At 35.6% G+C, this 230,686-nt stretch carries 202 protein-coding genes, 7 pseudogenes and 1 riboswitch (2 of these 210 cut by a window edge); of the genes and pseudogenes, 24 read left to right on the top strand and 185 right to left on the bottom strand.

The features are described 5' to 3' along the window. Positions 1-498: the 5' portion of a hypothetical protein gene (locus CALKRO_RS03290; RefSeq protein WP_013429696.1), read on the bottom strand. The gene continues 438 nt to the left of window position 1, outside the view; 498 of the gene's 936 nt are visible here — the first part of the coding sequence; it begins with the start codon at positions 496-498; its stop codon lies off the left edge, out of view. Between the two features lie 24 nt (positions 499-522). Then, on the bottom strand, positions 523-783 hold the full coding sequence (locus CALKRO_RS03285; protein ID WP_013429695.1) for a hypothetical protein: 261 nt from the start codon (positions 781-783) through the stop codon (positions 523-525). Between the two features lie 274 nt (positions 784-1,057). Here CALKRO_RS03285 and CALKRO_RS03280 point away from each other — a divergent pair, with 274 nt between their 5' ends. Then, a complete protein-coding gene (locus CALKRO_RS03280) occupies positions 1,058-1,378 on the top strand; it encodes a hypothetical protein (RefSeq protein WP_237699123.1) in 321 nt (106 codons plus the stop codon). Between the two features lie 163 nt (positions 1,379-1,541). On the opposite strand, the gene CALKRO_RS03275 is transcribed toward CALKRO_RS03280, so the two are convergent. The 20 genes from CALKRO_RS03275 to CALKRO_RS03180 form a co-directional block, all read right to left on the bottom strand. Continuing rightward, positions 1,542-2,171: a hypothetical protein gene (locus CALKRO_RS03275; RefSeq protein ID WP_013429693.1), complete on the bottom strand. Its 630-nt coding sequence runs from the start codon at positions 2,169-2,171 to the stop codon at positions 1,542-1,544. A 59-nt stretch (positions 2,172-2,230) separates the two neighbouring features. Further along, complete coding sequence (locus CALKRO_RS03270) at positions 2,231-2,482, bottom strand: hypothetical protein (protein ID WP_013429692.1); 252 nt, start codon at positions 2,480-2,482, stop codon at positions 2,231-2,233. A gap of 309 nt (positions 2,483-2,791) precedes the next feature. Beyond that, positions 2,792-3,742 (bottom strand): ParM/StbA family protein, encoded by a 951-nt coding sequence (locus CALKRO_RS03265; protein WP_013429691.1) that lies wholly within the window; start codon positions 3,740-3,742, stop codon positions 2,792-2,794. A gap of 94 nt (positions 3,743-3,836) precedes the next feature. Then, positions 3,837-4,124: an HU family DNA-binding protein gene (locus CALKRO_RS03260; protein ID WP_013429690.1), complete on the bottom strand. Its 288-nt coding sequence runs from the start codon at positions 4,122-4,124 to the stop codon at positions 3,837-3,839. 127 nt (positions 4,125-4,251) lie between these two features. Then, positions 4,252-4,845 carry a hypothetical protein gene (locus CALKRO_RS03255; protein ID WP_013429689.1) on the bottom strand — a complete coding sequence of 198 codons (594 nt, stop codon included), beginning with the start codon at positions 4,843-4,845 and terminating at the stop codon, positions 4,252-4,254. An 86-nt stretch (positions 4,846-4,931) separates the two neighbouring features. Next, a complete protein-coding gene (locus CALKRO_RS03250) occupies positions 4,932-5,588 on the bottom strand; it encodes a DUF6710 family protein (RefSeq protein ID WP_013429688.1) in 657 nt (218 codons plus the stop codon). 21 nt (positions 5,589-5,609) lie between these two features. Beyond that, positions 5,610-5,942, bottom strand: coding sequence for a hypothetical protein (locus tag CALKRO_RS03245; RefSeq protein ID WP_013429687.1), 333 nt, complete (start codon positions 5,940-5,942; stop codon positions 5,610-5,612). Positions 5,943-6,069: 127 nt separating this feature from the next. Further along, on the bottom strand, positions 6,070-7,023 hold the full coding sequence (locus tag CALKRO_RS03240) for an Rpn family recombination-promoting nuclease/putative transposase (RefSeq protein ID WP_013429686.1): 954 nt from the start codon (positions 7,021-7,023) through the stop codon (positions 6,070-6,072). Positions 7,024-7,208: 185 nt separating this feature from the next. Then, complete coding sequence (locus CALKRO_RS03235; protein ID WP_013429685.1) at positions 7,209-8,981, bottom strand: DUF2326 domain-containing protein; 1,773 nt, start codon at positions 8,979-8,981, stop codon at positions 7,209-7,211. Further along, positions 8,974-9,210, bottom strand: a complete 237-nt coding sequence (locus CALKRO_RS03230; protein WP_013429684.1) for an ABC-three component system middle component 6 — start codon at positions 9,208-9,210, stop codon at positions 8,974-8,976. Before CALKRO_RS03230 ends, CALKRO_RS03235 begins: the two co-directional genes overlap by 8 nt. Next, complete coding sequence (locus CALKRO_RS13080; protein WP_013429683.1) at positions 9,207-9,950, bottom strand: ABC-three component system protein; 744 nt, start codon at positions 9,948-9,950, stop codon at positions 9,207-9,209. The genes CALKRO_RS03230 and CALKRO_RS13080 overlap by 4 nt, the downstream gene beginning before the upstream one ends. Before the next feature lie 138 nt (positions 9,951-10,088). Then, entirely contained in the window at positions 10,089-11,135 is a 1,047-nt protein-coding gene (locus tag CALKRO_RS03220; RefSeq protein WP_013429682.1) for a hypothetical protein, read from the bottom strand. A 64-nt stretch (positions 11,136-11,199) separates the two neighbouring features. Further along, positions 11,200-13,254, bottom strand: coding sequence for a hypothetical protein (locus CALKRO_RS03215; RefSeq protein WP_013429681.1), 2,055 nt, complete (start codon positions 13,252-13,254; stop codon positions 11,200-11,202). 16 nt (positions 13,255-13,270) lie between these two features. Then, the gene (locus tag CALKRO_RS03210; protein WP_013429680.1) at positions 13,271-15,109 is read right to left on the bottom strand and encodes a VirB4 family type IV secretion system protein; all 1,839 of its coding nucleotides are present in this window, start codon (positions 15,107-15,109) and stop codon (positions 13,271-13,273) included. Next, a complete protein-coding gene (locus CALKRO_RS03205) occupies positions 15,051-15,833 on the bottom strand; it encodes a hypothetical protein (RefSeq protein WP_013429679.1) in 783 nt (260 codons plus the stop codon). Before CALKRO_RS03205 ends, CALKRO_RS03210 begins: the two co-directional genes overlap by 59 nt. Next, the gene (locus tag CALKRO_RS03200; protein WP_041741905.1) at positions 15,834-16,124 is read right to left on the bottom strand and encodes a PrgI family mobile element protein; all 291 of its coding nucleotides are present in this window, start codon (positions 16,122-16,124) and stop codon (positions 15,834-15,836) included. It abuts the gene before it with no gap. A 74-nt stretch (positions 16,125-16,198) separates the two neighbouring features. Further along, complete coding sequence (locus CALKRO_RS03195) at positions 16,199-16,621, bottom strand: hypothetical protein (protein ID WP_013429677.1); 423 nt, start codon at positions 16,619-16,621, stop codon at positions 16,199-16,201. 19 nt (positions 16,622-16,640) lie between these two features. Beyond that, the gene (locus CALKRO_RS03190; RefSeq protein WP_237699122.1) at positions 16,641-16,934 is read right to left on the bottom strand and encodes a hypothetical protein; all 294 of its coding nucleotides are present in this window, start codon (positions 16,932-16,934) and stop codon (positions 16,641-16,643) included. 46 nt (positions 16,935-16,980) lie between these two features. Then, positions 16,981-17,250 (bottom strand): hypothetical protein, encoded by a 270-nt coding sequence (locus CALKRO_RS03185; RefSeq protein WP_013429675.1) that lies wholly within the window; start codon positions 17,248-17,250, stop codon positions 16,981-16,983. 125 nt (positions 17,251-17,375) lie between these two features. Continuing rightward, positions 17,376-18,002, bottom strand: coding sequence for a helix-turn-helix domain-containing protein (locus tag CALKRO_RS03180; RefSeq protein WP_013429674.1), 627 nt, complete (start codon positions 18,000-18,002; stop codon positions 17,376-17,378). A gap of 68 nt (positions 18,003-18,070) precedes the next feature. Between CALKRO_RS03180 and CALKRO_RS03175 the strand changes: the two genes are divergently transcribed. Continuing rightward, the gene (locus CALKRO_RS03175) at positions 18,071-19,060 is read left to right on the top strand and encodes a tyrosine-type recombinase/integrase (protein WP_013429673.1); all 990 of its coding nucleotides are present in this window, start codon (positions 18,071-18,073) and stop codon (positions 19,058-19,060) included. A gap of 154 nt (positions 19,061-19,214) precedes the next feature. On the opposite strand, the gene CALKRO_RS03170 is transcribed toward CALKRO_RS03175, so the two are convergent. The 16 genes from CALKRO_RS03170 to thyX all read right to left on the bottom strand — a co-directional run bounded on the left by CALKRO_RS03170 (position 19,215) and on the right by thyX (position 38,846). Continuing rightward, positions 19,215-20,795: an ABC transporter substrate-binding protein gene (locus CALKRO_RS03170; RefSeq protein ID WP_013429672.1), complete on the bottom strand. Its 1,581-nt coding sequence runs from the start codon at positions 20,793-20,795 to the stop codon at positions 19,215-19,217. Between the two features lie 38 nt (positions 20,796-20,833). After that, a complete protein-coding gene (locus tag CALKRO_RS03165; protein ID WP_013429671.1) occupies positions 20,834-21,727 on the bottom strand; it encodes a carbohydrate ABC transporter permease in 894 nt (297 codons plus the stop codon). 15 nt (positions 21,728-21,742) lie between these two features. Beyond that, on the bottom strand, positions 21,743-22,690 hold the full coding sequence (locus CALKRO_RS03160) for an ABC transporter permease (protein WP_013429670.1): 948 nt from the start codon (positions 22,688-22,690) through the stop codon (positions 21,743-21,745). Positions 22,691-22,792: 102 nt separating this feature from the next. Beyond that, positions 22,793-24,388 (bottom strand): type 2 periplasmic-binding domain-containing protein, encoded by a 1,596-nt coding sequence (locus tag CALKRO_RS03155; protein WP_013429669.1) that lies wholly within the window; start codon positions 24,386-24,388, stop codon positions 22,793-22,795. Between the two features lie 209 nt (positions 24,389-24,597). Next, positions 24,598-26,925 (bottom strand): helix-turn-helix domain-containing protein, encoded by a 2,328-nt coding sequence (locus tag CALKRO_RS03150; protein WP_041741540.1) that lies wholly within the window; start codon positions 26,923-26,925, stop codon positions 24,598-24,600. Between the two features lie 272 nt (positions 26,926-27,197). Next, complete coding sequence (locus CALKRO_RS03145) at positions 27,198-28,787, bottom strand: FMN-binding glutamate synthase family protein (protein WP_013429667.1); 1,590 nt, start codon at positions 28,785-28,787, stop codon at positions 27,198-27,200. A 61-nt stretch (positions 28,788-28,848) separates the two neighbouring features. Further along, positions 28,849-30,264, bottom strand: coding sequence for a phenylacetate--CoA ligase family protein (locus CALKRO_RS03140; RefSeq protein ID WP_013429666.1), 1,416 nt, complete (start codon positions 30,262-30,264; stop codon positions 28,849-28,851). 161 nt (positions 30,265-30,425) lie between these two features. Continuing rightward, positions 30,426-32,111, bottom strand: a complete 1,686-nt coding sequence (gene argS, locus CALKRO_RS03135; protein WP_013429665.1) for an arginine--tRNA ligase — start codon at positions 32,109-32,111, stop codon at positions 30,426-30,428. Next, on the bottom strand, positions 32,108-32,545 hold the full coding sequence (locus tag CALKRO_RS03130) for a DUF1934 domain-containing protein (RefSeq protein ID WP_013429664.1): 438 nt from the start codon (positions 32,543-32,545) through the stop codon (positions 32,108-32,110). Before CALKRO_RS03130 ends, argS begins: the two co-directional genes overlap by 4 nt. A gap of 27 nt (positions 32,546-32,572) precedes the next feature. Beyond that, positions 32,573-33,376, bottom strand: a complete 804-nt coding sequence (gene murI, locus CALKRO_RS03125) for a glutamate racemase (RefSeq protein ID WP_013429663.1) — start codon at positions 33,374-33,376, stop codon at positions 32,573-32,575. 7 nt (positions 33,377-33,383) lie between these two features. Further along, positions 33,384-34,478, bottom strand: coding sequence for a D-alanine--D-alanine ligase family protein (locus tag CALKRO_RS03120; RefSeq protein ID WP_013429662.1), 1,095 nt, complete (start codon positions 34,476-34,478; stop codon positions 33,384-33,386). 86 nt (positions 34,479-34,564) lie between these two features. Beyond that, a complete protein-coding gene (locus CALKRO_RS03115; RefSeq protein WP_013429661.1) occupies positions 34,565-35,968 on the bottom strand; it encodes a phosphoglucomutase/phosphomannomutase family protein in 1,404 nt (467 codons plus the stop codon). Positions 35,969-36,085: 117 nt separating this feature from the next. After that, complete coding sequence (locus CALKRO_RS03110) at positions 36,086-36,721, bottom strand: RNA polymerase sporulation sigma factor SigH (protein WP_041727185.1); 636 nt, start codon at positions 36,719-36,721, stop codon at positions 36,086-36,088. Between the two features lie 95 nt (positions 36,722-36,816). Further along, positions 36,817-37,323, bottom strand: coding sequence for an NYN domain-containing protein (locus CALKRO_RS03105; protein WP_013429658.1), 507 nt, complete (start codon positions 37,321-37,323; stop codon positions 36,817-36,819). Continuing rightward, positions 37,307-38,068 (bottom strand): 23S rRNA (guanosine(2251)-2'-O)-methyltransferase RlmB, encoded by a 762-nt coding sequence (rlmB, locus tag CALKRO_RS03100; RefSeq protein WP_013429657.1) that lies wholly within the window; start codon positions 38,066-38,068, stop codon positions 37,307-37,309. The genes CALKRO_RS03105 and rlmB overlap by 17 nt, the downstream gene beginning before the upstream one ends. Next, positions 38,055-38,846 (bottom strand): FAD-dependent thymidylate synthase, encoded by a 792-nt coding sequence (gene thyX / locus CALKRO_RS03095; protein WP_013429656.1) that lies wholly within the window; start codon positions 38,844-38,846, stop codon positions 38,055-38,057. Before thyX ends, rlmB begins: the two co-directional genes overlap by 14 nt. A gap of 101 nt (positions 38,847-38,947) precedes the next feature. On the opposite strand from thyX, the gene CALKRO_RS03090 reads away from it, so the two are divergent. Both CALKRO_RS03090 and CALKRO_RS03085 read left to right on the top strand, forming a co-directional pair. Next, positions 38,948-39,967 carry a DnaD domain-containing protein gene (locus CALKRO_RS03090; protein ID WP_013429655.1) on the top strand — a complete coding sequence of 340 codons (1,020 nt, stop codon included), beginning with the start codon at positions 38,948-38,950 and terminating at the stop codon, positions 39,965-39,967. Next, entirely contained in the window at positions 39,954-40,991 is a 1,038-nt protein-coding gene (locus CALKRO_RS03085) for an ATP-binding protein (RefSeq protein ID WP_013429654.1), read from the top strand. Before CALKRO_RS03090 ends, CALKRO_RS03085 begins: the two co-directional genes overlap by 14 nt. Positions 40,992-41,036: 45 nt before the next feature. Here CALKRO_RS03085 and fabZ read toward each other — a convergent pair whose 3' ends face one another. The 16 genes from fabZ to csaB all read right to left on the bottom strand — a co-directional run bounded on the left by fabZ (position 41,037) and on the right by csaB (position 60,710). Further along, a complete protein-coding gene (fabZ, locus tag CALKRO_RS03080) occupies positions 41,037-41,459 on the bottom strand; it encodes a 3-hydroxyacyl-ACP dehydratase FabZ (protein ID WP_013429653.1) in 423 nt (140 codons plus the stop codon). 45 nt (positions 41,460-41,504) lie between these two features. Continuing rightward, complete coding sequence (locus CALKRO_RS03075) at positions 41,505-42,530, bottom strand: DUF1646 family protein (protein WP_013429652.1); 1,026 nt, start codon at positions 42,528-42,530, stop codon at positions 41,505-41,507. 24 nt (positions 42,531-42,554) lie between these two features. Further along, on the bottom strand, positions 42,555-42,992 hold the full coding sequence (locus CALKRO_RS03070) for a Mini-ribonuclease 3 (RefSeq protein ID WP_013429651.1): 438 nt from the start codon (positions 42,990-42,992) through the stop codon (positions 42,555-42,557). A gap of 15 nt (positions 42,993-43,007) precedes the next feature. Next, positions 43,008-44,489 (bottom strand): aminotransferase class I/II-fold pyridoxal phosphate-dependent enzyme, encoded by a 1,482-nt coding sequence (locus CALKRO_RS03065; protein ID WP_041741537.1) that lies wholly within the window; start codon positions 44,487-44,489, stop codon positions 43,008-43,010. A 71-nt stretch (positions 44,490-44,560) separates the two neighbouring features. Beyond that, positions 44,561-45,211 carry an MgtC/SapB family protein gene (locus CALKRO_RS03060; protein WP_013429649.1) on the bottom strand — a complete coding sequence of 217 codons (651 nt, stop codon included), beginning with the start codon at positions 45,209-45,211 and terminating at the stop codon, positions 44,561-44,563. A gap of 125 nt (positions 45,212-45,336) precedes the next feature. Next, entirely contained in the window at positions 45,337-47,034 is a 1,698-nt protein-coding gene (locus CALKRO_RS03055; protein WP_013429648.1) for an ABC transporter substrate-binding protein, read from the bottom strand. A gap of 74 nt (positions 47,035-47,108) precedes the next feature. Then, positions 47,109-47,999 carry a carbohydrate ABC transporter permease gene (locus CALKRO_RS03050; protein WP_013429647.1) on the bottom strand — a complete coding sequence of 297 codons (891 nt, stop codon included), beginning with the start codon at positions 47,997-47,999 and terminating at the stop codon, positions 47,109-47,111. Positions 48,000-48,035: 36 nt separating this feature from the next. Beyond that, entirely contained in the window at positions 48,036-48,950 is a 915-nt protein-coding gene (locus CALKRO_RS03045) for an ABC transporter permease (RefSeq protein WP_013429646.1), read from the bottom strand. Positions 48,951-49,126: 176 nt separating this feature from the next. Next, on the bottom strand, positions 49,127-50,677 hold the full coding sequence (locus tag CALKRO_RS03040; protein WP_237699142.1) for a response regulator transcription factor: 1,551 nt from the start codon (positions 50,675-50,677) through the stop codon (positions 49,127-49,129). A 12-nt stretch (positions 50,678-50,689) separates the two neighbouring features. Beyond that, positions 50,690-52,453: a cache domain-containing sensor histidine kinase gene (locus CALKRO_RS03035; RefSeq protein ID WP_013429644.1), complete on the bottom strand. Its 1,764-nt coding sequence runs from the start codon at positions 52,451-52,453 to the stop codon at positions 50,690-50,692. Positions 52,454-52,522: 69 nt separating this feature from the next. Next, positions 52,523-54,841: an alpha-xylosidase gene (gene yicI / locus CALKRO_RS03030; RefSeq protein ID WP_013429643.1), complete on the bottom strand. Its 2,319-nt coding sequence runs from the start codon at positions 54,839-54,841 to the stop codon at positions 52,523-52,525. A 255-nt stretch (positions 54,842-55,096) separates the two neighbouring features. Then, positions 55,097-55,957 carry an AraC family transcriptional regulator gene (locus CALKRO_RS03025; RefSeq protein ID WP_013429642.1) on the bottom strand — a complete coding sequence of 287 codons (861 nt, stop codon included), beginning with the start codon at positions 55,955-55,957 and terminating at the stop codon, positions 55,097-55,099. A 137-nt stretch (positions 55,958-56,094) separates the two neighbouring features. Further along, positions 56,095-57,036, bottom strand: a complete 942-nt coding sequence (locus tag CALKRO_RS03020; protein ID WP_013429641.1) for a transketolase family protein — start codon at positions 57,034-57,036, stop codon at positions 56,095-56,097. A gap of 1 nt (position 57,037) precedes the next feature. Continuing rightward, positions 57,038-57,886 (bottom strand): transketolase, encoded by an 849-nt coding sequence (locus tag CALKRO_RS03015; protein ID WP_013429640.1) that lies wholly within the window; start codon positions 57,884-57,886, stop codon positions 57,038-57,040. A gap of 133 nt (positions 57,887-58,019) precedes the next feature. Then, a complete protein-coding gene (locus CALKRO_RS03010) occupies positions 58,020-58,871 on the bottom strand; it encodes a YitT family protein (protein ID WP_013429639.1) in 852 nt (283 codons plus the stop codon). Further along, positions 58,872-60,710: a polysaccharide pyruvyl transferase CsaB gene (gene csaB, locus CALKRO_RS03005; RefSeq protein ID WP_013429638.1), complete on the bottom strand. Its 1,839-nt coding sequence runs from the start codon at positions 60,708-60,710 to the stop codon at positions 58,872-58,874. 103 nt (positions 60,711-60,813) lie between these two features. Between csaB and CALKRO_RS13250 the strand changes: the two genes are divergently transcribed. Continuing rightward, positions 60,814-60,972, top strand: coding sequence for a DUF1540 domain-containing protein (locus tag CALKRO_RS13250; RefSeq protein ID WP_013429637.1), 159 nt, complete (start codon positions 60,814-60,816; stop codon positions 60,970-60,972). 3 nt (positions 60,973-60,975) lie between these two features. Here the strand turns inward: CALKRO_RS13250 and CALKRO_RS03000 are convergent, their stop codons facing one another. Further along, entirely contained in the window at positions 60,976-61,665 is a 690-nt protein-coding gene (locus tag CALKRO_RS03000; RefSeq protein WP_013429636.1) for a 4Fe-4S double cluster binding domain-containing protein, read from the bottom strand. Positions 61,666-61,682: 17 nt separating this feature from the next. After that, on the bottom strand, positions 61,683-63,023 hold the full coding sequence (radA, locus tag CALKRO_RS02995) for a DNA repair protein RadA (protein WP_013429635.1): 1,341 nt from the start codon (positions 63,021-63,023) through the stop codon (positions 61,683-61,685). A gap of 128 nt (positions 63,024-63,151) precedes the next feature. On the opposite strand from radA, the gene CALKRO_RS02990 reads away from it, so the two are divergent. After that, positions 63,152-64,279 carry a glycosyltransferase gene (locus tag CALKRO_RS02990; protein WP_013429634.1) on the top strand — a complete coding sequence of 376 codons (1,128 nt, stop codon included), beginning with the start codon at positions 63,152-63,154 and terminating at the stop codon, positions 64,277-64,279. Positions 64,280-64,358: 79 nt separating this feature from the next. Here CALKRO_RS02990 and CALKRO_RS02985 read toward each other — a convergent pair whose 3' ends face one another. The 4 genes from CALKRO_RS02985 to rplM all read right to left on the bottom strand — a co-directional run bounded on the left by CALKRO_RS02985 (position 64,359) and on the right by rplM (position 66,979). Beyond that, a complete protein-coding gene (locus CALKRO_RS02985; protein WP_013429633.1) occupies positions 64,359-64,694 on the bottom strand; it encodes a P-II family nitrogen regulator in 336 nt (111 codons plus the stop codon). Between the two features lie 18 nt (positions 64,695-64,712). Continuing rightward, positions 64,713-65,933, bottom strand: a complete 1,221-nt coding sequence (locus CALKRO_RS02980) for an ammonium transporter (protein ID WP_013429632.1) — start codon at positions 65,931-65,933, stop codon at positions 64,713-64,715. A 200-nt stretch (positions 65,934-66,133) separates the two neighbouring features. Further along, positions 66,134-66,526 (bottom strand): 30S ribosomal protein S9, encoded by a 393-nt coding sequence (gene rpsI, locus CALKRO_RS02975; RefSeq protein ID WP_013429631.1) that lies wholly within the window; start codon positions 66,524-66,526, stop codon positions 66,134-66,136. 24 nt (positions 66,527-66,550) lie between these two features. Beyond that, the gene (rplM, locus tag CALKRO_RS02970; protein WP_013291114.1) at positions 66,551-66,979 is read right to left on the bottom strand and encodes a 50S ribosomal protein L13; all 429 of its coding nucleotides are present in this window, start codon (positions 66,977-66,979) and stop codon (positions 66,551-66,553) included. 244 nt (positions 66,980-67,223) lie between these two features. On the opposite strand from rplM, the gene CALKRO_RS02965 reads away from it, so the two are divergent. Then, complete coding sequence (locus CALKRO_RS02965) at positions 67,224-68,357, top strand: glycerate kinase (RefSeq protein ID WP_013429630.1); 1,134 nt, start codon at positions 67,224-67,226, stop codon at positions 68,355-68,357. A gap of 58 nt (positions 68,358-68,415) precedes the next feature. Here CALKRO_RS02965 and CALKRO_RS02960 read toward each other — a convergent pair whose 3' ends face one another. The 8 genes and pseudogenes from CALKRO_RS02960 to arfA all read right to left on the bottom strand — a co-directional run bounded on the left by CALKRO_RS02960 (position 68,416) and on the right by arfA (position 80,222). Further along, complete coding sequence (locus CALKRO_RS02960) at positions 68,416-69,882, bottom strand: alpha-L-fucosidase (RefSeq protein ID WP_013429629.1); 1,467 nt, start codon at positions 69,880-69,882, stop codon at positions 68,416-68,418. A 27-nt stretch (positions 69,883-69,909) separates the two neighbouring features. Beyond that, a pseudogene (gene fucI / locus CALKRO_RS02955) lies at positions 69,910-70,920 on the bottom strand (L-fucose isomerase); the annotation flags it as partial. A gap of 255 nt (positions 70,921-71,175) precedes the next feature. Then, the gene (locus tag CALKRO_RS02950; RefSeq protein ID WP_013429627.1) at positions 71,176-72,216 is read right to left on the bottom strand and encodes an NAD(P)-dependent alcohol dehydrogenase; all 1,041 of its coding nucleotides are present in this window, start codon (positions 72,214-72,216) and stop codon (positions 71,176-71,178) included. A 51-nt stretch (positions 72,217-72,267) separates the two neighbouring features. Next, on the bottom strand, positions 72,268-73,434 hold the full coding sequence (locus CALKRO_RS02945) for a serine hydrolase domain-containing protein (protein ID WP_013429626.1): 1,167 nt from the start codon (positions 73,432-73,434) through the stop codon (positions 72,268-72,270). 37 nt (positions 73,435-73,471) lie between these two features. Then, a complete protein-coding gene (locus CALKRO_RS02940; protein WP_013429625.1) occupies positions 73,472-74,986 on the bottom strand; it encodes a carboxylesterase/lipase family protein in 1,515 nt (504 codons plus the stop codon). Positions 74,987-75,216: 230 nt separating this feature from the next. Further along, a complete protein-coding gene (locus tag CALKRO_RS02935) occupies positions 75,217-77,202 on the bottom strand; it encodes a glycoside hydrolase family 31 protein (RefSeq protein ID WP_013429624.1) in 1,986 nt (661 codons plus the stop codon). Between the two features lie 21 nt (positions 77,203-77,223). Next, complete coding sequence (gene melA, locus CALKRO_RS02930; protein WP_013429623.1) at positions 77,224-78,540, bottom strand: alpha-glucosidase/alpha-galactosidase; 1,317 nt, start codon at positions 78,538-78,540, stop codon at positions 77,224-77,226. A 164-nt stretch (positions 78,541-78,704) separates the two neighbouring features. Further along, on the bottom strand, positions 78,705-80,222 hold the full coding sequence (gene arfA / locus CALKRO_RS02925) for an arabinosylfuranosidase ArfA (RefSeq protein WP_013429622.1): 1,518 nt from the start codon (positions 80,220-80,222) through the stop codon (positions 78,705-78,707). A gap of 171 nt (positions 80,223-80,393) precedes the next feature. On the opposite strand from arfA, the pseudogene CALKRO_RS13245 reads away from it, so the two are divergent. Together CALKRO_RS13245 and CALKRO_RS13800 are read left to right on the top strand one after the other, a co-directional pair. Further along, positions 80,394-81,828, top strand: a pseudogene (locus CALKRO_RS13245) (transposase). 308 nt (positions 81,829-82,136) lie between these two features. Then, a pseudogene (locus CALKRO_RS13800) lies at positions 82,137-82,362 on the top strand (ISNCY family transposase); the annotation flags it as partial. On the opposite strand, the gene CALKRO_RS02915 reads toward CALKRO_RS13800, so the two are convergent. The 18 genes and pseudogenes from CALKRO_RS02915 to CALKRO_RS02830 form a co-directional block, all read right to left on the bottom strand. Next, positions 82,344-84,110 carry a beta-L-arabinofuranosidase domain-containing protein gene (locus tag CALKRO_RS02915; RefSeq protein WP_013429621.1) on the bottom strand — a complete coding sequence of 589 codons (1,767 nt, stop codon included), beginning with the start codon at positions 84,108-84,110 and terminating at the stop codon, positions 82,344-82,346. The pseudogene CALKRO_RS13800 and the gene CALKRO_RS02915 overlap by 19 nt on opposite strands. Before the next feature lie 302 nt (positions 84,111-84,412). Next, complete coding sequence (locus CALKRO_RS02910) at positions 84,413-86,773, bottom strand: glycoside hydrolase family 95 protein (protein WP_013429620.1); 2,361 nt, start codon at positions 86,771-86,773, stop codon at positions 84,413-84,415. A 115-nt stretch (positions 86,774-86,888) separates the two neighbouring features. After that, complete coding sequence (locus tag CALKRO_RS02905; protein ID WP_013429619.1) at positions 86,889-89,147, bottom strand: glycoside hydrolase family 95 protein; 2,259 nt, start codon at positions 89,145-89,147, stop codon at positions 86,889-86,891. A 49-nt stretch (positions 89,148-89,196) separates the two neighbouring features. Further along, positions 89,197-90,642: a GH39 family glycosyl hydrolase gene (locus CALKRO_RS02900; RefSeq protein ID WP_013429618.1), complete on the bottom strand. Its 1,446-nt coding sequence runs from the start codon at positions 90,640-90,642 to the stop codon at positions 89,197-89,199. Between the two features lie 27 nt (positions 90,643-90,669). Further along, entirely contained in the window at positions 90,670-92,949 is a 2,280-nt protein-coding gene (locus CALKRO_RS02895; protein WP_013429617.1) for a glycoside hydrolase family 31 protein, read from the bottom strand. Positions 92,950-93,016: 67 nt separating this feature from the next. Next, the gene (locus CALKRO_RS02890; protein WP_013429616.1) at positions 93,017-94,699 is read right to left on the bottom strand and encodes a type 2 periplasmic-binding domain-containing protein; all 1,683 of its coding nucleotides are present in this window, start codon (positions 94,697-94,699) and stop codon (positions 93,017-93,019) included. A 185-nt stretch (positions 94,700-94,884) separates the two neighbouring features. Further along, entirely contained in the window at positions 94,885-95,766 is an 882-nt protein-coding gene (locus CALKRO_RS02885) for a carbohydrate ABC transporter permease (RefSeq protein WP_013429615.1), read from the bottom strand. A gap of 24 nt (positions 95,767-95,790) precedes the next feature. Next, a complete protein-coding gene (locus tag CALKRO_RS02880) occupies positions 95,791-96,675 on the bottom strand; it encodes an ABC transporter permease (protein ID WP_237699120.1) in 885 nt (294 codons plus the stop codon). A 189-nt stretch (positions 96,676-96,864) separates the two neighbouring features. Then, on the bottom strand, positions 96,865-97,089 hold the full coding sequence (locus tag CALKRO_RS13485; protein WP_148222753.1) for a hypothetical protein: 225 nt from the start codon (positions 97,087-97,089) through the stop codon (positions 96,865-96,867). A 216-nt stretch (positions 97,090-97,305) separates the two neighbouring features. Continuing rightward, positions 97,306-98,357, bottom strand: a pseudogene (locus CALKRO_RS02875) (IS30 family transposase). Positions 98,358-98,780: 423 nt separating this feature from the next. Then, a complete protein-coding gene (gene mgtA, locus CALKRO_RS02870; protein WP_013429612.1) occupies positions 98,781-101,468 on the bottom strand; it encodes a magnesium-translocating P-type ATPase in 2,688 nt (895 codons plus the stop codon). Positions 101,469-101,832: 364 nt separating this feature from the next. Next, positions 101,833-102,000: riboswitch (M-box (ykoK) riboswitch) on the bottom strand. 132 nt (positions 102,001-102,132) lie between these two features. Beyond that, on the bottom strand, positions 102,133-103,185 hold the full coding sequence (locus CALKRO_RS02860; protein WP_013429611.1) for an IS30 family transposase: 1,053 nt from the start codon (positions 103,183-103,185) through the stop codon (positions 102,133-102,135). A gap of 249 nt (positions 103,186-103,434) precedes the next feature. Beyond that, positions 103,435-104,724: a class II D-tagatose-bisphosphate aldolase non-catalytic subunit gene (locus tag CALKRO_RS02855; RefSeq protein ID WP_013429610.1), complete on the bottom strand. Its 1,290-nt coding sequence runs from the start codon at positions 104,722-104,724 to the stop codon at positions 103,435-103,437. A gap of 19 nt (positions 104,725-104,743) precedes the next feature. After that, a complete protein-coding gene (locus CALKRO_RS02850) occupies positions 104,744-106,249 on the bottom strand; it encodes a xylulokinase (RefSeq protein WP_013429609.1) in 1,506 nt (501 codons plus the stop codon). A 16-nt stretch (positions 106,250-106,265) separates the two neighbouring features. Then, entirely contained in the window at positions 106,266-107,435 is a 1,170-nt protein-coding gene (locus CALKRO_RS02845; RefSeq protein WP_013429608.1) for an iron-containing alcohol dehydrogenase, read from the bottom strand. Positions 107,436-107,469: 34 nt separating this feature from the next. Then, positions 107,470-108,513, bottom strand: coding sequence for a galactitol-1-phosphate 5-dehydrogenase (locus CALKRO_RS02840; protein ID WP_013429607.1), 1,044 nt, complete (start codon positions 108,511-108,513; stop codon positions 107,470-107,472). 42 nt (positions 108,514-108,555) lie between these two features. Beyond that, entirely contained in the window at positions 108,556-109,392 is an 837-nt protein-coding gene (locus CALKRO_RS02835; RefSeq protein ID WP_013429606.1) for a class II fructose-bisphosphate aldolase, read from the bottom strand. A gap of 178 nt (positions 109,393-109,570) precedes the next feature. Then, positions 109,571-110,584, bottom strand: coding sequence for a LacI family DNA-binding transcriptional regulator (locus CALKRO_RS02830; protein WP_013429605.1), 1,014 nt, complete (start codon positions 110,582-110,584; stop codon positions 109,571-109,573). A 246-nt stretch (positions 110,585-110,830) separates the two neighbouring features. On the opposite strand from CALKRO_RS02830, the gene CALKRO_RS02825 reads away from it, so the two are divergent. The 3 genes from CALKRO_RS02825 to CALKRO_RS02815 are packed head-to-tail and all read left to right on the top strand — an operon-like array spanning position 110,831 to position 115,734. After that, the gene (locus CALKRO_RS02825) at positions 110,831-113,950 is read left to right on the top strand and encodes a glycosyl hydrolase (protein WP_013429604.1); all 3,120 of its coding nucleotides are present in this window, start codon (positions 110,831-110,833) and stop codon (positions 113,948-113,950) included. A 37-nt stretch (positions 113,951-113,987) separates the two neighbouring features. After that, complete coding sequence (locus CALKRO_RS02820) at positions 113,988-114,710, top strand: SGNH/GDSL hydrolase family protein (RefSeq protein WP_013429603.1); 723 nt, start codon at positions 113,988-113,990, stop codon at positions 114,708-114,710. Between the two features lie 34 nt (positions 114,711-114,744). Beyond that, a complete protein-coding gene (locus tag CALKRO_RS02815; RefSeq protein WP_013429602.1) occupies positions 114,745-115,734 on the top strand; it encodes a Gfo/Idh/MocA family protein in 990 nt (329 codons plus the stop codon). 100 nt (positions 115,735-115,834) lie between these two features. Here CALKRO_RS02815 and CALKRO_RS02810 read toward each other — a convergent pair whose 3' ends face one another. The 3 genes from CALKRO_RS02810 to CALKRO_RS02800 all read right to left on the bottom strand — a co-directional run bounded on the left by CALKRO_RS02810 (position 115,835) and on the right by CALKRO_RS02800 (position 119,004). After that, entirely contained in the window at positions 115,835-116,677 is an 843-nt protein-coding gene (locus CALKRO_RS02810; protein WP_013429601.1) for a carbohydrate ABC transporter permease, read from the bottom strand. A 3-nt stretch (positions 116,678-116,680) separates the two neighbouring features. Continuing rightward, complete coding sequence (locus CALKRO_RS02805) at positions 116,681-117,607, bottom strand: carbohydrate ABC transporter permease (protein WP_013429600.1); 927 nt, start codon at positions 117,605-117,607, stop codon at positions 116,681-116,683. A 92-nt stretch (positions 117,608-117,699) separates the two neighbouring features. Beyond that, on the bottom strand, positions 117,700-119,004 hold the full coding sequence (locus CALKRO_RS02800) for an ABC transporter substrate-binding protein (RefSeq protein WP_041741895.1): 1,305 nt from the start codon (positions 119,002-119,004) through the stop codon (positions 117,700-117,702). 371 nt (positions 119,005-119,375) lie between these two features. On the opposite strand from CALKRO_RS02800, the pseudogene CALKRO_RS14200 reads away from it, so the two are divergent. Together CALKRO_RS14200 and CALKRO_RS02795 are read left to right on the top strand one after the other, a co-directional pair. Then, positions 119,376-119,501, top strand: a pseudogene (locus tag CALKRO_RS14200) (IS256 family transposase); the annotation flags it as partial. Between the two features lie 303 nt (positions 119,502-119,804). Further along, positions 119,805-121,663, top strand: a pseudogene (locus CALKRO_RS02795) (rhamnogalacturonan lyase). A 353-nt stretch (positions 121,664-122,016) separates the two neighbouring features. Here the strand turns inward: CALKRO_RS02795 and CALKRO_RS02790 are convergent. The 6 genes and pseudogenes from CALKRO_RS02790 to CALKRO_RS02765 form a co-directional block, all read right to left on the bottom strand. Continuing rightward, positions 122,017-127,386 carry a rhamnogalacturonan lyase family protein gene (locus CALKRO_RS02790; RefSeq protein WP_013429598.1) on the bottom strand — a complete coding sequence of 1,790 codons (5,370 nt, stop codon included), beginning with the start codon at positions 127,384-127,386 and terminating at the stop codon, positions 122,017-122,019. A 279-nt stretch (positions 127,387-127,665) separates the two neighbouring features. Beyond that, on the bottom strand, positions 127,666-128,877 hold the full coding sequence (locus CALKRO_RS02785; RefSeq protein ID WP_041741527.1) for a Gfo/Idh/MocA family protein: 1,212 nt from the start codon (positions 128,875-128,877) through the stop codon (positions 127,666-127,668). 26 nt (positions 128,878-128,903) lie between these two features. Then, positions 128,904-129,992, bottom strand: coding sequence for a zinc-binding dehydrogenase (locus CALKRO_RS02780; protein WP_013429596.1), 1,089 nt, complete (start codon positions 129,990-129,992; stop codon positions 128,904-128,906). A gap of 13 nt (positions 129,993-130,005) precedes the next feature. Further along, positions 130,006-131,793: an FAD-binding protein gene (locus CALKRO_RS02775; protein ID WP_013429595.1), complete on the bottom strand. Its 1,788-nt coding sequence runs from the start codon at positions 131,791-131,793 to the stop codon at positions 130,006-130,008. Between the two features lie 3 nt (positions 131,794-131,796). Next, on the bottom strand, positions 131,797-132,942 hold the full coding sequence (locus CALKRO_RS02770) for a 4Fe-4S binding protein (RefSeq protein ID WP_013429594.1): 1,146 nt from the start codon (positions 132,940-132,942) through the stop codon (positions 131,797-131,799). A 191-nt stretch (positions 132,943-133,133) separates the two neighbouring features. Continuing rightward, positions 133,134-134,030 (bottom strand): annotated as a pseudogene (locus CALKRO_RS02765) (glycoside hydrolase family 2 TIM barrel-domain containing protein); the annotation flags it as partial. A gap of 99 nt (positions 134,031-134,129) precedes the next feature. Here CALKRO_RS02765 and istA point away from each other — a divergent pair. Together istA and istB are read left to right on the top strand one after the other, a co-directional pair. Next, on the top strand, positions 134,130-135,332 hold the full coding sequence (istA, locus tag CALKRO_RS02760; RefSeq protein ID WP_013429593.1) for an IS21-like element ISCbe3 family transposase: 1,203 nt from the start codon (positions 134,130-134,132) through the stop codon (positions 135,330-135,332). Positions 135,333-135,352: 20 nt separating this feature from the next. Further along, entirely contained in the window at positions 135,353-136,117 is a 765-nt protein-coding gene (istB, locus tag CALKRO_RS02755) for an IS21-like element ISCbe3 family helper ATPase IstB (RefSeq protein WP_013429592.1), read from the top strand. Between the two features lie 2 nt (positions 136,118-136,119). Here istB and CALKRO_RS02750 read toward each other — a convergent pair whose 3' ends face one another. The 23 genes from CALKRO_RS02750 to CALKRO_RS02640 all read right to left on the bottom strand — a co-directional run bounded on the left by CALKRO_RS02750 (position 136,120) and on the right by CALKRO_RS02640 (position 163,016). Beyond that, complete coding sequence (locus CALKRO_RS02750; protein ID WP_237699118.1) at positions 136,120-137,112, bottom strand: sugar-binding domain-containing protein; 993 nt, start codon at positions 137,110-137,112, stop codon at positions 136,120-136,122. Between the two features lie 39 nt (positions 137,113-137,151). Beyond that, a complete protein-coding gene (locus CALKRO_RS02745; RefSeq protein ID WP_013429591.1) occupies positions 137,152-139,749 on the bottom strand; it encodes an exo-rhamnogalacturonan lyase family protein in 2,598 nt (865 codons plus the stop codon). A 108-nt stretch (positions 139,750-139,857) separates the two neighbouring features. Beyond that, complete coding sequence (locus tag CALKRO_RS02740) at positions 139,858-141,426, bottom strand: extracellular solute-binding protein (RefSeq protein WP_013429590.1); 1,569 nt, start codon at positions 141,424-141,426, stop codon at positions 139,858-139,860. Between the two features lie 92 nt (positions 141,427-141,518). Then, the gene (locus CALKRO_RS02735) at positions 141,519-142,397 is read right to left on the bottom strand and encodes a carbohydrate ABC transporter permease (protein WP_013429589.1); all 879 of its coding nucleotides are present in this window, start codon (positions 142,395-142,397) and stop codon (positions 141,519-141,521) included. A gap of 31 nt (positions 142,398-142,428) precedes the next feature. Continuing rightward, positions 142,429-143,394, bottom strand: coding sequence for an ABC transporter permease (locus CALKRO_RS02730; protein WP_013429588.1), 966 nt, complete (start codon positions 143,392-143,394; stop codon positions 142,429-142,431). A gap of 248 nt (positions 143,395-143,642) precedes the next feature. After that, positions 143,643-146,177: a glycosyl hydrolase gene (locus CALKRO_RS02725; protein ID WP_013429587.1), complete on the bottom strand. Its 2,535-nt coding sequence runs from the start codon at positions 146,175-146,177 to the stop codon at positions 143,643-143,645. A 176-nt stretch (positions 146,178-146,353) separates the two neighbouring features. Then, positions 146,354-146,587 carry a 30S ribosomal protein S18 gene (gene rpsR, locus CALKRO_RS02720; RefSeq protein ID WP_035168561.1) on the bottom strand — a complete coding sequence of 78 codons (234 nt, stop codon included), beginning with the start codon at positions 146,585-146,587 and terminating at the stop codon, positions 146,354-146,356. Positions 146,588-146,669: 82 nt separating this feature from the next. After that, positions 146,670-147,158 carry a single-stranded DNA-binding protein gene (locus CALKRO_RS02715; RefSeq protein ID WP_013429585.1) on the bottom strand — a complete coding sequence of 163 codons (489 nt, stop codon included), beginning with the start codon at positions 147,156-147,158 and terminating at the stop codon, positions 146,670-146,672. A 15-nt stretch (positions 147,159-147,173) separates the two neighbouring features. After that, positions 147,174-147,464 carry a 30S ribosomal protein S6 gene (gene rpsF, locus CALKRO_RS02710; protein ID WP_013429584.1) on the bottom strand — a complete coding sequence of 97 codons (291 nt, stop codon included), beginning with the start codon at positions 147,462-147,464 and terminating at the stop codon, positions 147,174-147,176. 131 nt (positions 147,465-147,595) lie between these two features. Next, on the bottom strand, positions 147,596-148,726 hold the full coding sequence (locus CALKRO_RS02705; RefSeq protein WP_013429583.1) for an aldo/keto reductase: 1,131 nt from the start codon (positions 148,724-148,726) through the stop codon (positions 147,596-147,598). A 113-nt stretch (positions 148,727-148,839) separates the two neighbouring features. Beyond that, complete coding sequence (gene leuB, locus CALKRO_RS02700; protein WP_013429582.1) at positions 148,840-149,907, bottom strand: 3-isopropylmalate dehydrogenase; 1,068 nt, start codon at positions 149,905-149,907, stop codon at positions 148,840-148,842. After that, on the bottom strand, positions 149,900-150,400 hold the full coding sequence (gene leuD, locus CALKRO_RS02695) for a 3-isopropylmalate dehydratase small subunit (RefSeq protein ID WP_013402599.1): 501 nt from the start codon (positions 150,398-150,400) through the stop codon (positions 149,900-149,902). The genes leuB and leuD overlap by 8 nt, the downstream gene beginning before the upstream one ends. Further along, the gene (gene leuC / locus CALKRO_RS02690; protein WP_013429581.1) at positions 150,401-151,690 is read right to left on the bottom strand and encodes a 3-isopropylmalate dehydratase large subunit; all 1,290 of its coding nucleotides are present in this window, start codon (positions 151,688-151,690) and stop codon (positions 150,401-150,403) included. It abuts the gene before it with no gap. A gap of 172 nt (positions 151,691-151,862) precedes the next feature. After that, positions 151,863-152,318: a chemotaxis protein CheW gene (locus CALKRO_RS02685; protein ID WP_013429580.1), complete on the bottom strand. Its 456-nt coding sequence runs from the start codon at positions 152,316-152,318 to the stop codon at positions 151,863-151,865. Then, a protein-coding gene (prfB, locus tag CALKRO_RS02680; protein ID WP_237699117.1) for a peptide chain release factor 2 occupies positions 152,315-153,434 on the bottom strand; the annotation gives its coding sequence in 2 pieces (ribosomal slippage) (positions 152,315-153,370 and positions 153,372-153,434; 1,119 coding nt in all). Before prfB ends, CALKRO_RS02685 begins: the two co-directional genes overlap by 4 nt. A gap of 39 nt (positions 153,435-153,473) precedes the next feature. Then, a complete protein-coding gene (secA, locus tag CALKRO_RS02675; RefSeq protein WP_013429578.1) occupies positions 153,474-156,020 on the bottom strand; it encodes a preprotein translocase subunit SecA in 2,547 nt (848 codons plus the stop codon). Between the two features lie 155 nt (positions 156,021-156,175). Next, positions 156,176-156,721 carry a ribosome hibernation-promoting factor, HPF/YfiA family gene (gene hpf / locus CALKRO_RS02670; protein WP_013429577.1) on the bottom strand — a complete coding sequence of 182 codons (546 nt, stop codon included), beginning with the start codon at positions 156,719-156,721 and terminating at the stop codon, positions 156,176-156,178. Between the two features lie 284 nt (positions 156,722-157,005). Further along, positions 157,006-158,088, bottom strand: a complete 1,083-nt coding sequence (locus CALKRO_RS02665; protein ID WP_013429576.1) for a DUF362 domain-containing protein — start codon at positions 158,086-158,088, stop codon at positions 157,006-157,008. A gap of 14 nt (positions 158,089-158,102) precedes the next feature. Continuing rightward, on the bottom strand, positions 158,103-159,707 hold the full coding sequence (gene dnaX, locus CALKRO_RS02660) for a DNA polymerase III subunit gamma/tau (protein ID WP_013429575.1): 1,605 nt from the start codon (positions 159,705-159,707) through the stop codon (positions 158,103-158,105). A gap of 17 nt (positions 159,708-159,724) precedes the next feature. After that, entirely contained in the window at positions 159,725-161,875 is a 2,151-nt protein-coding gene (gene rnr / locus CALKRO_RS02655) for a ribonuclease R (RefSeq protein ID WP_013429574.1), read from the bottom strand. Positions 161,876-161,901: 26 nt separating this feature from the next. After that, positions 161,902-162,459: an HDIG domain-containing metalloprotein gene (locus CALKRO_RS02650; RefSeq protein WP_013429573.1), complete on the bottom strand. Its 558-nt coding sequence runs from the start codon at positions 162,457-162,459 to the stop codon at positions 161,902-161,904. A 98-nt stretch (positions 162,460-162,557) separates the two neighbouring features. Further along, positions 162,558-162,794: a preprotein translocase subunit SecG gene (gene secG / locus CALKRO_RS02645; protein ID WP_013291153.1), complete on the bottom strand. Its 237-nt coding sequence runs from the start codon at positions 162,792-162,794 to the stop codon at positions 162,558-162,560. Positions 162,795-162,851: 57 nt separating this feature from the next. Continuing rightward, positions 162,852-163,016 (bottom strand): hypothetical protein, encoded by a 165-nt coding sequence (locus tag CALKRO_RS02640; RefSeq protein WP_167333834.1) that lies wholly within the window; start codon positions 163,014-163,016, stop codon positions 162,852-162,854. Positions 163,017-163,295: 279 nt separating this feature from the next. On the opposite strand from CALKRO_RS02640, the gene CALKRO_RS13735 reads away from it, so the two are divergent. The 3 genes from CALKRO_RS13735 (at position 163,296) to CALKRO_RS02630 (ending at position 165,272) form a co-directional block, all read left to right on the top strand. Next, complete coding sequence (locus CALKRO_RS13735; RefSeq protein WP_083789241.1) at positions 163,296-163,460, top strand: helix-turn-helix domain-containing protein; 165 nt, start codon at positions 163,296-163,298, stop codon at positions 163,458-163,460. Positions 163,461-163,992: 532 nt separating this feature from the next. Next, entirely contained in the window at positions 163,993-164,691 is a 699-nt protein-coding gene (locus CALKRO_RS02635) for a hypothetical protein (protein ID WP_013429571.1), read from the top strand. A gap of 11 nt (positions 164,692-164,702) precedes the next feature. Further along, positions 164,703-165,272, top strand: coding sequence for a hypothetical protein (locus CALKRO_RS02630; RefSeq protein ID WP_013429570.1), 570 nt, complete (start codon positions 164,703-164,705; stop codon positions 165,270-165,272). Between the two features lie 93 nt (positions 165,273-165,365). Here the strand turns inward: CALKRO_RS02630 and dapF are convergent, their stop codons facing one another. The 66 genes from dapF to CALKRO_RS02300 form a co-directional block, all read right to left on the bottom strand. Beyond that, complete coding sequence (gene dapF, locus CALKRO_RS02625) at positions 165,366-166,202, bottom strand: diaminopimelate epimerase (protein WP_013429569.1); 837 nt, start codon at positions 166,200-166,202, stop codon at positions 165,366-165,368. Positions 166,203-166,227: 25 nt separating this feature from the next. Next, positions 166,228-167,586, bottom strand: coding sequence for a PFL family protein (locus CALKRO_RS02620; protein ID WP_013429568.1), 1,359 nt, complete (start codon positions 167,584-167,586; stop codon positions 166,228-166,230). Positions 167,587-167,617: 31 nt separating this feature from the next. Beyond that, positions 167,618-167,887: an ACT domain-containing protein gene (locus tag CALKRO_RS02615; protein ID WP_041741525.1), complete on the bottom strand. Its 270-nt coding sequence runs from the start codon at positions 167,885-167,887 to the stop codon at positions 167,618-167,620. A 43-nt stretch (positions 167,888-167,930) separates the two neighbouring features. Beyond that, positions 167,931-168,854, bottom strand: coding sequence for a carbohydrate kinase family protein (locus CALKRO_RS02610; RefSeq protein WP_013429566.1), 924 nt, complete (start codon positions 168,852-168,854; stop codon positions 167,931-167,933). 365 nt (positions 168,855-169,219) lie between these two features. Then, positions 169,220-169,594, bottom strand: a complete 375-nt coding sequence (speD, locus tag CALKRO_RS02605) for an adenosylmethionine decarboxylase (protein ID WP_011916845.1) — start codon at positions 169,592-169,594, stop codon at positions 169,220-169,222. A gap of 184 nt (positions 169,595-169,778) precedes the next feature. Beyond that, positions 169,779-170,579, bottom strand: coding sequence for a Cof-type HAD-IIB family hydrolase (locus CALKRO_RS02600; protein WP_013429565.1), 801 nt, complete (start codon positions 170,577-170,579; stop codon positions 169,779-169,781). A gap of 118 nt (positions 170,580-170,697) precedes the next feature. Further along, positions 170,698-171,972, bottom strand: coding sequence for a DUF1015 domain-containing protein (locus CALKRO_RS02595; RefSeq protein ID WP_013429564.1), 1,275 nt, complete (start codon positions 171,970-171,972; stop codon positions 170,698-170,700). Between the two features lie 54 nt (positions 171,973-172,026). After that, entirely contained in the window at positions 172,027-173,622 is a 1,596-nt protein-coding gene (gene serA, locus CALKRO_RS02590) for a phosphoglycerate dehydrogenase (protein WP_013429563.1), read from the bottom strand. Positions 173,623-173,627: 5 nt separating this feature from the next. Next, complete coding sequence (locus tag CALKRO_RS02585) at positions 173,628-174,788, bottom strand: pyridoxal-phosphate-dependent aminotransferase family protein (RefSeq protein WP_013429562.1); 1,161 nt, start codon at positions 174,786-174,788, stop codon at positions 173,628-173,630. Between the two features lie 230 nt (positions 174,789-175,018). Further along, positions 175,019-175,489 (bottom strand): CD1247 N-terminal domain-containing protein, encoded by a 471-nt coding sequence (locus tag CALKRO_RS02580; RefSeq protein ID WP_013429561.1) that lies wholly within the window; start codon positions 175,487-175,489, stop codon positions 175,019-175,021. Positions 175,490-175,592: 103 nt separating this feature from the next. Next, positions 175,593-176,150 carry an elongation factor P gene (gene efp / locus CALKRO_RS02575; protein WP_013429560.1) on the bottom strand — a complete coding sequence of 186 codons (558 nt, stop codon included), beginning with the start codon at positions 176,148-176,150 and terminating at the stop codon, positions 175,593-175,595. Between the two features lie 68 nt (positions 176,151-176,218). Beyond that, positions 176,219-177,934, bottom strand: coding sequence for an Rne/Rng family ribonuclease (locus tag CALKRO_RS02570; RefSeq protein ID WP_013429559.1), 1,716 nt, complete (start codon positions 177,932-177,934; stop codon positions 176,219-176,221). After that, positions 177,934-178,569, bottom strand: coding sequence for a TIGR03936 family radical SAM-associated protein (locus CALKRO_RS02565; RefSeq protein ID WP_013429558.1), 636 nt, complete (start codon positions 178,567-178,569; stop codon positions 177,934-177,936). Before CALKRO_RS02565 ends, CALKRO_RS02570 begins: the two co-directional genes overlap by 1 nt. Beyond that, positions 178,556-180,397 (bottom strand): TIGR03960 family B12-binding radical SAM protein, encoded by a 1,842-nt coding sequence (locus tag CALKRO_RS02560; protein WP_013429557.1) that lies wholly within the window; start codon positions 180,395-180,397, stop codon positions 178,556-178,558. Before CALKRO_RS02560 ends, CALKRO_RS02565 begins: the two co-directional genes overlap by 14 nt. A gap of 86 nt (positions 180,398-180,483) precedes the next feature. Then, positions 180,484-181,326, bottom strand: coding sequence for a DegV family protein (locus tag CALKRO_RS02555; protein WP_013429556.1), 843 nt, complete (start codon positions 181,324-181,326; stop codon positions 180,484-180,486). Between the two features lie 27 nt (positions 181,327-181,353). Continuing rightward, entirely contained in the window at positions 181,354-181,818 is a 465-nt protein-coding gene (trmL, locus tag CALKRO_RS02550) for a tRNA (uridine(34)/cytosine(34)/5-carboxymethylaminomethyluridine(34)-2'-O)-methyltransferase TrmL (RefSeq protein WP_013429555.1), read from the bottom strand. Positions 181,819-181,847: 29 nt separating this feature from the next. After that, a complete protein-coding gene (locus CALKRO_RS02545; RefSeq protein ID WP_013429554.1) occupies positions 181,848-182,324 on the bottom strand; it encodes a chemotaxis protein CheX in 477 nt (158 codons plus the stop codon). 60 nt (positions 182,325-182,384) lie between these two features. Then, positions 182,385-183,512, bottom strand: coding sequence for a DUF362 domain-containing protein (locus CALKRO_RS02540; RefSeq protein WP_013429553.1), 1,128 nt, complete (start codon positions 183,510-183,512; stop codon positions 182,385-182,387). After that, positions 183,505-184,344: a Cof-type HAD-IIB family hydrolase gene (locus CALKRO_RS02535; protein WP_013429552.1), complete on the bottom strand. Its 840-nt coding sequence runs from the start codon at positions 184,342-184,344 to the stop codon at positions 183,505-183,507. The genes CALKRO_RS02540 and CALKRO_RS02535 overlap by 8 nt, the downstream gene beginning before the upstream one ends. A 105-nt stretch (positions 184,345-184,449) precedes the next feature. After that, positions 184,450-186,069, bottom strand: coding sequence for a chaperonin GroEL (gene groL, locus CALKRO_RS02530; protein WP_013402565.1), 1,620 nt, complete (start codon positions 186,067-186,069; stop codon positions 184,450-184,452). A gap of 32 nt (positions 186,070-186,101) precedes the next feature. Then, on the bottom strand, positions 186,102-186,389 hold the full coding sequence (locus tag CALKRO_RS02525; protein ID WP_011916829.1) for a co-chaperone GroES: 288 nt from the start codon (positions 186,387-186,389) through the stop codon (positions 186,102-186,104). 219 nt (positions 186,390-186,608) lie between these two features. Further along, entirely contained in the window at positions 186,609-187,457 is an 849-nt protein-coding gene (locus CALKRO_RS02520; protein ID WP_013429551.1) for an AraC family transcriptional regulator, read from the bottom strand. Positions 187,458-187,475: 18 nt separating this feature from the next. Then, positions 187,476-187,733, bottom strand: coding sequence for a hypothetical protein (locus CALKRO_RS02515; protein ID WP_237699116.1), 258 nt, complete (start codon positions 187,731-187,733; stop codon positions 187,476-187,478). A gap of 59 nt (positions 187,734-187,792) precedes the next feature. After that, positions 187,793-188,323 (bottom strand): DUF6115 domain-containing protein, encoded by a 531-nt coding sequence (locus tag CALKRO_RS02510; RefSeq protein WP_013429549.1) that lies wholly within the window; start codon positions 188,321-188,323, stop codon positions 187,793-187,795. Positions 188,324-188,354: 31 nt separating this feature from the next. Next, a complete protein-coding gene (locus CALKRO_RS02505) occupies positions 188,355-188,618 on the bottom strand; it encodes a hypothetical protein (RefSeq protein WP_013429548.1) in 264 nt (87 codons plus the stop codon). Positions 188,619-188,666: 48 nt separating this feature from the next. After that, a complete protein-coding gene (locus CALKRO_RS02500; protein WP_013429547.1) occupies positions 188,667-190,052 on the bottom strand; it encodes a DUF342 domain-containing protein in 1,386 nt (461 codons plus the stop codon). 36 nt (positions 190,053-190,088) lie between these two features. Further along, positions 190,089-190,829 carry a FliA/WhiG family RNA polymerase sigma factor gene (locus tag CALKRO_RS02495; protein ID WP_013429546.1) on the bottom strand — a complete coding sequence of 247 codons (741 nt, stop codon included), beginning with the start codon at positions 190,827-190,829 and terminating at the stop codon, positions 190,089-190,091. 23 nt (positions 190,830-190,852) lie between these two features. Further along, the gene (locus CALKRO_RS02490) at positions 190,853-191,044 is read right to left on the bottom strand and encodes a hypothetical protein (RefSeq protein WP_013429545.1); all 192 of its coding nucleotides are present in this window, start codon (positions 191,042-191,044) and stop codon (positions 190,853-190,855) included. A 17-nt stretch (positions 191,045-191,061) separates the two neighbouring features. Beyond that, on the bottom strand, positions 191,062-191,544 hold the full coding sequence (locus CALKRO_RS02485) for a chemotaxis protein CheD (RefSeq protein ID WP_013429544.1): 483 nt from the start codon (positions 191,542-191,544) through the stop codon (positions 191,062-191,064). A 3-nt stretch (positions 191,545-191,547) separates the two neighbouring features. Next, entirely contained in the window at positions 191,548-192,165 is a 618-nt protein-coding gene (locus CALKRO_RS02480) for a chemotaxis protein CheC (RefSeq protein WP_013429543.1), read from the bottom strand. 5 nt (positions 192,166-192,170) lie between these two features. Beyond that, the gene (locus CALKRO_RS02475; RefSeq protein ID WP_013429542.1) at positions 192,171-192,593 is read right to left on the bottom strand and encodes a chemotaxis protein CheW; all 423 of its coding nucleotides are present in this window, start codon (positions 192,591-192,593) and stop codon (positions 192,171-192,173) included. Between the two features lie 30 nt (positions 192,594-192,623). Continuing rightward, on the bottom strand, positions 192,624-194,624 hold the full coding sequence (locus CALKRO_RS02470) for a chemotaxis protein CheA (RefSeq protein ID WP_013429541.1): 2,001 nt from the start codon (positions 194,622-194,624) through the stop codon (positions 192,624-192,626). A 52-nt stretch (positions 194,625-194,676) separates the two neighbouring features. Then, complete coding sequence (locus CALKRO_RS02465; protein ID WP_013429540.1) at positions 194,677-195,378, bottom strand: flagellar brake protein; 702 nt, start codon at positions 195,376-195,378, stop codon at positions 194,677-194,679. 15 nt (positions 195,379-195,393) lie between these two features. Then, positions 195,394-196,290 (bottom strand): MinD/ParA family protein, encoded by an 897-nt coding sequence (locus CALKRO_RS02460; RefSeq protein ID WP_013429539.1) that lies wholly within the window; start codon positions 196,288-196,290, stop codon positions 195,394-195,396. Continuing rightward, positions 196,287-197,405, bottom strand: a complete 1,119-nt coding sequence (flhF, locus tag CALKRO_RS02455; protein ID WP_013429538.1) for a flagellar biosynthesis protein FlhF — start codon at positions 197,403-197,405, stop codon at positions 196,287-196,289. The genes CALKRO_RS02460 and flhF overlap by 4 nt, the downstream gene beginning before the upstream one ends. Before the next feature lie 2 nt (positions 197,406-197,407). Then, positions 197,408-199,444 (bottom strand): flagellar biosynthesis protein FlhA, encoded by a 2,037-nt coding sequence (flhA, locus tag CALKRO_RS02450; RefSeq protein ID WP_013429537.1) that lies wholly within the window; start codon positions 199,442-199,444, stop codon positions 197,408-197,410. Further along, entirely contained in the window at positions 199,441-200,541 is a 1,101-nt protein-coding gene (gene flhB / locus CALKRO_RS02445; protein ID WP_013429536.1) for a flagellar biosynthesis protein FlhB, read from the bottom strand. The genes flhA and flhB overlap by 4 nt, the downstream gene beginning before the upstream one ends. Next, positions 200,538-201,320 (bottom strand): flagellar biosynthetic protein FliR, encoded by a 783-nt coding sequence (gene fliR, locus CALKRO_RS02440; protein ID WP_013429535.1) that lies wholly within the window; start codon positions 201,318-201,320, stop codon positions 200,538-200,540. The genes flhB and fliR overlap by 4 nt, the downstream gene beginning before the upstream one ends. 22 nt (positions 201,321-201,342) lie before the next feature. Then, positions 201,343-201,612, bottom strand: coding sequence for a flagellar biosynthesis protein FliQ (gene fliQ / locus CALKRO_RS02435; protein ID WP_013429534.1), 270 nt, complete (start codon positions 201,610-201,612; stop codon positions 201,343-201,345). Between the two features lie 23 nt (positions 201,613-201,635). Beyond that, positions 201,636-202,397 carry a flagellar type III secretion system pore protein FliP gene (gene fliP / locus CALKRO_RS02430; protein ID WP_083789240.1) on the bottom strand — a complete coding sequence of 254 codons (762 nt, stop codon included), beginning with the start codon at positions 202,395-202,397 and terminating at the stop codon, positions 201,636-201,638. Next, positions 202,381-202,776: a FliO/MopB family protein gene (locus CALKRO_RS02425; protein WP_013429532.1), complete on the bottom strand. Its 396-nt coding sequence runs from the start codon at positions 202,774-202,776 to the stop codon at positions 202,381-202,383. The genes fliP and CALKRO_RS02425 overlap by 17 nt, the downstream gene beginning before the upstream one ends. 32 nt (positions 202,777-202,808) lie before the next feature. Further along, complete coding sequence (locus CALKRO_RS02420; protein ID WP_013291202.1) at positions 202,809-203,171, bottom strand: response regulator; 363 nt, start codon at positions 203,169-203,171, stop codon at positions 202,809-202,811. Between the two features lie 89 nt (positions 203,172-203,260). After that, positions 203,261-204,397: a flagellar motor switch phosphatase FliY gene (gene fliY, locus CALKRO_RS02415; RefSeq protein WP_013429531.1), complete on the bottom strand. Its 1,137-nt coding sequence runs from the start codon at positions 204,395-204,397 to the stop codon at positions 203,261-203,263. Beyond that, a complete protein-coding gene (gene fliM / locus CALKRO_RS02410) occupies positions 204,394-205,383 on the bottom strand; it encodes a flagellar motor switch protein FliM (RefSeq protein ID WP_013429530.1) in 990 nt (329 codons plus the stop codon). Before fliM ends, fliY begins: the two co-directional genes overlap by 4 nt. Positions 205,384-205,405: 22 nt before the next feature. Continuing rightward, the gene (locus CALKRO_RS02405) at positions 205,406-205,876 is read right to left on the bottom strand and encodes a flagellar basal body-associated FliL family protein (protein WP_013429529.1); all 471 of its coding nucleotides are present in this window, start codon (positions 205,874-205,876) and stop codon (positions 205,406-205,408) included. Beyond that, positions 205,873-206,100 carry a flagellar FlbD family protein gene (locus tag CALKRO_RS02400; RefSeq protein ID WP_013429528.1) on the bottom strand — a complete coding sequence of 76 codons (228 nt, stop codon included), beginning with the start codon at positions 206,098-206,100 and terminating at the stop codon, positions 205,873-205,875. Before CALKRO_RS02400 ends, CALKRO_RS02405 begins: the two co-directional genes overlap by 4 nt. A gap of 114 nt (positions 206,101-206,214) precedes the next feature. Continuing rightward, positions 206,215-207,681 (bottom strand): flagellar hook protein FlgE, encoded by a 1,467-nt coding sequence (locus tag CALKRO_RS02395; RefSeq protein ID WP_013429527.1) that lies wholly within the window; start codon positions 207,679-207,681, stop codon positions 206,215-206,217. 126 nt (positions 207,682-207,807) lie between these two features. Beyond that, complete coding sequence (locus CALKRO_RS02390; protein WP_013429526.1) at positions 207,808-208,170, bottom strand: TIGR02530 family flagellar biosynthesis protein; 363 nt, start codon at positions 208,168-208,170, stop codon at positions 207,808-207,810. A gap of 5 nt (positions 208,171-208,175) precedes the next feature. Then, complete coding sequence (locus tag CALKRO_RS02385; RefSeq protein WP_013429525.1) at positions 208,176-208,670, bottom strand: flagellar hook capping FlgD N-terminal domain-containing protein; 495 nt, start codon at positions 208,668-208,670, stop codon at positions 208,176-208,178. Positions 208,671-208,682: 12 nt separating this feature from the next. Next, complete coding sequence (locus CALKRO_RS02380) at positions 208,683-210,221, bottom strand: flagellar hook-length control protein FliK (protein ID WP_013429524.1); 1,539 nt, start codon at positions 210,219-210,221, stop codon at positions 208,683-208,685. A gap of 44 nt (positions 210,222-210,265) precedes the next feature. After that, positions 210,266-211,087 (bottom strand): MotE family protein, encoded by an 822-nt coding sequence (locus CALKRO_RS02375; protein ID WP_013429523.1) that lies wholly within the window; start codon positions 211,085-211,087, stop codon positions 210,266-210,268. Beyond that, entirely contained in the window at positions 211,074-211,532 is a 459-nt protein-coding gene (gene fliJ / locus CALKRO_RS02370) for a flagellar export protein FliJ (RefSeq protein ID WP_013429522.1), read from the bottom strand. Before fliJ ends, CALKRO_RS02375 begins: the two co-directional genes overlap by 14 nt. Positions 211,533-211,559: 27 nt before the next feature. Then, positions 211,560-212,855 (bottom strand): flagellar protein export ATPase FliI, encoded by a 1,296-nt coding sequence (fliI, locus tag CALKRO_RS02365; RefSeq protein ID WP_013429521.1) that lies wholly within the window; start codon positions 212,853-212,855, stop codon positions 211,560-211,562. A 1-nt stretch (position 212,856) separates the two neighbouring features. Further along, the gene (locus tag CALKRO_RS02360) at positions 212,857-213,612 is read right to left on the bottom strand and encodes a FliH/SctL family protein (RefSeq protein WP_013429520.1); all 756 of its coding nucleotides are present in this window, start codon (positions 213,610-213,612) and stop codon (positions 212,857-212,859) included. Then, positions 213,605-214,612 (bottom strand): flagellar motor switch protein FliG, encoded by a 1,008-nt coding sequence (gene fliG, locus CALKRO_RS02355; protein WP_013429519.1) that lies wholly within the window; start codon positions 214,610-214,612, stop codon positions 213,605-213,607. Before fliG ends, CALKRO_RS02360 begins: the two co-directional genes overlap by 8 nt. A 9-nt stretch (positions 214,613-214,621) precedes the next feature. Further along, the gene (gene fliF / locus CALKRO_RS02350; RefSeq protein WP_013429518.1) at positions 214,622-216,304 is read right to left on the bottom strand and encodes a flagellar basal-body MS-ring/collar protein FliF; all 1,683 of its coding nucleotides are present in this window, start codon (positions 216,302-216,304) and stop codon (positions 214,622-214,624) included. Positions 216,305-216,336: 32 nt separating this feature from the next. Continuing rightward, positions 216,337-216,651, bottom strand: coding sequence for a flagellar hook-basal body complex protein FliE (fliE, locus tag CALKRO_RS02345; RefSeq protein ID WP_013429517.1), 315 nt, complete (start codon positions 216,649-216,651; stop codon positions 216,337-216,339). 20 nt (positions 216,652-216,671) lie between these two features. Then, on the bottom strand, positions 216,672-217,115 hold the full coding sequence (flgC, locus tag CALKRO_RS02340) for a flagellar basal body rod protein FlgC (protein WP_041741524.1): 444 nt from the start codon (positions 217,113-217,115) through the stop codon (positions 216,672-216,674). A gap of 6 nt (positions 217,116-217,121) precedes the next feature. Continuing rightward, positions 217,122-217,523 carry a flagellar basal body rod protein FlgB gene (flgB, locus tag CALKRO_RS02335; RefSeq protein WP_013429515.1) on the bottom strand — a complete coding sequence of 134 codons (402 nt, stop codon included), beginning with the start codon at positions 217,521-217,523 and terminating at the stop codon, positions 217,122-217,124. A 157-nt stretch (positions 217,524-217,680) separates the two neighbouring features. Continuing rightward, complete coding sequence (gene codY, locus CALKRO_RS02330; protein WP_013429514.1) at positions 217,681-218,475, bottom strand: GTP-sensing pleiotropic transcriptional regulator CodY; 795 nt, start codon at positions 218,473-218,475, stop codon at positions 217,681-217,683. A 46-nt stretch (positions 218,476-218,521) separates the two neighbouring features. Further along, the gene (gene hslU / locus CALKRO_RS02325; RefSeq protein ID WP_041741521.1) at positions 218,522-219,919 is read right to left on the bottom strand and encodes an ATP-dependent protease ATPase subunit HslU; all 1,398 of its coding nucleotides are present in this window, start codon (positions 219,917-219,919) and stop codon (positions 218,522-218,524) included. A gap of 10 nt (positions 219,920-219,929) precedes the next feature. Beyond that, positions 219,930-220,460 (bottom strand): ATP-dependent protease subunit HslV, encoded by a 531-nt coding sequence (gene hslV / locus CALKRO_RS02320; protein WP_013429512.1) that lies wholly within the window; start codon positions 220,458-220,460, stop codon positions 219,930-219,932. A 23-nt stretch (positions 220,461-220,483) separates the two neighbouring features. After that, positions 220,484-221,794 carry a methylenetetrahydrofolate--tRNA-(uracil(54)-C(5))-methyltransferase (FADH(2)-oxidizing) TrmFO gene (gene trmFO / locus CALKRO_RS02315; RefSeq protein WP_013429511.1) on the bottom strand — a complete coding sequence of 437 codons (1,311 nt, stop codon included), beginning with the start codon at positions 221,792-221,794 and terminating at the stop codon, positions 220,484-220,486. 5 nt (positions 221,795-221,799) lie between these two features. Then, positions 221,800-223,881, bottom strand: a complete 2,082-nt coding sequence (topA, locus tag CALKRO_RS02310; protein ID WP_013429510.1) for a type I DNA topoisomerase — start codon at positions 223,879-223,881, stop codon at positions 221,800-221,802. Between the two features lie 31 nt (positions 223,882-223,912). Beyond that, positions 223,913-225,010, bottom strand: a complete 1,098-nt coding sequence (gene dprA, locus CALKRO_RS02305; RefSeq protein ID WP_013429509.1) for a DNA-processing protein DprA — start codon at positions 225,008-225,010, stop codon at positions 223,913-223,915. A gap of 31 nt (positions 225,011-225,041) precedes the next feature. After that, positions 225,042-226,397, bottom strand: coding sequence for an RtcB family protein (locus tag CALKRO_RS02300; protein ID WP_013429508.1), 1,356 nt, complete (start codon positions 226,395-226,397; stop codon positions 225,042-225,044). Between the two features lie 99 nt (positions 226,398-226,496). Here CALKRO_RS02300 and CALKRO_RS02295 point away from each other — a divergent pair, with 99 nt between their 5' ends. Continuing rightward, entirely contained in the window at positions 226,497-227,120 is a 624-nt protein-coding gene (locus CALKRO_RS02295; protein WP_041741885.1) for a glycerol-3-phosphate acyltransferase, read from the top strand. 31 nt (positions 227,121-227,151) lie between these two features. On the opposite strand, the gene CALKRO_RS02290 is transcribed toward CALKRO_RS02295, so the two are convergent. Next, positions 227,152-228,549, bottom strand: coding sequence for a radical SAM protein (locus CALKRO_RS02290; RefSeq protein WP_013429506.1), 1,398 nt, complete (start codon positions 228,547-228,549; stop codon positions 227,152-227,154). 166 nt (positions 228,550-228,715) lie between these two features. Between CALKRO_RS02290 and CALKRO_RS02285 the strand changes: the two genes are divergently transcribed. The 4 genes from CALKRO_RS02285 to CALKRO_RS02270 form a co-directional block, all read left to right on the top strand. Then, on the top strand, positions 228,716-229,033 hold the full coding sequence (locus tag CALKRO_RS02285; RefSeq protein ID WP_013429505.1) for an ArsR/SmtB family transcription factor: 318 nt from the start codon (positions 228,716-228,718) through the stop codon (positions 229,031-229,033). A gap of 156 nt (positions 229,034-229,189) precedes the next feature. Then, positions 229,190-229,612, top strand: a complete 423-nt coding sequence (locus tag CALKRO_RS02280) for a Fur family transcriptional regulator (RefSeq protein WP_013429504.1) — start codon at positions 229,190-229,192, stop codon at positions 229,610-229,612. Then, positions 229,612-230,475, top strand: a complete 864-nt coding sequence (locus tag CALKRO_RS02275; protein WP_013429503.1) for a metal ABC transporter substrate-binding protein — start codon at positions 229,612-229,614, stop codon at positions 230,473-230,475. Before CALKRO_RS02280 ends, CALKRO_RS02275 begins: the two co-directional genes overlap by 1 nt. Positions 230,476-230,498: 23 nt before the next feature. Further along, positions 230,499-230,686, top strand: partial view of a metal ABC transporter ATP-binding protein gene (locus CALKRO_RS02270; protein ID WP_013429502.1) — the 5' end (the start) only. It continues 562 nt past the right edge of the window; 188 of the gene's 750 nt are visible here — the first part of the coding sequence; it begins with the start codon at positions 230,499-230,501; its stop codon lies off the right edge, out of view.

The raw sequence follows: 230,686 nt of genomic DNA, 5'->3' as shown, positions 1-230,686 counted from the left end.
TTCTACTCCAAACGTTGTTGCTTCTTTGATGTCGGTAAAATACTCTGAGATTGTCTTTTGTCCTGCTTCTTTTGAAATTCTGTAAATACCATAGCCTCTTGCCACACAGAGTATCTTGTTCTTATCGCTCATCTCAGTGCTGTCGTTTCGTGTTTCTCTTTTAAAATCCCAGCAGCTAATAAAGTGTGGCAAAATGTATTCTCTTGAGCCAATTTCATAGACTTTTTGCCAGCGCCAGATAACCTCTTCTGCCGTCATCTTGACAAGTGGTTCAAATGTTATTCCTCTTACTTCTTCAAGGTATGCTATACCTGCCTCGCCAAGGGTGATAATGTAGTGATTGACTTTTTGAAGGTAGTTTCTACTGGTGAGTTTTCGTATTCTGTTGTAAGTTGTCCATGGACTGCCGTATATTTTTTTTGTCATGTCGTATGGCACCATCTTGAATTTTACAATCATGTCAAAAAGCTTGTTGTCCTTTTCGTTTATCTGCAGCATTGCTTTTCAGCTCCTTTGCTACTGCTATATTGCTCTGAAAAACGTTCTGCCATCTTTTTTGGCTTCTATTATCCTGCCATTTTCGAATTTCAGTTCTACTCCTACTGTTTGTGCTAATTTGTTGATTATTTTCTTCATTTCACCGACATAGTCGTCGTCTATAGATTCATCGTCGCAAAGAGGCATAAAACTTAACCTTGATGTTAAAAATCCAAGAAGCCTTATAATTTCTTCTTCGCTCATGATGATTGCTATCTTTCTTGATTTTATCTTATTTGATTTCAACTTAAATTCCTCCTTTAGATTTTGTTTTTGATACTGCTGGTTATTTTACAATAAGCAGTAGATAGTTTTTGGCAGTATCAAAAAAAGCAGTAGCAAAGGCTACTGCTGATTTTTGATACTGCAATGCAGTATCTTTTGCTACTGCTTTAAAAGATATGCCACTGTTTGCAAGGGAAGACTACTTTCGCCCAAGCTGATTTGGTCAGCTTGGGCTTGCTACTGGTTTTATTTGTCATCTGGTTGTTTGGTAGCAATAAAAAACAGTAGCTATTTAATGCTACTGCTTGCAAGAAGCAGTATTTTGTGGCAGCTAAAAGGCTGCTCTCTTACTACTGCTGCTTTTGAGCTTATGCAAGGCAGTGCTACTTTTGCCGAAGCTGACTTTATCAGCTTCGGCTTGCTACTGGAAATTAAATTGCTACTGGTTACTTTTGGTTCTGCCAGCTCGGTTGTATCTGCTAATTGTTGCTATGTGCTGCTAACTCATTCCGAAGTGATGAAAAACTACTTTCGCTCGGAAACAGAATGTGTTTCCGAGCCTGAAACAAATTTCGTTTTGTACACCCTTGCAAGCCAGATTTTTTCTGGTTTTTAGCTTCTGGGGGTATACTAAACCCTATACAAAATACAGATTTTTACATGCTTTGTTTTGTATATGATTTTGTATATGATTTAGTATACAAATTAGGTATACAAAAGCAATGCAACTTACTGCAATTCATTTCTACTAATGCTATTTTTCTACTGGGAACACATTTTCATTTCTTATCTTTCTTGTTGTTTTTTTCTTGGGAATTTGGAGGTTTTCTTGAGGCAATTTCAGGGTCAGGTTGTGGAGTATATGACGATACCTTGATAATAGTTTTTGGAAACATATTCTTTGAAGCATGTCCTTCGAGTGTGATTTTTACATGTTCCATAGTGTCGTTTGGTATTACTCTGCAGGTGACAAGTTGATTGATTATTGTTTTTATCATCCTATTATCTGTGTCTGCTTTTATGAATGCACTTACTGGCACATAGAACTCAAAATGAATATGAGCTTTTTCGAACCTTGGCTTTTCGGAAAGTGAATTTACAGCATTTGTTATTAAATCTTTCCATTTGAAAGAGTCTTCTTGGGTGTTGACTTTGTATACTGGCGGAACATCATAAATTAGAATCTTTAAAACTCCGTCTTTATATTCAGCTTCAAACTGGTCAATCATAAGACTGCTGTCAACCTCAAAGTCATACTGTCTGATATAGTCATTGTCGAACATTTTTAAGAAGTTTTGCCAGTGAAAAAGATTTTGTCTGAGTTTGAAAACCCAGTATTCAGTTTCTTTGAGATACTTTTCGGTTTCGCTCACGAGGTACCTAACCTCTTTTATTAAAGGGTTGTCCATCTCAAACCACCTCCTGAAAAAAAAACAAAGGCAGGGAAGAAAAGTATCCCTGCCTCATGCTACAGTTTAGAAAAAGCATCAAGCATTGATTTGACTGATTTTTTGTTAAGACCAAGCCCAGTTTCCTGCTGCGGTTTGTTTTGTTCAGTGTTGTCTACCTGTATAGTTTTAAGCTTAATTGTTCCAGACACGACTGCTTTTGTGGCATAATACAGCTCAAGAGCGTCAAGTATAACTTGTTTTTTGTCGTTTTCGTTCCAGAACGGATGGTCTTCGGGAATTCTGACTGCAAACACATTGTTTTTTTTCATCTCAAACACCCTGTAAACGTATTTTGCCCTTATTTTATCTTACTTTCAGGGCATTAACAAGCCAATTTTGTAAACACATGTGTAAACGGGTTTAGTTCTTGATTTTCCTATATTTTCTCCACAAAATGCCTCAGTTTTGTTTACAAATACCCCTTAAAATTACCTCAAAAAATGCTTTTCTGTTTACATTTTGGTTGGGTAAAAACACTTGAAAAGAGATTTTAAGCGTGTTTTGAGCGTTTACAGTATTGTTTACACTTTTAAGGTTTCAATGGCGTCAATTTCAGATATATCAAAACTTCAAACCGTTTACACTCCAAGGTTTAGCAATGTTAAATATCCTTTTGCATTTGCAAACTGTGCATTGTCAAGTACCTGAACGTTGTCGAATTCCTTCTGGAGGACAGATGCAACGTTGAAAGCTCCACCGCCTGCTACAAGCACTCCGTCAAATGTATCAAAACCTCGTTGCAGTCTTCTTGAAATAGACTGGACTATATCATCTGCTATAGCTGTGAAAACCTCTTTTTTATGTGGTTCAATATCTATCTTCCTGCCACGAACAGATATATGCAAGCGTTCATGGATATCAAAAAGCAGGCTTGTGTCATAACTAACACCGTATTTTCTCTCAATCATCAAACCAAGTCTTTCAACCGCCAATGACATTCCTTTGTCAACTGTAAAGCACATGTCAAGCAGAGGATTTATATTTTTGTTTCTGATTTCAACTACAATCACGTCTGTTGTTCGAAAGCCAACATCTAAAATGCAATATATTCCATCTTCTACTGGTGAGGTGATTGAAAACATAGCTCCAACGCCTTGTGGGAATACCTCACACCTTGTAATGTGATAGCTGTGTGCTATACCGTTGCTGTCGATGATTATTTCCTCTGAAAACTCAAAATAGTCTTTTACCTTCCCTTTTAGTTTAGGATAGAGCATAAGCGGAAGACCAAGACCGAGTTCTACTTCTCTGTCACATTCGAGTGCCATAAGTGCTGTCAGAACAAGTAGTTTCGAAAACTCTGTGGAGAATCTTTCTTCTGAAAAGCTTGTTTCTGTTATCAAACACTGTGTTGCTGCTTTACCGACTGCATATGTTTGATTCATGTAAGTTACAAAGTAGTCACTTGTGGGCTTGATTCCTACATCAGTCATAAAAGTTTTAGCCACTGCAGACGGGAAGATTACCTCTTTGCCTTTTTCGTTTATAGCTTTGGTAAAACCAAAACCGACGTCAATACCACACTTCATTGAAAATCACACTCCCTTTCTTTGATTTTTGTGTTTTACTCAACAAAAAATATAAAGCCTGCTGGTATCCCAGCAGGCTTGTTAAGTTAACTTTTTAGCTTTTGGATGGGCCAGACACAGCCTCTTTCAAAACCTTTCCTGCTTTGAAAACTGGAACTACTGTTGCAGGTATAAGAATTTCTTCACCTGTTTGAGGATTCCTTCCTTTCCTTTCAGCTCTTTCTTTCACTTCGAATGTACCAAAGCCAACAAGCTGAACTTTGTCGCCTTTTGAAAGAGCTTCTTGAATGCACTCAAGCAAAACGTTCAAAGCCTTTTCAGAATCTTTCTTGGTAAGACCGCTTTTTTCAGCTATTGACTTTATTAATTCTTCCTTTGACATAGCAAACACCTCCTGAATTTAGTATTTGTTTTATTTGTTATGAAGGCAAAAGAGCAAATACCCTTTTGCCTTTGATGACTAAAGTATAGCATGTTTAATGTTTTAAAGCTTTTCTACTCTGTTTCTTTTATAAGGATTTCCATAATTTGTCAGCTAAAAACAAAGCTCTTTTAGTTTCAGTCAAATAAACTGCCTCACCTAATGAAAGACAAAGAATGTTTTTTGTTAAGTCCTCTGAACAAAGTTCTAATAATTTTTGTTCTGGAGCTTTTGTGAATATGAGCATGTTGGGAAATTCTTCTGCAAAGCCATGGAAAGATTCCATTGTTACAAGGAGAATATTGTTAAAATAATTGACTGAATGTAGAATTTCTGAAAGATAGAGAATGGTATCTTTTTTAGCCCTATCAATTCTGGTTACCACAAACACAATTTTCTTTTGTGTTTTATCTTTGGCTTCTCTCCAGATAGTAGGCAGCATATTGATATTTGAAAATTCAGCTTTGAAATTTTTCTTATAATACTCATAATCTAAATCATCAACAACAGAAAAATACAGAGGTTTGTAATCATAGTCTTTTTCTAAAACCTTTGCGATTGATATCGCAGTTAACTTTTTCCCCATACAGCTGCTGCCCCAAAGACATAAAGCTTTATCTTTTAAAAGATCTTGAAGTAGCTCTTGGGTTTTAATAATTTTTAGTTCTGCTAAAAAAGACATTTTAACCACCACCTTTATATTCGTTTTAAGTTTGTCCTTTCTGGTATCTTTTATTCGTTTTATTCTACAAAGTGAAAGAGTTATCGTTAGAACTGAAAATTCTTTTGCAGCTCATATTTCATTTTTGCAATTTCGAAAAGAAGAGCTATTCTGAAATCTGGAACATCAAATATTAGTTTGCCTGTGGCAGATTCATACCAGTTTTGCCCATCTGTATAAATTTTCTCAAATAGCGGGGTTATATCTATCTCTTTTGCTTCTATCCAACCTTTTTTATAACCACAGCCTGCTGCGATTGAATGATGACCATTTGTGACAAAGCAAATATCCAATGGAACATAATATTCGGCAAAATGATTGATTTTATAGTATTTAAAATCTTCTTTGCTGAGAGTTTTAATCATCTTTTTATATCTTTCGCTATTCCATGGATAAGCAATTACACACGTTGTTGAAAGGTCTACTTTAATAATTGGTACTTGGGAAATATCATAATCAAGATAGCCTAGAGGAAACCACGAGGTTCTGTTAAGCATATTGTTGGGGTTATATATTATTTTTGTCAGTATATCACTTCTGAGATCCTCTTTCACCAATCCTTCAACAAATGACAGAATTTTTGCTTTGTTCTCTTTGTCTTCGTCTTCAATCGCTTTTTGAATAAAGTCAATCGCAAAAGTGAACTCTCTTTTGGGGTCAACAACAAAAACATTTGTCTTCTTTTTTAAAAACTTTTTAAACACTCAAGTTCAACTCCTTTCTTTTTAGTTGTTTAACTCCTCATTAAGAAGATGCACAAGATTGTTAAGCACTCTTGCCTGTAAAAATGGTTCTTGGTTCAGCAACGTAATAATTTCATTGCAAGCACGGCTATATTTTCTTTCCATGAGCGCTTTTTTGATAACAACAAGATGCCTTAAATAGCTTGTGTGCAGTAAAGTAATTTGAGATTTAGCATATTTCTTAGATGGTTTTAAATTTTCAATATGCTTGAGAAACTTCTTTAAAGCATCCTTTGCAGCTAAATTTTCTTTTTCTGTGATATTATTTTCCCAGTTGTCAAAAGGTTCTAACAAAGATATGAGCCTTTCTCTCATCTTAATTGCTTCACTCCTTTTTCAGTTGCACTAAAAATGCTCCTGTAAAAACACAAAGGCAGGCACATTTTTAAAGTGCCTGCCTTTGTGCAAGATGCGGGTTTAAGTTTATAATATTTGTAGTTTGCTATTTGAGGTTATTTCGAAGTTCCTGGACTTTTTCAATACTGAGTCCTGTGACTTTTGCTATGAAAGAATCTTCAGCTCCTTCTGCAATCATTCTCTGAGCTACTTCTATAAGTGCTTGTTCCTTACCTTGTTGAATACCTTGTTGAATACCTTCTTTAATAGCAACTTCTCTTTCTTTTGCTAATTCCTTTTTCAATCCTTCTCTTATCTTTTCTGCAGTGTTGAGAAACATTTCATTCACCCCCAATCTGAGAAAATCGGACTTGAACAAAAACTCGTCTACTTCCATATCTGTGAAACCGTATCCCTTTAACACCACGTGGTACAGCCATTCACAAAACTCTTCCTTTTGTTCTTCAGAAAACTTAATGTGTTTACTTAAATATTCAAGCCTTTCAGCAACTTTGATTGGATTTTCTGATACTTTGTCAATATACAGTGCTGCTGATAGCAGATTAGAACCATTTAGCAGTTTTTCGTCATCTATTTCTTTGATGTCAATGAATATGAAATTGAACTTTTGCACAAACTGCTCAAAATCCTCCCAGTAGAGAATACCTTTTTCAAAAGATGTTGTAGGTGTCCACCTTTCCTGCCCAGTGTACAATACAACAGGTATTACTACTGGAAGAAGGTCTTCAATAGCATATTTTTTCTGTATCAGCAGCACATATTCATATATTCTGCAGTGGAACAGCTCTTCTTTTGTGTTTTGAAACTCTAAAAGTACGCAGACAAAAGCGTCTTTGTACTTTATTTTATATACCACATCCGACCTGCGTGCTTTCCACTGACTGTTAATTGATTCTGTTGCAAGTATTTCAATGTCATCAAGTCCGATTTTACAGGGTAGAAAGTCACCAAAAAATTCAGTTATAAACCAGTGGATATTAACCTTGTTTGTGAAAATTTTCTTAAAACCCGCATCTTTGGAGCGTCTTTTTTTACTCATCTTTTGTTAAACTCCCCCTTTTGTATTAGACTCAGATGAGGGCGGGGGACACCCTCAAAAAATCTCCTCAATAATTATTTTACCCCTAAAACATCAACATTTCAAATTATTAGAAAGGGACATGGGCTTTAGTGGCAAAAAGTGTCATTTTTTAATAGTCCTTACTTTTGCCGTCTTTACAGCACCTAAAATCTAACCCCCAAAAGACCGCCATCGTCTGTACTGTCGGTAAATATAGCCCGAATTGAACTTTTAAACTTTTGCTGCATCTCAGATGAAAATTCATTTATCGGTATCATATCTGAATTCAAAGTACAAATATACTGGAATCCTCTTTCAATAGACTCTTTATATGCTAACTCCAAAGCCCTTGCTTTTTGTCTCTCATCTACACCGTCAAATATAATACTATCGTGAATTAAAAATCCTGGCATGTCTTCATAAATACTTCTTAATTGCATTAAAGCTAAATCATAACAAAATATCTGCATATTACTTATTCCCTGACTTTTTGCTCTTTTCATTTCAATCTTAAATCTATAGCCATCATCAGAAACTTCAATACCTAAAAGTCCGGGCTCTTCATATAGATACTCAATATTTTTGTTGAAATAAGTTATAATTTCTCTCCTCTTTAATTCTCTTTCTTTAAAGTCCTGCCTCATTTTATTTAATAATTCTTCTTTCTTTATCTTCCACTGACTTATTTTATTCTCAAACTCATTGATATACTCAATTCTACTTTTTATTTCTTCAATTCTTTGAGATAAAACAGAAGCTCTCTGTTGCAATTTTGCAAATTCTTCTAACGCCCCATGGGTTTCCAAAATTTTCATCAATTCTGCTCTTTGTTCACTCTTTTTTTCAATTTCCTTTTCAATTTTATTTATTTCTTTGTCCAATCTTTCTATTTCGCTGTAGAGATACTCTTTTCTGTTAGCTGTAATTTTTTTATGGAATTCTAACACCTCTTCAATTTTCTTTACAACATATTCTTTCAAAAGTATTCCACATTCCTCGTAAACGTTTTTAATATGGTCTATAGAAACATCCTTCTCTTCTTCTATACTATCTTCATATCTTTTTTTGAGAGAAATCAACAAGTGTCTTTTATCACGCAAGCTATGAATTTCGGAAGTAATTTTATCGCATTCTCCCTGGATTACGTAATACTGAGGATGCACTCTGAAGGTTCTCAGCTGATTATTAAGTTCTTCAAGTTCACTTGTAAGATTTACAAGCTCAGCTTCAAGTAAACCTTTATCTAATGAACCTTTTTCTCCAAAATATTCGACTAAAAATCCTTCTTCAGCCATTCTTCTTAAACTATCAATATTTTTCTTTTCATCTTTTAACAATTGAAGTTCCCGGGCATACTCCCAATTAAGTCCTAACAAAAATGCTTGGTGTATTTGAATATCAAATTCTTTTTGTTGTTCAAAATGTTTAAATGGACTCAAATAAGCACCTTTCCCATGTCTTACAAAGTATGAAATCAAACTTCTAAAAGAGAGCTTGTATTTTTTTTCATTATTGATTTCAAACGGAATATCAAACATTAAATAACCTAAAACTTTAACCCAATCTTTCACATTCATTATAAATTCATTTTTTTTACTATCATAATTAGGTTTTATTGGCCAGTCATTAAAATCCCCTTTTAATATCACTTTGGAAGGATCACTTGTTTTTCTTGCAACTACATAATCTTTTTTACGTAATGTCAAATCCATAATAAAAGTCCAATCTTTTAATTCTTTTGATTTAAGAGTATTTAAACTATTTAAGTTACCTCCTAAACAAAAATGTATTATTTCTATCAAAGTAGTTTTTCCAAGACCATTTCTGGAATCTTTGTTGCTTGCTTCTTTTGTCCTCTCAGCCAAAATAACATTGAAACCTTTTTGAAATTCTATATTTTTAAAACTACTTTTATCACTCCTTATAGCTTTAATCATCTTCTTTACTCCTCCTGAGAAGCCCATTTTCAAACTCTATCATTCCCAATATGTACAAAAAGTCTAAAGTTAAAATAAATTTTTCAAAATTCTTAAGCTCTTTATATTTTATCTTTACTTTTTCCCATAAAGCTGAAACTGTCTGAGGGTTTTTAAGTTCTTGTAGAATATAGCTTCCGCAGCCCAGTAGAGAATAGGATAATTTCGTAGTCTTATTTGGAAAAATCATTTCTCAAACACCACACATCTTTCAAAATAATATGTAACTATACCTAAAGCTGCTCTCTGATATTCAAAAGACGTTCTTCCGTTTCTTACATAATCCCACAATGCATAAAATATATCATTTACAGATAGTTTCTCTTTAACTTTCAATTCAAGATATTTCTGTCTTATACAAGCTTCTAAGTATTCTGGGTATCCATCTTGAACTCTTTCGTTCAAATATTGACCTAATTTTTTCGAGCTGCAAAGCCCTGTCAGCAACAGCTCTATAACATCTTCAGATAGGGTATTTCTTCTTATCTTTTCCTTTAAAGAAGGTATATCATAGTCTTCTGGATTAATATCTGCTATTTTCCGTTTTACTAATTCTTCAACAATATCACCAAAATGGTCATAGGAAACATCAATTAAAGGATTATTCAATCTACTTTTTACCCACTTCTCATGTTCTATTTTGATTTCCTTTAATTTTTCCACTGTATATCGTTCCTCTGCATTATCTATTTTTGTGTGACAATTCCTACAAACAACAATTAGATTTTCGTAACTATTCAGAGCCGATTCTGACAAATCACAACTGCCACGGGGTCCTTCGCTGCTGTATCCTATTATATGAGCAATTTCAGCTATTATATGAACACAATTTTCTTCTATTGTTGCTAATTCTGCTTTACAAATAGCACATCTGTTACCGCTTCTTAATAATACTGCTTTTTGTATGTGCGACGGTATTTTTCTTCTCAATCCTGTTCACCTGTGTACAAAATAAGGTATATAAACATTTTACAATGTTTAATAATATTTTTTCAACATAATTCTCTTAAAAAATAAAAAGGCAGACACCATTGGTAACTATCTGTGCCTGCCTCTGAAGATTTTTTTCTATTCGAGCAACCCCTTTTCCTTTATTCTTTTCACAATCTCATCCCATTCTTCCTTGGTTATGAAGCTATTATCAAAAACACGTGAATACGTTACAAGAAGGTCATTTACAATAGCAGAATAAGCTATCTCTGGACATCTTATAAACCTGTCAGCAAATTCAATGTTGAAGTTTATAAACTTCATCTTATAGTCTTTTATAGTCTCATGTATTTCCGACAAGCTTTCTAAATCATATACTTCGAGTTTCAGGTTTTTGTCATTGAAGTTCACAAACAGCATGTCTGAAGGTTGAATGTCGCAGAGTACACCAATGAACGCATCAATAAAAAATTGCCTTATCATTCCTTGCTGAGTCTGCATCAAATGATTTTTACAGAGATTGTATTTTCCCACATTATAGCTTGCTGTTTTGTTACAAACAAAACAGTTACCAGTATAAACTTTCTTCGGTTCTTCAATATCATCGTCAAGCCATATGTCTTTGTGACTCAAAATCACTTTTGGTTTTTCTACTATGTCATATTCGCAGCCTAATATCTTTTCTCTAACAAGAAAAAGTTCGCTACTGGTGGGGAAATACAAATCATTTGGTGGCAGACAGCTGATGTAATATAGTTTATCATTTAAAACTTCTGCATAAGTTATGTTTTCATGGGTTGCTACGGAACTTTCAATAACTGCTCTGTCTATTTTGCTTTCATTTATACCTTTTTCAATCAGTCTCTTTTCAAGTTCGGAAAAATCAATGTCAGTTTCATTTACAAATAAATCGTAATCACCAATCTTTAAAAGAAGCGTTGTGTAATGTTTTTCAAGGAAGAAATCTGCAGTAATTTTTGTTATGGCTTCTGCTTTTAATTCTCTGCTGTGAGCTGAGCAAACATAAATTTCTTCATCTCCTGTCACAATCTTATAGCGTGCATTGTCAATACAGTCATAGATACAACAAAGCTTATTAGTTTCATCAGCTGGCAGTATTTTTGCGTCTTTTTGAAGAAGTTTTTTCTCAATGTCTACAGTGGTGATTTTTTCTCTTTTTTTCATCTAAATACCCCTTTCCTTTTGCTTTATATGAACATCATACCACACAAAGAAAAAATTTTGAATCTTAGATTCTGTATTCTGAAAAATCTGGTTTGATAAAATATCTCTTTTGATTCTGCACTTTTACTTCATGAAGACCAAGCTGGCTCAGCAAAAGATTCTTTTCAACTTTGTACATATTGTGCAAGGCAGAAAGTACATGTTTTGTATTGTCTGAAATACCATGCTCATCAAGCCTTCTTGTATCACCTGTTTTAATAACTTCCATAAACAATTTTACAGTGCTTGCGCTTGTGAGCAAGTTTTGAAGTCCTTCCGCCTGGATGTACTGTTGATATTCAGGATTTTGTTTCATTTTCTCAAAAATTACTGAATCAATTCTATCATCAATCTCATATGTTCCAGAAGGCTCTCTAAATGTTCCGAAGTTTGAAGCAAAAAACCCTTTGAATGTTGAAGTTCCGGTTGCACCACCGCCACCGCCTCCTCCACCTCCCGGTCTTGGTCCAAAAGAGGGGCTTGGAGTTGGTCCAAAGTATGGTGGTTTATTAATTGTTGGTCCGGTTGGGAATAAGTCATCGTCATCAAAATTTTTGTTATCTCTCAAAGCCACTGCTCTGTCTTGTGCAGGTACTACAGCATAGCTTTGCTCGTCAGTACTTTCTGACTGCGCAAACCTTGGTGGTCTTCTTGGTAGTCTTATCATAGAAAGTACATTGAATGCATTGTAAAAACCCTTTAACATATTTGAGAGCGAACCGAGCGCCGGTCGTGCAAGGTTTAACTCATCAATCCCTGCCCAACGCTCAAACATGTTTTGTAAAAGGTTTCTAAGCGTGTCTGCAACCTTTGGGATTGAGTACATTGCGATAAACCCAAACGCCCATCCTGTCCAGCCTGCTGCTGTGAATATGTGTACCGTTGCCATATAGGTAAATGCATAGAAAAATGCCATTGATACATTTGTTAGAATTTCACCAAACCAGACATCAAGAAGCATCGAGTCTCTTTTGATGCCCCACATCAGGATTGCTACTGGAGTAAACAGGAAGAATATCCCCAGTATAAACTTCCTTACCATGAATACGATATTGATTTTTGCCCACAGTGGCAGGTACAGTGCTTTCATTATGATAGTGTTAACAGGGTTAGAACCACATACATGAAAAAAGAATGTATCAATTATACCCTGCTTTTGTATAATTTCTTCTGGGTTTTTTTCGCCCAGTATTTGCAAAATCTCTTTGTAATTTTTTATCGAACTTTCTGACTGGTCATATCCTAAACCAAAAGCATGTAGTATAGTTACAAACGTTTTATTAGAATTTGTTGTGTATAAAAAGCTGCTGTTTATAGCACTCTGAAGCCACATTGTAAGAAGTGAGAAAAACTCAAACATCAGATACAATATCCATGGAGCTGTTGCAATGACAAGCAGTGACATAAACCATGTTGTAATTTCTTTTGTGAGCGATACTCTCTCCGATGCTGTTATGCCACTAAACATTAATTTAATTGCTGTCTTGCCAACAAGAATTATAATAAAAACAGAGCTGACTGATGCAACAATCCAGTAAAATTTTAAAATGTAATCCATCTCCTTATCACTAAACGGATTTCCTTCAAAAAACAACTGATTCAGTGGTTTAAATCCTGCAAGTTTTCCAAACCATTCAATTGGTGTCACAATGAATGCTGATAGAACGTTTATTATTGCGTTTACAAAGATGTCTATTTTATCACCTATATCAAATAGTATTTTCTTGAGTGTTGGTTCATTTTCAGGATTTGTGAAAGTTATTTTTGCAATGTCTATGAGCTGCTGCTGGTAGGAAAGCATAATACCTACAACAGTAGAGAGAGCAAAAATAATTATGCTGCCCGCCAGAATATACTTTGACCACTGCATGATTTTTGCTCTCTCTGTGCTGTCTTTGTGAACCATCAGTCTTATGAAAAACAGGGTTATTGAAACAAATAAAGAAAGAAAACCAATTGCAAGAACAACATTAAACGCAAGCTTTATTGTTTTAACTGCTGTAGAGTCCCCTGCAAAGACAAAAACAGGTGTAAACGATAAAAGTAAAACTGCTGGCAGGATTATGTTTGGTTTTTTCATATTTTACTCCACCCCTTTATGTTGTTACGTATTCCCACTCAAAGTCAAAAGGTGTTATTTGCACAAATATTTTCTCTCTTGGGTTGATAAGGATTCCCTGTCCTTTGTCACTTGAGGTTATGATTTCTGTTGTTCGTTCTGACAGTCTGAAAAACTCAGCAATCTGTGCTGCCATGTCGCTTTCCTGTCGCATTAAGAATTTGCTTGCGCACATGTTTATAATTGCTCTTCCTGTGTCGTTCATGAGAAATTCAAGCAGTGTCTGAGAAGCTATCATCAAAGATATTTTATACTTTCGACCTTTACGTGAGATAAATTCTAAATACTCAGCTGAAGCCTGATATCTTGTAAACATCCATGCCTCATCAAATATTACTACTTTCTTTTGACCTTTTAACTTTGCGTTTGAAAACTTGTTCCATATCCAGCTGAGTATATTGACAGAAGCAAAAAACTTCAAGAAATTGTCACGTTCAAATTCTTTTAAGTCAAACGCAATGATTTTATCATCAGCATCGATTGTTGTCTGACAGTCAAAAAGCGATAACGACCCTTCACCAACAAAAACCTCCATAGCTTTTGCTAAAGCCTGTGTTTCGCTTTCTTTATAAAGCTCTTCTCTCAAGTCGGATAGCGTTGGAAGCTGCTTTTTGATTTTTCCTACAAGAAGCTGTCCTTTTTCATCCATTCTGGCTGAAGTATAAAGGCTGTCAGGGTCGGATGTTATACCTCTGTCATAATAAAGTTTTCTTACAATTCTTTCAATTGCCGCCATCTGAACACCGTCAAGTTTCTTTCCAACATAGTATTCAGAAATGATGTTTAAAATAAACCTTATATCTGCAACCTTCGAGTTAAGGTCTATAAACCTTTTTCCTTCTTCCTCTTCAACCTCAACATCAAACGGGTTTATACCAAGCTTTTCCCCTGGTTTTATCCTTATATACTTTCCGCCAAGCATGGTTATTATCTTTTCGTATTCACGTTCAGGGTCAAGAACACATATGTTGTAGCCATACGCTGCCATTCTCCCGAGCATAGTTTTCATTGTTGTTGACTTCCCTGCACCCGTTGTTCCGAAAATTGCCATGTGGGGATTGGGAAGTTGTTTGTCAAACTGGTTATAAAACACTGGGCTGTTTGTTATCACGTTGTAGCCGATGTAAAAACCTTCATCATATGTTATGTCTGTGTTTCCTACTGGGAACAGGCAGGCTGTAGAAGATGTAGTCATTAGTCTGAACTTTTCAAAGTATCTCAAGTTTCTTGGACCAAGCGGAAGGCTTGATAAAAAACCTTTTTGCTGCTCGAATGACAAACATCGCATGTTAAGTCCCAAAGATTCTGCAAATTTTGTTATCCTGATACAATCTTCTTTCAGTTTTTCAAGAGTTTTTGCGTACACAACAATAAATACCTGTGTCATAAGAATTTTCTCAAGGCTTCTTTGCAGTGACGACCTCAGAGCGTCATACCATTCTATCTGTGCTAAAAGCTTGTAATCAGGTTCACCTCTTTGAAGCATTGCGTTTGATTTCATTGCGTTAATTCTTCTTGTAATATCTTTGATAGCTTCCCCTGTGTCCCTTGGCTCAATAAATACTGAAATAGCTATTTCTCCTTTGTCAAGAAGGCTGTCAAAAAAGCCTATATACATTTCGCCTGGATAGTCAATATCAAGCACATACACCCTGCAGTAGTTTTCTGGACCAAGATAGATATAGTCAACATTTTCTTGAAATGCATCAGGCAAGAACAAATCAAATATATCAGGTGTTAGTTCAAACATACTGTTTTCATGTTTGAGCTGTGCGGTATTCTTGCTTAAGTTCTTGTTCTTTGTCTTCAATTTCATCAGCTATTATCCCCCTTCCAGTAATTATACTTGCAAGCGCACCGCTCTTGACCGCTTTTGACAAGAGAAGGGTGCTTCCTCTTCTAAGCTGGCTTCTTAGAAGCTCAAGAACAGAAATTCTATCAAGCTGGTACACTTTTATTGATGCACGTCTAAATAGTTGAAAGAGCTTTTTTTCTTCAAGATTTAACTTGTCAAGTGCAATGTCCTGTCTTTGTTCTGCCACAGATAGTATGATGTAGTTTTTTCTCACAAAAAACTCATCACTTGTTCTCATATACTCAAGCCTATCTTTCAAAGCTTTTGTATACCTTTTTATTGACTCAGGAGTTTCAATATTATTTAACACACTGTCAAGCATATCAATATATCTTGTAATTTCTACTCTTTGCACCGTTGTGAAAAGCTGAACAGGAATATCGATCGCACGAACAATAGTAATCAAATCATTCTCAAAAAGCTGCTGTTCTGACTCAGAAAGCAAGCCGAAATCCAACGTGGAAAAATAATAAATTCTCGTATAAGTGTTCTCGCCTATGCAGATCGTGCCATCTTCTAATATGTTTGTAATATCAAATAGACTCTTAAGGTCTCCCTGAGTTTCTCTCTTTTTTATTTCACCACCAGTAGAATTTTTACTTTTGCCCTTTGTTTTCATGTATATTGCAATCATTGCAGCAATGCCTGAAAGTAAAATAAGCAAAATTACAAACAATAACCACATCTATTTTCTCCTCCTGTACAGAAATGTTCGCTGTGCGGTGTAAAACGATATTATTCGCCTGAAATATTTTGTAAGTGTGTCGCCTTTTATCTTCACAAATGCAATTGCAAGCCCTAAAACCATTGATACCGGAACAAGGGTTACAAACAAGATTAACGAACGAGCAAAAAGAGCAAGAACTACTGGAGTAGCAATAAAAATAGCAATAATTACAAATTGTCTTAATGTCAAGACTCCAAAAAAAATCTTATCTTCAAACTCCCTCTCAAAAGGTACCTGAAATGTTCGCATACCTTTTCCCCTCTCAAGTGAAATTCTAAAAAGAAGCAAAGAGGGCTGTCCAGTTTTTGGACAGCCCTGAATTTTTATATCGTTCCAAGTTTGCCCAGAAGCCATACAAGAAAACCACCTACTGTAAGTATCAGACATAGACCAATTGCTCCAATTAGCTTCCACGAAAAGTTCGACATTGCTTCCGACCTTTCTCGAGCATCTTTAGCTGTCATGATTTTTGCAAAAAACCATACCGCAATAGCTATAAGTCCGACAAACCCAACTATTGCAGCGATGGGCGCAATGATATCTTTTACGACGTTAGCTGCAACATTGCCAGGGTCTTTTTGCGTAACTCCTGCAGTTTTAAAATAACCTTGTACTGTCTGAATCGGATCTGTTGTTTTAGCAGATTGCTTATTTGTATTCGTTTGATTATTCGAGTTTGCTAAAACTGGTACTGTGTGAAGCATAGCTACAAATGTATACAACAAATAGATTATTTTTTTCTTCATCTTTTTCACCCCCTTTCACCTACTTTTTAAAGCTATAGAAAAGTGAGATTAAAGATGGGCCAAAGATTCTTATAAACCAAGCCACAAAAATTCCGGTAAATATTCTTTTTGCTGTTTTTGTGAGTCCTTCAGAGTGTGTAGGTATACCAATCATCAGGCATATGGCAGCAACTATTAAAAAAATAGTGGACAGCGGTTTTAACCAGTTGTCGAGAAACATAAACAAATTGTAAAAAAAATCACCTGCTTTACCCATAAATTGTTCCGGAGTTACAGGTGGGAAGAGTTCTTTTAGTTTCTCCAAAACTATCACCTGCCTTTTTTGTTATTCTATGTAAATAGTAAAAAATAAGAATAGCTTATGAGCTCGCTTGTTTCTTCCACCATCCTTCATATTCAGCTCTTAAGACTGATACGACTATGACATTGTTGCATTCGTATTCATATGCAACTATAACAGCATCGTTTTTTCTTATTAGTTTCTCAATATAAGCCCCCTTTTTTTTCTGTGCAATTATCTCGCCAAGAAACACAATTTTCATTATCGAATTTGCTGCTTCATCGTCAGAACATTTCTCTATTCTTTCTTTGTACCTTTTAATAGCGTGCCAAGTTATTCTTATGTTCATGCTAAGCACTTCCTTTGTGGCATATATAGTTATTTAATGAAAATATTGTCAGTTACTCAGAAAAGGCAAACCCCATTTAATCCTTCGAAAAAGACTAAATGTTTCAAAATTTGTTTAAGAAAAATTTAGGCTATTACTTCCTGTGCAATTTCTATATCAGTTCTACCTTTTCTTCTTCTGCCTGCAAAATTAGGGGATTTAATTACTTTTGGCAGACAAGTTGGCACAAGTGCACCGTTCACACTATCCATACGCACATACTTGCCACCGCCAATATATTTGTAGCAGTTAGCAATTGATTCCCAGAATCTTGTCCATGGAGTCATTCTTCTCTCTTCAAAGGATAGGTACAGAGAATCCTTGTAATGCTGCATTGCTACAATTGAGTCCAGATACTTTTTATCTGATACTACAAAGTCCCATATGTCCGACTCAGAAATTACGCCTTTCTCAAGCAGTTCTGCACATTCTTTTTTCAGCAGTTCAACTCTCTTTTGTAGTCTTTTATTCTTTATGTAGTTTTTAATGTATTCGATTTTCCTTCTTTTAGATTCCTGTTTTCTTCTCTCTCTTTCTTTTTCAAACTCTTCAATGTCTATTAGTCCATACTTATTGATATAGTTATATACAGTCTGTCTTGAGATTCCTATTCTTTTAGCTACTTCTGTGACTGACATTTCCTTTTCGAAAAAGTAATACTTTATTTTCTCTGCCATTTCCATTTTTTTGATTTCTCTTTTGCCAATTTTCATGAAATATTACCTCCTTCTTTCTTAGCAGTGCTTTTTGTTTTATAATAAACCCCGAAGGGGGTATTGCCATGGGTATTGAACAGTTTAAAATTGAAAACTTAACAGCTGTACTGGAAGATGTTTTAAAGTTTTTAAAGCAACAATCTGAGCTAAAAAACAATTCTATAACATTTCAAGAATTTGTCAGTTACTGGTTTGAAGCTTATGCTAAGATAGCAGTTAAACAATCAACTCAAAAAAGATACAAAGAACTTTTAAAACCGGCTATACAGGCAATCGGTAGCAAACCTTTATCTGATGTAAAACCTTTAGATATTCAAAAAATTTATATCAGTCTAACTGGAAAAATATCCGATTGCACAATTCTCAAATTACACAGACTCTTGCATGAAATTTTCAAACATGCTGTAATGTGGGAATATATCAGTAATAATCCTGTGAAAAAGGTTTTGCCGCCGTCGCCTGAGAAAAAAGTATTTGATGTTTGGGATGCTGAAACTGCCAAAAGATTTTTAGAAGTTATCAGGAACGAAACCATTTACTATCCTGTGTTGATAGCTCTACATACAGGCATGAGGGCCGGAGAAATAGTATCGCTCAAATGGTGCGATGTTAATTTCGAGGCAAGGATAATTAGTGTAGTAAAATCAGTGCGAAACAATAGAGGATTAAAAACGTCAGATGTAAAAACAAAAACCTCAAAGCGTTCTGTTTATATCAATGATGTTTTGTACTCTGAACTTAAGAATCTATATGAAATCACCAAGCCAAAGCCTGATGATTTTGTCTGCCCAAGACTTCCTACTGGCAACCTGACTGTTGAATACTTGTCAAAAAGATTCAAAAAGTTAGTAAAAAGATATAACTTTCCAGTCATAAGATTCCACGATTTGCGTCACACTTTTGCAACGCTAATGTTGTCATTGGGAGTAAATACTAAAATTGTTGCTGAGATTTTAGGTCACAGCGACATCAAACTCACAGCTGATACTTACTCTCATGTCCTACCAACTATGCAGGAAAGTGCAATGAAGGAATTTATTAAGCTTTGGAAATAAGGATTTGATTTTTGAGGTGTAACTCCAGACTTGAAACTCCAAAACCGTTGGCTGGGGGTTCGAGTCCCTCCGCCCCTGCCATTTTTAATACTTTTGATAATGAGAAAATAAGGGGCTGTATAAACAACAGCCCCTTTATTTGTTTTTGTATCTCTTACTTCTTAGCTCTATTGTATGCATTTATCCTAATTGTTATCAAGCGTTGTAGACCAACTTTATTGAGAACATTCAGATATTGTTGCCAATCTTTGTTATTACTTGGGTCTAACTGACCTGTTACAAACTTCATGCAATATTCATCCACAACTGCCATAATATTTGATTCTAACTCAGCTCTTTCTGCCATTTCTTCTTTTGTATACATCATAGGTTCTTCCCTGATGTAGTAATACTTTGGCCTATTCATAAACGTTTTTGCAAGTTCTGCATATATAGGAGCATATGTTTCTACAGCCTGAGGATATGCCACCATAAACCCGTTCGGTGCTGCAAATGGAAATCCATAGTCTTGTAAGCTATATTTACCCGATGGATTGGTTGGAGTTTGAATATGGTCCATATATACGTATTTGTTTCCTTCCTTTTTATAAGTAACACCATATTCACCATAAGTATGGAATATCTGACCTTCTTCACTAAGAGCCCAGTTCAAATACTGGAGAAGTCTATCTAACTTTTCTTTGCTGATGCTTGAATTAAACCCATGACCATCTGCAAAGTGCAAAGGATTTCTCTTGAAAAAGTACGCTTTTCCAGGATATGCTGTTGGTGTATCCTTAGACCATACCCAGTTTGTATCCTTATCTGTATTTCTATACAGATTGTTGTAAGTTCCTATATTTGCAGGATATGCCCACATAATTATTCCTTGCCCTTGGGTTCTGAACTTATCTAACTGATCACGAGTTGCTGTTGCATATTCCTTCCATATACAACCTGCTTTATAAAGTTTATTTATTAAAATTAAAGCTTGACGGTAATTATTTTGATTGAACGCAAAAGGTACAAATTTCTTGGTAAGTGGGTCTACATAAGAAATCTGTCTTGGTGCAAGTTCAGGCAAACCATACATTAAGAATATCCCAGTAAAAGCCCAAAGACTTAAATTACCAGAAACTGCATTTGCGTGCAGATAAACAACTTTACCTGTTTTCTGTCTTAAGAATATACATGTTTTATAAAACTCATCAACTGTGGTTGGAAACTTTAAATTATATCTATCAAATATCTCTTTTCTGTACAAGAAAGCCATATCCACTGGTGCTATGCGCCTACCATGGAAAGAATAAACCTTGCCATCACTGTAACGTACTATTTTATAGAGGTAATCCCATTCTTCCTTTGTCCATATTTTTAGGTAATTGGGCCATTTCTTTTTTATTTCATCCGTGGTAAAACCAATCAAATATCCTGCTGCAATCCATTCATTTAAATTATACTCAGGCCTTAAAGCACGTATCCAGTCTGGTGCCATATTACTTGCAAAAAGCAAAGACATTTTTGTAACATAGTCACTTTGAGGAATATATATTGTTTTTAAATCAATGCCAAATTTTTCTCTCAATTTCTTTTTATACAAATCTGTAACTGCTGGTGGTTGGCTCGAAGTTGTATGAGTAGTAATTGTAATTAGCTTTTTATATGTAGCTGCTTTTCCAAATGAAAATCCCAGAGTTACAATAGATACTAAAAAAGTAATTGTCAGAAAAATCACAAATATTTTTTTACCTTTCATCTTCTCATCCTCCCTCTTTGCAGATTTTAATCTTTTAATTAATCTTTTAATGAACCTATCATAACACCTTTAACAAAATATTTCTGTACAAATGGATAAACAGCCAACATTGGAACCATCGAAACAAAGAGTGTTGCATATTTCACCCCCTTTGCGTTGATCAAACCCAACTCTTGCCTTGCACTCAAATCACCTGCTTCAGCTGCTTGCTGAAGTGTCTGTGCAAGCATTATAATATCTCTTAAAACAAGCTGCAAAGGAAATTTTTTTTGGTCACTTAAAAATATCATTGCATTAAACCAAGAATTCCAATGCCCCACAGCATAATAAAGACCTACAGTTGCAAGTGCTGCTTTTGAAAGTGGTAAGACTATCCTTGTAAAAATAACAAATTCATTTGCTCCATCAAGATAAGCAGACTCTTCTAATTCATGTGGAATATTTTGGAAAAATGTTCGCATTATGATAAGGTTTGTTGTGTTAATTGCTCCAGGCAATATCAATGCCCACATTGTGTCATATAATCCTAAATTTTTTACTAATATAAAAAGGGGAATTAAGCCACCTGAAAAATACATAGTTATGATAACAAGCCAAGTATAAAAGGACTTCAGCGGCAAACTTTTTCTTGATAGTGGATAAGCAAATGAAGTAGTCAAAATAAGATTTATCAAAGTCCCTACAACAGTATAAATAACTGAGTTTTTAAATGCTCGAGGTACTGCCCCCGCTGTAAATATCATCTTGTATGAATCTAACGTAAAACCAATTGGAAAAATAGTAACTATTCCTCTGTTGTTTGCATCTGCACTACTTAAAGATGAAGCAAACACATTTAGCACAGGATATAAAGTTACGATTAACACAAATATCATAGTAATATGGACAATTAACGTCAAAATTTTGGTTGATAGTGAATTATCTTTCACCATAGAATTTCGCCTCCACTAAAAGAGTCCTGTTTCTGTAACTCTTTTTGTAATCTTATTTGCTATAATGAGAATTGTGAGATTTATCAATGAGTTAAAAAGTCCTATTGCAGTTGTATAGCTATACTCACCATATACAAGACCCCTTCTGTAGACATATGTACTTATAACATCTGAGGTTTCATAATTAAGAGGACTTTGCATAAGTAAAACCTTTTCTGCACCCAGCGACATAATGTGCCCAATTCTCAAAAGAAGCATAATAACAATGGTAGGCATTATTGATGGTATTGAGATATACCTCATCATTTGTACTCTTGTTGCTCCATCTATTACAGCGCCCTCATAAAGTTCCGGATTTACATTACTAAGCGCTGCTATATAAATTATTGCTCCCCATCCCAAATGTTGCCATATATCGCTTATAATATAAAGCGGTCTAAACCATCTTGGGTCAGCCATAAAATATATTGTTGGCAGCCCCATCTTCTGAAGTATCATATTTACAACACCATCAGTTGGTGATAAAAACATTACCATCATACCGATTATTGCAGGAAGAGAAATAAAGTGAGGTAAATAGCTAACTGTTTGGACAAATCTCTTATAAAAGCCGTCGCGAAGTTCGTTTAGAAAAAGAGCAAATAATATTGGCAGAGGAAATACAAATATTATTTGATAAACATTAATGAGAACTGTATTTCTTATTAATCTCCAAAAGAACGGATTTTCGAAAAATCTTATAAAATGTTTTAACCCTACCCATTCACTACCCAAAATACCTTTTCTAAAGTTATAATCTTTAAATGCAATAATTACTCCATACATCGGAATATAATGAAAAATTATGTAATAAAGAACACCTGGTAAAGCCAATAGATGAAGATACTTAGTCTTTTTCATTGATTTCCAAAAAGTTTTAAAGCGAGTCTGAAAAGTTTCTTTTTTTGAGAATGTAACTTCCACTATGTTCACCTCTCTCTTTTTGAAATACTTCAAACATACTATAAATATTAAATTTTTCCAGAAGGGACTGTCTTCTTTTAAGTCAAGACAGTCCCAATACCGTTACTTTCTGTTGATGTAACGGTTGTAAGCTTGCTGATATATCTTTATTGCTTCGTCTATCCTCATTCTTTTCAATCCTTTTCTCAGCTGTTCAACATCGTTGAGTTTACCTGTCATAAGTCTTACAAACATCTCATCATAATAAGTATTAATAACATTCATAATATCTGCCAGTTTCTTTGCTTCATCAGACGTAAATGAAAGAATAGGCAAAAGTTTTTTGTTAGATGCATATCTCCAGTTCTCACTTGCTTCTTTTTGTTGTGGGAGCCCTAAGCCTATCTGAAGAGCATTTTCTTTTGCCTGAATAAATGGCCCCCCAAACGAAGCACATGCATATCTTGCAAGTGCAGAAGGCCTATCAAGCTGTGGGTTGTTCATAACCTCATCAGTGTACACCGGACGTCCATCTTTTATAACATAACTTTTTCCTAACACGCCAAAATTGAGTGCCATAAATCCTTCCTTACTCCATCCCCAATCAAGAACCTTCATTGCAAGCGGAATATTTTTACAGGACGTGGTAATAGCAGCTCCACTTTTTGCAAACTGGGGTTCACGATGGCTAAACTCTGGTTTTTGCCCTTTCTTAAGAACAGGATACTTAACACCCATTAAATCTTTCTTTAGATTTACAAAGAAAGCTAAGTCTCCACCAATTAAACCTAAAAATGAACCTATTAAATCGTTCTGAATATTTGCTCTGATTATATCTCTGTTCATAGTAAGTACATCTGGGTCAATTAACCCTTCCTTCCACCACTTTTGAAGTGTCTTTATAAAATCTGTATATTGAGGCTTTAAAGGACCGTATTGAATCTTATTATTCTCGACAAAGAAATCAGTTTTGATACCCCACGCACCTACTAAAAAGCTGCAATAATCAAAAGCTCGTCTTGGACTTGTTGCACCGCCTAAACTAATAGAAAACGGCCTTTCATCATTTTTACCATTCCCATTGAGGTCGTTAACTTTAAAAGCTTTTAACATCTTGTACCATTCATCCACAGTTTCAGGTGGATTAATTTTTAATTTGTTCAACCAATCTTTTCTTACAATTGGTCCATAAAAAGTACCTTGAATCTCAGGGTCCTCTCTTAAATAGGGAAAACAATACAAATCACCATCGTCTGTCACTATCATCTTTTTTACATCAGGATGTTTTGACAAATATGATTTAAAATTTGGAGCATATTTGTCGACATATTCATTAAGCCTTATAATTACCTTGTCTTGTAAAGCTTTTACAGGACCGCCTGGATAACTATCCACCCAATTCCAATAAATAATATCAGGAAGTTTTTTGGATGCAATCATTAAATTCAGCTGGTCTTGGGCAGCAGTACCTCCCATTGGAGGATGGATAAATTGAATATTCACATTTAGCTTTTTCATAAGAAGTTGATATGCCGCAATCTTACTATAGTTATCATACGAAACTGCAACTTTTGCATCCATCTGGACAAAATAGGTAATAGTAGGTTTTGTAGCTGCCAAACCCACTTTAGGATTTATCGCTAACAAACTAATCACAAGCGCAAACACTACAAAAACACTAAAAAGTCTCCATACTTTTAATTTCTTTTTGTCGAACATCGAATTTAGCCTCCTTTTTTCTCGTTTATTTTTTCTGATTTTTAGGTTACTGCAAGAGCCATGTTTTATCAACCTTCAACTATTTAGAAAGGGAAACAATTTCTTAGGTCAGGATACATTTACTTTTTAAAATCAAGGTACAATTTTATAGAAAAAACAAACCCCCTGCTTATAACAGGGGGGTAACATATTAAATAAGCTTTTTATTTTTAAACTTCTCTTAGTCTTTCACAAAACTCACTCGGCAAGATTCCTATTACTTTTTTGAAAGCTCTTCTGAATGTATGTGCATTAGTGTATCCTACCATTTTTGCAACCTCATCAATGTTATATTTACCCTTTCTTAAAAGTTCACAGGCCTTTTCAATTCGCAGTTTTTCGATGTAATCGCTAAACTTCATACCTGTCTGTTCTTTGAAAAAGAATGAAAAATAAGAGTTCGAAAGGTCAAATTGTGAAGCCACAAAAGATATACTCATCTGAGAGTTATATAAATTTGAATGTATAAAATCTAATATTTTTTCTAACAGCTTTTCATTGTGACTTTTTTTATTCTGGTCCATTATTTTAGAAATTTCAAAAAACTTTTTAGCAATCTCTTCAAAAACTGCTTCTAAGTCTTGTTTTTCTTTTGTAACAAATAGCTGTTTTAGTTCCAAAGTCGAAGCAATCGAACTATCACACCTGTTGAGTACTTTAATGAATGTAGCCAAAAGCTCATTTAGAAAAATAATCTTCAGATTTTTACTGAGATTATTTTCTCTAAAGTTTTTCTCAAAAAGCATATCAAGTATAGATTTTATCTCACCGACACGCCCTGCAAGAGTAAGTGAAATAATTTTTTCTTCTATTTCTAACGGATAGTATATTACATCTGATTTTTGCCATTCATCAGCACAGATTATATTGTTTTCTATCTCTTCATACTTCAGTGAAATATTTTCTAATAATTCTTTAGCATCTAAAAATGCATATTGAACATCAAATAGACTGCTACATGTGCGTCCTAACACTATCAATGGGGTTATAGAATACTTTTCAGTTATCTCCCTTTGAATGGTTTCAAATAAATCTTTTGTTTGTTTTTTTACTTCTTCATCATTTTCTATATCAAAGCCCACTAATATTGAGACTTCGTTTTCTGATATAGTGTGTATGTAAATAGGACCCTCAAAATTTCTCTTCAAAATTTCTTCAATAGAAATCCTGTATAAATCAAGTTCATTGAGTATACTTTTGGTAGCCTTTTGATATTCTTTTAATATTCTTATAATTGCCACTGAAAATCTTTTTGAATCTATGTCGAAATTCAAATACTTCATTAGTTTCTCAATCTTGCTTTTGTCATCGTAGTGACCATATAAAAGTCTTTCAAAGAAAATTTCTTTTAATATAAACTGCTGGTTCTCAAGCCTTTTAGAAAGTTCTATTTCACTTTGCAATAAATTTGAAATCTCCTTTTTAATAAATTCAAATTCTTTTTCGTCTTTATTTAAAGCTGGCCTTGCCCTTTTTAAAATACTTAAAATTTCAGATATAGGCTTTTCATTCCTATAAGCAAAAATTATTGAAAATATAAAACCTAAAAATAATGCAACAAGTAATACTATAATTGTAACCTTTCTTAAAAAGTAAACCTCTTTCATAACAACTTCTATAGGAAACTCGGCAACATAAATCCAGTTATTCAATTGCGATTTTACATATGTTCTTATTACTTTGCTTCTATTTATTTGTACAACCATAGAACCTTCTGATTTCTCAAAATTTAAAGAGTTAATATTGTTCAACATTGTTAAATTTGTTGAATAGCTTGAGATGACTTTTCCTTCTTCTGAAAGTATATAAGCATTCCCTTTTAAATTTTCTACAATCTCTCTCAGTAAATTTTGGATTTTGCTTTCGTCAATGAATATTGCAATAACTCCATCAGGATTGCGTTTTTTCCAAAATGGAAACGAATAAACATATGTTATAACTTCTTTTTTTATTCCGTCTACTACAACATTTGATTTTGGCAAAAAATCTTTGTAATGAAATCTGCTGAAAAGGTAAGTATACCACTCTTTAAATGACATCTTCTCATATTTAAAATTATTGTTATAAAAATCATTCATCCCAAAATAAAGTACAGAATTGTAATAAATAGTGTCATTGTGTTTCAGTGCAACTAATAATGATATATCTAATTCGTCTTTCAAATTAGAAACAATTTTACAAAAATTATTGTAATATTCCCAAAACCAATATATATCAGGAGAGCCTTCTGTCGGTTTATTTAAAGAAGAAATCCATTGAAGTTTAGAATCATATGCCATCTTTATTGCTATTTCATCTATCTTTTCTATTCTGCTGTCAATAAGATTTTTTAATTGATTTAGCAAAAATAATGTTGAATTAACTGAATTTTTTTGAACAACAGCAACTGATGTGTTAAATACAATCAATGATAATAACAAAGGAATAAGAAGTATTGATATATATGATATTAGAAATCTTTTAAACACAAACGACTCTTTAAATTTTTTAAATAACATAATTAATATAGTTATCCCCCTGTCTTTGTATCCCTGTCTCATAGTTTATATATTAATTCAAGATACAATTTAAGTCAATCTCAATAAATATTTTTATATATTTATTTTTCGTTTTGTTAAACATGACTATTTTGTTTCACTTTAGGCTATAAATTAAATAAATACTTTTTACTGTTGTGTCTACTGGTATTAAATGTAATAAAAGGCTGCAGGATTATCTTTATTCCCGCAGCCTTTCATCCTGTGTCATCCTAACAATGGGTAAAAAAGCCTTATTCTTCAAGTATCCTTTCTGCCTCTTCCCTGTATGCATCCATCACATACGGAATGCCTGATATTTTAGCAGCATCTTCGGTAAGAGCGATGAGGTCTTTTCTTGAAATTGTAGAGATTCTGAAGTTTCTTGACCCTGCCATAAGTTGCTGCAAACCTGTTTTGAACTTTTGAACAAATGTATAGATACCAATTGCACCAAGAGGTATATTCTTTATCTCATCACCATACTTTTCACGCAGCTCTTCATATGTTATAAATATTTCTTCTGGTGTTGAACCATACTTGGATACTGTTTTTGGTAGATTACCTTCTTTTAACCACTTTTCAATATTCTTGCCCACCATACCTGGTATCATTAAGGCTCTTCCCATACAAACAGCTTTTACATATGGTGCACCCATTGCAATTGCTTTGAACACACCATCTTCTGTTGAAAAACCACCTGCGATTGCAAGGTCTGGAACTCTAAAACCTTTCTTTGTAAGCTTTTCAGCAAACTGATATGCCAGAGCTTCCAAATAGAATGTTGGGATACCCCATTCATTCATCATTGGCCACGGGCTCATGCCTGTGCCACCTGGTGCACCATCAATTGTTATTAAATCAAGTTTTGCCTCAGCACCAAACCTTAGTGCCATTGCAAGTTCAACAGCTGAATATGCTCCTGTTTTGAGTGTTATTCTCTTAAATCCAAGTCTTCTGAGCCGTTCAATCTCTTTCAAAAAGCTTTCTTTTTCAACAAATCCAAGTCTGGAATGTCTTTCAAATTCTCTTATAGCACCTCTTTTAAATGCTTCCTGAACATCTTTTTGAGTTGGGTCGGGCAAAACAACATATCCTCTCTTTTTGAGTTCTAAAGCTCTTTCTAAGCTCTTTACCTTTATCTCACCGCCTATACACTTTGCACCCTGACCCCACTTGAGCTCAATTGTATCAAGCCCGTGTTTTTCAATAACATATTCTGCAACACCAAGGCGAGTATCTTCAACGTTCATTTGAACTAATATTTCGCCCCAGCCCTCATGAAATCTTTTATAAGTATTTATCCTTCTATCCATTTCAGGGGACTTTTTAACTTTTCCATCTGATGTGAGTTCAAGTTCAGGGTCAACTCCACAAACATTTTCTCCGCAAACAAGTGTGATACCTGAAATTGCAGCACCTACAGCAAAATGTTCCCAATTCTTGCGCGCAATTTCTGTAGAACCAAGAGCTCCAGTGAATATAGGAACCTTCATTTTAACTTTCTTTTCCCAACCATATTCAGTTGTCGTATCAACATTAGGGAAAATAGCTGTATCTGGATTTGGTTCAACTCCTTCAGGAAGCCCTTTTGCTCCAACAGCATAACCCTGAATGTTCAGATGTGAATAATCAACAGGATAATTTTTGTCAGCACCAGCAGTCACTTCTCCAAAAGGTCCCGGGTATAAAACCTCTCTTCCTCTAAAAGAGGCCAAAAAGATTTCACAGTTTCCCTGACACCCATCCACGCATCTTGTACAAATTCCTGACATTGGCACAACATCTTTTGAGCGGTTAAACGTACCTGTTGCTTCATTTGCATTTGGTCTTCTTAAATTCATTTTATAACCGTCCTCCCTTTCTACAAAATTTTTTATTGAAAATTAAAATTTGGTGGCTCAATTACAAATCAAAAGTAAATATAGTAATTACAGAAACTACTATTTTTAATAATGAAAGCAAAACCTTCATTGCTGGAATTTTGTATTCTCTCACTATATATCTAACCTTTCCAGAAGGTCCACATTCAATTTCATTTACATAATCAACTTTTATCGAAATATCTCCAAACTTGCTTTTAATATTTTTTATAAACTTCTCAACCTCTCTCTCATTAAATCCATTACCTTTTACAATCTTCAGCGTCATATTATCTAAATTATGCTGAACAAGTTGATACTGCAGCACACCTTCCATCTCTCTTGCTAATATATTGAAAAAGTGACTGTCATAAACCTCTCCATTCTTTGTGACAAATATCTCATCAATCCTACCATCTATCTCCTTAATAGTTGGAAATCCTACTCCGCAGGTGCAGTCTTCATCATCAAGTGTCACTACATCGCCAAGTCTATATCTTAGCCTTGGCATTACATAATTGTGAAGATCTGTTACCAAGATTGATTTCCTCTTTTCATTCTCTAATCCTTCGATATCTACAAACTCATAAAATCCTGTCAAGGTCATCAAATGCATCTTACCTTTTGGACACTCATACGCTATTATTCCGCCATCCCTTGCCCCATATTCGTTTATTACAGGGCATTTAAATACCTCTTGAATTAAATCTCTTTGATATTCATATAAATTTTCAGCTGTAGTTACAACCCCTTTGAGTTTCAAATTCAAATCTATACCATTTTCTTTTAAAAGGTATGCAAGCTTATATACTGCAGAAGGATATGCGTATATATACAAAGGTTTGAATTTCTTGATTCTTTTTGCAATCTCATTGACAGTCTTTTCGTTTATATCCCATGAAGAAATAATAAGTCTATTTTTTAGAATTCGTTCTTTAATCCTACTTTTTAAATTCCTAACACTACCAATGTCATTTCTTGATGCCCAAAGCATCAGACACCTGTCACCAATATTTATTCCCCACCACGAAAGCCCCAAATACCTTGCTGCTTCATACCACTCAACAGTTTCTCTATCCATATAAAACTTCACAGGCTCTCCTGTAGACCCGCCTGTTCTATTTAAGATGCACTTTGAAAGATCTGCTTTTTCTGACAAGAAAAAATCTCTGTTTTCTGAAAACTCTTTTTTCTCCAAGATGGGAAATTCTTTTAAAGCCTTTTCTGGACAAGATTCTATATCTTTTTTGAGATAGTCGTACTTTTTATATGCTGGGACATGTTCAATACAATACAACAACAATTTTTTTAGTTCTTCTCTCTGAATATCTTTAATTTTTTCTTGAGAAGCTCTACTATTTTGAGCTAAAATTTTTAGTTTCTTTCTTATCGTGTTCCCTTTAAAAGTTTCCATCAGAGAAAAGAAAACATTTCTTATCAAATAGCCAATAACATCCATATCCAAACTCCTGACTGGGTTTTTTATTTCATATTCAAATTATACCATATACTTTAAAAAACAAACAATAGATTAAACAATTCTAATTTGATTTTTATTAAAGATAAATAAATATGTCTCTTGCCATTTTATAAAAAATGGACAAGAGACATCGAAAGCAATTACATCTTCTCTGGAGCCTCAACTCCAAGCAGTCTTAGCATATTATTTATGACAATTCTTACACACTCAACAAGAGAAAGCCTTGTAAACATCAGTTCTTCATTTTCATTTTTAACTCTGCACGCGTTATAAAAGGCGTGAAACATAGATGCTAAGTCTAAAAGATACTTTGTCACTCTGCTAACGTCTAAGTTCCTTGCTGCTATCTCAATTTCTTCAGGAAGTTCTAAAAGCTTTCTCAAAAGTTCAAGTTCTTCTTCTTGCTGCAAAAGCTCTACTTTTATTCTACTTTTATCTAACACTATTCCCTCTTCTGACAGAGCTCTAATGATTCCGCATGTTCTTGCATGAGCATACTGGACATAAAATACAGGGTTGTCAAGTGTCTGCTGGGTCACAAGGTCTAAATCTATCTCAATGTGAGTATCTGCTGATTTTGTATTGAACATAAACCTTGCAGCGTCTTTGCCTATTTCGTCAATTAGGTCAATAAGGGTTATTGCCTTGCCAGTTCTCTTTGACATTCTGACAACTTCCTTGCCTCTTACCAGCCTTACAAGTTGCATAAGGATAACTATAAGCTTTTCTGGGTCAATCCCAAGCGCTTTCATTGCAGCTTTCATTCTTGCAACATGCCCGTGATGGTCAGCACCCCAAATATCTATTACAATATCAAAGCCTCTTTTTTCAAACTTGTTTCTGTGATAAGCAATATCAGCTGCAAAATAGGTTGGAATCCCATTTGCTCTTATCAAAACCTCATCTTTCAAGCTCTCATCTATCTTTGATGCTGCAAACCACAGTGCCCCATCTTTTTCGTACGTGTATCCTCTTGATTTTAAATCCTCAATTGTCTCAAAAACTTCTCCACTCTCATAAAGGCTACTTTCATGAAACCATACATCATATTCTATGCCATATTTTCTCAAGTGCTCTTTCATAAGCAAAATATTTCTCTTTAGGGCAAAGTCAACAAGCTTTTTTCTTCTCTCATCCGAAGACAAATTCTCCAAATCATCCCCGTGCTCATCTAAATATTCTTTTACCCTTTCGATTATATCCTCACCATGATAGCAATCTTCAGGAAGATCTATATTTTCACCCTTCAGCTGTCTGTATCTAATCTCAAGGCTCTGTCCAAACTTTTCTATCTGGTTTCCAGCATCATTGACATAAAACTCCTTTGTGACATTGTATCCTGCCCATTTTAAAAGGTTTGCAAGGCAGTCCCCCAGCGCACCTCCGCGGGCATTCCCCATGTGCATGGGACCAGTCGGATTTGCCGAGACAAACTCAACCATCACTTTTTTGCCATTTCCAATATTTACTTTTCCATAGTCGTCACCTTCAGTCAAAATCACATCCACAACTTTGTAAAGCCAATCTTTCCTGAAAAAGAAATTTATAAATCCTGGACCTGCAACTTCAACCTTTTCAATGAAAGTATTTGATAAATCAATTGCGCTAACAATGCCATTTGCAATCTCTCTTGGATTTTTCTTAAGTTTTCTTGTAAGCTCCATTGCTATGTTTGTTGCAAAATCGCCGTGAGATTTCTCCTTCGGCTTTTCAATCATTATACCTGGAATGCTGTCAAGCTCAAATACTCCTTTGTCAATACAGTTTTTTATGGCATTTTGAACTACATCTTGAATTTGCTGTTTTGCAAGTTTTACTAAATTCAATTTTTTACACCTGCCTCTTTGATTTTAAGTAAAAAGTCATTTTCAGACATCATATGCGAATCTAAATCTATAGCATACTCTACCAAAACTTCTCCACCACTATCATCCAAATCAACTTTCATCTTCTTTGTATAAATCCCAATCATTATAACTCCCTGGTCGGTTATATATGTGGAGATGTGTCTTTTGCCAGGTTCAAATATAAAGGTTGATGTAACATCACCCCAGCGGATTAAAGTTATAAGGTCGGGTTGAATCTTAAAAGTTGTTGTGGTACCTTCAAGCCCGGTCAGTTCACTTTCCTTATATGTCACAAAATAACTTTCACCTTTTTTATAAAACTTTCCTTCTGTGAAAAACTCTATGCTATTTTCAAAGCTGTTTACGGGGTATTCCTGCGTTCCTTTTACGTAAATCAGGACGTCTTTTTTCATACTTCCACACCCCAAAAATGGCTATTTTTAGTATCTCTCTATGTCTATTTTCTCTTCACATTTTATTTTTTCATTCAAAAATATTGAAGCTACAGACTCAAATTTTTTTAGATTGTCACTTGCATAAAAATAATATGTTGGTTCTTCGCTGGAATTGTTTAACATATCATTCATTTTTAATAGTTCAAACACTTGCTTGGCTGTCTCAAGTGCAGGATTTATTAGCATAACGTTAGGCAATACCTTTCTTATAACATCCTGTAAAAAAGGGTAGTGTGTACATCCCAGAACAAGAGTATCTATTGCTTTTTCATTAAACTCTTCTAAATACTCTTTCGCAATAAGATAAGTTACCTCTTTATCTGTCCATCCTTCTTCTACAAGCGGAACAAAAAGAGGACACGGCTTTGAAAAAACCTTTATGCTATTATCAAGCTCTAATATCTTTTTTTCGAAAGCACCGCTTGATATTGTTCCTTCTGTTCCAATCACTCCTATTCTTTTATTTTTAGTAGCTTTTACCGCTGCCTCAGCTCCAGGTTCAATTACTGCAACAATGGGAACGTCAAATTTTGCTTTCAAAGCTTCATATGCATATGCAGATGCAGTGTTACATGCCACAACAACAATTTTGACATTTTTTGATAGCAAAAACCTTGTGTTTTGCATTGCAAACTTTGTAACTGTCTCTTTAGACTTAGAACCATAGGGAATTCTTGCCGTATCGCCAAAATACACAATACTCTCATTTGGCATAAGACTTACAATCTCTTTGAAAACAGTAAGACCACCTAAACCAGAATCAAATATACCAATTGGTCGTAAATCCATAGCTATTTCAGCCCTCTTTACTGTATTTTATGCTTTTTTTCTGTCTATTTTTCTCAATGGCAAGAGAAATTAGTTTATCAATGAGCTGAGAATATGGAATACTACTAAACTCCATAAGCTTTGGATACATCGAAATACTTGTAAAGCCAGGTATTGTGTTTATCTCGTTGAAATACACTTTGTTCGTATCTTTATCAACAAAAAAGTCCACTCTTGCCATTCCGCAGCACTCAAAAATTTTGTAAATCCTTGCTGCCAAATCTTTTATCTCTTCAGTAACTTCCTTTGGAAGTCTTGCAGGAATAATAAGCTCTGATGAATTATCAATATACTTTGCCTCATACGAATAAAACTCTCTTGATGGAATTATTTCTCCCGGCTCAGACACAAATACCTCATCATTTCCTAAAACTGCACATTCTATCTCCCGAGCGTTTATAGCCTGTTCAATCAAAATCTTTGTATCGTACAAAAAAGCCTCATGTATTGCCAAAACAAGGTCTTCTCTATCTTTCGCTTTTGATATACCCACAGACGAACCTGAGTTTGCAGGCTTTACAAAAACAGGATACGAAAACTCACTCTCTATTCTTCTTATGAAATAATCCTTTTTAGCTGAATATTCGTTTTTGTATACAACCAAAAAATGACCCTGTGGTATTCCTTCTAAAAGCGCAAGCTTTTTAGCAAATGCTTTGTCCATGCATATAGCTGACGAAAGAACACCGCACCCTACATATGGTATGCCAGAGAGCTCTAAAAGTCCTTGAACTGTTCCGTCCTCACCATTCAGTCCATGCAAAACCGGAAATACCACATCAATGTCGATGAAAGTAGCCTCGTTATCTTTTATTTTTACAAGTGCCTTTTTGGTTCTATCAGGAGAGATAAAACATTCTATAGAAAACTGAGTCCACTTGCTATCCAAATCTTCAATTTTGCCTGTGTACAAGAGCCATTTTCCTTCCTTTGTTATACCTATTGGAATTATTTCGTATTTTTCCTTGTCCATATTTTGCATAATTGATTTTGCCGAAACTATGGATATTTCGTGTTCTGTTGAAACTCCTCCAAACAAAACAGCAACTTTTAACTTAGTCATTATCAGAATTACCTCCAAAAATATGCTTTTTGTAAATTTATATATTCATCAAGCAGACAATTTTATTACATTTCAAGTTGCATTTCCTACAGTCCAAGATAACCTTTCACATCAAACAAAATTTCTTCTAATCTCTGCTCATCTGGGCTTTCACCATAAATTCTTATAAGGTCTTCTGTCCCAGAAGGTCTTACCAAAAACCACGACATATCTTCAAGTATAACCTTCAATCCATCTCTTGTTCTGTATTCAATACATTTGAGCCCTGCAACTTCACTTTTGCCGAAATTTTTTATTCTTTCCAAAGCCTCTTCTTTCTTCTGAGAAGTTGTTCTCACATCAATTCTTTTATTATAAAGCTTCCCATACTCAGATTCAATGCTCCTTAAAATTTCTTTTGGAGATTTTTGAAACTTTGCAACTGCCTCTGCAACCAAAAGGTCAGCCAAAATCCCATCCTTTTCAGGCACATGCCCTTTTATGGAAAGCCCTCCAGATTCCTCTCCACCGATTAGGCTATCTTCTTTCATCAAACACTCTGCAATATATTTAAACCCAACAGGTGTTTCAATGCAACGCATATTGTGCTTCTCTGCAATTTTGTCGAGCATAGAAGTTGTTGCAACTGTCCTTGCAATTGACGATGCTTTCCCGCGGGTTTTTATCAAATAGTCTGCAAGCATAAAGATTACCTCATTTGCTGAAATGTACTCTCCATCTGGATTTACAACGCCAAACCTGTCTGCATCCCCATCTGTTGCAAGACCTAAGTCAAATTTTTCGCTCTTTATCACCTCTAAAAGGTCTTTCATGTTTTCCAAATTTGGTTCTGGCAAATGACCGCCAAAAAGTGGGTCGCGCCAGTTATTAATTATCTTTACCTCACATCCAAGTCTCTTGAGCGCTTCATCAATATATCCTATTCCACAGCCATGCATAGGATTTACAAGAATTTTTAAAGTTTTCCCTTCAAATGCCTTTTTGTCTATCAAGTTCAAAACATCATTTATATACTCTTCCTTGTGGTCAAAGTACTCAATAAGCTTCTCATCAGGATTTAAACTACCAAGTCCTTCTTTCTGTATTCTTTCCACATTTTTTACTATCTTATCTGTAATCTGTGTGTTGGCAGGACCTCCATAGTGTGGAATAAACTTTATTCCGTTGTAGCAATATGGGTTGTGACTTGCTGTTATCATTATCGCTCCGCTTACACCTTTTTTTACAACAGCATGTGCTAATGCCGGTGTTGGAATTGGCTGTTTTGAAAGAAGAACATGTATTGCATTGCTACTTAGAACCTCGGCACATACCTTTGCAAAATTTTCTGAGTGAAATCTATAGTCATATCCAATTATTATTGTCGGGTTTTCGTAGGTTTCTAAAACATATTCAGATATCGCCTGAGCCACAATTCTTACATTCTCAAAAGTAAAATCATCTGCTATAATTCCTCTCCAACCATCTGTCCCAAATGAGATTTTTTTCATTCTTTTGCCCTCCTTCAAAAAAATTAGACAAATATATTATAATATAGTTTGAAATTTTTACAATAAACAAAAAAAGATGACCGGGCAAAAAATAAACTGCCGGCCATCCTAAGTTGTTCATTTATCAGCTGGAGCCAAATACTTTTCAATCTTCTTCTTAACACGCTGAAGAGCATTGTCAATTGACTTTACATCTTTGTGAATCATATCAGCAATCTCTTGATAACTCCTTCCTTCAAGGTAAAGGCTTAAAACCTTGAACTCAAAAGGAGAAAGACATTCAGTAATAACATTTATAGCGTTTTCAAGTTCCTCCTTTGTAATCATAACCTCTTCCGGGTCAGAAATGAACGCGTCCGCTAACGTATCAATAAGCGTCCTTTCGTCATTTTCTTCGTACACGGGCTTGTTAAGTGATATGTAGGTGTTAAGAGGAATATGTTTTTGCCTGCTGGCAGTTTTGATTGCAGTTATCATCTGACGTGTTATGCACATCTCTGCAAACAATCTAAATGAAGGATATTTTGTTTCATCAAAATCACGCACAGCTTTAAATAGACCTATCATGCCCTCTTGATAAATATCCTCCTTATCAGCTCCAATCAAAAAGTACATTCTGCACTTTGCCTTCACAAAGTTTTGATACCTTGAAAGAAGCTCCTCAAGAGCTTCTTTCACTCCTTCTCTTGAATATTTAACCAATTCTTCATCTGAACATTCTTTAAAATTCAAAAGCCATTTTTGTAATGTCAAGGCAATATGCCTCCTTAAGTTTTTAAGCCTTGTTAAGAATTCAAAGAAAAACCTATCACAATAATTATATATTATTGCTAAAGCTTCTTTCAAGCTCATTTCAGGTTTTTTTTGAATTTCTCAAGTTTGCGAATAATATCGTCCTCTAAAGTATCTTCTAACTTGCTACTTTTATGCATCTTCTCTTTTTCCTTTTTCTCAATTTCTTTTCTGTAATGTTCAATCTCGTATATAAGTTCTCTTGGAGGTATTCTCAAAGCACCATCTCCAAGGATTATGAGCTGTTCTAAATAGTCTGAGGTTACAACCCCAATCTTTTCGTTTTTGCTATTCTTGTAAACATACTGTTCTATGTAGTTGTCAGCTGTTTCTCCCTCTTTTGTAAATACTATTTCCACATTGCTAAAGGTTTCTTTTTTACGCATAGCCCCTTTAACCAAGTGCGAATCAAACACAATTGTAATTTTATACCCTTTGTAACCAGAAAAATCTGCCAAAATGTCGATTAACTTTTTTCGTGCGCTGTCCAAATCATCTTCAGCAATTTTCCTTAAGTAATCCCATGCGTTTATAAAGTTGTATCCATCAACCATCAAGTGCACCTTTGATTTCTCCTTCTTTAAGTCTTTGTTTCAAAACCTCAAAAAATATGATACCGGCCGCAACAGACGCATTAAACGAATTGACATATCCTTTTTGTGGGATTTTTATCAAAAAGTCAGCACCTTCTTTTACAAGTCTGGAAATGCCCTTTCCTTCAGAACCTATCACAACACATGTTGGAATAGTAAAATCACACTCATAAACAGGTTTTGAACCATTTGCATCTGCGGCAAACACCCATATACCCTTCTCTTTCAGCTCTTCAATAGTCCTTCTTAGGTTAACAACCCGTGCAATCTTCATATACTCAACAGCACCTGCAGAAGCCTTTTCAACAGCTGGTGTTACAGGACATGAATTTCTTGTTTCAATTACAATTCCATGTACACCACACAAATGCGCAGACCTTATGATAGACCCAAAGTTCTGTGGGTCGGTTATACCATCAAGTAAAACTAAAAAAGGCTCCTCACCACTCTTCTTTGCTTCAAATAAGATGTCATCTATGTCGCAATATTCAAACTCGTGTGCAATGGCAATGACGCCTTGTGGATTTTTTGTCTGCGCCATTTTATCTATTTTGCTTTTATCAACAAATTTTACCACAACCCCACTTTGTCTGCAAAGGTCTATAATCTTAGCAGTTTCTTTATCTTTTGCTGAAGTTGAAATATACACCTCTGTTATTTTAGCACCGCTTTTGAGCGCCTCTTTCACAGGATTTTTGCCTTCAATAGTTCTCATGTTCCTCCCTCATTTTCCCAAGATATTTTTCTCTCACTTTTTCAAACTCTCCACAAGAGAACTTCCCCTCCGGGCAATAGCCAAGTTTTATGCATTTAGGTCCTGCAAATTTGAATATGTTTGGCGCAACGTTTTTGACAAGCTCTAAAATCTTGTCAGCAACTGCCCTTATCTCCCACTGAGCTCTGTTGCAGCACCTTTCACTAAAAAAATGTAAAAGCTCTCTTGCGTTCATTGTCATGATAATCTTTGTTTCACAGGCATTCGGAAGAACATATCTTGCGTCCTCAATTGCCATTTTCTCTGCTTTCTTTAAAGCCTCTTTCTCTGAAATCCCATATATCTTAAATTTTTCAGTGTGCTTTCTTTTGAGTTTTTCGGACAAAACAGCATAAGCCTGGGCAATCTGATTCATAGTATCTATAAAAATATTTTTAAGCTCTTCATCTTCTTCTATGCTTGGCGGAATAACATAATCAAATCCATCCATCTTGACATACCGCTGAGACTGCTGTGAATATGAAGCAATCCTGTGACGGACAAGCTGGTGTGTAAAGCTCCTTGAAACTCCTTCTATCCCAAATGTAAAGCTTACATGTTCTAAAGGTGACTGATGCCCCACCTCTACCAAAAAATTCAGAAAGTTTTTAACTGTTTCATCATCTAATCTTTCGAAGATGTTTTCAATGGTTGTATTAGAATAACAAAGTTTTGCAGCAGTTGCAACAACCTTTTCAGGCTCCGGTGTGTGGGACAAAAGAACAACCTTAAACTTCATAACCAATTCCTCCATATACAATAATTGCATTTTGCTGGTATAAAAATAAATAAAGTTTTGTGATAAAATTATTGTATCACAAAAAGGGGGCAATTTTATATATGGGAATGCTATTTATTATGCCTAAACAGCAAAACTTTGTTTTAATAGGCTTTGATTTTATTAAAAATCACATGCCTTTTTCAGACGGTGAATTTGTGAAAGTATACATATACCTTAAATATCTTTTTCAGAACAAAATTGAAGCAGTTGAAATAGATAGGATTGCAAAGGAACTAAATCTTCTTGAGAGTGATGTTGTAAAAGCACTTGAATTTTGGGCACAGAGAAACTTAATTAGGCTTTCTAAAGACGTTGACGGAAATCTCTCTATTGACTTTTTGGATGATATGTTTGCACATGAAAAGGTCGAAAACTCTATTTCACCTCCAGTTTACACAACAGAGGATTTGTCCAGATTTTTTGAGACAGACGAAAAGTTTAGAAATCTCCTTGAATTTGCTCAAAAACAGTACTGCAGGACATTTAACAAAAGTGATATTGATGTTTTGCTTGAAATTTATGACTGGCTAAAACTGCCTATTGAGGTCATATACCTTTTAATAAACTATGTTACAATAAATAAGAACAACAAAAATCTGAAATTTCTTGAGCAAATGGCAATCAAATGGAAAGAACTTAACATTGATAGCATTGAAAAGGCTGAAGAATATATAAGGTCACAAGAAGATACAAGCAGAATAAAAAGGCTTGTTCTTCAGTACCTTGGAATATACAACAGAGCTCCGACCAAGGTGGAAGATGAAATTATGAATGTATGGATAAACGACTGGAAAGTGCCAGAAGATGTTATTATGTATGCTTTGAGTCTTGTGAAAAATGTAAACAATCCTACAGTAAGCTATGTAAATGGTATAATAAAAAGGTGGTATGAGGCAGGTCTGAAAGATTTAGAATCAATCAAAAAGTTTGAACTTGAAAATGCTCAAAAGAAAGAAAAGAGCAAAAAACAGTCCTCAAATAAGAAAAGCCTACGTGAAGAAAGAGATCCATCTACATACACTGCGTTAGAAGAACTTTACAAAAAAGCTTTGAGAGGTAATGCAGATGATGACCAATAAAAAAGAGATATTGGAGACAATAGATAGAATATACAAGCAAAGACGCTACAATGCTGAGCTTTCAAAAGAAAGAAAAATGAGCGAACTTTATACAAAATCAAAAGAGTTTGCCGATATATGTGACAAGATAAAATTAGCTGGCTTGAAGCTGTCAAAAGCGTCGCTTATGCAAAATAAAGAGCAAATAGCTAAATACTCCAAAATTTTAGATACGCTTATTTCAAAAAGGACAAAACTTTTAATTGAGATGGGATACCCGAGCGACTATTTAGAGCCAGACTATTTATGTAAAACTTGTCAGGACACAGGTTTTGTAGTTTTAGAAGACAGAGTTGAAGTTTGCAAATGCAGAACTCAGCTTTTCATTGAACTTCTGTATGAACAAAGTAAGCTAAAGGAAATCTTAAAAGACCATAACTTTAGCAAATTTAACTTGGACTATTACTCAAAAGAAGTTGATTTGAAAGAAGGATTGTCACCTTACAAGAATATGGTCAAGATAATTGAAAAGGTGAAGGAGTTTGTAGAAAATTTTGATAAACCAAACCAGAAGAATCTGTTGTTTTATGGTCCAACAGGCCTTGGTAAGACTTTTCTCGCTCACTGTATTGCAAAAGAGGTAATTGACAAAGGTAAAACAGTAATATTTTTAGATAGTATTTCTTTCTTTGAGATATTAAAAGATAAATATTCAAAAATGCTTCGTCTCTATGAAGAGGTAAGTGACGAAGAATACAAAAGCCTTGAAGAGGTAGACCTTTTGATTATTGATGACCTTGGAAATGAAGGGAAAAACGCTGAATTTTGTCATGGCGTCTTTCAAAGTTTGCTGGACAAAAGATTTTTGTCAGGCAAAAAAATGATCATAACCACAAACTATAGCCTTGACGGACTTGTTACAGTTTATTCTCAGTTCATAATGGGTAGGCTTCAGGAATATTTTATGTTTTTGCATCTGTTCGGAGAAGATGTGAGGGTAATAAAAGCAAAACTTCATCTTGAAAAGAAAACTTCTGAAACATAATAAAAAGATAAAGGTAACCAGCCTTAAATCATGCTGGTTACCTTTTTATTTTATGGCAAAAAGCAGCTCACCCTCACATACAACCTCGCCGTCAACCATTGCTACTGCTTTTGCCTTGCCAATCGAACCTTTGAGAGATATTAGCTCTGTCTCAATCACAAGAACATCACCGGGCTTTACAACTTTTTTGAATCTAACCTTGTCAATACCTGCAAAAAACGGAGTTTTCCCTTTAAACTCTTCTTTTAAAAGCATTGCAACAGCTCCAACCTGGGCCATTGCCTCAACAATCAACACACCCGGCATCACAGGATTTGAAGGAAAATGTCCTTGAAAAAACGGTTCGTTAATTGTAACGTTTTTAATTCCCTTTGCTCTCTTTCCTTCTTCAACTTCTATGATTCTGTCCACAAGCAAAAAAGGGTATCTATGAGGAATAATTTCCAGTATTTTATCAATGTTATACATAACTAAATCTTCCTTTCTAATCTTAAATCCTAAAAACTCAAATTCTTACACCTTAACTATAAACACCATAATAAAATAAATGACCATTAAAATCAAACCCATTGGAACTCCAATTTTCGCCCACTCTTTGCTTTTTATTTTAAATTTCCCTGCTGATATTATGTTTGGGATATTACCAGGTATTAACATTCCTCCGCTTATAATCATTCCAAGAATAATCGCCCTCACCTGTTCATTCGTCATTTCTTTAGAAACTTCAGCTGCTGCCAAGGTTGCGTTGTCCACTATAGCAGAAATCATATTTACCCAGTAAAGAATTTTTGCATCCAACTTTATAATGTACAAATCTATCAATGGTTTGAAAGCTGTTCCTAAAAGCTCAAGTGCAAACACAAATACAAAAACCTTAAATGCCCTCAAAAAAACATCTTTAATATCTTCTGTATTTTCTATATATTCATCTTTATCTACTTTATTTGCCTTTTTAACAATTAAGGCTGCCAAAAATGCCATAAGTAATATTGTGATAATAATTTCAAATCCAATTGCCCTTGCTAAATAGAAAAAATCAGCTTTGAGCTTTGAAATAGTAATAGTCGCCAATGGTTCACCCACTGGCGTTAATGCTGCTCCAAATCCTATTGCAAAACATGCTAATACAATAACTTTTAATTTTGTATTTCTGTCAAGCGGTGTATGATGCATAATTTCGGTTAATAATAATGAAGCAATTATCGCAGTAATAAAACTTGAACTTAAACCCAAGATAACAATTATAATAAAAGTAAATATTTGAATTGAAATTTTATTAGTCAGCACCTCTATTAATCTGTTAATTTTATTTCTAAAGAAGAAAAACAACATTCCTGCTATTAAAACTGCAAAAGTTATATAGTAGAGTAATTTATTTTGAAGTATGTGCTCAAATAACTTTAAATTCATCTGTTTAGAAATAATAACACCAATAATACCCATTACAAATAAGAAATATTCTAAATTGTGTTCAACTGCTTTTACTAAAAAAGGTATAAATAAAATAACCAATAGCAGAATTATTAATCCTGCAATCATTTGAAAAACTCCTTTCTTGTACTGTCAATAATTATTTTTAGCATTGCTGTATTCTTCAGTTATTATATTATACGTTTGTGAAAGGATATAATTCAATCTCTCAATGTTATTTTCTAGATAGAGATAACCGATTAAAGCTTCAAGGGCTGTAGCATATTTATAATCACTCAATTTAGCATTTTTAGGAATGGTTTTTGGTTTTGCATTTCTTCCTCTCTTTACAATTCTTTTTTCATCTTCATCAAGCTCTTCATATATTTTTTTTATAGCCATTGCTTGACTCGAAGCTTTCACATACATGGTAGTTCTAAGATAGTATAGATAAGGGGGCAAATCTGGATTTTCAGCTATTATTTTGTTTCTTACAAACAACTCATATACTGCATCTCCAATATAAGCATATACTAAAGGACTGAGCAACCTGTTCTCACTCTCTTCCAAATATGTTTTTAAAATATCCAAAAAGCGCTCTCTTTATTAATCAGCTGTTCCAAGTACTCTTATTGTATTGACATAAGGGTCGGCTGTACCCTGCAGCTGACAGTCCTCTTCTTTCAAAAGCTTTATATAATCAACAAGGTCCTTTGTAATTCTCTCACCTGGCAAAATAAGTGGTATTCCAGGCGGATACGCCATGACCATCTCACCCGAAATTTCACCAACTGCATTGTCAAGATCAACAACCTTTTTAGAGCTGTAAAAGGCATCTCTTGGCGACACAATCACCTGTGGTGAGTGCAAAACTATTGTTGGTGTCTTTACATCCTTGACACCAAGTTTTTTAGCCATATCGCGAAGAGCTTCAATTAGCTTTTCCACACTCTCCTGTGTATCTCCCAAAGAGATTATAGCCAGTATATTGTAAAGGTCAGACATCTCAACTTGGATGTTATATTCATCTCTCAAAATTCTCTCAGCTTCATATCCAGTTATGCCAAGTCTTCTGACATTTATACCAAGTTTTGTCTCGTCAAAATCATAAACTCCCGGTGTTCCAATCAACTCTTTACCAAATGCATAAAGCCCTTCAATCTTGTTAATCTCTTCTCTTGCCATTCTGGCAAGTCGCAAAGTTTCTTCTAACATCTCTTCACCATACATTGCAAGCTGTTTTCTCGCAACGTCTATAGAACACATCAAAATGTAAGATGAACTTGTTGTCATAGTAAGATTTAGTACTTGCTTTACAGTTTCTGGTTGAATCCTATGCCCTCTAAGAAGAAGTACTGAACTTTGCGTTAGCGACCCACCTGTTTTGTGTGTTGAAACTGCGCTCATATCTGCTCCAACTTCCATTGCAGTGAGCGGAAAATCGTTATGAAATCCCATATGTGCACCATGCGCTTCATCTACCAAAACAGCCATTCCAAACTTGTGCGCTGTCCTTGTTATGGACTTCAAATCACTTGCAATTCCATAATATGTGGGGTTTATAACAAAAACTGCTTTGGCATGAGGGTGTTTCAGGATCGCCTTTTTTACATTCTCAATTGTAACACCCATTGTAATCCCAAGCTCTTCATTGACCTCTGGTTGCACATACACAGGTATAGCCCCGCTTAGAATTATCCCACCAAATGCACTTTTGTGTGCGTTTCGAGGCAATATTATCTCATCTCCAGGTTCGCACGCCGACATTATCATTGTTTGAACACCCGATGTTGTACCGTTTACCAAAAAATATGCATACTGGGCACCAAACGCGCTTGCAAAAAGTTTTTCGGCTTCATAGATGACTCCTATTGGGTTATTTGCGTTGTCTAAGTCTTCCATACCGTTTAAGTCCATTAGCATGACGTTTTGCCCAACAAAATCGGTAAACTCTTTAAGACCTCTTCCATATTTGTGCCCTGGAACGTGGAACGGTATTATGTTCTTTTCAATATGTCTTTTTACAGCATCAAATAAGGGTGTTTTGCTCTGGTCCTCCTTTGTCACCTTATTCTGCCCTGCCCCCATTTCTTTTCTTTATACTTTTTAATTTTCTGATTGATAATTATACCACACTACAATTTTTTTAAAAGTATTTTTTACTCAAAAGTTACGCGGCTCACACCTTCAATCAGATATAGGTCTGTTATAAGCTGATTGACGCTGGTATCCGGTAAAACCAAAGCCTTATAACAGACTTTTTCAGTCTCTTCATGCATAAATTTAATATCTTTAATTGTAACTGAATGTGCAGTCAAAATTGAATCTATCTTTTGAATAGAACTTTTCAAGTTTTGTCCCTCAACAGTAATTGTCCTTAAAATTCCTTTTGATACAAATCTTACTTCAAATTTTTTCAATAGAATCAAAGTAAGATACACTGCTGCTGTTGCTAAAAATGCACCCTTATAATAACCAATTCCAATTGCAAGCCCAATACAAGCAACAGCCCACAGCGTTGCTGCAGTTGTCAAACCTTTTACTGTTGCGCCATCTTTTATTATTGTACCTGCACCAAGAAAGCCAATTCCTGAGATGACCTGAGCGCCAAGCCTTGCAACATCTATGTTTGCATGCCCTTTGTAATAAATATCATAGATATACTCAGACGTCATCATAACAAGTGTTGAACCAACACAGACTAAAATGTGTGTTCTGAACCCTGCCGGTCTGTGGACATTTTCACGTTCAATACCAATAATTCCACCTGCTAAGATTGCGAATATGATTTTTAATATATCCTGCAGCATTAAAAATTCCCTCTTTAGAATGTGAGATTATAATTATATTTTATAATACATAACGTAAAAAAATTAAAGAGGCTGCTTTTTCATTTTTTAACTTCAGAAAAAGCAGCCTCCTGTGGTAAACTTTACTATTTTGTCCACAATTCAATGTTTTGCTTGATTCTCTTTGTATAATATTCTTCAACCTTGCTGTTTCCAAGCTTCTCAAAACCATCCAAAAATTCGTTCCATACCTTATCAAAGTCTTTTTCTTTTGCCATTACAACTTTTGGAATGGTCGAAAGTGTATAGTTCCAAATTTTATCGTTAATTGTTTTGATATTAGGATCATCAATTGAAATCATCCAGAGATAACCCCATGTTTTTTCTGGATACTCATTTGATTTTGGGAATAAGTCTTTCCAAATCTCTGCTTTATATGCAGACAATACTTTCTTCTCAACATCGCTATAGTTCTTTCTTATATCTTCTTTTCTCGTGTCAGGTGCAATTGGATTTCCTGTTGAATCAATATACGTATTAGGCAGTCTCGGGAACGGGTAAATGTAAGGACCTATCCCAGTCTTTTTTGCAAATGTAGGATCAGTTTTTCTCATCTGGTCATATTTTGGTGTAAATACTCTCTTACCATTTATATATGTGTGATGAACACCTTCAATACCCCATTGTCTTAAGATATTAGCATCTTCGGTGCACATCCAGTCAAGGAATTTAATTGCTCTCACCTTATCTTTGCACTTTACTGTTATAGCAACACCCCAGCCACCTGTGTATCCAACTTTTACATCAGGCGGACATTGTTTTATCTTTTCATTAACTGTAACAGGATAATAGCCGTATGTGTATTCGTATTTGCCTGCTTTTTTGAGAGCAGTGATTGGTTCACCCACTGCCCAACCTGCGTCAATTAAAGCAAGAACTCTTCCAGATGCTATTTTAGCTTTATACTGGTCGTCTTTCTGGACAAATGTCTCTCTATCAAGAATTCCTGCGTTCCATAAGTGATTTAACCATTTGAAATATTCTTTTTCAATTGGACGTTTATAATGTCTTATCACTTTCAAAGTTTTTGGGTCAACATAAAACTCTCCATCGTCAGGTGCACCTGTTGCCTGGAAAGCTGGATTTGTAACAGAAATAACCGTTCGCCAATCGTCAGCACTAAGTGTCAAAGGAATGGTTGGAAGTCCGTCTGTTGTAGGATGTTTTTTCCAGTAATTTACTATTACATTTTCAAAATCTTTTATTGTCCTAATCTTAGGATAATTTTGTTCAATTACTACCCTGTGCTGAACCATAAATCCACCATTTACATCAAGTGTTGCATCATTATCTGTTGTTATCCCCAAACAGTATATATGCGGATCCTGAGGACTCCATCTAAGCCTCTTGAGATTTTTTCCATATGCTTTTTTAATGTTGGGACCATACTTTTCTATTAAACTATCTAACTGTACAATACCACCAGCATTTTTAAGAAGTTGTAAGTCTCCTTTTGCATACACAAGGTCTGGATAATCACCACTTGCAGCCATTAGCTGAATTTTTTGTTGACCAGCACCTTGAGCTATGGCATACTCAATCTTTAATGTAACACCTGTAAGTTCTTTTATCTTTTGTGCAACTGGTGACTTAAATCCATCGTCATTTGGGTTTGTTTCAGCACTGTACATAGTGAGAGTAATTGGCTTTTTTGCTTCGGGTGTTGGTTTGAGTGGCTTCACAAGCTTTGAACTTCCAGCATTTCCAATAATACCGATTCCTAATATAAAACTTATAACCACTACAATTGATAAAATCGAAAGTAACCTTTTTGAGCTCCTCATAGTTCTTTTAACCTCCTTATTTTTTGTTTTATGCTAAAAGCTGGTTTTTACCAGCTAAAAGCCATTAATCTTTCTTAGCTCTTTACAGCACCAATTGTCATCCCATGAATAAAATATCTTTGAATAAAAGGATAAACGAACAATATTGGCATAGTTACAATTATAGTCATTGCCATTCTGAGAGAATGAGGAGTTACTTTCATTGTTCTGTTTGGGTCAAGGTTACTGTAGTAATCTACCTGAGATGAAGCTGCTGCATTTGATAAAATCTTTTGAAGTTCATATTGTAGTGTTGTAAGCTTTGGTTCACTTGAGCAATAAAGGTATGTATCAAACCATGAGTTCCAATGTCCAACAGCAATAAACAAACTAATAGTTGCAATTACAGGTGCACAAAGTGGCAATATTATCTTCCAGAATATCAAAAAATCATTAGCACCATCTATCATTGCAGACTCTTCAACGTCGGCAGGAATGCCCTCCATATAAGATTTTATGACAACCACATTAAACGGACTTATAAGCCCCGGTAGGATGTATACAAGGAAATTGTTCATAAGTCCAAGACCACGCATGAGCATATATTCAGGTATAAGTCCCCCACCAACGTACATAGTAATAATAAACATTACCGAAACTGCTTTTCTTGCGATAAAATCCTTTCGATTTATAACATAGGCAACCATTGCTGATGAAAGTACTCCTAATGCTGTTCCAACCACTGTTCTTAATACAGTTATAAATACAGCCCATGGAATTTGAGGATAATTTAAAGTCTCTATGTAATTTACTAATGTAAATTTTCTGGGAAAGATAGTTATCCCACCTTTTATTGCATCGTAAGGGTCATTTAATGATACAGCAAGGACATGCAAAAATGGGTACAAAGTTATAATTGCCAAAATTATCATTATTGTGTAGTTAAAAACTTCAAATACTATATCACTTGCTGTCTTCTTGCTCATTTCAATAGTTCCTCCTCAAAAAATCTTTAAACTCTGTCACATCATCCTATAACCAGTTGTCTTTTTTGAAAACCAGTTTGCAAAGACTAAAAGCGTAAGGCTTAATACAGATTTGAATACCCCAGCTGCTGTGCCAAAAGAATATCTGCCTGTACCAATTCCATACGAAAGAATGTAAAGGTCAATAACATCTGCAACCTCTCTTGTTGCTGCTGTTCTTAAAAGAAATTGTCTTTCAAAACCTATATTGATTATATTTCCTATGCTCAAAATAAGAAGAACAATAACAGTTGGCATTATTCCAGGAAGTGTAATACTTATCATTTTTCTGAATCTTCCTGCACCATCAACAGTTGCTGCTTCGTAAAGTTCAGGATTTATTGAAGTTATCGCTGCTAAATAAATTATCGTGTTCCAACCAAGTTCTTTCCAAATGTCAGAAAATGTAACTATCCACCAGAAATAACGTGGTTCTGCCATAAACATAATCGGGTACTTTGTGAGATGAAATTTTTGTAAAATTTGATTTATTACACCGCTTGGTGATAAAATCTCGCTTACTAAACTTGCTACAACAACCCATGAAACAAAATGCGGTAGATATGATATTGTTTGGATGGTTCTTTTAAAAGCTATATTCTTTATTTCATTTAAAAGTAAAGCTAACATTATTGGCAGCGGAAAGCCAAATACTAATCCCATAAAGCTCATTATCAGTGTATTTCGCATAGCTCTATAAAAATCAGGATCCTGGAACATCTCAGCAAACCATCTTATACCTACCCACTCTTGTTGCCAAATTGGCTTACCGGGTCTATAATCTTGAAATGCCATTATCCATCCCCAAAGTGGTATGTATCTAAATATTATTAACCAAACAATAAATGGAAATATCATTAAGATTAAATATCTTTGCTTCCACAATGTTTTGGTCAATTTTGATTTATTCATTATAAACCTCCACGGTATTTTTTTTTGAGCTTGATTTTCAATGATAATTTTAAAATCAAAATTATAAAATTTATACCCTAATATTTTGACATGTTATACCCTATACTTTTGTCCATGTTTTTTAAAAAAATAAAAAGCCCATTAATTGGGCTTATAGATAAATTTAATAAATTCTTTTATTTTCTTTTTAAACTTTCTTTATAGCCTTTAGGCGAACATCCAACATACTTTTTAAATTTTAAACAAAAGTAGTCCATATCTTCATATCCAACCTTTTTGGCAACTTTTGAAACTTTCTCCCCATTTTCTAATAGCTCTTTTGCTTTCTCAATTCTGACTTTTTCGATATAAGATAAAAAGTTCTCACCAAATGTTTTTTTGAAAAGTTTACTAAAATAGGATGAATTGTAGCCAAATATTTCTGCCAATGTTTCAAGCTTTAAGTCAATAAAATAATTTCTTTTTATAAACTCTTCAACCTGAACTTTGAAATTGTCTGAATGAAGTTTTTTTATTTGTTCTGCAATTAAAGTAAAATAATACTTTATAAGTCCTTTTAACTCAGTTAAAGTCTTCTGGGTAAATAAGTTTTTAAAGATTTCTTGTGTAAGATACTTTTCGACAATTTGTTTGTATTCTTGATTCTGAGAAAGTTTATACAAAACATCAACAAAGAAATTGTAAAAACTGCTTTTTGCTTCATCCTCAGATGCATTTTTCTTTATCAAGTTATCTGCTTTATTTTCTAATATATTATTAATTTTCTCAAAATTGTTAAACTCAATCGCTACTGCTAATGCATAAGCATTCACATTATCATCAAACTCTTTCTCAGTTTTATCATATCGAAAAATAGCTTCTTTTATAAAGATTAAACCTTTGTAACCCAATAAGAATCTTTTTTTTAAAAGTTCATTGGCTTCTTCAAATGATTTTTTAATATTTCTATAATCTTCTACTTTACTTCCAATTGAAATAATAACCTGACCGTCCGTATATTGCATGAGCATATCCTTTAAAATATTAATGCTTCTACTATTAAATGGATACCAAAAGTCTTTGAAAAGTATGCAGATATTGTTGTTTATAATTGTCGAAAAACCGCAAGAGTTTTTATTCAAAAACAAATCCACCTTTTCTTTTAATTGCAAGACTGTTTGATTTATCTCACAAGAATTCCTATTTTCATTTAGCAGCTGAATTATGGCAACCTGATACTTTTTCCAGGGAAGTTGAAGTTCAAAGAATTTATTCATATACTCTATCTCTGTATCTTTCAAAGTACCCAATACTAATTTTTCAACTACTTTTTCCCTTGTGAGTTTCTTAGCAGTTGAAAATGCCCGGTTTATTTTAAATTCTTCCTCCAGTTTTTCCCTGATTGCCATAAGTTTCTCTTCAAGAAGTTGTTTGTCAATAGGTTTTAAAAGATAACTCTCCACTCCAAGTTCCACAGCTTTTCGGGCATATTCAAACTCAGAGTAACCTGAAAGAATAATAATTTTTGTTGAAATATTTTTTTCTCTCAATCTCTGGATTAACAAAAGCCCATCAATTCCAGGTATACGTATGTCAATAAGAGCAACATCAGGATTTAGTTCAAGCAATTTGGAAAAACCATCTACTCCATCATATGCAACTGCAACTATTTCAAACCCAAGCGCATGCCAGTCCAATATCTTTTTAAGTCCTTCAATTATTATCGGCTCATCATCAATTAGAACCACCTTAAACAAATTCTATTCACCACCCTTGCTTGGAACAGTTATTTCAACCACTGTTCCACTTCCATACTCACTCTTGATTAAAAACTCAAATTCGTTGCCATAAAATAGTTTCAATCTTGTGTATACATTTCTAAGCCCTACATGAGCATCTTTTTGGTCTGACTTGAGTAAGGTTATTAAGTTATCACATTCCTCTTTTTTCATTCCGATTCCATTATCCTCAACTCTAATAACAATTTTTTCATCTCTTTTGAAGATTCTAATGCTAATATAACCTTTCCCAATTTTTGGTTCGATCCCATGTTTTATTGAATTCTCTACAAGAGGCTGAATTATAAAAGGCAATATCTTTTGATTGAAAAGGTCTTCATCTATCTGAATATCAAAATCTATCCTATCACCAAACCTGAATTTTTGAATCTCCAAAAACTGTTGAACAAACTCAATTTCCTCTTTTAGTGAAATCAACTCTGAATTTACTGTTATGCTTTTTCTTAATAAGTTACTTAGAAGATATACAATGTGCGAAATTTCCTCTTGCCCGTTACAAAATGATTTCATCCTAATAGCTTCAAGGGTATTGAATATAAAGTGTGGATTTATTTGGCTGCAAAGCATCTCAAACTGAATCTCTCGCTGTTTGGTAATCATTTGCTGCTTTTGAATCTCAGCTAAATAAACCTGTTCAATAAGATTTTTGATATTTTTTGCCATTTCTTTGACATTTTCTGCAAGTTGTCCAATTTCGTCTTTTCCCAAAATCTCTATGCTGGTATCAAGTTTTCCGTGAGAAATTTGATTTACCTTTTCGTTTAATATAGTTAGTCTATCAGTAATGAACTTTGAAAAAAGAAGCATCAGAAATAACGAAATTAATAAATTTACTGTAATCACCACAAAAGCAAAAAATGAAACCTTATTTGGTACTTTAAAAATCTCCTTCTTAGAGAAAAAAGAAATGACCTTTAGATAATTCCCTCCCGTCTCATTTGGTGCAATAGTTCCAACAAGAGCCATAAGATTTCTCTGGTTTATTTTTACATTTCTTATTAGTCTATCGCCATCCTCAAAAGCTTTGATATCTATTGTTTTACCAATCAAACTTTCATCTTTTGCTGCAACTACAGTTCCTTTATCTGTAACAACAATTGTATTTTCATTTTGAGAAAGAATCTCATCAATTTTCTCTTTTTTTATGTAAATTACCATCACTCCGACTTTTTCGCCATAAGAATTTTTAAGTAACCTCACTAAACTAAAATAATACTGAGGTCTGAATGGGTTGTTGTCAAATACAAGCTCCCATAATATTTTACCGTCCCCTTTTAAAGCGTGGATAAACCAACTTTGTTTCTTGATATAGTTATCTACCTTTACAAATTCTCCTGTGTCAAGTAATGTTGGATTGAAAGTGTAAACTTTTATAAGATGAATATTTTTATTATAAATAGAAAGCAAATTCGAAAACTCTTTATACGATGTATAATCTTCATATAACTTTGAAACATCACTGTATTCAGTAGAAAGGATATCTAAAAGTTTTTTGTCAAGATAAAGCTTATTTGAAATATCTACCGCATTTTGCAAAACATCTAAAAGGTTTTTCTTCACGTCTTGAACATTTCTTTTTGTATTATTTATAGCATTTTCCAGTGCCATAGCATGAAGATTTAAAAAAAGAATAATCCCCAAAACAATTTGGGGAATAAAAGCTGATATGATAAATGCTAATATGAACTTCTTACGCATTTTAAGGTTTGTCAGCCATATTTTCATTTTTTCACCACATGGGAGTTAACTATACTTTTATTTTAACTTAAATATTTTTACATAAGCAATAGAAAATTAAATCACTTTTAACACAGCTGTGTCAGAATATACATTTATCTTACTACCATTACTGTCGACCTTTACACTTGCTCCAGATATAACTTCTATCCTTAGAGAATCAAAATATAGACTCCATGTTTTTTTTGAATCTCTTATATTTGTGACATAAATAACATCTCCGTGTCTTCTCACTTCAATTTCAATTTCTGCCTTACCTTCTACATTTCTTATCTGAGATTTCAATGTCTCCCCACTATCAATATGATAAATATTCATCGCCACATTATCAGCATAATCATAATCGGGCCTTGTGTCACAACTTCCTATTGGAATTACAGTATTTGGCCTTGCTAAAAGTGGAAGGCTAAAATAGCCGTGCTTTTCTTTTCTCCACTTGCCACCCTCAACTTTCTCACCTGTCAGGATATTTGTCCAAATTCCTTCTGGCACATAATACTCAACATATCCATCTTCTGAAAAGATTGGTGCAACCAAAAGACTGTCTCCAAGCATATATTGCCTGTCAAGATAAACACAAGCAGGATCGTCCGGAAACTCTAAGACCATTGGCCTCAAAACTGGAATCCCTCTTTCTGTTGCCTCTACAGCCGCTGAAAAGATGTATGGCATAAGTTTGCATTTTAATTTCGTAAAGAATCTAAGTACATCAACCGCTTCCTCGTCATAAAGCCAAGGAACTTTATAGGCAGAATTCCCATGTAGTCTGCTGTGAGAAGATAAAAGTCCAAATGCTACCCATCTCTTGTAAAGATCTGGTGTTGCTGTACTCTCAAACCCCCCTATGTCATGACTCCAAAAACCAAACCCGCAAAGTGAAAGTGAAAGGCCACCCCTGAGTGTCTCTGCCATGGACTCATATGAAGCTAAACAGTCTCCGCCCCAGTGCACAGGAAATTTCTGGCTTCCTGCTGTCGCTGACCTTGCAAACACAACTGCATTTCCCTTGCCAAACGTTTCTTGAAGCGTCTCATATACTGTCTTGTTGTAAAGATAGGTGTAGTAATTGTGCATCTTTTGAGGGTCTGAACCATCAAAATAAACAACATCTGTTGGAATTCTTTCACCAAAATCTGTCTTAAAACAGTCAACTCCCATTTTAATTAGCTCTTTGAGCTTTTCTGAATACCACCTGCACGCCTCAGGGTTTGTAAAATCAACAATTGCCATGCCAGGCTGCCAATCATCTGTTTGCCATACATCACCATTTGGCTTTTTCAAAAAATACCCTTTTTCTTTTCCCTCATCAAAAAGTTTTGAAAACTGAGACACGTAAGGATTTATCCAAACACATATTTTTACTCCCTTTTCTTTTAGACGCTTTAGCATCTGCGATGGTTCAGGAAAAACCCTTCTGTCCCACTCAAAATCAACCCAGTGCATATCTTTCATCCAGAAACAGTCAAAATGAAACACATGAAGTGGAATATCCTTTTCAATCATTCCATCTATAAAGTTTGTAACAGTCTTTTCATCATAGCTTGTTGTAAAAGAGGTTGTGAGCCAAAGTCCAAAAGACCATGCTGGAGGAAGCTGTGGCCGACCTGTGAGTTTTGTGTAATTTTCTAAAACATTTTTCATGTTGCTACCGCCAATTATGAAATATTCCAAATATTCACCTTCCACAGAAAACTGAACTCTCTCGACATTCTCTGTGGCTACTTCAAATGACACTCGTCCTGGGTCATTTACAAAAACACCATATCCACGGTTTGTAATGTAAAAAGGAATGTTTTTGTATGCAAGATCAGAGTTCGTACCACCATCTTCGTTCCACATATCAATCACTTGTCCGTTTTTAACAAAAGGAGTAAACCTCTCGCCCAGCCCGTAAACACACTCGCCAACACTCAAAGAAAGCTGTTCCCTCATGTAAGTAGTATTATCAGGCATGATTGCGTAACCAAGATATTTATAACCATTTCTTGTTAGATATTTATCTTCGTAGTAATATTCTACTTTCCATTCACCTTTTTTATTAATAACAGCTTTTAGCTTTCCACTTGTTATTACTATACTCTCCGAAAAAACTTCTATCAAAGGGCAATATCCTTCTTCTTTATAAAATTCAAAATATGTCTTTTTATCTTTTTGACCCTTGTAGTGCCAAATTTGCACTCTTATAACATCTTCAAAAGGTGAAGAAAAACGTATAGTGAAAACAGGACCTTGTAAGGTTTGTCCTCTGTTTGTGATAAATTGAGCTGGTGCAATAATTGTGGTTGAGTCTTTCGAAATTTCGTAATCATATACATGGGCTGGATGATATAATCTTATTCCATCTTTTACACGCCAAAAACCGTCTGTAAATTTCATTTTGTTAATTCCCCCTTACTTGTTTTTAACCAATTGTCTATTCGTAGAAATTTATAAGAGGTCTAAAACACTCAAATTTATTATATAAAACCTCCTTCCTTACTTCTCATACGTTTTTGCAAAAAAGTATAAAAACTTTGCTATAATCAATATAAAAATCAAATTTTTCAATACTCAGAAAACTAATCTAATAAAAATGATTGCTTCTATAAAAGAAATGTAACTGCCGATATGAAGAGCGAAATGAAAATTATATCAACACAATATATTTTTCTTGTATCTGAATGGAGTAACACCCACATACTCTTTAAATACTTTTATAAAATAGCTCACATTATTAAAGCCCACTTCAAAGGCAATTTCAGAAATACTCATGTTTGTGTTTTTGATAAGCTCTATTGCTTTTTCAACCCTGAACTTGTTTATGTAATCAACAGGTGTGAGATGGGTAATCTCCTTAAAAAGACGACAAAAATAGAATTTGCTCAGGTTTGTAAGCTTTGCAAGCAAGTCAATATTGAGATCAGATGAATAGTTAGAATTGATATAATCAAGTGCGGATTTTATCTTTTCAAGTCTCAAATCAAGCTCTCTGACTGTACTATCGGCTGTTATATATCCCTTATTAAAAAGATGATAAAATATAACAAATAAATAGCCTTTTACCAAAAGTTCATAACCTTTTGGCTTTTCTTTCCACACTGTTATTATGCTCGAAATTAGTTCTCCGACATAATGGTCCTCAAAACTATTTTGAACAAGCAGTTTCCTTTCTAAAATAGATTGCAAATATTTACTTTTACATATATCCGGACCTTCGGAAAAGAGCATGCTCAAATTAAATACAATTGCATAAGGTTCGGGATTATCCTCTGCTTTTCCACCGTGAATTGAACCACAGTTGACAAATAAAAACTGTTTTGGACCCAAAAAATACTCTTTTCCATCAACTCTAAAACTTGCTGTTCCTTTTTCAAGATATACTATTTCAAATTCATCATGCCAGTGAGGTAGAAGAGTATTGTTTTCGTGAACAAATATTTTTTCATATACATTTATAGGAAACACCGCACTGCCATGTTGAACCTTTTCTTTGAGCCTCAACCTTTCATCCATTGTGATTTCCTCACTTTATTGTATGTTTTCAATAAAAACAATAGGGTAATATCAAATAAATTTTACCATAACCACAACAAAATAAAAAGCTGCCGCAATCTAAAACTTGCGGCAGCTTTTTATCTATTAATAATATTTTACTTTTTCATCTTCATAACCTCTTTTGCTTTATTTACTATCTCATCAGCAGTGAGTTTATAATATTTCAAAACATCTTCAGGTTTTCCTGACCTTCCAAACTCGTCATTTACTCCAACCATTTTTACCGGTACAGGATAGTTTTGAATCAAAACCTCAGAAACAGCACTTCCAAAACCACCTAAGATATTGTGCTCTTCTGCTGTAACAATACAGCCAGTGACTTTTGCAACATCTAAAATTAAATCAATGTCAATTGGTTTTATGCACGGCATGTCAACAAGATATACTGAAAATCCCTCATCCTGCAGCATTTTTGCAGCCTTTATTGCTTCATGAACCATTAACCCTGTTGCTAAAATTCCAACATCTGTCCCTTTTTGAAGAACAATGCCTTTGCCAAGCTCAAGTTTTAGTTCACCTTTCTTGTAAATCTCCTCAACCCCAAGTCTTCCCAAGCGAATATAAACAGGTCCTTCATGCTCAATTGCAAGTCTTACACACTCATAAGTGGATGCGGCATCAGAAGGAGAAAGCACAACCATTCCAGGGATTACTCTCATCAATGCTATATCTTCAAGCATCTGATGAGATGCACCATCTTCACCTATTGACACACCAGCGTGAGATGCACCGATTTTAACATTTAAATGCGGATAACCTATTGAGTTTCTCACTTGGTCATAAGCTCTTCCAGCGGCAAAGATTGCAAATGTGCTTGCAAACGGAATCTTGCCACATGTTGCAAGTCCTGCTGCTGTTGCCATAAGGTCCTGTTCTGCAATTCCTATATTGAAAAACCTTTCAGGAAATTTCTTTTTGAAAATCTCTGTCCTTGTTGATTTTGAAAGGTCTGCATCAAGTACAACAATGTCTTTGTATACTTCACCAAACTCAGCCAGTGCTTGACCATACGCTTCTCTTGTTGCTATCTTTGCCATCTTATCCTTGCACCTCCAAACTTTCCAACTGCTTTTGTAGCTCCTCTAAAGCTTTTTGAGCCTGTTCTTTATTTGGTGCTGTTCCATGCCAGCCAACTTCATTTTCCATAAATGATACACCCTTACCTTTTACTGTTTCAGCAATTATGATTGTTGGTTTCCCTTTTATTGTTTTTGCTTCATTTACAGCTTTTTCAATCTGGTTAAAATCATGCCCATCAATTTTTATAACATGCCAGCCAAATGCCTTAAACTTCTCATCAACAGGCTCGGGTGACATAACCTCTGTGATTTTGCCATCTATCTGAAGCCCATTGTGGTCTAAAAAGGCTGTCAGATTGTCAAGCTTGTAATGTGCAGCTGTCATCGCAGCTTCCCAAATTTGACCTTCCTGAATCTCTCCATCACCAAGCAAAACATAAACTCTGTAGTTTTTCCCATCCAGTTTTCCTGCAAGTGCCATACCATTTGCAACAGAAAGCCCTTGACCTAATGACCCTGTTGACATCTCAACCCCTGGCACTTTCTTCATGTCAGGATGCCCTTGGAGATTTGAATAAATCTGCCTAAAACCTTTTAGCTCCTCCTTGCTTATGAAACCCTTTTCAGCCAAAACTGCGTACAAAAGTGGCGATGCATGTCCTTTGGAAAGAACAAACCTGTCTCTGTCAGGGTCCTTTGGATTTTTAGGATCAATGTTCATTTCAACAAAGTAAAGATATGTCAAAATTTCAACACCAGAAAGTGAACCGCCAGGGTGACCAGAGCCTGCAGATGCAGTTTGAATAATTATGCTCTTTCTTATCTCAGTTGCTATTTTTTTGAGTTCAAGTTCTTTTGCTCTATCCATTGTCTTTCTTAAACCTCCTTTGCAAAAATACAATATTTGGTTTGGACTTTCCCTTTAAAATGATTTTTTCAAACTATCTTTTTCCTTTATATTATATCATATTGACCATTATATCATATTGATCATTTTTAACTCAAACAGAAAAACCTTCACCTAAGACTTCACGAACATCTGTCAGAATTACAAATGCACGCTTATCCACACTTTTTACAAGGTTTTTCACACGACTCACTTCATGTCTTTTTACAACGCACAGCAGAACATTTTTCTCTGTTTTTGTCCACATGCCAATGCCATGAAGACCTGTCACACCTCTGTCAAGCTCTTTTAAAATCTTTTCAGCAATTATGTCAGATTTATCTGATATTATTATAAGCGCCTTTGCAAAGTTAACACCTTCAAGTATTGCATCAATCAGTTTTGAACATGCAAAGAGAGTTAAAATTGCCCAAAGTCCAAGTTCATAGCTTTTAAACACAACCGATGCAAGTACAATAACAGCTACATCAAGCCCTAAAAGAATCTGACCAACAGAAATAAACGAAATATATTTGTGAATAATCTTTGCCAACATCTCTGTGCCACCAGTTGTTGCACCAAAAAGTAAAACAATGGCAAGACCTATCCCCATTAGCGCTCCACCAAACACCGACGCCAAAAGCTTATCATATGTAATGCATGGCACAAATGTTGTAGTGTCTGTGAGCACTGAAAGTATTACTGTCCCATAAATGCTTTTTACACCAAAGTCCACGCCAATTGTTTTAACACCAAGAATAAAGGCAGGAATATTTAATGCAAGCATGGTCATACCAACAGGAAGTTTGTAGTAAGAAACATAATACACAACTGTTGCAATACCCGAAAAACCACCAGCTGCAATCTTATTTGGAACAAGAAAAAGATTTAACGACAGTGCAACCAAAAGCGAACCAAAAGTTATTGCCGCATATTCATATAGAACTCTGAAAATTTTTTTTAGCATTTATCTTCCCCCAAATATCCTAATTTTCAAAACAATAAGTACAAATTTAGGAAGTGCAAGCATTCTTTTAAACCTCCACGGCTGGGTTATAAGTCTATAAAACCATTCAAGCCCAAGTCTTTGGAACATTTTGGGTGCTCTTTTTACCTCACCTGACAAAACATCAAGGCTGCCACCAACACCCATAATAAGCTTACATTTGAGTTTCTTTTTATTTTTGTAAATCCATTCTTCCTGTTTTTTCATGCCCATTGCAACAAACAAAACATCTGCTTTTGAGGAATTTATAATCTCCACAACCGTGTTATTCTCTTCTTCACTAAAATATCCATGATGAACCCCACAAATTTCTAAATTTTTAAACTGTTTTAAAAGATTTTCTTTCGCTTTTTCAGCAATCCCTGGTTTTGCACCAAGTAAGAATACTCTTGCTCTTTTTTTCTCAAGCTCTGGCATCAAAGACATCATCAGGTCAAAACCTGTGACCCTTTCATACAGTTTTTCTCCAAAATATTTAGATGCCCAAACAACACCAATTCCGTCAGGTACATTTAAATCACTCGAATTCAAAATTTTTTTAAATTTCTCGTCCCTTTGAGATAGCATTATCATCTCTACATTGGGTGTAAATACTACTTTGGGTGAAGATGAAGATAAAAAGTCAATACATTTTTTCTTTGCCTTATTAAAATTAATACAATCAATTCTCACACCCAAAATATTAATGTTTTTTCTTTTTTTAGTTGTTGATAAAGCCTCTTTTAAAATCTCAAAAGACTTTTCCGCTCTTTGAATCATATTGATTGTTATCTGTTCAATTTTCTTTTGAATTTTTGACTCATTAAGCATATACTGGATATTTAAAAGAACATTGTTTACATCAAAACTATCAACATATCCCGCCGGTTTTAAACCATACATTTTAAGAAAACTGTCAATTTTGGGATCGTACGATATTCCAACAAACCTCTTGTTCATTTTAGATGCAAATATGAGACTATGAAGACGCATACCAACTATTAGGTCGAAACATCTAAAAATACCTAAAAGTTCATGAGGCTGAAAACTCTCAGAGAGAATATATGGTTTATTCTTCATTTTTGAAATGATCTCATTTATCTTTATTATGTCCCACTTACCCTGAAAAGGAATGAAAACTACATTATATCCTTCATTTTCTATAAGAATGTCAGCAATTTGAGCGATTTTGTCGGTCATATCCTTTTCCTTTTTCCATTTCCTTACTACTATTCCTATCGTCTTTTTGCTCAAATCTATGTTATAAGTTTGCAATAATTTTTCTACTCTTTTTTCGCAGCAAGGATTCAGTAAAAATGCAGGGTCTGCTGACAAGTCTATTTTGTTTTTAAGCTTCAGTCTGTGTAAAAGGTCAAAAGAATCGTAATCTCTCACTGTAATATAATCAGCAAGTTTGATTATATGCCTGAAAATCAAAACATTATACCACTTTTTTATCGGTCCTATCCCCTGAGAAAAAATAAACACCTTCTTGCCAAATAGCTTGGCAAGAAAAATTTGAAAGAGGTAATAATAAAGACTTCTGTTGCTTGTCTCATTTTGAAAAAGACTTCCTCCACCGGAAATAAATATATCACATCTTTTTATGGCTTTTACAACTTCCCAAATCTTTTTTCTATTTACAGAGTCTACACTGTAAATCTTGCTTGTCAGTTGCGGTCTTGATGAAAGAACAACAACATTTAAATCTTCATTTTCTTGTCTTTCATATTCTCTCAGCCTATCTATCAAAACCCTTAGTATGGCTTCATCACCAGTATTCAATTGTCCATAATATCCTGATATTACAATATTTTTCATTCTCTTTTCTCACCCAAATTTATTATTTTGAATAAACTCAAGTTTTATTGCAGAAAATAAACCTTGAAAGTTGCAAATTCAAATCAAAATGGAGGTATTGAAGATGCCAGACAGAATCACATGCAATGTATCAGACTGCATGTACTGGGATAACAAAAGATGCACCGCTCCATCTATCGAAGTCTCTGTAGATGGCGGCGGGTCTTCTGCTCAGGGAACAAAAGAAAAAACAAATTGCCACACATACCAGCTCAGAAGATAGTACCTATCTTTTTACTTCACTTCCATAAGGACAGACCCTCATGCATATGCCGCACACCTGACCACGACCGATGAATTTAAACTTTTCCTTCATGTAACTGCTGCATGCATGGGGGTCTATCATCTCGTTTCTCTCAATACCTAAATACCATGTCCTTCCGTAGATTGCCTGTGCAGGACAGCTCACAACACAAAGATTACAATCACCGCATTTTGGCTTAATAATATTATTTCTAATTCCATTTTCTGGTTCATATGTTGTTAAAATTGTACCCAGTCGCACGCGTGGTCCAAATCTTTCATGGACAAAAAGATTGCTTTTCCCAATAAAACCCATGCCCGACAGTACAGCACCTATTTTGTGTGAAAGTACTCCAGAAAATCCATTGTCCTTACCATGGACACTCTGTGATGCAGCAATACTATAAGCATAATACCCTTTTGATTCTAAAAACAGCACGCCTTTTAAGGTCAGAAGGTCAATGAGGTTATTTACAGCTTTGTAATGGTGATAGTATGTAAACGTTGGTGAGTCAATAATTTCGTTTACAATGGCATCTGAAAGTTTTATAACCACTGTTATACATGTTTTAAATATCTTTAGCTCTTCTGGAAGGTATGGATTTATAAAAGAAAACCCTACATCACTTGCACCTTCATTAAGTAGCATCTTTTTAAGTTCTTCTAAAAGCATTTTATAATCACTCTCTTCTAAAAAATGAAATTTAAAACTTCCTCTATATTTGACATACCAAAGACTTCAATCATACCATCATTTTGGATCGCTTCCATATTTCTTTTTGGAATTATTGCTCTTTTAAACCCCAGCTTTTTTGCTTCATTCAATCTTTTTTCTATATTCGCCACAGCTCTAATTTCGCCTGTCAAACCCACTTCACCTATTAATACAGTATCTCCAATGGGAACCCCTTTATAACTTGAAGCTATGGCACATACAATAGCAAGGTCTGCTGACGGCTCTGAAACCTTAAATCCGCCTGCTACATTTACATATATATCCTGAACATTTAACGCAAATCCCATCTTCTTTTCAAGCACAGCACAGAGCATCACGCATCTGTTATAATCAATTCCAGTCACTGTCCTTCTTGGCGTGCCAAAAGATGTTGGAGTTACAAGTGCCTGTATCTCCAAAAGAATAGACCTTGTTCCTTCTATTGCAGAGTAAATGGCAACACCCTCAACATTGTAGCTACTTTCCAAAAAAATACTTGAAGGATTTTTTACCTCAACAAGCCCACCATCTGTCATCTCAAAAATTCCAAGCTGGTTTGTAGGACCAAATCTATTTTTGTAAGCTCTGATTACTCTATAAGTGTTAAACCTCTCTCCTTCAAAATACAAAACACAGTCAACCATGTGTTCCAAAACCCTTGGTCCTGCAATAAGACCATCTTTTGTGACATGCCCAACAATTACAGCTGTTATTTTATACGTCTTTGCAATTTTCAAAAGCTGCATTGTCACATCTCTGACCTGGGTTACGCTTCCCGGTGCTGACTGGTTTTCTGGTATATACATGGTTTGTATAGAATCAATTATAACAAACTCTGGTTTTGTTTCCAAGATAATATTTTTTATCAAATCAAAATTGGTTTCACACACAACATCAAAATTTCCATCTATATTGAGCCTTTGAGCCCTAAGTTTTAGCTGATTTGCTCCTTCCTCGCCTGATACATACAAAACCTTCATTCTTTCGCTTAATATATTTGCAACCTGCAAAAGCAAAGTTGACTTTCCAATACCCGGCTCACCACCAAGCAAAATGAGCTCTCCCTTTACAAAACCGCCACCAAGGACAGTATCCAGCTCTTCTATACCAGATAAAAATCTTTCTTCTTTTGTGCTGACATTAGAAAGTTTTAATACTGCTGAATTCTCTTTTGAAATAGAGATAGTCTCTTTTTTGTTTTGGTCTATTCTTTCAAGCACAAAGGTGTCCCAGCTTGAACAGTTTGGACATCTTCCAAGCCATTTCGAGGTTCTAAAGCCGCACTCCTGGCAAACATAAATGCTTTTTGTTTTCATTTTAGTTTCTCCTTAAAATCATTTCAAATCCACATGATATATTTTTATCATATTTTCACCCTTTTATAAAGAGTTATGATATAATCTAATCGATAGGTACTTAAGTTGAGGAGGTCTGTTTTTCAAAAATGAAAGTTTTGCACCTTATAAGCGGTGGTGATACAGGGGGAGCAAAGACACATATAATAAACCTGTGTTCAAAACTAAAAGATCTTGTCAGTCTTAAAATTATATGTTTCATGTACGGGCAATTCTATGAAGAGGTAAAAAATGCTGGAATTGATATAGATGTTATTCAGCAATCCTCTCGATTTGACTTGAGTGTGGTTGACAAAATTGCGCATATCGTTAAAGCTGAAGATTATGATATAATTCACTGTCATGGTGCAAGAGCAAATTTTATTGGAATGTTTTTAAAACGAAAAATCAAAAACAAGCCATTTATCACAACAGTACATAGCGACTTTGATTTAGATTTTCAGGACGTTTTTTACAAAAGAGTAGTGTTTTCATTTCTTAATAAACTTTCTTTAAAAAGATTTGACTATTTTATTTCTGTAGGATCTGCATTGATTGACAAAATAAAAGGACTTGGGGTGAAAGAAAATAGAATTTTTCTTTTGTACAATGGTTTTGACTTTTCAAAAGAGATACATTATGTGCAAAAGGATGAATTTTTATCAAAGTTTTTTGATAGAAAAGTATTTGACTCCAAAATAGTTATAGGAAACTTGAGCAGGTTATACAAGGTAAAAGGTTTAGATGTATTTATAAAAGCCGCTAATATGGTAGCTAAAAAATATCCTGAGGTCATTTTTTTAATCGGTGGAAGTGGTCCTCAAAAGGAGTTTTTGAAGCAAATGATAAGTGAATACAATTTAAATGACAGGGTATTTCTACTTGGCAGTATAAAAAATCCATATGACTTTTTTAATAGCATAGATATAAACGTCATAAGTTCATACTCCGAAACCTTCCCATATTCAATTTTAGAAGCAACAGCACTTGAAAAGTGTTGTATATCAAGCAAAGTGGGTTCCGTGCCAGACCTAATTGAAGATGGGAAAAATGGTTTTTTATTTGAGGTTGGAGATTATAAAGGACTTGCTCAAAAGATAGAAATTCTTTTGCAAAATAAAGACCTTATCAAAGAATTTGGACAGCTTCTTTCTAAAAAAGCAAAAGAAAAGTTTTCTGCAGAAAATATGGCAAGGATGCAATTTGAGATTTATAAAAGCATACTTTCGAAAAAATAAAAGGGCTACTTGCTTTAAAAGTCTTATTTTTAAACTTATTAGCAAGATAGCCCTTTTGATTTTTAAATCTAAAATAACTCTACAGCTTTACGTTTCTTTCCTTGCTACTAATCCTTATAACTTCACTTACCTCTGATACAAAAATCTTACCATCACCTGGATTTCCTGTTGAACAGCACTCCAAAATAATGTCAATCACCTTTTCAAACTTCTCATCACTCACAACAATCATTACCAGAACCTTAGGAAGAAGATCCACGGTATAGCTTCCAGCTCTCCACTGCAAGGTAATACCGCGCTGGATACCTCTTCCTTTAACTCTCATAACTGTAATTCCGTATATACCCTCTTTTTCAAGGCACTCTTTGAGGTCGTTGAGCTTTTCTTCTCTTATGATAGCTTCTATTTTTTTCATCTCAAAACACCCCCAAAATTAAATTCCGCCATAAGCCTCTTCGCCATGCTGAGATATGTCAAGACCAACAGTCTCCTCTTCATATGTCACAGCCAAACCCATGCTTTTGTCAAGCAATTTTGAAATTATTATGGTCATAATAAACGAAAATGCCCAAACAACTAACACCGAGATAAGCTGAACAAAAAACAGCTTGTAGTTACCAAATAAGAGCCCATCGTTTCCTGCAGGATTTACAGCCTTGCTTGCAAATATTCCTGTTGCAAGCGCCCCCCAAGTTCCACCCATTCCGTGGCAAGCCCAAACATCTAAAGTCTCATCAAGTTCTAATCTTTCTCTGAGTCTAATACAGTAAAATGATATTATGGAAGCAACTGCACCAATCACAATTGCTGAAAGGGAGTTTACATAACCTGATGCAGGTGTTATTGCAACAAGCCCAACAACTGCACCTGTTGCAATTCCAATTGCGCTTGGTTTTTTGTAAAGCCAGCTTATAATCATCCAGGAAATTGCAGCAGAGGCTGCCGCAACATTTGTGACAACAAATGCGTTGACCCCAATCTCGTTTGCAGCAAGGCTGCTACCTCCATTGAACCCGAACCATCCAAACCAAAGTAAAAACGCACCAACAAGTGTTAAAGGAATATTATTTGGCTCCATCTGAACTTTGCCAAAGTCCTTTCTTTTTCTTAGCACAAGCGACAGTGCCAAAGCTGTGCTACCTGCAGTAATATGCACAACAGTACCTCCTGCAAAGTCTAAAGCTCCTAAGTTTTTGAGCCATCCACCTTTTGCCCACACCCAATGCGCAACTGGATTGTAAACAAATATTGACCATAGTAATGTAAAAAGTATATAACTGCTAAATTTTATTCTCTCAACATAAGCACCTACAATAAGTGCAGGAGTAATTGCTGCAAACATCATCTGAAATGCCATAAACAAAAGGTGTGGAATGCTACCCGCATAGTCAGGGTTAGGCTTATATCCAACATTTTTTAACCCTGCCCACTCAAAGCTCCCAATCAATCCAAATCTGTCAGGTCCAAAAGCCATGCTATAACCGATCAAAACCCATTCAATGCTGATAAGTCCCAGAGTCAGTGCTGACATGGTAATTGTGGAAAGAAGGTTTTTTCTTCTGACCATACCACCATAAAAAAGACCTACTGCTGGTGTCATCAGCATAACCAAAGCAGTTGAAATTAAAACCCATACAATGTCTGCATAGTTCATCCAAAACACCCCCAAATCTTATTTTGAAAGTCTATATCCGCCCAAAATGCAAAATGGGGACATACCTTTTTTGGTATGCCCCCATTGGCAATTACAATTTTATTATATCCAGCTTTTGAGATGATGTCAATAGGTGAAATTTTAAATTGGTGAAATCGCAAAAATAAAAGCTCCTACCAACAGGAGCTGCCAAAACTTCTTTATCTTTTTGAGAACTGAGGTGCTCTTCTTGCTTTCTTGAGACCGTATTTCTTTCTTTCCACCATACGCGGGTCTCTTGTAAGAAATCCTGCTTTTTTCAAAGCTGGTCTTAAAGTTGGGTCAGCAAGCACAAGTGCTCTTGCAATTCCATGTCTTACAGCACCTGCTTGACCAGAAAGACCGCCGCCTTTAACCTTTGCAATTACATCAAATTTACCGAGAGTTTCAGTAAGTGTCAATGGCTGCTTTACAATAATTCTCAATGTCTCAAGAGGAAAATACTCTTCCATAGGCTTATCATTTACAACAATTTTTCCGCTACCAGGCGAAATCCAAACTTTTGCAACCGATGTCTTTCTTCTTCCTGTTGCATAGTATTTTACCTGTGCCACTTTCATATCCTCCCCTAACTAAAACTAAATTTCCAGCACTTCTGGCTTTTGTGCTGCATGTGGGTGATTTGGTCCTCTGTAAACTTTGAGCTTCCTCATGAACCTATCTCTCAGCCTATTTTTAGGAAGCATTCCGCGCACAGCAATTTCAATTGCCTTTTCGGGATGTTTTTCAAGAAGTCTGCGATATGGTATGAACTTAAGTCCCCCAGGATACTTTGTATGATATCTGTATCCATCCTTGTCAAGCTTTTTGCCAGTCAACACAACCTTTTCAGCATTGATTACAATAACATAGTCGCCAGTGTCAACATTCGGAGTAAACTGAGGTTTGTGCTTACCTCTCAATATCACAGCAATTTTAGCTGCAAGCCTTCCCAGCGGTTTTCCTGTTGCATCTATCACATACCACTTCTTTGGAACTTCATTTGGCTTTGCAAGGTATGTCTTCATCGCTTTCTTCTTCACTCCTTCTGAAATTTTGTTTTCTGAAAAATCTATATTATCAACTCATACTCGGGGCCTCATTTTAAAACATAAAATATTCTAATATATTATAGTGTCAATGTCAATTGCTTGGACAAGGATTTTTGAATAAACTCCAAGTATATTTTCATTTTAAAAATACAAAGCATCTGACAAGAATTTTGGTAAAATATAAATGTAAACTCTGCATTAAAGAGAGGGGGAAATCTTATTGAAATATTTGGTTGCACCGGATAAATATAAAGGGTCATTTGACGCTTTTGTTGCATCTGAGATAATAAAAGAAGCTATTATTGAGGTTGACAAAAGTGCAGAAGTTTTTCAGCTTCCGCTTGCCGACGGTGGAGAAGGAACCTTGACAGCTCTATCTAAAATTTTTGGTGCCAAAATAGAAGAGGTTGAGGTAAATGACCCTCTTTTTAGGAAGATCAAAAGCAGAATAGGATTTTTTGAAGACAAAGCAATCATTGAAATGGCAGAATGTTCAGGTCTTCTTCTTCTAAAAGATGAAGAAAGAAATCCTCTTTACACAACAACATACGGTGTTGGCGAGCTCATCAAATACGCAATTTCAAAAGGAGTTAAAGAAATCATCATTGGCATTGGCGGCTCTGCAACAAATGACGCAGGAGTAGGGATGCTAAATAGCCTTGGTATGAAATTTTTAGATGAAAATGGAGAGGAATTAAAACCAACCGGAGAAAATCTGATAAAAATAAAAAAGATTGATGATTCAGAATTTTTGAAAGATGTTCGCAAAGTAAAATTTACAGTTCTGTGTGATGTTACTAATCCATTGTACGGTGAAAACGGTGCAGCGTATGTGTTTGCACCTCAAAAAGGAGCAAACGAAAATGCTGTAAAGCTTCTTGATATGGGACTTAGAAATTTTGCAAATGTTGCCAAAGAATATCTTGGAAAAGACTTGTCACTGTCAAGCGGAGCTGGTGCTGCAGGGGGATTAGGATTTGCACTTTTGGCTTTTTTGAACGCTCAGTATGTATCAGGAATAGACTATATACTAAGCGCTTCGAACGCTGAAGAACACGTCAAATGGGCAGACATTATCATCACTGGTGAAGGAAGATTTGACAGGCAAAGCTTATCTGGAAAATCTACAATTGGAATTGCAAGACTTGGTGCAAAGTTTGGCAAAATGGTAATTGTTATTTCAGGGTCAATTGATTGTCCTTTTGAAGAATACACAAAAGAAGGTATAACCTCAATTTTCTCTATTGTTGATATGGCATCATCGTTCGACAGATGCCTAAAGGAGGCACCACGGCTGCTTAAAGAAACTACAAAGAGCATTGTGAATTTGATTTTAAGATTAAAAAGGTTTTAAAAAAGCAGATAAAATCATCAGGGCTATTCCTCTTTCTTTACGGAATAGCCCTGAACAGTTAGTTTTGCTCTATGCAAAAACAATGTGGATATCCTGTGTCATACCACTTTTCTGGCAATTTGATAACCAAAGCGTTTTCTAACTGGTCAAATTCAAGCTCATCTTCAAATCCTAAAAGTTTTATCTTTTTTACAAAAATACCACTTGATAGTCCCAAACTTTTGATGATTGCCTTGTGATCCCCTGGATACTTCATTTGAAAGGCAAAAATTTTCCCATCTTTTTGGGTAAATCTAAAATCCTCTTGCGTCCACTCAAGTTTTTTCTCCTGAAAAGCTCCACCTTGTCCTTTTGTCGGACCTTCTCCATATCTTATCCATGGACGTGTTGCATATATACCTTCTCCGTTTACTCTCATCCATTTTGCAATCTCATCAAGAATATAGAGACATTCATCATCCAGCGTGCCATCTGGTTTTTGCGGAATATTTAAAAGAAGGTTTCCACCTTTGCTGACAATATCAATAAGCATTTCAATTACCTGTTGTGGAGTTTTATATACAGCTCTTACATCATAAAACCAGCCACCTAAACATGTATCCGTCTGCCATGGATGAGACAGAATATCTTCGGCTGCTCCACGTTCAATGTCCAAAACACCTACTGTATAAACCTCAGGTCTTGTATCTTTTTGAGTATAGACAGCTTGATTTATACCACTATGGTTCTTCGCACTTGTGTTGTAAAGATGTGCAACAATATGAAGTCCTACTTCTCCAAATGGTACACCCCCATCTGAATACAAAAGGTCTGGCTCATATTGGTCGATTAGATCTTTGATTCTTAAAAACCATTTCTTGTGCCACTCAGGATTAGGTGAGTACCAATTGACAATCTTCCCATGTTTTTTTTCTAATTCATATTCCTCTTTATTTGCATGATAAAAATCTTCATAAGCTGGATCATTTCCATCATACGGTACACCTTTATATGGTCCTTTGGTATCATGTCCCTTGCTTGGTGCAAACCACGAAAAGCTTGCAGCCAAATGTTCTGATACACCAAACGGAAGTCCTCTTTCTCTTGCAGCTCTGCACCACATTCCAACAATATCTTTCTTAGGGCCCATATTTACTGCATTCCACCTATGGTATCGAGAATTCCAGTTATCAAAGTTATCGTGGTGAACAGCCTGAGCAACAAAATATTTTGCACCTGCTTTGATATACAGATCAATTAGTTCCTCTGGGTTAAACCTTTCGGCTTTCCACATCTGAACTATGTCTTTGTAACCAACCTTTGAAGGATGACCATACTTTCGCCAGTGATAATAATACTGTGGCTCTCCTTCTCTGTAGATATTTCTTGCATACCAGTCCCCATACATCGGTACAGACTGTGGTCCCCAGTGCGCCCAAATACCAAATTTTGCATCCAAAAACCACTGAGGACATTTGAATTGTCTTAAAGATTCCCAAGTTGCTTCAAAGGGACCTTTTTGGATAGTTTTAAAATACTCATCCATTTAAAGAGAGACCTCCTTGTACAAAAATTATTTTTTATAAAGTGGGCCAAAATTTTTGCACGCTCTAAAATCTGCACCTTCCAAATCTTCTGTCCCAAATGCACTCCAGGCACTTGGTCTGAAGATTCTCTCTTCTTCAACATTGTGAATACATACAGGAATCCTTAACATAGAAGCCAATGTGATAAATAAATCACCCACATGCCCATAGGTTATTGCACAATGATTTGCTCCCCAGTTTTCCATCACAGAGTATAGGCTCTTAAATGCTCCCTTGCCAGTTAGTTTTGGTACAAACCATGTGGTTGGCCATGTTGGGTCTGTTCTTCTATCAAGGATCTCATGAACATTTGCAGGAAGTTCTACTGTCCAGCCTTCTGCAATTTGAAGGACTGGCCCTAAACCTTTAACAATATTTAATCTTGAGATTGTAACAGGCATGCCGCCTCTTGTTACAAACTTAGTCGAAAATCCACCGCCTCTAAAATATCCCAAATTGGCATAACAAAATCTTGTTGCATCTAAGCATTTTTTAACTTCTTGCTCGGTAATTTCCCAGAAAGGCTTTATAGCAGGCTTGCCGTCAATCTCTTGCTGACCTGTTCCATCCAATGCTGCAGAACCAGAATTTATAAGATGAATAACCCCATTTTGAGCAAGTCCTTCTGGTTTCCATCCGGTTACTCTGTAAATAGCATCCGGACTCCAATATGTTCTAACATCTGCAAAAATCTGAGCTGTATTTGTAAGTAAATGCCCAAATAACATACATACACCGTTTAAGCTGTCATTTTCAGTTGCAAGTATGTAGGTCTGTCTCAGTCCATTCCAGTCAAATGAGGAATTGAGAATTGTTTCCATAAAGTCACCGTTTGGAAAATGATCTGTCCACTGCTGCTGTCCTTGAAATCCTGCTAAAATTGCATTATGTCCAGGTGTTTCTTCGGGATAACCTAATGCTTCAAGTTTTTTGTTACCAACCATTAAATCTCTTGTTATTATAGCCATATTGACTACAAATTCCCATACTTCATTCTTATTTTTTAGTAGTCTCAAAAATCTCATTTTCTTGATAAACGTGAACACCTTTTGATGATTATTTTACTAATTATACAGAGGAACTGGAAAGATATTAAATTTTATGAAAATAAAGATATCAAAAACTTTCTACATATGAAGAAAAGATTAGAGTTTATTGGTATTAACAAATGATGTAGTGACAAAATGTCATCAATCTATTGTCAGTTCCAGTTCCCCCAAAATTTTTAATATAAATTGACAAAGTCAGGGAAATTATATGACAATCACCGCTTTTATACATTTGTCTTTATTCCCTCTTACAAATTCAAAAGCCTGAATTGCCTCATCAAACTTAAATCTATGAGTTATCAACTTTTTAACCTTGTCTAAATTATTTGACAAAACCTCAATTGCCTTTCTGTAAGTATTAGCGTATCTAAAAACACCATAAACGTTATACTCGTTATCAACTATAGAATTTATATTAACTGACACTTCGTTGTCTGGCAACAATCCTATTAACACTATTCTTCCACCTCGTTTAGTTATTTCAAATGCTAATATGCTTGTTTCTTTAGAACCAGCTGTTTCAAAAGTTACATCTGGGCCTACATTTTGTGTTGCTTCAAGTATTAATTGTTTATAATTGCTGTCTTTAGCATTTATTATATGAGTAGCACCCAATTCTTTTGCAGCATTCAATCTTAGAGGTTGGACATCTACAGCAATTATTTGACTCGCTCCAAAAGCTTTCACTGCTAAAATAGTCAGCAGTCCAACTGGCCCTAAGCCTAAAATTAAAACTTTATCTCCAAGTTTTACATTACCTCTTATAGCACCATGAATACCAACTGACAAAGGTTCAACTAAAGTTGCAACATCATATTCGATGTTATCAGGAATTTTAAATAAATAATCTTCTTTTACCGCTAAATATTCACATAATGCTCCATCAACAGGTGGTGTAGCCAAAAACTTAACATCAGGACATAGATTATATCGTCCACTCTTACAATATTCACATTTTCCGCAAGTCGCCCCAGGTTCGATAACTACTTTATCTCCAACATTAAATTTTTTCACATTCCTCCCTATACTAATAACTTCTCCACTTGCCTCATGACCTAAAATCAATGGTTTTTCCACTACATAATTACCTATTTTCCCATGTTCGTAATAATGAATATCAGAACCACAAATCCCTACACACTTGACAGCGACTAATACTTCATCCTCCATAATCACAGGTCTATTCCTTATTTCCGTTTTTAAAACTTTTGGTTTTTCCAAAACAATAGCCTTCATTGTTTTCACAAAAGAGCCCCCCTTCTATTACTTTTGCTCTCAAGACCTTTTAAAAATTATTTACAAACAACCATAAGCAACTGACCTTACTCTTAAATGATAGTATTCCTCCATATTCGGTACCATCTGATGCATATATACTAAAGAAAAACCTTCACTCGGATCAATTGAAACATAAGTTCCAAGTGCACCTGTCCATCCAAACTCACCAATAGAACTGTTAAAATTACTCTCATTAATACTCATGAGAGTTCTTACGCCTAACCCATATCCATATCCTGATAAGTAAATATTGTTTTTATTAAAGTCTAACAACTGTCTCCTATTTAATTGATTGGTCCTCATTAAATCTATAGTTTTTCTACCAATTATCTTTTGGCCTTTATAAACTCCTCCGTTAGCAAGCATTTGCGAAAATTTTAAATAATCCCTTACCGTGGAAAAAAGACCTGCTCCTCCTGCTTCATATATTGCATCAGGTTGATGAAATTCATCTAACATCCCTTTAACTCTTTCAAACGTTCCATCTTCATTTCTTTTATAGCATGAAACCATTCTATTTTCTATATCACCAAAATAACGATATCCAGTATCATTCATTCCTAAAGGTTCAAAAATCTCCTCACGCAAAAACTTACTTACTTTTTTGCCAGATATTACTTGTATTAATGCTGCTACTATATCATGCCCATATCCATACAACCATCGTGTTCCAGGTTCAAATTCAAGAGGTACTGTAGCCATAGCCTTTGCTTCAGTAACTATATCATATTTCCCATATTTTTTTGTCAACTCTTCTTTTACTTTTCTCATTTCAATTGCTGTAGGAGAGTCTCTGAAAGGATATGGTAACCCTACCGTCATAGTAAAAGCATGTTTTATGAGTATAGGATTTTTTGTTTTTTCTATTTGTACATTACCTTTTTTATCCCTTACATATACATATGTTTCTTTATATTCCGGTATATACTCATAAACCGGATCACTTAAAAGATACTTCCCTCTTTCATAAAGTATCAAAGCAGCAGTACAAATTATAATTTTGGTCATTGAGGCTAATCTGAAAACACTATTTTCATTCATGGGTATTTTCCTTTCTAAATCTGCATAACCAAAATATCCTTCCCACAGAATTTCTCCATTCTTTGCTATAGCACATGCACAACCCGGCAAACCACTTTCCACAAAGCTATTTAATAACCTTGATAAATCATCAAACTTTGCCATACACACCACTCCTTCCTCATTTAATGGTTCAACAAAATTAATCTATTTTTAACTTTTTAAAAAGATGTCTCACCATAATCTTCATAAGTTCAGTGGGCCTGTTTGGATCTTTACATGGTTTGTCCCCAAACAACATTACAAATGGTTCCTCTTCAGTATAAGGTCTCCACTCTGGCATTGGAGTGCCATCTGCATCATTTCCATTAGGATCACCCTTTTTAGCAAAATTTGTCCAATAGTTACACATCTGCCTTGCTAAATCATAATGTTTACCCACAAAAGGTCTCCAACATTTTGCTAAGGTTTCAAAAACAAACCATAGTTCAGATGAATGAAATGCACCTGCATCATCACCTGGTACCTCTGGATCAAAGCAATAACAATAAATGGTTGTATCTTTGGTTTTTGCATTATGTTCACACCACATTAGATTCCCAATCTCAAACATATTAATTGTACCTTTTTCCCTTATTTGAGCAATATCATCGCTTCCTTCAGTACATAGTCTAATATATTCATCGGCATCTTCACCAAATTTCTTGTATGCATACTCTTTGAATTCTTCTATTGTTTCAACATTTGGTTTCTCTATAAACTCATTTGCCGTATGTCCCATTATCAAAGGTATTTTATGCCAATTTCCTTTTACAATAAGCCTTACAGGATCATCAACTATATAAACCCCATCTTTTACAAATCCCCATCTATAACCAAATTCTTCGGATTTCTCAAAAATAACCCTTGCATCTATGCTCCTTGCCTCATCCAGGTTCTTAACTCCTAAAAACTTGAAGAATTCTTCTCCCATCTTCTCAGCTTCACTTAATGTGGGATACCCCTGATTGAAACGCGGTGCAAACCCACCTCCACTTTGTATAATGGCTCTCTGAAATAACCCTCTGCTAACAGGTGATGTAACATGTGCAGTAACACAGCCTCCACCTGCAGATTGTCCAAATATAGTGATATTGTTTGGATCACCTCCAAAAGCCGAAATATTTCGTCTTACCCATTCTATTCCTGCCAACTGATCTAATAATCCAAAATTAGCTTTCGGCCCATCCTTGTTCTCTTCTGAAATCTCAGGATGCGCAAAAAAGCCAAATACATTTAATCGATAATTTACACTTACAAACACAATTCCTCTCCTTGCTATGCGTTCACCATCAAACTCCATCTCTGAAGTGTAACCAACCTGTAAGCCTCCACCAAAAAACCAAATCATTACTGGTAATTTTTCATCAGGGTGTTTTGCAGGTGTCCATACATTTAAATACAAACAATCTTCACTCATAGGTACATTAGGATCAACGTGCCACTCTTTTGTGTAAATATTATTTGGATCTAATCCTGGTGTAGCTTGAATTGAAATGGGTGCAAAAGTATAAGCTTTGTAAACACCCTCCCAATTCTTACATGGCTGCGGTGGCTTCCATCTTAATTTGCCCACAGGAGGCGCTGCAAAAGGAATTCCTTTGAACACTGTTATCCTCGGGTCAGATGCAGGAAGCCCTTCTACTATTCCATTTTCTGTAACTGCTCTTCTTAACATATAAATCCCTCTCTTTGTAGTATGATTATTGTAGACCATAGCTCCAAACATCCTAGTGTATGGTTTTGACTATACAACTAATTATCATACCCAGCTTAAAGCTATGGCTTCAGATTAAATATTTTTATGAAAAGAGTATGACGAAGAAAATTAAAAGGCTTTGTACATTACCTCAAAATATTTTGTTTATGCAAAACCTTTTTTTGTTTACAAATCCAACTGTTTATAATTTAGAACAACACAACTCCATCCCGTATAAAAATTGGTATTGTAGTTAAAGGAGCTTGGCAAATAATTTCTTTTCCACCTTCATATACTTTTCCTGTTTCCCACTCTCTCCAGTAAGCACCTTCAGGTAGATAAACAGTTCTTTCTCTCATGCCTTCATATAACACAGGAGCTAACAATATATCTGGACCAAACATAAATTCATCTTCTATTTCCCATGATTTTGTATCAAAGGGGAAATCATAAAACAGAGGTCGCATAATTGGTGTTCCTTTTTTATGTGTGAGTAACATTTGTCTTTTAATATACGGTTTAAGTTTTTCACGTATAGTGAGATACTTCTTGAAAATTTCGTAAGCTTCTTCTCCATAGCTCCAAACCTCATTGGGCCCTCCAGAACCCATTCTCCCACCACCTTTATTACTCGTCGGTGGAATATAAGGCTTTCTATCACCATGCAGCCGAAATACAGGACAAAATGCTCCAAATTGAAACCATCTGATTATCAACTCTCTGAAAGAAGGATCCTCTGGATCGCCACCATAGAAACCTCCTATGTCACTTGTCCACCAGGGTATTCCCGCCATTGCCATATTTAAGCCACATGCAACTTGATTTCTCAATGACTCAAATGTAGATGCAATATCCCCCGACCACACAACCACTCCATAGCGTTGGGAACCAGCCCAAGCACAACGAATTAAGTTAATTATGTTTTCTATACCTTCCTTTTTCAATCCATCATAAAAAGTTTTTGCATACAATAGAGGATAAATATTTCCTATTTCTAAACATGGTCCCAAATAATATCGATAATTATCAAATTCATATTTATGGAATTCTGGTTCGGCTTCATCAAGCCAGTACATTTTAATACCTTTTGAAAAATAATTTTCTTTGACTTTTCCCCACATAAATTCACGTGCTTCGGGATTAGTCATATCAACAAAAAGAGTGTCATTGACAAACTGCATAGTTACTCGCGGTCCTCGGTCAGTACTTATAAGTAAGCCCTTAGAAAACATCTCTTCATAATTTTCGCTTTCTTTTTCAACAGTCGGCCATATAGATACCATTACTTCAATACCCATTTTTCTGAGCTCTTCAACCATTTTTTCTGGATAAGGCCAGTAATCTTCATCAAATTTCCAATCTCCCTGATGTGGCCAATGGAAAAAATCAATTACTATTACATCAAGAGGAAGATTTCGCTTTTTGTATTCATATGCTATATCCATTAACTCTTGAGCATTTCTATATCTTAGTTTACTTTGCCAAAACCCCATTGCATAGTCGGGCATCATTGGAGGTGTTCCTGTTACTTCCATGTATTGTTCTAAAATTTCAGCAGGAGTATTTCCTGCTGTTATCCAATAATCCATAATTTTGGTTACATATGCTTCCCACTCAGTTATGTTCTTGCCAAATACGACCTTTCCAATTGCTGGATTGTTCCATAAAAAACCATATCCAATGTTTGAAACTAAAAATGGAACACTTGATTGAGAATTCCTATGTGCAAGTTCTAATGCGCAGCCTTTTAAATTTAAAAATGGTTGCTGATATTGTCCCATTCCATAAAGCTTTTCATTAGGCTCTGATTCAAAACGAACAGTTAATCGATAACTGCCCCCTAATATGGGCTGAAATTCACGTCCTCTTTTGCGCAGTCCTGCAGCGAATTTTGAAGTATATTCTTGCAATATAATTTTGTTTTCGTTGTTGTAAAACTTAATATCCCCACTTGGCTCAATTACAGCATATATATTACCGTTTTTTATTATTCCTCTATTGTCCAAAATTTTGATTTCTATATTATTACCACCAATTTTGGTTTTTGGTGACAAAGCCCAATCATTTTCTGGCATACTTCCTTCGTGTGTTGCACGAACTCGCAAACTGTTTTTGCCCCATGCTTCAATCCACAGTATTTCCTTATCGTATTTACTTATCAATCTATCTCCATGAACCAAGAAAATCCTTGCCATTTGTTTTCACCTCATTCCCCTTTATTTGTAAAACTTTTCTGGTAACCATTCTTTTTCAGCTTCAAACATCTCATCTACCATCTTGCGTATTTCATCCAAATCTAAAACAGCGCTTGTGAGAGGGTCCATCATAATTGCATGATAAACTGCTTCCCTATCACCTGTCAAAGCAGCAAGAACAGTTAGCTCTTGAACGTTTATATTTGTTCTATTCAAAGCTGCAAGCTGTGGTGGTAGATCTCCCACATAAGTTGGCTGAATACCATTTTTGTCAACCAAGCATGGCACTTCAACACAGCATCCTTCAGGCAAATTTTTTATCAAACCCTTGTTCTCAACATTACCATTTATCACACTTGGAGTATTTGTCTCTATAGAATGGATGATAGTTGCACAATATTCGTTACTTCTTTTCGGGTCGATGTAGTCTGCCTCTGCCATTTTTTTTAGGTCCTCAAGCAAAGTTTTCGCAGCATCTAAGCAGCAATGCAAATACATACCATTGTAATGTTCTTTGTGCCATGAATGTGTTCTATGGATTTTATTTATCCAATCGTCGCTCTTCCTAAAATAGGGAACATATTCAGACATGTGAAAACTTGACTCTGAAACATAATATCCAAAATGTTTTAGTATCTCGAATTTTGTAACATCCTGTGTATAGATTTCGGGGTCATTTGCTTTTTCTCTTATAAGAGGATATGCATCTTTTCCATTCCACTCAAATTTTAAAAACCACGCCATGTGGTTTATACCTGCGCATAAGTATGAAACCTCTTCCATTTTCGCCCCAATAATCTTTGCTAAAAATTCAGCAGTTCCATGAACACTATGACAAAGTCCTACATTTTTTATATTCGTAGCCTTGTTTAACGCCCAGCAATTCATTGCCATTGGATTTACATAATTGAGCAAAAGTGCGTCAGGACACAGCTCTTCCATGTCCTTTGCAATATCAAGCAAAACCGGTATTGTTCTAAGAGCTCTGAAAACTCCACCTGGACCTATTGTATCGCCAACTGCCTGTTTTACACCGTATTTTAGAGGAATGTAAATGTCATACTCGAAAGGTTTTAAACCTCCAACCTGTATTGTGACAATAACATATTTTGCACCTTTTAAAGCCTCTTTTCTATCAGTTGTAGCTTCAAGTTTAGTAGGATACTTTTCCTGTTCAATGAGCTTTTGCAGAGCTTTTCTCATAAATTCAAGCCTTATACTGTCAATGTCCATAAGCGCTATTGTAGAGTCTCTTAGCTCTGGATATGACAAAATGTCTCTTACTAAGTTCCTTGTGAAAACTCCACTTCCCGCCCCTATGATAGCTATTTTGAGCATACCCTCATCTCCTTCCATAAATATATCTTTTATTTTAACCTTTCGGCCGCTGTATTTAAATTCTTATAATTTTGAAACTTCTATCAGATTTTATAAAACAAACAAGACAGCTTCTTAAATTTTATACTCTTTAAGAAGCTGTCTTGCTTAGCTTTGCAATGCAATTAATTTTCTTTCTTCTTTAACCTGATAACATTCCATGAGAATTTGGGCAATATGGATGTTAAAACATTGCCTTCTATCTTTGAATTTCCACCTTTGTGGGGCACAACATTGTCAGGCTTATCTTGAGTGTTTCCTTTGTAAATATCATCACTTTCATATACAATGTGCTCCACAACCTCAAAGCCTTCAAAACCATCAAGCTTAAATTCAACTTGCATCTCCTCTTCTAAATCTCTGTTGACTGCAAAGACTGTTATTTCATTCTTTTCCTCATTGTATGTTGCAACTGTTTCAATGTATGGAACATCAGTAAAGTCTTTTGAATCATATTTAGGAGAATTTACCTTAGGAAGCAGTGCTACTCCATGTCCAAAGTTTGCAGCATGCATGAAAGGATAATAGATTACCTGTCTGTAAGCAATTCCACCTTTTACAGTGGTAATTGGGGCAATTACATTTACAAGCTGTGCCATGCACGCCATCTTGATTCTATCACAGTGTTTCAAAAGCGCAATCAGCATGCATCCTACCAAAATTGCATCTTCGAACACATAATCTTCTTCAGCAATAGCACGAACTTGAGCCCAGGGTTCTGCTTTCTGGTCTTTTCCCTCAAGATGAGCATGGTACCATACATTCCATTCGTCAAATGAGATATTAACAACCTTTTTGCTTCTCTTTTTAGCCTTTATATAGTCAATTGTTGATATAACTGTTTTGATAAACTCTTCCATTTCAAGCGATTTTGCAACAAAATTCTTTGTGTCCTTTTCAGGATTTCCATAATACACATGTAGAGAAACATAATCTACAAGGTCATATGTGTGGTCCAAAACAATTGCTTCCCACTCAGGAAATGTTGGCATTTTGGGCCCAGAGCTTCCCGCTGCAACAAGCTCAATACTTGGGTCTATCCACTTCATAACCTTTGCTGTCTCTCTTGCAAGTCTTCCATACTCATATGCAGTTTTATGACCTATCTGCCAGTCCCCGTCCATCTCGTTCCCAAGACACCATACTTTTATGTTGTGCGGCTGCTGATAACCATGCTGACGTCTCAAATCACTGTAGTATGTGCCGCCTGGGAAGTTGCAATACTCAAGTAAGTTTCTTGCTGCATCAATTCCCCGTGTACCAAGGTTTACTGTCATCATAACAGAGGTGTTTGCTCTTTTTGCCCATTCAATAAATTCGTTTACCCCAACCTCATTTGTCTCAATTGCTCTCCACGCAAGCTCAAGTCTTCTCGGTCTTTTTTCTTTTGGACCCACACCATCTTCCCAGTTATACCCCGACACAAAATTGCCGCCAGGATATCTTACAATAGGAACATTCAGCTTACGAACAAGTTCTAAAACATCTTTTCTAAACCCCATTTCATCAGCCTGCGGATGGTCTGGTTCATAGATTCCCGTGTATATTGCTCTTCCCATGTGCTCCAAAAATGAACCGTAGATTCTCTTGTCTACCTGTCCAATTACAAACTCCCTATCATAGAGTACCTTTGTTTTTTTCATGTGAACTATTCCTCCTTTGGTTAGAATTGTTTTTTTAGCCTTTTGCAGAAACGCTCAAGATGAGCGTTATCAAGCTTTACATAGAATAAAAAAAGTCTGGTCACCCTCCTCATAATTGTAGTAAAATATGATTATATAAAACAAATCTTCTACTATGAGGAGGGTTCCAAAATGTTCAACACCAAACCTAAACAACTTTCATTTTTAGATTTATTCTCCCACCTAAAGGCTTTGGCTTTCTACAAGCCTGAAAGCCTCTTGGGCTTGTTCAATAAATTCATCGACTTGTCAAACTACATACCTTCTTCTTTCTACAATGCTTACTATAAACACTTTGGCAAGCATAGATACTTCTCCTTAGAATCTATGCTTCTGTGCTTCCTTGTCCAAAAATTACTCAAACTAAATACCCTTACACAGCTTCGCGCTGTTCTTCTTAACTCCTATGAACTCCGTTTATTTTGTAACTTAAATGGCAATGTCCCCTCTATTTCTACTTTCTCTCGCTTCAGAAAACTATTTAACAGTGAAATCCACAAACTTTTTCAAAATATCTCTATCCATGCACACAATCTTGCCATCCAACAATACCCTCAAGATTCTTCAATCTTAATCTTCGACACAACAGGTATTGTCCCAAAGGTTCGTGAAAACAATCCTAAATTCATTCATCTACTGCTGAAAAATACCTCAAAAGCTAACCCTGAACTTCCCTCTGAAAAAGTCTACTTCTGCTGTTTATTCTTCTCTGCCCAAAACTGCTGCTGCCAATTCCAATATCCGTCTTATGTTCACAAATTGCCATTTCTGCTGGGCTTTGAAATTTGCTGTCATTACAAATGCTTCTGGTATCCCTTTAGCTTTAGTTCCCCTATTTAACTATGATTCTACTTCCTCTGACCCACATCAAGAAAAAGCTATCTCCGACTTCTGCCGCTTTAATTCCTTCGCTCGAAACTCTATTCTCCTACATCCCCAATAATTTCTCTACCATCAATCGCTGACAGTGCTTTGGATTCCCACAACATATACTCCACTTTAAAAAATACTTTTAACTTCTCCAAAATCGTTATCCCTCTAAATACAAGAGCTTCTAAAAATACTACACCTACATCAGACCCCAATATCGTTATTTCTGAGGATGGTGCTTCTTCTTGTAAAAAGTTCAATCAACCTTTTAAACCTGAAGGCAAATGTCAGGGTAAAAATCGCTCTTTGCGCCTTAAATGGACTTGCCCTATGTCACAATACAAAGATGGCAAACGTGTCTGCTCTTGCCCTCAACCTTGTACTACCTCTAAATCAGGTAGAATGTTCTACACTTACCCTGACGATTTTCGCTCTTTCCCAGGTATAAACAGAAATTCTCAAGAGTTTTTAGACCTCTACAAAAAACGTGTCGCTGTAGAGCAGACTATTTACCACTTAAAATCCTACATGGGTTCTGATACTATCTCTACTTATGACCATATTTCTATTTTCTCTGATTTCTTGCTATCTGCCATTACTTTTTCGCTCTTGTTTATCCTCGCTCACAACATTAAGCTTTATTGCTTCTTTATTGACTATCAAAAAGCTTAACAAACTCAAAAAACTTATCGCTTAAAACCACTATTTTTATTGAATAATTGACCTACAAAAAATTTATGGTTTTGTTTTTTATTTAGCCTTCTAAAATCAAGAAGTTTAGAAGGTTTAGGGTACTATTGTCTTTTTTAAAGTTGTTAATTTTCGTCATATGTTTGTTGCTGATTAATCTTGTTGGTATTGATAATATTTGGTTATCATTTTGCTTTTCTTTTTGTATCTTGATTGTATTTCATGTTAGTATTGGCATCTCTTACCTTCAATCACCACCCATTTTGCAAACGCCTATTAGAATTGTTTTATTAGCCTTTTGCAGAAACGCTCAATAATATCTCAATCCATGTACACAATATTTTTCTCTAACAATCTCCTGAACTTGCTTCAACCTTAATCTTTGATACAACTGGCATCGCCCCACAGGTCCGTGAAAACAACCCTAAATTCATTCAATCTTTCTTGAAAAATACATCAAAAAGCTAATCCTGAACTTTCTTTTGACAAAATCCTAAGCACAGTATTCATGTTGTGTTTGGCCTATTCATCAATTAAAAAGTATACGGTATATTTTTCTTGATCAATGTAACAAAGTGGTAAAAAGAATATATCCTCAATCTGACCTTGAGTTGTATATAATAACGGTCCATAACCTCTTTTATCAATTGGTACAATTATCTCTTCTATCTTTCTTTCACCAATATAGATCTTCCTTCTCCTTTCACAAAGTCCTGCTAATACAACAGGACCTATCATGAAAGCTACTTGCTGCGGATCATCTGGCATCGAACAAGTCTCAACTGCTTTGTAGAAAGTAATCTTTATCTTCTCATTGTTCCATCTTTGCGTTAATTGGATGTATGGAGAATCGTCAGCAGCATAATATGAGTTTCCGTTTATTTCTATTTCTACTTTCTTAGCCCACCAAGGTTTTCTTATTGCAAGCTCAAATTCTACAGGACTCTTACATTGAATCTCTATATATATTTCATCCTTTTCTGCTGTATAGGCAAAACTTCCATGTTTTCTTTCAAAGTATTGAGTTATTGTAATGTCGTTTCCTTTGTCATCTTTCCAAGTTACAGAAGAAGGTATAAACTGGCTTATTACTATCCCATTTTGGCTCTTGTAATAGATTAGATCATTGTAAATAGTATGTGCTTGCACCAACGTCCCATGACAACACCAAAAATCATTTGTTGGTGTTCCCCATCTCTTTTGACTACCTGGCATTAGCGGAAGATAATATGTGACCATTCCATCTTTTAGCCTCTGTTGAGCAAACAATCCATTATAAATATTTCTTTCTATATAATCGCTATATCTCTTATCCCCTGTCCATCTAAACAGAAATTCAGCCAAGCGTATCATATTATAAACTACACAATGCTCTTGATTTGTTGTTCCAAGATAATTTTTTATTTTTTGCTTAGGTGTCCAAACTTCTCCTAATGTCTGCCCACCCGTGCAAAAATACCCCCGTTCATCCACTGCTTCCTTCCAATAAGATTCAACTATTTTTCTAAACTTTTCTTCTCCTGTAATTTCCCATACTCTCGCCGCTCCATGTATCTCTGGTATAGTAGTATTTGCATGTTTACCTGTTAATACATCTTCACCCATTAATAATCTGTCAAATAAGCGACCTCTGTAATAACGTTCCATTAAATCTTTATATTTACTGTCTTTTGTTATATCATATAGTTCTGCCCAAATCTCAAGCATACCACCAGTTTCATAATCGAGAATATCGTCCATCTTTTCCCGTGAAAATTGTCCACTCCATCTATAAAACCAATTAGCCCATTTATCTGCTATTTCTAATGCTTTTTGATTTGACGCATACTTATACATATCTACAAGTCCCATAAAGGTTTTATGGACAGTATAGTGTGGTGCCCATACATACTTTCCGCGTGCCATCCACTCAAAATATTTTTCTGGAATGGAACCTACCCATTCTCCACCATTTTCTCTTTGGCATTTCTCTAATTCATTAATAATATAATCTGCCTTTCCTTTTATCTCTTCATCTCCAAAATTTGCATATATTTTTGCTGCTGCTGATAACCAATGTCCCAAAAAATGCCCTCTTAATTGGCATGTTGGTGACTCCCAACCACCATGAATATCTTGTGGCAAAAAACTCCAGCTTACTAATCCAGATTCCAAGTAGAAATTCTGAAGTAAGTTTTCAGTTTTTAGAGAAAGCATGTAGTTCCTATTTATCTCAAATCTTCTGTAAAATTCACTCTCATTGAGAAGAGATGCTTTTAAAGGAATTAAAATTTGACCATGTCCCTTCATAACTTTCTCCCCTTTTCATCTTTTTTTGATTTTCTCAAAATATTTCTTGTTTTCTTTAAATTTTATTATCGAAATATAAACAATGTAGTTCTTTATATTACTCCTATCGTTTCGCTCTACCACATCGCGGCAGGTGCCTATCAATTAACAAATATATGTACAGAAGTGTTTTTTTTATTTTTTTAATTTTTTATTACTATCATTTTCCACTTTTTAATATAATGCAGATATTAATTCCACTCTACTTTTTTATGTTGTGGTAAAGAATAGATGATATGGCTCTATCTTTTCATAAGTTATTATTAAGTGTTACTTACTGGCGTCAATTTATACGCTTTACCGCCTTCAGCAAAAAACATAAAACCAATTTGTGTTTTTACTATCGGGACTGATGAACCCTCACATTCTACTTTCAGTAATTCACCAACCACTTCAATAGGTCCAGTAAACTGTGGTGTAACAACAGCCTCAACAAGTTTTCCCCCTTTCCATTTTATATCAACTTCATGTCCCCCACGCGCGCGTAAGCCTTTGACACTACCTTCCTGCCAAGAAACTGGCAATGCAGGAAGAAAATGTACCGCAATATGACTTTGTAACAAACATTCTGCTATACCTGCTGTAGCACCCAGGTTACCGTCTATCTGAAAGATTGGAGTAGCATTCAGTAAATTACGAGCAGTTGAATCAATAAGCATTCTACGAATAAGTTTATCTGTCATTTCACCATCCAAAAGCCGGGCAAAAATATTAATATACCATGCCAACGGCCAACCCTTTTTGCCAGCACCATGTTCCATTCGAAGTTCCAGCGATTTTCTTACAGCATTCATTAATTCTGGTGTATCCCTCCAATTGATTCCCTTACCAGGATAACAAGCGAATAAGTGAGAAACATGACCCATACCCGGTGTGAGCTCAGGATATTCCTGATCCCACTCAAGTAACTGACCTTTCGAACCAATTTTATCCTTAGGTAACCGCTGACTAATTTCTAACCATTTTTCGGTTAATTCTTGGTCCACACCTAAAAGATTTGCTGCCTCAATACAAGCTGCAAAAAGTTCGCGCAATATCTGATTGTCCATTGCAGGACTTACGCACATAGGCGTATCATATCCATCTGGTAAGATGTAACGATTTTCAGGTGATACTGAAGGACATGTCACAAGCTTTCCATCTACTTCGATCAAGAAATCTTCATAGAACATTGCAATATCGCGTAAAATTGGATACATTTCTCGCAGAAAATTTAAATCTTTCGTGAACAAGTAGTGTTCCCATACATGTAAACCGAGCCATGCCCCACCGATCACCCAAGGTGTAGCAGCCATATATCGATCCTGCGGTGCACAGTCACCATAAAAATCTGTGTTATGGTGACAGACCATACCGCGCATACCATACATAACACGTGCCGTCTCTCGTCCTTTTTCGTGCATCTTTCCCAACAATTCCATAAGAGGCATATGCAGTTCAGAAAGGTTACAAATCTCCACAGGCCAATAATTCATTTGCAAGTTGATATTTAAAGTATATTTGCTATCCCATATCGGCATGAAATCGGCATTCCATATTCCCTGCAAATTTAGCGGTGCGCTTCCCTCGCGACTACCAGATACAATAAGGTAGCGACCAAGTTGGAAATACAATGCTGCCAGTGCAGGGTCGTTATCCCCCGCCCGAAGCGCTGCGATTCTTTCATCAGTCGGTTTATCTGGTGACGGGCCTAGATCCAGTACACATCGCCACATCAAATTTGAAAAATCATTTATATGTTCCTCGCGTAAAGCCACATAACCTTTCTTCTCTGCTGCGTCAAGAAGTCTGAATACTTCTGAAACAGGATCTTCTGAGCGATTAGTAGTTGATGATGCCAAATACAATATCACTTCTCCACAATTCCGTGCAAGCAGCTGAGAAACAGGATTTTGAAGTTTGCCATCACATACAACCCGTACTGCAGTAGCAAACTCTACTCCACTTTCATTCCCACGCATAAGTATTGTACGTTCATCCATAGTACGGATAAAATCGACATTGACTGTCGGCCACCCTCTTCTTACTCGTTGTCCAGGTCTACGTTCGTCTGGAACTGTCTCATCAGATATAACTGTACGGTCTAACATAATATCCATATTAATTGTTCCCGGCTTTTCGCTTACAAAACGAATACACATAACTTGTGCAGGATAGCTAACAAACATTTCTCTACAGTAACGTACACCTGCCTGCCTATGAGTGATACTAAGTATCCCATTCATAAGGTCAAGATCACAATAATAATCCTCACAGCCATTGCTATTTGGAATCCATCCCGTAGCAAACGGCAAATGTTGATTCAATGCAATGTCCAATTCGCCTAACGTTGTATAGTGTCTCATAGAAGCAGGTGTACCTACCATATATTGCATAATAAGTTCCTCGGCGTGATACAAATCACCTACAAGCACTAATCTTCGAATTTCTGGAAGCTTTTCTTTCAACGAAGGGTTGTTGCGATCGATAAATGTACCAGACCATAATGAGTCATCATTTAGTTGAATGCGCTCAACAGCTGTGTGACCATAAACCATTGCACCAAGTCTACCGTTACCCAGCGGAAGTGCTTCGTACCATGTACTAGCCGGTTTGTAAAAGGAAAGATGATAAGGGTGCTTCATTAAAATTGTTCCTCCTCAATACATTATTTTTATTTTTGTTTTTCAAAAGCTGCACTAAATCAAGCATTTACTATTTTTACTATTAAAAGATTTTTGAGTTGCCACTTTGGCTACTTTACTTAGAGAAATTATCACAAGAGATAACTTTTTCTTCTCCTATATTTCCTTTTATTTCAATATAACTGCCCTTATATTTTAGAACAACAGTTTCTCTAAACCCCAGAATAATTTCTGCCTTCTTTAATACGCCATTCTCCCAATAAATGTCAATTATATGTCCCCCTCTTGCTCTTAATCCTTTTATATATCCGCTTTTCCAATCACTTGGAAGTGCAGGTAAAAGTTCAATCGTGTCGTCACATGACTGCATAATCATCTCTGCAATACCAGCAGTTGTTCCAAAATTTCCATCAATTTGAAACGGTGGATGGTTGTCAAGCAAATTGGGCAAAGTTGATTTTTTGAGAAGTTCTAAAATATTTTCATAAGCTTTATTCCCTTCTTTAAGCCTTGCCCAGAAACATATAATCCAAGCCCTGCTCCAACCAGTATGTCCAGAACCATGTTCAAGTCTCCTTTGCAGCGTTTTCTTTGCAGCTTCAAAAAGCTGTGGTGTTTTTTCAAAAGTTATTTGATTCTCAGGATAGAGTCCAAACAAATGAGAAATGTGCCTGTGCCCCGGCTCTGCTTCTTCGTAATCTTCTATCCACTCTTGAATTTGCCCATATTTACCTATTTTTAACGGCGGAAGTTTATTTAGTGCATATTCTATTTTTTCAACTATCTCATCATTCAATTTTAATACATCATTGGCTTTTTTTATCTTATCAAAAAGTGCGGTAATTATTTGAATATCCATAGTCGGCATATATGTCATACTATATACATCGCCATTCAGTTTATAGCTATTCTCTGGTGAACATGAAGGACATGTTACAAGATAGCCGTTTTTATCTTCAATGAGATAATCTAATAAAAACAGCGCTGCTTCCCTCATTAAATAGTAGTATTTTTTTAGAAAATCTAAATCTCCTGTGTATTCATAATGATCCAATATATGAAGACAAAGCCAGGCAGCCCCCATCGGCCAATATGTTGCAGGGATGTAAATATCCTGCGGTGCAGTATCTCCCCAAATATCTGTGTTATGATGCGCACAGAATCCTCTACATCCATACATTCTCTGGGCAGTAATCTTACCGTTTTCATACATTTTCTCTAGTAAATCAAATAAAGGCATATGACATTCTGAAAGATTACAAACCTCAGCAGGCCAATAGTTCATCTGTAGATTAATATTTATTGTATACTTACTGCCCCAAGGTGGCTTCATCTCTTTATTCCAAATTCCCTGCAAATTTGGTGGCAGACACCCTGGGCGGCTACTTGATATTAGCAAATATCTTCCAAATTGAAAAAGAAGTACAATTAATTCTTCATCTTTATATCTTTCTTTTAACAAGTTAATCCTCTCTGGAGTTGTCAATTCAGTACGTTTGTTAGTATTTTCTGTATCGATATAAAACTCAACTCTGTCAAACAATGATTTGTAATCTTCTGTATGCCTCTTATATAGTTCTTCAAAATCATGTTTAGATGCTTGTTCTAGCGTTTTCACACACCAGTTAAAATAATCTTTCGCTTTGTAGCTGGTTGTTGAAGTAATTAAAAGTACAACCTCAGTTGCATCTTTTACAAACAAATTATCACCAATTGTATAAACATCTCCATCTTTCGACACTGCCTTTAATACAGCAGAAAAAGAAACTCCTCTCCCACTACCAGCTGAGCATTCTATAAATATTTTATCATTATCTACTCTTCCACACCTATCTATGTCTTCTTGATACTCACGTCTAAATTTTGCTCTCAAGAAGAGTGCTCCTTTTTTGTTACAGCATATCTTTACTACAATTACCTTATCTGGATAAGAAGAAAAGTAAATCTTTTCATATCTGATATCATCTACATCAAATTCAACTTTACAAGTAGCATTTGAAATATCAAGATATCTGGTATATCTTTCAACTTTATCTGCCTCAATCCCTTCAAAATATATATCAAGGTACCCTAACGGTTCATAATTTCCTTGGCTATGAGGTGTCCCAGAAAGAGCAAAAACAGAAAGCTCTTCAGCTCTTTTTATATTGCCTTCTAAAATGCTTTTTCGTATCTCAGGTAAATATTTTATAGCATCAGGATTTTCTCTTCTTCGAGGACCACATGACCAAATACTTTCTTCATTTAATTGGATGGTTTCATATTCAACTCCACCATAAATCATAGCACCCAAGCTTCCATTACCTATTGGAAGTGCCTCTTCCCAACAGCTTGCAGGTTTATCGAAAATTATTTTTAAGCTTTGCGAATTCATAATGACACCTCTTTAAAAATTTTTTGAACCTATTCGGTATATTTTTTACTTAATAGTTAATTGTTATAGCCACCACTGAATGTGGAAGTATATCAAATTCAAATTTAACTGCTTTTTCACTTATTTTTTCACAAGAAATTTGTTCTTTTTTAATTTCTGAAACTTTTATTAATTCTTCTATTTGTTCTTTTGTAAGATATCCGGGGCTGCCCATCTCAACCCACTTTCTCTTGGGATTTGCATTATATTCATCTATCCTTTCTAATATTACTGTATTACAATTTTTTAGACCTTCAACTACTACCTTTATATTTTCAGTTTTTATAGGTGATAGTGGAACATTATGATTCGAAACTATTAACACTATTTCCTCATCATTACTTGTAGCAATACAATCAATAGTCTCACTCTCATCCTTTGTTTTTATTTCAATCCTCTCTCCACTTAGCTTATTCAAAATTTGAAACGCTCTGTATGACGGTTTTGGTATACCGTGAATATTCAAAAGTCCAAATCCTCCATGGAAAGGCAATGAACTCTGCCCGCATTCCTCAAATATGTCTGTAAACGTCCAGTATGAATAACAGCCCAATGGCAAATCAACAATATCTATTATGGTCTTCACAATAAATGCCGCATCATATGGAATGTCATGGTATGGATCTCGCGGACTTGGCGAGTTGTTCCATTCAGTATAATAAACAGGCAATGGTGATGCCTCACTCAAAGCTTTCTTTACCCTGTCAGCCAGTTCTCCTCTCTTTGCCTTTGCCATAGCCTCTTCCATGTTTGAACTTGTGCTGAATGCTAAATCTGTCGGATACTGGTGCGTAGAAATAAAATCTATCGGCACACCGTTTTTTGCACAAAAATCTTTAAGCTCTGGTATCCATGCATCTATTGCTGAAGCCGGTCCTCCCACTTTTAGTTCAGAATCCACTTTCTTGATTGCAAATGCCGCATGTTTGTATAGCTCAAAATACTCTTCCATTGTCCCTGCCCAGAAAAAGTCTTTTAAATTTGGTTCATTCCATACTTCAAAAAACCATTCCCTTACTTCATTTTTGCCGTATCTTTTAACAAGATGTCTTGCAAGCTCCTCAACAAGCTGTCCCCACTCTTCATATGATTTTGGTGGAGTTATATTGCCTTTGTAATGAAAAACTGTCTTTGTCCCGGACGCTAATGCTTCAGGCATAAAGCTCAGTTCTATGAAAGGTTTCATCCCAATATCCAATAAAAAGTCAATTATAGAATCGATGTTGAAAAATGAGAACCACAGCTTGCCTTCATCATTTCTAAAACAAACACTCATATCATCATTAAGCCAGCCATGAAATCTAACATATTCAAACCCAATCTCCTGCCTGCACTTTCTTAACTGATTTCTCCAATCTTCTCTCAGTGCAGTTGCAGCGTGACAGCTCCCAACACATTTTGTCCAGAATTTATTCACTTTTCCTAGTTTTTGCTGAAGGAAAATTGTTATTTCCATCTATTCCCCTCCTGTTTTTATTTAGTTTTATAAATTTATTATTTTTCCAAGTATTGATTTAGAAAAACCTCTATACGTATGATCAAAAACTATTATTTTTGTTTTATCGAATTCTATTTCACCCGTATGTTGTACTACATATGGATATACTTTAAGTTCAGAACCAGCAACACAATATATAGGTATTCTTTCTAGTGGGAAATAAACATCTTTTAGTAAAATAGGACCTTTAATAAATTCTCCTGACCAAAAATCTATCCAATTTCCTTTGGGCAAATAAATGTTTCTTTTTCCAGCAGAATTTATTATCGGCGCTACTAAGAAAATATCACCGCAATAAAATTCATCATCAATGTACCAACAATATTCATCATCAGGATGATGAATAAGCAACGCTCTTATAAATGGATAACCTGTCTTTGTAACTTTTTCTCCCTGCTCAACAAAATATGGTATTAATGCATAACGTAATTTCCACCATTCTCTAATAATATCTGATACATTAGGATAATTATAGGGTTCTCGTGGTGAAGTCCCGTGATATCGAATATGAGAAGTAAATACTGCAACCTGAGTCCAGCGAACATAAATATCATCATCCGGCCAATTATTCATAAAATCTGGAAGGCCGTGAAATCCAGGAACATCATGACTCCAAAAACCAAATCCTGATACTCCAAGATGTAAACCACCTCGAATTGTAGCCGCCAAACCATCCCATGTACTACTACTATCACCACCCCAATGAACTGGATATCGTTGACATCCTATCCAGCCTGCTCTTGCCCATATAATTGCTTGTCCTTTTCCTTTAACTTCTTCTGTGATTTCAAAAGCTGCCTTTTGATAAAGTAACGAGTAAATATTATGTAACTTCTTTGGTTCCATTGAAAAATATTCCGCATTCATATCTATATTTTCGCCAAAATCCGTTTTAATAACATCTACACCTAAATCAAATAAGTTTTTCAATAAATTTTGATACCACTTAACTGCTTTTGGATTTGTAAAATCAATTACTCCTCTATATTCTACATCTCCAAAATTAGATGTGCTCTCTTCAGACATTTTTGTTATTCGAGAAATAAACTTATTTTCTATTGCTACATTATAATGTTTTGTTTCAGCCGCAACTTGAGGAAGCTGCCAAACAGAAATTTTGAAACCCATTTTATGCATGTTCTTAATATACTCCTGAGGATTTGGAAACCTCTCTTCATCAAATTCCCAATCACACTGCCAATCTTTCTTAAACCATCCAGTATCTAAATGAATCACATCACAAGGAAATCCATTTTCTCTCAATTTTTTCGCAACATCTAAAGTCTCTTCAGCAGAAAAATAAGACATTCTACTCATCCATATTCCATAAGACCAAGCAGGAACCTTTCGAGGAAAACCAGTAATTCTTCTATAATTGTAAATAATTCTTTCTGGTTCCCCTCCACCTATAAAAAATAAATCCAATACATCATCCTCTATTAAGGCTTGTACTGCTCTTGTTGATATATCAGCTAATGAAAGTCTTACATGAGCAGAGGTCATTATAAGTAACCCATAACCTTTACTCGATATATAAAACGGAACATTTTTATATGCTCTCCGATTATTAACTCCTAAAGCATCATTATTTTCTAAAATTATTGTTTTTCCTGCAAGATTCATAGGAGCAAATCGCTCCCCTGTTCCAGCAAATTTTTCATTATATTCTGAGTGAAGCGCAAAAACACACCTATCTGCTTTTCCATCATGTTCTACATATCCTAAACTCACAGATTCAACAATACCTGGCGTAAATGTATCGTTAGCCAAAAAAGATACAGCTATTATTCCGTCAGGAAATATTTTTGCATTAAAAAAATATTGTGGTTCAGGATGTAAATTACTCCATTTTCTTACTGGTTTCTTAATATTATTTACTTTCATTCTTACAACTTTATTATCATCTACTATATCCCATCCATTCTTATTTTTTATTACATAAAGTTTTTCTTGCTTTAACGATGGGGCCCATTCTATCATAGGATTATTATTGTCTTCCATAAACTTTCCACCAAAAGAAATAGAACACCTTACAATTGCATCATCATATGCTTTTACTTCCATATAATAATATTTCTTTTCTTTACTATTGTCTGGAACAAACACTTCTTTCTTTTGAGCTTGAAAAGGTATTTTTATAATCACAGAACCATCACTTTGCTCATATACTTCTTCAGCCATTTCAGCAATCCATAAAATATCATTTTTGGCTTCAGGTAAATCAAAATCTAACATGTCATACTTAAAAGAATTTTTTTGTTTCACCTCTTCTACGCCTCCTCGATATTTTTTAAAATTAAGCAGGGGCTTTAAACCCCTGCTTAATTACAAATTACATACCTTTTTTCTTAGCCAAATCTTTTAAATGGTTTTGGTACATAACTTTTCTTACCTGCTCTAAGCCTGCATTCTTCATTTCTTTCAATGCACTTTCATAAGCCTTCTTAAAAGTATTATCATCTTTAGCTAATACCATCTGTACAAGATATTTGTTCCATATGTTTTTGATTTTCGCATAAAAAACTCCTTCTTTAGTAGTTGGATCCGGGTCAAGATTATCAAGACCTAGATTCCAAATATCTACACCATAACGTGCAACTGATCTTAAGTAATCTTCATATTCCTTGGGTGCCATTGCTATTCTTTGCCATCCTGCCCATTTTGATCTCCACATTAGCAATCTTCTCTCAAATCCATATTTAGTATCTAAAGTTTCTGGTTTTTCCTGTAATTCTTTTAATACTTCTGGTTTGTATCTCGGCATTCCATTTTTATCGATATAATATGTCACATCTTTTTTACCAAACAGATTTGTCAATTGTCCTTCATCGCTCCAACTATATTCAAAATATCGTATTATCCTTCCCGGATTTTTAGCATTTTTTGTAACCATAGAACCAACCCAACCTGCTCCTCTACCACCTGCAAACTGAGGATTCTTACCCTTATATTTAAAATACGGCAATGGCATATATGTCCTACCTTCATCTTTGGTAAGTTTCAAAATTTTGGGATTGTGCTGCTTCCAAATATCAATTGGGAATCGAGCTATAACAGCGTATTGAGCTGATTCTACTAAATCTTGATAATTTTCATGCTTCATCATCAATTCGTATGATGTTATTAACCCTTCTCTATAAATCTTATTCAAGAATCTTACAGCCTCAACAAAATTCTGATTTTCAAAAATAAATTTTATATTTCCTTTTGAATCTAGATAGATGTCTCTACCATATGTTTCTGGAGCAAAAATACCTGCAAAAAATGCTAAAGTTAAGCTTCCTGTAAGTCCCCACTGATTAACATCAACTGGTGGTTCTATTGCAAATGGTTTTAAATTGGGATACTTTTTCTTTATTGTTCTCAGTAAATTAAGAAAATCATCTGTTGAATTAATTTTTGGATTTCCTAAAGCTTTATATATTCCTCTTTGAATAAACAATGGTCTTGCGTTATGCTTTTCTAAACCTTGTTCATACTCTTCTTTGGTAGTGAAGAACGATGGAATATAATAAAGCTTACCATCATCAAATTTGTGATATTCTTTTACTTCTTTTGGTATCATATCCCAAAATTCTGGTGCATATTTTTGACATAATTCGTTTACCGAATAAATTTTTCCTGCCTTAATCAGTCTTTTTGTTTCTGGAGCATACCATTCAAGAACCATAGCATCAGGCAAATTATTAGAAGCGATCATAACATTAAGATACTGTTTTTCATCACCCGTTGGAACAATTATATTTGGTGTAACACCAGTTGCTTCTGTGATCCATTTTTCTACTAACGTTCCATTCCAACGATAAAACGAACCCCATGCACCAAAAAAATACAAATCAAATTTAAAAGGCGAGGTATCTTTTTGCCAAGAATATTTTACCTTTATATTCTTTGTTGTTTTATTAGATGAAGCAGCTTTAACCTCATATTTATAAACATATCCAATGGAGACTAAAGAAACTATTAAAGCGAAAACCAGAATTATTGATATCAATTTGCAATACTTATTTTTCATTTTTTCATCCTCCTTTTTTCTCTGAAATTGTTAATTTTTAAATTTTATCATTTAGCCTTTTCCCAAATACTGAAACAAACATTAAACCTTTAATTAATAAACCTTCGAATCAAGATGAATCGTTTAGCCACATATTTATAATCACCTCCTTAATCAGAATTAACAAACTACAAATAAACCAAAATTTAATCCTTCAAAGCACCTATCATTATACCTTTGACAAAATACTTCTGAAGAAATGGATAAACTATTGTTATAGGAAATGTAGTAACTACCATAGTAGTCAGTCTTATAGATGTGGATGTTATACCTGTTGTCGAAACAAATCTCCCAGCTTCTGCTGCACTTGCAGTAGCTGACTGAATAGCCCTAACTAAATATAATGGTAATGTTTCTAATTTTCCTTCTCCGTATAACAACGCATCAAACCAAGAATTCCAATGCCATACACCATTAAACAAAGCAATTGTAGCAAGTATGGGTAAACTTAGAGGAAGAATCAATTTAAAAAAGATTATAATATCATTTGCCCCATCTATCTTGGCAGATTCTTCTATTTCGACAGGTATCCCTTTGAAAAATGAATACATAATAAACGCATTATAAGCATTGAACAAATTAGGAATAATAAAAACAAGAAAGTTACCTGCTAAATTTAAAAAACGTGTTATAAGTAAATATGTAGGAATTAATCCTCCACTGAAGTACATAGTGACTATCGCCATTTTTATAAATAACTTTCTTCCTATTAACCATTTCCTTGAAATACCATATGCAAATGCAGCAGTAAATAATACAGCTGTTGCACTTCCTATTACTGTTCTTGCAACTGTTATAAACGTCGCATTTAAAATAGCCTTCTCTTGAAAAATATATATGTAATTGACCACTGAAAATTTTCTAGGCCATAAATATACAGGACCTTTTAATAAATCTATAGGATCGTTAAAAGAAGAAATTATAATGTAATAAAATGGATATAATGTAATTATTACTATTATAAGCATAAACAAATTGTTTAAAATGTCGAAAACAATATCGCCAGTACTTCTTCTTCTAATTCTCACCTTTACTCCTCCTTACTGCATCTATTAATACAAACTTTCGCCCGTAAGCTTTTTTGATATTGAATTAGCACAAACTAACAAAACAACTGCAGCCACTGATCTAAATAACCCTACTGCTGTAGCATATGAAAATCTAGATAAAACAATACCTATCTTAAATGTATAAGTATCAATAATCTCAGTAGCATCTTGAATTGCTCCATTTGACAAAAGATACATTTGTTCAAACATTCCATAATTAGTCATTATTCCTGCAATGTTGAATATCAGTAATATAATGATAGTAGGTTTTATTGATGGTAAAGTAACATACCTTATTCTTGCAAATCGGCCCGCTCCATCAACTATTGCAGCTTCAAACAATGTTGGATCTATATTTGTAATAGCTGCAATAAATATTATTGCATTCCAACCAAATGACTTCCATAAATTACTCAACACTACTATAGGTGGAACAAAGTCAGGTGTTACAAGAAATGGTATCGGCTTGTCAATTATATGAAGTTTAAGCAATATATCATTTACAATGCCATTATCAGCCAAGATAATATAAATATAACCAATCACAAAAACCCAAGAAATGAAGTACGGCAAATAACTAACTGTCTGGACAAATCTTTTATACCACATACTTTGTATTTCATTTAGTAAAATAGCAAATAAAATTGCAAACGGGAAACCAACAATTAAATTCAATACACTATAATAAATTGTATTCCAGAACGCCTGCCAAAAATATTTGTCCATAAACATTTCTTTAAAATTATCTATTCCTACCCATCTACTTTCTAAAAATCCTTTCAAAGGACCTAAAAAAGGATCATATTCTTTAAAAGCTATAATTAAACCTAGCATTGGTAAATAATTAAAAATTATCATCCATAAGACTACAGGTAATACTAATATCATAATATAACGTTGAGCCCATATATTCTTCCAATTAATTCCCTTATTATTATTGATTGAAGATTCCATAATTATATCTCCTTTCATTTGCAATATAGTTGGTTTATTATTTAACTTCTCAATAAAACATTTTATTTTTGTTCAATACCTTTGTACTATTTTGCAAATAACAATCATTTTTTGTTCTCCTTATTATTCCTCTAATGATTCTCTTACACCACCATATCTACCATCTATAGTAGATCTAACTCCAACCTTGGGATAGTCTTCAACGAAACGTTTTTCGCCAAAGTTAATTGTGTATTCATCCCTTTTATTTTGCATATTTAAAACCCTTTCATAAGGTATTTTTAGAAATTTGATGTCATGTTTGCTTGAGCTGCTGAGGAACTGCATGAAAAATCTTTTTAGACTCACTTTTTTTAAATCTCATTCTTTCTAACTGCCCGAGATGTATGTCACACTCATGAAACGTTTTATATTTAGCATACACATACTATTTTTCTCTTTGCTAAAATTATAATTCATCATCTTCTAAAAGTCAAGCATAATTTATAATTTGTTATGAAACTTAAATTGCAATATTAAATGCGACACATTTTTTGGAAACCCGAATGATGTTGGATTTCGAAATCATGAATTTTGAAACTCAGAAGTTAGCCGTTCTATTTCCCTGAAAAAGAGCTCTGCTGGCTGGCGGTAACCAAGGATTTTTCTTGGCAAGGTATTACACCAATTCTGCGCCCGCTCAATTTGTGAAAGTGACAATTCACTGATAGCTGTTCCCTTAGGAATCAACCGCCTGACTAGACCATTGTGCCGCTCATTAGTGGCTCGTTCCCAGGCAGAGTAAGGGTGAGCATAGTAAATATCAATCCCATGGACATTTAAATTGGCAAACTCACTACCGTTATCCGCAGTGATGCTCTTAAACACCCGAGAAAACATAAGACCATACTGGCTTTTTAGCTGCTTTAACGCTTCATCCACTGCCTCAGCAGTTTTGCTTGCCAATGGGAGGAGCAGGTGATAGCGAGTTTTTCTTTCCGTTAGGGTCAGCAGAACATGATCATTAGAGCGTCTTCCCAGAACAGTGTCGATTTCCCAATGGCCGAACTCCTCACGCTTTTCAATGCTATCAGGCCGCTCGCTAATACTCTTGCCGAAAAGGCGCTTGTGTTTTCTCAAAGAATTCTTCTTGGGTTTACGTCTGGTTTTTATGAAAAGGTCTATATTGCGGACTTTAAGCAAGCAGCGGTCGATATAGTTGTATAGGGTTTTGGTGCAAACCATGGACGAAGGGTCAAAGAGTTTTTCTCGCCGAGCAGCTCCTACAACAGCATCAGGGGACCATTTGTCTTGAAGTATCTTTTGCTCAGCATATTGGAGGAAGGATTCAACTTGGAGGATCTTACTTTTTCGGCCACAGAAAGAGCGGTTCTTCTCATATATCGCCTGGCCAGTTTCTGGGAAGTATGCTTCATACGTAGTTAGATCTGTACGGCGTTGAGTTGTGGTGCCACGTTTTATTTCGCGGTAAATGGTGCTGCGATGACGGCCAAGTTTTTAGCGATTTGAGTTGGTGAGAACCCTTCTTTTAAAAGAGCGCAAATTTTACCTCTTTCATAAGGTGTAAGGTGTTTAAAAGTACGAGGTAATGTGGTATACTCTTGAGTAAGAACCATAGCTGAAACCTCCATATGTGTTAGTTTTTTGCCAACCAACATCATATCGGGTTTCATGCTATGGTTCAACTATTTTGTGAAAAGCTTTAATTAGTGAATCTTTTTCGCTATCTTCAGCAATTTTTACATTATTCAACACCATTAACCTTTTATCTGGCATTAATCCCCTTTTTAAACATCTCCCCCAAGATTGTTCAAAAAGTCTTTATGTGTCTCAAATCTTATGACCTCCCCCATATTATCCCTCCTATTTTACTACTTCTACATATTAATATAAATTCCTCCTTTGTTTACCAAAATTTTATATTTTGTAACATTGTTGTAATATTTCAATCTTATAATGTGTTGTATTAAAAAGAGCAGGATTTCTCCTGCTCATGTTTTAATATATTTTTACTTGTCTGTATCCATTGTCCAAAAATGTTACAGCAAACTTCCAAATTTTTTTACAAATCTCGTTTTAACGTATTGCGCCAAAGTCAAGTATGCAAGAAGCGTAGCTGCCAAGAACAAGAAGTATATTGCTGGTAGAGGCGTCATCCCAAGTTTAGCTCCAAAAGAAGTAAATGGCACAATCGTTCCTACTGAAACAGCTGCTGAGGTAAAAAGTAATAATGGCCATGAAGCAATGCTTTGTATAAAAGGAATCTTTTCGGTCCTAAGCATGTGAACTACCATTGTTTGTGTCCATAAACTTTCCACAAACCAGCCTGTTTGGAAAAGTGAAACAAATTGGAGTTTAAGTGCTTCAGGCAACAAGAAGTAAGAGCCACCTATAACCAACGGACCAATTACAAAAAACATCAAAGCATAAGTGGTTATATCAAAAATTGAACTAGTAGGTCCAAACCATACCATGAAATTGCCTATATTTGCAGCATCCCATTTTCTTGGCTTTTGTATATACTCTTTATCCATTGTATCCCAAGGCACTGATGTCATTGACAAATCATAAGTTAAATTAAGGAAAAGAAGTTGCAATGGCTGCATTGGCAAAAAAGGCAAAAATGCACTTGCTACTAAAACTGAAAATACATTACCAAAATTAGAACTCGATGTAATTGCAATGTATTTCATAATATTTCCAAAAATTCTGCGTCCTTCTACAACTCCCTCTTCTAATACCGTAAGACTTTTTTCTAAAAGTATTATATCTGCTGATTCTTTTGCAATATCTACTGCAGAGTCAACAGAAATTCCAACATCGGCTTCTCTTAATGCAGACGCATCATTAATTCCGTCCCCCATATATCCAACAATGTGGCCTTTGCTTTGTAAGGCCTTTATTATTCTCGATTTTTGCATAGGAGAAAGTTTTGCAAAAATTGTCGTCTTTTCTGCTACTTCTGCTAATTCTTCATCTGTCATATTCTCTATTTCATTTCCTAATAGAATATTCTCTACAGCAATCCCCACTTCTTTACAGATTTTCTTTGTCACTATTTCATTGTCACCAGTGAGAATTTTTACATCTACTCCATGTTCTTTTAAGGCTTTTATCGCATAAGGTGCAGATTCTTTTGGCGGGTCTAGAAAACCTATAAAACCCATGAGAACCATCTTACTTTCATCCGCTACACTGAAAACTCCCTCTGGTGGAACATCATTTTTTTGAGCTACGGCAAGCACCCTCATTCCGTCTTCATTTAATTTTCTTACCATTTCTCTTACTTCTTGGCGTATTTCATCTGTCAAAGTAACTACTTCACCTTTGTACTCAGCGTATTCGCAGATGGAAAGCACTTCTTCAACGGCGCCTTTCGTTACAAGCTGCCTTTTCCCACCTTCGCTCTCTAAAACTACAGACATTCTTCGTCTTACAAAATCAAAGGGTATCTCATCAACTTTTTTGTATATTTTATCTAAACCATTAAAGCCTTTTTCAGCTCCATACTCTAAAATGGCTACATCCATCAAGTTCCTCAGACCTGTTTGATAATAACTGTTAAGATATGCATGTCTTAAAACTCTGTCATCTTCATTTCCATGTATATCAAGATGTTTTTCTACAACTATTTTGTTTAATGTCAAAGTGCCAGTCTTATCAGTACAAAGTATATCCATTGCTCCGAAATTTTGAATAGCATCTAATCTCTTGACAATTGTCTTATGTTTTGCCATTGTCACAGCACCTTTAGCAAGGTTTGTAGTGACTATCATTGGAAGCATTTCAGGAGTAAGCCCTACAGCTACAGCCAAGGCAAAAAGCAATGCATCCAACCAATTACCCTTTGTAAGGCCATTTATCACAAAAACAATTGGAAACATAACTGCCATAAACTTGATAAGCACTTTGCTGACATTGTTAATACCCTTTTCAAAACTTGTCATTGCCCTATGCCCTACAAGGGACTTTGCCATTGAACCAAAATAAGTACGGTCACCTGTTGAAAGGACCACGGCGATAGCAGAGCCGCTCACTACATTGGTACCCATAAAGCATATATTTTCTAAATCTGAGAGATTTAAATCCTTAGCTTTTCTTTTTTCTTCTTTTAAATCTGGATATTTCTCCACAGGTTCGGATTCTCCAGTCAAAGTTGCTTGGTCTATAAATAAGTCCTTAGAAGTAATAACCCTAACATCCGCAGGTACCATATCTCCTGCTGTCAAATGTATTATATCACCAGGTACTATTTCTTCCATTTTTATTTCTCTCTCACCTGTATCTTTGCGAATAACTGCAGCAGTCATGTGAACAAGGGCTTTCAATTTTTCCGCTTCTATATTGGAGCGGTACTCTTGAACAAAGCGAAGCAGTCCACTAACCGTTACCATTATAGAGATAATAATTATGGTGCTCCAATCTCTGTCTTGAGGTGCAGTAAAAAGTACATCAGTTATATATGACATAATTACCAAAAATACCAATATACCTATGAAGGGATTGATAAAAGCTTTAATCAATTGAATATACCAAGGAGCTGGTTTTTCATGGGCTACTTCATTTAACCCATACATTTCAAGTCTATCTTCTGCTTCCTCAGAAGTCAAACCTTCTCTGTCTGTGCCTAATTGTGCCAAAACTTCATCTACATCTTTTTTCGCAAACTCAATTAATTGGGTAAGTATCGTATCTGTGAATCCATTTTTCTTTGCGATTTTGATCATTTCCATACACCTCCAAAACACAATAATAGGCTAAGGCTGCTGAGTCTTTTGCAATCTTACAGTTACAGTATTTGTTTTTTTGTGAAAAACTTTCGCACTTAGACGATGGAATTAAAAGGAATTGTTTTGGAGGTATATGTAATAGGACATTAAAAGAAGGGATAAATAGGCATTTTAAGAAATAGCAAAATTTATTGAAAAGGCCACGTGTGAGAAGAATGGACGTGGCCTCAAACTATGCCCATCCTTCTTCAATGTCATATTACATATACCTTTATAGCTTTTACTACTACCTCCACCGTCCATTCTTCTCACCTCCGTTTTTTCGCAAGTTAAAAAACCTCTCAACGAATGAAAGAGGTTTTTAAACATTTCACTTTGTTGAGCTTTGGCACTATACAGCTTTGGAGCATCCTCCAGCTGCATTAAGTAAAACCTTAATTCGATAATACTTGTTGACCCGTTAGCATCTCTCGATGTTTCCGAGCAGCAGCGTATATCTGTATAGGAGCCTCACCTAACGATTGTATTAACTTGTGTCCTTCTACATTATATTCTTCTATTTACAATCTGTCAATCTATCTTGAAAAATTTTTTACAACTTAAATTGCAATATTAAATGCGACACATTTTTTGGAAACCCGAATGATGTTGGATTTCGAAATCATGAATTTTGAAACTCAGAAGTTAGCCGTTCTATTTCCCTGAAAAAGAGCTCTGCTGGCTGGCGGTAACCAAGGATTTTTCTTGGCAAGGTATTACACCAATTCTGCGCCCGCTCAATTTGTGAAAGTGACAATTCACTGATAGCTGTTCCCTTAGGAATCAACCGCCTGACTAGACCATTGTGCCGCTCATTAGTGGCTCGTTCCCAGGCAGAGTAAGGGTGAGCATAGTAAATATCAATCCCATGGACATTTAAATTGGCAAACTCACTACCGTTATCCGCAGTGATGCTCTTAAACACCCGAGAAAACATAAGACCATACTGGCTTTTTAGCTGCTTTAACGCTTCATCCACTGCCTCAGCAGTTTTGCTTGCCAATGGGAGGAGCAGGTGATAGCGAGTTTTTCTTTCCGTTAGGGTCAGCAGAACATGATCATTAGAGCGTCTTCCCAGAACAGTGTCGATTTCCCAATGGCCGAACTCCTCACGCTTTTCAATGCTATCAGGCCGCTCGCTAATACTCTTGCCGAAAAGGCGCTTGTGTTTTCTCAAAGAATTCTTCTTGGGTTTACGTCTGGTTTTTATGAAAAGGTCTATATTGCGGACTTTAAGCAAGCAGCGGTCGATATAGTTGTATAGGGTTTTGGTGCAAACCATGGACGAAGGGTCAAAGAGTTTTTCTCGCCGAGCAGCTCCTACAACAGCATCAGGGGACCATTTGTCTTGAAGTATCTTTTGCTCAGCATATTGGAGGAAGGATTCAACTTGGAGGATCTTACTTTTTCGGCCACAGAAAGAGCGGTTCTTCTCATATATCGCCTGGCCAGTTTCTGGGAAGTATGCTTCATACGTAGTTAGATCTGTACGGCGTTGAGTTGTGGTGCCACGTTTTATTTCGCGGTAAATGGTGCTGCGATGACGGCCAAGTTTTTTAGCGATTTGAGTTGGTGAGAACCCTTCTTTTAAAAGAGCGCAAATTTTACCTCTTTCATAAGGTGTAAGGTGTTTAAAAGTACGAGGTAATGTGGTATACTCTTGAGTAAGAACCATAGCTGAAACCCTCCATATGTGTTAGTTTTTTGCCAACCAACATCATATCGGGTTTCATGCTATGGTTCAACTATTTTTTGGTGTCGCATTTAATTTTACAATTAACCAATTTGTTATGAAAAAATTCTATTTGCAATTCTATTATAACGCTATTTATATGAATAATCAACACTTACTCTGTGGAATTACCTAAAAGCGTGAAATCTATCGATGTTTATTATTGTTTGAATTATAAAATACACACCCTTTTTATTCTTTTACCGCATAAACATAATGGTCAATGACTTCCCCTATTTTATCCAATATTAGGTCGGCAGCACCGTTTTTTAAATCTTTTTTTCTCATCTTTTGGTACTGAGAAGGAAAATACTGACTTACAAGCCAAGGTGGAATTTTAACATTCTCTAAATTTCCAATAAGAGAATAAACAGCACTTTTCACACTCTCGTTTTCAAAATAGTATCTCCATCTGTCAAGATAGCTATATAGGAGCTTTGACTTAATTAACTTATCATTCTCATCAAAATATTTACTCCAGTGATCTTTGCATGTTAGCATAGTATTCAATAAAACTTCTCTAAATCTTGACAGTTTCTCCTTTTCATTGCTATAAATTTCTTCTTCAATATGACTAAGTGCTACTAACGCTTCGCGCAATGTAAATGTTAGAGCAGGACCAACCTTTAAAATTGCAATACCACATTCGACCATTCTTTTTAAGTTTTCTTTTGTTTGATAATCTGTAGAATGGCCTTCAAATACTATATTGTACTTTGCCAAAAGTTCTTTTAGCGGCTTTACTTTTTCCATATCAAAATCAACAATTTCATCGCTCCCAAATTCAACTCCAAAATTTGCAACAACAGCAACTACATAATCGAATACATGCTCAATTCCTTCCTTTTTAAATGCTTCTTTGAAATATTCTAAACTTCTTTCTAATTCATCTTTAGTAGTAATTGTTTGACAAATAGAAGACTCTCCGCCGGGAGGTGGCACATCAGCTCCTATCACATAAACTGGCCTTGTAATATAGGGATTGTTTATAGAAATCTTCTCAAAACACTCCTCCGCAATCCTGCAGAGCACAGCAGTTCTTTTAGCAATTATTTCATCATCTATGCTGTTCTCCCCTTTTAAAGGCATACTCGTGTCGATGTGAATTTTGGTAAAACCTGCTTTTATGTATTCTTTTATCATTTGCTTAGCATACTCCATAGCAATTTCTGGTTCCTGGTCACGCCACACAAATGGTCCAAGATGGTCCCCACCAAGAATTATTCTCTCAAGTGGAAAATCAACTTTTTGAGCAATTTTTATAACTCGTTCTTTGAACTGAGACGGTGTCAACCCAGAATACCCGCCAAATTGATTTACCTGGTTCGCTGTGGCTTCAATAATAATTGGTAGGTTTGTATCTTTCATTCTTTTTAAAACTGCTTCTAAGACTATTTCATTTGAAGAACAAACTGAAATAATACCCTTAAACTCTTTTTCTCTATTCTTAAATAAACCAATCAATGGATTTTGAGGACTCATTTGAAATTCGCCTCTTTTTTCATCTACTCATTATTTCCTTTAATCTTTCATAGATCTCTAAATACTGTTCATAATACCTTGAATAAAGCTTGTAATTATCAAAAGATGGTAAATAAATTGCCTTCGATTTTACTATTTCTTTTATAGTATTAGAGATATCTTTAAACATCCCTACGCCATATCCTGCTAATATTGCTGCACCAAGGGTTGTTGCATTATCCGAGACTGGCACCTCAATGATTTTGCCTGTTACATCAGATTTTATCTGACACCATAGTTTGCTATTTGCTGCTCCTCCAACAGCATAAAGTCTATCAATTTTAACACCATTCTTTTCTGCAACTTCTAAATTATGTCTCAGCGCATATGCACATCCTTCCATAATGGACCTTATAAAATGAGCCTTTGTTTTTTTATAACTCACACCATAGAAAATGCCCTTTGCGTTTCTGTCCCAAATAGGAGACCTCTCCCCTGCCATATATGGCAAGAATATAAGTCCTTCTGAACCACAAGGAATTCGTTCTGCTTTTTCATCCATGATAGTAAATGGACTTTTACCTTCTCTTTTTGCAGTTTCTGCTTCTTCATAGCCAAACTGCTCATAAAACCATCTTAAGCTTCCACCACCAACAGTTCCACCTTGGAAAAGCCATCTTCCCGGTACAACATGGTATGATAAGATAAGCTTTGGATTTGAAACTGGTCTGTCAAGGCATATACTCATGCCACCTGCTTGCCCACCTTGTTCTTGCGTTTGCCCCACTTCAATAACACCAGCACCTAAGGTGCAACAAGCTGCATCTAATCCCCCTGCAACAACAGGTGTACCTTCCTTCAACCCTGTTATACTTGCAGCTTTTTTTGATACATACCCTACTACTTCGTGACATGGATAGATTTGTGGCAAAAGTTCAAGTTCAATTTTAAACATATCAGCAGCTTTTTCATCATAGCAGCCTTTTTCCATATTGAAGAAATGATATCCATACCCTTGCGATAAGTCCTGTGAAAAAGAATTTGTGAGTTTAAAAACAATAAAGCTGTTGCTCTGTAAAAACTTATAGGTATTTTTATAAACATCAGGTTTGTTTTCTTTGAACCATAAAATCTTGAGTGTTGAATATGTGGGATTGAGAGGATTTTTGCTTACCTCAAAAATATATTTCTCATCAATTCTATCACAGATATTTTCTAAAATAGAAGATGAGCGAGTGTCCATCCAAATTGGTGTATTAGATAAGACATTCCCATTTTTGTCAACAGGAATGCAGGACCAACTTTGTCCTGCAATTCCTATTGATTTTATTTCATCTGGTCTGATATTATTTTTTGCAAACATCTCATTAATTGCGTTGACAACAGCATCCCACCATTCATTAGGATCCTGTTCTACAAAGCCTTCTTGAGGAAAGTAAATATTATATGGTTTTGAAGTATCAAAAATGACATTCCCTTCTCTATCAAATACGCTTAGTTTACAGGCAGAGGTTCCGATATCTATACCCAAAAGCAATTCTCTCATACCCGCTTACTCCTTTTTAGTCTCTAAACGATTTTAAATAAAGCTCTTCAAGATCCTTTTCGTCAGGAACTCTTGGATTTACCCTGTTATCAGGAAATTCTATCGCATGTTTTACCAAATCCTTAACATCCTCTTTCTTTATTCCAAAATCCTCCATTGTGTAATACAGGTTGATTGATTTTAAAAATGAAACAATTTCCTGTTTCAAAGCATAGGCTGCTTCTTTGTCAGATACTTTCTCAAGCTCAGGATTAAACATTCTTGCCACTTTTGCAAACCTTTCTATAGCCCAGTCCACTGTATAATCTAAAAACGCAGGGTAAACCACTGCCAAGCTCTGACCATGACTTACATGCGGGAAATGACCGCCAATTGCCTGACCTAAAGCATGTGGAATTGTCGTCCCAACATTTGCTAAACAACATCCTGCTAAAGTATCTGCCCAGGCCATCTTTGTTCTTGCCCCAAGGTCACCTGGATTGTCATAAGCTTTTCTCAAATATTTAATCACAATTCCAATTGCCTCAAGTGCCAACATATCTACATATGGCTGATTATTTACATTTATGTATGACTCAAAGCAATGTGTAAACACATCAAACCCTGTTGATGCAGTGACAGCAGGAGGAACAGTTAAAGTAAGCTCTGGATCTACGATTGCAACCTTGCATATTATATTGTCACTTGCAATTGCTGATTTGCACTTTTCTTCTGTGTTTGTCAATACAGAGACTCTTGATGTTTGCGTACCTGTTCCTGCTGTTGTTGGAACTCCAATTATAGGCAGTGTTTTTTCTGTAGGTTCTTTTTTAAAATAAAGATAATCCCATGCACTTCCTTCATGGGTTGCTGCAACTGCTATTGCTTTTGCTGTGTCAATTGAACTTCCCCCACCAATGCCTATTACAAAATCAACTTTCTCTCTTTTTGCTACCTCTGCACCTTCTTGGATTGAGTCAAGTGTGGGATTTGGAATAACATGATCAAATACAATGGTTTCAATACCTTCGGAATGAAGGCTATCTAACATCTCTTGATACTGCTGAGACAAAAACTTTTCTACATTCGGGTCAACAACAACTAAAACCTTTTTCCCAAAACGTTTCGCCCAAATGCCAAGTTCTTTTCGTCTGCCCACTCCAAATATTATTCTGGTGGGCTGATAGTAATTAAAGCTTTTGACCATTTTATATTCCTCCTTATATAATTTTTTGAATATATTAACTTAAAATGATTACTTTCCCTTTCACATTCTCCGGACTTTTAAATAACTCAAATGCTTCTTTAATATCTTTTAGATGAAAGGTTTTGTATATCAACTTATTGCTGAACTTTAAGCGTTTATCTGAAAAATATTGGGAGGTCAACTCCCATTCAATGCCTGGAAAAGGGGCACTATATGACATCCAAGAACCTGTAAGATGAAACTCTTTCCTATTGATTTTTTCAAATAGATGAGGCGAGAAAGCAATATCCTTTGTAGGTGTACCTATAAGGCAAACACAGCCTTTGTTTGAAACAAATTCGAAAGAGAACTTTATTGTCTCAGTACTACCTGCTGTTTCAAATACATATCCAAAACCTCTGCCTTTTGTGAGTTCACTTATCTTTTCTGTAAACTTTTCTTCAGTTGCATTAACAACAAAATCTGCTCCAAACTCTTTTGCAAGTTTTAGTCTCTCATCTTTGATATCAACAACACAGATGCATCTTGCGCCCATTATTCTTGCCCACTGTAACGTAAAAATCCCAATTGTTCCTGCACCCAAAACTAAAACATCTTCGCCACCTTTAAAATCAACACACCTAAGTCCATGTAAAGCTACAGTGGATGGTTCAAAAAAGACAGCCTGTTCAAAAGGGATACTTTCATCAAATTTTATTGCATTTCTTGCAGGAATCGCTATGTATTCGGCAAAGCTCCCTTGCCTTCTTGACCCAATAAAACTGTAGTTTTTGCATTGCGAATACCAACCCTTTTGACAATCACTGCACTTAAAACATGGCAATAACGGAGCACCCACCACTCTGTCGCCAATTTTAAGGTTTTTAACGTTTTTGCCAACCTCCACAATTTCACCAGAAAATTCGTGTCCTAATATGATAGGATAAAAATGTGCCGCATCACCCAATACTCTTGGAATGTCAGACCCACATATGCCACTTGCCCTCACTTTTACAAGAACCTCATCCTCAGTTATTTTAGGATCTTCAACCTCTTCATATCTGATATCACCTTTTGCGTGTAAAACTGCCGCTTTCATCTTTAAAACATTCGCTCCTTTTTGTTGACTTTTTCATAAATTTTATTGTGAAATACAAATACTATTAATTGTGTTCTTTACATATGCCTTTATCTCTTCAATTGAACTGTCCATAATTGGCCTTATATCTGGTTTAGATAAATTGTCTAATGATTTTTTTATTGCGTTTATCTGTGTTAGCATTACCTCTGTGCCAAAATTCAACTTTTTAATTCCACTTTGAATAGACTTCCTTAACTGTTCAGCTGTAAGCCCGCTGCAACCATGCATAACAAGTTTTGACTTAATTGAATTGGAAATTTCATTGATAAGATCATACCTCAAAGAAGGCGTTCCCTCATAAAGTCCATGCTTTGTTCCAACACTAACCGCTAAAAAATCAACCTCAGTTTCTTCTGAAAACTTCTTGGCATCTTTTACTTTTGTGTATACAATAGCACTTGGGGTGCCATCTTCTTCCTTCCCATATATAGCATTTATTTCGCCCTCAACTGCAATCCCATATCTGTGAGCTTTTTTTACAACTTCGTAAGTTTTCTTAATATTTTCATCAAAAGACAGTGATGAACCATCAAACATTACTGAAGAAAACCCTAAATCAATTGCTTTTTCAACAAGCTCAATATTCTTTGCATGGTCTAAATGAATGACAAATGGAGTATGTAGCTTTTCAACTTTTGATTTTGCTAAGTTGAACATTACCTCAAGTCCATATTTTAAAGCAGTTTTTTGTGAAATCATTAAAACAACAGGAGTTTGAAGCTCATCAGCAGCAGCTACAATTCCATATAATTGTTCGAGGTTCACAAAATTAAAAGAACAAATTGCGCTTTTCACAAAACTATAATCAAAAACTTCTTTCAAAGAGATAATAGCCACTTGTTTTCACTTCCTTTTTTAATGAACAATCTATAACTAAACGTTTTACTTTTAATAAAAATAAATAAGAAATTAAACGTTTAGCTTTATAATAGAATAACATTAAACAAATCCATCTGTCAATACCCAAAAAGATTTTTTAAAACTATACTTATCTAAAATCCAACATCCTAAACTCTCAGTCTACTCTTTTGATTGAATTCTTTATCAAAACTTGTGCGCTCAACTTTTTTTGCAAAGGAAAATCACTTTTATCCCCTTTTAATCTCTTCAATAGCAATCTTGCAACAGACTCTCCTATCTCTTCCATTGGCTGGACCACAAGAGATAATGATGGCTTTACTATCCTTGCCATTTCTAAATTATCAAAGCCTATAACTGACAGCTCATCAGGGACTTTTATGTCTTTTTCATTTATAGCAATAATAGCACCAAGAGTCATCTCATAATTTGTAACAAAAACAGCAGAAGGAGGATTTTGGATTTCAAGTAATTCAATCATTTTTTTATAACCTGATTCCATATTATGAAATTCTCCAAACTTTATGTATTCTTCATTTAGAGGTATGTTAAAATCGGTATGAGCTTGAACATAGCCATTCAACCTTTCTTGAGCAGTATAGATATTCTGTGGCCCACATATTATTCCAATTTTTTTGTGCCCCATTAAAATTAACTTTTCAACTGCTTGATATGAAACCTCGAAATTGTTCACAAGGATTGTATCACATTCAAAGTCATCAATTGGTCTGTCCACTGCTACAATTGGAATGTCTCTTTTTATAATCTTTTTGATATCGCTTCCTTTCAAGTATGTGGGAACAACCACTAATGCATCAACTCTTTTTTTATAAAGAAAATCCAACCTTTCCTTTTCTAACTTTTCATCATCTCTGTAATCACATACAACAATACTATAACCAGTTTCAAGCAATACATTTTCTAACGAAGATACAATTGTATTAAAGAAAACTTCAAAAACAGGAATCAAAACTCCAATTGTCATTGTCTTATTAGTTCTGAGCCCTCTTGCAATCTCATTCACTTCAAAATCTAGCGCCTTTATTGCCTCTTCTATAAGAATCCTATTTTTTTCTAACACATTACCACCATTGAGATACTTTGATATAGTTGCTATTGAAAGTCCTGTATACTTTGCTATATCTTTTATTGTAGCTGGAATCTTAACCACCCTCTCGTACTGAATTTTGGCAATATTCTTTATTGTTTATTTTACCATCTTGTCTTTATTCTTTTCAATAATAAAGCAAGTTGTACTTTATGAAACATTATAACACATTGTTTTTGATTCTTTCAATTTTGTGTTGATTGTATTTGAGTTATATAGTATAATTAGGGATGTAAATATAAAAAAACCAAAACAAATTTGAACAGTTTTTTATTACTATTAGCTAAATATAGGAGTGAGGAAAACAGAATGGACATTAATTTCAAAATAAAACCATTTTGGTTTTGGAATGGGAAAATGGAAAATGATGAAATAGCAGAGCAAATAAAAGAGATGCACGAAAAAGGAATTGGCGGGTTCTTCATTCATCCACGGCAAGGTCTTGAAATACCCTACCTTTCTCATGAGTGGTTTGAAAAGGTTTCTGTTGCAATTGAATGTGCAAAAAAATATAACATGGAAGTGTGGCTTTATGATGAATATCCTTACCCAAGTGGGATCTCAGCTGGTGAGGTTATTGCCCAGCATCCGGAATTTCAAGCATTTATATTAGATTACAAAGTGTTTGAAGCAAAAGAAAATGAAGACATATACATTGAGCTTCCTATGTCCGAAATTCTATTAGCGAGAGCTTATAAAATTGGTAATTGTTCCATACTGTGGAATGAGTATGTAGAACTGATGGACAATATTGGTGTAATCTACAAAGAACATATCTACCAAGAAAGTGGACTTACGTTTTACAATAGGAAAAGATACTTTGTTGGAGATGGAGCAAAAGCTCTTAAATGGAAAGTACCAAAAGGAGAGTGGAAGATATTTTTGTTTTATCAGTATCCATTAAAAAATTTTAAATATTTCGGAACATTTATCGACCCTCTAAACAAAGATGCTGTAAGACTGTTCATTCAAACCACTCATGAAAAATATAAAAAATACTTAGGTCATGAGTTTGGAAAAACAATAAAGGGAATTTTTACGGATGAAACAGCTCCAGTTGCCGGCAAACTTCCTTGGTCAAAAGTGCTTCCTAAGCTTTTTGAGCAAACATATGGGGAAAATCTTATTGAAAAATTACCTCAAATTATTTGCACAGACATATTTGATACAGCTTGTTCAAAAATTAAGTATCAGTTTTGGAAGCTTGTTGTGGACACATTTATTGAGAGCTATGACAAACAAATCCTTGAATGGTGCCACCAGAATAATCTTTTGTATGTAGGTGAAAAGCCAATTTTGAGAAGCTCACAATTAGCATTTATGGACATTCCCGGAATAGATGCAGGGCACCAAAAGGCTGGTGACATTCCACAGATTGTATCTGAAAACTACAGAGCAAATCCAAAGATAGCATCATCTGCCGCTCACTTTTATAAAAAGGAAAGGGCTTTGTGTGAATGCTTTCACAGCATCGGCTGGAGCATGACAATGCAAGATATGAAATGGATATTTGACTGGCTAATATTGCAGGGAATAGACATGTTTGTTCCTCATGCTTTTTATTATAGTGCAGATGGACTCAAAAAACACGATGCCCCACCTTCAGCCTTTTTCCAGATGCCATGGTGGAAACATCAAAAAATATTGTCTGAGTATGTAGAAAATGTAACTAAAATGCTTAAAAATTGCAAAAGAAAAGTTGATGTACTTTTAGTAGACCCAATTACAAGCCAGTGGACCTGTTTTAATGAGAGAGAGATAAAAGAGAAGATTTCAAAGGATTTCTGTAGAATTCAGCAAATTCTTTTAGAAGAAAATGTAGACTATTATGTGATTGATCAGTCATTAGTTAAAAACTTGAAATGCATCAATCAAAAGATTTATTACGAGAATGAAAAATTTGAACTATTGATTATTCCACCTGTGACCAATTTAGAAAAAGAAGCCTATACGAAGATAAAAGAGCTGATACTAAATGGGTGCAAGATAATATTTATTGGTTGTTTGCCATTTCAAAATATCGAAGATTTTGATGTTGCCAAAGATATTAGCAATTTTCTTGGAGTAAATCCTATGGACATTGCAAAGGCATATACAGCAGGTTCTAAATTGAACAATACAGTTTTTCTTAACAGTTGCATCTTCATTGGTAATATAGAAGATTTAGCTACAAAAATTGATGAGATATATGAAAAGTCTGTAGTTATATCATATGAATCTTTTAACGACCACGGTATTCTCTGTGCTTACTTTGAGGATGTAGATCATGATCTTTTATTCATAATAAACCCAACTAAGGAGAAAAAGAGTTGTAAGATACACGTGGGTTACAAGGCTGGTGAAATAATCAGAATTTATTCGGTTCCATTAACATTGCAAGATTCCGAAGAGGAAATAAATTTTGAAAATTCTTTAGAAAAAAAACAAATGGCTTTTTCCATGAATTTTGAACCTTTTCAATCGTATTTAATCAAATTAGAAAAAAGTTCTTCTAAGAAGAATCACAACAAAAAGAATATTGAAAAGAGAGTTTCTCAGTACAAAATCCCTCTTGCAACTGTTTGGGAATTTTCAATTGAGAGTTTAAATCCTTTAAGGCTCGGCAGATGGAATTTAAAATTGAATTTCAACAATGAAAATGAACAATACTTAGCATCTTCAAAAATTCCAGTTACACCAAAACCGATAATTGACCAAATAGAAGAGGCAAAAATTGCAATACCACTAAAAACAAAAAGTTTCTTTGGATGTCCAAAAGAAATAACGTTGCCAAGCTTTGAGGCAATATACACTACTTCATTTTTTGTAGATGCAGCAAGCCAAAAATTCTGGCTTGTAATTGAAGATGAAGGTATAAAAGGTGAATGGGTTGTGCTTTTGAACAATCATACTATTTTACCAAGAGATTTTATACTTAAAAGATTTTATTCTCATACTAATTTGGCATATGATATTAGCAACTTAATTAAACTAGGGGAAAATCAGCTTTGTGTATGTGTAAAGATTAGCAGATCATTTGACGGACTTCTTACACCCATTTATATTTTCAGCACGGCAGGTGTATTCAAAGTTGATGACAGCTGGCATATGGGCAAGCTTCCAACTCAAGGCTATTTTGGTAAAGACCTTGAAAATGGCATTCCTTTTTATGCTGGTTTTGTAAAGTACGAAAAAGAACTTCAAATGCCATCTTTGGAAAGTGGTATTGTGGAATTCTTTATCGAAGATAACGTAGATCAGTGTGTTAGCCTTTATATAAATAATGAACTTATTGGCACAAGATGTTGGCAACCTTACAGATGGAAGGTAGATTCTGATTTACTTTCTTCAAAGAAGGTAAAGCTCACACTTGAAGTATCAACTTCGAGCCTGCAACTGTTCGAAGGTGAAATTATTGAGCCAATAACACATAAAATTAAGACAATATAAAACTCATCAATATAAAAATTAGGGGTGGATTTAGATGATGCGAATTATAGAAAAAATTAGACAAAAAAACGAAAATTATCACTCCGGTCCAATACCTACAATTGTCTTTCTGGGTGACAGTGTAACCCACGGTTGTTTTGAGGTTATTGAAGGAACAAAAAGAACATTAGAAGTTGTCTGTGATTTTGAAGCAGTGTATCATAATCAATTTAAGAAAATATTATCAATGGTGTTTCCATTTGCTCCGATTAATATTGTCAATGCAGGCATAAGCGGTGATACAGCACAGGGTGGCTTACAAAGACTTGAAAGAGATGTTTTAAGATTTAACCCAGACCTTGTGGTAGTTTGTTATGGATTAAATGATAGTAACAAAGGAAAAGAGTATTTGAATGAATATTTAGATGGTTTAGCAGGGATATTTATAGAACTTAAAAAACATGATATTGAAGTAATTTTTTTAACTCCCAACATGAAAAATACTTATATTTCACTAGCTATAAAGAGCTTGCCGTTAATTGAGATGGCAAAATTAAATATGGAAAGTCAAATCAATGGAACATTAGACCTTTACATAGACTCAGCTAAGGAGCTTTGCAAAAAGGAAAAGGTTGTAGTTTGTGATTGTTATGAAAAATGGAAAAAGCTTTATCATAGTGGTGTTGACACAACAAATCTTCTTTCAAATTTTATAAATCACCCCAATCGCCCGATGCATAAGCTCTTTGCATGGTCATTGTTTGAAACAATTATGTTTTAAAAGAAAAATTTGAATGAAAGGTGTGAGATTTTAAATGAAAATTTGCATAGTCGGCAGTAGTGGACACTATGTATATGCTTTAAGAGGAATAAAAGAAGACCCTCATGCTCAAATTGTGGGAATCTCTCCTGGATGTGAAGGAGAGAATATTGAAAGGTTATATTCTCAAGTAAATGAAATGGGATTTGCATCTGTGGTTTATAGCAATCCTATAAGGATGTTTGAAGATCTCAAACCTGACATTGCTGTGATTAATACATTTTTTTATAAAAATTCTGAGCTTGCAATTGAGGCTATGAAAAGAGGAATCCACGTATATATGGAAAAGCCTGTTGCACTATCAATAGAAAAACTTGAAGAACTAAAGAGTGTGTGGAGGCAAACAAAAGTAAAACTTTCGTCAATGCTGGGATTGCGCTATACACCCCATTTTTGGACTGCTTATAAACTTATAAATGAAAACAAGATAGGTAGAATAAGACTGATACATGCTCAAAAATCTTATAAACTTGGAACTCGACCTGACTTTTACAAACATAGAAAAACATATGGTGGAACAATTCCCTGGGTTGGAATTCACGCTATTGATTGGATTTATTGGTTGAGTGGTAAGAAATTCAAATCGGTCTTTGCAAGACATTCAAGACTTTATAATAATGATCACGGTGAGCTTGAAACTACTGCTTTTTGTAGCTTTGTAATGGAAGATGAAATTTTAGCCACGGTGAACATTGACTATTTGCGTCCTGCTACTGCCCCTACTCATGATGATGATAGAGTTAGAATTGTGGGAACAAGAGGAATTCTTGAAGTTTTAAACGGAAAAGTTTACTTACTAAATGATACCACTAAAGAGGTCTCAGAAGTCTCTTTAGAAAAACCACCTATTGTGTTTTTAGATTTCTTAAATGAGGTAAGAGGTACAGATAAGTGCTTAGTTAGTAGTGAGGATAGCTTTTATGTAACCTTGGCTTCGCTTTTAGCGAGAGAGTCTGCTGATGATGGAAAAGTGATTGAATTTTAAACTATAATGTCTTAATTATTTCCTAATATTTATAAAAATTACAAGGGTTGCTCCCCACCAATAAGGGAATGCAACCCTTTAATATTATGCTCTTATATATTTAACCCTTTAAACCTGTAGTAACAATTCCTTCCACTAGATAGCGTTGGAAGAATATAAATATTATAAATGAGGGAACGAGCGATAATGTTGCCATAGCAAAGGCAGCTCCCCAGTTAGAAACTGCTGTCGGGTCAGAGAACATTCTCAACCCTAAAGATACTGTATACAGCTCAGGTTTGCTGAGATACAAAAGAGGCCCTAAAAAGTCATCCCAACGCCACAAAAATGAAAAGATTGCTGATGTAATTAAAGCCGGAGAAATTAATGGCAAAATAATTCTTGTAAAAATTGAATATTTACTACAACCATCAATTTTAGCCGCTTCATCTAATTCGTTTGGAATTCCTCTTATAAATTGAATCATTAAAAAGATAAAAAATGGCTGACCCAAAAAAGCTGGAACAAGTAAAGGCTTGAACGTATTTACCCATCCCATCTTTTGAAACATGATGTATTGCGGAATCATAACAACCTGATATGGTAAAAGCATAGTTATAATCATACAACCAAACCAAAATCCTTTGCCTTTGAACTTACATCTTGCAAAACCATAAGCTACAATAGCTGAGGAAATGACAGCACCAACAGTACCAATAATAGTTACAATAAATGAATTTTTAAAAAAAACTGAAAATGGGTATCCCGCAAAACCTCTCCATCCATCAATATAATTTTTGAAAAGCCACTTTTTGGGTAGCAATTCGTGCGCATTTAGAAAAATTTCACTATTTTCTTTGAAGGAACTGAAAAACATCCAAAGAAGTGGATACAGCATTATGTAACCAAATAGAATTGTCAGTAGATGAAATAAAAATGCCTTTATTGTCTTTGCCTTTCTCACTTTTTATTCACCTTCCTTGGACTCATAATATACCCAGAATGTAGATGATTTGAATATAAAAGCCGTGAGTATTCCAATGATAATAAGCATTACCCACGACATAGCACAACTGTAGCCCATGTCATAAAATTGGAATGCTCTTCTGTAGAGGTAAATAGCGTAAAAGAGTGTGCTGTTCACAGGGCCGCCATTTGTAATAATGAATCCTTGAGTAAAAGTCATAAAGCTTCCTATCATCTGCATAATCAAGTTGAAAAATATTATTGGTGTGAGCATCGGCAAGGTTATTTTAACAAACTTTTGCCAGCTATTTGCTCCATCAATAATAGCTGCTTCATAATAGCTTTCTGGTATTTGCTTTAAACCTGCTAAAAATATCAACATTGGCGAACCAAATTGCCAAACCGCAAGTAATATCAACGTCCATATAGCAGTTCTTGGATTTCCTATCCATGAGGTCTCACTTTGAATTCCAAATAGTTTCAATATTGAATTTATAACACCATCACTTGTAAAAAGTCTTTGCCAAAGCACTGCCACAGCCACACTGCCACCCATCATAGAAGGAACATAGTATACAGCCCTGTAAAATGGTGTTAGTCTACTTTTGTAAGATAGCCAAAGGGCAAGAAGCAATGCAAAAGCCAGCTTTAATGGCACAGTTACAAATACATAGAAAAAAGTTACTGACATTGATTTCCAAAATAATGGATCTTCTTTAAACATTTGTACATAATTTTGTAATCCTACAAATTTAGGAGATGACAATAAATCATATTGAGTAAAAGACAAATAAAAGGTTGCTGCAATAGGAATCAAAGTGAACACAAAAAAGCCAATAAGCCATGGAGATATAAAAACATAACCAGCAACATTTTCTGAACTCATCAAAAGTTCTCTGAAAGACTTTTTTCGATTAATATTCGACATGTTTTTTCCTCCTTTAATTCAAGTTAAACAAGCCAGCTGATAATATTTTTCAGCTGGCTTGTCTTGCAAAAGAAAAGTACTATACTCAAAGTTTATTTCTTGTTTTTGGCAAGTATTTGATTTGCTTTTTGCATAAACATCTTTGCCGCTGTTTCAGGTTTTATCTGACCATACAAGACTTGGTCGTAAAGATCTTTAAACGTCTGCCCTACTTCAGTCCCGCCTGGTGGATCTGGTGGATCAATAGGTGAACAATTCTTTTCAGCGAGAGCTATATAATCAAATGTCTGTCTCACTGCAGGTTCGACTGCATTCTTGATACCTTCTCTTACTTTTGCTGAAATAGGCACACCTCTTTCAGCAAGCAAAATATTATTCGCCTCTATGCTATTTGTAAAGAAGTTTATAACTTTAGCTGCTTCAGTTTTATATTTGGAGGTTGCAGCAATAGAGAAGAACTGAGAAGGTTTTAAATACAACCCTGGTCTTATACCCCCCTTGGGTGGAAGAGCTAATGCCAGTGGGCGTTTTGCAGCATTTGCTGTTGCAACAAACATGTTGCTCCATGTCCATCCTATCCATGTCTTGCCTTTCACAAATAAGCTGTCTTCAATTGTGGAGGTTGCTGAAACTTCATCAGGTTTTGCTGTATATCCGCCTTTCAATAACTCTAAATTGATATTAAATACATCAATAACAAATTTTTCTTGAGTAAATCCCAAACCCGTTCCATCGTGTTTATATAAGCTTTTGCCTTGCTGCCTTACATAGTATTCAAGTAAGAATTTTGGGTCAGCTGTTAATGCCAAGTCTGCTCTGATTTTGGTTTTTTGATAAACTTTTTTGATAATCTCTTTGTAGTCATTCCAGGTCCAGTTGCCATCTTCAGGTATCTTAACACCTGCTTTTTGAGCCACAGCAGGGTCATAAATTATTGCTAAAGCGTTAGTCCCTAAACTTATGGCATAAATCCTTCCACCAACTGATCCACTTTTTATACTTGCTTCACTTACATCTTTCAGATTCAATATTCCATTTTTTGTGTAAGGTGTTAAATCTGCCAACAATCCTTTTTGAACATATTGAGCTAAATACATATAGTCCATTTGAATAATGTCAGGCAAATTCTTTGCAGCTGCTTGAGTTGTAAGTTTATCCCAATATCCCGACCAGCTTCCAAATTCTGTTACAAAACTTACTTTTCGATTAACCTTTGCTCGGTATAGTTCAAGCACCTTTTGAGTTCTGTCATGACGCGTTTGGCTTCCCCACCACGCAACTCTGAGTTTGATTGACTGAGAAGAACCAAAAGCCTTTTCAGAAGGTTTACCAAAAGGAAATAAAAGGAGTGAGAATAAAAATATTATAATAGTTCCAATGCACAATATTCTTTTCATATAAATTTCCTCCTTCCTTTTTTTAAAATTAAATGCTCTATTGAGCATTTATACCCTCCTTCACTTGTTGCAAGGATAAAAGATAATATTCCTTACTTTCTGCTTTTATTTTCTATTTGTTTTAAATTGAATCTGTTTTATTTGCTGTTTTATGGATTTAAATTTTATTCTGTATTTAATATATCTAATTATTTTGAAATTGTCAAGAATTATTGCATATTTAATTATAAAATTGACCAAAATAAAAATAAAATTGTTTATTAAATAATTAATCTTAAGGAAATCACAAAATATTTTTAAAAAATCAAAAGTATATTGAAAAAGGAGAGGGTTAGCTCAATCCTTTTTACACAAATATATAGAGTCAACCTGCTTTATTAATGGAACAGGATGAAAGATGGCTATCTACGAGGAAGTACTTAGAGATGAGAGAGTATTTTGAGTGGCAGGAAAAGGTGAAGGAAGGTGTTAGAAAAGAAATTGTTTTGATGAAATGAGCTTTTTTAAGGCTGTTAGTTTGTAAATGGGCGTAGAAGATATTTTTAAGGCTTTCAGGTAATAACTGGTAAATTATAATTTACAAAAAGCCATATGGAATTTTATTCGAACGATTAAAATATACTAAAAAGCTTATATTCTAGCCAGAGGGGAATTTTACACAAAAATTTGGACTTGACCAAAAATCAAAAAAAATAATGTGATCTTTAAAAAACTTACACTATAACAAAAGCTAAATATAACAAAGTTGCAAAAGACAAGTAGTATTTTAAGTTTTAAAATCAAAAAAGGAGGGTTGAAAAATGTTAAAAAGAAAACACAATAATTGGAAGAAGTTTTTACTTTCACTTATTGTTGTGCTTAGTGTTGTGATAACTTATTCTATAACCGTCACCCCTGCAATGGCCGCTCGTCAAATGGAAAACTTAAACCGAGGTTTAATTGCAATTCAACGCAGTGATGGAGTATATCTCAGCTGGCGTATGTTGGGAACTGACCCCTCAGATATAGGCTTCAATATTTACCGAAATGGAACAAGGATAAATACAAATGTAGTTACAAATAGAACAAACTTTTTAGATACAGGCGGAAATTCATCCTGCACATATTACGTTAAGCCAGTCATTAATGGAACAGAAGGAACAGCCTCAGAAACAGTAGGAGTATGGACAACTAATTACCTGACAGTTCCTTTACAAAGGCCTTCTACTTCACCGTTAGGCGCTACTTATTCCGCCAATGATTGTAGTATTGCTGATCTTGATGGTGATAAAGAATATGAAATTGTTGTCAAGTGGAACCAAGTGATGCTAAAGATCCTTCTCAAGATGGGTACACAAGCAATGTTTACCTGGATGGTTATGAGTTGAATGGCACAAGAAAGTGGAGGATTGATTTGGGAATAAATATTAGAGCAGGCGCTCATTATACCCAGTTTATTGTTTACGATTTTGATGGAGATGGTAAAGCAGAAATTGCATGTAAAACTGCAGACGGTACAAAGGATGGTACGGGGGCTATAATCGGTGACGGCTCAAAAGATTGGAGAAATTCATCTGGAAGAATATTAGATGGTCCAGAATATCTGACAATTTTCCGAGGAACTGATGGTAAAGCATTAGTAACAACAAATTATATTCCGCCACGGGGCACTGTTTCTTCATGGGGCGATTCCTATGGAAACCGTGTTGACAGATTCTTAGGTGGGGTAGCATATATTGATGGGCAGAGACCTACTTTGATTATGTGTAGAGGATATTATACAAAAACCTATATAGTTGCTTGGAACTACCGAAATGGATCATTAACAAAAGTATGGCAATTTGATACAGGTGAAATGAACGATGGTTATAGAGATAATTATGAAGGCCAAGGCAACCACAATTTAAGTGTAGGAGATGTTGATGGAGATGGAAAAGATGAAATAATTTATGGTGCCATGGCAGTAAATGATGATGGTTCACCAATGTATACAACAGGATTAGGTCATGGAGATGCTATGCATCTTGCTGATATAATACCAAGTCGTAGTGGTTTAGAAGTATGGCAATGTCACGAAAATACTTCGACGGGCGCAGGAGCAAGTTTAAGAGATGCAAGAACTGGAACAATTTTATTGAGAGTTACCACTTCATCAGACTGTGGTCGTGCCTTAGCAGCAGATATCGATGCTAATTATCCTGGCATGGAAGTATGGGCTGCTTCAACAGTAGGACTATACAGTTCAAACGGCACAAAAATTTCAAGTACTACACCACCAATAAACTTCGCTGTATGGTGGGATGGAGACTTATTGAGAGAATTGCTTGATAATATCTATATCTACAAATGGAATCCAAGCTCCAACTCTACTACCACCTTACTAACCGCATCGGGTTGTGCTTCTAACAATGGAACAAAAGCAACACCCTGCTTGACAGCAGATGTCTTTGGTGATTGGAGAGAAGAAGTTATCTGGAGAACATCTGATGATACAGCTCTGCGTATCTACACTACAACATATCAGTCTAACACAAAAATTTATACTCTTATGCATGACCCCCAATATAGAATATCCATTGCATGGCAAAATGTAGGATACAACCAACCACCCCACACAAGTTTCTTCATAGGTAATGGAATGAGTACTCCACCAACGCCTAATATTTACTTAGTGCCGTAAAAATTAATTTCAGAATAATTTTCAATAACTGAAATTAAGCAGATGATAGTTTCAATCGTAAATACTAAGCTATGGAGTAAAAAAACAGGAGGGTTGGTTAGATAAAATTGCTAACCAACCCTCTGTTATTATACCAGCTGTCTTTTTGGACTTTATTAATGAAATAAGAGGTAAAAACAGATGCATTGTAAGCATTGAAGATAGCTTTTATACATACAACTTATATTTCACTGCTCGCCAGACAAGCAGCTGATAGAAATAAATTAATTTCACTGTAGGCTGATGCAAAAAATAACCATAATATAAAATAAGAGGTTATCCCTGCAGCAGGGATAACCTCTTTAACTTTCAGATTACTTATTTATATTTTCAATTGCTCTTATTAACATTGCTACGAATTCAGATCTTGTTACAGGTTTGTCAGGCTTAAAACTCCCATCTGGATAACCTTTCACAATACCTAATTTATATGCTTTTGAAACAATTTCAGTATACTCTGCATTATTGATATCTTTGAACTTAACATCTTCAGGTTCAATTTGAAGACCTTTCTTTTCTAATATCTTAACCATAAATTTTACAGCTTCAATCCTGCTTACTATACCATTAGAAGCATTTGTCTCATCAAATATTTCGTTAGATACCATTTTCATAATTGCATCCTTAGCCCACTGTGGAACCTCAGATAAATTTGAGTTACTAGATTTTTCTAAATTAAATGCTCTGTCTAAAATAACTGCTGCCTCGTAGTATGTTATTTGTTTCTCAGGTTTCAACGTTAGATCAGCATAACCTGTAATTATCCCTTTTGTAATAGCTTGATTAAATATGTTGTAAGCCCAATTATTTTCTTTTATGTCGCTGTAAATTTCACTCAATTTAGCCGCAACCACCTGAACAGTTCCTGCTTTATTTAGTTCTAGCTGAACTGTATTTATGTTTTTCTTAGTCAATACAGGAACCCATTTTTTGCTCATAGAATCAAATATGAAACCTATAACAACTTTATCATTTTTAATAGTCTCAGGAGCTATTTTAACCTCAACTACTATTGATTTTTGAATCTTTCCATTTTCAATACTTATATTTATAGGCTCTATAACTGTAGTACCTACTTTTACCTTTTCAGTGTAACTGCCCAGTGTTTCAACCTTTATAACAGGATTGTTCCCTTCAACAGCTTGTGGTGGAACAGAAATCTTTACCTGAGAATTCAGTTGAACGTTTGTTACAGTGTTTGTATCTATCTTGGCAGTTACAATATTCTTTTCAGATGTTTGAATTTGAGGTTTGGGTTGCTGTGTCTCACCCTGTGTTACTTGTGTTATCCCTTGCTGGGTCTTTTCTTGTCCCTTTGAAGATGTACCAGTTGTTGATGAAGTTGTTTGTGACTGAGGATTTAAAATAATTGTAGTTACTACACCAGAAGATGTAGCAGGTTTTGTTCCAAAAACTCCGTATATACCACCCTCAGTATCTACGAAAGAAATAATATTCTTCATAGTATCAACTACCTGACCATTTACAAACTCCCATTTTGCTGTTGTGCTATTGTACCTGTAAAGCTTTAATGAGTTAATATCACAACCATTTAAATTGTTAGGAGAAAATGTAAATTCTACTTTCATAAGCATGTTTCTAATATTTTCGCTCTTGATAATTTCCATATAGTTGTTTGTAGTATCTAAACCAGAAGGCAGCTGGATACCATTCAGAGTGCTAAGACGTCTTACAGAAATCTTACCGCCAACAATTTCTTCATCATTCTCAATTGTAATTTTGACTTTGTTATTTTCAAAATACAAATCCACCTTGCTCTCAGAAGATGATTTATAGAATAGTTTTTCTTCAGGTTCATCAGCCTTTCTTGGTTTGTTTGGATAGAATATATCCTTGACTGGCAAATTGTTAGAAAGAACAACATCTCTTATATCCTCACCAAGATAAAAGCTTGTATGTGGTGGCTGATTGTAAGCAACATTCTGCCATGCTATCCCAAGTCTATATACAGGGTCATGCATTAGAGTATAGATTCTATATTGAGTTGGTATAGTAGTGCTATAAATTCGCAGCTCAGTATTATCAAATGTTGGATATATAACTTCTTCTCGCCAATCCCCTAAAATGTCGGCTTGCAAGCATGGATTTGCTTTAGTTCCATTAATACTTTTTACATCTTCAAAAGTTCTTATAATATCAGTCTTATCTCTTGTTTCATCATATTTGAAGATGCTTACATCATCGAGAAGCTCTTGCATTAGGTCCCCATCCCAGTACAACGCAAAATTCATAGGAAGTCCTGCTGCCCGACAATCATTGCTAATTATCTTGCCATATACATTATATATACCTGCACCTTTGTTTACATCATAAAAATCACCAGCTCCCCAAAATTCATAACCTGGTTCTGAAGCAATATTCGCACAAACTCCACGTCCTGTATCTTTATAAGCAAAGTAAGCTTGTAAAGTTTCACCAGTTGCACCATCATGAAGCTCAAGCGAAGCTACAGCAGGTACTTCATGAACACCAAATACTTGAATTCCTTCACGATCTGGGAAAAACGCGCCTACATGCAAAGCATCACCATGTGATCCTAATTCTCTTCCCATTTCTCCATCCATTACGTATAATATTTTGCCATCATGGTCCAGTGTCAACGAACCAGCAATTATCTCGTCACATCCATCATTATCTACATCAGCAACAGATAGATTATGATTACCCATACCTTCTCCTTTGCCGCCAATTTCCTGTGTATCAAAATGCCATCTTTCTTGAAGCTTGCCATTAACAAAATCATATGCAACAAATGTAGTTCTCGCATAATAACCTCTTCCGAAAACTATTGAAGGTGTTGTACCATTAAGATATGCAACTGCTGCCAAAAATCTGTCGGATCTATTGAACCATGTGTCACCCCAAGACGCAACACCAGTCTTTTCAATTGAATATCTATATTCTATGCTATCCAAAACTGCCCCTGTTTCACCATCAAAGATTGAAATGTATTCTGGCCCTCCCCATACTTTACCAGGAAATGGTCCATTTGGCCCATATCTGTATGCACCATTTTTAGCTGGATCTCCAATTACACTTATCACTTTATTATAATCAACCCTACCATATGTTGCACCATAAACTGTTGTTCCATCGGCTGTCTTAACAACAAACTCAGATTTTCCATCTCCATCAAAGTCATACACCAAGAACTGATTATAATGCGCACCTGAAGTAAGATTAAGACCCATATTAATTCTCCAGAGCAATGTGCCATCAAGCTTATATGCATCAAATATTGTTGGACCAGTCAAACCTGTTTGTGAACTGTCAATTGCATTAGACGGTAACCATTTAACAATTATTTCATATTCTCCATCCCCATCCAAATCACCAACGCTACAATCATTTGCTTCATATGTGTAAGTTTCTCCTGCTTCATTTACTCCGTCTTCAGGTTTTTGAAGAGGTATTGAAATATAATCCTTGTCAAGCGCTTTTACTTTTGTCTCTTCAATCTTTATGCCATTTACCAGTGTCTCTACTTTATATTCATCGCCTGGATTTCCGTTCACATCCAAATAGTTTGTTACAGAAAGAGGAGCTGTATTTAGTTTCTGTCCATTCCTATATATATTGAATTTTACGTCCTTTTTATACTCATCAGCTAACAATCTCCAGTTTATAAATATTCCATTTTCAGCCTTTAAAGCTATCAATCCTCTGTTGAGCCACTCCATTTGTCTTACAGCCTTTGATGGTTGTAATCTGTTATATACATAACAAATTGCATATTTCCCATAAGTATTGTCAACTGAACTATCTTCTTTTAAAACCCCTTTGAAAGTATAAATTCCAGGCTTATCTGCTGACCATTGACCTGATAATATCTCCCATTTTGCAATCTCAACTTCCTTTTTCGTACCATTTGCAAGAGTTACTGTGACTCTTGTTGGGAGGCCTATTTGAGATATATCCTGCGCAGTATTCACATATATAGTCTTATAAGGCAACTTATCTACATTAATTATTCTGTTTGGTGGAATAGGTTTGTTATAAATCCATACATTATCTAAGTAAGTAGTCCAAGTTATATTATTTCCTGATGTTCTTATTCCAACAAGGCTTATTGATTTGAGTGTTCCATCAAAAGCAACATTATCTGAAGAATAAGTAAATTCTATCACTGTTGATGTTTCTGTATCAGTAATTTTAGTTGAAATTACTTTATTCAGAACATCACAATTAATCTCAATATCATACCACTTTTCAGGCTCAGTAAAATAAGTGTTGAATACAACTGAGTTACCTAATATAAGCTGTAAAGGGGAATTTCTTGTATTGTTTAATTTCCAGAAAACATTACCAGAAGAATCTATAAGTCTTAACTCACCGCCATTTTCATATGGATTTGATCCTTTGTCGTTTAAAAGTCCAGGATACCAATTCATTTTTACAAGTATTGCGTCACCTTTTATAGTTTCTCCAAAAGTCTTTGTCGCAACCCTTCCACCTGTTTGGTTCACCTGAGTAAATTCAAGTTTAGGAGTTGAATTTCCTTTTATATCATAAGTATTGATATTAAGAGTAGCATTCTGTGTAGTAAACCCCCAATATTTTGGTACAACTGTAATTGTATCACCAAAATCTGTAGCATAAACAATTTCATAACCTGGAATTTGAGGTGGTACAAATGAAAGATTTAATAGTCTTACATTTATTTGAGCTGTTATGTTGTAATCGTTCTTTACTCCCGTTATTCCATCTATAATAAGATTACCAACAAACAAATAATTGCCTTCTTGGCCGGGATTATAATTGTAACAGCTCCAGCTAACTGGAACATTGTTAACAATAACATTATTCTCCAATTTCACATTTAATGCTGTAGGAAAAAAAGAAATAATATCGTTTATAGATGTGCCCAAAGGAAAATCATAATTGTAAGTATAGCTACTTACTATTTCTACTATGTTTTTTGAACCTTGTATAGGTGCATCGGTTGTAGAAGTATAAATATAAACGTTATCCACATTTGTTGTAAAGTTCAAAGTATTACCGCTTGCTCTGTTGCCAATAATAGATATTTTTTTAATCTTGTTTAAATACACAATATTCTTTAAGTCAAGGCCATAAGCTGAAAAATATTTTGATGGGTCATCTTTGTTGAAAATTTCGAAGGAAACTGTTTCAGCAACAAAATCAAATAAAATACGAACAGTTAACCATTTTTGAGATGTATCTATAGTATTAATGTAAGTAACCTTAGAAAGGTCTAACCCTGTTGTTCCAACACTATAACCTATAGCACCATTTGTTCCACCTTTTTTAACTAATCTGAAAAGCGGATTGTTATTTTCGTCACTGATCAAAACTTCACTATTATTTGCTGCAGTTGATACATCCATAGGCTGCCAATCAAATAAAATCAAAACTTTGTCTTTAGTAGTTGAAGTTGAAAACGTCTTAACAATAGAACGTGTACCTGAACCAGAACCTTTTGCTTCTAAATACTTGTTACCATAAACATCAGTAACAACTGTTGCACTTGCTCCTCCACCTGGAGTAAATCCCCAAGTTGAACCATCTTCAAAGTTAGTTCCGTCAAATAAAACGTAGTTCGAAGGGTCAAAAATATTGTTTCCCTTTGCAACAAATCCATTTCCAAAGATGTTAAAAAGCAAAAACGAAATTAAAACAACAAAAGCATATATCTTTCTCACCCAAATTCCCTCCTTTTTATTTTGATTTATTATTTTTAGGATATTTTGTTTAAAACAATTATTACCTGTGTATGTTTTGAGCAAATAAAGTATTCTAAGTATAGTTTTTTGTTTATGCATGATTAATTGATTTTATTTCTATGTTTATTTTATATCTGCTATTTTATTTTGTCAATATTTTATTACACTAAAAAATAAAAGAGCTATCAAAATAAAACTCAAGATAGCTCTGTACTTTTTAAAATAAATTAAGCCTATTCAGTTTAAAAATATTAGATTTTACCTTTTAAACATACTAAAACAACAGTAATCAACCAAATCAAACTCTTCTGTTTGTTTTGCCCACAGTACTCCTATTTCAGAAAATAGTTTTTTACTTATAGCTGCCTCATCTATGATTTCTTTTATATTTTTGATATAGGTATATATCTTACCATTTTCATTGCTAATCTCTAAATATTCATCTGGAATACCATAAACACACCCCGATGATTCAAAAGCCCCGTTGGATGCCAAAACAAAATTGCGAGTTACTTCCAGAGGACAGTAAAGTTGTTTGCCTTCAAATAGATGCTCTACCATATTAATGTACATATTTACAAACAAATCTTCATGCCCACCATCAAATTCTTCTGTAGAGCCATCAATGTATTCTATTTTAAACCTATTTGCAAATGTCCAATAGGCCTTTGCTTTTTCAGCTTCTATCATGATGTAGGGTGGCTCTTCTTCTCTGTTGCATAGTGTTGAATAAAAATAAACCTCGATTCCCGTTTTTGTTATAATTCTTACACACGCTGTATCTTCCCCTTCAATTTTATGACCGTGATAAAGTTCTGCAGTAACTTTCTGAGGTACACCTCCATTTTCTTCTGAGGTCTCAGCAATAATCAATTCATTGTTCAAAAGATGTGCAAGAGGATTGTTTATTGTTCCATCCAAGACATAGTTGCCATCAACAATTAGCTTCCCAGCCCACGCATTTCTTTGATAATAGCTTTCATCCCTTTTCCAACGTCCAACACCAATAATTGATTTTATCCTGCCAAGCCGGCCTTCTTTTATATACTCAAGAAGTTTTCTAAATGCTTTACCTGACGTATTCTGAAAGTTTACTCCACATATTTTTCCTGTCCTCTTTTTAGTCTCAATTATAGTGTCAATATCTTGAATTGTCACAGCAGGCGGCTTTTCAAGCAGGACATTAAAACCTCTTTCCATTGCATCAATTGCCATTGGAGCATGTAAATGAATGGGCGTTGAGATGGCAACAAAATCTAAGTCTTTATGATTTTCAAGCATTAATCTATAATCCTGATAATACTTAACACCTTGAGAAGTCAATCTATCTATCACTTCTTTATTTTTTTCGTAGCTTGTTGCAACAATTGCTCTCAAGTCAACCATCTTTCTTTGGAGCTGTTCTATTGACCGCAAGTGTATACTCCCAAAGCCACTAATTCCAATAAGACCAATCTTTGCAATATTCAAGACTGTCCACCCCTTTTGATTTATAATCAAGGCTTTAGAACAGATTTTATTGTATTTTTGTTTTCCATATCCTCAAGAGCTTTTGTCGCATCAGTTAGCTTATAAACATTTGTAATCATCTTTTTGAAAAGTTCCCTGTTCTGCAGCACAACATTTACTGCCATATACAAATGTTTTGTATCGCTGACCCATACCCCTTGATATCTTAAATTTTTTCTCACAATATCATAGTAACAATCGAGTGTAACGCTGCCGTTTGGGTCACCAAAACCAAGGGAAAGATAGCTTCCACCATTTCGAACAAGTTTTATTCCCTCACTTACTGCTGATGGATGTCCCACAGCTTCAATTGCCAAATCGACTCCACGCCCATTTGTGATATCCATTATTATTTCCTGTCTTTGCTGAGGTGTAGTTGAATTTCTATCAAGTACATGCGTTGCCCCAAATTCTTTGCACATCTTAAGTCTTTCTTTTGTACCACCAATCACAATTATATTTCGCGCCCCTTTTAGTTTTGCAAAAATGATTGCATAAAGCCCTATAGGACCTGGCCCTTGAATTAGGACACTGTCACCAAAATCAGGCGAAACAATGTCAAAAGCATGAGCACACGTTGCACCAGAACATGAGGCAGAAACCAGAACTTCTGGCTCAATGCCTTCTTTTATCTTTAAAATCTTTGTGTCTTTGTGAAGATAAATGTACTCCGAATAGCAGCCTCTCAAATACGGGGGCTCTTCGCAGCTAACACTTATCCCATATGTCCATCTGTGCGGACACAGATAGCTTTCTTTTTTGACAGCACAAAAGTAGCACTTGCCACACACAACACCCCTGTCCCAAATTATCAAATCCCCCTCTTGAATCTTTTCGCCATTTATATCACGCCACTGACCTGAAATAGCATATACACGTCCAACACCTTCATGCCCTAAAATCATTGGAAGTTTTGTGCGCGGGTCATTCCCTTTGAACATATGCACATCAGAACCACAAACACCTGCTGCTTCTATCTTTACCAAAAGCTTACCGTCAGTTGGAGACACTAATTCAAACTCTTTCATCTTCAAAGGTTTGTTGAACTCTTCTAAAACCATTGCATAAGCTTTCATTCTTGTTTTCCCCCTACGCTTTTGGTTTTACTGGTTGCATTGGAAAGACTTCAATTTGATTGGTTTCTTTATTTAGTCTGCATACATGATATACATTGTATCTTTCATCTCTTGGCTTTGGCCATAAATCGCTGTAATTTTCAAACATCAAGTGCGGTCCTCTGCTTTCATCTCTTAAAATACAGCTCTTTACCATTGCTTCTGCACACAGAAGCATGTTTTTTAGCTCTAAAAGATATTCATACTCAACAGGCTTGACTTTTCTTGTTTTCAACTCCTCAATTTTCATAAGTGCTTTTTGAAGTCCAGCTTGATATCGTACAACACTTGCATACAAGTCCATAACACTATTTAATTCTGAGATGGCTTTTTCTAAATCAATGCCATCTTCAGCTACATAGCTTTTATAGCTTTCAAACAAGCGGTTTGCTTGGCAAACTATAGATTCTTCATCGATTGAAGTATTCAAAGCAAATTCAAAGCTACTCTCCCCTGCTATTTTCCCAAAAACCTGAGTATCCAAAAGTGCATTTCCGCCTGGTCTGTTTGCTCCATGCTGTCCGCCTGCACATTCGCCACAGGCATACAAGCCACTAATTGCTGTATTTGCTTTTTCTCTAATTTTTACACCACCCTGGAAATGCTGAATTGATGGTGCAATTTCTAACATTTGGTTCCTAAGGTCAATTCCCCTTTTCAAAAACCACTCAACTGTCTGTGGATTTATTTCACAGAGTCTTTCATATGGAGTTTTTCTGCTCCCAATCTGATTTTTAATCTCTTTATAATACCTTTGTTTTAAATCCTCTCTTAAATGTTCAAACTCAAATCCTTTGGGATTTTGAGTAAAGTCCAAAAACACCTTTCCACCACGTGCAATTTCTCTGAATACTGCAATGTCTATTAGGCATGTCTTATGCTCATAGCTTATCGGCCAAGTTGCACCTTTTTCAAATACATCATTGTATGTGATAGGATAATTTAACAAAAATTCTTCTCCTTTTTCATTTACAAACCTGGGAACACATCTCATTATACTTCCCGAACATGCAAGTTTTGTTTTGGGAGATGAAAGACCTATCTGGATAAACTCCATGTTTACAAGCTGTGCTCCTGCACGAAGTGCCATTGCATACCCATCACCTGTCATACGCGGCGGAAACACATTGCTTTTATAAATACTTCCTGCACCACCTGTTGCTAAAACAACTGCTTTTGCAAGTATTATGATATTTTGATTCTCTTTAAATCCAATTGCTCCGCAAACTTTGTTATTCACAACAATCAAATCACTTATCATCACATCTTCTAAAACTTCAATATCCTTCATCTCACCAAGCTTTCGAATCAAAGCCTTTTCTATTTGAACAGCAGTATCAGGTCCTGTAAAACATGCACGCGCATATATAGAGCCGTCTGTCACAAATTGAACGGGTACGCCATTTTCTTTTACAAACGGAACACCGAGACTATCTAAGTAAAAATAAGCATCTGCTGAGTTTTTTGCTAAAATCTCAGCCAAGTCATAATCAGATACAAGTCCGCCAATCTCATAGATATCTTTTGCATGATATTTCCAGTTATCTTCCCCAGGGGGCTCTGTAGTAGGTAACGTCACGTGAAATGCCATTCTATCAGAATATGCTAATGCTGTTGTGCCACAGCTTCCCAACCTTCCTTTTACTGCAAGTATCACTTTCACACTTTTTTTATTTTCATAAGCTTTTTCACATGCAGCAATAGCTGCTCTTAAACCTGCCCCACCGCCGCCCACAACTAAAATATCAGTTTTGTAAATCATCCTTTATTCTTCTCCTCTCCTTACCATTGAAATTGCCTTGGTTGGGCACAGTTCTGCACAAAGTCCGCAGCCATCGCAGTTTTGATTTACTTTAAACTTTCCATCATCCTTTTCAATTGCATCATATATGCAAACTGTGAAGCACTTGCCACAAGATGTGCATTTTTCTTTGTCAATCCTTGCAACAGCCCAGTGTGTTCTGTCAACAGAATCCATGTCAAGAATTCTACTGCACACCTTTCCTTTAAAATCATCAATTGTGTTGTAACCTTTTCTCTCCATGTACTCTTCTAAATACTTGTTTATCTTTTTTATAACCCCATAGCCATTCAAAATAACAGTTGTGCAAACTTGAACAGTCGACGCACCTGCCAATATGTATTTGACAACATCTTCACCATTCATGGCACCGCCGCTCGCACTGATACTACATTTTACTTTTGGCGATACAGCGCTTATCCACCTCAAACCATACATAATTGCCCACGGACCACCATGCCCTGCATAACCACCGTGCAAAATGGGAGCTTCTTTTTCTATGTCAATGTCAAGCCCTGTAAATCTATTAAACATGACAAGTCCATCTGCACCTGCACTGTCGAGTCTTAAGGCATCAAATCCCGGATTTGTAGATTGAGGAGTCATTTTTGGTATTACGGGTATTTTGACATTGCTTTTGACAAGTTTTGTTGTGTGGACCATCTCTTCAATTACATCCATACCAGACATTATATGCACACCGTGAGGACATGAAAGGTTTAGCTCTATCGCATCAGCCCCTGCCTGCTCCATAAGCTTGCTATACTCAAGCCATGCATCATCTGTGTAGCAGTTTATACTCGCAATAACTGGAATGCTTAGCTTTTGTTTTGCTTTGAATATAAATTCAGCATACTCTTGAGGGTTAAATTCGCTTGCCTGTTCATATGAGTAAAGCGTAAACGTGTTTTCATGCTTGACTATTTTAAACCGTGGAGTGGGTGCAATTCTGCATATTTCCTTTTGAAAAAGACTTTTTGTCACAACAGCCCCAGCACCGTTTTCTTCGCATCTTTGAAGCCTCTCCACAGTTCCAGTAATGCCAGCAGATGCAACAATTACAGGTGTTCTTAAATTAAGTTTTGCATACGTCGTTGATAGGTTTGGCATTTTTGTAAAGTACCTCCTCTACTTGACTTTAATAAAGTAAGGAGTGGAAAAACCACTCCTTTTATTTTGGATATAAATTTATTTGTGTTTAATACGATTATATCACTTCTTTTTGATAAAGTCAATCTGTTCTTTTGTTTTTATTTTGTTTGTTGTGGATTTAATAAAATTTTAAGCACAATGAATTATTGTTAATTACGTGTTTTATCTTCTGAAACATTTTCCTCCAGCCTTTTGTGCTCTGAATTTTGCCATCTTTTTTTGAGCAAGAAAGCTGCGGCTTTTGGCTGTCTTTGCCTTGTAAAGATTCCTTTCCTGTTGCCCATAATCCTTCGAACCTCTTGTTTTGTTGCAAAGTCTGCAAAGTTCCATATGTGTTCGCCTATCACAAAATCCAGCCTGTCAAACACCCTATGATATCTTTCAAGCATCTCACACTGATATTCCTCAGAAAACATCATTGGAGGACTTGAATGAAATCCTGCAATTGTATCTGCCCCATACTCTGTTATTATCACTGGTTTTTGATAAAGCTCAAACCACCTTTTCAGCTCCTTTTCAAGCTGGAACTCTATCAAATCCAGTCTGCCAGGATCAGAATACCATGAATAGTACCTGTTTACACATATAACATCAACAAGACTTCCCACTTTGGTCTCATCTGGAAAAGAGGATTCAACCAGCGTCACCGGTCTTGTCGGGTCAAGCTTTCTTACCTCATCTATTACTGTTTTGAAATACTCATATGCCCCATCTTCATATGTTGCAGCCTCATTTGCCACACTCCACATAATCACACTTGGATGGTTTTTATCCCTTGCAATAAGTTGTCTTATAACTTCTAAGTGATGTTCTAATGTCTTTTGGTTTACTCTCTCCGCGGTAAACACTTTTTCGTTTTTGTTAAAGAAATTCATGCCAACAGCTGGTGCCTCGTCAATTACCAAAAAACCATACTCGTCTGCCAAGTTTAAAATCTCTTCTGCGTAAGGATAATGTGATGTTCTGAATGAGTTTGCTCCTATCCATTTTAGGAGGTTGAAATCTTTCACAGCTATCACAGGATCGTATCCCTTGCCCCTTATATTGTTAATGATAAAATAAAAATGTACTGAAAGTGGAATATAATGATGTACAAAATTGTACATTGATATGATATCCTTTCTCATAGTGAGGAGGGATATCAAATGCAGAACTTAACAGCACATTTAAACATGATAAGGGCGATGAAAATGAAACCTAACTTTTCAGAACTTGCAAGAATATATGGGATGGATAGAAGAACAGTTAAAAAATATTATGAGGGTTATGAAGGAAAACCTAAGAATAGAAATAAACCAAGTAAATTGGACAAATACTATGATGAGATAAAATCAAAGCTTGCTATCAAAGGAGTTACAGTCAAGGGTGTTTATGAGTATTTAAAATCAAAAGATGAGACAATAGGAACATATTCAAACTTCAATAAGTATGTTAAGAAAAAAGGATTAAAGCCAGAGAAGAAAATAAAAGGTCACCCAAGATTTGAGACAGATCCAGGTGAGCAAGCGCAAGTTGATTGGAAAGAGAATATAAAGCTTGTCTCAAGAAATGGAGAGGAGTTTATCATTAATGTTCTTGATTTTAAATTAGGTTATTCAAGATATTGCTGCTTTGAGATAAACAGGACAAAAACTCAAGAAGAATTAATAGAAACTCTAATAAGAATATTCAAAGATATAGGCGGAGTACCGAGAGAGATTTTATTTGACAATACAGCAGCAGTTGTTGATATAACAGGTGAGAAAATTAAAGTAAATTCAAGATTTAAAAGTTTTGCAAAAGACTTTGGGTTTGAAGTGAAACTGTGCAAACCAAGACATTCGTACACAAAAGGAAAAGTTGAAGCAGCAAACAAGTTCATAGATTGGATACTGCCATATCAGGGTGAATTTGAAACAGAAGAGGACTTAGTAAGGATAATAAAAGAGATAAACGCAAAGGTCAATATGCAGCCAAATCAAACAACTCAAGTTCCACCTGCTCTTCTGTTTCAAAAAGAAAAAGAGTATTTACAACCCTTGCCAGACAAAAGGTTAATAGACAGTTACCTAAATTCCTACAAGTCAGTTAAAGTCCAAAAGGACTCTCTGATTTACTACAAGGGAAGTAAATACTCTGTTCCACCCGAATACATAGGAAAGACAGTCCAAGTAAAGGAGGTGGAAAACAAAATTTATATTTATTATAACACAAACCTGTTAAGGATACATGTTATTGATGAAAAAAATATCAATTATCACGATGAAGATTACAAACAGCTAATGCTAATGAGAGTTGGTCAAAGAGAAGAGCTTAACAAGATATGTGAGGAAAACCTAAAGAAATTTGATAATCTGTTGAAAACCTAAAGAAAGGAGAAAATCTAAAAATGAGCAACTATGTGAAACTACTTAACAACTTAGAAGAGTTAGGTCTTCACAACATAAAGAATAACCTTGACAAATACTTAGATTTAGTGGCAAGCGGAGAAAAAAGTATGACAGATGCATTATATGAACTTAGTAATTTAGAGATAAAAGCCAAAGAAGAAAGGGCGATATTAGGATGTGTGAGGGTGGCAAATTTCCCATTTATAAAAGGTATAGAAGATTTTGATTTTTCATTTCAGCCAAGTATAAACAAGCAACAGATAATGGACTTAATGAGTTTGAGATTTTTAGAAGGTAATGAAAATATACTATTTGTCGGAACACCAGGGGTAGGGAAAACGCATCTAGCCACAGCAATAGGTATAGAGTGTGCAAAACGAAGGTATTCAACGTATTTTATACATTTTCAAGAGTTAATAGCTCAGCTAAAAAAAGCACTGATAGAGAACAGATTAGAATACAGGCTTAAACATTTTTCAAAATATAAAGTTTTAATAATAGATGAGATAGGTTATTTGCCAATAGACAATGATGGAGCAAATTTATTTTTCCAGCTGATATCGAGCAGATATGAGAAGAGCAGTACAATAATAACAACTAATGTTGTATTCTCAGAATGGGGAGAGATATTTGGTGGAGCGACAATAGCAAATGCAATTTTAGATAGGCTACTGCATCATTCTTACGTGATTTTTATAAAAGGTCCTTCATACAGGTTACAGTCAAAAACAGCATATTTTAGCAATACAAACCAGCAAAGTTAAGTTTATTTTTTGTACATTTTTATTTTCGATTTTTTGTTCATTTTGATATTGACATTTACACTTATATCACTGTCTTCATGCTTTGCCAAACCTTTAAGATACACTGGCTTACCATTTAGGTAAAGTCTTTTGCCTTTTACCTCAACAGTCCTTATTCCCACAGGAAGATAATATTCATCTATAGCCTTTCCATCCTGTATTAAAGTTACATTTAGTTTGTAAAGATATGGATTTGAAGGCTCCCAAAATATCGCATCTTCAACCTCTATCATACCCTCTGGCCCTTCGATTTCTGCTATTTGCTTCCCCTCTTTGTCATACAAAGCTACTGCTATCTGACATTCATCCTTTTTTTCGCCACTTACAGCCACCTTAAAACAAACTATACCCTTTTGACCCTCAATCTGGGTTTCAATCTTAATATCCTCAATATATGTTTTGGAAGTGGTGTAGAGCAAAACTGGTCTGTGAATACCTGAATAGTTGAAAAAGTCAAAAAGATATTCCTGAGTTTTATACCCTTCTGGATGCATTGGGTCATTGTATTCCCTTATAAACCCTGGTGGAAGACAGCTCCAGTCCAAGATGTTATTTACAACAATTGTAAGTCTATTCTCACAGCCAATTTGGGCAAATTTATTAATCTCAACTTCAAAAGGCAAAAATCCACCTTTGTTCTGGGCTATCTCCTCTCCATTTAAAAATACTCTTGCGTGATGAGTAGCACTTCCAACTCTCAAAACTATTCTTTTGTCCTTCCAACCTTCAGGTATGTAAAATGTCCTTTCATACCACACATCACCTATGTGATCTCTTATGCTCTCATCCTGGGTTATGTCATTGTAGCTTGACGGCACAGGCATCAAAATAGCATCTTCAAGGGGTTTTTCAAACCACCTCTGTTCATACCCTTTGTTCTCCCTGTCAACTTTAAACCTCCATATGCCGCTTAAGTCTTTTATCTCTCTTGTTCTTGTCTCACGTGGATAAAGCATAGCTTACAAAACCTCCTTATTATGTATTTTTTACTTCTATCATAGCTCATCTCCAATAAATTCAAGCGCAAGCAATGCGTTCAATGACCATTGAGAAGCTATATTCGTTGAAATAAAAGGAATCTCAACAACAGGCGCAGGTACAGTTGCCAATTGTAAATTTATACCTCCATCACAAATAAATTTTAGCCATGGATTTTTGTTATGGTCTAAAAACATCTGCCATATTTCTTTTTTCAATTCAGGAATATTCTTTTTCATTGCAGCAAAGGCAGCCATCCCAATATTGAGCATGTTCAACTTAAATCCAAAGCTTGGAACGCCCCAGCTTTTTAAAATCTCATCTTTGTTTTCTTTAAATTCAGTATAAAAAAGGCCCTGCTGAGCACACAACTCTTCAAATTCTTTATCTTCAAAATTCTTGGCTATCTCAAGCCAAACCAGTGTGTTCCCAAAACAAAATACAAAATTTGAACCACCAGTGTATTCAACAGGTTTTAACTGGGTTTTTTCAGGATCATAGTCAAATACCCCACCCGAAATAAATGCTGCTGGATTTTTCTTCAAAAAGTCCAGTATCTTTATTATCTTTTGTTTGTAAATTTCTTCCTGGTGCCTTTCCCATCTTACAAACCAATTGGCGCAAAAGGTCATAACATCCGGTCCAACCCTTATGTGTACTCTATTTTCAGGATCATTCGTAAAATACGCACGCATAGGGTCCATGTGCATAATTTGTTTGTCAATATCTTTTACATCATCCATAAGCTGCCCTATTCTTTCATCGGCAGTAAGATAATAGTAATACCTGTGAAGGTATGCCATGCTAATTCTCACTTCTTTGCAACCACATCCCCAATGAACAACATTGTGCCTTGAACCCAGTCCCTTGTATTCCCCAAGATGATACACATCTACTTCTGATGTATGTCTTGTCATTGCCTCAGCCATTTTAAATATATCAAAACGTCCTGTTCTTAAAAACATAAGCCAAAGCCAAATGTTTGGCACAAGCTCTGTGTTCTGCCAAGCATATCCACCAATATCATATTTCCACATGTGTCTTACCATATCATAGCTATGCATAAAATCACCATAGTCCCAAAAACCGTACCACTTTCTTCTTTCAACTTCCTTTAGATAAAAATCAACAATAGCTGTCAGTATTCTTTCAATCTTTTCTTTCTTGGAGTTGCTATTATCCGGTAAATTTAATCCTCCAAATATCTCTGTCTCTTTATACCTTTCAGGGCTACATACAAGAAGAGGAGAAAATCCTTGCATTTTTGCACATTCCAAAAGCTGTTCACTTGTTGGAGCATAATCAAAACAGTACAGCCACAGCTCATTTGTATTAGCTATACCATAGGGAGTACTTCTATACTCATCAAACCCTTCATATGAAGAAGATGTGTATGTACCAAAATCATAGTGTCTCAAATCCATAACTTCAGCATAAGGGGGCCAAAGCCAAACTATTAAATTTGCCTCTGAAGAAGTTAAAGCTTTTGCCTCAAATCCTGAAGGATATTTTTGCCAAAAATCCTTTAAAGCTACTCCAAGCCCACCATTCTCATCACCAATATATGCAAACCCCATAGATCTTCTGCCTTCTGTTGCTTTTACAAAACTGCACTGACAAGATGTACGTTTTTTAATAACATAGTGCTCTGAGGAATCTTGAAAAAGAACAAATTCATCCCACTCTGGAGTATTGTTAATTTCTCTAATATAATGGTGGTCCTCGTCAATATCAAAATCTACTGGTTGTCCATTAACCTGATTTTGAAACATTATTTTGTATCTCTCTTTTCTGTATACATCTATCAAATTTTTTGGTGACTCACAAAAAAGTCCACTGTCCCCTCCAAATCTAACAAATCTATTGTACAGAGGAGAGTGCAAAGGAAGATCAAATTTTAAGCCCAATCCTTTTATAAAATCTTGATGAGGATTTCCGTTGTAAATAAATGTATGAACAATCTTAATTTTATCTGAATTTGCATAGAAATATAATCTCAGCTCAAAAGGTAGCCACCCTTGTTTGAGTAAAGAGCCATCAAATGTCATCTTGGTATTCCGCAAGTGTCTTCCCCACACCCTTATAACACATCTCAAAGGTCCGTGAGACTCTACTTTTGCACCTAATATTTGAGGAATGTATTCTTCTTCAACTTTAGTCTTATATCCTGTAAAATTAGAAATTCTTTCTGTAATAAGAATCTGCGTGAGATTAGAGCAAATAATCTTTTGTCCTACTTTTAAATATTCAATAATTTTATCTCCGGTCTTGCTAATTTTGCACTCAAGCTTGCCTGTTGTAACGCTAATATGATCTTTGCCTTCATAAACTTCAACCATTGTTTCGAATTTTGTTACGGTAGATTCTTCAATACATGCAAAGAGCTCATCAGGTAAATTGGTGCCAAAGAAAGCAGCGTGGCTACTCACCTTTACCGACCCATCACCCCAGTATGAAAGTGCCCAGTTTTGAGTAGGAATAATACTTCCATCCTTGTTTCTGACAATAACATTTTCTGTATTCCAGAGCTGAGCTTTTTTCCATGGAATACAAAACGTTGCACCAATATTGCCTACCTGCGGTTTGACAAGCCATTTTAGCTTTATTTCTTGCATTTTTTAAGCCTCCAAATTCAATAAGTGTTTTAAAAAAAATCTCGTGCGAAATATTCTAGTATTTCGCACGAGATTCTATTTTTAATAAAATTGTTAAGCCACAGGTCCTTAAGGATTGAGAATCTTATATATGTCTTCTTTGTAAGGAATATTCTTTTTATATTTACGATATAATGCATTTACTTCTTTTATAATCTGGTCTCCTCCCTGCCTTCTCCAGTTATCAAGAACTTTCTTAAAGCCCTGGTCATTGAGCTGACCAGTAATATATTTAACGCGCGCATCCTCTATCATATTATCAAGTGTGACACCGCGTTTGATATAAGTATCTGACATACCTATCAATGCTTCTGTCGGATTTGGCACAAGAATATTGAGCTTTTCATTCAAAGCTTGCATATCTGCCTGCAGCTGCAAAAGTGGAGTCATATATCTTGGTGTTCCACCGTTTGCAGGATAAAAATGTAGAACCTGGTTAAGTCCGCTTATTTCTCTTGACAAATCTGCTGGCAAGTTCGGAATAGGATCTATTTTACCATCTACAAGTTTGTAATGTCTGTTCGGTAGTCCATAACCAAACAGATCCTGCATTGTTCTGTCGCCAAACTTATCTAATATCGACATTACTTTCTTGAATGTATTCATATCTTTTACACTTGTCTTTGAAACCATCAGATACCCCGAATAACCAGAAGTGGGCATATTTCTTAGACCATATTTACCTTTTACAGACACAACAATGTCCATTATATCTGTATCCTTTGCATCTTTTGGAATGATACCGTTGTTCTTGAGGCCATTGTAAATTCTGTTTGCAGAGTCTATAACGTCAATTTTTACTCCACCTTTACCCTGTGAGTAATAATCCTCCCATCTTGCACCTGGAACACTCGGGAAGTCATGGTTAAACAGCTTTTCCTGATACATCTTTCGCCAGAATTTCAAATTTTCTATATATGCATTTGTCAAGAAAGTTGGCACCAACTGTCCGTTTTTGTTCAATCCCCATCCATTCGGACCACCAAACCATGTGAGAGTAATATAGAATGGTCCATTGTAGTTGCAAACAATCATTCCATATGTGTCATTTTTTCCATTTTTATCTGGATCATTGTAAGTAAACTTCTTTAACATGTTGTACAAATCATCGATAGTTTCAAGCTTAGTGATACCAACATTTTTAGCCCAGTCTTTTCTATAAACAATACCATTTCTTCCCAAGGTCCTTGAACGTGGAATACCATATATTTTACCATCAATGGAAGAGTTCCACAGAACTATATCCGGGATTGCTTTTAAATTCTTATATTGCTTTATATACGGTCCAAGTTCCCAGAATGCTCCTGCTTTACATGCACCAATTATAGAAGCAGTTTTTCCTGGTACATAAACTACCATTGGAAGATTTCCACTTGCTAACATAATGTTTAATTTGTCATTGTAACCATCGGCAGGTACCCATGTAAACTCAAGATCTGTTTTCAAATATTCTTCTGCTTTTAAAATTACTGGACTATTTGATGGCGCAGGTTCTGTCCCAAAATACTGAGCCATAATTGTGAGTTTAAACGAATACTTTGATTTTGATGCACCCAATACTCCTATTGATGTTAACAACAGACCTGCAATACAGATACTAACTAGAAATAACCTCAAAATCTTCTTAACTTTCCTCATAAACTAACTCCCTCCCGCTTTTTGTTTTTGAAAAAAATTTTTGAATTTTGATTTATATTCTTGTTTATAACATTTCATTTTACATCTTCACATCACTCCTTCAATGAACCAATAAACATACCTTTTATGAAGTACTTCTGAAGCCATGGATACAAAAGCATTATTGGCAGAGTAGCCACAACAATTATCGCCATCTTTAGCGACTCCTGTGGAGGCTGGAAATTGGGATCAAATTGTGTTAGGTCCGAAGCAAGCGTGGTTGACAACATTACTATTTGCCTTAAAATTAGCTGCACAGGCCATTTCTCAGCATCGTTTATATACAAAAGTGCTCCAAACCATGAATTCCAATGCCCCACTCCATAGAACAAAGCAAATGTCGCAATAATAGGCTTTGAAAGAGGAAGTATTATCTTCCACAACACTTGAGCTTCTGTACAACCGTCAATTCTTGCTGCATCTTCTAAATCCTGTGGCATTTCCTGGAAAAAGTTTTTAACAACAAAGAAGTTAAATGGACTAATTGCCCCCGGCAACCACAGTGCCCAGTAGGAGTTTAATAAGCCAAGACTTTTTACCAGTAAATATGTAGGAATCATTCCTCCACCAAAAAGCATTGTAAATATTACACCATTTAAAACAATACTTCTACCTATAAAATGCTTTTTTGAAAGAGCATATGCCATTGTAAATGTGAAAAACAGATTTACCAAGGTACCTCCTACTGTGATAATCACACTATTGAGCATACTACGAAGAAAATAGTTTGAAGCAAAAATAAATTTATAAGTGAGAAGAGTAGGATTATGAGGAATTATAAAGAATGTCCTTGTTTTTATTTCTGAATCTGGAGCAAAAGATGCAGCTAAGACGTATAGGAAAGGTAAAACGGTTATTATTGCCCATATTCCAAGGAATATATGATTAAAAACATCAAAAATAGTACTTGCTACTGTCTTATTCTGTCTCATTTTTGACACCTCTCAAATTCTTGAATAAAGATTAGAACAATGAAGTTTCAGTAAATTTCTTGGACAGATAGTTAGAAACCTGAATCAAAATCAGTCCAACAACAGACTTAAAAAGACCAACCGCTGTACTGTAACTGTACGCTCCTTGGGTAACACCTACTTGATAAACATATGTGTCAAACACTTCTGCTACCGACCTGTTAATAGGATTTTTCATCAAAAATATCTGTTCAAAGCCAGTATCAAGAAGATGTCCCAATCGCAAAATGAAAAGTATGATTACCGTACTCATAATTGAGGGTATTGTAATATGCCACGTCTGCTGCCACCTCGTTGCCCCATCCACAATAGCAGCCTCATATAATGTTGGGTCAACATTTGATAGTGCTGCCAAGAAGATTATTGTTCCCCATCCTGCTTCTTTCCATATGCTCTGAATTATTATAAGAGGTCTGAACCATCTTGGATCTGTCAAAAATTCAATTTTTTTGCCTGTTAAGCTATACAGAATATTATTTATAACCCCTGTCTCACTTGAGAGAAGCACGTATGTAATACTTGCTATGACCACCATTGATACAAAGTGAGGAACATAAACACACGTCTGGACAATTCTCTTATAAACCTGATTTCGCACCTCGTTGATCAGTAGCGCCAAAATAATTGGCACAGGGAAATAGAAAAGTATATTGTAAAATGAAATTAATAGTGTATTTCTAAACAGCATCGGAAAATCAGGGTCGGTGAAAAGTGTTTTAAAATGTTCGAAACCTACCCACGGACTTTTCCAGAACCCTAAAAACGGATTAAAATCTTGAAAGGCGACTACTATACCAAACATTGGGATGTACCTAAAAATGATGAAGTACAAAATACCAGGCAGAGCTAAGATATACAGCCATTTGTCTTTTTTCAGTCTTTTCCATATAGAAGTGGTAGCTGTCATTAAATCATTCTCTCCCTTCTTTTTTGGTCCATTGATAATATTGTTTTTCATCAGATTTCCATTATTTTTATCGGTATTAATATGGAGATTTGAATTTTGTTTTTGGTTTAATTTTATTTTAATACTTTGTTTTTGTTGTGTCAATACCTATTTTTTTATTTTATTTTTGAACAGCTACAAAGATTTTTTAACTTTTAAAGTGAGCTAAATATTGCTACAAGGAAAGACTTACAAAACCAAAGGCAGTCACCTCTCTTCCAAAAAGGATGATTCGCATAAAAAATTGAGTATTAAAACATTCATTCTAAAGAAACAATAGCAACTGGAGGTAGAAGTCCTGATTGGACCATTTCCATGTCAAATTTTAGAGAAATAGAAAGATAAAAGTTCTTCTCTGCCTCTTTTCTTAATTTTTCCAATTTTTCTTGTGTTCCAAGTAGAGCTGCTGCAGGGGTGTTTTGAATTTCAATCACAAGTTCATTCTCACCAATTTTCAATGCCTCTGTTATATCCCACATAAACGGCGAATAAGCTCTTGCACCAAGATATCTTTTATTTAACCAAACCTTTGCAAAATACTTTACATTGGGGCAATAGAGGAAAAGATGTTTATTTTTAATAAAGTCAACATGAGAAAATGAAAACATTTTTCTATAAACTACACTGCCAGAATAGTCACCAAAGCCCAAGCTTTGCCAATCTTTTAAATCTGAAAACAAAACAAAATCTTTATCAAAATGAATTTCCCAGTTATCGTTTAATTCCGAGACTGTTCTCGGTAAGCTTCCAAGCAAATCTATTTTTTGAATTCCATCTATATACTCATCACTTGCTATTAAAACCAAAGTCCGATATGGATGCATATAGAGTTCTAATTGTATGTTTTTCCCATTGCTTTTGATATTTGAAACCATTAAAAATTTATTCTGCATTGGATCCCATATATATACATTTTTCTTAGAAAATTTTAATATTATCTTACCCAAAAATGAAGTACCTGAAACATTGAAGAGAAAAATCAGATGACTGTTACCTATTCTTTTATGAAGAACTCTAACATCTTTGCTGTCTACAACAGTGATATCTTTTTCAACCATTTTTGAAAGCTGCTCGATACTTTCAACAACCACACCTATTTCTCTATCTACAAAGTGGAAAAACGATGTAAAGGTTTTGTTATAAACAAACAAAGGATAGTTTTCGAAGAAAATAATCTTACCTCCTTTGCTTGAGAAAAGCTTTAAAAATCTGAACAGATCTTGCGGCAAATACTTTATAGGTGGAAGAATAACAATGTCGTATTCTTTTCTATCGTTAGTATATATCCTCTGGTTTTTAATTTCCAGATATTCTAAAAGAGAATGGTCAAAAAAATCAAAATCAATCTGGTTCTCTAAAAGTGCATTGCCAATCTCAATTGCTTTTGAAGCAGATATATTTTCACCTGCCCAAAGATCCGGTGTAGGAAAGTAAACCAGAACCTTTGTACAAGGGGTGCTTACATAGAGAAGATATGAAATGGTATTAATATACTTGATTACCTCCGGAAAAAAATAATTTTGCGGATGATCATAAAGATACTTGAAGATTGAGGTTAAAAATAGATTTATGTCCATTGCAAACTGGTAATCAACCACCCATTTGATTTGCTCAACTGATATACCTCGTCCATATACTGCAAAACTCTCTGAAAAGGTTTGAGCAATATTTCTAATATGAGAAACAGAAGAAGCGTATTTAGGGAATATTGCTTTTTTGTCATACCATATTTGTCTCCAAATAACATCAATTGCTGGAATATGAACATACTTCATATGCGAAAAGAACTGTCCTTCAGATTTGATTAGCTGCTCTATCATATCTTCATGATTTAGATGTACTACAAATTTGAGGCCATTTGCCTCACACCATTTGTAGATCTGCTTAAAGAAAGTATTTGTAAAAATATTGCTCCATACATCCCAGTAATCTGCCTCTACTCTTTTTATTTTTTCATCTAATTGCTCTTTAAAGAAATACGGTATGTACTTTTTAACGTCGTATCCTTTTTCATTGTAAAATATATCAAATATATTATCCGTATATGGTAGTCCAGAAATAGAATAATCAGGTTCGTCAGCGAAAAATCCAATTATTGTCTTTCCAAATTCTTCTCCTATATAAGCTTTGTATTTTTCATATACCTCACTTATGAATAGTTTGACAGCTTCATAGTCAAGATAATCACAAAGCGAATATGTAGTATCTTTAGCACCTGTTGGATGGTGAACGTATCTTGTTGGAGATGTCCTGTAAGCTGAAGATATTACTTTTATTTGCCAAGTCGAATGATAGGGCAAGTATAAAAATCCGCTACTAAATTCAAGCTTTTCAAAAGCAAAGTATTTATTTTGGTTCATGTCTTTGGCCAAAATCCCGATTGTACCAGAGTGAGGTTCAATTCTACATAAATTATCTTCAATAACAAATTCCTTTTCAACAATAATAGCCTTCATCCTTTTGTGAGGATATTTCTTATTAAAAGTTTCGCCAGCAAAGCCACTTGGATATGTCCCTTCATCCGCAATCCACACTTTAATTCCTCTTTTTTTAGCTTGAACAACCGCAAATTTTACTATTTCAAACCAGTCATGTGATAAATATTTAGGCGAAACATTGTGTCCTGCTGCAATTAATACTTGCTTAAAGCCAAGATTTGAAATATAATCAAGCTCAACATTTATTCTGTTCTCGTTCATCTCATCAGAAAAAATCCACCAATGAATTATACTGGCAGTAGCTGGAGGATTGTTGATTTCATCAAAAAGGGAACTCAATTTTATACTCTCATTCATTGTATGCTTCCCCTTTCACATTTATTAGATTGATTTTGGCTTTATTTAATAAAAATTTTACACAAAAACATTTCAAATATCAATAAATATTAAATAAAACCACACAAAAATAAAACCTCCTTCTAATTTTATCACTATAGAAGGAGGTTTATTTATATTCTTTTTATAAAAGGAACTTATTCAACTATAAACGGCAAAAGTGCTAAGATTCTTGCGCGCTTGATAGCTCGTGTTAGCTGTCTTTGATGTCTTGCACAGTTGCCAGTTGTTCTTCTTGGCATTATTTTGCCTCTTTCTGTAAGGAATTTCTTGAGCCTGTTTACATCTTTGTAATCTATCTCATATATTCTCTCAACACAGAATGAACATACTCTCTTTTTCTTTTTCTGTCTTGAGCTAACTCTTTCCATTGTTTGAGTAGCTTGAGCTTGCTGCAGATTTTGATTGTTGTTCAAACCTTTTCCCTCCTTTTTTCTTAAATTTCCTCTTTATCTAAAATGGCAGGTCGTCTTCAATACCATCATCAACGTCATTGTTGTTTTTTGATGGAATCTTTACATCCTCTTCAAAAAAGTTTTCAAGTTCGCTTTCAATTGCCTCTTCATCTAAGTCAGGCAAAATAATGTCTTCTTTTACCTCTGCTTCGCTGTCAACAGGTACATCCTTAGGTTTTGGTTCTGCAAAATAAATCTCTTCCGCCACAACCTCAGTGATATAGTGACGTCTATTTGCCTCATCATCCCACGTGCGAAGCTGAAGTCTTCCTATTACCACAACTTGCCTTCCTTTTTTGAGATAGTTTTTTGAAAACTCGGCAAGCCTGCTCCATGCAACAATAGGAATAAAATCTGCATCCTGGTCATTTTCGCGTTTAAAACGTCTGTTGACAGCAAGCGTGAAGTTTGCAACGGGGGTATTGTTGGCAGTAAGCCTAAACTCAGGGTCGCGAGTTAAGCGACCCATCAAAATAACCTTATTCAAAAAAGCCGCCCCCTCTTATTTTTCAAGCTTTACAATCAAGAACCTGATAACCCCATCTGTAATTCTGTAAACCCTCTCAAGCTCGCGTGGGAACTCAGGCTTGCTTATAAATTGCATCAGCACATAATACCCTTCTGCGTGCTTGTCAATCTTGTAAGCAAGCCTTCTTTTTCCCCACTCTTCAACATTTAAAAGCTGTCCATTGCTTGAGATAAGGTTTTTGAACTTTTCGATAAGGCTATTTCTTGCCTCATCGTCCAGTGTGGGGCTTATTATAAATACTGTTTCATACTTTCTCTCAACCACAGCTTTCACCTCCCTTATAGACTTAAAGGCCCCCAACGCTCTTTTTGGGAGCAAGGGAAGAAAGAATTTTTATCTTCCCACAACATGCAGTATTTTATCACAAAATGCATTTCAAAGTAAATAACCTATTTTTATTTCGAAAAATAAGCTGCAACCTCTTTTAAAAGATCTCTAATTGGGAGATTTTGTGGACATTTTGTTTCACATACGCCACATTCTATACAGTTTTCAGCTCTCTCTTTTTCCTTTTTTAAATAGTCATTCTTCATTTCTTCAAACATGTTATACATGCTTGCCTGATTGTAAATGCTAAAATTCCAAGGAATATCAATTCCCTGTGGGCATGGCATACAGTATTTGCACTCTGTACAGTTGACTTTTCTCAGCTCATTATACTTTTGCGCAACCTTTTCAACAAGCTCAAGTTCCTCGTCAGTTAAACTTCCCACTTCATATTTACTTGCATATTCAATATTTTCTTTTACCTGATCGAGCGTACTCATACCGCTTAGCACAACTGACACCTCTTTTTGGTTCCAGAGCCATGAAAGTGCCCACTCAACAGGTGTTCTTTTGATAGGTGCTTTTTCCCAAAGCTGTTTTATCTCTTGAGGCGGCTCTTTTGCAAGTCTCCCACCCAAAAGCGGTTCCATGATAACAACTGCCATTCCTTTTGCAGCTGCGTATTTGAGCCCCTCTTCCCCTGCCTGATAGTTTCGGTTGAGGATATTGTACTGTATTTGGCAGAAGGTCCAGTTGTAGCTATCAACAATATCTTTGAATGTAGCTACATCGTCATGGAACGAAAACCCAATATATTTTATTTTACCCTCAAGAAGCACTTTTTCAATCCACTTGAAGATATTCATCTCTTTTAACTTCTTCCAGTGGTCTTTGTTAAGAGCATGCAAAAGATAAAAGTCAATGTAGCTTGTATCAAGTCTTTTTAGCTGCTCATCCAAAATCCTATCAGCATCATCAAAATTATTTACCTGCCAGACAGGAAGTTTTGTTGCAATCTTAACCTTTTCTCTATATCCTCCTTTCAAAGCTTTACCGACCAAAACTTCACTGTTACCACCATGATATACATACGCTGTGTCAATGTAATTGATTCCATTGTCGATTGCAAAATGCAGCATTTCAATTGCTTTTTCTTCGTCAATCTTCGAATAGTCACCATCTAAGATTGGTAACCTCATTGCACCAAATCCAAGAGCAGACACCATAAAGTCTGTTTTCCCAAAGGGTCTGTACTTCATTTCAAAAACCCCTCCAGTGTATGGTTTATTTAAAAAATGCTTTATGTTTATATTTTACCTTACTTTAAAAAGAATTTAAACACAAAAAAGCTGCAGAAAATTTTCTGCAGCTTTTAGATATTTTCACAAATGATTTTTCCCATCTGCTTTGTTCCAACAAGCTTACAATTTTCTGTGTAGATATCTCTTGTTCTGTATCCTTCTTTTAGAGCAATCTTTACTGCATTTTCTACAGCCTTTGCAGCATCTTCCATGTCAAAGCTGTAGCGCAGCATCATCGCAGCAGACAAAATTGTTGCAATCGGGTTTGCCAAATCTTGCCCTGCAATATCCGGAGCAGTTCCGTGAATTGGTTCATAAAGACCAACCTTATTATCACCAAGCGATGCAGAAGCAAGCATCCCAATTGACCCTACAATCATTGATGCTTCATCTGACAAAATATCCCCAAACATATTAGAGGTAAGTATAACATCAAACTGTGATGGGTCTTTTACAAGCTGCATTGACGCATTGTCAACATACATGTGATTTAGCTCCACATCCGGATAATCTTTTGCAACCTCTTCAACAGTTTCTCTCCAGAGCCTTGATGATTCTAATATGTTTGCCTTGTCAACAGAGGTTACTTTTTTCTTTCTCTTTCTGGCAGCTTCAAACGCAACCTTTGCAATTCTTCTAACTTCACTTTTTGAATACACCTCTGTGTCATAAGCCACTTCATCGCCATCTTTTTCTTCTCTTCCCTTTGGACCAAAGTACATACCACCAATTAGCTCTCTTACAACCAGGATATCAATGCCCTTGTCTACAATCTCCTTTTTGAGCGGGGATGAATCCTTTAGCTCATCATACAGCACAGCAGGCCTCAGGTTTGCATAAACTTTTAGTCCTCCTCTGAGCTTCAAAAGCGCCTGTTCAGGTCTCAAATTTCCGGGAAGTCCATCCCATTTTGGTCCACCAACAGCACCCAATAATGTTGCCTCACATTTTTTAACAAGTTCTAAATCTTCCTCTCTAATTGGCACACCATACTTGTCAATTGCACATCCGCCAGCATCAATGAATATATATTCAAACTTCATACTAAACTTTGAAGATACTTTATCAAGAACAATTAGTGCTTGTTCAATTACTTCAGGACCTATTCCATCTCCAGGAATTACAGCTATCCTATGCATCTTTTTTCAACTCTCCTTTTACAAACTCTATAAGTCCGCCTGCTTTCATTATATTTTGCATAAACTCTGGAAAGGGTTTTGCTTTAAACTCTTTACCTTTTGTTAGATTTTTAATTATTCCATTTACAAGGTCAACCTCAACCTCATCTCCAGCTTCTATACCATCTACTGCCTCTTCACACTCAACAATTGGAAGACCAATATTTATTGCATTTCGATAGAAAATTCTTGCAAATGACTTTGCAACGACACAAGAAACTCCACATGCCTTTATTGCAATTGGTGCATGTTCCCTTGAAGATCCACATCCAAAGTTTTTCCCAGCAACTAAAATGTCACCTTTTTGAACCTTGTTCACAAACTCTTTATCCAAATCCTCTAAACAATGCTTTGCAAGCTCATTTGGGTCAGATGTGTTAAGATACCTTGCAGGAATAATTACGTCTGTATCAATATTATCATAATATTTATGAGCTTTTCCTTTAAAAATCATCTATTCATCATCCCCTTTCATTCCAAGCTCTTCAGGTGAACCAATATAACCCAAAACTGCTGATGCAGCTGCAATTGCAGGCGATGAAAGATACACTTCACTGTTTGGATGACCCATTCTGCCAACAAAGTTCCTATTTGTTGTTGCCAAAGCTTTCTCACCATCTGCCAAAATTCCCATGTGTCCACCAAGACATGGACCACAAGTTGGTGTTGAAACAACACATCCAGCGTCAATGAATATCTCAATGAGTCCCTCTTTTAATGCCTGCTTGTATATATTCTGTGTTGTAGGGAATATAATACATCTGAGACCTTTTTTAACTTTTCTTCCTTTTAAGATCTTTGCTGCAATCCTCAAGTCTTCAATTCTGCCATTTGTGCAAGAACCAATCACAACCTGGTCAATATAAATCTTTTCTGTTATCTCATCAATCGTCTTTGTATTCTCTGGAAGATGTGGAAAGGCAACTGTGGGTCTAATTTTTGAAATATCAATCTCAAAGACCTGTGAATACTCTGCATCCTCGTCTGCCTTGAATATCTTATAAGGCTTTGTAGAGTGCTGTTTTACATACTCTATTGTCTTTTCATCAACCTCAAATATGCCATTTTTCGCACCTGCTTCAATTGCCATGTTAGCAATGGTGAACCTGTCATCCATTGAAAGTGATTTTAAACCTTCTCCCGTGTATTCCATTGACTTGTAAAGTGCACCATCAACACCTATCATACCAATAATGTGAAGGATGATATCTTTTCCCGATGTCCAGCCAGTTTTTTTGCCGTAGAGAATAAATTTAATGGCCTCTGGAACTTTGAACCAACACTTTCCTGTTGCCATTGCACATGCCATGTCAGTAGAACCAATTCCTGTTGAAAAAGCACCAAGTGCACCATATGTGCAAGTATGCGAATCTGCACCAATTACCAAATCACCCGGCACAACAAGTCCTTTTTCTGGCAAGAGTGCATGTTCAATGCCCATCTCGCCAACTTCAAAATAATTTGTAATCTCATACTTTTTAGCAAACTCGCGAACCATCTTGCACTGCTGAGCAGACTTTATGTCTTTGTTTGGAGTAAAATGGTCTGGAACTATTGCAATTTTATCTTTGTCAAAAACCCTGTCAATCCCTATCTTTTCAAACTCCTTTATAGCAACAGGTGTTGTAACGTCATTCCCCAAAACAAGGTCAACATTTGCAAAAATCAAGTCTCCTGGTTCAACATATTCTTTTCCTGCGTGGTATGCCAAAATCTTTTGTGACATTGTCATCGGTTTTGTCATATTTAAATTTCACCCCTTGCTCTTATTTTGAAATTTATTTTAGTATACCTGTATACAGTTTTCAATTATTTATTTTTTTATTCTGATAAAAAATATCATGTTTTTTGCAAACAAAAAGGGGCTTTCCAAGAAAATTTATGTTTAAAAAAAGCCCCTAATATTCAAAAAAATCTTATTGATTTTTATCTGTCAGCATATCAGATATTTGTTCTTCCTCTTCAATTGTAAGCACATTTTTAAGGTCAAGAATGATAATCATGTCATCTCCCACACGCGCAATTGAGTCAATGAATTTTCGCTTGATTCCCCTGATGCTCTCATTTGCCTTTTCAATTTTGTCATCTTCGATTTTGAGTATCTCAGAGACATCATCAACCAAAAATCCAAGCTGGAACTTGGAAAGCTCAACAATAATAATTTTTTGCGTCTCTGCTTTCGACTCAATCTCCAGACGCTTTGCAAGGTTGTAAACCGGAACAGATGTGCCTCTTACATCAATAATCCCTTCAACATACTGGGGCATACTTGGTACCTTTACAATCTTGTTTGGCTTTATAATCTCAACAATCTCAAGTATGTCAACCCCAAAGCTGTAATCACCTACATTGAAAATTACATACTGTTTCACGCAACATCCTCCTCGTTTCTAAATTTCTTGAGGTACGCATTTATGAAGACATCTATCTCACCGTCCATTACTGCCTCAACATTCCCTACTTCTGCTTCTGTCCTGTGGTCTTTTACCAAAGTGTACGGACAAAATACATATGACCTAATTTGGTTGCCCCAGCCAATCTCTGTTTGTTCACCTTTAAGTTTTTGGATCTTCTCTCTTCTTTCCTTTTCTTTGAGTTCTAAAAGTTTTGCTTTTAAGATTTTAAGAGCAATCTCTCTATTTTTATGTTGAGATCTCTCATTCTGGCATGTAACTACAATACCTGTTGGAATATGCTTTATTCTGACAGCTGACTCTGTTTTGTTAACATGCTGACCACCTGCACCAGATGATCTGTATGTGTCTATCTCAAGGTCCTCTTCCTTTATCTCAATGTCTGTATCATCTTCAACCTCGGGCAGGACCTCAACCGCTGCAAAGGAGGTATGTCTTCTTCCAGCCGCATCAAAAGGTGATATCCTCACAAGCCTGTGAACTCCTTTCTCAGCTTTTAAATACCCATAAGCATTTTCACCAACTATTCGAATGGTGACATTTTTAATACCTGCCTCTTCACCGGGCAGAATGTCTAAAGTTTCAACCTTGTAACCTTTTTTTGCAGCCCAGCGCGTGTACATCCTAAGTAACATCTCTGCCCAGTCCTGAGCTTCTGTGCCACCTGCACCAGCATGGATTGATAATATTGCATTATTTTTGTCATATGGACCGTTTAAAAGAATTTCTATCTTAAATTCATCTATTTTTCTTTCGAGGCTAATGAGCTCTTTTTCAAGTTCTTCTGACATCTCGTGGTTGCCTTCTTCTATACTGAGCTCTGTCAAGACTTTTAAATCCTCCCATTGAGAGTATAACTTTTGGAATCTTTCTATTTTATCTTTTATTCTCTTTATCTTCTGCAAAACTTTTTGGGAATTTTCTATGTCTTGCCAGAACTCAGGTTTTGATGTCTCATTCTCTAAGGATTTCAGTTCACTTTCCAGCCCATCAATGTCAAAGAGAAACCCTCATTTCTTTTAAATCTTCTTCTGCCTTTTCAAGTCTTTGCAAAATTTCTTCAAGCATTAGCATACTTTAAGACCACTCCTTCCTATAAGATATATTTATGAATTAAACTGCGCCACAGCATTTTTTGTATTTTTTGCCGCTACCGCAAGGACATGGATCGTTTCTCCCAACCTTCTGTGTTTTTACAACAGGTTTTCTTACAGGCGTGTCTGATGGCGCATTTTCATACATTTCTTTTGCAACTCTTTCTCTCTGAGGCATATTTTCAACATTTGCATGAAGTATAATCTTTATTGTGTCCTCCTGAATTCTCTTTATCATCTCATCAAACATCTCAAACGCTTCGAACCTGAACTCAACTATTGGGTCTTTTTGACCAATCGCACGAAGCGATATACCTTCTCTCAGCTGCTCAACAGCATCTATATGCTCCATCCAGTGCATGTCAACAACTCGCAAAAGCACAACCCTTTCAAGCTCACGCATAAGCTCGCCAATTTCTTGTTCTTTCTTCTCATATTTTTCTTTTGCAATTGAGATGAGCTTTTCTTTCAGCTCCTGTTTTGTCATATTTTTTGCATCCTGCTCAGAAAGCTCACTATCCAAGAATATAAACTTCAAATCCTGCAAAAGACCTTTTATATCCCAGTCTTCAGGGTGAGGACTTTCGCCTGTGTAAATTTTTATCTTGTAGTCCACAAGCTCATCTATCATGCCAAGGATAGAATCCCTTAAGTTCTCGCCTTCTAAAACCTTGCGCCTTTGTGAGTATATTATCTCTCTTTGCTTGTTCAAAACATCGTCAAACTGCAAAAGATGTTTTCGTATCTCGAAGTTTCGTGCCTCAACCCTCTTTTGTGCCTTTTCAATTGCATCAGACAAGATCTTATGTTCAATTGGCTGGTCATCAGGCAAGCCCAGCGATTCAACAAGATTTTTAATCCTCTCTGAACCAAAAAGTCTCATTAAATCGTCTTCCAATGATACATAGAACCTTGATTCACCAGGGTCACCCTGACGGCCGGCTCTTCCACGAAGCTGGTTGTCTATTCGCCTGCTCTCATGTCTTTCTGTGCCGATTACTTTGAGTCCACCAAGCTCAGCAACACCCTCGCCCAAAACAATGTCTGTTCCACGGCCTGCCATGTTGGTTGCAATTGTTACAGCACCTCTTTGACCAGCCTTTGCAATTATCATTGCCTCTTTTTCATGATGTTTCGCATTTAAAACTTCATGTTTTATACCATGTTTTTTGAGCATCTCGCTCAGCATCTCAGACTTCTCAATTGACACTGTACCAACCAAAACAGGCTGGCCTTTCTTATGAGTCTCAACAATCTCCTGAACAATTGCTTCAAACTTTGCCTTTTCTGTCTTGTAAACCTTGTCTGGATGGTCAATTCTTATCATTGGTTTATGAGTTGGAATTTCTATAACATCAAGCTTGTAAATCTCTCTGAACTCCTGCTCTTCAGTTTTTGCAGTACCTGTCATACCAGCAAGTTTTTTGTAAAGCCTGAAATAGTTCTGAAAAGTTATTGTTGCTAAAGTTTTGCTCTCTCTTTCTATCCTCACACCTTCTTTTGCCTCTATTGCTTGGTGAAGCCCCTCCGAAAACCTTCGTCCGTACATCAATCTTCCTGTGAACTCATCAACAATTATTACCTGCCCATCTTTTACAACATAGTCCCTATCTCTTTTCATAAGAGCATGGGCTTTCAATGCCTGGATAATGTGATGATGAAGCGTTGCATTTTCTGGGTCAGCTAAGTTTGTAACACCAAAATATTTCTCGGCCTTCTTGATACCCTCTTCTGTGAGCGAAACTGTGTGTCTTTTCTCGTTTACTATATAGTCATAGCCGTTTGTATCAGGCATTTGTTTGTCATCATCACTGTTATAATAAAGAGGTTTTAGTCTTCTTACAAAATTGTCAGCTCTTTTGTAAAGGTCTGTTGATTTCTCAGCAGGACCTGAGATGATAAGAGGCGTTCTTGCCTCATCAATCAAGATTGAGTCAACCTCATCGATTATTGCATAGTTTAACTCTCTTTGCACAAGTTCTTCTTTGTAAATTGCCATGTTGTCTCGCAAGTAATCAAACCCAAACTCGTTATTTGTACCATAGGTAATATCACAGTTGTATGCTTTTTTCCTCTCTTCATGACTAAGTCCATGGACTATAACACCAACAGAAAGCCCCAAGAAATTGTAAATAGGTCCCATCCACTCAGCGTCTCTTTTTGCCAAGTAGTCATTGACAGTTACTATATGAACACCCTTGCCCTCCAAAGCGTTCAAGTACGCAGGTAGAGTTGCCACAAGGGTTTTACCTTCACCAGTTTTCATCTCTGCAATCCTGCCCTGGTGCAAAACTATTCCACCTATAAGCTGCACTCTAAAATGGCGCATCCTGAGCGTTCGCCAAGCAGCCTCTCGCACAGCTGCAAATGCTTCTGGCAGGATATCGTCCAAAGTTTCGCCGTTTTTTAGCCTCTGTTTGAATATATCTGTCTTTTGCCTCAGCTCTGCATCTGTTAATCTTTCATACTCTGGTGCAAGCGACTCTATTTTGTCAACTATTGGCAAGATTTTTTTTATCTCTCTTTCACTGTAGCTACCTATAAGCTTTTCAATTATCTTTAACATTTTTCCACCCTCGATTTTTGAAAATTTTTTGGACATTTCAAATAATTATTTTATCACTTCTTGAATGCATATTCAAACAAAAATCCGCTCAAAGACAAAACGTCTTTGAGCGGGGGCAGTGATGCTCTAAATTTTTTTCTTTTGTTAAAAAACTTTTAATATTCAGGTTCAATTAAACCATACGCGCCGTCGTTTCTTTTATATACCACGTTCACCTTATCTGTGTCCTGATTTAAGAATACAAAGAAGTTGTGACCAAGCAAATTCATTTGCAAAATAGCCTCTTCAACACTCATTGGCTTTATTGGAAACCTCTTTGTTTTAGCAATTTTAAACTCACTATTTTCTTCTTGAACCTCTTTTTCAGGTTCTTCCAATTCAAATGTCATGTATCGCAAAGACTCTGCGTCTTTTGCCCTTTTTGCTATCTTTGTTTTGAACTTTCTAATTTGTCTTTCCAAGGTGTCAACTACCAAATCTATGGCACTGTACATATCGTTGCTTCTCTCTTCAGCTCTCAAAATCATTCCATGAAACGGTATTGTCACTTCAACTATATGTGAAATCTTTTCAACACTCAAAGTTACATGAACATCTGTATTTAGTTTTATATACCTCTCAAGTTTTGAAAGTTTTTTTTCAACCCTCTCTTTTAGTGCATCAGTTACTTCTATGTTTTTACCACTGATAATAAAGTTCATCATATTGACCATCCTTTCTATGTAGAAAGTTTTGTTTTGATATTATATATATACCACCAATTTCGACTTATTTACACAAAAATTTTTTCCACAAAATTATCCACAATTCACAATAAGCAAATATCCATTCTGTTTAAAAATAAGCTGTGGATAATGTGGATAACTCTGTGGATATGTTATTTCCCAAGTGTCTCTGGTTGTTGAAAAGTCCCTTTCTATTTTTTAAACAAAAAGGACACATACATCTTCTATTACATGCATGTGCCCTTGAGTATGAGTATTTACTATAAATTCTGTTTTAAAAATTCAACAATCTCGTTTGACTTTGGAGGACATCCCTGTTTGCATATATTAAAATCGCTTGTACAGCTCCCAATTCCTATTCCATCCATAACTTTCCCTTTATAGCCTTGTCCAATGTAGAGTTTTTTCGAAAGTCTTTTTAAAATCCCCTGCTCGTCTAACCTCATAAGAGCACTTATGAGGTTTGCATAACATACAGAACATGCGTCTTTTTCTTCAATATATTTTGTGTATCTTGAAACAATTGAAGACCTTTTTGAAACTCCTGTAGGTTTTTTATCAGAATTTATTTCTATGAGATTATACTCACCTGCTTTCCCAATACCTAATTTTTCTGCTAATCTTATGTATTCAATGTCATATGGGTTGTATCCCAAATGCTCGGCAGCAAAGCTGTCAATCAGAACCGGGTCAAAGCCAAGGGCTATAAAATCCTTCTCAACAGGATTTCCTCCCTCTTCAAAGTCAGGGTCTGGCATAATACTGTCCACCACTATTATATGTGTCTTTATTGCTTTGTTCAAGTAGGCAATTGGTTTGTGAAGACCAAGTGTGTGAAACCTTCTCTTTTCACTGTCAGGAATAAGCCCTTTGAGATTTTTCAAAGCACAGGTAAGTTGTGTCTGGCAGTGCCCTTTCAAAAGCGGAACGTTTATTAAAAAATCGTAGCTATAGACCTGGCTACAAATGTTCAGTTCAAATCCATCAACATTTATCTTCAAAGGCTTATCATCTTTCGTGTCAATGAGCTTTACATTATACTTCTTTGCAATCTCAGTATACCCACAAACTTCAAACGCCCTTTTTGTAGAAGCGCCAAGCCATGCACCCTCTAAAATTGCAATGTTTTCAAACCCATTTTCACTCAAGTACTCTATGATTCCTTCAACAATATGTGGATTTGTTGTAGCACCTGAGGTATACGGCTTTGCAACAACCAAGTTGGGCTTTATAGCAATTTTGCTCCCCAGAGGAATATATTTTTTCACATCGGCATACTCAAGAAGCTGTTTTGTCATAGATTTAGCATCTTTACCGTAGATGATGTAAATATTGTTGTTCATATTTTTTCTTCCTTTCACTCTTTTATAGTAATCTCTGTGTCAGGGAAGATGTCCTTAAGCTTGTTTATTATTTCCTGGTCAGACACAGTATTTTCTTTAAATGGCTCTTGCTTTTCAACATCAACAATGACTTCACCTTCATACCCCACAATCCTCTTTAGAACTGACTTAAAATACTCCATGTTTCTGCTCAAAACCTCTGCAAACACACTATCTTCCTGCTTAAAACACACCTTCACACCATTTTCTAACCTCAGGCTGGCATTTTGAAGAACATGCGAAAGTCCCGGCTTTTCTTCTTTGATAGCCTCTTTTATTTCCTGCCACCTGCTCAAAATCTCAGACAATGAAAAAGATGCATTGCTGTCCACACTTGATGCACTTTTTTCAGCTATATTTACTGTCTTTTGCTCTTGTTTTGTAGATTGAGCTTTTTCAAACTTTAAAGCTTCAAAAGCCTTGGGATTTTCAGCAAGCTGAGAAAGTTTTGTCTCAAGTTTTCGAACTCTTTCAATGAGCGTTTCAAATGAGGTGTCAAACTGGCTGTCGCAAAGCTTTATTGTGTTTATTTCAAGCAAAACCTTTGGAAACCTTGTCCAGCGTATCTGGTTGGCGGTGTCAATAAGCATCTTTATAATTGAAACAAGTCTGTTTGAATCAACAAGGTTTGATATATTAATGACAAAATCTTTATCACTTTCAAGCATGTCAACTAAAACATCTTTTGCGCCAAGTCGCAAAATAAGTGCACTTCTCAAAAGCTTCACAGCTTCTTCTAAAAAAGTATTTACATCCATTCCTTCATCCCAAAGTCTATTTACGACTTTAAGTCCTTTGTTTGAATCATTTTCTACAATAGCAGCAATATATTCTTTCACTATCTCGGTTGATGTAACACCTAAAAGATTTGCAACAAACTTGTAGGTTATATGTTCATCAGATGTATTTATACACCTTTCTAATATGGTCAAAGCATCCCTCAGAGCACCTTCTGCCTTTTGCGAAATCAAATAGAGGGCATTATCGTCAATCGAAATATTTTCCATCTGAACAATCTTTTTGAGCCTTTCATATATGTCCTTTACAGAAATCCTTTTAAAATCAAACCTCTGACATCTTGAAAGAATGGTTGCAGGTACTTTCTGAATATCTGTGGTTGCCAGAATAAAAAGTGCATGTTCGGGAGGTTCTTCAAGGGTTTTTAAAAGCGCGTTGAAAGCCCCTGTTGAGAGCATGTGCACCTCGTCTATTATATATACCTTCTTTTTGCAAACAGAAGGTGGGTACCTGACCTCGTCCCTGATTTGTCTCACATCATTTACACTTGTGTTTGATGCAGCGTCAATCTCCAAAACATCAAGCGTCTTTTCATCCAAGATGCTTCTGCATATCTCACATTCGTTGCACGGATTCCCATCCTTGGGATTCAAACAGTTCACAGCTCTTGACATTATTTTTGCAGTTGTTGTCTTGCCAGTGCCTCTCGGGCCGCAAAAGATGTATGCGTGAGCTACTTTGTCCTGTTTTATTTGATTTTTTAAAGTCCTTGTTATGTGCTCTTGTGCAACAACATCTTCAAACACTTTGGGCCTGTATTTCCTGTAAAGTGCTATGTGCATACTTATCACCCTTTTTTCTACATTTTGAGTTTTTCAACAACAGAAAACTCAATTTGTCTTAGCGGGACATTGGCGTCAATGAGCATTACTTTTACCTTGTCACCTATCTTGTATACCTTTTTGGACTTCTCGCCTATTAGCTGATAAGTTTTTTCATTAAAGACATAATAATCATCTTCTAAAGAGCTGACTCTTACCAAGCCTTCGATTGTATTTTCAAGTTCAACAAAAAATCCAAAAGGCGTGACATTCGAAATAATTCCTTCAAAGACCTGACCAATCTTGTCCTGCATAAATTCAACCTTCTTGAGGTCAATTGTTTCTCTTTCTGCTTCTTCTGCAACTCTTTCTCTCTGTGACGTCCACTTTGCAATCTCTGGCATTTTAAGTTTTAATTTTTGAGCCTTCTTTTCTGTCATTTTACCTTTTAATACATCTTTCATAATTCTGTGGATGACAAGGTCAGGATACCTTCTAATTGGAGAGGTAAAGTGACAATAGTATTCTGTCGAAAGACCAAAGTGCCCAAGATTTTCTTCACAGTATCTGGCTTTTTTTAGCGACCTCAAACACAAAGTATGAATGACCCTTTCTTCTGGTGTTCCACGGCTTTGCTCTAAAACTGCCTGTAAAGCTTTGGGATGAACCTTATTTGATATACCTTTTAAAACATATCCCATATTGTATATGAACTCTGCAAATTGATAAATCTTTTCAATATCAGGTTCTTCATGAACCCTGTACAAAAACGGAACATTTAACCAGTAAAAATGATTTGCAACTGTTTCATTACAAATCAACATAAACTCTTCAATTATTTTATTAGAGATTGTAAGCTCATATCGAACAACATCTATAGGTTTGCCGTTTTTGTCCAGTATGACTTTTGTCTCGTCAAAATCAAAGTCCAAAGCCCCTCTTTTCATTCTCTTTTCTCGCAGGATAAGTGCAAGCTCGCGCATAAGCTCTAAGTCTTCCCTTATATGTTCATACCTTTTCAAAAGCTCCTTGTCCTCTTCTTTGAGAATCTTTGTAACATTTGTATAGGTCATTCTCTCTTTGCTTCTTATAACACTTTCAAATATATCATGTTTTACAACATTTCCTTGCTTATCAATCTCCATCATAACTGAAAACGTCAATCTGTCAACATTGGGGTTAAGTGAACAGATACCATTTGAAAGCTTAAACGGAAGCATTGGTATAACTCTGTCAACAAGATATACAGATGTTCCACGCTTGTAGGCTTCCTTGTCAAGATGGGTGTTTGGTTTTACATAGTGGCTTACATCAGCAATGTGAACACCCAAAAGATAGTTCCCATTTGGAAGTTTTTGGATAGATACTGCATCATCAAAGTCTTTTGCGTCCTCGCCATCAATTGTAAAGATTGTTAAGTTGCGAAGGTCAACCCTTCCTTCTAAATCCTCTTCTGTCACTTCATCTGGAATATTCTCAACTTCTTTTAGTACCTCTTTTGGAAATTCCTCGTCAAGTTCATATTTCTTGATTATTGAGAGAATGTCAACACCTTTGGCATTTTCATACCCCAAAATCTCAACAATTTTCCCTTCAGGATTTCTTCTTTTTTCAGGATACCTTGTAATCTCAACAACAACCTTCTGACCTGTCTTTGCTTTATTCTTACTGCTCTTTGGAATATAGATATCATATGTTATCCTCTGGTCATCTGGAATAACAAAACCAAAGTTTTTGCTATCCTCATACCTTCCAACAACTTTTGTAATACCCCTTTGTAAAATTCTCTCAACATATCCTTCAATTTTTTTACCCTCAACAGGAACAGCAGAAAGTGCCTTGACAAGCACTCTGTCTCCATGCATAGCACCATTCATGTTCTCAGGTGAAATATAAATATCTGGAACATTTGGATTGTCAGGAATCAGAAAACCATAGCCGCGCGGATTTACCTCAAGCACTCCAGCAAACAAGTTCATCTCTTCGGCAAGACCGAACCTGCCACGCTTCGTCTTTACAATCTTGCCCTCTTGTTCTAATTCTTCTAATATCTTTCTGAGAAGCTTTTCATCTTTTTCTTGCCAGTTCAAAATCTCAAGGATTTCTGAAAAGGTCATGGGATGATAACTTTCTTCCTGAAAAAGATTTAAAACCTCCTGTTTTTTCTCTTCAAATTTAATTTTTTTCACAGGACTATCACATCCTTTTTCTAAATTTACAATCCAAGATCATTAGATATTTTTTGCATAGCTTTAAGGGCTATTCCCAAAAATTCTTCAAGTTCAAGTCCAAGTTCAGAACATGCTTTCATCTGTTCTCTGTTTGCACCCTTTGCAAAGCTTTTTTCATTAAATCTGTTTAATAAAAACGGCACTGTCACATCCGAAAGTTTTTTTGATGGTAGAATCAGCGCACCTGCAACAATAAAACCTGAAGTTGGGTCAACACAGTAAAGAGCTTTATCCAAAAGTGAAAGTCTTGGAAGACCATGTGCGTCGTTGTGAACCTTCACAGCATACACAATGTCCTTGTCAAACCCCAAATCCTCCAAAATTTTTGCACCAACTAAGCTGTGTGCATTAGGGTCATTTTTGGTATCTTCATAATCTATATCATGAACAAGCCCACAAATCCCCCACTTGTCCATATCCTGTTCAAAATAGCATGCAAGCTCGCGCATGATAGCCTCGCAAGCCAGACAATGTTTGAAAAGATTCTGTGTCTTTATTCTCTTCTTGAGCTCTTCTAGCGCAACTTCACGTGTAATGCTCATTTTTAAAACTTTCCTCCTTTTGTATTTAGCGTTTTGTAAGATATTGTGAACATTTATGGTTAAAATAAAAACCCAAGGTTGACATTCAACCTCAGGTTTTACTTTATTACAAAGAACAAAACTATTGATACAACAAAGAACGCTGCTGCAATTATCCATGTGTATCTTCCAAGCATAGCATCAAGAGTTCTTCCCTTGTACTTTCCAAAAAATGTTTCAGCTCCACCTGCAATTGAACCAGAAAGTCCTGCACTCTTGCCAGACTGCAAAAGCACAACAATTATAAGTGCAATTGCTAAAAGAAGTTCCAACACGGTTAAAATTATCTTTGCCATTGTGTTTTAAAACCTCCTAAAAAATTTGTATTGACTTGTAAGATTTACAGATTAAATTTATAAATCCACTTCTCTGCACTTTGTCTCAACAAGTTTGATAGCTCCCTCTTTGTCCTCACCTAAAAGTAAATCACACATCTCTTTTGCCTTAGCGTTTGTAAGAAAGATATCTTCTACCTTTCTTCCATCTTTGTATTCAATCTTAACATAGAAGACTTTCAATACATTCACCTTCCTTGCAAAAAGCCATAAAAACCATATTAAAATTATATCACAAGATAAGAAAAATTCAATCAAAATGAAGAGGTTTACTTCAACTGTTTGTTGTAAAATTAAATGCAACAGGGGGAAGAAAATATTAAAGCCACAGCTTCAAACTGTGTATGATGGCAGTATAAAAAGACAAAACCATACACAAGAGAAGGTTTGAAGCTATGGCCTATGATAATAATACCACAAAGAAAAGAAAATTTAAATACTTAAGTGAAGCAGAGAGAGGAAATGATAGAAAAGCTTTTAGAGTTGAAGTTTAGCATAAGAGAGATAGCAAGAAAATTAGGGACAAACCCAAGCACAATTTTACGTGAGATGGAAAGAAGTACAACAGTTCAAATAAAAAAAATCTTAGCACATATGAAAAATATTTTGCTGAGACAGGTGAGGTAGTATATGAGAAGAACAGATCAAAGTGTGGGAGGTAATATAAACTTTTAGAAGTAGAAGAATTTGTAAAATTCGCAGAAGATGGTGTTAGAGAAGCTTCTGATAAAAGCATGAGCTACCTAAATAGAAGAATATATAACACAATATGGCAGCTCCAGTTTCCTTGTAGGTAAGCTGGCATATATTAGCAACTAATATCATACACAGTCGCTGTCCTAATCAAATTACAATTTCCAGTTCATTTTAAAAAAGTGTTGCATTTAATATTGCAATTTAGGAACTAATAAATGTTAAAGAAATGTTGCAAAAAAACATTTAAGAATATATCTGTTATAATACAACAAAATTTATACTTTACCAAACATTAGCTATTGAAAAAACTATTGAATTTTTTATGTCTTTTTGATACAATTTAGTTATAGTTACTTTATTTATTAAAAGGAGATGATAAACCATGTTATTTCCAATAATTGGCTAAAAATTTTCTTTTTTCTTTCTGTAATGAATAAAACTTATCACTGGAGGATGATTAATAATGAATAATAGGCGTTTCCAAACACTAGTCATAATTATTTGCCTAACCTTAATTACACTACTTTTCTTGCCATCAAAAGTATTCGCAGAGTCAGAAGGAAATTTTCAAATAACTTATGAGAATGCACACGAAGTCTTTGAAAAAATGTCAAATGAAGAACTAAATAATTTTATAAATAACATTGCTACATCCTATTCTAACTCAAAAACGAGTCAAACCTCAATTCTTCAAACTGTCTCTGTAGAACAGTATAATTCTATTCAATTAGCATGGCTTGCCGCAGCACAAATTGCAAGAAACTACGGTTATCCGTGTGCAGCTACTCTTGTCGAATTTTCCGTAAAAAATATTCCATACTCCGAATGTGGTGAAGGTTTATTCATAAATAAAATTAGAACAATATCAGTATACAAAGATTATATTTCAAAACTAAAGTCTGACAGTAAAATACCAAATTCAATCACATTTAGCAAAAGCGATAACGCAGATTTATTTTATGCACTACACAAAGTAAATATTAAATCAAGTAAAGGATTACTGTCCATTTATACTATAACAATTTTAGATACATTTGATTTTGCATATGATAATAATTACAATGATCTTTTTACTAATATTGTTAATAATTGGGCTTGGCTATGTCAGCAAACACATGTGTTACATCCTATTAGTGTAATAATAACTTTATCAGAACAGTAGGTGAACAAATTATGAAAAAATTTTTTATTTTTTCAACAATTATTTTGGGTTTATTTCTAACCATCTTTCTAATCACTGTCTTCTCATTTAAACTTCTATCTTTGCAAGACAGTGGTGTGAAAGAATTTGAAAAAACTTTTAACATAAGACTTCCAAAAGGTACTGTGTCAGAAAAAATGTATGATGACTACGGTAGTTTTCACAATGATGGCATGAAACTTTATAAATTTGTTTTTACTACTGACGGAAGGAAAAGTTTTACTTCATATATCGCAAAACAAAAAAATTGGAAAAAACTACCCTTAAACCCTGCATATCAAATACTTATGTATGGCGGAAAAGTACAAGATTCACCGTGCAATACTTTAGAAAGAATAGGATTTGCGAAAAAAGTTTGTCTTCCTAAAATTTCCAAAGGATTTTGGAGAGCAGTTGGTGACAGGTCGGTTTTAACAGCAAAGCTTATAGATTATGAAAACCTTGATATTAAAATTCTTGACAACCTTTATTCATATGATTTTTATTTGGCAATCTACGATGCAGAAAAAGGAATACTTTATATGTTCAATATTAACACATAGAAAAGCTCCCTTTCTTGGCATTAGCTTTTATTTATATCTTACATACAGCCAAGAACAGGGAGCTTTTTGTCTTGTAATTTCTAAAAATAATCTTTAATCCAAATATTCCCCAACAAAAACCTCCTCGGCAGGTCCTGTCATAAAAACTATACCGTCTTCTCGCCACTCTATTTCAAGAATTCCAAAATAAAGGTGGACATTTGCTTTTCTTTCTGTAAGTCCATTTAAGTTTGCTGCTATCACAGAAGCACAAGAACCAGTGCCGCATGCAAATGTAGCCCCTGCACCTCTTTCCCAAGTTCTCACTTTTATATTATTCTTGTCAATCACCTGAACAAAATTGACATTTGTTTTCCTTGGAAATATCTCATGCTTTTCTATTTTAGGTCCTAAAGTATAAATGTCTACCTTTTCTAAATCGTCAACAAACAAAATAGTGTGCGGAACACCCATCAAAAGAGATGTAATTCTGTATTCATTGCCATCAACTACAATAGATGTATTTATGGCATCACTTTTTGGGTCGCCTTGCATTGGTATATCTTTTCTTTTAAAGCTGGGCTTTCCCATATTCACTTTAACTTTATCAACAAGTCCATATTCGTTTATAAATAGCTCAGGTTCAATTATTCCTGCCAATGTTTCAACTTTGAATTTAGTAGCTTTTACAATTCCCCTTTCAAATACATATTTTGCAAAACACCGAATTCCATTTCCACACATCTCAGCTTCAGACCCGTCTGAGTTTATAATTCTCATCCTGATATCAGCAAGCTTCGAATCTAAAACAAGCAACAAACCGTCTGCTCCAACACCAATGTGCCGATGACACATCCTCTTTGCAAGCAAGTTATAATCTATATCCTCTTTGCCTCTTGCATCTATTACAATAAAGTCATTTCCAAGCCCGTGCATCTTAGAAAAAAGCATTTTCTTGTCCCCCTTTTAAAAACTATTAGTTTCTGAGCGAAATTATAGGTGGTGGAACTCTTCCTCCACGTTCAATTAGTCTTTTTGGTGAACTTCTGTTGACACTCATCACCTTTGATCTTCCCAAAAGTCCACCAAAGTTGACCTCATCCCCTTCTTTTTTACCATATGCAGGAATTACGCGCACAGCTGTTGTTTTGTTGTTGTAAACGCCAATTGCAATCTCATCTGCAATCATAGCAGAGATAACTTCAGCTTCTACATCACCTGGCACAACAATCATGTCAAGACCAACAGAGCACACACTTGTCATTGCCTCAAGTTTTTCTAAAGAGAGTGTCCCTGCCTCAACAGCCCTTACCATTCCAGAGTCTTCTGATACAGGTATAAATGCTCCAGAAAGTCCACCTGTAAATGTTGCAGCCATCGCTCCGCCCTTTTTTACAGCATCGTTCAAAAGTGCCAAAGCAAATGTGGTGCCATACCCGCCAACCTTTTCAAGTCCTATCTCTTCAAGTATCTCTGCAATGCTATCTCCAACCTTCGGTGTTGGTGCAAGCGACAAATCTACAATCCCGGCTGGAATTTGGAGCTTTTTGCTTGCATACTGCAAAACAAGCTGACCAGCCCTTGTTATTTTAAATGCCATCTTTTTTATTGTCTCATAAATCTCATCAATTGACGCATATTTTTTCTCTTCCAAAGCCCTTTTTACAACACCGGGACCTGAGATTCCTACATTTATTGCGCTATCTCCCTCGCCTGTCCCATGAAACGCACCTGCCATAAAAGGATTGTCATCTGGTGCGTTTGCAAACACAACAAACCTTGCACATCCAAAACTGTCTTTGTCCTTTGTTTTTTGTGCAATATCTTTTATTATAAACCCAAGATGTGCAATCACATCAAGGTTAATACCCGCCCTTGTTGTACCAACGTCAACCGAAGAACATAGTCTATCTGTTGAGGCCAATGCATCTGGGATAGAAGATATGAATTTTTTAGTATTTTCATCATAGCTTTTGTGAACAGCCGCAGAGTAACCACCTATCAGATCAACCTCAAGCTCTTTGGCAATCTCATCAATGGCAAGCGCAACTTCTATGAGATCTTCATATGAATAAGAAAAGGTCAAAAGAGAAATAGGTGTTAGCGCAACCCTTCTGTTGACAATTGGAAGTCCAAACATATCCTCAATCTCATTTGCCACATTTTTGAGATTCCCCGCATATTTTATAATCTTTTTTCTCATGTTATCAATAAACCTCTGGGGAATGTCAGAGCTACAATCAAAAAGGTTTATCCCCACTGTGATTGTTCGAATATCCAAATTGCTCTGCTTTACCATATTAATAGTTTCAATTATCTCCTGTGATGTGAACATTCTGCTTTCATCTCCTCAAAAAGAAAAATTACTATATTCTGTTTATGCTATTGAAAAGGTCTTCGTGCTGCATATTTACATCAACGCCAATCTCCCGCCCTCTTTTTATGAGAAGATCTTTCAGTTCAGAAAACTTCAATTTGCAATCTTGAAGGTCAACAAGCATTATCATAGTAAAAAACCCCTGCATAATTGTCTGGCTTATATCAAGAATATTTACATTGTTCTGAGCAAGTAAGCTCGAGATTGCTGCAATTATACCAACTTTATCCTTACCAACAACTGTTATTATTGCTCTCATCATTCTTTCCTCCAAAAGTTTTTATAATAAAGTTTTTTGGACTTCAAAGCCTTTCTAAAACTTGATTGTACTCAGGAATTGCAGGAATAGCACCTTTTTTGGTTGCACACAGAGCCCCTGCTATGTTCGCTTTTTTTACAATATTCACAATTTCATCTTCTGATAGATTTTCAATTGGCAAAGACTTTGAGATTTCATGTAAAACCATGCCGACAAAACAGTCTCCACACCCAGTTGTATCAACAACATCAACCTTTATTGTATCAACAAAATATGACTTTCCTTTAAAGAAAACCATGCTACCTTTCTCGCCAAGTGTCACAAGGAAAATCTTTACCTTGTCTTTTATTCGGTTATAAAAATCATTTACATCCTTTTCATATAACAAAACCTCTTCCTCGGACATCTTCAAAATATCAACAAACCCATTCTCAACAGGTTCGATCATAGTATCTAAAGCCTTTTTTTGGCTTTCCCACAGGCTACTTCTGTAGTTTGGGTCATATGAGATTGTGCTGCCACTTTGTCTTGCAATCTTTAAAAGCTCTAAGGTGGTTCTTTTGTTTTGCTCATATGTCATTGAAAGTGAGCCAAAGTGAAATATATCAGCTGACTTTACTATATTAATATCAATATCTTCTACTTTTAGGTAAACATCTGCACCATATTTTCTTGAGAACGAAAAAGACCTTTCACCCCTGCTATCAAGCTTTACAAACGCAAGTGTCGTAAAATACTCATCTGTCATTTTAACATTTGAAATATCAACACCACAGGCAGAAAGGCTATCTATAATCATTTTTCCAAATATATCATTTCCAACCTGTGAGATTAAATACGATTTTCCTCCAAACTTTGCAACTGCTGCTGCAACATTTGCCGGTGCACCGCCTGGGTTTGCTTCAAACAGATTACCTTTTACATTCAAAAAATCTATTAAAACCTCTCCGTAGCAGACAACTTTCAAAAATTAGTAGCCCCCTTTATTCTTATTAAGTATAACAATATTATAGAACATTTAATATTCAGAAGTGAAGAAAAAGATAAAACTCTTTGACATGTACTTTGGTCTTTTGAACATGGCTTGAGATAGCAGAACAATAAAAAAATTGGTGCACAGAAAGTTTAATCTGTGCACCAAAAATATTTTTATTTAAGTAAAGGGGGTCTTTCTGTTAAATATTTTTCCCTTTTTGTATTGTTTCATACATCAAAAACCTCAAAATGTAATACAATTTAAAAAGGTATATCCTCCTTTATAGAGTTCCCAGTTCCACATCCCTTCAAAACTTTAACACTACCTTCTATACCATCAACAAAAAGGAGGTATTATTACAGGTTTGCTACCTTGACAGGTTGTTCGAACAAACCTCTTTTTACCTCTGTAGTTGTCATGTGGCTTGCTTTGAGCATTTCTGTAATGTAATTGCATGCTTGCCATGGATCAACTCTTTCACCGCATGTAAATACATCAACTGCTGCATAGCCAAGCTCCGGCCATGTGTGGATTGTCAGGTGTGACTCTGAAATTACAACAACACCGCTTACACCCTGTGGTGAAAACTTGTGGAACGCTACTTCTCTTACCTCTGCACCTGCTTTTAATGCTGATTCTACCATTATTTTTTCAATCAATTCGCGGTTGTTGAGCACTTCCTTGTCACACCCGTAAAGCTCTGCTATTATGTGCCTGCCCAATGCGTGCATCTTCCCTACCTCCTTCTTGGAATTTACTCTTTTCAAGTAACAGAATTTATTTTAGCAAAATTTTTTCAAAAGTCAATATATTTTTTTAAAAAATATCATTTTCCTTTAAATTTTTAAATTAGCTCTCGTTTTCTTATTAAAATCTCTGTTTTTCTCTTTCTTATCCTATTATATGATTGAAATTTTAAAAATGAACGTTGAATACTTTTTCTATAGCCTGTGCAAAACCGCTATCATCACTCCTTGCAACAACAAAGTCAGCAGCTTCTTTTAGCTTTTCAACTGCATTTTCAACAGCAACACCTATCCCTGCATATTCAATCATTGAAATATCATTGTCACCATCACCAATTGCCATAACCTCTTCTCTTTTCAAACCGTAGTACTCGGTTAAAAACTTAAGAGCATTCCCCTTTGAAACATTGACATCTGTAAATTCCAAGAAGAAGGGTTTTGAAAACATTATGTTGAATTTCTTCGAAAAATCATCTGGAAGACTTTCTTTCAAACCTTTTAATCTTTCATGTTCATCAAAAAACAAAACCTTTGTGACAGGTCTGTCGATGAATTCAAGTAAATTTTTAACTATGCAGGGCTCAAGCTTTGTAAGATTTCTATAGTATTCAGTCTTTTCGTTCATAGCTTCAACATACCATATATTGTCAATGTAAATATGAACATGAATTCCTTCATCTTTTGCAAGCCTTACAAGTTCTTTTGCACTATCTGGGCTAATTTCACAACCATAAAGCTTCTGGTCAGTTTTTGGGTCATAAACAAGTGCACCCTGGTATGTTATCATTGGGTAAAAATTCTCAAGTTCATACGCCACATTTTTAACAGAAGGGTATGGTCTTCCTGAAGCTAATATTAAAATAATATCGTTTTTCTTTAAAAACTCTATAGCGTTTAAATTTTTCTCAGTTATTGTTAAGTCTTTTGACAGCAACGTATCATCAAGGTCTGTTGCTACAAGTTTTATCATCTTTTAATTTCTCCTTTCTTTATTCATGAAAAAATACAAAAAACGGTTTGGATATTGAAACCTGAACATTGCTGTTCAAGATATCAACACCCAAACCATTTTTGTTTTATAAAAACTTTTACTTTAAATGAACATACATTACATTTCCTGTCATAAGTTTTGGATAAAAGTATGTGGACTTTTGAGGCATTTTTTCGCCACTTAAAGATACATCTTTTAATTCCTCAACAAGGGTTGGATTCAAAATAAATCCGTATTTGGCACCTTTTTTTACTGTTTCTATCAGTTCCTTATCAGACTTGGTATACTTTATATTTCTTTGATAAAGAATGTCCTCATCTGTAATTTCAAGTACTTTATTTAAAACAAGTTTTTGCAATATCACAACATCAAGATTTTTATAAGCTTTACTTCCCTCAATTTCTCTTAAGGAGTTTTCAGGTTCTTTTAAAGTTATTAGGTAAAAGTTATGGTTATATGTGTAAACCAAAAACGCATATTTCTTCTTTGCTTCTAATTTCTCTTTTAATCTTTTGTAATCTCCTTGCTCAACCTCAAAATCTGCTTTTAACTTTTCCACGAATATATCTTCTTCAATATCTGTTGAAAGAACAATCCTGTGTGTGGGTAAAATAACTATTCCCGGGTCTTCTAAGCTTGTAAGTGTAATCATTATGTAGTTATAATCTGCATCATCTCGTTTGCCCTCTTTTTGTTCCATCTCTTTTTTGTATTCAAGGGCTGTTTCATACCTGTGGTGACCATCTGCAATAAATATCTTCTTATCATAAAAAAGCTGCCTCAATTTTTCAATTGTATCACTGCCAGATACAACCCACATTCTTTCAAATGTGCCAATACCATTGTAAGAAACATCTTCTTTTTTCGATTTTATTCTATCCAGAATCTCTTTAATTTCTTTTGTCTTATCTTCATAAAGCCCAAATATGCTGCTGATATTAGCATGTGTCTTTCGCATAAGCTCAAGTCTTTCTTGCTTAGGTTTTGAAAGTGTAAATTCATGAGGTATAACTATACCCTTTTCAAATTCAACAAGTTCAAGAACCACAATCAGTCCTGTGCGAACATATTTCTTCCCATCCACCTCAAATTCCTGTTCAAGAACATAAATGCAATCATTTGAGTCAAATTTTAAAATTCCCTGTTTTATCCAGTTATCCAAATATTCTTTTGCACGGGTAAACTTGTTATTTTCCTGGTTATCATTCTCATACTCTTTCCCAAACTCAACTCGGATTATGTTGTATTCACTTTTTCTGTAGAGTTCCTCTCTTTCCTCTTCAGAAATAATATCATAAGGAGGACATATGCACTTGTCAAGTTCAATTTCAGGCGAATATCTCAAACCTCTAAAACCTTTGATGTTAGCCATCCTTCTCCATAACCCTTTCTACTTTATATTTTCCATTTCCATACAAAAACCATATTACAGCTTTGCCATTGTTACCCTTAAAATACCATCAGTATTTTTTAACTTTTCTACAGCCTCATCAGGTAGCTCACCGTCTATCTCACATACCATAACAGCTTTCTCGCCTTTTTTGTTTCTGGACACTTGCATTGTAGCAATATTGATTCCATATTCACCGACAATTGTACCAATTTTCCCTATCATACCAGGTTTATCTATATTCTGAATAAGAAGCATATATTTTTCTGGCTTGAAATCAACTTTGTAGCCAAAGAAATCTATGATTCTGCCCTCGTTGTTATAAACTGTTCCAGAAAGTTCTAAAACTTTCTCGCTTGTAGTAAACCTTGCAGTTATCATATTTTTAAATTTGCCTGCTTCTTCTGTTTTACTCTCAATTACCTCAATTCCCTGTTCTTTTGCCAATAGCTGGGAATTTACATAGTTGACAGTGTCCTGTACTGAAAATTCAAGATAGCCTTTTAAAAGTGCACGTGTGAGCCATGTTGTTGCTTTTTCATCTATCTGACCGCTGTACACAATTTCGATTTTATTGGCAAAAGCCCTTTCTGCCTGGATAAAAATCTTGCCCATTGCCTCAGCAAGTTCTAAATATGGCATAGTTTCTTCAAGTTTTTCCTTTTCAAACGCAGGAAGATTGACAGCATTCTTAGCAATACCACCTTTTAACACCGCTGCAACCTCTCTTGCGACAGATACAGCAACGTTTACCTGAGCTTCCTGGGTAGATGCTCCAAGATGAGGTGTTATTACCACATTGTCAAGTTCTAAAAGAGGGTTATGATATTCTTGCTTTTCAAGCTCAAAGTTTGGTTCTTTTTCAAGAACATCAAGTGCTGCTGCTGCCACTATACCCTCTTTTATCGCATTGTAAAGATCATTTTCGTTTATTACACCGCCACGTGCACAGTTAACAATTCTTACACCTTTCTTCATCTTTTTGAACTCTTTTTCAGAAATAAGGTTATATGTCTCTTTCGTCTTTGGTGTATGAATAGTGATAAGGTCGGATTCTTTCAAAAGTGTTTCAAAATCAACTTTTTCAACACCATATTTTTTGAACTTTTCATCAGAAACATATGGATCATACGCAATAACCCTCATTCCGCAAGCTTTGAGTCTTTCTGCAACAAGCGCTCCTATCTTGCCAAACCCGATTATTCCTGCTGTCTTTTCGTAAAGCTCAACACCTTTGAATTTGTTTCTTCTAAAATCGCCCTGCTTGCAAGACATGTACGCCTGTGGAATGTATCTGAATATACTAAATATAAGACCAATTGTGAGCTCGGCAGCTGCCATAATGTTACCATCCGGAGCATTGACAACAATTATTCCCTGTTTTGTTGCAGCCTCTACATCCACATTGTCAATACCCACACCAGCTCTTGCAATTACTTTTAAGTTCCTGCCACATTTTATCATCTCTTCATTTACTTTTGTTGCACTTCTGACAATTAAAGCATCATATTCACCAATTATATTGCAAATTTCTTGGTGAGATAGTCCTACCTTCTCATCAACTTCAATGCCTTCATTTTTTAAAATATCTATACCTTCTTTTGCGATTCTTTCAGTCACCAAGACCTTCATTTTATTTACCTTACCTCCTTAGCAATTTCCTGAAGGACTGCTTTTGTTGCCTCGCCAACTCCAAAGTTTTTGTATCCTACTTCTAAAAGCGCAAGTTCAAAACATTCTATTGTTTTGAGTAAATCAAACTCATCCACATATCCCATATGACCTATTCTTATAATCTTCCCTTTTAAAGTAGCCTGCCCCCCTGTTACCATTATATCATATTTCTGATTCATTATCTTTCTTACCTTTTCTATATCCACACCCTCTGGTGACTTGATTGCAGTAATTACCGCAGATGAGTATTCTTTCTTTGGCAAAAGCTCTAAATTGAGTTTTTCAGCTGCAAGCTGAGTAAGATGTGCAAGACGTGTGTGACGTTTAAAATTGTTTTCAAGTCCATAATCTAAAATTAGTCTAAGTCCTGCATCAACAGCTCTGATTAATGTAACAGCTGGAGTGAATGGTGTATCTTGGCTTTCTTTCAAAAGATTGTCCTGATACTTTTTAAAGTCCCAGTAAAACTTTCTAAGTTTTGACGTTTTGTAAAACTCCCAAGCTTTTTCTGATACAGAGACAAAAGCAAGTCCTGGAGGGGACATCAAAGCTTTCTGAGAACCTGTAACAACTACATCAACGCCCCACTCATCTGTCTTTAAATCAATTGCACCAAGTGAACTGACTGCATCAACAATTAATATCTTGTCGGTATTTTTTAGATACCTTGCAAGTTTCTCAATAGGATTTGTAACACCTGTTGATGTTTCGTTGTGTGTTATAAACACACCTTTTATGTCTTTATTAGATTCAATAATTTCAATTATCTCATCAATATTCGCAACGTCACCATATTGATACTTCTTTTCAATCACATTCAGACCAAATGTCTTGCATATATTTATAAATCTATCCCCAAAAACCCCTACTGAGACAACCAAAACGGTGTCGCCTTCAGAAAAGAAATTGACAGCGCTTGCTTCCATTGCACCTGTTCCTGATGCTGCAAATGTTAAAACATTGTTTTTTGTCTGGAACACCTTTTTTAGATTTTCATTCACTCTTGAAAAGATTTCACCAAATTCTTTTGTGCGATGGTGAATAATCTGTTGCGACATGGCAGAAATAACCTCAGGTGGAAGCGGAGTTGGACCAGGTGTCATCAAAAGTTTTGGTTTTCTCATATTTAAACTCTACCCCTTTCAAACAAACTCAATTTGTTTTAAGTTGATTATATCTAATGCGTCTGACAATGTCAATAATTTGACAATCTTATTATTATACATTTTAAACATATAAAAGCAGAATGTTTTTGTTTATTTATAACAACCCCTTGCAACAAATAATTGGTAATATAAACAAAAAGCCGGCAAGAAGCACCGGCTAAAACCTTCTTTCTTTATTAATATAATCTTTATTTATCTTTTTTGTCCTCATCATCTACTTCGTCTTCATACTCATCATCGTCTTCTTCATCGTCAAACTCTTCTTCAAGTTCGTCAAGATATATTATTTCGTTGCAGTTAGGGCATTCAATCTCGTCCTCGTTTAAGTACTCGTCTTCTTCTAAATAAAATGTTACCTTGCAGTTTGGACAGGTCACTTCCACCAAGTCTTCGTCATCTTCATCATCGTAGTAGTCATCATAATCCTCATCATAATTTTCATACACTTCATCTTCTAACTTTTCCAAATCCTCGTCAATTGAATCAACAACATCTTCAAGCTCTGCTTGCTTGACGTCAAGCTCATTTATTGCATCTGCAAACTCGTCAAGCACATCAATGATACTCAGAAGAAGCCTTCCTTCTTTTGAATCCTCATTTACGCCCAGACCCTCTGCAAGCCCTCTCAAGTATGCAACCTTTTCATATAAATTTTCCATTAAAGTATCCTCCTACAACACAGAATAACCTTGTCTATACATAATATTTACCCATAAAAAATAGTTTATACACAAAGCATATAATAGAAAAATGTCAAATCAATTACACTCGCGACAGATACTCTTCTGTCGATGTATCAATCTTAATTTTATCGCCAACATTTATAAAAAGTGGAACCTGTATTACAGCGCCTGTTTCAACCTTCGCTGGTTTTGTTGCACCAGTTTGAGTATCACCTTTAAAGCCCGGTTCTGTATCAATTACCTCAAGCTCCACAAATCTTGGTGGTTCAACTCCAAATACAACTCCATTGTGAGAAAGAACTGTAACTGTCATATTTTCCTTTACAAACTTGAGTGCATCACCAACCATCTCTTGATTTAGCGCAATTTGCTCGTATGTCTGGGTGTCCATGAAATAGTAGAGCTCACCGTCGTTGTAAAGGTACTGCATCTCTCTTCTTTCAATGTGAGCAAGAGGCATTCTCTCATCCGGTCTGAATGTCTTTTCAATCACAGCACCTGTCTTTATATTTTTAAGTTTTGTCCTAACAAAAGCTGCGCCCTTGCCAGGTTTTACGTGTAAAAATTCAATTACCTGAAATATCTGACCTTCATACTCTATTGTTAATCCTCTTCGAAAATCGCCTGCCTCAACCATCAGCTTCCCTCCGATTTAAAATTTTGCTCTTCTATTTTATCAAAAATAACATATTTTTTTCAACCAAATTAAAACTCTTTTACATCCTCTTTATCAACCTCATATACATCTAAAATCTTTCCTTTTGAAAGTGTTCCATACACCTTTTCAATCTTTGCATAGATATACTTGCCAACAAGGTCAGCTGCATCATCAAGCTCTATTCTATTCTGGTTTACATACCCAATTGCATTTTTCGGATTGAACCTGTCTTCCTCCTCAACAAACGCCAAAACCTCATCTCCTTCACAAAGCCAGCCACACAACGCCATGTAATGGTCCTCATCCTTTACAGGGCATATGGTAAACTTATTTATGTGAATATTTGAAGAAGCTTTGATATAGATTTTCTTTTTGTACTTTTGCTCAAGATCTTTTATCCTGTCAATTTCACCCTTTCTTAAAATCTCACATACTTTTGTGTTAATTTCAACAAAGAACTTGTCTTCTACCTTGTTTTTGCAATACCACTCAATCTCTTTCAAAACTTTAAACGCGACGCTCTCAGGAGATAAAATCTTACCTGTACCCTCACAGTAAGGACAGTTTGATTGCATAACACATGAAAGTCGCTGTCTTACCTTTTTTCTTGTCATCTCAACAAGCCCAAGCGGCGTTATGTCAACAACCACTGTTTTTGTCTTGTCTCTTTTGAGAGCCTCTTTCAAAGCATCTAAAACTATCTTCTGATGATCTGGATTTTTCATATCAATAAAGTCAATTATGATTATTCCGCCAATATCTCTGAGCCTTAGCTGCCTTGCAATCTCCTGTGCAGCTTCAAGATTTGTCTTTAAGATTGTTTCTGCAACATCAGTCTTGCCAACATACTTTCCTGTGTTGACATCAATTACAGTCAATGCCTCTGTCTCATCTATTACTATATACCCACCACTTTTGAGCCACACTCTTTTTGATAAAGCTTTTGAAAGCTTTTGTTCTATCTGAAAATATTCGAATATATTTGTTGCGAGGTTAAAATACTCAACTTTACTCTTCAAGCTTGGGGCATAAGAGGATAAAAACTCTATTATCTTGTTATATTTTTTCCTATCGTTTATAACAAACCTGTCAACCTGATTAGTAAACATGTCTCTTACAGCTTTGAACACAAGGTCATAGTCTTTGTAAAGAAGAACAGGAGCGCTCTGACAGCTTTTCTGTCTTATTTTTTTCCACATATTCTTTAAAAACTCAAGTTCGCTTTTTAAAATCTCTTCACTCTTGCTTTCTGCCGCAGTTCTGACAATCAAACCCATTCCCTCAGGTCTTATCCTGCAGGCTATCTCTTTAAGTCTCTGCCTTTCTTCTTCACTCTCAATCCTTTTTGAAACACCAACATATTCTGTGCATGGCAAAAGAACTAAGTACCTTCCTGGCAACGTTATGTTTGTGGTAACCCTTGGTCCTTTCTGGTCATACCCTTCCTTTATTACCTGCACAACTATCTCCTGACCACACCTCAGAGCAAGCGGATTTGTTTTTATTTCATAATACTCATCAGTATCTCCAAATTCAAGCCTGTTCACATCGCCAAGGTACAAAAAAGCATTTTTTTCCTGACCAATATTGACAAAAGCTGCATCCATACCAGGCAGAATGTTTTCAACAACCCCTTTATAGATATTCCCTACTATGCTTTGACTGTCTTCCCTCTCGATGTAAATCTCGACAAGTTCTTTGTCTTCCAAAACAGCAACCCTTGTTTGGTTAAAACTTACATCAACTATAATCTCACTTTGCATTATATCACCCTTTTATAGTTAACTTTTACCCTTTCAACCCTCACAATCTTACACTCAATATTATACTCTTGCGAAAACTCTCTTAATATATCTTCTGGTTTTATATAGCTTCCATTCAAAACATTTATATGAAAACTTATTTTTATAGCTTTCTCTTCTTTTTCACATTCATAGCTCAAAATAAAATCAAAAATTTTCTTTACTGTTACTTTACCTTCCTTCTCTTTTTTTATAGCAGGGTTTTTTTTCATAAATTCATCAAAGTACTTACAAAATTCTTCCTCAGCTTCAACAAAACATTGATAATACATATCACTTACTTGTATTTTATCAGTAGCCAGCTCAACTTTCAATATTTTTAATCCTTCTGGTAATATTTTGTTGAAATTCTCAATGATACTGATATCAAGTTCCTGCTCGCACTCAACCTCAAATATCTCTTCTTTTGAACAAAGCCCAACTGGCATTGGAAGAATAAAAACTATCTTTGGGTGTGGGTTGAATCCTTGTGTAAACTTAAGCTTTATATTCAACCTTCTAAATAACCTTTCAAATAACCTTGTCATGTCAAGATGGGATATAAACGCTGCAGGCAAATCACGTGAAAAGTAAAATCTATACTTATTTGTCAACACAAATTCCCCCTCGAAAAGAAGCTACACCGCAACCTGTACATCTATCAAAACACGAACTTGTAGTTTTTCCCTCATATGCTAAAAGACATTCTCTTTTTAAAAACTCTTTGGTCACGCCAGTATCTATAATGTCCCATGGCAAAACCTCATCAAAACTTCTTTTTCGATCAGAGTAAAACCTCCAGTCGATGTTTTCTTGCTGGAATGTTTTTTCCCATTTTGAAAAGTCAAAAAACTCGCCCCAGTCGTCAAACTGGCAACCAAGATCAACTGCTCTTTTAATCACCTTAGAAAGCCTTCTGTCACCCCGCGAAAGTACCGCTTCAAGTTTGCTAAGATAAAAATCATGCCAGCTATACTCAACATCCTTTACCTTTTTGAGATTCTCCTTTAAAAGTTTCATCTTTCTTTGCATGTTTTCAATACTATCCTGCGCTTCCCACTGAAAGGGCGTGTGTGGTTTTGGTACAAAAAAGGACGTGGACACTGTTATTCTTATTCTCTTTTTAAATCCAAGTTCTTTGTAAATCTCCCTTATATTCTTTGCTATTGTGTATATTCCCATTACATCTTCATCTTTTTCAAGAGGAAGTCCAAGCATGAAATAGAGTTTTATATTTTGAAACCCTCTTTCAAATGCAAGTCTGACTGTAGAGTATATATCTTCTTCTTTTATATTTTTATTTATAACATCTCTTAGTCTCTGTGTTCCTGCCTCGGGTGCAAAGGTCAGTGTAGGTTTCCTTACCTTTTCAACTTCTTTTAAAAGGTCTAAAGATGTCGTGTCAAGCCTCAAAGATGGCAAAGAAATGTTTACCTTTTTGTCCTCTGCAAACTTCAAAATTTCCCTTGCAAGTTCATCTATATTCGGATAGTCACTTGTACTGAGGGATACAAGCGATATCTCATTACACCCACAATTTTCAACAAGTTCTTTTGCATACTGTAAAACCTTTTCTGCCTTTCTGAACCTAACAGGTCTGTATATTATACCTGCCTGGCAAAACCTGCACCCTCTTGCACAACCTCTGAAAATTTCCAAGGTTATTCTATCATGAACAACTTCTATAAGAGGTGTTATCATCTTTGTTGGAAAATAGCTTGTATCTAAATCTTTTACAATTCTCTTTTTTACTCTTGCTGGTACATTTTCTGATACAGGTACTATAGACTTTATAGTTCCATCGGGGTTATACTCTACATTGTAAAGTGAAGGAACGTAACATCCTTCAATAGCCGCACATTCATGTAAGAACTCTTCCTTTGTCATATTAGAAAATTTATATCTTTTATAAAGGTCAATAATCTCCAAAATGACCTCTTCACCCTCACCAATAACAAACACATCTATAAACTCCCATAGAGGTTCTGGATTGTACGTACACGGACCTCCTGCAATTACAATTGGCATTCCTTTTTCTCTTTTTTGACTTTCAAGAGGAAGACCACCAAGTTCAAGCATCTTCAAAACATTTGTATAGCTCATTTCATATGAAAGAGAAAATCCTATTATATCAAATCTATCAAGTTCAGTAAAAGTTTCAAGTGAAAATAGTTTTATTCCCTCTTTTTTCATCTTCTTCTGCATATCTACCCATGGCATAAAAGCCCTTTCGCAGTATACATCTTCTCTTTCATTCAAAAGATGATACAATATTTTGAGACCCAAGTTAGACATACCAATCTCGTACACATCCGGAAAGCAAAATGCAAACCTTATATCTACCTTTTCAGGATCTTTTTTTACCATATTTATTTCGTTGCCGATATATCTTCCCGGTTTTTCAACATCATAGAGCAGTTTAAATACCTTGTCTTTTACAATCACTTTTGTCTTACACCTCTTCTTTATATTAAAAATACAATAAGCTACAGGCTACCCTGTAGCTGAAAAGCTTAAAATCTTAAATTTTATTATTCCTCAAAGAAAATAAACGCAAACGTCCCTGGTCCAACATATGTGCCTATTACACTACCTATTTGAGTTACTATAAGTTCTCCAGGCGAAAGTTCTTGTTTTATCGCATTTATAAGTTCTTCAGCTTCACTTAAATCACCAGCATAACAAAAACCACAAACCTGATTTTTAAGGTCTAATCCTTTTTTGTTTACCTCTTCAATTATTCTTGGCAAAGCTCTTTTCATGCCCCTTACTTTGTCAAGCGGCTCAACAACTCCATCAACTATGTGAAGTATAGGTTTTATGTTTAATATATTTCCTATCGTTGCTTTCGCAGGTGATATTCTTCCACCTTTTTTAAGATATTCTAAGGTTTCAACTGCAAAAATATGTCTTATAGTATTTGTTTTTTGTATTATCAATGAAGCTATATCTTTTGCTGGCATACCTTTCTCTGCTAACCTTTTAGCCAAAATAGCTAAAACTCCTGTACCAATCGATGCGCTTTTTCCATCAATAACAAAAATCTTTTGAGGATCTAACATATCCTTAGCCAAACAAGCAGAATTATAAGTCCCTGATAATTTTGAAGAAAGATGAATTGACACAACTTCATTACCATTTTCAATCTCTTGTTTAAATACATCCAAAAACTCTTCCGGACTTGGCTGAGACGTTCTTGGAAGAACTGTTGATGATGCTAATTTTTCGTAAAACATTTCAGGTGTAATTTCTACCCAGTCTTTATAAACTTCATCTTCAAAAAAAACTTTTAATGGTACCATTTTGATACCAAATTCATTTAGCATCTGAGGACTCAAATCACATGTCGAATCTGTAACTATAGTAACACCCATCCAAAATCCCCCTTTTATCTCTGTGGACTACACCAGATTAGGAAAACCAAGCTGTCTAAGAGCTTCATATAAAACAATAGCAACCGAATTTGAAAGATTTAAAGACCTCACATCGCTTATCATAGGTATTCTGTAAGTCCTGTGTATGTTCTGTTCAATAAGCCACTGAGGAAGACCAGCTGTTTCTTTCCCAAACATAAGGTAGCAATTGTCTTCATATGGCGCCTGGGTATAATATTGTTTGCCTTTGGTAGAAAAATAGAATATGTTTGCTCCTCTATTTTTCTCAAAAAAGTCGTTTAAATCCTTGTAGATTTTCACATCCAAATACTGCCAGTAGTCAAGCCCTGCTCTTTTCAAGTACTTGTCTTCCAATGAAAAACCAAGAGGCTCTATAAGATGGAGCTTGCTTCCTGTACATGCACACGTTCTCGCAATGTTTCCTGTGTTGTATGGAATTTCAGGTTCATGCAGTACTATATTTATTGGCATGATATAGAGAAAAAGCCCCCTTTTTTAATTTAGTTTTCCATGAACGCAACATCCATATCAATTTTATCACCGTTGTCAAGTAAAAGTGGCACACATATGTTTATCATTTTTGATGTGCTGAGCGTCATGTTCTCACCTATTAAAATTGAAGGGGGTGTTATCTCAACCTTCAGTCCCTTTTGTGAAAACAGTGTTGAAGTGTTACCCATAATCATATTTGCCATCTCGCCAATCGCACTTTTTGCAAGTTCATCAAAGTCCGATACAGGAAAACCCCCCATCATCATTGAGGCAATTTTTTTTGCTGTCTCAATTGACATGCAGAAGTTTACCTGTCCTTTGATATTACCTGTCATTCCAATTATAACAACAACCTGATCAACTTTGTATGTGGGTTCTTTAATGTACACTTTCCCAAGCTTAAAGTCAATGTTTGCAACCTGTTTTAGTACTTGCTGGCTCGCCTGAATAAACGGATTGATGTACTCAACATTTACACTTGCCATTTTATTTGCCTTGTCACCCTGCCACTTTATTTGGCAGAATACAAGACTTTCCTCCTTTCATCATTTTAGTATTTTCTCAAATAAAAATGATCTTTTGATTTTTATAGCCTTTGCAGGACAAAGTTCATGACAGCAATAACACCTTATACACTTTTTCAAATCAACATATGCTTTCCTGCTTCTCATCTCAATAGCCTGAGCAGGACATGCATTGAAACACTCTGCACAACCTATACAAATATTTATGTCGAAAATTGGTCTTGGTGAAAGAAAATTATCCAAAAACCTTGCCAAAAATTGTGGAAGCCTTCCTTTAACAAAAGATATCTCGGGTCTTAAGACAAGTTCAAAACTTGATGGAGCAACATCTTCAATCCTCTCACCAACAATCTCAACCTTATCAGGATTTAAAAGTCCTTTTTCATTCGCCACCTCCAAAAGAGGAACATCTTTTATGTCAAGCCCAATAATCTTACAAGCCACATAATCCAAAGCAATTGCATCCTCGGATATTAGCAAAATACCAAGCTCTTTGGGTTTTCCTGCTGACGGTCCTTCCCCTTCCATTGCAACAATGCCGTCCATAATATTTAGCATTGGCTTTGCTACCGTTAAGATTTCAAGTAGCATCTCCATAAACCTTCTGACATCTTGGAATCTAAAATGCATCTCAGCTTTCTGCCCACCTGGGACAAGCCCAAATAAGTTCTTTACAGCACCTGTGTAGACTGCCATCTGATGGGTTTTAAGTTTTGGAAGATTTATGATCCCCTGGCTTTCAAAGTATGGGGATATCAACGAAAGTTTTTTAAAAGTTGTAGTTTCAATACTAAGGTCTTTGTAAGATGTATCATAGTTCAAATAAACATTTTCAAGCTTTTCAAGTACTTTAATTCCTGCAGCTTGATATATACTTTCAAGCCTCTTTTTGGTATACGGTCCACCTGGACTGTCAGCTATTATAATCTTGCTTGCTTTTTCTTTAATAATTTCCACAGTTGCCTGAGCAATAGAAGGATGGGTGGTAACAGCATCTTCAGGGTTTTTTTTCATAAGAAGATTCGGTTTTACAAGCACACAATCTTTTTTCGGAATTTCATAACCTATTAGGTTTATACCCTTTAAAATTGCCTCCTTCACATCCTGCAGGTTATATGTATCACACTTTACAATCGCAACTTTACACATTAATTGTTTCCCCCAAAACAAACTTTTCTATTGCTCTTGCCACCCCGTCGTTTTCATAAGAGCTTGTCACATAATCAGCTATTTTTTTGAGCTCTTCAATAGCATTCCCCATTGCAACACCAAGTCCGGCAAACTCTACCATCTCAAGGTCATTTTCATTGTCACCTATTGCCATCACTTCCTCAGGTGCTATCCCCAAATATGAAATGACAAATTCAAGTGCTCTCTTCTTGTTAACCCCTTCTTTCATAACTTCTAAAATATTAATGTCTGATTTTGTGGTCTCAATACCTGGAATCTTACTTTCTATTATTTTTCTTACATAATTTACTTTTTCTAAGTCTTTATCAATTATGACAAATTTAGTGATTAAATCACCGCAAGCTTTAATAGTATTTTCAGAATCGTCAATTATGATATTAATTCTCTCTTCTTCAGGAAGTTCCTTATTCTTTTCGTAGTAAAATTTGGATGAATAATCAAGCCTTCTTGCTATCATTGTATCTTGAAAATAATAATGATAATAGATGTCATTTTCTTTGCAAATTCTGGCAATCTCTAAACTTTTTGAGTTTTCAAGACCAATATAATAGATATCTTTGTTCTTCTTCAGGTCTCTTACAATCGCTCCGTTGCAGGCAACAATAACCTGGTCATAAAGTCCCAAAACCTTTGCAAAATACATCACTCCTTTGAGGATTCTTCCTGAGCACAGAACAATCTGAACACCTTTTTGTTTTACAAGTTCAATAGCCCTTTTGTTTCTCGAAGATATATTTTTATTTTTGTCCAAAAGCGTCATGTCAAGGTCAATTGCAATAAGTTTGTACATCTTTTGCCTTCACCTATTTTAATAAATTTTAAAGATAATTTGTTACAATTTATTATATCAAAAAAAAATAAAGGCTGCCAATCATGGCAGCCTTTATTTTTGAGATTAATACATATCAGGTGCTGGAGCTGGCGGATTCTTTTCCTTTTCAGGTTTTTCAGCAACAACTGCTTCTGTTGTCAGAAGCATAGCAGCAGCCGATGCAGCGTTCTGAATAGCCGTTCTTGTAACCTTTGTCGGATCAACAATTCCTGCCTCGAACATGTCAACAAATCTCTCGTTGAGCGCATCAAATCCAACACCAGCTGGGCTTTCTTTTACTTTGTTAACAATAACTGAACCATCTAAACCTGCGTTTTCAGCAATTTGTCTGAGTGGCTCTTCTAAAGCTTTTCTTACAATCATTGCACCTGTCTTTTCATCGCCAGTGAGGCTTTCAATAAGCTTATCAAGTGCTGGAATTGCATTAATTAAAGCTGTACCACCGCCAGGTACAATTCCTTCTTCTACTGCAGCTTTTGTTGCAGCAAGAGCATCTTCAATTCTGAGTTTCTTTTCTTTAAGTTCAGTCTCAGTTGCAGCACCAACATGAATTACTGCAACACCACCAGCAAGTTTTGCAAGTCTTTCCTGAAGTTTTTCTCTATCAAAATCAGATGTTGTCTCTTCAATCTGCTTTTTGATAGACTGAATTCTCGCCTTGATTTCGCTTGGGTCGCCTGCACCGTCAACAATAATTGTATTTTCTTTCTGAACTTTTACTTGTCTTGCACGACCAAGCTGGCTGAGTTTTACCTCTCTCAAGTCAAGACCAAGCTCTTCAGAAATTACTTGACCACCAGTTAATATTGCAATGTCCTGGAGCATTGCTTTTCTTCTGTCACCAAATCCTGGTGCTTTTACTGCAACGCACTGAAGTGTACCTCTGAGTTTGTTTACAACCAGTGTTGCCAATGCTTCACCTTCAACATCTTCAGCAATTATCAAAAGTTTTCTTCCCTGCTGAACTATCTGTTCAAGAAGTGGCAGAATGTCTTGGATTGTTGAGATTTTCTTATCTGTAATCAAGATGTATGGGTCGTCAAGTACCGCTTCCATTCTTTCTGTATCTGTTACCATGTATGCAGAGATGTAACCTCTGTCAAACTGCATACCTTCAACTATCTCAAGAGTTGTCTCTGTTGTCTTTGACTCTTCAACAGTGATAACACCGTCATTTGTTACCTTTTCCATTGCATCTGCAACAAGTTTGCCAATCTCTTCGTCACCTGCTGAGATTGAAGCAACATATGTGATGTCTTCTTTTCCTCTTACCTTCTTGCTCATCTTTCTAATTTCTTCTACAACAACATCAACTGCTTTCTGGATACCTTTCCTTAATATCATTGGGTTTGCACCAGCTGCAATGTTCTTAAGACCTTCTCTTATCATTGCTTGTGCCAGAACTGTTGCAGTTGTTGTACCGTCACCTGCAATGTCGTTTGTCTTGGATGCAACCTCTCTTACAATCTGTGCACCCATGTTTTCAAATGGGTCTTCAAGCTCTATCTCCTTTGCAATTGTAACACCGTCATTTACAATCTGTGGTGAACCAAATTTCTTTTCAAGAACAACGTTTCTTCCTTTTGGCCCAAGTGTTACTTTAACTGTATCTGCAAGCTTGTTAACACCACGCTCTAAAGCCCTTCTTGCCTCTTCGTCAAATAATATCATCTTTGCTGCCATCTTTACATCTACCTCCTTTTTTCAATTCAAAATTAGTCTTCAATAATTGCTAAGACGTCATCTTGTCTGATTATTGTGTATTCTTCACCATCAATCTTAATTTCTGTTCCAGCATATTTGCTTACAATTACCTTGTCACCTTTCTTTACAACCATTTCAACCTTCTCACCATCTACTATTCCACCAGGACCAACCTCGATTACTTCAGCAATCTGTGGTTTTTCCTTCACAGTATCTGGAAGAACAATACCACTCTTTGTTACTTCTTCTCTTTCCTTGAATTTGATGAGTATCCTATCGCCAATTGGTCTTATCTTCATTGAACTTCCCCTCCTTTTTCAAGTTTGTTAGCACTCACTTTTAATGAGTGCTAATCACAATAAATACTATAGTATATTCTTCCTTTTCTAATCAAGTCTGATTTTACCCAAAAAAAGCACACTATATTCAATTTTCGCTGAATTTAATGGGAAAATATAAAAATATCTTCTTCAAACTCTCATTTTCTCTTTACTGCTCTTATTTTTATATCCCGCTATTCACTTAAAATCCTGTAAAATTTGCTTTCGATACTGGGTAGGACTCAGACCTGTGTACTTTTTGAAAATGTCGTTAAACCGCTGAAGTGAGGAAAACCCACACATCATAGCAATATTGCTAATCTTTAGGTTTGAGATGGTAAGATACTCCTTTGCCTTTTCTATTCGCTTTGAAAGTAGGTATTCCTTTGGCAAAATCCCAAAATGATTTTTAAATATCCTCGAAAGACTACTTTCAGACATGAAAAACCTCTTTGCAACATCACCCATTTTTATGTCTTCCATGTAGTTATTGTCAATGTACTCTTTAATATGTTTTGCAATCAGTGAATAATCGTAATTTTTTATCATCTCAAGACTATCAACTTCTCGTGTTATATATACGAAAAGTTCTAAACATTTTATATAAAGAAGAATACTATTTTTGCTTTCTTTTGCCTCACGAAGAATAGATTCTAAGCAAAAGAAAATATTGCTTCTTTTTCGAACATGAAAAAAATAAAATTTATTTGTTGTGTTTTCTAAAACTTTTAAAAAACCATAAATTTCTTTAAGATCATTTACCTTTGCCTTGTTCTCTGGATTTAAATAAAATCCAATTACAACAAACTCAGCCTTGGTTGAACCTATAACCTCGAACTTGTGCTTTGTAAAAGGTTTTATTATCAAAAGGTCACCAGCTTTTAGATCAATTTTTTCTTCCTCTACCCAAAAATCAATGTTTCCTTTCTTTATGAATATAAGTTCATAACTGTCATGAATATTGTAATCCATTTTCCAACTATTATCATGAACTCTCTCAAGCGTCTTTACTATTACGGGCAGAATTTTATTAATTGCTTCTATCATCTTCCAACCCCGCTTGTTTTACTTATGACTTTTATATACCGCTTCAAAAATCTCTTCATACGTCATTGCTTTAGAAAATGTTATCCTTTGACCTACCAACAAGTTAGAATTCACATTTTTGCTTTTTATAAACCTTTCAAACGACTCTTTATCTTGAACAACTCCATTTTGGTAAAGAACATCTGCAATGTTATCAATATTGTCAATATAAATGTCCACCGTATTATTGAGATTTGGTAAAACTTCTTTAGCCTTTGAAATAGTAACAAAATACATTGCACAAACACCAAGTACCCATCCAACTCCTATCCCCAATAGAAAAAACTTGTACCACTTCAGCTTCTCTCCCTCCCAACTATCCTTATAGCAAGCTTTGCTTCTCCCTTGCCAATATTTAAGCTCGACGCAATCTCATCTACTGTATACCCCTGTTTGTAAAGCTCAACCGCCTTTCTGTAAAGTTCTTCTTTTGAATGTTTCTTGCCTTCATCTCTTTGCATATCCTTGCCAGGTTCAATAAAATCTTCTTTTCCTGCATAAGATTTTGTCTGATCTGACTTTTCAACTTTTTCCTCAGTGTTTAGATGTTCAGTATCTCCCTTGACTGGTGCTTTTTCAATATCTAAAATCTCACCTTTTGCCCATCTTACCTTGTTTTCTATTCTTTCAATAATATATTCTCCAAAACTGTCCAATTCCTCAACTGTCTCAATGGCTTCACTCAAAAGCTGTGATAGAGTTTTTTGAGCCTTTTCTGATTCATGTAAAATCTTCTCGCCTCTTTCTATATCCTTTTTTATCGACCTCAACGACCACAATACTATAATTAACCCAAAAAATATAAACAAGATTACATAGGCGTCCATTTTCTTCTTATCTTCTCCTCTGCACAAAACTTTATATTCTAATATCAAATCCCTTCTGTTGCTTTTTAGATTTTTTGAGTTCCTGTTTTTCTCTTTCCTGTTTTTGGGTAAGCCTAATCTCAGATACATTATCCTTTTCTCTTACCCTTCTCAAATCTTCATCTACTTTTGCCTGGTTTTTCTGGCTATTTATGTGCCTTAGCATATTCTCTTTCTGCTGCTCCCCAAGCACAACCTGTGACACCTCTGTCGATTTGGGATACAAAATCTTTACATCAATTGGTCTTATATTCATCTTTCACCATCTCCCTCTTATCTACAAAAGCAATAAAAATCCTCAACTTTAAGCATACGGCGCTATCTTTATATCAGCATCTTCTCTGTAAATCTTGCAATATTTTACTGGCTCCTTTATAAGTTTGCACACATTTCCTATGGTTATCTTAACCCCAGGGTAAATGGTATCCTGAACCTTAACAATCCCCTCGTTTCTCTCCTCAAGTCTTTTTTCAATCTCCTCAAATTCACTCTGCAATTCTTTTAATTTTTCTGATGCCGTAATCTTTGACCTTGTAAACTTTTGAAGCATTTCTCTTTTCTCGTCTGTCAAAAGACCTGCTGCTTCTATCTTCCTCAAAACCTCAATTCCCTGATCACATTTTTTTATATTTTCTCTTAACTCTGACATCTCTCTCCTTATCTCTCTGTATCTTTCCACCATCAGAGGGTCAACCCCAACTTCTATCTCAGTAGCGGTGGAAAGATACGAACCTATTACCTTTGCTTCAACCTCTTTGCCAACCTTACAAGACCCACCAACAATAGAAGCTTTCCTGCCAACAAGAATAAGTTTATTCCCGCACTTTACGTCACTGTGAACAATTGCTTCTGCCTGAACATCTTCACCAGCAACAATAGTAGCGTTCTCTATAAACTTTGCAAAAACGCTCTTGCCAGCAACAACTCTGCCTTTGCCCATACCTGTAATCCCTTTGTGCAGCACTACATTCCCTTTTGCCTCAATTTCAGCTGCCTCAACAATACCATCTACTTCTACATTTCCTTCAGCAACAACCTTAAAACCAGATAGCACACTCCCTTTTATATGAACATTGCCAACAAAGTTTATGTTACCTGTTGAATTGTCTATGTCAGAGTTAATCTCCAATGTGTTTAAAACTGTGACCTTGCCCTCAATGATGCACACCTGACCATCGCACGCAGCTTTTAATGTATGCCCATCAGAATCTATGTATGTATTTTTTCCCCTTGGAAGATTTAACTTTCTCCCTTTTTGTCCTCTTATCACCCCTCCAAAAACATCCATACCATTTTCTCCATCAACAGGGTCTATCATTGTAACAAGAACATCATCTTTTCGCACATTCTGAACAATTCCCAAGTCCTTGTAATCTACTCTTCCATCAGGAAGTTCTTTGGGCCTTATCTCACGTTTGATATCAAAATGATATATGAGCTTTCCATCAACAGGTTTGCCAGGTGGTTTCCCTTGCGCAACCACAATAGGTGTTCCAAAAATGGGATTTTCAACAAGTTTTTTTATAGCTTCATCATCAATCCCAAACGTAATTTTATTTTCCCTCAATTTATTCATCACATTTTCAAACGTCAAATCCACACCATTTTGATTTTGTACAAGCACCACACTTGCTTTTAGCCTATCAGATGTTACCATAACCTTTATATCAACTTTTTGTTCACTTGACATCTCAATCTTTCCCCTTTCCCCGCAAAAAAATAAATATTATTTTTCCAAATACTTTTGTAATGCACTTCTGAGTTTTAAAAGCGCTCGCGTGTGAAGCTGACTTACACGTGATTCAGATACGCCCAGAACTTTTGCTATCTCTTTTATGCTAAGATCTTCATAGTAATAAAGCACTATTACCATCCTTTCATTCTCCATAAGATTATCTATCTGCTGCCTCAACACTTTTCTAAGCTCTTCATTCTCTATAAAATGTTCTGGCTGGGACACAAAATCTTCAAGCCCGCCAATTTTGCTTTCATAATTCTGTTCTAAAAAACTTTCCAGTGAAATAATCATCCCACTGGATATCCTGTCTTGCAGTTTCTGAAGTTCCTCTACAGAAATTCCAATTCTCTTAGCAACTTCTTGATTTGTCGGGGTTTTACCTTCTTTTTCTATCTCAATGTAAGCCCTTTCTATCTCTTTTGCTTTCTGTCGAATGCTTCGTGGCAAAAAATCCTGGTTTCTAACACAGTCAATTATTGCTCCTTTTATTCTTGTATATGCATACGTCTCAAATTTGACTCCTTTTTGACTATCAAACTTTTCGATTGCATCAAGAAGACCAATTGAACCATAACTTACCAAGTCATCATACTCAACATTACCACCAAAATAAATGGCCATCCTGCCAGCCACAAGCTTTACAAGTGGCATGTATTTTATTATAAGTTGTTCTTTTATTTTAGGGTCTTTTGTCTTTGTAAACTTTTCCCACAAAAGTGCATCATCCATACCTATTCGTACCTCTCAGCTATTTAAGGATTATGGTCCTTGTTGTCATTCAATATATCTTTAACTATACTTCCAAACACATAACCTATAATCGACACTAAAGCAGTTGCAAAAAATGTATACTCTCCAGACTTCCTTGTAACAAGACATGTAACAAGAACAATACTTCCACCTACAAGTGCTAAAATCTCAGGTAATAGTTGCTCCCCTTTCAACTTTCAAGTCTTCTCCTTTAAATTGTTTTTGTTCCCTTGCCTATTGTCTTTATTTCAAGTCTACCATCTTCTGAGTAAAATATGATTGTTCTACCATAATTTCCTCCAGTATCTTCTGCCACAATGGGTATATTTTGTTCCTGTAAAACTTTTTTAGCAGCCTCCACATTTCTTTTTCCAATGTTCATAAACTCAGAACGTGTTACCTCAAACATCTGAGCTCCGCCCGCAAGTTTGGCAAGCATATTCTTTTTTGCAGCACCAAGTTCTTCCATCTTCTCTATTAGTAGTGGTATACCTGTATCTGCAAACTTTGCAGGATTGGTATTATTTTTTACACCCCAGCTGTAAGGAAGCATAATATGTATCATACCTATTATCTTTGTCTTTGTGTCGTATATACACACCCCAACGCAAGAACCAAGTCCAAGTGTAGTAAGAGCGTTTGGATAGCCTGTAACATTCAAATCTGCCATGCCTACCTTTATAATCTCCATCATCTTTTATGCTACTCCCAGTGCTTTTAACATTTTTTGATATGACTCTATTGTTGGTATAAGGAAAAAATCAGCAACAATTCTATTGCTTTCCTCAAAAATCTCTGTTTCGATATAAAGCGCAGTATCACCAGTTTCACCAAACTGAATGGCAGGAAAACTTAAAATTGCACCTGCCATGTCTTCAGCAAGCTGCGGAACAGACTGAATCATTTTAAAACCTGTGAGAGTTGATAGTGCTGTTAAATACGCCCCTGCTAAAATGTTTCCTATCTCCATCAAAGCAGACTTTTCTATATCAGTAAATTCACTGTACCCATTCAAAGTTGTGCCCAATAACATGTTTACAAGAAGGTGGGCAGATGATTGAGACATAACAAACATGATAAATCCTTCTATATCGCCTTCTACATTCAATAAGATTCCAACTACAGGAATCTCTGCCCCGCCAAGTATTTCTGGAACTTCTTGGAGCTTTACCATCTTTACAACAGGAACCTTCATGTTTATTTTCCTGCCTATCATCATGGCAAGAGCTGACACCGCGTTACCTGTTCCTATGTTCCCCAGCTCTTTTAATACATCTAAATACATTTCGTTCATTTCGTTATTTGACAAATTCATAAAAATTAAACCTCCTCGGCTTTCTCAAAAAGCACATCTTCAAGGTTTATGATGTTTATGAGCATCCCATTGTACTTTGCAATCGAAAATTTAAACTCATTCCTGTCCCTTGTTGCTTGGTCAAAATCCTCTTTAGAAAGATATACCACATCTAAAACCTCGTCAATTATCAGTCCTACCTTGAACTCGCCTTTCCAGTTAACAACCAAAATTCTTGTCTCCTCACCAAACTCCTCTTTCTCAACACCAATCTTTTCACGAAGGTCTATCACTGGTACAATCTCACCACGAAGATTTATTACTCCTTTTACATACTGCTTTGTGTGAGGTACACGGGTTATTGGCATTAGTTTTTCAATATTCTCTATATTGTTCACATTCAGTCCATAATGCTCATCCGCAAGCCTGAAAACTAAATATTGTTCCATCTTCTTTTTTCACCTCTATACTTTTTTCTTTTACACTGTAAGCATGTTAGGATCAAGTATCATTGCAACAGACCCATCGCCAAGGATTGTTGCACCTGATATGAGTCTAATTCCCTCTAAATACTTTCCAAGCGATTTTATAACAATATCCTGTTGTCCTAAAAGTTTGTCAACAATGATTCCTGTCAGTTTTTCGCCACGTCTTACTATCACAACTGTAAATTTCTTCTTGTCAAGAACTGGCTCTAACCCCACAATAGAATGTAAATGCTTTATTGGAATCACCTGATTTCTCAGCATGATTATTTCCTTTCCTTTTTGAACAACCTTTATATCCTCTTTTGCAACATCCACAATCTCTCTGATTGATGCAACAGGAATTGCATATATCTCATCATGTACAGTGACAAGCAATGCCTGAATGATAGCAAGAGTTAACGGAAGTCGTATAACAAACTTTGTCCCTTTTCCTTTCTGTGTCTTCACTTCAACCATTCCACCAAGCTGTTCAATCTTGGTCTTTACAACATCAAGTCCAACACCACGTCCAGAAAGGTTTGTAACCTTGTCTTTTGTTGAAAAGCTCGGCATAAACAGAAAATCTATTATTTCCTGCTCTGTCAATTCTATTTGGTCCTCTTTCAAAAGCCCCTTTTCTATCGCTTTTTGCTTTACCTTTTCTAAATCAATTCCTTTGCCATCATCTTCAACCTCAATGACAACATTGTTCCCGTCATGATAAGCTGAAAGTTTAATAAGCCCACTTCTTGGTTTGCCGTTTTTGACCCTCTCATCAGGGTCTTCTATTCCATGGTCGGCAGCATTTCTCAGAAGATGAATAAGAGGATCTCCAAGCTCGTCCACAATAGTCCTGTCAACCTCAGTATCCTCACCAGACATTACAAGCTCAAATTCCTTTCCAAGTTCTCTTGCTAAATCTCTCATCATCCTTGGAAAACGTGAAAATACCCTTTCAACCGGGACCATTCGTACCTTCATTACAGCATCGTGTAAACTTGTTGTAATTCTCTCCAAATACTCAATAGACTCTTCGTATTGTCTATCGTTATACTTTTTTGCAAGTCCCTCTATTCGGCTTTTGATTATAATAAGCTCGCTCACCAAGTTCATAAGAACATCCAATCTTTCAATGTCAACTCTAACTGTTTTGCTTGTCTTCTGCAAAGATTCTTGTTTCTGCTGTCTTACAACCTTTACAGTTTCCTGTACTTGTGTCTCTTGCTGTACCTCTTCAATCTCCTCTTTTTCTTCTGCCATACTTACTTCGCCAGACTTTATCTCAAGGGCTTTTACTTCTCTTATCTCTGAAATTGAAAGAATTCTATCTCTTATTTTTTCAATCGGCTGCTTGCTTATAACGGTAATAGAAAACTCAAAATCAAACTTTTCATCCTCAATGTCCTGAACTGAGGGTTTAGAATGAATAATTTCACCAAGTTCCTCAACCGCTCTGAAAACAAGGTATGCACGTGCAGATTTTAAAAGACAGTTCTGGTCAAGCTCAACATCAAATCTGTAAACATTAAACCCTTGGTCCCATGCACGTTCTATTGCTCTTACAACAAACTCATCATATTCATATTTCTTACCTGCTTTTGTTGCTGAAGACACCGCCACATCTTCGGCAGGTTTCCCTAAAATAGCATTTAAAGCATTGACAAGATGCAAATTTGCCTCTTGTCCTTCTGTACCTGTTGCAATTATAACATCTAAGTATGATTCAAGCGCATCAACTGTCTTGAAAAGAATATCCATGATATTAGGATTTACTTTTAACTTGCCATCGCGTGCAGCAGCAAGAACATTTTCCATCGCATGTGTAAGTTTTTGCATGTTAACAAATCCCATTGTGCCGGCCATGCCTTTTAAAGTATGGGCTGACCTGAAAATCTCATTTACAATTTGCAAATCCTCCGGGTTTTCTTCAAGTTTTAGCATATTGTCGTTAAGGCTTTGAATGTGGTCTCTTGCCTCTTCTATAAACATTCCAAGATACTGAGACATATCCATTTTTTCATCACTCTCCTTCTTTTGCACAAAAAGCTTTTTTGGGTATTAATTCTTAAAGCAGACCCTTTTGTCTCATCTTTTGTTGCTGAGCAAAAATAAACCTCACTATTTTGTCTATTTCATTTTGTCTTGCCTCAACAAACTTGCAGCCGTACATAAACCTGTACGTCGGGTGTTGCACCCTTTCTTTTCTAAGTATCTGTGCTTTTAAGATAAGCTCTTCTTGTTCAATTGGTATCTTGGCCAAGATTAGGTCACCTATTTCAAACTCTTCTTGTGCTATAAAACAAACACCTCCACCACTGATATCCTTTGTGAGGGCTTTTACAATTTTCCCTTCTGAAAAGTCATCTGCTGCCCAATCTTCATGTGTATTTTCCTTTGACATTTTATCAGAGTTTAAAACCTTAACAAATATATCTAAATTTATTGGAAGTCTGAAAAACATTCTTCTCTGGATTTTCCTAACATCAGATATCTGCTTGACTTTTACAATGTATTCTGGTTCTTTAAACCTCTCCTCAACAACTCCATCAAACATCCACACACCGTCGCTTGAAACCTTGTACACCCTCAAAATCTCATCAATGTAAAATGTTACATAAACTCCTTCTTTTATGGGCGTGAAGATATAAAAATACTCATCTTTTATATCGGCAATTTTGGAAATATACTGCACATCCTTTTCTTCCCACGTGCGTCTGTCTATTCTGACAATTTCAATCTTATCACCTACTTTGAAAATCTTTTGCATAAAAAGCCCCCTCTTTTATTTTTCACGAAGTCTTTTGATAATTGAGTCAATAAACCGTGAAAAACCACCCTGATTTTTTTCCTCAACATTCTCAGAAGATTTTACAAGTTTCAATGCCACATTTTCAACCTGTCGTGAAATGTTGCTCTTTTCATATGATATCATAAATGGTACCTGTTTGATAACTGATTTTGAAACAATACTATTTTCTTCTATATACCCTATATATTCTACTTCTCTTTGCAAAAACCTTTTAATCACGCTATTTAGTCTAAAAAAAATCTCTTCTGCTTCCTTGACCCCATTTACCCTGTTTACCAAAAGGTTTATTTTATGATTAAAATCTCTCGCAATAATTGCCTTTATTATAGCATAAGCATCTGTGATAGAGGTAGGTTCTGGAGTTGTAATTACAATCACCTCATCTGACATCATTACAAACTCCATAACATTTCTTGAAATCCCCGCACCTGTATCTATGAGAACTACGTCAAACGATTTATTTATCAGCTGGGCACACTCAATTAACCTCAAAAGCCTCTCCTCATCCAAATTGGCAAGGTCAACTATCCCTGAACCACCTGATATAAAATTGATACCCAGCGGCCCTTCTTCCACAATTGAAAATATATCTTTCTTGCCTTCCAAGACATCTTTTACATTGTATTTGGGCGACGTTCCAAGCAAAACTTCAACATTTGAAAGTCCTAAATCAGCATCAATTATGAGCACTCTTTTACCCATCTTTTTCAAAGCAATTGCCAAGTTAACAGTAAGATTTGTCTTGCCAACACCGCCTTTACCACTTGTAATGGTCACAACCTTTGATTGCGTACCTTGATAGGCAGGAATATTTGTACAAATTTCAGCTTTTCTTACAAGGTTTCTCAGCCCCTGTGCCTGATCTCTCATAAAACCTTACTCCCTATGATAAGTTTTGCAAATTGTTCAGGGTTAAACTGTTCAATATCATCAGGTACATTTTGACCAGTCGTTATATACGCAATTGGCTTTTGTGTAAAGTAGCGGATATTTAATATGTTCCCATAAGTTGATACTTCATCTACTTTGGTTATGATAACTTTATAATCATTTAAAAATGAATAGGTATTCACCACCTCTTTGAACACCGACGGCTGGGTTGTTGCACTAAGAAGTAAAAACACTTCATCTGGATTTGCCTTAGCGACAAACGCTTTTAGTTCGTCCATATGTTCCTGATTCTTGTGACTTCTTCCCGCAGTGTCAACAAGAACTACATCTGAGTCAGAAAAGTTTTCAATTATTCTATCATACTCGTCCACCTCATACCACACCTTAGTCTTGATATTCATAATCTCAGCATATGTCTTAAGCTGTTCAACCGCAGCAATTCTGTATGTATCTGCTGTAATAAATCCTACCTTTTTCCCATCCTCAAACATGAGTTTAGCAGCAATCTTGGCAATTGTGGTTGTCTTGCCAACACCTGTTGGCCCTACAAAAAACACAATCTTTGGAATTTTTGAGTTGAATGAAAGTGGTGCTGCCACTCCGAGCATATTCTTTATTTCCTTGTATATATTGTTTACTACGTTGTTTATTGAAGCTTCTCCGCTTAGGTTTGAAAACAGCATATCTATAATTTCACTTTCCACGCCATTTTTTATTAAATTTTCTCTCATAACATCAATAAAATTTTTCTTACTAAGTTCTTTTGTTTGACTAATATCTTCTTCCTGCTCTTTCTTTATAACCTCTTTTAAAATCTTTTCAAGAGAATCAATCTTTCTTTCAAGTTCTTTTATCTGGGTTAGTTGGAGACTCAATGCCAAACTTTCCTGTTTTATAGATTCTTCCTCTTTTTTGACTATCTTTTCATCCTCGCATGCAGCTGTAACCTCTATTAAGGGTCTTTTGAAAAAACCAAACAGACCTTTTTGTCTTACCTTTTTGGTTGAAAGTATAACAGCATCCTTACCCAAATCTGCTTTTATTCTTATTAATGCTTCCTGCATATCATGTGCCAAATACCTCTTGATTCTCATCTTTAAACTTCCACCATCCCAACTGTTTTAATCTGCACACTGGGCAGTATCTCATTGTACGAAAGTACTACAACATCAGGAAATATATTTTCTATAAGCCTCCTAAAATATATCCTAACTATCGGCGAACAAATAACAATTGGTTGTGATGACGCGCTTACCAGCTTTTCTAAAATATTGCTGAGATTGTTTATAAGTTTTTGAATATAATCAGGCGGAAGGTTTAAAAAACTTCCCTGTTCAGTCTTTTGTATAGAATTCATTATCATATCTTCAACCTCAGGAGAAAGAGTAACCGCTTCGAGTACATTACCAGATACATACTTTTTAGTGATATACCTTGACATTGCCTGACGCACATATTCTGTCAAAATATCAGTATCTTTTGTCGTTGGTGCCCAGTCAGCAAGTGTCTCTAATATGGTAACCATATCCCTTATTGAAATCCGCTCTTTTAAAAGGTTTGCCAAAACCTTCTGAACTTCCCCAACTGTCATTAGTTTTGGAATGAGTTCATCAACTACAACAGGATTTATTTCCTTGACATTGTCAATCAGTTTTTGTACATCCTGCCGTGTCAAAAGCTCATGAGCATGGCGTCTTATTATCTCTGTAAGGTGAGTTGCTATAACAGATGGAAGGTCAACCACAGTGTACCCTGCCATCTCGGCTCTTTCTTTCATTGAAGATGGAATCCATAGTGCATCAAGCCCGAACGCAGGCTCTTTTGTTGGTATACCTTCTATCTGTTCTGTGACAAAACCAGGATTTATTGCAAGAAGACTGTCACTCATAAGCTCTGCTTTAGCCACTTCAACACCTTTTATGTTAATCCTGTACTCGTAAGGTTTGAGTGCCATGTTGTCCCTGAGCCTGATTGTGGGAACAATAATCCCAAGTTCAAGCGCAAGTTGTCTTCTTATCATAACAACCCTTTCTAAAAGGTCTCCGCCCTGTTCTTTGTCAGCAAGAGGAATTATTCCATATCCAAACTCAACCTCAATAGGGTCGACATATAAAAGATTTACAACATTTTCAGGTTTCTTTAGTTCTTCAACCTCTTTCTGTTCAACCTGTTTTTCTTCAATACTCTCTATCTTTTTCAGACTACTATTCATTCTAAACCCCATAGCAAACATAGCCCCAGATAAGAAAAATAGCGAAAGTTTTGGCATTGTTGGAATTAAAGCAAGTACTGCTAAAATACCTCCCACAGTGTAGAGCACTTTTGGGTGAAACTCAAACAACTGTTTTATAAGACTTTCTGAGAGCTTGCTCTCATCTGCTGCTTTTGTCACAACAATTCCTGTGGCAGTTGAAATAAGAAGTGCGGGTATCTGAGCTGCAATTCCATCCCCTACAGATAAAAGAAGATATTTTTGTATAGCCTCGGTGACATCTTCGCCTCTCATAGCAACACCAATTATAAGTCCGCCAAGCGCGTTGATAAAAGTAATTAATATTGCCGCAATAGCGTCACCTTTGACAAACTTGCTCGCACCGTCCATTGCACCATAAAAGTCTGCCTCTTTTTGAATCTTTTTTCTCCTCTCTCGTGCTTCATCTTCAGTTATTATCCCTGCATTGAGGTCTGCATCCACAGCCATTTGTTTGCCCGGCATTGCATCAAGTGTAAATCTGGCAGCAACCTCTGATACCCTCTCAGCACCTCTGGTTATCACTATAAACTGGATGATGATTATAATAAAGAATATTATTACACCAACAACAATGTTGCTGCCTATAACAAAATTCCCAAAAGTATATACTATCCTAACATTTTCACCTTGCCCAGTTAATATCTGTCTTGTTGTGGAGATATTTAAAGCAAGCCTGAGCAATGTTGTAAATAGAAGAAGTGATGGAAATACTGAAAAATCTAAAGCTTCTTTTATGTTTATGCTGTTTAAGAATATAACAAGTGCAAGTGAAAGGTTGACAGCAATCAAAACGTCAAGCAAACTCGGTGGTATGGGAAGTATCATCGACAATACTATTACTATCGCAAATACAGAAAAAGTCGCACCTTTAAAATTCATCTTGTATTCACCTTCTGGTAATTTTTAAGACTGTATACATATGCTAAGACTTCTGCAACTGCCTGATAAAGTTCTGGCGGAATGAAATCGCCAACCTCACACATATTATAAAGAGCCCTTGCAAGCTCTCTATTTTCAACAATTTCAATCCTGTGTTTTATTGCCTCCTGTTTTATCTTTTGGGCTATGTAATCTTTACCCTTTGCAATCACTCTCGGTGCGTCAAATTTTTCAGGTTCATATAAAAGAGCAACCGCATAGTGTGTCGGGTTAGTTATAACAACATCTGCCTTGGGAAGCTGCTGAAACATACGCTGAAGAGAAATCCTTCTCTGCCTTTCTCTTATCTTGGACTTTATCTGGGGATTCCCTTCTGTCTGTTTGAACTCTTCCTTTACCTCTTCCTTTGTCATCATTAGCTTTTTTTCATACTGCTGGCGCTGAAAAATAAAATCTATCACAGCTATTCCAAAAAACATTACTGCCATCCATAAAATCAAATTAATAGCTGAATCAAATGAAAACCTGACAATTGTAAACACATTCATCTCATACATCTCTAAAAGCTTTTTAGCAAAAGTCTGTGTATAGCAATAACCTGTGTATCCTATTATCAGAACTTTTAGTACAGACTTTATAAGTTCAACAACCGAATTAATTGAAAATATTCTTTTAAATCCTTCAATAGGATTAATCTTTTGAAAACTCATTTTAAGCGACTGCCCTGTAATAAGAAAACTGCTTTGTGCCCACTCTACAATTGCTGCCACAAACATAATTGTAACGCAGAATGGAAGAACTATCTTCAAAGAAGTTGTAATTATAAAACTCAAAAGTTTGCTTGCATCGCTTATATCTTCTAAACTATAATTCAAATTGCTAAAAAAATATTTGCTTCCTTGCTGCAATGGAACGATAATTAAAGAATAACCAAACTTTAAAAAAAGTACACTTATCAATAAAGCAAAAGCAGAGGTAACCTCTCTGCTTTTTGCTACCATACCACGTTTTCTTGCTTCCTGACGTTTTCGGGGGGTGGCCTTTTCAGTTTTAGCACTTGCCTCAGAAAACAACTGGATATCAAATTTTAACTTCACCTGATGCCCCCTCTCAAGGTTTCAAAAGTATATACAGCTATTTTGTCAATTAGTACAAATATCATCTTGTTCATGAAAGGAAAAATTATAACAAGCACCAAAAAACCAATTGCAATCTTTATAGGAAGCCCTACCATGAACACATTCATCTGTGGAACTGCTCGTGACAACACAGCTAAAATTATGTCCACAATAAGCATGCTCATTAAAATTGGCAGGCTTATCTCAACACCTATCAAGAAAAGCTCTGAAAAAAATCTAAAAAAATTCCAAGTAAATTCTCTTCTAAAACCTTCATATCCAATAGGTACAAGCTTGTAGCTATAAATTACAGCTCTTATAAGAAGATGATGAGCGTCTGTTCCAAAAAAGACAACAAGCATATAAAGGTATAAAAAGTTTCCTAAAAGAGGTACCTGAACCTCACTCATAGGGTCAATGACGTTTGCCATACCAAAACCTATTGCATTGTCAATGATTTGACCCGCCAAAAGTATAGCTGAAAATATCATGTATGATATATACCCTATCAAAAGCCCAACAATGAATTCTTTAATCACTACAAATATATACTCCAGCAAATTGGAAGGTGCACTGTAAGAAAATCTGTAAGTTGAGACAACAAGTAAGCTTAAGAAAAAAGCAAAACCAATTTTAAAATACGCAGGTATATTTCTTCTACCAAATATTGGTGAGACTATAAAAAGACCACTCATCCTTGCAAGTACAAGAAAAAATATATATGAACTATTTAAAAAAGCGTTAATAATATCTGTCATAAGAGTTCTTCCTTAAAAAGATTTACTTTACAAACTGGTTAATATTTGTCCACAAATATCTCGTAAATTCTATCACTTTTGTGAGCATCCACTGTCCGAAAATCAAAAGCGAAAGTGCAATTGCAATCAGTTTTGGCACAAAAGTGAGTGTCTGTTCGTTTATCTGAGTAGTTGCCTGCAAAATTGATACAACTATACCTACTACCATTGATATAAGCAAAATAGGCCCCGCAACATAAAATGCTGTTAAAATTGCCTGTCTTGCAATCTCAAGCACAACCGTTGTATCCATCTTTACATCTTCTCACTTTTCTTTCATTTAAAACTTCTCACAAGCGACTCTACAACCAAATTCCAACCATCAACTAAAATAAATAACAAAATTTTGAATGGTAGTGATATCATAACAGGTGGAATCATAAGCATTCCCATTGACATCAGAATACTTGCTACAACCATATCAATTATTAAAAATGGCACATATATTAAAAACCCCATTTCGAACGCACTTTTGAGCTCGCTTATTATGAAAGCAGGAACTACAACTCTTAGTGGAAGGTCTTTTACATTTGTATTTGGATTTACATTGCTAAGCTTTACAAAAAGGTCAAGGTCTTTTTTGCGCGTATTTTTTAACATAAACTCCTTTAAAGGCTCTTCTGCCCTTTTGAGAGCTTCTTGGGATGTTATTCTTCCATTTATGTATGGCTGATAAGCCTGAGTATAAATTTTATCTGTCACAGGCGCCATTACAAAAAAGGTCAAAAACAGTGCAAGCCCAATCAAAATCTGGTTCGGCGGCATTTGCTGGGTACCAAGCGCATTTCGAATAAATCCAAGAACAATAAGTATGCGCGTAAATGATGTCATCATTATCAGAATAGACGGTGCCAGGGTTAGGATGGTAAGAAATATTATAAGTTGCAGGGCAGACGATACATCATTTGGATTTTGCGGATTACCAAGATTTATATTAAGGCTTGCTGTTGCAAAGGCTATCTCTTTTTTTGTACATGTGGTTATCAAAATTAAAAGTAGTGTCGATATAATATAAAGAGATTTATTTTTTTTCATCATCCTCTTTACCTTCACTGTCTTTAATTAGGTTGTAAAGGTTTAATACCTTGTTCTTCATCTCAAAAGAAGAGTTTATCTGATTATCAATTATGTTTTTAAAACTGTGATGTTGTTCACCTAAATTGAACAGTTGGTCTTTGCTGAACTCTTTCAAAAATGTTATGCTCTTTTGTGTCTTACCAAGCAAAATAACCTTGTCACCAATCTCAACAAGCACAAGTATACTATCTTGAGAAAGGGGAAGAAGGTCAACTATCTTAATGTATTCCCCTTTCCTGCCAAGCATCTTTTTGTTCACAATCCTAAGTACATAGTAGGTAATGTATATGAGAACACATATAACTACCAGTGCAAAAACTATCCTAATTCCAAGTTCCATTTTTATATTTTTATCTCCTCAAAAATCTATTTTTACCCAAGCACTTTTTTGATTGCTTCAACAATTCTCTCTGCCTGGAACGGTTTTACTATAAAATCACGTGCACCTGCTTGAATAGATTCTATAACCATTGCCTGCTGACCCATAGCAGAACACATGATTATTTTTGCTTGTGGGTCTATCTTTTTTATTTCTCTTACAGCTTGAATCCCGTCCATTTCAGGCATTGTGATGTCCATCATAACAAGGTCAGGTTTTAGTTCTTTGTACATCTCCACAGCCTTAGCCCCGTTTTCTGCCTCTCCTGCAACCTCGTAACCGTTTTTTGTAATAATATCTTTTAACATCATTCTCATAAAAGCTGCATCATCAACTATCAGAATCCTTTTTGCCATCAATCTCTCTCCTTTTCAATGTAGTTCTTTTTTTTAATTGTAGTTTTAAAGTTTAAATCTTGAACACGAAAAAATAACTTATTTATATTTTATAATCTATTTGATGGGTTGACAATATCAGTTATCCTCACACCAAAATTCTCATCAATTACCACAACCTCGCCTTTTGCTATGACTTTTCCGTTTACCAAAATGTCAACAGGCTCACCTGCAAGCTTTTCAAGCTCAATAATTGACCCTGTTGAAAATTCCAAAATCTCTCTTACAAGTTTCTGTGTCCTTCCAAGCTCGACAGTTATCTCAAGCGGCACATCCAAAATGAGTTCAATGTTCTCAGGATACCTTCTTTCCTCTTCCTCATCAAAACTTTCAAACTGCACAGGCGAAACATTATAAACTTGTTGCGGCTGCTCTGTCCTCTGTGGTGGCGGTGTGTAAGAAGGCTGTGATGCTTTCTTCTGACTCTTTGTAGTCTGAGAAAAAGTTTGTCTTAATACCTCTTCCTTCAAAGTCTCTTGCTGAGTTTGTGTTGATGTTTCTGACTGCGCAGGTGTACCAAGTGTATTTTTGAGCATAGCATCCACAAGCTGTTTTGCAAAGTCAACAGGTATCAACTGCATAATCTGGCTGTCTATCAAATCTCCTATGGTCATCCGAAAAGCTACCTTGACAATCTCGTCAGCTCTTTTTAGCTCAGGTATCATCTCTTCGGCATTCTGGGCAAAATCAATCACAAAGGCTTCGGGCGGATTTATGTCAATCTTTAAATTTAGCATGGAAGAAAGCGATGTGGAAGCAGAACCCACCATCTGGTTCATTGCTTCCTGTATTGCCGAAAGCTGAAGTTCTGTCAGCTCATCAGTAAACTCAATTTGACCTGTACCGCCCATCATAAGGTCTGCAATAATTTCAACATCCTCTTTTTTAAGAATGAGGAGATTTACGCCGTCAAGCCCTTCCTTGTAAACAACCTTTATTGCAACATATGGTACAGGAAACTCCCTGGGAAGCTCATCCCATTTTAAAATGCTCACAACTGGTGTTGTAATGTTTACCTTCTGGTTCAGTAAAATGCTTAACGTAGTGGCTGCTGTGCCCATTGAGATGTTTCCAATTTCGCCTAAAACATCTTTGTCTTGGTCAGATATCGTAGGTGATGATGGTGATGTTTCGCTCATTCCCCGCAAAAGAGCGTCTATTTCGTCCTGAGAGAGCAAATCGCTCATCTAAAATCCTCCCCCTCTTCTACTCGTGTAATCTTTACTGCAATCCTGCCTTCTTTTCGTCCTGGAACACCATAAAATTTTAATTTGTTCCCGACAAAAACTTCTATCTCCTGGTTCTTTCTTCTGTCAAGCCTCAGTACATCACCCACCTGAAGCTCTAAAAATTCTCTGACTGTAATCTGTGTTCTGCCAAGCACCGCTTTCACTGTAACCCTCGTTCTTTCAATTTTTTTCTGTAAATACTCTTTTGTCTCCTCTGATGACTCTTTTGCAGATGTTGAAAACCAGAACTTTGTTGAAAGCCTTGGCATTATCGGCTCTATCACCATATGCGGAATACAGATATTCGCCATCCCTTCTGCCTCGCCAACTTTCATGGCAATTGTAACAAGTGCTACTGTCTCATTAGGTGATACAATCTGGGTAAACTGTGGATTTGTTTCTATCTTTTCAAGCCGTGGTCTAAGATCAACAATATTCTCCCACGCTTCTTGGAAATAATTGATGAGTTGTTGAAGTAGCCTTTCTATCAGTGCAAGCTCGATCTCCGTAAAAGTTCTCACTTTATCTATTCCTTTGCCAAACCCTCCAAGGACTCTATCTATCATGGCAAACGCAATCTCTGGTGCCATCTCAAATACAATACTTCCTTTTAATGGCGAAAAATTTACAATACCCATCACAACTGGATTGGAAAGAGAATTGCTGAATTCATAATATGTCAGTTGTTCAACCGACAAAACGTCCATCTGAACAACTGTCCTTAAATACCCAGATAAAAAGGTGGTGACAATCCGGGCGTAGTTTTCAAATATCATTTGAAGGGTCCTCAAATGGTCTTTTGCAAACTTACTTGGTCTTTTAAAATCATATACCCTTACATTCTTTTCTTGTTTTGGTTTTTGAATCTCTTCGATTGAAAGTTCACCAGATGTAAGAGAACGCAAAAGCTCATCTATTTCACTCTGAGACAGTATATCGCCCATATTCTTACTTTCACCACCTTATTTACTGGATTATAAACTCACCAAAGTTTACATTGTATACCTTATTCCCAAATATCTCATTTAACCTGTCTTTAATTTCTTTTCTGACCTTTTCTTTCCCCTCAGGTTTTAAAAGCTCATCTGCTGTCTTGCTTCTCAAAACACTGTCGATTATATCAGCAATTACTATGTTTTTCTCCTTCATAGTCTCAGGAAGTTTCTTGTCTGTCACCTCAAGTTGGACTGTCACTCTAATAATTCTTCCTGCATTTGTTTGAGTATCCTGCAGGTTGCTCATAAGAGCTTTACCGTCGTTAACATCGTATGTATAAAGCTTTTCTGGTTTTTTCTCAACTGTAGTAGTCTTTGCAGCTGACGAAGTAGGTGATAGATTTTTCACAACAGTCAAAAATCCTATTCCCATCCCCACCATCATTAGAAGAAGCAGAACAAGTAAAATAAGAATTATTGAGTTCATCTTTTCGCCTTTCATCCTTCATGCTCCTTTTGCATAGGTTGTATATTAAATATAATACCCTCAAAAATTCTCTTTTTATATTCAATGACCTTTTCAATAACTTCATCTACAGACTCTTTCACAACAAGTTTTACACCGTTTGTGAGGGTTATAACAGTATCTGGTGTGGATTCCACAAACTCTATAAAATCTGCATTTACCACAAACTCTTTGTTGTTTATCCTTCTCAATTTTATCATACACAATCAACCTCTTAAAGATATTGAAATGAAAAAATACATCTGTCTTTTTGCAAGGGAAGGAGAAAAGATATTACACTGTATCTTTTTCTCCTTCCCTTACTTTTCACTTATTTACCTTTTAATATTGACCAAATCCTGCAAAAGTTCATCTGATGCAGTTATCACCCTTGCGTTTGCCTGATACCCTCTCTGAGTTACTATCATGTCTGTAAATTCTTTTGCTAAGTCCACATTTGACATCTCAAGCGTTCCCTGAGATATTGTACCTCTTGAGCCAGAACCAGGTGTACCAATCTCAGGGTCACCTGAGTTTACTGTGTTTATATAAAGATTATCGCCTATTCGCTGAAGTCCTGCAGGGTTTGCAAATGTTGCAATCGCAATCTGACCAATTAGCTGGTTCAAACCATTTGAATATACACCTGTTATCTTACCTGATGCATCAACGTTAAATCCTTGAAGACTTCCTGCACTGTACCCTGTCATCTGCGCAACTCTTATTGAACTTTCCATATTACCAAATTGAGTTATATTCTTCAAGAAAAAGGCAATGTTTGTGGCATCATTCACATCAAATTGAGAACTATTAACTTTTAATGTAACAGGATTCACAACACTGTTCTTGAAATTAATTGTAAATGTACCGTCTTGTGTATTAATAAACCTTCCACCTGTTATAGCAATTCCTTCTACATCAGGTGTATTTTCATCATCAAGCACCTTTCCTGCTTGTCCAAATGTTATTGTTCCTCTTGCAATAAAGTTGTCATAGTCATTGTTTGCCTCTATCATATCATCAACATATACATACGCTTCTTGTGGATTTTGGGCAGTACCTATATTCTTCTTTACCCTCGGAGCATCCACAAACCATTCCCATGTGTTATCGCCTGTTTTTATAAAAGTGAGCTGTAACGTGTGTTCTTTGCCCTGTGAATCGAAAATCTTAAAACTTGTTGAATATTTGCTATCGGCAGGCACGTTCAATAAATCTTCAAATTTTGTTATTTGACCTGAATATATTTTTGTATCCGCGCTTAGGTTCCCGTCAAAACTAATCTTATCTGTTGCCTTTGGAGGTAAAGTTGGAAATGCAAGTATGTTGATCTTTGAAGGCGATTTTGTTGTATCAATTTGATTGTTTACAGGGTCATACATCCATCCCAGAACATTTAATCCTGTTGCTGTCACTAAATTCCCCATCTTGTCTAAACTGAAATTCCCCGCTCTGGTGAATCGCGGAGCTTTCCCGTCCCCTCCCACAACAAAAAATCCATCACCTTCAATTGCAAGGTCTGTTGGATTATCTGTTCTCTGAAGGCTTCCTCTTGTCATGTTCATATCAACAGAGGCAACCGACACACCAAGACCAATCTGCATAGGGTTTGACCCGCCTCGACCTGACGCTGTATCTGGTGCTGACGCTGATTTTAAAACAGAAGCAAATACAGAGGCAAATGTCACTCTGCTTGACTTAAACCCCACTGTATTTACATTGGCGATGTTATCACCAATAACGTCCATTCTTGTCTGGTGAGCGCGGAGGGCAGAGATAGATGAAAACATTGACCTCATCATGGCTTTAATAAAATCCCCCTTTTCATCTGAAATTGCATCCTTTTTGTGGGCCTTCCTTCTGTCAGTCAGAAAGGCCCTTTAATTGGGGGACCTCCTACTTTTCAGGTCCATCCCCCATTGTCAATTTTAAATCATCAGCACACCATCAATATTTGTGAATATGTTATCTTTCAAGCCTGACACATCTTTTACAGTCACAACAACCTTGTTTTTAATATTTACTATATACGCCTTGTTCCCATCTAAAACCAGTACATCATTTTTAAGACCTTTTTGCTCAGCCTTCTTCACAGCCTCTTCAAGCTTGCTTAAGGTAACCTCATCCAAATTTATATTCTGAAATTTTAACCTTTCGCTTGCATGTTTTGAGATTTTAAGCGTTTGAGAAAAAATACTTGCAAAACTTTCTGTTGCTTTCTTTGGATTAGTTGAAACAAAACCTTCAAGTTTCCCACCAGTAATACCTTTTATATTATTATTTACTGTCATCCATCTCATTCTCCCTTTTGCAAGGAGCTTAGTATCTCAAGCAGGTCTTCCTTTGAAGGTACTTTACTTAGAAGACTTGATATAACCTCCTCAGAATAAGAATGATAAACCTCTTTTACATTATCAGAAAGTACTTCGGTGCCGTTTACTTTTAAATATACCTTGCTACCATCTACTCTTATACTGTCAATTCTCCCCTCTATGGTCTTTGATGTGTCTGCCGGATTTGTCGCTACAACATATCTTCCTATCATGCTCTGAGCTTTCAAAAATTCAAATGACTCATTCAAGTTTTGCATCTGTTCAAGCGCAGAAAACTGAGCAAGCTGAGCAACAAATTCTTTGTCTTCCATTGGTTTTAATGGGTCCTGATACCTTAGTTGTGTGACTAAAAGATTTAAAAACTCCTGTTTGCCAAGAACATTTTTACCCAATGATGTAGCTGAACCTTGAGTTGAATTTGATATATTTGTATTATTACTTACAATTAAGTCGGGCATCTCTTTTTCACCTCAAGCTTTCAAGTTAAGAATACTTTCATTTATCTCATAAATCAAACTCTCTATACTTCTGATACTCTCCTCATTACCTTGAACAATCAAATTTCTTCTTTGAGAAAACCTCTGCTGTTCTTGATTCTGCTGACCAGTAAAATTTCCTCCCAAGCTTACATTAAGTTGTGATATGTTTATTCCCTGGTCTTTGAGTATAGTAAGAAGACTATTCAGTGACCCTTCTATGATTTCTTTAACATGCGGCGTTGTTACAATGAAATTTCCAAAAATCTTTCCGCTACTATCTTTGCTCAGTTCAATCACAACACTTCCAAGCCACTCAGGTTTTATGCTCACCTGCAATGTAGTCAAATTCTGTCTACTGACTACAGAAATTTTTTCTGCAAGCTGATTAATTATAGACATTCTGAGATCTTTCATTATTCTGTCATTTTGGGAAGGTGTTGTGTTCTCTATATTCTCTACCTTGTTCTGAAAAGCAAAAGCATGCTGTCTCAAATCTAAGGTTTTAACTTCTCCTTTTTGGTCATTTATGCTACTGCCTTCATCTTTTTTCAACAAGGTTGAAAAAACTTTGTTAAAATCACCATCATTTGAACCTATACCATTAAAATTGCTGTTCTCTTTTTCGGCTATTTGTACTCTCTCTGGACTCTCCATATTAAAACTATCTACTATTTTTTGCCCATTTAATCTTTTAGCAATATTCTCAAGCTCATTTAAAACATTATTTAAAATCTCTTTGCCACCACTTGCTTCAGACAAAACTTTGAAGCTTTGATCTTCCTGTGCAAAAAAATTTATAAAACTTTTAACCCATGAATTATCATCCGATTTAACATCAAATATCTGTTTTTCCCCTTCTTTTTCAAGCAAGACCTTTTTTAACAACTCAAAAATATTTTCTTGATTAACTTCACTTCCTTGCACATAGATAAAATTTTGAACTTGCTGATTTTGAGTATCTTTAACCATTTTTTGCAATATATTGTGTAAAATTTTCGTAATTGTTGTTTTATTGCTTTGATTAATGTTTAAATTTAAATATTGATCTAAATCCCCTTCCATCTTTAGTGATTGCAGCTGCAAATTTAAAAAGTCTGTCCCTTGGATGCTACTATTCTGAAAAAGCTTGTCTAAATTAAACTTGTCCAAGCTTTCACCGCTTTGTAGTAAATTAAAAATTAGCTGTAAAAATTCCATCATCTGAGCTTGCAATGATTGAATTTCAGCCCTGTTTTCTAAGTCTGAATTTGTACCGTCTGGCAATTCTTTAGAAAAAGGTGTGTCTACGTGTAAGTTTTGGTTCTCATTTTGAACTTGTCTTTTAGAAGTTACAATAGCTGCTCTGTAGCTTTCTTCTACATTTTTTTGCAAACCATTACTTTTTTTGTCCGTATTTTTTGCAATGTCAGATGCCTTTTTGAAAACATCTTTAAATGATATACTGTTTTCCTGCCTATCTTTTGTCTTTGATGTCGCAGAGAATGTTTTTAAAAACAGCATATTAGTGTTAACAATGTTCTGTGTGCCCACCTTATCTTTCTCCCTCCTTTCTTGTTAAAATTTCAAATTTTAGATTATCTAAATGCTGAAAGGCTGGACGTAACCTTTGCAGCATTTTCAGCGCTCATATTACTAATTATCTGCGAAGATGTCTTTGTATCAAGTGACTTTAATATTCTAACCACTAATGTATATTTTGTATTATCACTCATCATATTTTCAAATATTGACGCTGCAACTTTCGGGTCAATGTTTTTATAGATGTTTGTCAAAATAGAGATATCTTCAGAATTTGTCTTTTGATTTGAGTTTGAAATCCCTAATAATTTTATCGTCTTCTCAGGTGCAATATTTGATAGTATCTCCGATGCAGTCTCAGACGGTATAGCTGAAAGCACATCATTTGCCATCTGACTATTTGTGTCTAACAAGTTCTCAACTATCTTTGCAGCTTTTTTTGAGTCCATATTTTGAAGCAAACTTGCAAAATATTTTGTCCTGTTTTGAATATCTTGCTGCTTTGAAGTAAGATCTGTTATTTTCATCGTCAAATCTTCTATTCTCTTTTGCAAATCAGCATTTTGTTTTTCCAGCAAAGAAAGTTTTGATTGCAGAGCCTCTTTCTGTTTTTGAAGGTCAGCAATCTGCTTTTCATAAACCTTTTGCATATCCACAGTCTGTGTCTTATTTGCACTTTTTGCAAAAGGAGTCTTCTTTAAAATCCCATCTAAAGCAGTCTTTGCACCAAAAAGATTAAAATGCACTGTGGCAAATGACGCTCCAGCAAGAATTAGAAAAATTACCAAGAATACTAATAAACCCTTTCTCTTTTTCTTCTCTTTCTTTTTTGGCATATTTTCAACTGTCAAATCCTCAACAAGTTTAGTTTCTGCCACTTCTATCACCTATACCTTTGTAGATTTTGTATGACACCACTCTGTCAAGTTCCTTGTTTTCAAGCTGTTTTATCTTATTCATTAAGTTTATCAAATACCTTTCTTTTAACTTTTCGAACTTTTTCTTTTCTATCATACTTTCAATTACCTCTTTTTTCTTCTCTTCAACTCTTATTTGCTGATAGTAAATTAACTGATTTTGAACGTCTACTCTTTTTTTTAGCATGCTTAAAAACTGGGAATAAACCTTCATCTGCTGGGGCGAAAAACCATTCAAGCAAAGACTTTTTAGATCTTCTCTTGCCTTTTTTATATTTTCCTCCAGTTCAAGTTTTTTTTCAATGTATTCATTCAAAATCTGATTTTGCTTGGCAAGCTCACTCTTTTTTATTTCTTCAAACTGCGTTTTTATACTCAAAAGCTGGTCAAATCTAAACTTTTCCATTTTCTTTTCAACCCTTCAAAAAGTGTGTTAGGAAATTATAGCTTTTAGCATATCAATCTCCTCTTCAAACTCAAACCTCTCGTCAACATCCTGTCTTAAAAACTGGTTTATCCGTGGCACAAGTTCAATTGCTCTATCAATCTCCGGATTTGAACCTTTGGTATACGCACCAATGTTTATTAAGTCCTCTGCTTCCCTGTACACAGCTAAAACTCGTTTTGTCTCGTTCGCAAGATCTCTGTGAAAAGGCTCAACAATATCGTTCATCACCCTGCTAATGCTTGCAAGCACATCAATTGCTGGATAATGGTTTTTATTAGCTATCGCCCTTGACAGCACAATGTGCCCATCCAAAATACCCCTTGCTGTGTCAGTAATAGGCTCGTTAAAATCGTCACCGTCAACAAGCACAGTGAAAAGAGCTGTGATAGATCCTTTCTGGTTCTTTCCCGCACGCTCCAAAAGCTTTGGCATGATAGAAAACACAGATGGTGTATACCCTCTTGACACTGGCGGTTCGCCAATTGCAAGCCCAATCTCCCTTTGTGCCATTGCAAACCTTGTAAGTGAATCCATCAAAAAAAGAACGTCCAGTCCTTGGTCGCGAAAATACTCTGCAATTGCCATTGCAACATATGCTGCCTTAACTCTTTTGAGTGCCGACTCGTCAGAGGTTGCAACTACTACAACAGACCTTTTAAGCCCTTCTTCTTTCAAATCCTTTTCCAAAAACTCTTTTAGCTCTCTTCCTCTTTCACCAATCAAAGCAAGAACATTGACGTCTGCCTTTGCATTTCGGGCAATCATGCCAAGAAGGGTACTTTTGCCAACACCGCTTCCTGCAAATATCCCAACTCTCTGTCCCTTGCCAATTGTCAAAAGAGTATCTATTGCCTTTATCCCAAGGGGCATTATGGTGTCTATTCTGGGTCTTTCAAGGGGGTTTGGCGCCCTGTTTTCAACAGGGTACTTTATCTTAGATTTTATCTCGCCTTTGCCATCGATTGGTTGACCCAAACCGTCAAGGATTCTTCCCAAAAGTTCTTTTCCCACCTTCACCTCAAACATGCTGTCCTGTGCAATCACCTTGCAGCCAGGAAAAACACCTACAAGGTCAGAGTACGGCATCAAAAGCACTTTATTTTCTTTAAACCCTACAACCTCTGCCAAGGTCTCTGTCTTTGCAGCTTTTATGCGGCACAGAGTCCCTATACTAACAGCCGGACCCTGTGATTCTATTGTAAGACCTATAACCTGATTAACAAACCCTGTGAACTGGTAAAAGTTTGCATTTTCAATCTTTGATTTTAGTTTTTCAATCATCTCAATCACCAATCAAAGATAAAACTATTTCCTGTATCTTTTCAAGTCTCATCTTTACACCTGTTTCGACAAAACCGTATGGAGTTTCAACCACTACATCACCGCTTCTCAAGGCTTTGTCAACTTTCACATCTACTTTGTCAATCCCGTCAATCCCCCGTAAAATCTCATCAAGTTTACTATTTACGTACTCAAAATCTTCCTCGCTAACTCTTAAAGTTAAATTGTTTCGAATAGAAAGTTGTAAAATAGCATTTTTAATATACTGCTGTAAAAAGCTTTTATCTTTTATCTCCCTTTCCAATACCTTTTCTAAAATTTGAGGTACAAGGAACAAAACCTTGGTCTCAAGGTCTTTGAGTATATTCTCTCTTTCTTTTAATATCATTGCCTTTTGAATTTCTATATCCTCAAGCATCTTTTCATACTCTTTTTGAGCATCAAGTAAACCCTTTTCAAGCCCTTCTCTGTAACCATCTTCCTGTGCCTGCTGCAAAATTAGCTGTGCGCGAACATTTGCTTCATCTACTATTCTCTGTGCTTCTTCCTTCGCTTTTTGTAAAACCTCTTCAGCTTCTTTTTGAAGAACCTCGGCTCTATTTTTTTGCTTTTCAAACTCTTCTTCCTGCTCTTTTAATCTTCTTTCATAGTGCTCAATCTCAGCCTTTGCCTTTATAAGCTTTTCAAGAAGCACTTTGTAGTTTGTTTCAACTGGATTTTGAATCAGTACCTGGTTATTTCTGATAACATTAGACAATTATCTCATCTCCCCCACCACGAGAAATTACAATCTCGCCGGCATCTTCAAGTTTTCTTATAATATTGACAATCTTCTGCTGAGCTTCTTCAACATCACGTATTCTAACAGGTCCCATATACTCCATATCTTCTTGAATCATCTCTGCCATACGTTTTGACATATTACTAAAGATAACCTTTCGAACCTCTTCAGTCGTGCCTTTTAGTGCAATTGCCAATGTATTGTTCTCAACCTCTCGCAAAATCCTCTGGATAGACCTGTTGTCAAGTTTAACAATGTCTTCGAATACAAACATACGTTTTCTAATCTCTTCAACAAGCTCAACATCTTCAAGTTCTAAAGCTTCCAAAATCCTCTTTTCTGTGCCTCTGTCAACAGCATTCAATATGTCAACAATAGCCTGAATACCACCAACAACTGTATAATCCTGCATTACAACAGATGAAAGTTTTTTTTCAAGCACCTTTTCAACCTCGCGTATTACATCAGGCGAGGTTCTGTCCATAAGCGCAATCCTTCGCGCAACATCAGCCTGTTTTTCCTGAGGCAGAGATGCCAACACCTGAGCAGCCTGTTGAGGCTTTAAATACGAAATGACAAGTGCTATTGTCTGCGGATGTTCGTTTTGAATAAAGTTGAGTATCTGTGATGCATCAGCTTTTCTTATAAAGTCAAAAGGTCTTACCTGCAGCGATACTGTAAGTTTCTCTATAACCTCTCTTGCCTTTTCAGGACCAAGTGCCTTTTCTAAAACCTCTTTTGCGTAGTCAATTCCACCTTCGGCAATATATTCCTGCGCAAGACAAAGGTTATAAAATTCTTCTAAGATGGCCTGTTTTTGCTCAGGCGATACTGTCCTTATATTGGCTATCTCTAATGTCAGTTCTTCAATCTCTTCTTCTTTTAAGTGCTTAAAAATCTTTGCTGACCTCTCAGGTCCAAGCGCAATTAATAGCATAGCTGCCTTTTGCTTTCCTGAAATATTACTTTTTGCCATTAAGATTCATCACTCCCAATCTTCGTTGAGCCAGTTTCTGAGAAGTTGTGCAACTATTTCAGGTTTTTCTTTTAAGAGTTTGTCAATCTGTTTTTCATACTGGCTAACACCAAACTCTTCAACATTTATCTCTTCAACTTCTGGTTCTTTTCTTTTTTCAGCTTCGTGTAAAATTTCCTCAGCTGTGGGTTTTCCCTCTGAAATCTCTAAAGGCCCAACTCCTGCAAGTTCCACAGTTTTAGACTTGCTCCTTGATGCCTTTATTAAGACGCTTGCCGCAAACACCATCAAAAGCAAAAACGCAAGCGCAACGTAAATGTAATCAACAGGAATTTGTCTTTGAGGCTTGTCAACAAAGGTTGGAATTTCATACCCTTCTACTGTAACGTTTTGTATACCTGTTGCACTCTTTATAAGATTTATAATTGTTTCCACTTCTTTCTGGTCTGTCAAAAATGACCTTTTATTGTTCTGATTCTGGAGTTTGAACTGTGCCCAGCTCATATTTTTTGCTTGCTCAGACTTTTCAAAATCTTCCTGAGTATATGTAACGTATCTGTACAGCACAACTGCTATTGAAGATTTGTCATAGTTAATAGTGCCAGGTGCTTTTATAGTCTCAATTTTTTTTTCATTATTTTGATAATTCACAGTCTCATCAGTCTTTGTATATGTAGACTGCCCTCCTTGAGAAGTTATAGGATACTGTGGTGCATTTTGTGTGGGATTAGTATCAGTCCCAGGAACACCGCTGGATGAAGAATTTGTGCTCTGAGCTTCCTCCTTTGTTGTTTTTTTTGATACAACTATGCCACTGTCTTCTAAAACAGGTGAGTACTTCGTTTCGCTTATTTTTTGCATATCAAAATTCATATCTAAATTCACTGACACCTTCACATCTTCAGGGGAACTTACATAGCTTCCTAAAAGCTCTTTTATCTTTTTCTCAATCTCATTTTTAGTTGCAATCTTGAGTTGAAGCTGCTTGCTTGAAAGTCCTTCGGTTGTATCTGACGAATTGTCTGAAAGATAATTTCCTTTGTTGTCTATTATCACTACATTTTCTGGCAAAAGTCCTTCAACTGAAGCTGCAACAAACCTCTGAATACCCTCTATTTGGTCCGAGCTCAAACTCTTTTTCAAAGTGAGCTTTACACTTGCAGTAGGTTTTTCTGCTTCACTTTTAAGCGCAAAAGTGTAGTCCTCAGGTATGCTCAAATTTACAACCGCGTCCTCTATGTAATCTGACATTTGTTTTAGAGCTTGTTGAATTTCACTTTCTTTAAGTTTTATAAATGTTCTTCTTTTATCGGTTTCTGTTGCCGTCATAGAGCTTGAAAGTTTTAACGCATCTTCAAATGTGATACTGCTATTTTTAGGATATCCTGCTTGAGCTGCCGCCATCTTTGCCCTGTCAACATCTTTATCTCTTACTAATATAGTTGTACCACCGTTTGCAGCTTTTGAATCAATCTTTTGGTCGCTTAAAATGTTTTGAATCTCTGCTGCTTCTTTCGGGTCAAGCCCAGAAAAGATTGTGACATAGTGAGGCCTTGTTGTAATGTAAATGGCTACAATGACCGATAATAGTATTATAGAAGAAGATACAACAAACATTATCTTCTGTGATTTGGATAAGCTACTCCATTTTTCTTTTATATTTTTCAAATAATCATTTAAAAATTGAGGCAACTATAATACCTCCCCGCAAAGAAATAAAAGGGTTACACCTGCATACGCATAATCTCATTGTATGCATCCAAAATCTTGTTTCGAATCTGCAAGGTAAGCTGCAATGCTATTGAAGCTTTTTCAGAGGCTACTATTGCATCCTGCGGATTTGTAGAAAGCCCCAGCAAAAAAAGCCTATTTTGATAATCTGCTTCTTTTTGAAGCCCATCCACGCCTTCTAACGCTTTGTAAAGAAAATCAACAAACGAAACCTGGGAATTTTGAGTACTTGCGCTGTTTGTATTTATGCTCGAAAACTGCTTTTCAAAAGCTTTTGTAATGCTATCAAAGTTTATGTTCCCCACCATTGTCAACAAATCCCCCTTAATTATTTGCCTATTTCAAACGTTCTTGTTATCATCGACTTTGTAATGTTAAGAGCAGTGACATTTGCCTCATACGAACGCGATGCTTCAATCATATTAACCATCTCTGTGACAATGTCTACATTTGGATAATTTACATAACCGTTTTGGTCAGCATCTGGGTGTGTAGGGTCATATACCTTCTTAAATGGGCTTGGGTCTTCTAAAATAGCCTTTACTCTCACACCACCATAAGATGATGTTTGATCTTTCCCAATCTTCTGACTTAATATATCAGCAAAACTCTGCTTACTTTCTTCAAAAACCACAACTTTTCTTCTGTAAGGCTGACCATTTTCTGTTCTTGTTGTGTTAGCGTTTGCAATATTTTGGGCAATTACATCCATTCTAACACGCTGTGCACTCAAAGCCGACGAAGAAATATTTATTGCATCAAACATTCCCATTCCTTATCACCTTCCTTCCTTGATAACCGTCTTCCACTTGTTTATCTCCCTTGAAAGCTGAAGTGACACACCATCAAAATACAGAGAATTTTGCAAAAGTTTCCCCATCTCCTGTTCTATGTCCACAGTGTTCTGGTCAAGTCTCATCTGCAGACTGCTGTCAAGCACTTCTATGGAATTGTCTGGATTGCTACTGCTTTCTTTTATATGTCTTTCATTGGTTGTTACAAGTTCTAAACTTTCTTCTTGGTCCAAACTTCTCTGCAAGAATGCTTCAAAATTCAAATCTTTTGCTTTATAGCCAGGCGTATCCGCATTTGCTATGTTGTTTGATATTATTTTGTTTCTCTCCCACGCCCAGTCAAGCGCCTTTTTGTAAAGGTCAATTTTATCAAACATATTTATCATTCTTTATCCCTCTATTTTTCGACAATCTTTTATTTTATTTTACAAAATTTTTGATAAAAATACCATACAAAATTTTTTAGACTGAAAATTACATAAAAAAAGAGGATAGCAAGAAGCACTTAATTTACAAATCCTCTTACTATCCTCATCTTTCCCCTCACTTTAACTTTAGGTTTTCTTTTTGTTTTTCTATCTCATCCCTCACCATTTCATTTAACACCTTTATATATGTTCCCTTAAGTCCAAGCGACCTTGTCTCTATAAGACCTGCACTCTCAAATTTTCTTAGAGCATTTACAATGACAGAACGTGTAATTCCAACTTTATCAGCAATTCTGCTTGCAACCAAAAGCCCTTCGTTTCCTTTTAACTCATCAAAAATATGCACAAGTGCTTCAAGCTCAGACATAGAAAGTGTCTCAATTGCAGATTTTATCATCTCTCTTTTTTTCTTTTCTTCTTCATCTTCTTCTTTTGAAAGATTCAAAAGTTCAAGCCCAAGCACAGTAGAGGCATATTCAAGAACAATTATATCCTCTTCAGTAAAAGATGAAAAACTTTTGAACGCCAAAACTGTACCAAACCTTCTACCCCCGCCAATCACAGGGACAGATGTACACAGCAGTTCGTTTTCGCTACCAACTTTGCTCTCGATTTCAGCAATCCTGGTGATGTCTGAAAACTTCATATTGGCTCTTGTATCCACAAACCACCAGAAAAATTTTTGAAGATTATCACCTATCTTTTTTTCTTCAGAAAGCTTTATATCCACATTCACAAAAGGCATGATGTATTTGCAAATGACTTTGCCATCCTTGTCTATAAAAAATACACTCGAATCTGTCACATCACCAACAACAGAGCACAGCTTTTCAAAATCCAAGACTTCTTTGTCCTTACTTTGGATAACTCTGTTGAGTTTCCGAACTTTTTCAAGAAGACTCTGCTGCATTGGCACATTTATCTCCCTTCACCAATTCCTATGGAAGATACTTGGCTTATATTATGAACCTGCTCAAATCTTTGTCCTTTATAATATCCGAAACCTTCGAATATACATAATCCTTGTCAATCACAAGGTCTACTGGTTTTTCAACATTTGCATATTCAAACGAAATGTCTTCCATTATTTTTTCAACAACAGTGTGAAGTCTTCGCGCACCGATATTTTCGCTCTGCTCATTTATCTTCACAGCAACCTTTGCAATTGCCTCTATTGCATCATCTGTAAAGGTAATATTTACACCCTCTGTTTTCATAAGCTCAATATATTGCTTTATAATTGCATTCTTTGGCTGTGTTAATATCTTTTTGAAATCCTCTTCTGTCAAAGGACTTAGTTCTACAACAACTGGAAACCTTCCCTGAAGTTCTGGTATCAAGTCAGAAACCTTTGCAACATGAAAAGCTCCAGCTGCAATAAACAGAATATGGTCTGTCTTTACAGGACCGTATTTTGTCATAACAGTGCTTCCCTCAACAATGGGAAGAATGTCTCTTTGCACACCTTCTCTTGACACATCAGGACCAACACTTGAACCTTTTCCTGCAATCTTGTCTATCTCATCAATAAAGATGATCCCATGTTGCTCAGCTCTTTGAATAGCTTCTTTTATAACCTCATCCATGTCAATAAGTTTGTTGTACTCTTCCTGCTCTAAAACCTCTCGTGCTTCCCTTATTGTCATCTTTTTCTTTTTTTTCTTCTTTGGGAAGAGCGACCCAAAAACATCCTGGAAAGAAATCCCCATCTCATCAGAAATTGTCCCCATAATCATTTCAAAAGGAGGTTTTACAGTATCTTCAACCTCAACCTCAATCACCTTGTCCTCAAGCTCACCAGATCGAAGTTTTTCACGCAAAATCTCTCTTTGCGTTCTAATGTAGTCATCTGTTGTCTGATAACTTTGCTCCATCTCTTGTGAGGTGGCACCAAAAAGCGCTTCAAACGGATTTTTAAATCCTGCTTTTCTTGCCTGAGGTTCAGGAATTAATATCTCCAAAATTCTGTCCTCAACAAGAGCTTTTGCTCTTTCTTTCATTCTTTCCATGTACTCGCTTTTAACTAAGGATATTGCATTTTCAACAAGGTCTCGAACCATTGAATCTACATCTCTTCCAACATATCCAACCTCAGTAAACTTTGTTGCTTCAACTTTTACAAACGGAGCATTTACAAGCTTTGCAAGCCTTCTTGCAATCTCTGTCTTACCAACACCTGTTGGCCCTACCATCAAGATGTTCTTTGGCGTTATCTCATCCTGAAGCTCCTTGGGAAGCTTTGCGCGCCTGTACCTATTTCGAAGGGCAATGGCAACACACTTTTTTGCCCTATCTTGCCCAACTATATACTTGTCAAGTTCTCTTACAATCTCCTGAGGAGTTAATTCCATCATATCTTATCACCTACAATTCCAAAACTGTAATATTGTTGTTTGTATACACACAAATGGATGCCGCAATCTCCAAAGCTTTTCTGGCAATTTCAGCGGCAGAAAGGTCAGTGCTCTGCAAAAGTGCTCTTGCAGCTGCCAAGGCATATGGCCCACCAGAACCAATCGCAGCAATGTTGTCATCCGGCTCGACAACCTCGCCGCTTCCTGATACCACAAAAAGGTGATCTTTGTCTGCTACAACCATGAGGGCTTCTAAGCGTCTTAGGATTTTGTCCTGCCGCCACTCCTTTGCAAGCTCAACAACGCTCTTTTGTAAATTGCCGCTATTTTGTTCAAGCTTTTCTTCAAACTTTTCACACAGGGTTATTGCGTCTGCAACAGACCCTGCAAAACCAACCAAAACCTTGCCATTGTAAAGTTTTCTGACCTTCTTAGCTGTAGATTTCATTATCATATTCTGGGAAAATGTAACCTGACCATCACCAGCGATGGCAACACTTTCGCCTTTTTTTACAGCCACTATTGTTGTTGCATGAAACATAGCAAACCTCCATAAACTCTAAATTATTCAAAGATTTTGTTGGCTAATTCTCTGCAAATGTTTAAAGATTTTTGAGCAATCAAAAGTTTTCTTTTCTCTTTGTCTTTAATCTTTGAAATTTCATCATCAATTGATATTATACCATAGTTAGCGTTCATGGGCTGAAAATCTTTTTTGGGTGTTGTAATATACTCTATAAGAGCTCCAATGCAAGTGTTGGGTGGCAAACTTATAGGCTCTTTCCCTAAAATCTGTCTTGCTGCATTAATCCCTGCAATGATACCAGTTGATGCAGACTCCAAATACCCTTCAACACCTGTTATTTGACCTGCAAAGAATATGTTTGGATATTTTTTGAGAAAAAGGTATTTAGTCAGCACTTCAGGTGAGTTAATATAAGAATTTTTGTGCATCACACCATATCTCACAAACTCAGCATTCTCAAGGCCGGGAATTAGCCTGAAAACCCTTTTTTGTTCGCCCCATTTAAGTCTTGTCTGAAACCCTACCATGTTATAAAGTTTTCCATCCTGGGTGTCTTTTCTCAGCTGTACAACAGCGTAAGGCATCTTACCAGTTCTTGGGTCAATAATTCCAACCGGCTTTAGCGGACCATACCTCATTGTATCAATACCACGTCTTGCCATCTCTTCAATCGGCATACAGCCTTCAAACAGCAGGTCCTTTTCAAAATCTTTAACTTCTATAACTTCAGCATTTACAAGTTCCCAGTAAAACCTTTCATATTCTTCTTTGGTCATTGGACAGTTTATATAGTCATTTGAACCTTTGTTATAGCGTGAGGCAAAAAACGCTTTTGAAAAGTCTATGGAGTCTTTGAGCACAATTGGTGCTGCAGCATCAAAAAAATAAAGATTTTTGCTATTACATAGCTTTGAAATATCAGAAAGAAGACTTTCTGTTGTAAGAGGTCCTGTGCTGACCACTACAACCTTGTCCCTTGGAACTTCTGTCACCTCTTCATGAATTACGCTAATTAGCCCATTTTGTTTTATTCTTTGGGTTATATACTCTGAAAACTTGTACCTGTCAACTGCCAAAGCCTGTCCTGCCTCAACTGAAGTTGCCTCTGCTGCTTCCATCACAAGCGAACCGAACACCTTCATCTCTTCCTTTAAAAGCCCAGATGCATTTGTCAAAAGTTTAGATTTTAAAGAGTTGCTGCATACAAGCTCTGCAAAGTTATCTATTTTGTGCGCAGGCGAAAACTTTTTGGGTTTCATCTCAAAAAGTTTTACCTTTATTCCAAACTTTGTGATTACATTCGCTGCTTCAACACCTGCAAGCCCAGCTCCAATAACTACAATTTCCATATCAATTACTCACCTTTTTCCCCCGTTTTTTCTTGGTAAGCACAGTTTTCATTTGAACATACAAGCTTTTTATTCCCTTTCTTGCCCTTTTCAAACATGAGACTGCCACACTTCGGACAGTTTTTGACTGGTTTTTCCCACAAAATTAGGTCACAGTCAGGATACCCCTCGCACGTGTAATATCTCTTGCCCTTTTTGGACTTCTTTTCTATTATCCTCTTGCCGCACTTTGGACACAACACATCAAGGTAATCGTAATAAGGTTTTGTGTTTTTGCATTCAGGATATCCTGGACATGCCAAGAACTTTCCGTATCTACCTTTTTTTATCACCATTTTTCTTCCACAGTTTTCGCATACAATGTCTGTCTCCTCATCCTCAACCTTAACCTTTAGCAAAGTAGCTCGTGCTATCTCAAGTTCTTTTTCAAGTGGCTGGTAGTATTTTTTTACCACCTCTGTCCACTCAAGTTTTCCTTCCTCAATTTTGTCAAGGTTGCTCTCAAGCTCTGCAGTAAATTCAATGTCTATTATGTCTTTGAAATATTCTTTAAGTATATTTGTTACAATTCTGCCCAATTCGGTTGGTTTTAAAAACCTATCTTCTTTGGCAACATATCCTCTCTCCAGAATTGTCTGGATTGTTGGAGCGTATGTGCTGGGTCTTCCTATCCCCTTTTCTTCTAAAGCCTTTATTAAGGTTGCTTCAGTATAGCGAGAAGGCGGTTGAGTAAAATGCTGTTTGCTCTCAAGTTTTATGGGCTTTAAAGTCTCTCCTTCTCTAATTTCTGGAAGCTGATTTTCCTCCTCTTCATCTTCTGTATCCTTACCTTCAACATATACTTCCATAAACCCTGCAAACTTGAGCTTTGAACCTGTTAGTCTAAAAATATAACCTTCAACTTCAAGCTCGGCTGAAAGAACTTCATATATGCTACTTTCCATCTGCGACGCTAAAAATCTGTCATAAATGAGTTTGTACAGCTTGTACTGATCAAGAGTCAGAGAATCTTTTATACTCTCAGGGTCCATATCCAAATAAGTAGGTCTTATAGCCTCATGAGCGTCCTGCGCATCTTTTTTTGTTTTGTAAACCCTCGGCTTTTCAGGAATATATTCTTTGCCAAACTTCTGTACGATAAGACTTCTTGCTGCCTGCTGTGCCTCTTCAGAAACCCTTGTTGAATCTGTTCTCATATATGTTATAAGTCCAACACTTCCCTCACCTTTTATCTCAACACCTTCATACAGCATCTGCGCAACTGCCATTGTCTTTGCAGGAGTAAATCTCAGTTTTCTTGATGCCTCCTGCTGAAGTGTGCTTGTTATAAAAGGTGGGGGCGGACTTTTCTTCTTCTCTGACACCTTTATCTTTACAACCTTGAATTCTTTATTTTTTATCTTTTCTTCAATTTTTTGAACCTGATCTTGGTTTTTTAGCTCTATCTTCCCTTTCTTATCTCCATAGAACTTTGCCTTAAACTCTTGGACATCTTTTTTAAATACAGCTTCTAAGGTCCAGTACTCTTCAGGCTTAAAATTTTCTATCTCCTCTTCTCTTTCAACCACAAGCCTTGTTGCAACAGACTGCACCCTTCCTGCAGAAAGTCCACCCTTGACCTTTTCCCACAAAAATGGACTTAGCTTGTAGCCGACAAGTCTGTCTAAAACTCTTCTGGCTTGCTGGGCATTAACTAAGTTCTGGTCAATTGGCCTTGCATTTTTCAAAGATTCCTGTACAGCCTTTTTTGTTATCTCATTGAATGTAATTCTCACATTATCGTTTGTATCAAGCCCTAAAATAGTTGCTAAATGCCATGAGATTGCCTCGCCTTCCCTGTCGGGGTCTGTTGCAAGGTAAACCTTCTCTGCTTCTTGTGCAGATTTTTTTAGCCTGTTTATTACATCTGCCTTACCTCTGATGTTTATATACTTAGGGACAAAACCATTTTCTATATCAACGCCCAAATCACTCTTGGGAAGGTCTCTTACATGCCCCATTGAAGCTTCTACTTTAAACTCTTTACCAAGATACTTTGCAATTGTTTTTGCCTTTGCAGGTGACTCTACAATGACAAGTTTTTTCAACAGAATTTTACCCCCTGTAAACAGAATTCTTTTAAAGTTTAGAAATTATGTTTCCTCGTCCTCTTACAACCTTCGCCTTTATCTCAAGCGAAGTAATTAAACTTGCAAGCTTGCCAGGTTCCCATCCTGTTAGCGCAATCAAACTTTCTACGTGCATCTCACCATTTTCATCTAAAAGCTTTATCAATCTTTTCTCATCATCTGTCAGCTCTTCTTCATCTTCATTTGCATCAAAGCTTAGCTGGGCAGGTTTTAAAGTATAAATCTCCTTTATGTCCTCAAGAAAATCCTCATATGAACATATAATCCTTGCACCCTCTTTTATGAGCCTGTTTGTACCACTACTCTTTTGCGAAAATATGTTGCCAGGCACAGCAAATACCTCTTTCCCCTGCTCCAAAGCAAAGTCAACTGTTGAAAAAGTGCCACTTTTGGTTGATGCTTCAATTACAACCAAGCAAGGTGAAAACATCGCAACAATTCTGTTTCTCTGGGGAAAGTTCATTTTCTCCGGCAGAGTACCTGGCAAAAACTCAGACACAACACATCCATTTTCTATAATCTGACGGTAAAGCTTTAAATTTTCTTTTGGATATACAATATCAACTCCACAACCCAAAACAGCTACTGTCTTCCCATTTTCAAGTGCCCCTGCATGACAAAAGCTGTCAATCCCCCTTGCCATTCCGCTAACAACCAAAATTTCTAAGGAAGTCAAAAGACTTGCCAGTTCTTTTGCAACTTTCTTGCCATAATAAGTTGGTTCTCGTGTGCCGACTATTGAAATTTTTCGAGGAAATTTAAGAAGCTTTGCATCCCCTTTTACAAAGAGCATAACTGGTGCATGGTCAAAAACTTTGAACTCATCTGGATACAGCTCATCGTCTTCAAGTATTATATTTATACTATTTTTCTCACAAAATTCAAGAATTTTTTCAGCCCTCTGCAAGTCAGAATTTTTTATTTCGTCTTTTACTGCGCCAATAATACCTTCGACTTCCAACTCTTTTTTATTAAGATAAGCATCTTTTAGACTTTTATACTTATTCTTTATCTGCCTGAACTTTTTAGGACCTATCCCTTTTATGCTGTAAAGCCACAAAGAATAAATGAGTTCTTCTCTGTTCATTTTCTACCTCATCCTACACCATGTAATATTGTTAATCTTTTCCTTTTATGACTCCAAGCGGCTCCATTTTGGCAACAGGAGTAGCAAGCCTGGATGTAATTACTGAATTTATCACAAGTTCAATGTCTTTGTAACTCTGTGGACTTTCATCTAAAAAATCTTTTAGGTTTTTAGTGTTTATAAGAATCTCTCCGCTTTGCCCCTGTTTTAAAGCTTTTGAAAATTCTTCAATGGAAATTGTCTTTTTTGCCTTTGTTCGTGATAAAACCCTGCCTGCTCCATGGTTGACTGTATGATAACTTATTATATTGTCCTCAATTCCCCTCATAAGATATGAACTTGAACCCATACTGCCAGGTAAAATCACAGGATGTCCTGTCTCAGCAAATTTAGGATTCGGAATCAAATAGTGGTTTGGCGGTAATGCTCTTGTTGCCCCTTTTCTTATAACAAGCTTTTCTCTGTTTGCAAATCTTTCCATGTATGCAATGTTATGTGCAACGTCATACAAAACCCAAGCGTCAATTGAGTGTTTTTCTAAGACTGATATTATAAAGTTGCTCATATAATGTCTATTTATTTTTGCATAAATAGCTGCTGACTGCATAGCTTTAATATAATCTTTTGCAACCTTGTTGTCAATTGGCAAAAAGGTAAGCTGCGGGTCTGGCGTAGTGATACCCTTGGATTTCATAACGTCTTTAAATTTCTTTTGATAATAATCGCCAATGACCGCTCCAAACCTTCTCGAACCAGAATGTATCATCACAACAAACTGCCCATCGAAAAGTCCCCATTTTTCTGCAATAATTTTATCTATGACATGAAGTTTTTGAAACTCTATAAAGTGGTTGCCTCCACCCAAGGTTGCAAACTGCTCTTTACCAATCTCATAAGCCTCATCCGGTATTGTGTCAAGGTCAAACTCATGAATGAGAACCATCTTGTCTGAAATGTCCTTATCAATCTCTGTATTTTGAAGATACTCTTCATACTTTGTCTTGGAAAGAGCTATCTTTTTGTTTTTCTTACCAACACCTGTTGGAATCAAATCTTCTACCTCATCCATTATTTTCTTCAAAAGTGCTTTATCTATATCATCTGCAAACTTGTCTGTCAGAATCAGTCTCATACCACAGCCTATGTCAACACCAACAATTGTTGGTGAAATCCACGCCTTTGACATGTCCCAGACAATTATTGTGCCAATTGAAGTACCTTTGCCTATGTGTGCATCTGGTGTATAGCCCAAAAATTCTACATTTGGAATTTGGGATGCGTTTTTTGCCTGCTGGAGCACCCCTTCGTCAAGGTCCTTTAAAATTTCTTCTGTCATGAAGAATATGGCATAATCGTTTGTATAAACACCGTCTCTTATCTTTTTCATAAAAACTTCACCACCGGTTTTGGTTTTTAATCTTTATAGATAACTCAAAATACATTAAAATATTATTAAATACTATTGTGGGAAAACCAATTTTTGAAAATGAAAGAGTTTGTTTTTTACTTCTTTGCTTTTTTGATAGGAAGTATTCCTTTTTCGTATATTATCACAAAGAAATTTTTTAATAAAGACATTACCCATTTTTATGATAATAATCCTGGTGCCACAAATGCATTCAGAGTGGCAGGAATAAAAGCAGGTATCCCATCTTTGATATTGGATATCTCAAAAGGTTACTTTACCATATACATCGCAAATACAATCTTTTATCCACAAAAATTACCGGTGTACGTATGTGCTTTCATGGTGGTATTAGGGCATGCTTACTCAATTTTTCTTAAACTAAAAGGGGGAAAATCAATCGCGAGCACTATGGGAATTCTGCTATTTTTGTATGGAGTTTTGCCTGTGATATTCTTCTGTCTGGGCACTTTTTTGGGACTTTTGGTTTTCAGAAAAGACAACATAGGAACAGTCCTGGGAATATGGTCTGTAATACTTTTTGCAGTGCTTTTTAATACCAATGCAAATGACATAATATTTCTAAGTATGCTTTGCCTCTTCTTAACATATCGTCAATTGAGGACTCCGTCTATTCCAATAGATATCATAAAGGTAATAAAAAATACGATAAAAAAAGCAAGCCATTCCTTTCTGGGGAAATAGCTTGCTTTAACTAAAATTTCTTTCGCCAATTTCATCTTTTAATCTCTTCAATAACAGACAAATCAACCTTATTCTGAGGAACACCTTGTTTTCTCTGCTCCCAAAGCTTATCTGCAACCCTGCCCCAAGCCTCTGAATATTCAATAAGTTTGTTTGCAAGTTCTTCAGCTGTCTCTGTCTCACCACCAATTTGTGTTGGATGCGCACCAGATTCTTCAACAATCTGTTTGAGCTTGAGCGGATTGTCTATCATAGGACATGGTCGCAGATGGTTCTCATTAAATGGAATATTCTTTCTGTATGCCATAAATAGTGGAGATTTTAAAGCATCCAAAAGCGAACATTCTTTTATATTGACATTTGAAAAGTGGATAAATGCACAAGGTTCAACATCACCGTTTGCATTGATATGAAGGTATCTTCTTCCGCCCGCAATGCACCCACCAGCTGGCTCGCCATCGTTCCAGAAGTCAAGTACAAATATTGGTTTTGACCATCTTATCTCTTCTATCCTTCTATACATGTACGCTCTTTGCTCTGGTGTTGCCATGTATGATATATCCGCATCCTTGCCAACAGGAACATATGTGAAGTACCAGCCAAACTTTGCTCCTTTTTCTATCAAGAAATCTATATATTCATCAGAAGATACCTCTTCGACATTGTACCTATGATATGTTGTTGAAAATCCAAACACAACGCCTGCTTCTTTGAGTTTTTCCATTGCAGTTACAACCTTCTTGAATACACCTTGACCACGTCTTTCATCTGTTGACTTTTCAAATCCGTCTATGCTAATGGCAAATGCCAAGTTGCCCACTTTTGCAACCTTGTCGATGAAATCATCGTCAATCAAAGTAGCATTTGTAAATGATAGGAATACTGTATCCTCGTACTTTTCACAAAGTTTTAGAATATCGTCTTTTCTCAGAAGTGGCTCTCCACCTGAGAAGATTATAAAGTAAATTCCAAGCTCCTGAGCCTCTTTTACAACCCTGTCAAGTATTTCATAATCAAGTTTTGCAGCTTTGTGATACTCTCCTGCCCAACATCCCTTGCAGTGCAGGTTACATGCAGCTGTCGGGTCAATTAAAATTGCATATGGAATATTTATGTCATATTTCTTGATGAGTTCAAGTTGTTTTGGAACACCTATAAAACCAGCATTCAGGAAGAAATTAATGAGAATCCTTTCTCTCACTCTTGGATTTGTTTCCTTGATAATCCTCATTGCATAGTGATGCCAAGAGCTATTTGGGTCAAGCAGATACTTTTTAGCATTCTGTATATACCATTTGTCTCTATCACGTCTTACTATCTTTTCTGTAAGGTCTAAAATCTTGCCTATGTTTTCTTCAGGATTATTCGAAAGATATCTAATTACCTGCTTTAGCACTGCTTCACCTATTATTTTCTTTGGGAGTTCCATATACTTATCACCCCTTTTTTCTTGCTCGACTTTAATTATAACTCTCTTGTTTCTAATATGTCAATAGTTATATATGCATATGTGTATATAAATATGTTTATTTTTTTTCAAAAACGTGATATAATGATACTTGTCATAACTACAACTTAAACGAAGGGGAGCAAAAATGACAAGGCTGAATGAAATACTGTATGCTCTTTCAGACACAACAAGGCTCAGAATTTTAAATATATTGGCCCACCGTGAACAAAATGTAAGCAGTCTTGTTCAGTTGATTCAGGAAAGTCAGCCAAAAGTGTCTCGCCATCTTGCTTATCTTAAAAATGTGGGACTTATAGAAGCCAGAAACCATGCGCAAAAAAGAATCTATTCAATAAAAGAGGATGTGTTTGAAAAATACCCATTTTTAAAAGCTCTCATTCAAGACCTTGCAAAGGTAGATATATTTGCGAATGATTTGAGACTTTTGTCTTCTCTTACTTAAAAATCGTGGCCAAAACAAAACTACAAAGAAGACCTCCTTGCAAAAAATCCGTAAAGGAGGTCTTTTTTATTTTTTGTACATCTTGATTTTTTTATCCACAGACTCTATAATGTTAAACATGGGTTGTTGCAAATTATTTGCAAGTAGGTGGAAAGGATGAAGCATCAAGATGTAAAGTCAATCTTAAACTTACACAATATAAAAGCCACGCGGCAGAGGATTGAAATATATAAGGTTTTGCAAAAGGCACAGCAGTGTTTATCTGCTGATGAGATACTGCAAACTCTTGAAGCACAAAACATGAAAATTAACCTTGCAACGGTTTACAGAAATCTTGAACTTTTTGTTCAAAATGGAATTGCAGTGAAATCTACTATAAATAGAAAACATTTTTTTGAGATAAAAAAAAGTAGCCATCATCACTATTTTGTATGTATAAAGTGCAATGCAAAAGCCGAAATTGTAGACTGTAAGATAAATCTAATTGAAGAGGAACTAAATAAAAGGAACTTCAAAATTCTGGATCACAATTTGGAAGTGTATGGGATATGCGATAAATGTTGTGGGAGGAAAGAATAATGAAGAAGATAAAGCTGCTAACTATACCCCTTCTTATTAGCTTCATGGTTTTCTTAAGTAGCTGCAAAAATGAATCTTTAACTACCACCAAAGGCACAGTCTACACTACTATCTATCCTTTGTATTCCATTACAAAACTTATAGCAGGACAGAATATAACAGTTGAAAAGCTTGTAAAGGACGGTGCGGAAATTCACTCATTTGAACCATCTTCACGTGACATTGCCAAAATCACATCAGCAAAGGCGGTGATATATCTCGGGCTTGTTGATGAATGGGTTAAAAAACCTCTTGAGGGAACAAAGGTCAAAATCTTTAGAGCATCTGAAGGTATAGGATTTGTAGATAATGACCCGCACATATGGACATCACCGAGGCTTTTAAAGAAAATAGCAAGAAACATTGAAAATTTCTTGACAAGCTTAGATCCAAAAAACAAAAGTTATTACCAAGAAAATGCTTCAAAGCTAATTGCAAGTCTTGATAAACTTGATAAGGAATTTTCTTCTGTTGTGAAAAATTCAAAAAGAAAAGAATTTCTAATTGCCCATCCCTCTTTTGGATATTTAGCAAGAGACTACAGCCTCAAGCAGTATTCAATTACAGGTGTGAATGAAGAAGAAGAGCCCTCGGCTCAAAAAATGAAAGAGATTGTTCAGCTTATAAAGGAAAAGAACATAAAGTACATTCTTGTTGACCCAAATGAAAATTTGCCTGCTGTAAAGACAATCGCAAAAGACACTGGTGTCAAAATTGTAAACATCTATGGAATGGGAATTGTAAACTCATCTCAAGCAAAAAATGAGACAATACTCAGCCTTATGGAAAAGAACTTAAAAGCATTTGAGATGGTTTTAAAATAAATGTTGTGGGAGAGAAAACCAGAATGATTGAACTTATAGATGTAAACTTTTATATTGATCAGAAAAGAATCCTAAAAGACATAAACCTCAAAGTTCAAAAAGGTGAGTTTGTTGCCATAGTCGGACCAAACGGTTCTGGTAAGTCAACACTTTTGAATATAATCTCAGGGATTTACGCCCCTACAAGTGGGAAAATACTAATATTTGGCAA

It is taken from the genome of Caldicellulosiruptor kronotskyensis 2002 (assembly GCF_000166775.1).
Classification (GTDB): Bacteria; Bacillota; Thermoanaerobacteria; order Caldicellulosiruptorales; family Caldicellulosiruptoraceae; genus Caldicellulosiruptor; species Caldicellulosiruptor kronotskyensis.
The sequence above is the reverse complement of the archived record's forward strand: the minus strand, read 5'-3'. Positions and strand labels throughout refer to the sequence as shown.

Excerpts from the sequence above, each read along its gene's own strand:
- CALKRO_RS03280 (WP_237699123.1), top strand. The coding sequence starts at position 1,058 with ATGCTACTGCTTGCAAGAAGCAGTATTTTGTGGCAGCTAAAAGGCTGC.
- CALKRO_RS03275 (WP_013429693.1), bottom strand. The coding sequence starts at position 2,171 with ATGGACAACCCTTTAATAAAAGAGGTTAGGTACCTCGTGAGCGAAACC.
- CALKRO_RS03270 (WP_013429692.1), bottom strand. The coding sequence starts at position 2,482 with ATGAAAAAAAACAATGTGTTTGCAGTCAGAATTCCCGAAGACCATCCG.
- CALKRO_RS03265 (WP_013429691.1), bottom strand. The coding sequence starts at position 3,742 with ATGAAGTGTGGTATTGACGTCGGTTTTGGTTTTACCAAAGCTATAAAC.
- CALKRO_RS03260 (WP_013429690.1), bottom strand. The coding sequence starts at position 4,124 with ATGTCAAAGGAAGAATTAATAAAGTCAATAGCTGAAAAAAGCGGTCTT.
- CALKRO_RS03255 (WP_013429689.1), bottom strand. The coding sequence starts at position 4,845 with ATGTCTTTTTTAGCAGAACTAAAAATTATTAAAACCCAAGAGCTACTT.
- CALKRO_RS03245 (WP_013429687.1), bottom strand. The coding sequence starts at position 5,942 with ATGAGAGAAAGGCTCATATCTTTGTTAGAACCTTTTGACAACTGGGAA.
- CALKRO_RS03240 (WP_013429686.1), bottom strand. The coding sequence starts at position 7,023 with ATGAGTAAAAAAAGACGCTCCAAAGATGCGGGTTTTAAGAAAATTTTC.
- CALKRO_RS03235 (WP_013429685.1), bottom strand. The coding sequence starts at position 8,981 with ATGATTAAAGCTATAAGGAGTGATAAAAGTAGTTTTAAAAATATAGAA.
- CALKRO_RS03230 (WP_013429684.1), bottom strand. The coding sequence starts at position 9,210 with ATGATTTTTCCAAATAAGACTACGAAATTATCCTATTCTCTACTGGGC.
- CALKRO_RS03220 (WP_013429682.1), bottom strand. The coding sequence starts at position 11,135 with ATGAAAAAAAGAGAAAAAATCACCACTGTAGACATTGAGAAAAAACTT.
- CALKRO_RS03215 (WP_013429681.1), bottom strand. The coding sequence starts at position 13,254 with ATGAAAAAACCAAACATAATCCTGCCAGCAGTTTTACTTTTATCGTTT.
- CALKRO_RS03210 (WP_013429680.1), bottom strand. The coding sequence starts at position 15,109 with ATGAAATTGAAGACAAAGAACAAGAACTTAAGCAAGAATACCGCACAG.
- CALKRO_RS03205 (WP_013429679.1), bottom strand. The coding sequence starts at position 15,833 with ATGTGGTTATTGTTTGTAATTTTGCTTATTTTACTTTCAGGCATTGCT.
- CALKRO_RS03200 (WP_041741905.1), bottom strand. The coding sequence starts at position 16,124 with ATGCGAACATTTCAGGTACCTTTTGAGAGGGAGTTTGAAGATAAGATT.
- CALKRO_RS03195 (WP_013429677.1), bottom strand. The coding sequence starts at position 16,621 with ATGAAGAAAAAAATAATCTATTTGTTGTATACATTTGTAGCTATGCTT.
- CALKRO_RS03185 (WP_013429675.1), bottom strand. The coding sequence starts at position 17,250 with ATGAACATAAGAATAACTTGGCACGCTATTAAAAGGTACAAAGAAAGA.
- CALKRO_RS03180 (WP_013429674.1), bottom strand. The coding sequence starts at position 18,002 with ATGAAAATTGGCAAAAGAGAAATCAAAAAAATGGAAATGGCAGAGAAA.
- CALKRO_RS03175 (WP_013429673.1), top strand. The coding sequence starts at position 18,071 with ATGGGTATTGAACAGTTTAAAATTGAAAACTTAACAGCTGTACTGGAA.
- CALKRO_RS03170 (WP_013429672.1), bottom strand. The coding sequence starts at position 20,795 with ATGAAAGGTAAAAAAATATTTGTGATTTTTCTGACAATTACTTTTTTA.
- CALKRO_RS03165 (WP_013429671.1), bottom strand. The coding sequence starts at position 21,727 with ATGGTGAAAGATAATTCACTATCAACCAAAATTTTGACGTTAATTGTC.
- CALKRO_RS03155 (WP_013429669.1), bottom strand. The coding sequence starts at position 24,388 with ATGTTCGACAAAAAGAAATTAAAAGTATGGAGACTTTTTAGTGTTTTT.
- CALKRO_RS03150 (WP_041741540.1), bottom strand. The coding sequence starts at position 26,925 with ATGTTATTTAAAAAATTTAAAGAGTCGTTTGTGTTTAAAAGATTTCTA.
- CALKRO_RS03145 (WP_013429667.1), bottom strand. The coding sequence starts at position 28,787 with ATGAATTTAAGAAGACCAAATGCAAATGAAGCAACAGGTACGTTTAAC.
- CALKRO_RS03140 (WP_013429666.1), bottom strand. The coding sequence starts at position 30,264 with ATGGATGTTATTGGCTATTTGATAAGAAATGTTTTCTTTTCTCTGATG.
- CALKRO_RS03130 (WP_013429664.1), bottom strand. The coding sequence starts at position 32,545 with ATGAAAAAAGACGTCCTGATTTACGTAAAAGGAACGCAGGAATACCCC.
- murI (WP_013429663.1), bottom strand. The coding sequence starts at position 33,376 with ATGGATTTACGACCAATTGGTATATTTGATTCTGGTTTAGGTGGTCTT.
- CALKRO_RS03120 (WP_013429662.1), bottom strand. The coding sequence starts at position 34,478 with ATGACTAAGTTAAAAGTTGCTGTTTTGTTTGGAGGAGTTTCAACAGAA.
- CALKRO_RS03115 (WP_013429661.1), bottom strand. The coding sequence starts at position 35,968 with ATGAAAAAAATCTCATTTGGGACAGATGGTTGGAGAGGAATTATAGCA.
- rlmB (WP_013429657.1), bottom strand. The coding sequence starts at position 38,068 with ATGAGAACTATTGAAGGCAAAAATCCTGTGAAAGAGGCGCTCAAAAGC.
- thyX (WP_013429656.1), bottom strand. The coding sequence starts at position 38,846 with ATGAAGTTTAAGGTTGTTCTTTTGTCCCACACACCGGAGCCTGAAAAG.
- CALKRO_RS03090 (WP_013429655.1), top strand. The coding sequence starts at position 38,948 with ATGGGAATGCTATTTATTATGCCTAAACAGCAAAACTTTGTTTTAATA.
- CALKRO_RS03085 (WP_013429654.1), top strand. The coding sequence starts at position 39,954 with ATGATGACCAATAAAAAAGAGATATTGGAGACAATAGATAGAATATAC.
- fabZ (WP_013429653.1), bottom strand. The coding sequence starts at position 41,459 with ATGTATAACATTGATAAAATACTGGAAATTATTCCTCATAGATACCCT.
- CALKRO_RS03075 (WP_013429652.1), bottom strand. The coding sequence starts at position 42,530 with ATGATTGCAGGATTAATAATTCTGCTATTGGTTATTTTATTTATACCT.
- CALKRO_RS03065 (WP_041741537.1), bottom strand. The coding sequence starts at position 44,489 with ATGGGGGCAGGGCAGAATAAGGTGACAAAGGAGGACCAGAGCAAAACA.
- CALKRO_RS03060 (WP_013429649.1), bottom strand. The coding sequence starts at position 45,211 with ATGCTGCAGGATATATTAAAAATCATATTCGCAATCTTAGCAGGTGGA.
- CALKRO_RS03055 (WP_013429648.1), bottom strand. The coding sequence starts at position 47,034 with ATGAGGAGCTCAAAAAGGTTACTTTCGATTTTATCAATTGTAGTGGTT.
- CALKRO_RS03050 (WP_013429647.1), bottom strand. The coding sequence starts at position 47,999 with ATGAGCAAGAAGACAGCAAGTGATATAGTATTTGAAGTTTTTAACTAC.
- CALKRO_RS03045 (WP_013429646.1), bottom strand. The coding sequence starts at position 48,950 with ATGAATAAATCAAAATTGACCAAAACATTGTGGAAGCAAAGATATTTA.
- CALKRO_RS03035 (WP_013429644.1), bottom strand. The coding sequence starts at position 52,453 with ATGAAAATATGGCTGACAAACCTTAAAATGCGTAAGAAGTTCATATTA.
- yicI (WP_013429643.1), bottom strand. The coding sequence starts at position 54,841 with ATGAAATTTACAGACGGTTTTTGGCGTGTAAAAGATGGAATAAGATTA.
- CALKRO_RS03025 (WP_013429642.1), bottom strand. The coding sequence starts at position 55,957 with ATGGATGAAAGGTTGAGGCTCAAAGAAAAGGTTCAACATGGCAGTGCG.
- CALKRO_RS03020 (WP_013429641.1), bottom strand. The coding sequence starts at position 57,036 with ATGGCAAAGATAGCAACAAGAGAAGCGTATGGTCAAGCACTGGCTGAG.
- CALKRO_RS03015 (WP_013429640.1), bottom strand. The coding sequence starts at position 57,886 with ATGGATAGAGCAAAAGAACTTGAACTCAAAAAAATAGCAACTGAGATA.
- CALKRO_RS03010 (WP_013429639.1), bottom strand. The coding sequence starts at position 58,871 with ATGCTAAAAAAAATTTTCAGAGTTCTATATGAATATGCGGCAATAACT.
- csaB (WP_013429638.1), bottom strand. The coding sequence starts at position 60,710 with ATGAAAAATATTGTAATATCAGGATATTATGGACAATTGAATACTGGT.
- CALKRO_RS13250 (WP_013429637.1), top strand. The coding sequence starts at position 60,814 with ATGCCAGACAGAATCACATGCAATGTATCAGACTGCATGTACTGGGAT.
- CALKRO_RS03000 (WP_013429636.1), bottom strand. The coding sequence starts at position 61,665 with ATGCTTTTAGAAGAACTTAAAAAGATGCTACTTAATGAAGGTGCAAGT.
- radA (WP_013429635.1), bottom strand. The coding sequence starts at position 63,023 with ATGAAAACAAAAAGCATTTATGTTTGCCAGGAGTGCGGCTTTAGAACC.
- CALKRO_RS02990 (WP_013429634.1), top strand. The coding sequence starts at position 63,152 with ATGAAAGTTTTGCACCTTATAAGCGGTGGTGATACAGGGGGAGCAAAG.
- CALKRO_RS02985 (WP_013429633.1), bottom strand. The coding sequence starts at position 64,694 with ATGAAAAAAATAGAAGCTATCATAAGAGAAGAAAAGCTCAACGACCTC.
- CALKRO_RS02980 (WP_013429632.1), bottom strand. The coding sequence starts at position 65,933 with ATGAACTATGCAGACATTGTATGGGTTTTAATTTCAACTGCTTTGGTT.
- rplM (WP_013291114.1), bottom strand. The coding sequence starts at position 66,979 with ATGAAGACATACCTTGCAAAGCCAAATGAAGTTCCAAAGAAGTGGTAT.
- CALKRO_RS02960 (WP_013429629.1), bottom strand. The coding sequence starts at position 69,882 with ATGGATGAGTATTTTAAAACTATCCAAAAAGGTCCCTTTGAAGCAACT.
- CALKRO_RS02945 (WP_013429626.1), bottom strand. The coding sequence starts at position 73,434 with ATGGCAAAGTTTGATGATTTATCAAGGTTATTAAATAGCTTTGTGGAA.
- CALKRO_RS02940 (WP_013429625.1), bottom strand. The coding sequence starts at position 74,986 with ATGTTAAGAAGAGCAGTTACAGAAAATGGAATAGTAGAAGGGCTTCCT.
- CALKRO_RS02935 (WP_013429624.1), bottom strand. The coding sequence starts at position 77,202 with ATGGCAAGGATTTTCTTGGTTCATGGAGATAGATTGATAAGTAAATAC.
- melA (WP_013429623.1), bottom strand. The coding sequence starts at position 78,540 with ATGCTCAAAATAGCTATCATAGGGGCGGGAAGTGGAGTTTTCACAAGG.
- arfA (WP_013429622.1), bottom strand. The coding sequence starts at position 80,222 with ATGAAAAAAACAAAGGTACTCTATGATAGGGAGTTTGTAATTGGACAG.
- CALKRO_RS02915 (WP_013429621.1), bottom strand. The coding sequence starts at position 84,110 with ATGAAGGGACATGGTCAAATTTTAATTCCTTTAAAAGCATCTCTTCTC.
- CALKRO_RS02910 (WP_013429620.1), bottom strand. The coding sequence starts at position 86,773 with ATGAAGCACCCTTATCATCTTTCCTTTTACAAACCGGCTAGTACATGG.
- CALKRO_RS02905 (WP_013429619.1), bottom strand. The coding sequence starts at position 89,147 with ATGAATTCGCAAAGCTTAAAAATAATTTTCGATAAACCTGCAAGCTGT.
- CALKRO_RS02900 (WP_013429618.1), bottom strand. The coding sequence starts at position 90,642 with ATGGAAATAACAATTTTCCTTCAGCAAAAACTAGGAAAAGTGAATAAA.
- CALKRO_RS02890 (WP_013429616.1), bottom strand. The coding sequence starts at position 94,699 with ATGAAAAATAAGTATTGCAAATTGATATCAATAATTCTGGTTTTCGCT.
- CALKRO_RS02880 (WP_237699120.1), bottom strand. The coding sequence starts at position 96,675 with ATGATATTAGTATTACCTGTAGTCTTATGGATGATAATTTTTAATTAT.
- mgtA (WP_013429612.1), bottom strand. The coding sequence starts at position 101,468 with ATGATCAAAATCGCAAAGAAAAATGGATTCACAGATACGATACTTACC.
- CALKRO_RS02860 (WP_013429611.1), bottom strand. The coding sequence starts at position 103,185 with ATGGTTCTTACTCAAGAGTATACCACATTACCTCGTACTTTTAAACAC.
- CALKRO_RS02855 (WP_013429610.1), bottom strand. The coding sequence starts at position 104,724 with ATGAGTCCTCAAAATCCATTGATTGGTTTATTTAAGAATAGAGAAAAA.
- CALKRO_RS02850 (WP_013429609.1), bottom strand. The coding sequence starts at position 106,249 with ATGAGAGAATTGCTTTTGGGTATAGATATCGGAACCTCTGCCTGTAAA.
- CALKRO_RS02845 (WP_013429608.1), bottom strand. The coding sequence starts at position 107,435 with ATGGTCAAAAGCTTTAATTACTATCAGCCCACCAGAATAATATTTGGA.
- CALKRO_RS02840 (WP_013429607.1), bottom strand. The coding sequence starts at position 108,513 with ATGAAAGCGGCAGTTTTACACGCAAAAGGTGATATCAGATATGAAGAG.
- CALKRO_RS02825 (WP_013429604.1), top strand. The coding sequence starts at position 110,831 with ATGGACATTAATTTCAAAATAAAACCATTTTGGTTTTGGAATGGGAAA.
- CALKRO_RS02820 (WP_013429603.1), top strand. The coding sequence starts at position 113,988 with ATGCGAATTATAGAAAAAATTAGACAAAAAAACGAAAATTATCACTCC.
- CALKRO_RS02815 (WP_013429602.1), top strand. The coding sequence starts at position 114,745 with ATGAAAATTTGCATAGTCGGCAGTAGTGGACACTATGTATATGCTTTA.
- CALKRO_RS02805 (WP_013429600.1), bottom strand. The coding sequence starts at position 117,607 with ATGTCGAATATTAATCGAAAAAAGTCTTTCAGAGAACTTTTGATGAGT.
- CALKRO_RS02800 (WP_041741895.1), bottom strand. The coding sequence starts at position 119,004 with ATGAAAAGAATATTGTGCATTGGAACTATTATAATATTTTTATTCTCA.
- CALKRO_RS02780 (WP_013429596.1), bottom strand. The coding sequence starts at position 129,992 with ATGAAAGCTTATGCAATGGTTTTAGAAGAGTTCAACAAACCTTTGAAG.
- CALKRO_RS02775 (WP_013429595.1), bottom strand. The coding sequence starts at position 131,793 with ATGATTTACAAAACTGATATTTTAGTTGTGGGCGGCGGTGGGGCAGGT.
- CALKRO_RS02770 (WP_013429594.1), bottom strand. The coding sequence starts at position 132,942 with ATGCCAAACCTATCAACGACGTATGCAAAACTTAATTTAAGAACACCT.
- istA (WP_013429593.1), top strand. The coding sequence starts at position 134,130 with ATGCAGAACTTAACAGCACATTTAAACATGATAAGGGCGATGAAAATG.
- istB (WP_013429592.1), top strand. The coding sequence starts at position 135,353 with ATGAGCAACTATGTGAAACTACTTAACAACTTAGAAGAGTTAGGTCTT.
- CALKRO_RS02750 (WP_237699118.1), bottom strand. The coding sequence starts at position 137,112 with ATGCTTTATCCACGTGAGACAAGAACAAGAGAGATAAAAGACTTAAGC.
- CALKRO_RS02745 (WP_013429591.1), bottom strand. The coding sequence starts at position 139,749 with ATGCAAGAAATAAAGCTAAAATGGCTTGTCAAACCGCAGGTAGGCAAT.
- CALKRO_RS02740 (WP_013429590.1), bottom strand. The coding sequence starts at position 141,426 with ATGAGGAAAGTTAAGAAGATTTTGAGGTTATTTCTAGTTAGTATCTGT.
- CALKRO_RS02735 (WP_013429589.1), bottom strand. The coding sequence starts at position 142,397 with ATGAGACAGAATAAGACAGTAGCAAGTACTATTTTTGATGTTTTTAAT.
- CALKRO_RS02730 (WP_013429588.1), bottom strand. The coding sequence starts at position 143,394 with ATGAAAAACAATATTATCAATGGACCAAAAAAGAAGGGAGAGAATGAT.
- CALKRO_RS02725 (WP_013429587.1), bottom strand. The coding sequence starts at position 146,177 with ATGAATGAGAGTATAAAATTGAGTTCCCTTTTTGATGAAATCAACAAT.
- rpsR (WP_035168561.1), bottom strand. The coding sequence starts at position 146,587 with ATGGAAAGAGTTAGCTCAAGACAGAAAAAGAAAAAGAGAGTATGTTCA.
- CALKRO_RS02705 (WP_013429583.1), bottom strand. The coding sequence starts at position 148,726 with ATGAAGTACAGACCCTTTGGGAAAACAGACTTTATGGTGTCTGCTCTT.
- leuB (WP_013429582.1), bottom strand. The coding sequence starts at position 149,907 with ATGCATAGGATAGCTGTAATTCCTGGAGATGGAATAGGTCCTGAAGTA.
- leuD (WP_013402599.1), bottom strand. The coding sequence starts at position 150,400 with ATGATTTTTAAAGGAAAAGCTCATAAATATTATGATAATATTGATACA.
- leuC (WP_013429581.1), bottom strand. The coding sequence starts at position 151,690 with ATGACAAAACCGATGACAATGTCACAAAAGATTTTGGCATACCACGCA.
- secA (WP_013429578.1), bottom strand. The coding sequence starts at position 156,020 with ATGTTAAAGATAATTGAAAAGCTTATAGGTAGCTACAGTGAAAGAGAG.
- hpf (WP_013429577.1), bottom strand. The coding sequence starts at position 156,721 with ATGAACTTTATTATCAGTGGTAAAAACATAGAAGTAACTGATGCACTA.
- CALKRO_RS02665 (WP_013429576.1), bottom strand. The coding sequence starts at position 158,088 with ATGAACAACAATATTTACATCATCTACGGTAAAGATGCTAAATCTATG.
- dnaX (WP_013429575.1), bottom strand. The coding sequence starts at position 159,707 with ATGCACATAGCACTTTACAGGAAATACAGGCCCAAAGTGTTTGAAGAT.
- CALKRO_RS02650 (WP_013429573.1), bottom strand. The coding sequence starts at position 162,459 with ATGAGCATTACACGTGAAGTTGCGCTAGAAGAGCTCAAGAAGAGAATA.
- secG (WP_013291153.1), bottom strand. The coding sequence starts at position 162,794 with ATGGCAAAGATAATTTTAACCGTGTTGGAACTTCTTTTAGCAATTGCA.
- CALKRO_RS13735 (WP_083789241.1), top strand. The coding sequence starts at position 163,296 with ATGATAGAAAAGCTTTTAGAGTTGAAGTTTAGCATAAGAGAGATAGCA.
- CALKRO_RS02635 (WP_013429571.1), top strand. The coding sequence starts at position 163,993 with ATGAATAATAGGCGTTTCCAAACACTAGTCATAATTATTTGCCTAACC.
- CALKRO_RS02630 (WP_013429570.1), top strand. The coding sequence starts at position 164,703 with ATGAAAAAATTTTTTATTTTTTCAACAATTATTTTGGGTTTATTTCTA.
- dapF (WP_013429569.1), bottom strand. The coding sequence starts at position 166,202 with ATGCTTTTTTCTAAGATGCACGGGCTTGGAAATGACTTTATTGTAATA.
- CALKRO_RS02620 (WP_013429568.1), bottom strand. The coding sequence starts at position 167,586 with ATGTTCACATCACAGGAGATAATTGAAACTATTAATATGGTAAAGCAG.
- CALKRO_RS02615 (WP_041741525.1), bottom strand. The coding sequence starts at position 167,887 with ATGAGAGCAATAATAACAGTTGTTGGTAAGGATAAAGTTGGTATAATT.
- speD (WP_011916845.1), bottom strand. The coding sequence starts at position 169,594 with ATGCACGCATTGGGCAGGCACATAATAGCAGAGCTTTACGGGTGTGAC.
- CALKRO_RS02600 (WP_013429565.1), bottom strand. The coding sequence starts at position 170,579 with ATGATAAAACTTGTAGCAACAGACCTTGATGATACGTTGCTGTCAAAA.
- CALKRO_RS02595 (WP_013429564.1), bottom strand. The coding sequence starts at position 171,972 with ATGGCTAACATCAAAGGTTTTAGAGGTTTGAGATATTCGCCTGAAATT.
- serA (WP_013429563.1), bottom strand. The coding sequence starts at position 173,622 with ATGAAGGTCTTGGTGACTGAAAGAATCGCAAAAGAAGGTATAGATATT.
- CALKRO_RS02585 (WP_013429562.1), bottom strand. The coding sequence starts at position 174,788 with ATGAGAAAACCAAAACTTTTGATGACACCTGGTCCAACTCCGCTTCCA.
- CALKRO_RS02580 (WP_013429561.1), bottom strand. The coding sequence starts at position 175,489 with ATGGAAAATTTATATGAAAAGGTTGCATACTTGAGAGGGCTTGCAGAG.
- efp (WP_013429560.1), bottom strand. The coding sequence starts at position 176,150 with ATGGTTGAGGCAGGCGATTTTCGAAGAGGATTAACAATAGAGTATGAA.
- CALKRO_RS02570 (WP_013429559.1), bottom strand. The coding sequence starts at position 177,934 with ATGCAAAGTGAGATTATAGTTGATGTAAGTTTTAACCAAACAAGGGTT.
- CALKRO_RS02555 (WP_013429556.1), bottom strand. The coding sequence starts at position 181,326 with ATGGGTGTTACTATAGTTACAGATTCGACATGTGATTTGAGTCCTCAG.
- trmL (WP_013429555.1), bottom strand. The coding sequence starts at position 181,818 with ATGCCAATAAATATAGTACTGCATGAACCTGAAATTCCATACAACACA.
- CALKRO_RS02545 (WP_013429554.1), bottom strand. The coding sequence starts at position 182,324 with ATGGCAAGTGTAAATGTTGAGTACATCAATCCGTTTATTCAGGCGAGC.
- CALKRO_RS02540 (WP_013429553.1), bottom strand. The coding sequence starts at position 183,512 with ATGTGTAAAGTTGCGATTGTAAAGTGTGATACATATAACCTGCAGGAT.
- CALKRO_RS02535 (WP_013429552.1), bottom strand. The coding sequence starts at position 184,344 with ATGTACAAACTTATTGCAATTGACCTTGACATGACGCTTTTGGACAAA.
- groL (WP_013402565.1), bottom strand. The coding sequence starts at position 186,069 with ATGGCAGCAAAGATGATATTATTTGACGAAGAGGCAAGAAGGGCTTTA.
- CALKRO_RS02525 (WP_011916829.1), bottom strand. The coding sequence starts at position 186,389 with ATGAAGATAAGACCAATTGGCGATAGGATACTCATCAAATTCAAGGAA.
- CALKRO_RS02520 (WP_013429551.1), bottom strand. The coding sequence starts at position 187,457 with ATGATAGAAGCAATTAATAAAATTCTGCCCGTAATAGTAAAGACGCTT.
- CALKRO_RS02515 (WP_237699116.1), bottom strand. The coding sequence starts at position 187,733 with ATGTATTTTGTTACTATTTCAAAGGCTAAAGAAGTTTTACCAAATCTC.
- CALKRO_RS02510 (WP_013429549.1), bottom strand. The coding sequence starts at position 188,323 with ATGGACGCCTATGTAATCTTGTTTATATTTTTTGGGTTAATTATAGTA.
- CALKRO_RS02505 (WP_013429548.1), bottom strand. The coding sequence starts at position 188,618 with ATGAATATAAGACCAATTGATGTAAAGATTTTGTATCCCAAATCGACA.
- CALKRO_RS02500 (WP_013429547.1), bottom strand. The coding sequence starts at position 190,052 with ATGTCAAGTGAACAAAAAGTTGATATAAAGGTTATGGTAACATCTGAT.
- CALKRO_RS02495 (WP_013429546.1), bottom strand. The coding sequence starts at position 190,829 with ATGGATGATGCACTTTTGTGGGAAAAGTTTACAAAGACAAAAGACCCT.
- CALKRO_RS02485 (WP_013429544.1), bottom strand. The coding sequence starts at position 191,544 with ATGATGGAGATTATAAAGGTAGGCATGGCAGATTTGAATGTTACAGGC.
- CALKRO_RS02480 (WP_013429543.1), bottom strand. The coding sequence starts at position 192,165 with ATGAATTTGTCAAATAACGAAATGAACGAAATGTATTTAGATGTATTA.
- CALKRO_RS02475 (WP_013429542.1), bottom strand. The coding sequence starts at position 192,593 with ATGGAACAATATTTAGTTTTCAGGCTTGCGGATGAGCATTATGGACTG.
- CALKRO_RS02470 (WP_013429541.1), bottom strand. The coding sequence starts at position 194,624 with ATGGATATGTCTCAGTATCTTGGAATGTTTATAGAAGAGGCAAGAGAC.
- CALKRO_RS02465 (WP_013429540.1), bottom strand. The coding sequence starts at position 195,378 with ATGCAAAAGATTTTCAAAGTAGGTGATAAGATTGAAATTGTCAGAATA.
- CALKRO_RS02460 (WP_013429539.1), bottom strand. The coding sequence starts at position 196,290 with ATGAGAGATCAGGCACAGGGGCTGAGAAACCTTGTAAGAAAAGCTGAA.
- flhF (WP_013429538.1), bottom strand. The coding sequence starts at position 197,405 with ATGAGAATCAAGAGGTATTTGGCACATGATATGCAGGAAGCATTAATA.
- flhA (WP_013429537.1), bottom strand. The coding sequence starts at position 199,444 with ATGAATTTTAAAGGTGCGACTTTTTCTGTATTTGCGATAGTAATAGTA.
- fliR (WP_013429535.1), bottom strand. The coding sequence starts at position 201,320 with ATGACAGATATTATTAACGCTTTTTTAAATAGTTCATATATATTTTTT.
- fliQ (WP_013429534.1), bottom strand. The coding sequence starts at position 201,612 with ATGGATACAACGGTTGTGCTTGAGATTGCAAGACAGGCAATTTTAACA.
- fliP (WP_083789240.1), bottom strand. The coding sequence starts at position 202,397 with ATGATGAAAAAAAATAAATCTCTTTATATTATATCGACACTACTTTTA.
- CALKRO_RS02425 (WP_013429532.1), bottom strand. The coding sequence starts at position 202,776 with ATGGAACTTGGAATTAGGATAGTTTTTGCACTGGTAGTTATATGTGTT.
- CALKRO_RS02420 (WP_013291202.1), bottom strand. The coding sequence starts at position 203,171 with ATGGCAAAAAGGATTCTGATAGTTGATGATGCAGCTTTTATGAGAATG.
- fliY (WP_013429531.1), bottom strand. The coding sequence starts at position 204,397 with ATGAGCGATTTGCTCTCTCAGGACGAAATAGACGCTCTTTTGCGGGGA.
- fliM (WP_013429530.1), bottom strand. The coding sequence starts at position 205,383 with ATGGGCGATATACTGTCTCAGAGTGAAATAGATGAGCTTTTGCGTTCT.
- CALKRO_RS02405 (WP_013429529.1), bottom strand. The coding sequence starts at position 205,876 with ATGAAAGGCGAAAAGATGAACTCAATAATTCTTATTTTACTTGTTCTG.
- CALKRO_RS02400 (WP_013429528.1), bottom strand. The coding sequence starts at position 206,100 with ATGATAAAATTGAGAAGGATAAACAACAAAGAGTTTGTGGTAAATGCA.
- CALKRO_RS02395 (WP_013429527.1), bottom strand. The coding sequence starts at position 207,681 with ATGATGAGGTCAATGTTTTCATCTATCTCTGCCCTCCGCGCTCACCAG.
- CALKRO_RS02390 (WP_013429526.1), bottom strand. The coding sequence starts at position 208,170 with ATGACAGTAAATAATAATATAAAAGGTATTACTGGTGGGAAACTTGAA.
- CALKRO_RS02385 (WP_013429525.1), bottom strand. The coding sequence starts at position 208,670 with ATGCCCGACTTAATTGTAAGTAATAATACAAATATATCAAATTCAACT.
- fliJ (WP_013429522.1), bottom strand. The coding sequence starts at position 211,532 with ATGGAAAAGTTTAGATTTGACCAGCTTTTGAGTATAAAAACGCAGTTT.
- fliI (WP_013429521.1), bottom strand. The coding sequence starts at position 212,855 with ATGATTGAAAAACTAAAATCAAAGATTGAAAATGCAAACTTTTACCAG.
- fliG (WP_013429519.1), bottom strand. The coding sequence starts at position 214,612 with ATGGCAAAAAGTAATATTTCAGGAAAGCAAAAGGCAGCTATGCTATTA.
- fliE (WP_013429517.1), bottom strand. The coding sequence starts at position 216,651 with ATGGTGGGGAACATAAACTTTGATAGCATTACAAAAGCTTTTGAAAAG.
- flgC (WP_041741524.1), bottom strand. The coding sequence starts at position 217,115 with ATGGGAATGTTTGATGCAATAAATATTTCTTCGTCGGCTTTGAGTGCA.
- flgB (WP_013429515.1), bottom strand. The coding sequence starts at position 217,523 with ATGATAAATATGTTTGATAAAATTGACCTTTACAAAAAGGCGCTTGAC.
- codY (WP_013429514.1), bottom strand. The coding sequence starts at position 218,475 with ATGCAGCAGAGTCTTCTTGAAAAAGTTCGGAAACTCAACAGAGTTATC.
- hslU (WP_041741521.1), bottom strand. The coding sequence starts at position 219,919 with ATGATGGAATTAACTCCTCAGGAGATTGTAAGAGAACTTGACAAGTAT.
- hslV (WP_013429512.1), bottom strand. The coding sequence starts at position 220,460 with ATGTTTCATGCAACAACAATAGTGGCTGTAAAAAAAGGCGAAAGTGTT.
- trmFO (WP_013429511.1), bottom strand. The coding sequence starts at position 221,794 with ATGGAAATTGTAGTTATTGGAGCTGGGCTTGCAGGTGTTGAAGCAGCG.
- dprA (WP_013429509.1), bottom strand. The coding sequence starts at position 225,010 with ATGAACAGAGAAGAACTCATTTATTCTTTGTGGCTTTACAGCATAAAA.
- CALKRO_RS02300 (WP_013429508.1), bottom strand. The coding sequence starts at position 226,397 with ATGAAAAAGATAAGAGACGGTGTTTATACAAACGATTATGCCATATTC.
- CALKRO_RS02295 (WP_041741885.1), top strand. The coding sequence starts at position 226,497 with ATGAAAGAGTTTGTTTTTTACTTCTTTGCTTTTTTGATAGGAAGTATT.
- CALKRO_RS02290 (WP_013429506.1), bottom strand. The coding sequence starts at position 228,549 with ATGGAACTCCCAAAGAAAATAATAGGTGAAGCAGTGCTAAAGCAGGTA.
- CALKRO_RS02285 (WP_013429505.1), top strand. The coding sequence starts at position 228,716 with ATGACAAGGCTGAATGAAATACTGTATGCTCTTTCAGACACAACAAGG.
- CALKRO_RS02280 (WP_013429504.1), top strand. The coding sequence starts at position 229,190 with ATGAAGCATCAAGATGTAAAGTCAATCTTAAACTTACACAATATAAAA.
- CALKRO_RS02275 (WP_013429503.1), top strand. The coding sequence starts at position 229,612 with ATGAAGAAGATAAAGCTGCTAACTATACCCCTTCTTATTAGCTTCATG.